The organism is Actinopolyspora lacussalsi, from assembly GCA_030803735.1.
Taxonomy (GTDB): domain Bacteria; phylum Actinomycetota; class Actinomycetes; order Mycobacteriales; family Pseudonocardiaceae; genus Actinopolyspora; species Actinopolyspora lacussalsi.
Genome location: JAURUC010000001.1, coordinates 4,720,172 through 4,950,857, shown reverse-complemented (window position 1 = coordinate 4,950,857; position 230,686 = coordinate 4,720,172). Strand labels below are relative to the sequence as shown.

General features: G+C 67.7%; 213 protein-coding genes, 3 tRNA genes, 1 pseudogene and 4 riboswitches (2 of these 221 cut by a window edge). Of the genes and pseudogenes, 94 read left to right on the top strand and 123 right to left on the bottom strand.

Features of this window, described 5'->3' with window-relative positions; translation table 11 throughout:
• From J2S53_RS22135 to ssb, 4 genes are all read right to left on the bottom strand, one after another.
• Positions 1–2,751, bottom strand: the 5' portion of a protein-coding gene (locus J2S53_RS22135; protein ID WP_456242609.1) for an NAD-glutamate dehydrogenase. It extends 2,241 nt beyond the left edge of the window; only the first 2,751 of its 4,992 coding nucleotides appear in the window; it begins with the start codon at positions 2,749–2,751; its stop codon lies beyond the left edge, outside the window.
• Between the two features lie 168 nt (positions 2,752–2,919).
• Entirely contained in the window at positions 2,920–5,691 is a 2,772-nt protein-coding gene (locus J2S53_RS22130; RefSeq protein WP_456242608.1) for a hypothetical protein, read from the bottom strand.
• Positions 5,692–5,707: 16 nt separating this feature from the next.
• The gene (ettA, locus tag J2S53_RS22125) at positions 5,708–7,384 is read right to left on the bottom strand and encodes an energy-dependent translational throttle protein EttA (protein WP_456242607.1); all 1,677 of its coding nucleotides are present in this window, start codon (positions 7,382–7,384) and stop codon (positions 5,708–5,710) included.
• 258 nt (positions 7,385–7,642) lie between these two features.
• Positions 7,643–8,110: a single-stranded DNA-binding protein gene (gene ssb, locus J2S53_RS22120; RefSeq protein WP_456242606.1), complete on the bottom strand. Its 468-nt coding sequence runs from the start codon at positions 8,108–8,110 to the stop codon at positions 7,643–7,645.
• A gap of 522 nt (positions 8,111–8,632) precedes the next feature.
• Between ssb and J2S53_RS22115 the strand changes: the two genes are divergently transcribed.
• Positions 8,633–8,706, top strand: a tRNA-Arg gene (locus tag J2S53_RS22115).
• Positions 8,707–9,280: 574 nt separating this feature from the next.
• A complete protein-coding gene (locus J2S53_RS22110) occupies positions 9,281–9,841 on the top strand; it encodes a GNAT family N-acetyltransferase (RefSeq protein WP_456242605.1) in 561 nt (186 codons plus the stop codon).
• 106 nt (positions 9,842–9,947) lie between these two features.
• Here J2S53_RS22110 and J2S53_RS22105 read toward each other — a convergent pair whose 3' ends face one another.
• Positions 9,948–11,006 carry a hypothetical protein gene (locus J2S53_RS22105; protein WP_456242604.1) on the bottom strand — a complete coding sequence of 353 codons (1,059 nt, stop codon included), beginning with the start codon at positions 11,004–11,006 and terminating at the stop codon, positions 9,948–9,950.
• Positions 11,003–11,353, bottom strand: coding sequence for a PadR family transcriptional regulator (locus J2S53_RS22100; RefSeq protein WP_207227168.1), 351 nt, complete (start codon positions 11,351–11,353; stop codon positions 11,003–11,005). Before J2S53_RS22100 ends, J2S53_RS22105 begins: the two co-directional genes overlap by 4 nt.
• A 204-nt stretch (positions 11,354–11,557) precedes the next feature.
• Here J2S53_RS22100 and J2S53_RS22095 point away from each other — a divergent pair, with 204 nt between their 5' ends.
• On the top strand, positions 11,558–12,058 hold the full coding sequence (locus J2S53_RS22095; RefSeq protein WP_456242603.1) for a methylated-DNA--[protein]-cysteine S-methyltransferase: 501 nt from the start codon (positions 11,558–11,560) through the stop codon (positions 12,056–12,058).
• Between the two features lie 99 nt (positions 12,059–12,157).
• On the opposite strand, the gene J2S53_RS22090 is transcribed toward J2S53_RS22095, so the two are convergent.
• The 3 genes from J2S53_RS22090 to J2S53_RS22080 form a co-directional block, all read right to left on the bottom strand.
• Positions 12,158–12,907: a GNAT family N-acetyltransferase gene (locus tag J2S53_RS22090; protein WP_456242602.1), complete on the bottom strand. Its 750-nt coding sequence runs from the start codon at positions 12,905–12,907 to the stop codon at positions 12,158–12,160.
• 132 nt (positions 12,908–13,039) lie between these two features.
• On the bottom strand, positions 13,040–13,741 hold the full coding sequence (locus tag J2S53_RS22085; RefSeq protein WP_092975701.1) for a response regulator: 702 nt from the start codon (positions 13,739–13,741) through the stop codon (positions 13,040–13,042).
• Positions 13,738–15,456, bottom strand: coding sequence for an ATP-binding protein (locus J2S53_RS22080; RefSeq protein ID WP_456242601.1), 1,719 nt, complete (start codon positions 15,454–15,456; stop codon positions 13,738–13,740). The genes J2S53_RS22085 and J2S53_RS22080 overlap by 4 nt, the downstream gene beginning before the upstream one ends.
• A gap of 301 nt (positions 15,457–15,757) precedes the next feature.
• Between J2S53_RS22080 and J2S53_RS22075 the strand changes: the two genes are divergently transcribed.
• The 5 genes from J2S53_RS22075 (at position 15,758) to J2S53_RS22055 (ending at position 20,596) form a co-directional block, all read left to right on the top strand.
• Positions 15,758–16,747, top strand: coding sequence for a Bug family tripartite tricarboxylate transporter substrate binding protein (locus J2S53_RS22075; protein ID WP_456242600.1), 990 nt, complete (start codon positions 15,758–15,760; stop codon positions 16,745–16,747).
• A complete protein-coding gene (locus tag J2S53_RS22070) occupies positions 16,744–17,319 on the top strand; it encodes a tripartite tricarboxylate transporter TctB family protein (RefSeq protein ID WP_456242599.1) in 576 nt (191 codons plus the stop codon). Before J2S53_RS22075 ends, J2S53_RS22070 begins: the two co-directional genes overlap by 4 nt.
• A complete protein-coding gene (locus tag J2S53_RS22065) occupies positions 17,319–18,815 on the top strand; it encodes a tripartite tricarboxylate transporter permease (protein WP_456242598.1) in 1,497 nt (498 codons plus the stop codon). The genes J2S53_RS22070 and J2S53_RS22065 overlap by 1 nt, the downstream gene beginning before the upstream one ends.
• Positions 18,816–18,965: 150 nt before the next feature.
• Positions 18,966–19,742 carry an MBL fold metallo-hydrolase gene (locus tag J2S53_RS22060; protein WP_456242597.1) on the top strand — a complete coding sequence of 259 codons (777 nt, stop codon included), beginning with the start codon at positions 18,966–18,968 and terminating at the stop codon, positions 19,740–19,742.
• 224 nt (positions 19,743–19,966) lie between these two features.
• Positions 19,967–20,596 carry an HNH endonuclease family protein gene (locus J2S53_RS22055; RefSeq protein ID WP_456242596.1) on the top strand — a complete coding sequence of 210 codons (630 nt, stop codon included), beginning with the start codon at positions 19,967–19,969 and terminating at the stop codon, positions 20,594–20,596.
• Between the two features lie 145 nt (positions 20,597–20,741).
• Here J2S53_RS22055 and J2S53_RS22050 read toward each other — a convergent pair.
• Positions 20,742–20,855 (bottom strand): annotated as a pseudogene (locus J2S53_RS22050) (ribonucleotide-diphosphate reductase subunit beta); the annotation flags it as partial.
• A 254-nt stretch (positions 20,856–21,109) separates the two neighbouring features.
• Here J2S53_RS22050 and J2S53_RS22045 point away from each other — a divergent pair.
• Positions 21,110–21,955, top strand: coding sequence for an SAM-dependent methyltransferase (locus J2S53_RS22045; RefSeq protein ID WP_456242595.1), 846 nt, complete (start codon positions 21,110–21,112; stop codon positions 21,953–21,955).
• A gap of 31 nt (positions 21,956–21,986) precedes the next feature.
• On the opposite strand, the gene J2S53_RS22040 is transcribed toward J2S53_RS22045, so the two are convergent.
• The 4 genes from J2S53_RS22040 to J2S53_RS22025 all read right to left on the bottom strand — a co-directional run bounded on the left by J2S53_RS22040 (position 21,987) and on the right by J2S53_RS22025 (position 25,154).
• Entirely contained in the window at positions 21,987–22,988 is a 1,002-nt protein-coding gene (locus tag J2S53_RS22040) for an Acg family FMN-binding oxidoreductase (protein WP_456242594.1), read from the bottom strand.
• Positions 22,989–23,286: 298 nt separating this feature from the next.
• Complete coding sequence (locus J2S53_RS22035) at positions 23,287–24,225, bottom strand: heme o synthase (protein ID WP_456242593.1); 939 nt, start codon at positions 24,223–24,225, stop codon at positions 23,287–23,289.
• The gene (locus J2S53_RS22030; RefSeq protein ID WP_092975737.1) at positions 24,222–24,605 is read right to left on the bottom strand and encodes a DUF3817 domain-containing protein; all 384 of its coding nucleotides are present in this window, start codon (positions 24,603–24,605) and stop codon (positions 24,222–24,224) included. Before J2S53_RS22030 ends, J2S53_RS22035 begins: the two co-directional genes overlap by 4 nt.
• Positions 24,606–25,031: 426 nt before the next feature.
• On the bottom strand, positions 25,032–25,154 hold the full coding sequence (locus J2S53_RS22025; protein WP_456242592.1) for a hypothetical protein: 123 nt from the start codon (positions 25,152–25,154) through the stop codon (positions 25,032–25,034).
• 354 nt (positions 25,155–25,508) lie between these two features.
• On the opposite strand from J2S53_RS22025, the gene J2S53_RS22020 reads away from it, so the two are divergent.
• The 5 genes from J2S53_RS22020 (at position 25,509) to J2S53_RS22000 (ending at position 30,390) form a co-directional block, all read left to right on the top strand.
• The gene (locus J2S53_RS22020) at positions 25,509–26,588 is read left to right on the top strand and encodes a hypothetical protein (RefSeq protein WP_456242591.1); all 1,080 of its coding nucleotides are present in this window, start codon (positions 25,509–25,511) and stop codon (positions 26,586–26,588) included.
• A 4-nt stretch (positions 26,589–26,592) separates the two neighbouring features.
• Positions 26,593–27,237, top strand: a complete 645-nt coding sequence (locus tag J2S53_RS22015; RefSeq protein ID WP_456242590.1) for a hypothetical protein — start codon at positions 26,593–26,595, stop codon at positions 27,235–27,237.
• A 174-nt stretch (positions 27,238–27,411) separates the two neighbouring features.
• On the top strand, positions 27,412–28,578 hold the full coding sequence (locus J2S53_RS22010) for a hypothetical protein (RefSeq protein WP_456242589.1): 1,167 nt from the start codon (positions 27,412–27,414) through the stop codon (positions 28,576–28,578).
• Positions 28,579–28,694: 116 nt separating this feature from the next.
• Entirely contained in the window at positions 28,695–29,177 is a 483-nt protein-coding gene (locus J2S53_RS22005; protein WP_456242588.1) for a hypothetical protein, read from the top strand.
• A gap of 73 nt (positions 29,178–29,250) precedes the next feature.
• A complete protein-coding gene (locus tag J2S53_RS22000; RefSeq protein WP_456242587.1) occupies positions 29,251–30,390 on the top strand; it encodes a polysaccharide pyruvyl transferase family protein in 1,140 nt (379 codons plus the stop codon).
• A gap of 115 nt (positions 30,391–30,505) precedes the next feature.
• On the opposite strand, the gene tenA is transcribed toward J2S53_RS22000, so the two are convergent.
• From tenA to J2S53_RS21985, 3 genes are all read right to left on the bottom strand, one after another.
• Positions 30,506–31,231, bottom strand: coding sequence for a thiaminase II (gene tenA / locus J2S53_RS21995; protein WP_456242586.1), 726 nt, complete (start codon positions 31,229–31,231; stop codon positions 30,506–30,508).
• 46 nt (positions 31,232–31,277) lie between these two features.
• Positions 31,278–32,099 (bottom strand): bifunctional hydroxymethylpyrimidine kinase/phosphomethylpyrimidine kinase, encoded by an 822-nt coding sequence (thiD, locus tag J2S53_RS21990; RefSeq protein WP_456242585.1) that lies wholly within the window; start codon positions 32,097–32,099, stop codon positions 31,278–31,280.
• Between the two features lie 132 nt (positions 32,100–32,231).
• Positions 32,232–32,330: riboswitch (TPP riboswitch) on the bottom strand.
• A 93-nt stretch (positions 32,331–32,423) separates the two neighbouring features.
• Entirely contained in the window at positions 32,424–32,666 is a 243-nt protein-coding gene (locus J2S53_RS21985) for a hypothetical protein (protein WP_456242584.1), read from the bottom strand.
• Positions 32,667–32,984: 318 nt separating this feature from the next.
• Between J2S53_RS21985 and J2S53_RS21980 the strand changes: the two genes are divergently transcribed.
• Positions 32,985–33,725 (top strand): hypothetical protein, encoded by a 741-nt coding sequence (locus J2S53_RS21980; protein WP_456242583.1) that lies wholly within the window; start codon positions 32,985–32,987, stop codon positions 33,723–33,725.
• 108 nt (positions 33,726–33,833) lie between these two features.
• Here the strand turns inward: J2S53_RS21980 and J2S53_RS21975 are convergent, their stop codons facing one another.
• A complete protein-coding gene (locus tag J2S53_RS21975) occupies positions 33,834–34,238 on the bottom strand; it encodes a hypothetical protein (RefSeq protein WP_456242582.1) in 405 nt (134 codons plus the stop codon).
• Positions 34,239–34,527: 289 nt separating this feature from the next.
• Here J2S53_RS21975 and J2S53_RS21970 point away from each other — a divergent pair, with 289 nt between their 5' ends.
• The 3 genes from J2S53_RS21970 (at position 34,528) to J2S53_RS21960 (ending at position 37,105) form a co-directional block, all read left to right on the top strand.
• Positions 34,528–36,069, top strand: a complete 1,542-nt coding sequence (locus J2S53_RS21970) for an AMP-binding protein (protein WP_456242581.1) — start codon at positions 34,528–34,530, stop codon at positions 36,067–36,069.
• Between the two features lie 187 nt (positions 36,070–36,256).
• Complete coding sequence (gene orn / locus J2S53_RS21965) at positions 36,257–36,904, top strand: oligoribonuclease (protein WP_092975768.1); 648 nt, start codon at positions 36,257–36,259, stop codon at positions 36,902–36,904.
• A gap of 128 nt (positions 36,905–37,032) precedes the next feature.
• Positions 37,033–37,105: transfer RNA gene (locus J2S53_RS21960), tRNA-His, on the top strand.
• Positions 37,106–37,315: 210 nt separating this feature from the next.
• Here the strand turns inward: J2S53_RS21960 and J2S53_RS21955 are convergent.
• The 8 genes from J2S53_RS21955 to J2S53_RS21920 form a co-directional block, all read right to left on the bottom strand.
• Positions 37,316–38,353 carry a methionine synthase gene (locus tag J2S53_RS21955; protein WP_456242580.1) on the bottom strand — a complete coding sequence of 346 codons (1,038 nt, stop codon included), beginning with the start codon at positions 38,351–38,353 and terminating at the stop codon, positions 37,316–37,318.
• 321 nt (positions 38,354–38,674) lie between these two features.
• Positions 38,675–39,763: a tRNA 2-thiouridine(34) synthase MnmA gene (gene mnmA / locus J2S53_RS21950; protein WP_456242579.1), complete on the bottom strand. Its 1,089-nt coding sequence runs from the start codon at positions 39,761–39,763 to the stop codon at positions 38,675–38,677.
• A gap of 2 nt (positions 39,764–39,765) precedes the next feature.
• Positions 39,766–40,989: a cysteine desulfurase family protein gene (locus tag J2S53_RS21945; protein ID WP_456242578.1), complete on the bottom strand. Its 1,224-nt coding sequence runs from the start codon at positions 40,987–40,989 to the stop codon at positions 39,766–39,768.
• Positions 40,986–42,389, bottom strand: coding sequence for an MFS transporter (locus J2S53_RS21940; RefSeq protein WP_456242577.1), 1,404 nt, complete (start codon positions 42,387–42,389; stop codon positions 40,986–40,988). Before J2S53_RS21940 ends, J2S53_RS21945 begins: the two co-directional genes overlap by 4 nt.
• Complete coding sequence (locus tag J2S53_RS21935; RefSeq protein WP_456242576.1) at positions 42,304–43,380, bottom strand: lysophospholipid acyltransferase family protein; 1,077 nt, start codon at positions 43,378–43,380, stop codon at positions 42,304–42,306. The genes J2S53_RS21940 and J2S53_RS21935 overlap by 86 nt, the downstream gene beginning before the upstream one ends.
• Positions 43,377–44,162: a GNAT family N-acetyltransferase gene (locus J2S53_RS21930; protein ID WP_456242575.1), complete on the bottom strand. Its 786-nt coding sequence runs from the start codon at positions 44,160–44,162 to the stop codon at positions 43,377–43,379. Before J2S53_RS21930 ends, J2S53_RS21935 begins: the two co-directional genes overlap by 4 nt.
• Positions 44,163–44,348: 186 nt before the next feature.
• Positions 44,349–45,308, bottom strand: a complete 960-nt coding sequence (locus tag J2S53_RS21925) for an electron transfer flavoprotein subunit alpha/FixB family protein (RefSeq protein ID WP_092923786.1) — start codon at positions 45,306–45,308, stop codon at positions 44,349–44,351.
• Between the two features lie 168 nt (positions 45,309–45,476).
• A complete protein-coding gene (locus tag J2S53_RS21920; RefSeq protein WP_456242574.1) occupies positions 45,477–46,259 on the bottom strand; it encodes an electron transfer flavoprotein subunit beta/FixA family protein in 783 nt (260 codons plus the stop codon).
• A 291-nt stretch (positions 46,260–46,550) separates the two neighbouring features.
• Here J2S53_RS21920 and J2S53_RS21915 point away from each other — a divergent pair, with 291 nt between their 5' ends.
• Complete coding sequence (locus J2S53_RS21915; protein ID WP_456242573.1) at positions 46,551–47,390, top strand: DegV family protein; 840 nt, start codon at positions 46,551–46,553, stop codon at positions 47,388–47,390.
• A 428-nt stretch (positions 47,391–47,818) separates the two neighbouring features.
• On the opposite strand, the gene hrpA is transcribed toward J2S53_RS21915, so the two are convergent.
• The 5 genes from hrpA to J2S53_RS21890 form a co-directional block, all read right to left on the bottom strand.
• Positions 47,819–51,778: an ATP-dependent RNA helicase HrpA gene (gene hrpA, locus J2S53_RS21910; protein ID WP_456242572.1), complete on the bottom strand. Its 3,960-nt coding sequence runs from the start codon at positions 51,776–51,778 to the stop codon at positions 47,819–47,821.
• Between the two features lie 120 nt (positions 51,779–51,898).
• Positions 51,899–53,080, bottom strand: a complete 1,182-nt coding sequence (locus J2S53_RS21905) for a THUMP-like domain-containing protein (protein WP_456242571.1) — start codon at positions 53,078–53,080, stop codon at positions 51,899–51,901.
• 12 nt (positions 53,081–53,092) lie between these two features.
• Entirely contained in the window at positions 53,093–53,875 is a 783-nt protein-coding gene (locus tag J2S53_RS21900; protein WP_456242570.1) for an enoyl-CoA hydratase/isomerase family protein, read from the bottom strand.
• Between the two features lie 271 nt (positions 53,876–54,146).
• A complete protein-coding gene (locus tag J2S53_RS21895; RefSeq protein ID WP_456242569.1) occupies positions 54,147–54,338 on the bottom strand; it encodes a DUF397 domain-containing protein in 192 nt (63 codons plus the stop codon).
• A complete protein-coding gene (locus J2S53_RS21890) occupies positions 54,335–55,186 on the bottom strand; it encodes a helix-turn-helix domain-containing protein (protein WP_456242568.1) in 852 nt (283 codons plus the stop codon). Before J2S53_RS21890 ends, J2S53_RS21895 begins: the two co-directional genes overlap by 4 nt.
• Positions 55,187–55,311: 125 nt before the next feature.
• Here J2S53_RS21890 and J2S53_RS21885 point away from each other — a divergent pair, with 125 nt between their 5' ends.
• From J2S53_RS21885 to J2S53_RS21855, 7 genes are all read left to right on the top strand, one after another.
• Positions 55,312–55,530 (top strand): hypothetical protein, encoded by a 219-nt coding sequence (locus tag J2S53_RS21885; RefSeq protein WP_456242567.1) that lies wholly within the window; start codon positions 55,312–55,314, stop codon positions 55,528–55,530.
• Positions 55,527–55,730 (top strand): hypothetical protein, encoded by a 204-nt coding sequence (locus J2S53_RS21880; RefSeq protein WP_456242566.1) that lies wholly within the window; start codon positions 55,527–55,529, stop codon positions 55,728–55,730. Before J2S53_RS21885 ends, J2S53_RS21880 begins: the two co-directional genes overlap by 4 nt.
• On the top strand, positions 55,723–55,950 hold the full coding sequence (locus tag J2S53_RS21875) for a hypothetical protein (RefSeq protein ID WP_456242565.1): 228 nt from the start codon (positions 55,723–55,725) through the stop codon (positions 55,948–55,950). Before J2S53_RS21880 ends, J2S53_RS21875 begins: the two co-directional genes overlap by 8 nt.
• 324 nt (positions 55,951–56,274) lie before the next feature.
• Entirely contained in the window at positions 56,275–56,466 is a 192-nt protein-coding gene (locus J2S53_RS21870) for a hypothetical protein (RefSeq protein ID WP_456242564.1), read from the top strand.
• Between the two features lie 48 nt (positions 56,467–56,514).
• Complete coding sequence (locus tag J2S53_RS21865; protein ID WP_456242563.1) at positions 56,515–56,772, top strand: hypothetical protein; 258 nt, start codon at positions 56,515–56,517, stop codon at positions 56,770–56,772.
• Between the two features lie 160 nt (positions 56,773–56,932).
• Positions 56,933–57,511: a DddA-like double-stranded DNA deaminase toxin gene (locus tag J2S53_RS21860; protein WP_456242562.1), complete on the top strand. Its 579-nt coding sequence runs from the start codon at positions 56,933–56,935 to the stop codon at positions 57,509–57,511.
• The gene (locus J2S53_RS21855; RefSeq protein ID WP_456242561.1) at positions 57,508–57,963 is read left to right on the top strand and encodes an Imm1 family immunity protein; all 456 of its coding nucleotides are present in this window, start codon (positions 57,508–57,510) and stop codon (positions 57,961–57,963) included. The genes J2S53_RS21860 and J2S53_RS21855 overlap by 4 nt, the downstream gene beginning before the upstream one ends.
• Before the next feature lie 101 nt (positions 57,964–58,064).
• Here the strand turns inward: J2S53_RS21855 and J2S53_RS21850 are convergent, their stop codons facing one another.
• A complete protein-coding gene (locus J2S53_RS21850) occupies positions 58,065–58,832 on the bottom strand; it encodes an ABC transporter ATP-binding protein (RefSeq protein WP_130469342.1) in 768 nt (255 codons plus the stop codon).
• 240 nt (positions 58,833–59,072) lie between these two features.
• Here J2S53_RS21850 and J2S53_RS21845 point away from each other — a divergent pair, with 240 nt between their 5' ends.
• Positions 59,073–60,236: a hypothetical protein gene (locus J2S53_RS21845; protein WP_456242560.1), complete on the top strand. Its 1,164-nt coding sequence runs from the start codon at positions 59,073–59,075 to the stop codon at positions 60,234–60,236.
• 65 nt (positions 60,237–60,301) lie between these two features.
• Here J2S53_RS21845 and glgP read toward each other — a convergent pair whose 3' ends face one another.
• Positions 60,302–62,863, bottom strand: coding sequence for an alpha-glucan family phosphorylase (glgP, locus tag J2S53_RS21840; protein ID WP_456242559.1), 2,562 nt, complete (start codon positions 62,861–62,863; stop codon positions 60,302–60,304).
• 71 nt (positions 62,864–62,934) lie between these two features.
• Between glgP and J2S53_RS21835 the strand changes: the two genes are divergently transcribed.
• Complete coding sequence (locus J2S53_RS21835) at positions 62,935–64,353, top strand: neutral zinc metallopeptidase (protein WP_456242558.1); 1,419 nt, start codon at positions 62,935–62,937, stop codon at positions 64,351–64,353.
• A 179-nt stretch (positions 64,354–64,532) separates the two neighbouring features.
• The gene (locus J2S53_RS21830; RefSeq protein WP_456242557.1) at positions 64,533–65,993 is read left to right on the top strand and encodes a neutral zinc metallopeptidase; all 1,461 of its coding nucleotides are present in this window, start codon (positions 64,533–64,535) and stop codon (positions 65,991–65,993) included.
• Between the two features lie 134 nt (positions 65,994–66,127).
• On the opposite strand, the gene J2S53_RS21825 is transcribed toward J2S53_RS21830, so the two are convergent.
• Positions 66,128–67,042: a tetratricopeptide repeat protein gene (locus tag J2S53_RS21825; RefSeq protein ID WP_456242857.1), complete on the bottom strand. Its 915-nt coding sequence runs from the start codon at positions 67,040–67,042 to the stop codon at positions 66,128–66,130.
• 365 nt (positions 67,043–67,407) lie between these two features.
• Here J2S53_RS21825 and J2S53_RS21820 point away from each other — a divergent pair, with 365 nt between their 5' ends.
• Positions 67,408–67,665 (top strand): hypothetical protein, encoded by a 258-nt coding sequence (locus tag J2S53_RS21820; protein ID WP_456242556.1) that lies wholly within the window; start codon positions 67,408–67,410, stop codon positions 67,663–67,665.
• Positions 67,666–68,002: 337 nt separating this feature from the next.
• On the opposite strand, the gene J2S53_RS21815 is transcribed toward J2S53_RS21820, so the two are convergent.
• A complete protein-coding gene (locus J2S53_RS21815) occupies positions 68,003–68,308 on the bottom strand; it encodes an MTH1187 family thiamine-binding protein (RefSeq protein ID WP_130466602.1) in 306 nt (101 codons plus the stop codon).
• A gap of 171 nt (positions 68,309–68,479) precedes the next feature.
• Here J2S53_RS21815 and J2S53_RS21810 point away from each other — a divergent pair, with 171 nt between their 5' ends.
• Positions 68,480–68,980, top strand: coding sequence for a MarR family winged helix-turn-helix transcriptional regulator (locus J2S53_RS21810; protein ID WP_092924405.1), 501 nt, complete (start codon positions 68,480–68,482; stop codon positions 68,978–68,980).
• Positions 68,981–69,207: 227 nt separating this feature from the next.
• On the opposite strand, the gene J2S53_RS21805 is transcribed toward J2S53_RS21810, so the two are convergent.
• A complete protein-coding gene (locus tag J2S53_RS21805; protein ID WP_175530004.1) occupies positions 69,208–69,567 on the bottom strand; it encodes a DUF3817 domain-containing protein in 360 nt (119 codons plus the stop codon).
• A gap of 113 nt (positions 69,568–69,680) precedes the next feature.
• On the opposite strand from J2S53_RS21805, the gene J2S53_RS21800 reads away from it, so the two are divergent.
• The gene (locus J2S53_RS21800) at positions 69,681–71,024 is read left to right on the top strand and encodes a DNA polymerase IV (RefSeq protein ID WP_456242555.1); all 1,344 of its coding nucleotides are present in this window, start codon (positions 69,681–69,683) and stop codon (positions 71,022–71,024) included.
• A 377-nt stretch (positions 71,025–71,401) separates the two neighbouring features.
• Here J2S53_RS21800 and J2S53_RS21795 read toward each other — a convergent pair whose 3' ends face one another.
• Both J2S53_RS21795 and J2S53_RS21790 read right to left on the bottom strand, forming a co-directional pair.
• Positions 71,402–72,238, bottom strand: a complete 837-nt coding sequence (locus J2S53_RS21795) for a hypothetical protein (protein WP_456242554.1) — start codon at positions 72,236–72,238, stop codon at positions 71,402–71,404.
• 89 nt (positions 72,239–72,327) lie between these two features.
• Positions 72,328–73,515 (bottom strand): acetyl-CoA C-acetyltransferase, encoded by a 1,188-nt coding sequence (locus J2S53_RS21790; RefSeq protein WP_456242553.1) that lies wholly within the window; start codon positions 73,513–73,515, stop codon positions 72,328–72,330.
• A gap of 220 nt (positions 73,516–73,735) precedes the next feature.
• Between J2S53_RS21790 and mce the strand changes: the two genes are divergently transcribed.
• The gene (gene mce / locus J2S53_RS21785; protein WP_456242552.1) at positions 73,736–74,173 is read left to right on the top strand and encodes a methylmalonyl-CoA epimerase; all 438 of its coding nucleotides are present in this window, start codon (positions 73,736–73,738) and stop codon (positions 74,171–74,173) included.
• A gap of 74 nt (positions 74,174–74,247) precedes the next feature.
• On the opposite strand, the gene J2S53_RS21780 is transcribed toward mce, so the two are convergent.
• Positions 74,248–74,634, bottom strand: a complete 387-nt coding sequence (locus tag J2S53_RS21780; protein ID WP_092923846.1) for an SPW repeat protein — start codon at positions 74,632–74,634, stop codon at positions 74,248–74,250.
• Positions 74,635–74,805: 171 nt separating this feature from the next.
• On the opposite strand from J2S53_RS21780, the gene J2S53_RS21775 reads away from it, so the two are divergent.
• The gene (locus J2S53_RS21775) at positions 74,806–76,593 is read left to right on the top strand and encodes a M protein (protein ID WP_456242551.1); all 1,788 of its coding nucleotides are present in this window, start codon (positions 74,806–74,808) and stop codon (positions 76,591–76,593) included.
• Between the two features lie 69 nt (positions 76,594–76,662).
• On the opposite strand, the gene J2S53_RS21770 is transcribed toward J2S53_RS21775, so the two are convergent.
• The 11 genes from J2S53_RS21770 to nucS all read right to left on the bottom strand — a co-directional run bounded on the left by J2S53_RS21770 (position 76,663) and on the right by nucS (position 88,584).
• The gene (locus J2S53_RS21770) at positions 76,663–77,481 is read right to left on the bottom strand and encodes an alpha/beta fold hydrolase (protein ID WP_456242856.1); all 819 of its coding nucleotides are present in this window, start codon (positions 77,479–77,481) and stop codon (positions 76,663–76,665) included.
• Between the two features lie 89 nt (positions 77,482–77,570).
• On the bottom strand, positions 77,571–78,320 hold the full coding sequence (locus J2S53_RS21765; RefSeq protein ID WP_456242550.1) for an alpha/beta hydrolase: 750 nt from the start codon (positions 78,318–78,320) through the stop codon (positions 77,571–77,573).
• A gap of 168 nt (positions 78,321–78,488) precedes the next feature.
• Positions 78,489–78,797, bottom strand: a complete 309-nt coding sequence (locus J2S53_RS21760) for a hypothetical protein (RefSeq protein WP_092975853.1) — start codon at positions 78,795–78,797, stop codon at positions 78,489–78,491.
• Positions 78,798–79,110: 313 nt separating this feature from the next.
• Entirely contained in the window at positions 79,111–80,055 is a 945-nt protein-coding gene (locus J2S53_RS21755) for a DUF3558 domain-containing protein (protein WP_456242549.1), read from the bottom strand.
• 107 nt (positions 80,056–80,162) lie between these two features.
• A complete protein-coding gene (dhaM, locus tag J2S53_RS21750; protein WP_456242548.1) occupies positions 80,163–80,882 on the bottom strand; it encodes a dihydroxyacetone kinase phosphoryl donor subunit DhaM in 720 nt (239 codons plus the stop codon).
• The gene (dhaL, locus tag J2S53_RS21745) at positions 80,882–81,517 is read right to left on the bottom strand and encodes a dihydroxyacetone kinase subunit DhaL (protein ID WP_456242547.1); all 636 of its coding nucleotides are present in this window, start codon (positions 81,515–81,517) and stop codon (positions 80,882–80,884) included. The genes dhaM and dhaL overlap by 1 nt, the downstream gene beginning before the upstream one ends.
• A 139-nt stretch (positions 81,518–81,656) precedes the next feature.
• On the bottom strand, positions 81,657–82,652 hold the full coding sequence (gene dhaK / locus J2S53_RS21740; RefSeq protein ID WP_456242546.1) for a dihydroxyacetone kinase subunit DhaK: 996 nt from the start codon (positions 82,650–82,652) through the stop codon (positions 81,657–81,659).
• 340 nt (positions 82,653–82,992) lie between these two features.
• The gene (locus J2S53_RS21735) at positions 82,993–84,519 is read right to left on the bottom strand and encodes an aldehyde dehydrogenase family protein (protein WP_456242545.1); all 1,527 of its coding nucleotides are present in this window, start codon (positions 84,517–84,519) and stop codon (positions 82,993–82,995) included.
• A gap of 192 nt (positions 84,520–84,711) precedes the next feature.
• The gene (locus J2S53_RS21730) at positions 84,712–84,987 is read right to left on the bottom strand and encodes a hypothetical protein (RefSeq protein ID WP_456242544.1); all 276 of its coding nucleotides are present in this window, start codon (positions 84,985–84,987) and stop codon (positions 84,712–84,714) included.
• Positions 84,988–85,014: 27 nt separating this feature from the next.
• The gene (locus tag J2S53_RS21725) at positions 85,015–86,694 is read right to left on the bottom strand and encodes a sodium:solute symporter family protein (RefSeq protein ID WP_456242543.1); all 1,680 of its coding nucleotides are present in this window, start codon (positions 86,692–86,694) and stop codon (positions 85,015–85,017) included.
• Between the two features lie 1,230 nt (positions 86,695–87,924).
• Positions 87,925–88,584 carry an endonuclease NucS gene (nucS, locus tag J2S53_RS21720; protein WP_092923881.1) on the bottom strand — a complete coding sequence of 220 codons (660 nt, stop codon included), beginning with the start codon at positions 88,582–88,584 and terminating at the stop codon, positions 87,925–87,927.
• A gap of 76 nt (positions 88,585–88,660) precedes the next feature.
• Between nucS and J2S53_RS21715 the strand changes: the two genes are divergently transcribed.
• Complete coding sequence (locus J2S53_RS21715; RefSeq protein ID WP_456242542.1) at positions 88,661–89,242, top strand: NUDIX domain-containing protein; 582 nt, start codon at positions 88,661–88,663, stop codon at positions 89,240–89,242.
• Between the two features lie 73 nt (positions 89,243–89,315).
• Here the strand turns inward: J2S53_RS21715 and J2S53_RS21710 are convergent, their stop codons facing one another.
• On the bottom strand, positions 89,316–89,705 hold the full coding sequence (locus J2S53_RS21710; protein WP_456242541.1) for a hypothetical protein: 390 nt from the start codon (positions 89,703–89,705) through the stop codon (positions 89,316–89,318).
• A 152-nt stretch (positions 89,706–89,857) separates the two neighbouring features.
• Between J2S53_RS21710 and J2S53_RS21705 the strand changes: the two genes are divergently transcribed.
• Positions 89,858–90,319 (top strand): Rieske (2Fe-2S) protein, encoded by a 462-nt coding sequence (locus J2S53_RS21705; protein ID WP_456242540.1) that lies wholly within the window; start codon positions 89,858–89,860, stop codon positions 90,317–90,319.
• A 486-nt stretch (positions 90,320–90,805) separates the two neighbouring features.
• Here J2S53_RS21705 and J2S53_RS21700 read toward each other — a convergent pair whose 3' ends face one another.
• The 3 genes from J2S53_RS21700 to murA all read right to left on the bottom strand — a co-directional run bounded on the left by J2S53_RS21700 (position 90,806) and on the right by murA (position 92,940).
• The gene (locus J2S53_RS21700) at positions 90,806–91,009 is read right to left on the bottom strand and encodes a DUF397 domain-containing protein (RefSeq protein WP_456242539.1); all 204 of its coding nucleotides are present in this window, start codon (positions 91,007–91,009) and stop codon (positions 90,806–90,808) included.
• Positions 91,010–91,084: 75 nt separating this feature from the next.
• The gene (locus J2S53_RS21695) at positions 91,085–91,456 is read right to left on the bottom strand and encodes a hypothetical protein (RefSeq protein ID WP_456242538.1); all 372 of its coding nucleotides are present in this window, start codon (positions 91,454–91,456) and stop codon (positions 91,085–91,087) included.
• Between the two features lie 227 nt (positions 91,457–91,683).
• Positions 91,684–92,940: a UDP-N-acetylglucosamine 1-carboxyvinyltransferase gene (murA, locus tag J2S53_RS21690; RefSeq protein WP_456242537.1), complete on the bottom strand. Its 1,257-nt coding sequence runs from the start codon at positions 92,938–92,940 to the stop codon at positions 91,684–91,686.
• Positions 92,941–93,073: 133 nt separating this feature from the next.
• Here murA and J2S53_RS21685 point away from each other — a divergent pair, with 133 nt between their 5' ends.
• Entirely contained in the window at positions 93,074–93,658 is a 585-nt protein-coding gene (locus J2S53_RS21685; protein WP_456242536.1) for a cob(I)yrinic acid a,c-diamide adenosyltransferase, read from the top strand.
• 454 nt (positions 93,659–94,112) lie between these two features.
• Here the strand turns inward: J2S53_RS21685 and J2S53_RS21680 are convergent, their stop codons facing one another.
• From J2S53_RS21680 to J2S53_RS21620, 13 genes are all read right to left on the bottom strand, one after another.
• A complete protein-coding gene (locus tag J2S53_RS21680) occupies positions 94,113–94,586 on the bottom strand; it encodes a GNAT family N-acetyltransferase (RefSeq protein WP_456242535.1) in 474 nt (157 codons plus the stop codon).
• A 176-nt stretch (positions 94,587–94,762) separates the two neighbouring features.
• The gene (locus tag J2S53_RS21675) at positions 94,763–95,218 is read right to left on the bottom strand and encodes a DUF2550 domain-containing protein (protein WP_092975902.1); all 456 of its coding nucleotides are present in this window, start codon (positions 95,216–95,218) and stop codon (positions 94,763–94,765) included.
• 12 nt (positions 95,219–95,230) lie between these two features.
• Entirely contained in the window at positions 95,231–95,596 is a 366-nt protein-coding gene (locus tag J2S53_RS21670) for a F0F1 ATP synthase subunit epsilon (RefSeq protein WP_092923911.1), read from the bottom strand.
• Positions 95,597–95,751: 155 nt separating this feature from the next.
• Positions 95,752–97,185, bottom strand: coding sequence for a F0F1 ATP synthase subunit beta (gene atpD / locus J2S53_RS21665; RefSeq protein WP_092975905.1), 1,434 nt, complete (start codon positions 97,183–97,185; stop codon positions 95,752–95,754).
• A 1-nt stretch (position 97,186) separates the two neighbouring features.
• Positions 97,187–98,107 (bottom strand): F0F1 ATP synthase subunit gamma, encoded by a 921-nt coding sequence (locus tag J2S53_RS21660; protein ID WP_092923917.1) that lies wholly within the window; start codon positions 98,105–98,107, stop codon positions 97,187–97,189.
• A gap of 10 nt (positions 98,108–98,117) precedes the next feature.
• Complete coding sequence (atpA, locus tag J2S53_RS21655; RefSeq protein ID WP_456242534.1) at positions 98,118–99,770, bottom strand: F0F1 ATP synthase subunit alpha; 1,653 nt, start codon at positions 99,768–99,770, stop codon at positions 98,118–98,120.
• 78 nt (positions 99,771–99,848) lie between these two features.
• Positions 99,849–100,679: a F0F1 ATP synthase subunit delta gene (locus tag J2S53_RS21650; protein ID WP_092975907.1), complete on the bottom strand. Its 831-nt coding sequence runs from the start codon at positions 100,677–100,679 to the stop codon at positions 99,849–99,851.
• Between the two features lie 71 nt (positions 100,680–100,750).
• On the bottom strand, positions 100,751–101,305 hold the full coding sequence (locus J2S53_RS21645; RefSeq protein WP_092923926.1) for a F0F1 ATP synthase subunit B: 555 nt from the start codon (positions 101,303–101,305) through the stop codon (positions 100,751–100,753).
• Between the two features lie 33 nt (positions 101,306–101,338).
• Positions 101,339–101,596, bottom strand: a complete 258-nt coding sequence (locus J2S53_RS21640; protein ID WP_092923928.1) for an ATP synthase subunit c family protein — start codon at positions 101,594–101,596, stop codon at positions 101,339–101,341.
• Between the two features lie 60 nt (positions 101,597–101,656).
• Positions 101,657–102,436, bottom strand: a complete 780-nt coding sequence (gene atpB / locus J2S53_RS21635) for a F0F1 ATP synthase subunit A (RefSeq protein ID WP_092923931.1) — start codon at positions 102,434–102,436, stop codon at positions 101,657–101,659.
• A 278-nt stretch (positions 102,437–102,714) separates the two neighbouring features.
• The gene (locus J2S53_RS21630; protein ID WP_456242533.1) at positions 102,715–103,194 is read right to left on the bottom strand and encodes a hypothetical protein; all 480 of its coding nucleotides are present in this window, start codon (positions 103,192–103,194) and stop codon (positions 102,715–102,717) included.
• A gap of 20 nt (positions 103,195–103,214) precedes the next feature.
• Positions 103,215–104,354: an MraY family glycosyltransferase gene (locus tag J2S53_RS21625; RefSeq protein ID WP_092975913.1), complete on the bottom strand. Its 1,140-nt coding sequence runs from the start codon at positions 104,352–104,354 to the stop codon at positions 103,215–103,217.
• A gap of 383 nt (positions 104,355–104,737) precedes the next feature.
• The gene (locus J2S53_RS21620) at positions 104,738–105,385 is read right to left on the bottom strand and encodes an L-threonylcarbamoyladenylate synthase (protein WP_092975916.1); all 648 of its coding nucleotides are present in this window, start codon (positions 105,383–105,385) and stop codon (positions 104,738–104,740) included.
• A gap of 121 nt (positions 105,386–105,506) precedes the next feature.
• Here J2S53_RS21620 and J2S53_RS21615 point away from each other — a divergent pair, with 121 nt between their 5' ends.
• On the top strand, positions 105,507–106,382 hold the full coding sequence (locus J2S53_RS21615) for an alpha/beta fold hydrolase (RefSeq protein ID WP_456242532.1): 876 nt from the start codon (positions 105,507–105,509) through the stop codon (positions 106,380–106,382).
• 129 nt (positions 106,383–106,511) lie between these two features.
• Here the strand turns inward: J2S53_RS21615 and prmC are convergent, their stop codons facing one another.
• The 10 genes from prmC to J2S53_RS21565 all read right to left on the bottom strand — a co-directional run bounded on the left by prmC (position 106,512) and on the right by J2S53_RS21565 (position 119,913).
• The gene (gene prmC, locus J2S53_RS21610) at positions 106,512–107,399 is read right to left on the bottom strand and encodes a peptide chain release factor N(5)-glutamine methyltransferase (protein WP_456242531.1); all 888 of its coding nucleotides are present in this window, start codon (positions 107,397–107,399) and stop codon (positions 106,512–106,514) included.
• Positions 107,400–107,575: 176 nt separating this feature from the next.
• Positions 107,576–108,646, bottom strand: coding sequence for a peptide chain release factor 1 (gene prfA / locus J2S53_RS21605; protein ID WP_456242530.1), 1,071 nt, complete (start codon positions 108,644–108,646; stop codon positions 107,576–107,578).
• An 81-nt stretch (positions 108,647–108,727) separates the two neighbouring features.
• Positions 108,728–108,958 carry a 50S ribosomal protein L31 gene (gene rpmE, locus J2S53_RS21600; RefSeq protein WP_092923946.1) on the bottom strand — a complete coding sequence of 77 codons (231 nt, stop codon included), beginning with the start codon at positions 108,956–108,958 and terminating at the stop codon, positions 108,728–108,730.
• A 435-nt stretch (positions 108,959–109,393) separates the two neighbouring features.
• Positions 109,394–111,424, bottom strand: a complete 2,031-nt coding sequence (gene rho / locus J2S53_RS21595) for a transcription termination factor Rho (RefSeq protein WP_456242529.1) — start codon at positions 111,422–111,424, stop codon at positions 109,394–109,396.
• 1,036 nt (positions 111,425–112,460) lie between these two features.
• A complete protein-coding gene (gene thrB, locus J2S53_RS21590) occupies positions 112,461–113,345 on the bottom strand; it encodes a homoserine kinase (RefSeq protein ID WP_456242855.1) in 885 nt (294 codons plus the stop codon).
• Between the two features lie 71 nt (positions 113,346–113,416).
• A complete protein-coding gene (thrC, locus tag J2S53_RS21585) occupies positions 113,417–114,508 on the bottom strand; it encodes a threonine synthase (RefSeq protein WP_456242528.1) in 1,092 nt (363 codons plus the stop codon).
• The gene (locus J2S53_RS21580) at positions 114,505–115,809 is read right to left on the bottom strand and encodes a homoserine dehydrogenase (RefSeq protein ID WP_130466581.1); all 1,305 of its coding nucleotides are present in this window, start codon (positions 115,807–115,809) and stop codon (positions 114,505–114,507) included. Before J2S53_RS21580 ends, thrC begins: the two co-directional genes overlap by 4 nt.
• On the bottom strand, positions 115,810–117,228 hold the full coding sequence (gene lysA / locus J2S53_RS21575) for a diaminopimelate decarboxylase (protein WP_130466580.1): 1,419 nt from the start codon (positions 117,226–117,228) through the stop codon (positions 115,810–115,812). It abuts the gene before it with no gap.
• 12 nt (positions 117,229–117,240) lie between these two features.
• On the bottom strand, positions 117,241–118,905 hold the full coding sequence (argS, locus tag J2S53_RS21570; protein ID WP_456242527.1) for an arginine--tRNA ligase: 1,665 nt from the start codon (positions 118,903–118,905) through the stop codon (positions 117,241–117,243).
• 87 nt (positions 118,906–118,992) lie between these two features.
• On the bottom strand, positions 118,993–119,913 hold the full coding sequence (locus J2S53_RS21565; RefSeq protein WP_456242526.1) for a cation diffusion facilitator family transporter: 921 nt from the start codon (positions 119,911–119,913) through the stop codon (positions 118,993–118,995).
• Between the two features lie 431 nt (positions 119,914–120,344).
• Between J2S53_RS21565 and J2S53_RS21560 the strand changes: the two genes are divergently transcribed.
• A tRNA-Arg gene (locus J2S53_RS21560) sits at positions 120,345–120,417 on the top strand.
• 93 nt (positions 120,418–120,510) lie between these two features.
• Here J2S53_RS21560 and J2S53_RS21555 read toward each other — a convergent pair.
• Both J2S53_RS21555 and J2S53_RS21550 read right to left on the bottom strand, forming a co-directional pair.
• Positions 120,511–121,530: an alpha/beta hydrolase gene (locus tag J2S53_RS21555; RefSeq protein WP_456242525.1), complete on the bottom strand. Its 1,020-nt coding sequence runs from the start codon at positions 121,528–121,530 to the stop codon at positions 120,511–120,513.
• Positions 121,531–121,594: 64 nt separating this feature from the next.
• The gene (locus J2S53_RS21550) at positions 121,595–123,067 is read right to left on the bottom strand and encodes an MFS transporter (RefSeq protein WP_456242524.1); all 1,473 of its coding nucleotides are present in this window, start codon (positions 123,065–123,067) and stop codon (positions 121,595–121,597) included.
• Positions 123,068–123,689: 622 nt separating this feature from the next.
• On the opposite strand from J2S53_RS21550, the gene J2S53_RS21545 reads away from it, so the two are divergent.
• Positions 123,690–124,604: an esterase/lipase family protein gene (locus J2S53_RS21545; protein ID WP_456242523.1), complete on the top strand. Its 915-nt coding sequence runs from the start codon at positions 123,690–123,692 to the stop codon at positions 124,602–124,604.
• Between the two features lie 227 nt (positions 124,605–124,831).
• Here J2S53_RS21545 and J2S53_RS21540 read toward each other — a convergent pair whose 3' ends face one another.
• Entirely contained in the window at positions 124,832–126,925 is a 2,094-nt protein-coding gene (locus J2S53_RS21540) for a putative bifunctional diguanylate cyclase/phosphodiesterase (protein ID WP_456242522.1), read from the bottom strand.
• Between the two features lie 301 nt (positions 126,926–127,226).
• Positions 127,227–127,772, bottom strand: a complete 546-nt coding sequence (locus J2S53_RS21535) for a GNAT family N-acetyltransferase (RefSeq protein ID WP_456242521.1) — start codon at positions 127,770–127,772, stop codon at positions 127,227–127,229.
• 198 nt (positions 127,773–127,970) lie between these two features.
• Positions 127,971–128,141, top strand: a riboswitch (cobalamin riboswitch).
• 206 nt (positions 128,142–128,347) lie between these two features.
• Between J2S53_RS21535 and J2S53_RS21530 the strand changes: the two genes are divergently transcribed.
• Genes J2S53_RS21530 through J2S53_RS21500 form a run of 7 tightly spaced genes read left to right on the top strand, consistent with a single transcriptional unit; the run spans position 128,348 to position 136,525 of the window.
• Positions 128,348–129,283 carry a hypothetical protein gene (locus J2S53_RS21530; RefSeq protein WP_456242520.1) on the top strand — a complete coding sequence of 312 codons (936 nt, stop codon included), beginning with the start codon at positions 128,348–128,350 and terminating at the stop codon, positions 129,281–129,283.
• Positions 129,280–130,401: a PLP-dependent cysteine synthase family protein gene (locus J2S53_RS21525; RefSeq protein ID WP_456242519.1), complete on the top strand. Its 1,122-nt coding sequence runs from the start codon at positions 129,280–129,282 to the stop codon at positions 130,399–130,401. The genes J2S53_RS21530 and J2S53_RS21525 overlap by 4 nt, the downstream gene beginning before the upstream one ends.
• Positions 130,398–131,684, top strand: coding sequence for an MFS transporter (locus tag J2S53_RS21520; protein WP_456242518.1), 1,287 nt, complete (start codon positions 130,398–130,400; stop codon positions 131,682–131,684). Before J2S53_RS21525 ends, J2S53_RS21520 begins: the two co-directional genes overlap by 4 nt.
• A complete protein-coding gene (locus J2S53_RS21515) occupies positions 131,681–133,213 on the top strand; it encodes an ABC transporter substrate-binding protein (RefSeq protein ID WP_456242517.1) in 1,533 nt (510 codons plus the stop codon). Before J2S53_RS21520 ends, J2S53_RS21515 begins: the two co-directional genes overlap by 4 nt.
• The gene (locus J2S53_RS21510; protein WP_456242516.1) at positions 133,210–134,160 is read left to right on the top strand and encodes an ABC transporter permease; all 951 of its coding nucleotides are present in this window, start codon (positions 133,210–133,212) and stop codon (positions 134,158–134,160) included. The genes J2S53_RS21515 and J2S53_RS21510 overlap by 4 nt, the downstream gene beginning before the upstream one ends.
• Positions 134,157–134,969: an ABC transporter permease subunit gene (locus J2S53_RS21505; RefSeq protein WP_456242515.1), complete on the top strand. Its 813-nt coding sequence runs from the start codon at positions 134,157–134,159 to the stop codon at positions 134,967–134,969. The genes J2S53_RS21510 and J2S53_RS21505 overlap by 4 nt, the downstream gene beginning before the upstream one ends.
• Positions 134,966–136,525 (top strand): ABC transporter ATP-binding protein, encoded by a 1,560-nt coding sequence (locus J2S53_RS21500; RefSeq protein ID WP_456242514.1) that lies wholly within the window; start codon positions 134,966–134,968, stop codon positions 136,523–136,525. The genes J2S53_RS21505 and J2S53_RS21500 overlap by 4 nt, the downstream gene beginning before the upstream one ends.
• Positions 136,526–136,757: 232 nt before the next feature.
• On the opposite strand, the gene J2S53_RS21495 is transcribed toward J2S53_RS21500, so the two are convergent.
• On the bottom strand, positions 136,758–137,669 hold the full coding sequence (locus J2S53_RS21495) for an endonuclease (RefSeq protein ID WP_456242513.1): 912 nt from the start codon (positions 137,667–137,669) through the stop codon (positions 136,758–136,760).
• A 135-nt stretch (positions 137,670–137,804) separates the two neighbouring features.
• Here J2S53_RS21495 and J2S53_RS21490 point away from each other — a divergent pair, with 135 nt between their 5' ends.
• The gene (locus J2S53_RS21490) at positions 137,805–138,401 is read left to right on the top strand and encodes a DUF1707 SHOCT-like domain-containing protein (RefSeq protein ID WP_456242512.1); all 597 of its coding nucleotides are present in this window, start codon (positions 137,805–137,807) and stop codon (positions 138,399–138,401) included.
• A 15-nt stretch (positions 138,402–138,416) separates the two neighbouring features.
• On the opposite strand, the gene J2S53_RS21485 is transcribed toward J2S53_RS21490, so the two are convergent.
• The 7 genes from J2S53_RS21485 to J2S53_RS21455 all read right to left on the bottom strand — a co-directional run bounded on the left by J2S53_RS21485 (position 138,417) and on the right by J2S53_RS21455 (position 144,223).
• Positions 138,417–139,184, bottom strand: a complete 768-nt coding sequence (locus J2S53_RS21485) for an urease accessory protein UreD (protein ID WP_456242511.1) — start codon at positions 139,182–139,184, stop codon at positions 138,417–138,419.
• Positions 139,181–139,921 (bottom strand): urease accessory protein UreG, encoded by a 741-nt coding sequence (gene ureG / locus J2S53_RS21480; protein WP_456242510.1) that lies wholly within the window; start codon positions 139,919–139,921, stop codon positions 139,181–139,183. The genes J2S53_RS21485 and ureG overlap by 4 nt, the downstream gene beginning before the upstream one ends.
• Positions 139,911–140,609: an urease accessory protein UreF gene (locus J2S53_RS21475; RefSeq protein ID WP_456242509.1), complete on the bottom strand. Its 699-nt coding sequence runs from the start codon at positions 140,607–140,609 to the stop codon at positions 139,911–139,913. The genes ureG and J2S53_RS21475 overlap by 11 nt, the downstream gene beginning before the upstream one ends.
• 11 nt (positions 140,610–140,620) lie before the next feature.
• Positions 140,621–142,360, bottom strand: coding sequence for an urease subunit alpha (locus J2S53_RS21470; RefSeq protein WP_456242508.1), 1,740 nt, complete (start codon positions 142,358–142,360; stop codon positions 140,621–140,623).
• Positions 142,353–142,775, bottom strand: coding sequence for an urease subunit beta (locus J2S53_RS21465; RefSeq protein WP_456242507.1), 423 nt, complete (start codon positions 142,773–142,775; stop codon positions 142,353–142,355). Before J2S53_RS21465 ends, J2S53_RS21470 begins: the two co-directional genes overlap by 8 nt.
• A gap of 28 nt (positions 142,776–142,803) precedes the next feature.
• On the bottom strand, positions 142,804–143,106 hold the full coding sequence (locus tag J2S53_RS21460; RefSeq protein WP_456242506.1) for an urease subunit gamma: 303 nt from the start codon (positions 143,104–143,106) through the stop codon (positions 142,804–142,806).
• Positions 143,107–143,281: 175 nt separating this feature from the next.
• Positions 143,282–144,223 (bottom strand): patatin-like phospholipase family protein, encoded by a 942-nt coding sequence (locus J2S53_RS21455; protein ID WP_456242505.1) that lies wholly within the window; start codon positions 144,221–144,223, stop codon positions 143,282–143,284.
• 296 nt (positions 144,224–144,519) lie between these two features.
• Here J2S53_RS21455 and J2S53_RS21450 point away from each other — a divergent pair, with 296 nt between their 5' ends.
• Complete coding sequence (locus J2S53_RS21450; protein ID WP_456242504.1) at positions 144,520–145,749, top strand: PQQ-dependent sugar dehydrogenase; 1,230 nt, start codon at positions 144,520–144,522, stop codon at positions 145,747–145,749.
• A 446-nt stretch (positions 145,750–146,195) separates the two neighbouring features.
• On the opposite strand, the gene J2S53_RS21445 is transcribed toward J2S53_RS21450, so the two are convergent.
• The 5 genes from J2S53_RS21445 to J2S53_RS21425 form a co-directional block, all read right to left on the bottom strand.
• Positions 146,196–148,499 (bottom strand): xyloglucanase, encoded by a 2,304-nt coding sequence (locus J2S53_RS21445; RefSeq protein ID WP_456242503.1) that lies wholly within the window; start codon positions 148,497–148,499, stop codon positions 146,196–146,198.
• A 217-nt stretch (positions 148,500–148,716) separates the two neighbouring features.
• Entirely contained in the window at positions 148,717–150,198 is a 1,482-nt protein-coding gene (locus J2S53_RS21440; RefSeq protein WP_456242502.1) for an aldehyde dehydrogenase (NADP(+)), read from the bottom strand.
• Between the two features lie 50 nt (positions 150,199–150,248).
• Positions 150,249–151,262 (bottom strand): zinc-dependent alcohol dehydrogenase, encoded by a 1,014-nt coding sequence (locus J2S53_RS21435; RefSeq protein WP_456242501.1) that lies wholly within the window; start codon positions 151,260–151,262, stop codon positions 150,249–150,251.
• Positions 151,259–152,422: a mandelate racemase/muconate lactonizing enzyme family protein gene (locus J2S53_RS21430; protein ID WP_456242500.1), complete on the bottom strand. Its 1,164-nt coding sequence runs from the start codon at positions 152,420–152,422 to the stop codon at positions 151,259–151,261. Before J2S53_RS21430 ends, J2S53_RS21435 begins: the two co-directional genes overlap by 4 nt.
• Positions 152,419–153,327, bottom strand: a complete 909-nt coding sequence (locus J2S53_RS21425) for a U32 family peptidase (protein ID WP_456242499.1) — start codon at positions 153,325–153,327, stop codon at positions 152,419–152,421. The genes J2S53_RS21430 and J2S53_RS21425 overlap by 4 nt, the downstream gene beginning before the upstream one ends.
• A 236-nt stretch (positions 153,328–153,563) precedes the next feature.
• Between J2S53_RS21425 and J2S53_RS21420 the strand changes: the two genes are divergently transcribed.
• Complete coding sequence (locus J2S53_RS21420; RefSeq protein ID WP_456242498.1) at positions 153,564–154,325, top strand: IclR family transcriptional regulator; 762 nt, start codon at positions 153,564–153,566, stop codon at positions 154,323–154,325.
• 64 nt (positions 154,326–154,389) lie between these two features.
• Here the strand turns inward: J2S53_RS21420 and J2S53_RS21415 are convergent, their stop codons facing one another.
• The 3 genes from J2S53_RS21415 to J2S53_RS21405 all read right to left on the bottom strand — a co-directional run bounded on the left by J2S53_RS21415 (position 154,390) and on the right by J2S53_RS21405 (position 158,577).
• Entirely contained in the window at positions 154,390–154,677 is a 288-nt protein-coding gene (locus tag J2S53_RS21415; protein WP_456242497.1) for a hypothetical protein, read from the bottom strand.
• 351 nt (positions 154,678–155,028) lie between these two features.
• Positions 155,029–156,696 (bottom strand): sodium:solute symporter family protein, encoded by a 1,668-nt coding sequence (locus J2S53_RS21410; RefSeq protein WP_456242496.1) that lies wholly within the window; start codon positions 156,694–156,696, stop codon positions 155,029–155,031.
• Positions 156,697–157,224: 528 nt separating this feature from the next.
• Positions 157,225–158,577: a serine hydrolase domain-containing protein gene (locus J2S53_RS21405; protein WP_456242495.1), complete on the bottom strand. Its 1,353-nt coding sequence runs from the start codon at positions 158,575–158,577 to the stop codon at positions 157,225–157,227.
• Between the two features lie 170 nt (positions 158,578–158,747).
• Positions 158,748–159,004: riboswitch (cobalamin riboswitch) on the top strand.
• 138 nt (positions 159,005–159,142) lie between these two features.
• Here J2S53_RS21405 and metE point away from each other — a divergent pair.
• A complete protein-coding gene (gene metE, locus J2S53_RS21400; protein WP_456242494.1) occupies positions 159,143–161,434 on the top strand; it encodes a 5-methyltetrahydropteroyltriglutamate--homocysteine S-methyltransferase in 2,292 nt (763 codons plus the stop codon).
• Positions 161,435–161,710: 276 nt separating this feature from the next.
• Positions 161,711–162,673, top strand: coding sequence for a CPBP family intramembrane glutamic endopeptidase (locus J2S53_RS21395; protein WP_456242493.1), 963 nt, complete (start codon positions 161,711–161,713; stop codon positions 162,671–162,673).
• A gap of 135 nt (positions 162,674–162,808) precedes the next feature.
• Here the strand turns inward: J2S53_RS21395 and J2S53_RS21390 are convergent, their stop codons facing one another.
• The gene (locus J2S53_RS21390; protein WP_456242492.1) at positions 162,809–164,830 is read right to left on the bottom strand and encodes a transglycosylase domain-containing protein; all 2,022 of its coding nucleotides are present in this window, start codon (positions 164,828–164,830) and stop codon (positions 162,809–162,811) included.
• A 506-nt stretch (positions 164,831–165,336) separates the two neighbouring features.
• On the opposite strand from J2S53_RS21390, the gene J2S53_RS21385 reads away from it, so the two are divergent.
• Entirely contained in the window at positions 165,337–165,717 is a 381-nt protein-coding gene (locus J2S53_RS21385; RefSeq protein ID WP_456242491.1) for a hypothetical protein, read from the top strand.
• Positions 165,718–165,988: 271 nt separating this feature from the next.
• Here J2S53_RS21385 and J2S53_RS21380 read toward each other — a convergent pair whose 3' ends face one another.
• The 3 genes from J2S53_RS21380 to J2S53_RS21370 all read right to left on the bottom strand — a co-directional run bounded on the left by J2S53_RS21380 (position 165,989) and on the right by J2S53_RS21370 (position 169,120).
• Positions 165,989–166,465 carry a hypothetical protein gene (locus tag J2S53_RS21380; protein ID WP_456242490.1) on the bottom strand — a complete coding sequence of 159 codons (477 nt, stop codon included), beginning with the start codon at positions 166,463–166,465 and terminating at the stop codon, positions 165,989–165,991.
• Between the two features lie 149 nt (positions 166,466–166,614).
• Positions 166,615–167,448, bottom strand: coding sequence for a DUF6319 family protein (locus J2S53_RS21375; protein WP_456242489.1), 834 nt, complete (start codon positions 167,446–167,448; stop codon positions 166,615–166,617).
• Between the two features lie 175 nt (positions 167,449–167,623).
• Entirely contained in the window at positions 167,624–169,120 is a 1,497-nt protein-coding gene (locus J2S53_RS21370) for a flavin-containing monooxygenase (RefSeq protein WP_456242488.1), read from the bottom strand.
• 85 nt (positions 169,121–169,205) lie between these two features.
• Between J2S53_RS21370 and J2S53_RS21365 the strand changes: the two genes are divergently transcribed.
• Complete coding sequence (locus tag J2S53_RS21365; protein WP_456242487.1) at positions 169,206–169,934, top strand: TetR/AcrR family transcriptional regulator; 729 nt, start codon at positions 169,206–169,208, stop codon at positions 169,932–169,934.
• Between the two features lie 171 nt (positions 169,935–170,105).
• Entirely contained in the window at positions 170,106–170,951 is an 846-nt protein-coding gene (locus tag J2S53_RS21360; protein ID WP_456242486.1) for a hypothetical protein, read from the top strand.
• A gap of 258 nt (positions 170,952–171,209) precedes the next feature.
• On the opposite strand, the gene J2S53_RS21355 is transcribed toward J2S53_RS21360, so the two are convergent.
• The 5 genes from J2S53_RS21355 to J2S53_RS21335 all read right to left on the bottom strand — a co-directional run bounded on the left by J2S53_RS21355 (position 171,210) and on the right by J2S53_RS21335 (position 179,459).
• The gene (locus J2S53_RS21355) at positions 171,210–173,432 is read right to left on the bottom strand and encodes a 3-hydroxyacyl-CoA dehydrogenase NAD-binding domain-containing protein (RefSeq protein ID WP_456242485.1); all 2,223 of its coding nucleotides are present in this window, start codon (positions 173,430–173,432) and stop codon (positions 171,210–171,212) included.
• A 155-nt stretch (positions 173,433–173,587) separates the two neighbouring features.
• Entirely contained in the window at positions 173,588–174,805 is a 1,218-nt protein-coding gene (locus J2S53_RS21350; RefSeq protein ID WP_092976026.1) for an acetyl-CoA C-acetyltransferase, read from the bottom strand.
• A gap of 207 nt (positions 174,806–175,012) precedes the next feature.
• A complete protein-coding gene (locus J2S53_RS21345) occupies positions 175,013–176,347 on the bottom strand; it encodes a (Fe-S)-binding protein (protein WP_130469324.1) in 1,335 nt (444 codons plus the stop codon).
• Positions 176,348–176,649: 302 nt separating this feature from the next.
• Positions 176,650–177,936: an FAD-binding oxidoreductase gene (locus tag J2S53_RS21340; protein ID WP_456242484.1), complete on the bottom strand. Its 1,287-nt coding sequence runs from the start codon at positions 177,934–177,936 to the stop codon at positions 176,650–176,652.
• Positions 177,936–179,459: an FAD-linked oxidase C-terminal domain-containing protein gene (locus J2S53_RS21335; protein ID WP_456242483.1), complete on the bottom strand. Its 1,524-nt coding sequence runs from the start codon at positions 179,457–179,459 to the stop codon at positions 177,936–177,938. Before J2S53_RS21335 ends, J2S53_RS21340 begins: the two co-directional genes overlap by 1 nt.
• A 229-nt stretch (positions 179,460–179,688) precedes the next feature.
• Here J2S53_RS21335 and J2S53_RS21330 point away from each other — a divergent pair, with 229 nt between their 5' ends.
• From J2S53_RS21330 to J2S53_RS21305, 6 genes are all read left to right on the top strand, one after another.
• On the top strand, positions 179,689–180,189 hold the full coding sequence (locus tag J2S53_RS21330; RefSeq protein WP_456242482.1) for a YbaB/EbfC family nucleoid-associated protein: 501 nt from the start codon (positions 179,689–179,691) through the stop codon (positions 180,187–180,189).
• Between the two features lie 7 nt (positions 180,190–180,196).
• Positions 180,197–180,571, top strand: a complete 375-nt coding sequence (locus J2S53_RS21325) for a type VII secretion target (protein WP_456242481.1) — start codon at positions 180,197–180,199, stop codon at positions 180,569–180,571.
• Between the two features lie 12 nt (positions 180,572–180,583).
• Positions 180,584–181,894 (top strand): WXG100 family type VII secretion target, encoded by a 1,311-nt coding sequence (locus tag J2S53_RS21320; RefSeq protein ID WP_456242480.1) that lies wholly within the window; start codon positions 180,584–180,586, stop codon positions 181,892–181,894.
• Between the two features lie 22 nt (positions 181,895–181,916).
• On the top strand, positions 181,917–182,678 hold the full coding sequence (locus tag J2S53_RS21315; protein WP_456242479.1) for a hypothetical protein: 762 nt from the start codon (positions 181,917–181,919) through the stop codon (positions 182,676–182,678).
• A gap of 7 nt (positions 182,679–182,685) precedes the next feature.
• A complete protein-coding gene (locus tag J2S53_RS21310) occupies positions 182,686–183,360 on the top strand; it encodes a hypothetical protein (RefSeq protein ID WP_456242478.1) in 675 nt (224 codons plus the stop codon).
• A gap of 85 nt (positions 183,361–183,445) precedes the next feature.
• Complete coding sequence (locus J2S53_RS21305) at positions 183,446–183,802, top strand: hypothetical protein (RefSeq protein ID WP_456242477.1); 357 nt, start codon at positions 183,446–183,448, stop codon at positions 183,800–183,802.
• A gap of 3 nt (positions 183,803–183,805) precedes the next feature.
• On the opposite strand, the gene J2S53_RS21300 is transcribed toward J2S53_RS21305, so the two are convergent.
• The 4 genes from J2S53_RS21300 to J2S53_RS21285 form a co-directional block, all read right to left on the bottom strand.
• On the bottom strand, positions 183,806–184,690 hold the full coding sequence (locus tag J2S53_RS21300) for an oxygenase MpaB family protein (protein WP_456242476.1): 885 nt from the start codon (positions 184,688–184,690) through the stop codon (positions 183,806–183,808).
• A 6-nt stretch (positions 184,691–184,696) separates the two neighbouring features.
• Complete coding sequence (locus J2S53_RS21295; RefSeq protein ID WP_456242475.1) at positions 184,697–185,848, bottom strand: alkaline phosphatase family protein; 1,152 nt, start codon at positions 185,846–185,848, stop codon at positions 184,697–184,699.
• A 196-nt stretch (positions 185,849–186,044) separates the two neighbouring features.
• Positions 186,045–187,187 carry an acyl-CoA dehydrogenase family protein gene (locus J2S53_RS21290; RefSeq protein ID WP_456242474.1) on the bottom strand — a complete coding sequence of 381 codons (1,143 nt, stop codon included), beginning with the start codon at positions 187,185–187,187 and terminating at the stop codon, positions 186,045–186,047.
• 64 nt (positions 187,188–187,251) lie between these two features.
• On the bottom strand, positions 187,252–188,385 hold the full coding sequence (locus J2S53_RS21285; protein WP_456242854.1) for a CaiB/BaiF CoA transferase family protein: 1,134 nt from the start codon (positions 188,383–188,385) through the stop codon (positions 187,252–187,254).
• Between the two features lie 139 nt (positions 188,386–188,524).
• Between J2S53_RS21285 and J2S53_RS21280 the strand changes: the two genes are divergently transcribed.
• Positions 188,525–189,259 (top strand): MerR family transcriptional regulator, encoded by a 735-nt coding sequence (locus J2S53_RS21280; protein ID WP_456242473.1) that lies wholly within the window; start codon positions 188,525–188,527, stop codon positions 189,257–189,259.
• Between the two features lie 260 nt (positions 189,260–189,519).
• Positions 189,520–189,969 carry an SSI family serine proteinase inhibitor gene (locus J2S53_RS21275; protein WP_456242472.1) on the top strand — a complete coding sequence of 150 codons (450 nt, stop codon included), beginning with the start codon at positions 189,520–189,522 and terminating at the stop codon, positions 189,967–189,969.
• Between the two features lie 331 nt (positions 189,970–190,300).
• Here the strand turns inward: J2S53_RS21275 and J2S53_RS21270 are convergent, their stop codons facing one another.
• Both J2S53_RS21270 and gcvH read right to left on the bottom strand, forming a co-directional pair.
• Positions 190,301–191,656 carry an L-serine ammonia-lyase gene (locus J2S53_RS21270; RefSeq protein ID WP_456242471.1) on the bottom strand — a complete coding sequence of 452 codons (1,356 nt, stop codon included), beginning with the start codon at positions 191,654–191,656 and terminating at the stop codon, positions 190,301–190,303.
• Between the two features lie 103 nt (positions 191,657–191,759).
• Positions 191,760–192,131, bottom strand: coding sequence for a glycine cleavage system protein GcvH (gene gcvH / locus J2S53_RS21265; RefSeq protein ID WP_092976070.1), 372 nt, complete (start codon positions 192,129–192,131; stop codon positions 191,760–191,762).
• Positions 192,132–192,368: 237 nt separating this feature from the next.
• Positions 192,369–192,483: riboswitch (glycine riboswitch) on the bottom strand.
• 221 nt (positions 192,484–192,704) lie between these two features.
• Between gcvH and J2S53_RS21260 the strand changes: the two genes are divergently transcribed.
• From J2S53_RS21260 to J2S53_RS21240, 5 genes are all read left to right on the top strand, one after another.
• Positions 192,705–194,291, top strand: a complete 1,587-nt coding sequence (locus tag J2S53_RS21260) for a PucR family transcriptional regulator (RefSeq protein ID WP_456242470.1) — start codon at positions 192,705–192,707, stop codon at positions 194,289–194,291.
• Positions 194,292–194,510: 219 nt separating this feature from the next.
• Positions 194,511–195,629 carry an alanine dehydrogenase gene (gene ald / locus J2S53_RS21255; protein ID WP_456242469.1) on the top strand — a complete coding sequence of 373 codons (1,119 nt, stop codon included), beginning with the start codon at positions 194,511–194,513 and terminating at the stop codon, positions 195,627–195,629.
• 354 nt (positions 195,630–195,983) lie between these two features.
• Positions 195,984–196,703: a hypothetical protein gene (locus J2S53_RS21250; protein WP_456242468.1), complete on the top strand. Its 720-nt coding sequence runs from the start codon at positions 195,984–195,986 to the stop codon at positions 196,701–196,703.
• A 231-nt stretch (positions 196,704–196,934) separates the two neighbouring features.
• Positions 196,935–198,242 (top strand): ABC transporter ATP-binding protein, encoded by a 1,308-nt coding sequence (locus J2S53_RS21245; protein ID WP_456242467.1) that lies wholly within the window; start codon positions 196,935–196,937, stop codon positions 198,240–198,242.
• Positions 198,239–199,099 (top strand): ABC transporter permease, encoded by an 861-nt coding sequence (locus J2S53_RS21240; protein WP_456242466.1) that lies wholly within the window; start codon positions 198,239–198,241, stop codon positions 199,097–199,099. Before J2S53_RS21245 ends, J2S53_RS21240 begins: the two co-directional genes overlap by 4 nt.
• A 97-nt stretch (positions 199,100–199,196) precedes the next feature.
• Here the strand turns inward: J2S53_RS21240 and J2S53_RS21235 are convergent, their stop codons facing one another.
• Complete coding sequence (locus J2S53_RS21235; RefSeq protein ID WP_456242465.1) at positions 199,197–199,841, bottom strand: hypothetical protein; 645 nt, start codon at positions 199,839–199,841, stop codon at positions 199,197–199,199.
• A gap of 158 nt (positions 199,842–199,999) precedes the next feature.
• On the opposite strand from J2S53_RS21235, the gene J2S53_RS21230 reads away from it, so the two are divergent.
• Positions 200,000–200,449 carry an Hsp20/alpha crystallin family protein gene (locus J2S53_RS21230; RefSeq protein ID WP_456242853.1) on the top strand — a complete coding sequence of 150 codons (450 nt, stop codon included), beginning with the start codon at positions 200,000–200,002 and terminating at the stop codon, positions 200,447–200,449.
• Between the two features lie 151 nt (positions 200,450–200,600).
• Here J2S53_RS21230 and J2S53_RS21225 read toward each other — a convergent pair whose 3' ends face one another.
• Positions 200,601–200,930, bottom strand: coding sequence for a helix-turn-helix domain-containing protein (locus J2S53_RS21225; RefSeq protein WP_456242464.1), 330 nt, complete (start codon positions 200,928–200,930; stop codon positions 200,601–200,603).
• A gap of 611 nt (positions 200,931–201,541) precedes the next feature.
• Between J2S53_RS21225 and J2S53_RS21220 the strand changes: the two genes are divergently transcribed.
• Positions 201,542–202,510 (top strand): alpha/beta fold hydrolase, encoded by a 969-nt coding sequence (locus J2S53_RS21220; RefSeq protein ID WP_456242463.1) that lies wholly within the window; start codon positions 201,542–201,544, stop codon positions 202,508–202,510.
• Between the two features lie 250 nt (positions 202,511–202,760).
• Here J2S53_RS21220 and J2S53_RS21215 read toward each other — a convergent pair whose 3' ends face one another.
• Positions 202,761–203,108, bottom strand: coding sequence for a peptidoglycan-binding domain-containing protein (locus J2S53_RS21215; RefSeq protein WP_456242462.1), 348 nt, complete (start codon positions 203,106–203,108; stop codon positions 202,761–202,763).
• Between the two features lie 214 nt (positions 203,109–203,322).
• A complete protein-coding gene (locus J2S53_RS21210) occupies positions 203,323–203,781 on the bottom strand; it encodes a DUF6653 family protein (RefSeq protein WP_456242461.1) in 459 nt (152 codons plus the stop codon).
• A gap of 379 nt (positions 203,782–204,160) precedes the next feature.
• Here J2S53_RS21210 and J2S53_RS21205 point away from each other — a divergent pair, with 379 nt between their 5' ends.
• Positions 204,161–205,453, top strand: coding sequence for an erythromycin esterase family protein (locus J2S53_RS21205; RefSeq protein ID WP_456242460.1), 1,293 nt, complete (start codon positions 204,161–204,163; stop codon positions 205,451–205,453).
• 144 nt (positions 205,454–205,597) lie between these two features.
• Here J2S53_RS21205 and J2S53_RS21200 read toward each other — a convergent pair whose 3' ends face one another.
• On the bottom strand, positions 205,598–206,107 hold the full coding sequence (locus J2S53_RS21200) for a hypothetical protein (RefSeq protein WP_456242459.1): 510 nt from the start codon (positions 206,105–206,107) through the stop codon (positions 205,598–205,600).
• A 196-nt stretch (positions 206,108–206,303) separates the two neighbouring features.
• Between J2S53_RS21200 and J2S53_RS21195 the strand changes: the two genes are divergently transcribed.
• Positions 206,304–206,822, top strand: a complete 519-nt coding sequence (locus J2S53_RS21195) for a GNAT family N-acetyltransferase (protein ID WP_456242458.1) — start codon at positions 206,304–206,306, stop codon at positions 206,820–206,822.
• A gap of 108 nt (positions 206,823–206,930) precedes the next feature.
• Positions 206,931–207,710 (top strand): aminoglycoside adenylyltransferase family protein, encoded by a 780-nt coding sequence (locus J2S53_RS21190; protein WP_456242852.1) that lies wholly within the window; start codon positions 206,931–206,933, stop codon positions 207,708–207,710.
• Positions 207,711–207,830: 120 nt separating this feature from the next.
• Here J2S53_RS21190 and J2S53_RS21185 read toward each other — a convergent pair whose 3' ends face one another.
• Positions 207,831–208,307 carry a hypothetical protein gene (locus J2S53_RS21185; RefSeq protein ID WP_456242457.1) on the bottom strand — a complete coding sequence of 159 codons (477 nt, stop codon included), beginning with the start codon at positions 208,305–208,307 and terminating at the stop codon, positions 207,831–207,833.
• A 173-nt stretch (positions 208,308–208,480) separates the two neighbouring features.
• Here J2S53_RS21185 and J2S53_RS21180 point away from each other — a divergent pair, with 173 nt between their 5' ends.
• Positions 208,481–208,978, top strand: a complete 498-nt coding sequence (locus J2S53_RS21180; protein WP_456242456.1) for a GNAT family N-acetyltransferase — start codon at positions 208,481–208,483, stop codon at positions 208,976–208,978.
• Positions 208,979–209,122: 144 nt separating this feature from the next.
• Here J2S53_RS21180 and J2S53_RS21175 read toward each other — a convergent pair whose 3' ends face one another.
• The 3 genes from J2S53_RS21175 to J2S53_RS21165 form a co-directional block, all read right to left on the bottom strand.
• Positions 209,123–209,629, bottom strand: a complete 507-nt coding sequence (locus J2S53_RS21175; protein ID WP_456242455.1) for a hypothetical protein — start codon at positions 209,627–209,629, stop codon at positions 209,123–209,125.
• Complete coding sequence (locus J2S53_RS21170) at positions 209,629–209,907, bottom strand: zinc finger protein (protein ID WP_456242454.1); 279 nt, start codon at positions 209,905–209,907, stop codon at positions 209,629–209,631. Before J2S53_RS21170 ends, J2S53_RS21175 begins: the two co-directional genes overlap by 1 nt.
• A gap of 86 nt (positions 209,908–209,993) precedes the next feature.
• Complete coding sequence (locus tag J2S53_RS21165) at positions 209,994–210,281, bottom strand: hypothetical protein (RefSeq protein ID WP_456242453.1); 288 nt, start codon at positions 210,279–210,281, stop codon at positions 209,994–209,996.
• Between the two features lie 137 nt (positions 210,282–210,418).
• Here J2S53_RS21165 and J2S53_RS21160 point away from each other — a divergent pair, with 137 nt between their 5' ends.
• The 7 genes from J2S53_RS21160 (at position 210,419) to J2S53_RS21130 (ending at position 215,101) form a co-directional block, all read left to right on the top strand.
• On the top strand, positions 210,419–211,264 hold the full coding sequence (locus J2S53_RS21160) for a helix-turn-helix domain-containing protein (RefSeq protein WP_456242452.1): 846 nt from the start codon (positions 210,419–210,421) through the stop codon (positions 211,262–211,264).
• 14 nt (positions 211,265–211,278) lie between these two features.
• The gene (locus tag J2S53_RS21155) at positions 211,279–211,470 is read left to right on the top strand and encodes a DUF397 domain-containing protein (RefSeq protein ID WP_456242451.1); all 192 of its coding nucleotides are present in this window, start codon (positions 211,279–211,281) and stop codon (positions 211,468–211,470) included.
• Positions 211,471–211,583: 113 nt separating this feature from the next.
• Complete coding sequence (locus J2S53_RS21150) at positions 211,584–211,790, top strand: DUF397 domain-containing protein (protein WP_456242450.1); 207 nt, start codon at positions 211,584–211,586, stop codon at positions 211,788–211,790.
• 117 nt (positions 211,791–211,907) lie between these two features.
• Positions 211,908–212,303, top strand: coding sequence for a hypothetical protein (locus tag J2S53_RS21145; RefSeq protein ID WP_456242449.1), 396 nt, complete (start codon positions 211,908–211,910; stop codon positions 212,301–212,303).
• On the top strand, positions 212,300–212,803 hold the full coding sequence (locus J2S53_RS21140; protein WP_456242448.1) for a DUF3558 family protein: 504 nt from the start codon (positions 212,300–212,302) through the stop codon (positions 212,801–212,803). The genes J2S53_RS21145 and J2S53_RS21140 overlap by 4 nt, the downstream gene beginning before the upstream one ends.
• A gap of 16 nt (positions 212,804–212,819) precedes the next feature.
• Positions 212,820–214,316, top strand: coding sequence for a hypothetical protein (locus J2S53_RS21135; RefSeq protein ID WP_456242447.1), 1,497 nt, complete (start codon positions 212,820–212,822; stop codon positions 214,314–214,316).
• On the top strand, positions 214,316–215,101 hold the full coding sequence (locus tag J2S53_RS21130) for an ESX secretion-associated protein EspG (protein WP_456242446.1): 786 nt from the start codon (positions 214,316–214,318) through the stop codon (positions 215,099–215,101). The genes J2S53_RS21135 and J2S53_RS21130 overlap by 1 nt, the downstream gene beginning before the upstream one ends.
• Before the next feature lie 102 nt (positions 215,102–215,203).
• Here the strand turns inward: J2S53_RS21130 and J2S53_RS21125 are convergent, their stop codons facing one another.
• The gene (locus tag J2S53_RS21125; RefSeq protein ID WP_456242445.1) at positions 215,204–216,178 is read right to left on the bottom strand and encodes a hypothetical protein; all 975 of its coding nucleotides are present in this window, start codon (positions 216,176–216,178) and stop codon (positions 215,204–215,206) included.
• Positions 216,179–216,496: 318 nt separating this feature from the next.
• Between J2S53_RS21125 and J2S53_RS21120 the strand changes: the two genes are divergently transcribed.
• The 11 genes from J2S53_RS21120 to J2S53_RS21070 all read left to right on the top strand — a co-directional run bounded on the left by J2S53_RS21120 (position 216,497) and on the right by J2S53_RS21070 (position 224,844).
• A complete protein-coding gene (locus J2S53_RS21120; RefSeq protein ID WP_456242444.1) occupies positions 216,497–216,922 on the top strand; it encodes a hypothetical protein in 426 nt (141 codons plus the stop codon).
• 240 nt (positions 216,923–217,162) lie between these two features.
• On the top strand, positions 217,163–217,456 hold the full coding sequence (locus J2S53_RS21115) for a hypothetical protein (protein WP_456242443.1): 294 nt from the start codon (positions 217,163–217,165) through the stop codon (positions 217,454–217,456).
• Between the two features lie 762 nt (positions 217,457–218,218).
• A complete protein-coding gene (locus tag J2S53_RS21110; RefSeq protein WP_456242442.1) occupies positions 218,219–218,974 on the top strand; it encodes a hypothetical protein in 756 nt (251 codons plus the stop codon).
• Positions 218,975–218,987: 13 nt separating this feature from the next.
• The gene (locus J2S53_RS21105) at positions 218,988–219,893 is read left to right on the top strand and encodes an ABC transporter ATP-binding protein (RefSeq protein WP_456242441.1); all 906 of its coding nucleotides are present in this window, start codon (positions 218,988–218,990) and stop codon (positions 219,891–219,893) included.
• Positions 219,893–220,720 (top strand): hypothetical protein, encoded by an 828-nt coding sequence (locus tag J2S53_RS21100; RefSeq protein WP_456242440.1) that lies wholly within the window; start codon positions 219,893–219,895, stop codon positions 220,718–220,720. Before J2S53_RS21105 ends, J2S53_RS21100 begins: the two co-directional genes overlap by 1 nt.
• A 70-nt stretch (positions 220,721–220,790) precedes the next feature.
• The gene (locus J2S53_RS21095; protein ID WP_456242439.1) at positions 220,791–221,759 is read left to right on the top strand and encodes an arsenic resistance protein; all 969 of its coding nucleotides are present in this window, start codon (positions 220,791–220,793) and stop codon (positions 221,757–221,759) included.
• Positions 221,760–221,880: 121 nt separating this feature from the next.
• Positions 221,881–222,396: a DUF6789 family protein gene (locus J2S53_RS21090; RefSeq protein ID WP_092976145.1), complete on the top strand. Its 516-nt coding sequence runs from the start codon at positions 221,881–221,883 to the stop codon at positions 222,394–222,396.
• A complete protein-coding gene (locus tag J2S53_RS21085; protein ID WP_456242438.1) occupies positions 222,393–222,863 on the top strand; it encodes a hypothetical protein in 471 nt (156 codons plus the stop codon). Before J2S53_RS21090 ends, J2S53_RS21085 begins: the two co-directional genes overlap by 4 nt.
• Entirely contained in the window at positions 222,860–223,312 is a 453-nt protein-coding gene (locus J2S53_RS21080; RefSeq protein WP_092976148.1) for a MerR family transcriptional regulator, read from the top strand. Before J2S53_RS21085 ends, J2S53_RS21080 begins: the two co-directional genes overlap by 4 nt.
• Positions 223,293–223,610, top strand: a complete 318-nt coding sequence (locus J2S53_RS21075) for a hypothetical protein (RefSeq protein ID WP_456242437.1) — start codon at positions 223,293–223,295, stop codon at positions 223,608–223,610. The genes J2S53_RS21080 and J2S53_RS21075 overlap by 20 nt, the downstream gene beginning before the upstream one ends.
• Before the next feature lie 370 nt (positions 223,611–223,980).
• On the top strand, positions 223,981–224,844 hold the full coding sequence (locus tag J2S53_RS21070) for a phosphatase PAP2 family protein (RefSeq protein WP_092976153.1): 864 nt from the start codon (positions 223,981–223,983) through the stop codon (positions 224,842–224,844).
• A 122-nt stretch (positions 224,845–224,966) separates the two neighbouring features.
• On the opposite strand, the gene J2S53_RS21065 is transcribed toward J2S53_RS21070, so the two are convergent.
• Positions 224,967–225,182, bottom strand: coding sequence for a hypothetical protein (locus J2S53_RS21065; protein WP_092976156.1), 216 nt, complete (start codon positions 225,180–225,182; stop codon positions 224,967–224,969).
• A gap of 909 nt (positions 225,183–226,091) precedes the next feature.
• Between J2S53_RS21065 and J2S53_RS21060 the strand changes: the two genes are divergently transcribed.
• The gene (locus J2S53_RS21060) at positions 226,092–226,883 is read left to right on the top strand and encodes an FkbM family methyltransferase (protein WP_456242436.1); all 792 of its coding nucleotides are present in this window, start codon (positions 226,092–226,094) and stop codon (positions 226,881–226,883) included.
• A 200-nt stretch (positions 226,884–227,083) separates the two neighbouring features.
• Positions 227,084–230,686, top strand: the 5' portion of a protein-coding gene (locus J2S53_RS21055) for an ABC transporter ATP-binding protein (RefSeq protein ID WP_456242435.1). Its footprint extends 303 nt past the window's final position; only the first 3,603 of its 3,906 coding nucleotides appear in the window; the start codon lies at positions 227,084–227,086; the stop codon falls past the right edge of the window.

Sequence of the window (230,686 nt, the reverse complement as noted above, 5' to 3'; positions counted from 1 at the left end):
GCACGCGACCCCCTCAGCACGGACCGCTTCCCGGTCGGCCGCGGGGTCTCCGGTCGATGCGGGCTGGCGCTTCAGGACGAACCCGCCCTTCGCCCCCACCGGCACGATCACCGCGTTCTTGACCGCCTGCGCCTTGGCCAGTCCCAGGATCTCGGTGCGGAAGTCCTCGCGACGGTCGGACCAACGAAGTCCACCACGCGCCACCGAGCCGAACCTGAGGTGCACTCCTTCGAAGCGGGGGGAATACACGAAGATCTCGTACTGCGGCCGCGGCTCGGGCAGGCCGGAAATCTCCTGCGGTTCCAGTTTGAACGAGAGGAAGGAACGGGACCGAGACCGTTCGACCTCGACGAAGTAGTTGGTGCGCAGCGTGGCCCGGATCAGTCCGAGGTAGGCACGCAGGATGCGATCGGCGTCCAGGCTGGTGACCTCGTCGACGGCTCGTTCGGCGGCGTCGACCAGTTCCCGTTCCCTGGAGAACCGCAGCGTCTCCGCGATACCCGGATCGAAGCGCGTCTCGAACAGCCTGATCAGCCGCACGGTGATCGACTCGTGCGTGATCAGTGCGTCCTCGATGTAGTCCTGGCTGTAGGCCACTCCGACCTGTCGCAGATACTTGGCGTAGGCACGCAGCACCGCGGTCTGCCGCCAGGTGAGCCCGGCCCGCAGCACCAGTGAGTTGAACCTGTCGACCTCGGCGTCGTTCTGCCAGGCGGCACGGAAGGCCTCCTCGAACCGCTCCTGGAGTGTGTCGATCCGTTCGCCGTCGGACGGATCGAACACCCCCCGCCCGGGACGCAGTCCGAAGTCGAAGATCCAGCGGACGGTGTCGTCATCCGGGGAGATCTCGTAGGGCCGTTCGTCGACGACCTCCACCCCCATGCTCTGCAGCACCGGAAGCACCCTGGACAACGTCACCCGCTCGGTGAGGAACATCTTGAAACGACGGTCGCCCGGCCCGGCGTCACGTGGCGTGTAGAACGACATCGCGAGGTCACCGGGACTGGAGAGCGTCTCCAGCCTGCGCAGATCGACCAGACCGTCGGAGGCCTCGAAGTCCTCCTTGTACGCCTCGGGGAAGGCCGCCGCGTAGCGCAGCCCGACCTCGCTGATGGCCTCGGAGCCGAACGAGACGAGACGACCGTCCCGACGCGCGTCCGTGCGGTCCCCCGTGCGTTCCGACTCGACCTGTTCGACCATGTCGTCGTCCCAGGTGCGGATGGCTTCGCTGAGCCGACGCTGCACCCGATTGACATCGGGGTCGAGCCTGCTTCCCGGTTCGGTGTGCACCACGAAATGCACTCGGGCCAGCGCGGACTCACCCACCCGGGTGCTGTACTCCAGCCCCGTTCCTCCCAGCTCCGCCAGCAGCACTTCCTGCATCGCCAGTCGGGAGCGGGTCGTGTATCGGTCACGCGGCAGGTAAACCAGGCACGAGAAGAACCGACCGTAGGGGTCGCGCCGCAGGAAGGGCTTGAGCTTGCGGCGTTCCGCGAGGGCGAGCACCCCGGTGATGATCTCCAGCAGTCTGTCGGAGCCGGTGGCGAACAACTCGGTACGCGGATAACTCTGGATCTCCTCGAGCATGCGCTGCCCGGAGTAGGACTCCAACGGAAAACCCGCACGATGGATCACTTCACGGGCCCGGCGGGCTATAACCGGTATTTCCAGCACGTTCTCGTGCAGGGCGGTGGTGGTGAACAGACCGATGAAGCGGTGCTCACCGGACATCCCGCCATCGGAGCCGAAGGTTTTGACCCCCACGTAGAACGGATGCCCCGCGCGATGCACGGGGGAATTCGCGTTCGCCTGGGTCAGCACCAGCAACTCGTCGTCCGGGGACTCGACGAGTATGTCCGGACCGGTGGACAGCGTCCTGGCGACGCCGTTGTCGGATCGCAGCACACCGAGACCGGAGGCGAGCACCGGTCGCAGTGTCGGCCCGCCGGAGTCCTCGTCGCGCACCACCTCGTCGTGGCGGTACCCCAGGAAGGTGAAATGCCCTTCGGCCAGCCAACGCAGCAGGGCGGCGGCATCGGTGGCCTGCTCCACGGCGGGTTGGGAACCGTCCCGTTCCAGCGAGTCCGCGAGCCGGCGGGCGGTCTCGTCCATGCGGTCGGTGTCCTCGACGACCTCACGCACGTCGGTCAACACCCGCAACAGGCCGTTCTCCAGCTCGGTTATCCGATCCGGGTCGGCCAGTCTGTCGATCTCGAGGAACATCCACGACTCGGCCAGGGCGTCCTCGGGCGGGTTCGAGGGGTCCGCTCCGGGCAACACCTCACGCAGTTCACCGGCGACGTCCCTGCGCACCACCACGATGGGATGAACCACGCGTTGCACCTGCGCACCGGCGCGCGACAACTCGGCGATCACCGAATCGACCAGGTAGGGCATGTCGTCGGTGACCAGCTGGACCACCGAGGCGGGGCTGTACCAGCCCTCGACGGCGCGGGTCGGGTTGAATATGCGCACCATGGCACGGCCGGGCGCACGGTGCGCGGCCAGCTCGTAGTGCGAGCGCAGCGCACCGGCGAGATCGTCCGGCTCCTCGCTCACGACTTCCTCGGCCGGGACGTGGCGGTAGTAAGTACGTAGCAGGTGGGCCAGTTCCGGGGCCGTTCGCACGGCTCGCTCCACCAGGCTCGTCAGATACTCGGGACCTACCGCACCCGGGTCGGACGTCCGCGGTGTCCGCTCTCCGTTCGGCACGGTGTGCTCGGTACTCAACTGTCCGGATTCAGAGGTCATCGTCACGCAGCTCCACAACTAGCGGCACCTCGTTGTGCCAACAAGACCACCCTAGAGTGCTCGGCGGCGTGATCGGTGACGGGCTGAACAGATCAAGTGGAACCGGATTTCGGGGCTCACCCAGTTCGCGTCGAAATCACCACACGCGAGCACGACGGACGAGCTCGATCAACGGATCCGAGGAGTCCAGCTGTACGACTCGCCGGGCTCGGTCTCTCCCGCCGCGTGTCGTCTACGTCCTCGGAACGCGGTGTCATCCGTTCCCGTGCGGGCCGTCGGCTCGTCCTCGACACGCATCTCGGGATCACCGGAACGCCGAGAGCGTCGCGCGGCCGTGGAATTCGCTCCGGAAGGGGGCTCCGGAGCCTCGGGCGGGGTCTGCGGTGCCCTCGCCGTGGCGGACTGCCCGGCACTGGCGGTGTCGTCGGCCCGGTTGCCGTTGCGGTAGGCCACCAGCGCTTCCGCGAGCAGATCGGCCAGTCCCTCCTGCCCCGCACCGGACTCGGCGCTGTCGGAAACGTCCATCCCGGAGAAGTCCCTGATCAACTCTCTGCTCTGCTCAAGCAGATGCTCCGGGACCGGGGGGTGGGAACTCGTATCCCGCGAGGTTTCCTCTGAATTATCGCCCCGCTCGGGGGGAGTTTCCGAGCCGCCGCTGCCAGCCGGTGCCGTCGATTCGGCCGGTTCCCCGGACGCGGCCGGTTCCGGTGGTTCCGCACGGCGACGGCGTCCTCCGGATCGGGCGGTGGTCGCGGACTCCGGGCCGTTCCCGGCCTCCCCGGTGACTTCGGCGGTGCCCGCGGAACGACTCCGACGCTGGCGGGGCGTGCCCCTGCCCTCCGCTTCGAGCGCGGCCCGGATCTCGTCCAGCGAACGGCCGTGCGACCGCCGCGTCGGTGGTTCCTCGGTTTCGGTCGGTTCCGCTCGTCGCCTGCCCCCTGTGGTGCCTGACTCGGGCGGGGCTGACTCGGGCGGGGCTGACTCGGAGGGACCGGTCGTGGCGTGCTCCTGAAGCGGCTCGGATCCGGGGCCCGACGAGGAATCAGCGGCACGGGGACGGTGGGGCTCGACCGATTCGGTCGTGCCACCCGGTTGCGGGTCGGACACGGGCCAAGCCTCGTTCCCGACCGCGTGCTCACCGACCTCCTCCCCTCGGAGCTCCGAGTCCGGAAAACTCGGCACGACCGGCATTATCGCGGTCACGTCCTCGTCGCGGGAGGACGACGGGAAACCGCTTCCCGAGCCGATCCCAGGACCGGTGCCCGACTCCGTGGCGGTCCTGTCGAACCCGGTCTCAGTCGGGTTCTCGGCGGGAAAGTCGATGTCCTCCCGACCGCCGTGGTCACGGGGTGGGCGGTGAGCATCCGGCTCGCCCTGCCGGGCGGTGTCGCTCGCCGCTCCCGATGGGTCGAACACACCCGGCGGTACGGGATCGGCCGAGGTACCGGTGTCGACAGGCGCAACAGACCCGGCAGGGGTGTGCGGATGCGGATCGGTTGCGCCGTGCTCCTCGGCTCCGTCCGGCGCCCGATGCCGCCTGCCCGGAACGGTTCCACTCGCCGTGACGACCTCGCCGAGGGCGACATCGGAACGGTGCGCGACAGTGTCGTCCCCCTCGCCGGAAGAACGGCGATCACCGATGTCGGTGCCCTCGTGCTGGTGCGGCACGGTCGCGGAGTCCCGGGTACTCGGTGCCCCACCCGACAGCAGGGTGTTCATCAACCGCCGAGCCTGCTGCCGGGTGTCCGGGTCCTCCGTCACGGGCGCCGTGTCGCCCGCCGTGGGACTCAACGGACCCCGTGGCGGATGTTCGACGGTGTGACCGTGCGGGTCGTAATCCTGCCCACCGTGTTCGGACTGCTGCCGCGGGATCGCGGAGTTCGGTACCGGGAACTCCTCCAGCAGGCGCAGCCTGGCCCGTTCGACGGTTCTGCGCCAGTGATGGTCGGCCGAGTAGGCATCGCGAACGCAGCGCAACGCCTCGGGAAGGTCGGAGGCCTTCTCGTGCAACGCGGACAACGTGTTCAGTACCGCGGCCTGCAGATCGAACAGCTCGTGCCTGCGCCCACCGTCGAGGGCCTCTCGCAACGACTCGAACGCGGCCGAATGCTGCCCCGAGGGCACGTACACCCTGGTCGCCACCGCGAGTCGCAGCCAACCGACCGGGGCCGCGGCGGCGGCCCGGAGCGGCTGCCGCACGATCTCGGACGCACACCGCAACGCCTCGGCATGCTTACCCAGATCCAGCAGCGACTGCGCCTGTTCGAGCACCAGCCCGGCACGGACCTCTCCACTGTCGGCGGCCGGGTCACCGAGACGTTCCAGGAAGTCGAGGCCCGCCGTGGCGGACTCGATCGCGAGCGCGAACTCACCGTTACCGCGATAGTGAGCCGCCCGCGCACCCGCCACCCTGGCACGGAGCAACCGCGTGGTGTCCTGGTCCTCGGTCGACTCGGCGGCGTAGAGCCGGTCGGCCTCGTCCAGCGCCTCGACACGCTCCGCCGCGCGACGGTGCATCGGCAGCGCACCACACAGCTCGACCAGCGCGTGCGCGCGCAGCCGCGCCGGAACACGCTCCAGCTCCAGCAACGGATGCAGCACACGCAGCGCGACATCGGGACTGCCGCTGCCACGGGCGCAGCAAGCCAGTTCGACCCGCAGATCGCCGAGCGGTTCCGCCGAGCCCGCGCGCTCGGCGTCCCGAAAGGCTCCGAGCGCGCGTTCGGTGGCGGTGACCGAACGCCCCAAGCGGTTCTCGGCGAAAAGCGCGATCGCCTCCGCCCGGAGTCGCTGCTCGGTGTCCCCGGCCTGGCGGGCAGCGGCAGTCGCGCGGTTGGCGAACAACAGTGCCAGCTCCGGAACCCGCCAGCGCAACTGCCGAGCGGATTCCAGAAGTTCGTGGCCGGGGCTGCTTATCCGCGAACCGCGCTCCCTCGCCAAGTCGACTCTCCGATCCTCAGCCGCGGGTCAGTTTCCGATGGGTAACCCGGTGCGGACGTGCGGCCTCGGCGCCCAACCGGTCGATCTTGTTGTTCTCGTACCCCTCGAAGTTACCTTCGAACCAGAACCACTTGGCCGGATTCTCTTCATCACCCTCCCAAGCGAGGATGTGGGTGGCCACCCGGTCGAGGAACCACCTGTCGTGGGAAATCACCACGGCACAGCCGGGGAATTCCTGCAGCGCGTTCTCCAATGAGGACAACGTCTCCACGTCCAGGTCGTTGGTGGGCTCGTCCAGCAGCAGCGTGTTCCCACCCTGCTTGAGCGTCAACGCGAGATTCAACCGGTTGCGCTCACCACCGGAGAGCACCCCGGCCGGTTTCTGCTGGTCGGCGCCCTTGAAACCGAAGGCACTCACGTAGGCGCGCGAAGGCATCTCGACCTGGCCGACCTGGATGTGGTCCAACCCGTCCGAGACGACTTCCCAGACGTTCTTGTTGGGGTCGATACCGGAGCGGTTCTGGTCCACGTAGCTGAGCTTGACCGTGTCGCCGACCCGCACCTGACCGCTGTCCGGCTCCTCGAGTCCGACGATGGTCTTGAACAAGGTCGTCTTACCGACACCGTTGGGGCCGATGACTCCCACGATGCCGTTGGGCGGCAACGTGAACGAGAGCTTGTCGATGAGCAGATTGCCCTCGAAACCCTTGCTCATCTCGTTGGCCTCGACCACGAGATTGCCCAGGCGCGGACCCGGCGGAATCTGGATCTCCTCGAAATCCATCTTCTTGGTCTTCTCGGCCTCGGCCGCCATCTCCTCGTAGCGATCCAGTCGCGAACGCGACTTCTTCTGTCGCGCCTTGGTGTTGGAACGCACCCACTCCAGCTCGTCCTTGAGGCGCTTCTGCAGCTTGGCGTCCCGCTTGCCCTGCACGGCCAACCGCTCGGACTTCTTCTGCAGATAGGTCGAGTAGTTGCCCTCGTAGGGATAAGTGTTGCCGCGATCGAGTTCGAGGATCCAGCCCGCCACGTTGTCCAGGAAGTAGCGGTCGTGGGTCACGGCCAGCACGGCGCCGGAGTAGTTGGACAGGAACTGCTCCAGCCAATTCACGCTCTCGGCGTCCAAGTGGTTGGTGGGCTCGTCCAGCAGCAACAGGTCGGGCCTGCTCAGCAGCAGTTTGCACAGCGCGACCCTGCGACGCTCACCGCCGGAGAGGTAACGAACCTCGGCTTCGGGAGGTGGGCAGCGCAGGGCATCCATCGCCTGCTCCAGTTGCGAGTCCAGCTCCCATGCCTCGGCGTGGTCGAGCTCTTCCTGGAGCTTGCCCATCTCGGCCATGAGCTCGTCGGTGTAATCGGTGGCGAGCTGCTCGGCGATGGCGTTGAAGCGGTCCAGCTTCTCCTTGATCTCGCCAACGCCCTCCTCGACGTTGCCGAGTACGGTTTTCTCCTCGTTCAGCGGGGGCTCCTGCTGCAGGATGCCCACCGTGTAACCAGGGGAAAGGAAGGCCTCACCGTTGTTCGGGTGGTCGAGTCCGGCCATGATGCGCAGCACGCTCGACTTCCCGGCCCCGTTCGGCCCCACCACACCGATCTTGGCACCGGGGTAGAACTGGATAGTCGCGTTCTCCAGTATCATCTTGTCCCCGTGCGTTTTGCGCACATTCTTCATGGTGTAGATGAACTCGGCCATACCCCCGATCGTAGATGTGCGGGAGCGCGTGGTCTGCACTGCATCCGCACGGTGTGCACCTCCCGTGACGAGCCCGCGGCGCGTGGCGACCGCGCCCCCACCGGTACGGTCGGGAGCGCCGCATCCATCGGGCGGAAACATGTCTTGCGCACCGGCGAACCGACAACGGACGTGGATCGTGGCACGGGCGCCGGGCGGCGACGCGGAAACCGGATCGCAGCCGCCCGGCGGACCGTAGTTTCGTTACCCGCTGTGCCGTCAGGCGCCGATCGCCTGCGTGGAGGTGTCCTCGGCGGTTCGTGGACAGGGTGGTGCGGTCCGGAAGCAGTCACGAGCGGAAGCCACGCCGGTCCCGGCGGTTTCCTCGTCGGTGTCATCCGCCGCGGCGCGGGAGTCGTGCAGCACGTCGAGCCCCACCGCACCGGCTTCGACCTCCGCGGTGGTTCGACGCTGCCCGTCGGTTTCGTACTCCCTGGTGCGCAGCCTTCCGGTCACGAGTACCGAATCGCCCTTCTCCAGGGCCTGAACCACTCCTTGGGCGAGCTGCTTCCAGCAGTGGACCGTGGCGTGTACCCGATCACCGTCGACCCAGCGCTGATTCGCGCGGTCGAAGCGACGGGCGATGCTGACCATGCGGAAACTCGCCACACGATTGCCGTGTCTGGTCTCGCGGGTCTTCGGGGCACTGAGAACTTCACCGACAAGAGTGACAGCGGTTTCATACATGAGTTCCTGCCCTTCCACCACTTCGAGTGGTCTCGTCTCGGTTCGATGGCGCCGTGCGGCGCTGTACTCACCCTGCACGAGAACGAACACGCTGAGCGATACGAAAATTACAATATGTGTAAAAGCGGTAGCCATGTGGACAATTCGCGAGAAGGTTCCCTGCGGCGGTGGCCGGCAACATCGCGCGACTCCACCCGAACGAACGAGAATCGAAGCAGGCAGACGTCATGAGATAACGACTCGATTTCGCGTAAGCGCAGCGGATAGAGTCGTACGCGAAGCGCGACTACGATGTCCGTGATGAGTCGTTGTCGCTGCGCAGGTCACTACCAAGCTACCCGCGGCAGGAAAACGAACAAGATTCAGACAACTGGGATCAACCACTCGGGATTATGATCGGCTTGCCATTCGATACCGTCTCGGCAACAGCTCCCGTGTGGGTTCTTCGTAAACCAGGGGGAACCGTTAGTCTGCTTGGCGCGACACGACACGCGCGGTGAGCGCGTGCTCGGTGTCGCTCGAGCCCTCGTAGCTCAGACGGATAGAGCAAGAGACTTCTAATCTCTAGGTCGCAGGTTCGAATCCTGCCGGGGGCGCCTAGCGAACCAGCCGGTTGACCTGCAACGGGGAACCGAATCCTCGGCGTAGCTTGGTCGTGCTGATCTGCCGTGCGTGGCAGATGTGGGGCTTTCGTGGTGCGAGTTCCCACCGGGCTCGCATCCCGCTCAGCTCAGTGCACCAATGTTGCACCGAGGGGTAACACCCACGTGAGTTGATCGCTGGGCCATCGTGATCGTGGTGTGGCCGAGCGCCTCGAATCGCCCGGACCGGGGCCGTTGCCGGCGAGGCCTCCCATCACGGCTGCGCCATGTCCGATGCCAATTACCGTCCCCCATTCGACAAGCCCCCGCGTGATCGCACTCAGTTCGATGTCAACAAGCACATCTCGTGTGAAGCGAAGCAACACAGTTCGCGAGTGCGACAGAATTCGGCCCGCTGCACAACGTTGACAGCACACGAAAGACGCCTCGACCTCCGGCAGAGGGCCCGAGGGACGGAGCGTTTTCGTGGTTACAGCACCCAGTGATCGTGGCTGTCGGGTTAGTCGATCCCGCACTATTGGCCGAAAACTCGTGTGACCGCCCCTGGAAGGTTCCCTATCGTGTGGACGTGTCAGCGTTACCGTTCCCGGACCCTCCGCTCTCCGACGACGTCGTGGCACTGCGCTCCTGGACCACCTCCGACGCGCGGCAGTGGTTCGAGGGCTTCTCCGACGAGTTGTGCCTGCACTTCTCCTGGCCGCTCGTGGAACCGTTCACGATCGCACACGTGCAGCAGGACATGGTGGAGCACGAGAAGATGCGGCTCCGCGGGGAGGCGATCAACTTCGCCGTGGTCGAGGCCACCGACCACGAACTCGTCCTGGGAGGCGCCTCGGTCTACGAAGTCGCCCTCGACCAGGGGCGCGCGGCGGCCGGTTACTGGCTCGCACCCCATGCGCGGGGGCGCGGCCTGGCCACGCGGACGCTGAACCTGTTGGCGGGTTGGGTATTCGACCACCTGGAGTTGGAACGCTTGGAACTGACCTGTGGTCCGGACAACATCGCCTCCCAGCGGGTGGCCGAGCGGTGCGGCTTCACACGCGAGGGGGTGCTGCGCTCGCACCTCCCCTTTCGGGGCAGCCGCCGCGACAGCGTGCTGTTCAGTCTGTTGCCCGGTGAACGGCTGTAGTCGAAGAGCAACCGGTTCTCCGATGGGCCGCCGGTCGCTCCAATATGGGCCGGTGGCTCGGACCAGTCCCGAGCACACCCGCTCCACGTTTGTCCCCGAGAGTCGATCAGTACTCGGTCACACCGACCTCATCCGCACGACCGCCGGATGGTGCGCGGGCGGCGGTGACAGCCAGGACCCCGCAGCACAGGCCGAGTACCGCCAACGGCACGAGCACCGAGAGCACCGGCACCACTTCCGTAATCCCGAAGACGACGAACAGCGTCGCGTGTTCCAGCAGGAACAGCGCACCGACCACCGCCAGCGCGGCCGACCAGGAGTTCGGAACACGCCCGGGGGAACGAAATCGTACGACCAGAGTGAACACGGCGACGACGAGCAGGCCACAGACCTGCGGTCCCGCCACCACCACGGGCGGAACGAGCCATCCCAGCAGTACGAGAATCAAGGCGGCGAGAACCCCGATCGGCAACGCGAGCAACCACGGTTTCCGCGACGGCTCGGGCGCGTCGCGGTGGAAGCCGAGGAACACGCACACGACGGGCAACCAGATGCCGAACCCCGTGATCACACTGGTGAGGGACGTGGCCGGGGTGTCGCCCGTGGGAATCACCGAGAGCAGCGAAGGCAGCAGCGCGACACCCGAACAGAGCATGCCCGCACGGCGCTTCCCCAGCACCAGCAAGAGATACGCGGGTACCCACACCAGGTTCGGCAGCAGGTTCAGGAAGATGTAACCACCGGACGGGAACAGCAGCGTGGTGGGGTCCGCGAACACCGTGCCGCCCCGAAGCTGGACGTGCACCAGGCTGCCCACCGAGACGACTGCCAGCACGGCGCGCACGAGCAGTCCGAGCAGCGCGATGGTGCGAACGGTGTCGCCCCGCGCACGAGCCGCGCTCGGTGCTCCGACACCGCCGAAGCGGGTTCGGACCGCGAGCCCCGCCACGGCGAGGAACTCGCGCCAGTCCGGCCAGCCGTACTCACCACGCAGGTCCTCGTCGTCTCCGTAGTCCCAATCGTCCTGCTCGTCGTCCGCTCCTCCGCTGTTCCTCGCCGCGTCGGCGAGCAGGAAGACGTCCACCATCTCCTCCTCGCGATCGGCGCGGTACCAGCTCGGCAGCAGCCGCAGCAGACGTCGGTAGCGCTGTTCCAGTCGCGTCATGCCGTACCACCCGATTCCGGCAGCAGTCCCCGGGTCCGCAACCGCTCAGTGGCCGCCCGCACGACCTCGGAGCGGCGAGCGGTCTCACCGGCCAGTGTGGTCAGCCCGTTGTCGGTGATGCGGTAGTACCGACGCAACCGGCCGTTGTGGACCCGCTCGCTGTCGAGTTCCGCGAGCCCGTCGGCGCACAACCGGTCGAGCACCCCGTAGAGGGTGCCCACCCGCAGCACGACCCGCTGCCGCGAGAGCTCGCTCACCGCACGCACGATCCCGTAGCCGTGCAAGGCTCCATCGGCCAGCACGGTCAGCACCAGGAACGACTGCTCGGACATGGCTCGCCGTGTCATGTGAACATCATATATCGTAAACCGATATATAGCGAACAGTGAAACCCGCATCCACCGAGAGCTAGGGAGGAAGCCGCACGCGAGCTCTCGGCTCGCGGAGCACGGACCAGAAACACGTCGAACGGAACGACTAATAACCGACCCACCTGCCGCGCTTACACTCGTGGTGGACACACCGTCGGGGAAGGTTTCGGGGACCACGGCATGAGCACGAGACACACGGTGATCGACTCACCTGTCGGCGAGCTGACCGTCGTGGCCGAGAACGAACACCTAGTCGGGCTGCGCTTCGAGGGCCGCGAGCACAAGAACCCGGCGACGACGCTCGGCCCCCGCGCCGACGGGGACTTCCGGAACACGGAACAGCAGCTGTGTGAGTACTTCGCGGGGGAACGCACCCGGTTCGACCTTCCGCTGGCTTTCCACGGCGACGAGTTCGAACAGCGGGTCTGGCGGCTGATCGCCGGGATCGGCTACGGCGAGACGCGCAGCTACGGCGAACTGGCCCGCGAGCTCGGCAATCCGGGCCTGTCCCGGGCCGTGGGGACGGCGACAGGACGCAATCCCATAGCGGTGATCGTGCCCTGCCACCGCGTGGTCGGCGCCGACGGCAGCCTGACCGGCTTCGGCGGTGGGCTGGACCGCAAGCGCTTTCTGCTGCGGCTGGAGGAACCGCCTGCCGAAGTGGCGGGCAGGTTGTTCTGAGGCGGACTCTTCCGATGAATCCCGTCGGGAAGCTGATACCCGACCGGGAACCAGCCCGCCCCGATAAAACCAAAGCCTTCGCGGGCTTGCCCGAATCCCTCAGTCGAGGAGCCGCACCGAGCTGACGTCGGCGACCCGGCGGTAGCCCAGCCGCTCGTAGACGTCGATCGCCCGAGCGTTGTCCACGGTCACCCCCAGCGCCACCTCGCCGAACTCGTCGAGCAGTGCGCGGGTCATCGCGGCGGTCAGATCGCTTCCCAAGCCGCGACCACCGTAGGCCGGATCGACGGTGATCTTGGCGAGGAAGCCGACGCCGTTGATACTCCGATCGGCGCCGCAGGCGACGAGCCGGTCACCGTCGCGGATGCCGAACCACCGGCGAACGCCCGAGGCGCGGGAGTTCGCCCCGGTGGCCGGATGTCCCTCCCGCAGCAACCACTCGATCCGCTCGCTCTCGCCGTTCGGCAGCACCTCGACCGCCGACTCGCCGTGCCGCCGCTCGGGCGCGACTTCGGCCGTGAGGAAGTACCAGTCCTCCAGCCGGGAGACGGACAGCCGCTCGTCGCCGTCCTCGCCCGACAGCAGCGGCAGCCGAACGGAGTCGACCGAGTCGAGCAGTCCCGCCTTCCGGAGTTCGACGAGCAGCTCGAGGGCCGCGCGCGGCCGGCCGCGCAGTGAGAGCGAACCGGGCTGCCACGGAACGCGGGTGAACCAGGCGACGGCCTCATCGGTCGCGTAACCGACCGCTTCCTCGGCCACGGTCATGCGGGTGTAGGTGTCGGCACCGGCCACGGTGAGCAGTTCGGCTGCTCCGGTGAGGTGGCGGACCGTCGCCGCGGACGATGTCATGCCGACGATCCTGACAGAGCCGCACGGCCACTGTGGGAGCGTGTCCGAAAGACGCCGGAAGCTCCGGAAGATCGGAGACTCCAGAAACTCCGTAGGCTTCAGAAACACCGCGGATCGCGGGAGACCGGCAACTCACGGGGCGCCGCGCCCGCTCGCCCACTGATACCGGTGCTCGGGTCTGCCCGCCGAGCCGTACCGCAGGTGCAGCGTGATCCTGCCGGTGGTGGCGAAGTGATCGAGGTAGCGTCGGGCGCTGACCCGGGACAGTCCCGCGTTGTTGGCGACCTCGGAGGCGGACAGGTCGGTCGCGGCCGAGCGCAGCGTGTCGAGCACCAGGCGCGCGGTGACCGCGGAGAGCCCCTTGGGCAACTCCTCGGGAACGGTTTTCCGGGGTTCGGAGGCCCGCAGCTTGCCGTATACCCGGTCAACATCGGCCTGCTCGGCCTCGTCGACCGCGTCGAGTTCGTGCTGGGCCTCGGCGTAGCCGTTCAGCCGTTCCCGCAGCTCCCGGAACGGGAAGGGTTTGAGCAGGTAGTGCACCGCCCCGCCCTGCATGGCGGCCTTGACCGTCTCCACGTCCCGCACCGCGGTGATCACCAGGACGTCGAGCGGGTGGGCGTTGCCCCGCAGCCGCTGCAACACCCGCACCCCGGATTCGTCCGGCAGGTACAGGTCCAGCAGCACCAGGTCCGGAAGCAGCCGTTCGCTCATGGTCAGTGCCTCGTGGGCGGTGTGGGCCACGCCCACCGCCTCGAATCCGGCCATGCTCTCGACCAGTTTGCGGTGGTTGTCCGCGACCCGGACGTCGTCGTCGACCACGAGAACTCGGATCATCGGGGGCTCCAGCGGGAGGACTGACGGCCGGTCCGGGTCGGTTGCCGGTGATTTTCGGAGGCTCCGCCCGGCTCCCCCGTTTCGGCGACGTCACCCACCACCGGCAGCGACGCGGTGAAGACCGCGCCGTCGTCGTTGTCCGCGCGCACCCAACCTCCCCGGTTTCGGCAGGTCTGTCGGACCAGGGCCAGCCCCAGCCCACCGGTGCCGCCCTGTTGGGCCACCTTGGTGGTGAAACCCGCGCGGAACACCTCGTCGGCCACTTCGGGGGCGATGCCCGCGCCGGAGTCGCCGACCTCGATGCGGGTGACGGCGACGCCGTCGGCTTCCTCCGACAGCAGCGACACCCGGACCCGCCCGGATCCCGCCAGTGACTCCAACGCGTTGTCGATGAGGTTGCCCACCACCAGTATCAGATCGTCCCTGGCCGTGGTGGAGGGCAGGGCATCCAGGTCGGTGTCGGTGCCGAGCACGAACTCCGCTCCCCGCTCGGCGGCGGCGGCCGATTTCGCCAGCAGCAGGGCCGCGACGGCGGCGTCGCGCACCCGGGTGGTGAGGTCCTCGGTGAATCGCCCGTGGGAGGCGCTGAGCTCGTCGACGAAACTGCGTGCCTGTTCGTACTCGCCGAGTTCGAGCAGGCCGGAAATGGTGTGGATGCGGTTGGAGAACTCGTGCGCCTGGGCCCGGAGCGCGTCTGTGGTGGTCCGCGCCCCGTCGAGCTCCTGCGCGAGCTGGTCGAGCTGGGTGCGGTCGCGCAGGGTGACCACCGAGCCGCCCTCGGTGCTGTCCAGCCGAACCGGCATCCGGTTCAGCGCCAGTACCCTGCCCCGCCGCAGCACGATCTGATCGGTGCCGTCGGCCTGCCCGGCCAGTACCTCGTGCAACCGCTCCGGCAGTTCGAGCTCGTCGAGGTAGCGGCCCTCCGCGTCCGGTGGCAGCCCGAGCAACCGGTGTGCCTCGTCGTTGACCAGGGTGATCCTTCCGGAGGGATCGAAGGCGACAACCCCCTCCTTGAGGGCGTGCAGCATGGCCATGCGGTGTTCGACCAGGCTGCCGATCTCGTCCGCGGCCATGCCGAAGGTCATCCGGCGCATCCTGCGGAACACGAGATAGGTGCCGAGCCCACCCAGCACCACCAGCGTCAGCACGGTTCCCAGCAGTTCGGGAAGGCTCTGCGAGACCTCCTCGCTGACCGTCGAGACGGGCACTCCGACGGAGACGACGCCGATCACCGTTCCCGACTCGTCGAGCACCGGCACCTTGGCCCGCATGGAACGTCCGGTGGTGCCGGTCTGGATCCCGGTCCAGACGTTGCCCGCCAGCGCCGGGGCGGCGTCGGTGGAAAGTTGGTGGCCGATGCGCTCGGGTTCGGGGTGCGAGTAGCGGATCTGGCGCCTGTTGGCGACGACGATGAAGGAGGCGCCGGTGGCCCGGCGGATTCGTTCGGCGAGCGGCGCGATGGTGCTCTCGGGGTGCGGATCGTCGAAGGCGTCGCGCACCGTGTGCAGCGTGGCGACCGACTCGGCGATGGCCAGCACGCGCTGCGCGTACTGCTCGTCGAGCTCTGCGCGGGTGTTGCGCCACCAGAACAAGCCGCTGGCCACGAGCGCGAGCACGACCAGCACCAGCTGCAGCGCGAAGAACTGGCCCGCCAGCGGCCAGCGGCGCGCGGGCCCGCGGTTGCGCGTGGTGTTGGCCTCGGCGATGACGTCCACCCCTCCGGCTGTCGACGACCGTACGACGGTAACGGCAGCGCAGTGCGCCGGAAAACCACAGCGGGGAGGTGGCCGGGAAATCGGGCGGTCCCGTGACCACAACGACCATTACTGCGTTTATGAACACCACATTTCCATCGAACGGGTGTGACCCACACCCTGTGATCCACGACTCGTAACGTGCTGTTCATCCGGCGGTATCGCCGTACACGGATTCCGCGCCGGTGCGCCCGGCCGCGAGAACCGGGACAGCGGGACGCGAAGTCGACGTGAACGATCCGGATTTCGCAGGGAAGAAACCATGACAGGACGACTGATCCTGCGCGTGACCGCCGCGGTCCTGGGCGTGGTCGTCGTGGGGGCGGGCCTGACCGACGCCCACACGAAGGCCTCCGGTGGGAAAGACCCCCGGGACAAGCTGCAGCTGATGGCCCCCGCCGATCCGGGCGGAGGCTGGGACACCGTGGCCAGGGAGATCCAGAGCTCGGTGGACGCCCACGGCCTCTCGCGCGCCACCGAGGTTCTCAACGTGCCCGGGGCCGGCGGCACCATCGGGCTCTCCCGGTTGGCGAACCAGTCCGGCAAGGGCAACAAGCTGATGATGAGCGGGGCGGTGATGACCGGCGCGGTCCAGACCACCGACTCCGCCACGACGCTGGACGACGTCACCCCGATCGCGCGACTGGCCGACGACTACGAGGTCGTGGTGGTGCCGAAGGACTCGCCGTTCCGCACAGTGGAGGACCTCATGTCGGCCTGGCGAACCGACCCGCGCTCGGTCGCGATCGGCGGCGGTTCGGCGGGCGGTACGGACCACCTGTTCGCGGGGATGCTGCTGCGCGCCGCCGGGATGAGGACCTCCGAACTCAACTACATCGCCTACGCGGGCGGCGGTGAGGTCGTCACGGGGCTGCTCGACGGCGGACTCGACGTCGGAGTCTCCAGCTACGCGGAGTTCGCCGGACAGATCGAAGCGGGCAAGCTGCGTGCGCTCGGGGTGTCCGCCAAACGCCCCTTGGAAGGGGTCGACATTCCGACCTTCGTCGAACAGGACGTGGACGCCTCGTTGGCCAACTGGCGCGGAGTCGTCGCCCCGCCGGGGCTGTCGGATGCCCAACGCGCGGAGCTGGAAAAGATCGTCACAACCGTGCACGGGAGCGAGCAGTGGCAGGACGCGGTGGAACGCAACGGCTGGAAGGACACCTTCCAGACCGGTGCGGAGTTCCGGTCCTTCCTGGAGTCCGAGACGGCGCGCATCAAACGAATCAGCGAGGAGCTGGGCCTGTCATGACCACATTCGTGCAACGAACCGCTTCGCGGCAGCGGGGCGGCGCGAGCGCTTCCGGCTCGTTCTGGACCGGGCGCAGTGAACTGTTCGTGGGCGTACTGGTCGGCGCGATCGGTGGTTTCCTGCTGCTGCGGACCGCGATGATGGACGTGCCCTCCTCGGTCAGCTTCCTCGGCCCCCGGTTCTTCCCGGCGGTGGTCGGCACGCTGCTGGTGGTGCTGGGGGTTTCGCTGGCCGTGCGGGTGGCGCTGCCCGGACATCGCGCCACCGTTACGGACACGACCGCGACGGAGGAGCGGACCGCCGCGGAAGCCGACGCGGCCGGAGCGCGCAGCGACTGGAAACCGTTGCTGCTGACCGCGGGAACCCTGGTGGCGCATCTGGCGCTGCTGCGAACCGCGGGGTGGATCGTGGCGGGAGCCCTGCTGTTCTGGGGTGTCTCCTGCGCGTTGGGAAGCAAGCACAAACTGCGTGACCTGGGGATATCGGTGATCGTTTCGTCCGCCGTGCAACTGGCGTTCTCGGCCGGGCTGGAGCTGTCCCTGCCCTCCGGGCTGCTGCTGGAGGTGCTGTGATGGAAACGCTGTCGCTGCTGCTCGACGGGTTCGGCTCGGCTCTCACTCCCGTCAACCTGCTGCTGTGCCTGGCCGGTGTGGTGCTGGGAACGGTCGTGGGCGTGCTGCCGGGACTCGGCACCGCCATGGCGATCGCCCTGCTGGTGCCGGTCACGTTCCAACTGGACCCCACCGGCGCCTTCATCATGTTCGCCGGGGTCTACTTCGGAGGCCAGTTCGGTGGGGCGACCACCGCGATCCTGTTGAACACCCCGGGGCAGAGCTCCTCGATGGCCACGGCGTTCGAGGGCTTTCCGATGGCCAGGAACCGCAGGGCACCGCAGGCACTGGCCACGGCCGTGCTCGGTTCGTTCCTGGCCAGCATCGTGGCCGTGACGCTCGTGGTGTTCTTCTCGCCGCTGATGGTCGACCTCGCGGTCGGGTTCGGTCCTCCCGAGTACTTCGCGCTGACCGTGCTGGCCTTTCTCGCGACCTCGGCCGTCGTGGCGGGCGACGTGCTGCGCGGCCTGAGCGGACTGGGGCTCGGGCTCGCCCTGGCGATGGTGGGTATCGACGAGCAGAGCGGTGCGGTCCGGTTCACGCTGGGGAGCCCGCGGCTGCTGGACGGGATCAGCATCATCGTGGTGACAGTGGGGCTGCTGGCGATCGGTGAGGTGCTGTACGTGGCCTCCCGTGCACGGCGGAAACCCGCCACCGAGACGGTCGCCTCGGGCAGACCGTGGCTGAGCAAACGGGATCTGGGTCGCTCCTGGCGGCCGTGGTTGCGCGGCACCGCACTGGGTCTCCCCTTCGGCGTGATCCCGGCGGGTGGTGCGGAGATACCGACGTTCCTGTCCTACGGGACCGAGAAGACGCTGTCCCGCCGTCGTGGCGACGACGAGTTCGGCCGGGGCGCCATCGAGGGCGTGGCCGGTCCGGAGGCGGCCAACAACGCGACCACGGCCACCTCGCTGGTGCCGCTGCTGGGGCTGGGGCTGCCCACCTCGGCCACCGCGGCGATCATGCTCGGCGCGTTCCAGCAGTACGGAATGCGTCCCGGACCACTGCTGTTCACTCAGGAGGCCGACCTGGTCTGGGCACTGCTGGCGAGCCTGTTCATCGGCAGCGTCATGCTGCTGTTGCTGAACCTGCCGTTCGCTCCGGTGTGGGCGAAGCTGCTGCGGATCCCGCGCAACTACCTCTACGCCGGGATCGTCGTGTTCGCCACCCTCGGGGTCTACACCGCGAGGTCCTCGTTGTTCGACGTGCTGCTGCTCTACGTGGTGGGAGCGCTCGGTTTCCTGCTGCGCCGCTACGGCTTCCCGGTGGCGCCGGTGTTGATCGGCGTGATCCTGGGGCCGCTCGCGGAGACCTCGATACGGCGGGCGATGGCGATGAGTCAGGGAGACGTGGGAGTGCTGTTCGCCAGCCCCTTCGCCGTGGGGATCTACTCGATCCTGCTGGTGGCGGTGGTCGGATCCACCGTGCTGCGGGTGCGGCGCGCGCGGGCGGCCTGACACCTCTCCATTCAGCGACACACCGCTCCTCGGAAGACCCCGCAACGGACCTTCCGGGGAGCGGTTGTCCTGATCGGCCATCAGCTGCCCCGGAAGGATCACCGAGGTGAAGCACCTGATCCCGGGTATCCGGCACGATGGGTTGGGGAAATGACCGCTCGACTGACAGTGCTGGGCAGTTGCGGTGCCTGGCCGGAATCGGGCCGGGCCTGCAGTGGCTTCCTGCTGGAACACGCGGGTTTCCGCGTGGTGCTGGACCTGGGCTACGGAACACTGCCCGGGTTGTTGCGGCTGCTGGGAAACACGACAGCGTCCGGTGTGGACGCTTTGATCGTCACCCACCGGCACCCGGACCACATGGTCGATGTGCACGGTCTGTTCCGCGCCCGCTGGTTCGGCGAGCGCGACGGTGCGGCGATACCGCTGTACGCGGCTTCCGGTGTGTGGGAACGGCTGTGCGAGTTCGAGGAAGGTTACACCGAACCGCTGAGCCGGGTATTCGAACCACATCCGCTCCCCGCCGAGAAGTATTCGGTGGGGCCTTTCCGCCTCGAATCCAGGAGCCTGCCCCACTTCGTCCCCAACGCGGGGGTGCGCCTGAGCTGTGACGAGTTCGTGCTCGCCTACACCGGGGACACCGGCCCCTCGCCGGGGATTCCCGCGCTCGCACGGGAGGCGGACCTCCTCATCGCGGAAGCGACCGACCGTCACCAGCAGGAAGGTGTCCCGCCGACGGACACCGCCGTGCGGCACGATCTGACGTCCGCGGAGACGGGGCGGATCGCCGGGGAAGCCGCGGCGCGAAAGCTGCTGCTGAGCCACTTCTGGCCGGGCAACGACCGGGAGAGGTCCCGTAGGGAGGCGGCCGAGTGCTTCTCCGGCGAGGTAGTGCTCGCGGACGAGGAGCTGGAGATCACGCTCCCCTGAGGCGGCGCGTCGGCAGGACGGTTTTTCGGCGCCGGAGCGTCGAACTCGGGGCGTCCCGCGCTCCGGCTCCTCCGGAAGGACGAATCCGGTGGTCCCTCCGATGCGGAATTCACCACGGACGGCCTCTCGAAATCATCGGTTCTTCACCGCGGTATTGACCGGTGTTGACCCTCGCTTGTCACGCTGCTGTGGTCGGCTCACCCCAGCACGTGAGGAGAACGGCCGTGCGACGTCTTTCGATCGCGTTGACCACCGCGTTATCCGCGGGGACACTCCTGCTCGCCTCGGCGGGAACCGCCGCCGCATATCCACCCGACCCGCCCGGCGAATCCACCGCCCGGCAGCAGCTCGCCGAGCTCACGGTGAGCGCCGAGGGGTCCATGAGCGGCTACGACCGGGACAGGTTCCCGCACTGGTCGAGCCAGTCGGGCAACTGTGACACCCGGGAGGCCGTGTTGCGACGGGACGGCAGCGGCGTCTCCGTCGGCTCGGACTGCTACCCGGACTCGGGGAGCTGGTACAGCGTCTACGACCAGCGGTGGGTGAGCGACCCCAGCGAGGTGCACATCGACCACGTGGTCCCGCTCGCCGAGTCCTGGCGCTCCGGCACCGCGAGCTGGAGCGACGCGAAGCGGGAGGACTTCGCCAACGACCTGGACACCCAGCAGCTGATCGCGGTGTCGGGCACCTCCAACATGACCAAGAGCGACGACGACCCGGCGGCGTGGCAGCCCTCCAACACCGGCTACCACTGCGTGTACGCGCGCAGCTGGATCAACGTGAAGCACGTCTGGGAGCTGAGCGTCGACTCGGCCGAGCAGAACGCGCTGTCGAACATGCTCGACAACTGCTGATCGGGGTTTTCCGGTCGGTCCGAAGTTTCCGGCTGCGGCAAGACCCGCGCCGATCGGTCAACAGCACGGGAGAACGTCAGCGAGGTAACGGCCGGAACCGCCGGGCGCCCCGGCCTGGCGGTTCCGGCCGCGCGGCGAGGTCCGGTCAGTCCCACTCCAGCGCCGCACCGGACTGGTACTCGGTCACCCGCGTCTCGAAGAAGTTCTTCTCCTTCTTCAGATCGACGGCCTCCGACATCCAGGGGAACGGATTCTCCGGTTTCGTCCGGTTGATGCGGTCGATCCCGAGAACGAAGTGAGTCGACTCGTCCCGGAGGGCGTACTGGTAATGCTCGGCGTTGCAGAGCATCCTGTCATGACCTACTACCGATCGGGCCGCCGACACGGCGTTGACAGCGGAGTGACCGGCCTTCGGTTCCACTGCTGTGGCACGGGGTGTTCAACGGTCGGAAGGCGTAACGTTGCTCGTGATCACGGCGACCCGAACGTGGCAGCACCCCGGAGGAAGGGCGGATGGACCAGCACGAGGATCCCCGGGAATCGGCTCCGTTCAGCTCGTTCGCTCCCCCACCGGGGGAAGCGCGGACGGACCGACCGAACGCGGCCCGGATGTACGACTACTACCTGGGCGGATCCACCAACTTCGCGGCGGACCGCGAAGCGGCCGAGGCCGGATCGGCCGCGATGCCGCACGCTCGCGAGTACGCGCGGGCCAACCGGGCCTTCCTCGGCCGCGCGGTCGGGTACCTGTCCGCGCGGGGGATCGACCAGTTCCTGGACCTGGGCTCGGGCATTCCGACCGTCGGCAACGTGCACGAAGTGGCCCAGTCGCTCGATCCGACGGCCCGGGTGGCCTACGTCGATCACGAACCGGTGGCGGTGGCACACGCACAGCGGCTGCTCGCCGAGCACTCCGACGTGACGATCACGCTGGCCGATGTCCGGGATCCTCAGGCGGTGCTCACCGCTCCCGGCGTGGCGGGACTGCTGGACTTCGGTCGCCCCGTGGGAGTGCTGGCGGTCGCGGTGCTGCCGTTCGTGCCGGAGCAGCGGGCCGCACGGGAGATGATCGCCGCCTACCGCGAGGCGTGTGTGGCGGGAAGCCATCTGGTTCTCTCACACATATCCGCGATATCGGCCACCGAGCGGCAGGTCGCCGATGCCGAGGAGGTCATGGCCCGCACGCCGACACCTGTCAGATGGCGCCCTCCGCACGAGATAACCGAGCTGATGGAGGGCTACGAGCTGGTGGAACCCGGACTCGTACCGCTGCCGAGCTGGCGCCCCCAGAACACGGCCGCCCACGAGGAGATCGAGGTCTCGAACGCGTACGGGGCGGTGGGCAGGCTGACACGTTGAGCAGCGGACCGACATCTGGCGGGCACACCGCTCAGAAACGGCGCTGACTCGGCACCGGCACGGGGTAACCGAACCTGAGCAACGCGTGCGGGGGCCCCGGTAGTCCGAGCCGGTCCCGCAGCCCCGCGCGCACCTCGGTGAGGTTGAGCGGTTGCGTGATGACCGAGGCCGCCAGCCCCAGGCTGGTGGCGGTGAGCCAGGCGAACTGCATGGCCTCACCGGTGCGGAAGTGCGCGGCCGGATCATCGGTGCTGGTGGTCAGCACCATGATCGACTCGTTCGCGATCCACTCGGCGAGATGCCGTTCGTCGGGGAGTCTGCTGCTCGAGCCGACGAGGCCGACGGCTGCCACTCCCTCGGTACCGAGATCCTCGGAAGCGATGCCACCTCCCGGATCCACACCGCCCTGACCGTCCACCAGCCACATGGCCAGTTCCCGTTGGTAATGACGGTCCTTGCGGTGCACCCGGGCCGCGTAGCCCAGGATCTCGGCAAGGGTCCGCGCCTCCTCGATGCCGGTTATCCAGCGGGCGTGGACGTCGGAGGAGCTCCCCGCCGCCAGCAGCGCCTCTCTCGCCACGTGGGGGAGCCGCTGTTCGTGGAACGGCTTGCGGTAGCTGGTGCGCCGGGTGATAGCCCGGAAGCGCTGTCCTTCGGAAACCGACGGCTGCTGCCGATTCGTGGCCTTGACGGTGGCGACCAACCGGGGATCGTCGGATTCGCTCTCCTCCGGCCCCCGTCGCACCAGGGCCGCCCAACCGAGCGCGCGCACCCCGAGGAACAGGTTGGTCACCGCCGCACCGCAGGAGAGTCGCCGATCCCTGCCCTCCGGATCGTGCTGCTCGAGTGCCACGTCGGATCGCTCGCGCAGCAGCGCCGTGCGGTCACTCGTCGTCAGTTCCCAGGGCTGGGTGTTGTGCACCGAGGGGGCCCGGGCGACCGCGTCCTCCAGGCTGTGGACCTCTTCGGGTGACCAGCCCTGTTCGGTTGTGGAAGTACCGGCTCGTCGCCGGTGCGGTCTGAGCCAACTCATGGTCGACCCCCTGCGACACGAGTGTGCGCGCTCGCCGCGGTATCGCGATGAATCGGCACTGGTGGCGACCGAAGTGCCGGGCGGGATCACCGAGCGCGAAAGGGCCGGATATCGAAATCCCCGGGCTCACTATGCCGCCGGGCGGGGAAAGACGCAGTCCGAGTGGCGGAACACGGCGGAGTTCGACGGATATATGTCCGAAACGTGGGCGCGCACGTGGTGCCGCGCCACGGTCCGTGAAAGCACGGGCGACAACCCGGACGGGCTCCCCCGGCGGGAACACCGCCCGGGCTCGGGATCATCCGAGCACGGGCAGCCCGATCGCGGCGTCGACGGCCAGGGCCAGGAACAGCCCGCTGAGATAGCTGTTCGACAGGTGGAACAGCCGCATCGGGTTGACGCCGCGACCACGGCGCACCCCCTGGTGCAACCGCTGTGCCACTACCAGGAACACCGCACCGATCGCCACGGCGCAGCCGACGTAGATCCAGCTGGTGACCGGGATCAGCAGCAGCGTGCTCGCCACGGTGGCCCAGGTGTAGGCCAGGATGCGCGCCGAGACCTGCCGCGGGGTCGCCACGACGGGAAGCATCGGCACGCCCGCCCGCTCGTAGTCGGCGCGGTACTTCATCGCCAGTGACCAGAAATGCGGCGGTGTCCAGAGGAAAACCACGGCGAACATCACCACCGCGGGCCACTCCACGGTTCCGGAGACGGCCGCCCAGCCGACCAGGACCGGCATGCAGCCGGCGGCGCCGCCCCAGACGATGTTCTGCGAGGTGCGTCGTTTGAGCACCAGCGTGTAGATGAAGACGTAGAACAGGGTGGCCGACAGCGCGAGTGCCGCCGCCAACAGGTTCGCCCCCGCCCACAGCACGGCGAACGAGGCCACGCTCAGCACTATCCCGAACACCAGGGCGTGGGTGCGCGGAACGCGGTAGCTGACCAGCGGGCGGGACTTGGTGCGGTCCATGACCGCGTCGATGTCCGAGTCGGCGACGCAGTTGAGCGTGTTCGCGCTGCCCGCGGCCATGGCTCCCCCGACCAGGGTGATCAGCACGAGCAGCAACGATGGGATACCGCGTTCGGCCAGGAACATGGCCGGAATCGTGGTGATCAGCAGCAGCTCTATGACGCGCGGCTTGGTCAGTGCCAGATAGGCGCTGAGCACTCCGCGCGCTCCGGCGCGGCCGGTGGACCTCTCGTCGTCCCCGGTGGGTCGTGTCGCGGTCGTCATGTCTGTGCCGACCCGGTCTGCTGGGTTGTCCCGGCCGCGGGACCGTACTTTGCTGTGCTCCACACGCGGAACCACTGAACCACCTTGTGCTCGGCGAAGAAGGCACCGAAGGGAATCGTTCCGGCCAACAGGACCAGGATCATGGGCCCGATGGGGACCCGCAACAGCCGGGTGATCAACAGTGCCAACACCAGATAGACCATGTACAGCCAACCGTGGGCGATTCCGATGACGGTGGTGGCGGTCTCACCGACGTGCTGCACGTCGGTGCCGCTCGGCCACCCGTACTTGCCCACCATTGCCACGCACAGTGCGATCAGCAGCACGGCCGTCACATACGCCATGACCCGGTAACCGGTCAGCAGAACACTCGGCTTCACGACAACTCCCTCAATCCCGCCTCGTGCCTCCACCACGACCGCGGCGGCGATGTCCGTCCCGTTCGTGGGCCGATGGATCGGCTGCCGTCGTGGCACGCGGATGAGGCGGGCCACCGTGGCTGCCCGTCGTTGAAGACCGTACGCCACGGCTCACAGCGACTTGCGACTACCTGACACCGACAGTGGTCTCGGCCACGTCGGGCGGGAACAACGGCGCTCCGAACCGCGCGGTTCACGCGAGGCGCGGGACGCCCACCAGGGCGGAACACCGCGAGCGTTCGGAGGGCGACTCCGCGCGGCAGCAGCCCCGTGGGCGTCCACCCAGTGAGCTGCTGCCCCGCGAGCGAACACCCGACGTGCCCTGCCGCTGCGAGCGGCGAACCGGGAGGCAGGCTCCCGCTACCGATCGTGGCCGAGTCGGTACACCTAGGCCACGAGCTCGTAGGAACGCGACTCGGCCTTCCGGTCGGCGACGTTCACCGTGATCATCAGTTCGTCGTCCCCGGTGGTGGCTCGGAGGCCGACGAAGGGTTCCGTCCTCCGGCACACCCGCCGAACCCGATGGTCGTGCCCGTGCGACCTTCCGAGTCGATGGTGCGGTTCACACCGCTCTTCCACCCCCGCTCCCCCGAAGAGAGTGGATTCTGCGGGCCGGGGCCGGAATCCACCGGCCTACCACTTCCGCACGTTTCACGAACATTCTTCCGATCTGTTTCGTGTTCCCACCGAATTCGCGCGCGAGATCCACGCATCGCCCCACGAAAAATGAATTACTTTCATTCAGCTATACGTCTCGCTCGTTCGAGTGAGAACGCGGACGTGCGCATCAAGCGTGCGCCGGAAAATCCGTCACTCCGCTTAGGATCACCAGCAGCACAGTGTCGAGCGGAAGTGCGGTGGACCATGGAAGACGAGGCCATCGTTCCCCTTAGGCCGGGGTTCGACAACGAGTTCCGCGGATTCAACCGAAAACAGGTTCTGGAACACATCGAACTACTGGAGGACCAGATCCGGATCCTGGTCACGGACAGGGACGAGGCGATCCGGCTCAACGAGGACCAGCGGCGCATCACCGACGAGACGCGCAGGCAGATGGAAGAAACCGCCGGTGAGTTGAAACGGGTGCAGAACGCCGATACGGGGCAGCCCTACATCACCGCGCGGATGCAGCACATGCTGAACATGGCGGAGGAAGAAGCCACCGCCATTCGTGAGCACGCCAATCGTGAGGCCGAGACGATCCGCGGCGTCGCCGAGACCGATGCCGAACGCATCCGGAACGAGGCGGAGAACCGCGCGGCCGAACTGCGTCAGGAGTGTTCGGAGCTCGTCGACGACCTCGAGGAACGCAGAAAACGTCTCGACGAGGAGCACGCTTCGCGCGCCGCCCAGGTCGAGGCGAGGGCCGAGCAGCTCAAGCAGTCCTACCGCAGTACCTACGAAGAGGCCCTGACAGCCGCGCGCAGGGACGCCGACGAGCTGCTCCAGAACACTCGTCAACGCTGCGGCGACCTGGAGGAGGACGCCCGTCGCAGGCACAGCGAGCTCATGAGTGAGCTGCGTTCCCGCGCCGAACAGCTGGAGGACCTGCGCAGCAGGTTGGTGCAGAACATGGACGCGGTGGCCACCTTCGTCGGGCAACAACGCGACGTGCTCAGCGAACAACCCCGACCGCTGTTGATCGTCGAACAGCCCCAGCGGGAGCAGGCCCCCTCGTACGCCACCCCCGGTGACGAGGCAACCGGCGAGGCACGCGAAGCGCTCTCCCCCGCCGAACCGGAAATGCCCCGGGAATCGTCGGTGGAGGAACGCATCCCGTTCCAGCCGGACCAACAGGCCGCGGAGACCGGCAACCGTCCGATCCCCGTGAACCCCGTCACCGAGGACGATCCGGTACACGACGAAGTACCCGTGCTGAACAGGGCCAACCCCCTGGGCACGGATGGCGAGAACCATCCCCACTCGGTCGACTACGGACACTGATTCGATGACTGCTGAGCTGATCCCGTGGGCTCCGGCCGGATGGCACCTGCTCCGGCTGGGGCTCGCGGTGCTTTCCGGAGTCCTGCTCACAGCGCTTCCGGCCACGATCCTGCTCGTTCGAGCACGGCGACGGCAACAACGGTTGCGCAGGCAACTGGCCAGACTGACCACCTCGACGGCCCTGTTGAACGGGCCGGGGCGCAACGGACAACCGAGACGGGTCGGAACGGGAGTTCCCCAGGAGGACGAGGCGCAGCACGCCACGTCCCCCGAGGCGGGCGCGGCGGAACCGGGTGACAGAGCGGACCCGGCACGGGACGAGGAAACCCGGAACCGGCCGGTCGCGCCTTCCGGTGTGGACGCACCCACCGAACCCGACGCGACGGCCGGAACCGATGTGTCGGAGCGATCCGCCCGAACCGAACAACCCACGACCACCGGGAACCCGGCCACAGAGAACCCGACCACCGGGAACTTCGGTGCCGAGACGCACTTCGGCAGCGAGGAGAGCGCGGAACGGTTCCGCCGGGAGTACATCCAACCGATGGACGACAGCAAACAACGGTTGGAGGAACTGCGCATGAGCCTGACCGGCGAACTGCGTATGGAGGAGAACGGGCATTCGGGCGACGGACAGCAACAGCGGTAGCGCCGGGGACACCCGACGGCGACCGGAACTCCCACGCCAGTCACGGCACGCCGGTAAGCACCACTCCCCTCGTGGCGGGACCGGCGATCCCACGTCTCGATCCGATACGGCAACCCAACTCTCGACCATCATCGAGCCGACCCCGCAGGGCAGTCGCGGACAGGAGGATTCGACATGGAAGACGCCGCCGACGCCGTGGTACCGCTCCGGCCCGGGTTCGACGTCGGGTTCCGCGGATTTCAACGAGAGCAGGTACTGGAGCATCTCGAGGTACTGGAGAACCAGCTCGAACTGGTGACCATAGACCGCAACGAGGCGGCTCGACTGAACTCGGATCTGCGCGAGCTCTACGACCGGACCCGCCAGGAGCTGGCCGAGACACAGCAACGCCTGCACCACGTGGAATCCTCGGAAACGGGCCTGCCCGCCGCGTCCCAGCGGGTGCGGGAGATGCTGGAGCTGGCCGAGGAGGAACTGCGGGCCATCCGCGAACAGGCCGGACACGAGGCGGAAGTGATCCGAGGTTCCGCGGAGAGCGAGGCGAACCGGCTGATCGAGCAGGCCGAGAACACCGCGGGCGAGCTGCACGGGCAGTGCGAACGGCTGCTCGCCGAGCTAGAACGCCGCCACGAACGGTTGCACCGCGATCGGGCACGACAGCTCAACGAGCTGCGGGAGCGGGAACAGCGGATGCGCCGGTCCGTCCGGGACGCCTACAAGTCGCTGATGAGCGCGGCCCGGCGGGACGCGGCCGAGCTCGTGGAACGAACCCGCCGCGAATGCGGCAGGCAGGAAGCCGAGGCGGAACGACACAGGCGGGAGACCCTGGAGGAAATCACCCGGCACCGCACGGAGCTGGAGTCGCTACGTGACCACGTGCTGAACACGCTCGACACGGCCAGCGACACCATCGGTGCCTCCGCGGTCTCACTGCGCAAAACGCCGGACCGGGGCGAAGCCCCGACGCCGGACGAGTCCGGGCAGCAGGGGACGGCGCGGCACGACGACGCTTCCGGTCAGGGGGATCGGGAAACGGCCGAAGTCGCCCCGGAGTCGGAAGTGCCCCGTTTCGTCACCTCCCCCACTTCGATCCCGGTACAGCTGACTCCGATCCTCCCCGAAGCGGAGGACGGGACGCCGGAACCGGCCTCGGGCACCGACGGCTCCGCACCGGAAAACTCGGTGATGGCGAGCACCCCTGACCCCCGCGTGAGTGAGTACGAGTACGAGCCCCCGGCGGGACAGTCGGATGCGGTGGCCCCCCATGAGGAGGGGATCACCACCGTCACCGGCACGGTTCCCGGCTCGCTGGAAGAGCAGGATCCCGCCGGTCGGAACTGAACCGGGACGACCGGAGAAAGCGCCCCCGAACGACTGCCCCGTTGACGGACACGGTGAAGGCAGTCCCGAACCAGGTGAAGGCAGTCCCGAAACAGCAGAGAGGAGCACCCGCGACGATGGCGCTGGCACAGCTCACCTTCCCGGCGATCGATCTGCTCGCACTCACCTTCCTGGCCGGTTTCGGTGTGGCCACCTTGGTGTTCGTACCGCTGTTGCGGCGCGAACACCGGCGCGGCAACCGAGCCGCGACCAGATCCCGGCGACAGGCCCGAGTGGTGAGCGACGCGCTTCAGTCGAGCACGACGCCGGCGAGCACACCGGCGTCCCCGCCGTCGACCGCACCGTCAACCACACTTTCGACCGCACCGGAGAATCGGCCTCGAAACGTGGACGAGGAGACCGATCCGGAGTCGACCCTGCCGGACGGCGAGGACGCGGCGCGCTCCGGAACCACCGACGAGGCCGATCTCGACACCGGGCGCTCGTCCACCGCCCGCCGGAGCGAGCGGATCGAACTGTGCGCCGCCAAACACCGGGTGCGATTCGGGCAGGCGAAAGCTCGACTGCTGACGATCAGCGACGAACTCGAACTCCACTGACCAAGGGCACCGCGGAACGACTCCGAAGCCGTTCGCTATCCTTACTCCAACGCTGACCGGCCGAGGAGTACGTTTGACCGCCCCTTCACCGGAACGGGAAACCGTGTATCTGGTCGGCACCACCGGCCACCCCAACTACGGCGACGAGCACATCGCCGCCTGCTGGCTACGCCACCTGGCACACCAGGCACCCGACTCGGAGGTCTGGCTGGACTGCCCCAATCCCGGGCCGAGTGAGGTGTTGCTGGGAAGGCTGCATCCGAACGTGCGGTTCACCGACACCCTGTGGCGACTCTGCTGGCACGCGGACTCGCGGGAACCGTGGGAGGTGGCCTCGTTCGTGCGCCAGGCGATCCACGACCCCGGGAGAGCACCCCGCTGGGTCGCGGGCGTGGTCGCGGCCATTCGGACGGACGTGGTGCACGTCATCGGTGGTGGCTACATCAACGGGATCTGGCCGCACCACATCGGGTTGCTCGCGGCGGCCGTGGCGATCGGCGAACGCTCCGGTGCGCGGCTGGCGATGACCGGGCAGGGCCTGACGCCGCTACCCGGCGAGGCGAGGCAGCTGTTGAGTGCGTTGGCGAGGCGGTTCGACGTGGTGGACGTGCGGGACACGCCCTCGCTGGACGCGCTGGCCAACGTGCCGGAAGTCACCGCCACCGGCGACGACCTGTTCTTCGGGATCACGCCCCACATGTACCGGCAGGACGACTGCCCCGAGGTCATGGTCTGCGTGCAGTCCGACCTGCTGAGCATGAGCCGGGCCGCGCTGGCCGGTTTCGTGCTCGAAACCCTGCGGCGCTGGAAAACCCCCTCCGAACGCATCGGGTTCGTGGAGGGGATGCCGCTGGTGGATCGCGAGATCTACACACTGCTGCGACACGAGCTGCCCGACGCCCGCTTCTACCCGTTCTCCGACATCATGAATTCGGGACTGCCCGCCACCGCCGAACAGCGGTGGCTGTCCACCCGGTTCCACACGCACCTGGTCGCGGCGGCGACGGGAGCGGCCGGAACCGCGGTGGCGATCGATGCCGACTACTACACCAGCAAACACGGTTCACTGATCGCCAGCGGCTCCGGTTGGTCGCTGAACACGGATCTGAGTACCTCGGTGGCCACGGAACCGACCGGTGGATTCGACCTCGGCACGCTGGATTCGCTTCGCTCGGCCAAGGCAGAGCTGGCCGCCAAGATCTACTTCCAGTAGAGCCCTGACGGCTCGGTCCACGTAGCTACTCACTCGGCGGAACCTCTGGCACGGCTCTCGCTCCGGGGAAGCCCGACATCGGGTAGCGACGCCCCACCGGCTCCGGATGAGCGCGTCAGTCGTGCGGCTCGGGCAGCCATGCCGCGGTGGGCCAGGTCTCGGTCTCCCACGCACTGTTCCAGAACAGCCATTCGTACTCGCTGCACCGCACGAAGGCGGTGAGCATGCGTCGCCGCGTGTTCTCGTCGGTTCCCGCGGCGAGCCTGTCGGTGAGCTCCCTGGCACCGAGTACCGCGTTGGCGAACTCCTCGTCGGCATAGGTCGCGATCCAGCGCCCGTAGGGATGACCGGCCGTCGTCCCGGTGCTCTCCAGAATCGTGCTGCCCACGTGCTGGTACACCCAGAAACAGGGCAGCAGCGCTGCGACCAGCACCGGATAGGGCTCGCTCAACGCGGTGGCACGCAGGTAGGAGGTGTAGGCCAGGCAGGTCGGCGAGGTCTGGACACCCGCCATCTCGTCCTCGGTGAGACCGAGCTGTTCGATGTAACCGGCGTGCAGCTTGCGTTCCTCGGCCAGCGCTCCGTGTGCGCTGCCCGCCAGGAAGGCCGCGTCGCCGGGCTCGTCGGCCCTGCTCGCGGCGGCGGCCAGTGCCTGTGCGAAGCCGAACAGGTAGCGCGAGTCCTGCACGATGTAGAACGCGAACCGGTCCCGTGGCAGGCTGCCGTCGGCCAGTGCCGTGTTGAACGGGTGGTGCACGATCGCACGTTGCAGTTCGGCGGTGTAGGACCAGGCTTCGGCGCAGAAACCGCCGGGGACGGGATCGGGAAGGCGGTAGCTCATGTCTTTCCTCAGCTTCGGCGGCTCGATGTGGCGCGGGCGGAGTTGTTCAGCTGCGTGGCGTGGTCTCGCCGGGCCACCAGCGGTAGAAGTGGTGCACCGGGCCGTGGCCCTGTCCGACGTCGAGCAGGTCGGCCGCGCGCAGCGCACCGGTGAGGTAGTCCTTGGCCTCGCGCACGGCGGTGGACCAGTCTCGCCCCAGGGCACGCAGTGCCGCCGTGGCGGCCGACAGGGTGCAGCCCGTGCCGTGGTCGTTCTTGGTCAGCACGCGCTCGTGCGACAACAGTTCGACACCGCTCGCGGTGCGCAGCACGTCCACGCTGGATTCACCGCCCAGGTGACCACCCTTCAGCAGCACCCGCTCGACTCCCAGCCCGGCCAGCCGCTCGGCCTGGGCGGACATTCCCTCGGTACCGGTCGTCTCCGACACACCGAGCAGGTCCGCCGCTTCGGGCAGGTTGGGGGTGATCAGGTCAACGTGGGGCAGTAACTCGTCCCGCAACGCACGGACGGCGTCGGCGGCGAGCAACCGGTCGCCGCTCTTGGCGACCATCACCGGGTCCAGCACGACCTCGCGTGCCGAGTACTCGGACAACACCCCGGCCACGGTTCGGATGATGTCCGTGTCCGAGAGCATCCCGATCTTGACCGCGTCGACCCGCACGTCGTCGAACAGGGTCCGTAGCTGATCGGCCACGAAGTCCGCGGGGATCTCCCGCACCGAGGAGACTCCCGTGGTGGTCTGGGCCACGAGCGCCGTGGTCACCGCCATACCGTAGGTGCCGTGGGCGGAGAAAGCCTTCAGATCGGCCTGGATGCCCGCTCCCCCGCTGGGATCGGTACCGGCGATCGTGAGCACGTTCGGAATCACTGCTGCCCCTCTCACGGCTGGACGAGCACGGGGGCACGGCGACGACGTACGTGGTTCGTCCGGAACGGCCGCACACCGCTTCGGGAACAGCTGGAACCACCCGGCAACCGGGCGTGACGGCACACGTACGAACCGACAACACCGCGACGTCCCTCCGCTAGTGCGAACTAGTTCAGGTTCGACGGGTCTCTCTCAGCCCGGCCGAACGGTCGGGCACCCCGCGTCACTGGCCGGAGGCGGGTCGTTCGTTCCCACTCCGGCGAACCTCAAGATAGCAGCGGCGGTCAACGCCGAACCGGACAACGCCGCACCCGTTCGGCTCCGCTACTCGATCAGGCCGACCGGAAACCCCGGCAGCAGCGCTTCACCCTGCCGCACCTGCTGGTGCAGCGTTCCGGTGGCCAGGGAGTGCATCCGGTCCTTCCTGCCTTCGGCACGTACCTCCGCCAACGGCTGCCCGGCCCTCACCCGACTGCCGTCCGCAGCCAACCACCGGACGAGCACGCCCCTGGCGGTTTCCGGTATACGACCGCCCGGCTGTTCGGCGCAGTACAGCAACTCCGTCATCCACTGCCTCCGACTCGGCCAACGCGCGGTGTGTTCGCCGATCGGTCGCTGCCCGACCGGCCCGCGGGTATCTTCGAAAGGTGCAGCCTCCAAAACGCGCGGTCCCGGACGCAACACCGTGCGGACTCGTGCCGCGGAACGCGGACGGCGGCGGGAACGATAACCGCGTGGGCCGGATCGGGACACCACCGAAAAACCGAGCGGGCCCCACATAGTGGAACGACATCCGGCGAGTTATGTCACACCGGGGGCCGCGGCTCCCGCACAGCCACTCCGGGATCGTGAGGCCACGGACGACGGCGGACTAGAGTTGGGGCAATGAACAGCACTACCGAAGTACTCAGCAGCACGCGCGCCCGGCAGAACCCGGGGCAGGACCCGGCCACGGTCTGGGAACCGCTGGCGGGGCTCGCCGAAGCGGCCGCGGCGACCGCGAGTGGCTCCACCACGGTCGCGATCAACCGCGGTTTCGACCGCAAGGCGCGGGAGCGTGCCCGAGCGCTGCGGCAGCTGCTCGACGAGCGCGGGGTGCGGGCCACCGAGATCACCCCGGCACCGGACAGCGAGGAACTGCTCGCCGACAGCAGTGTCGACTCGGTGATCAACCTGGTGGGCACGGGGTCCTGGCAGCCCTACCGACTGGCCGCCAAGGAACGTGCGGCACTGCTGGCACCGCGTCCGGAGGAAGGCGAACCGGGCGAGAGTCTGCGGCGCGACGTGATCGCGATGAACCGGCAGGACTCCCGCAGGGACGCCGCACTGAGCAGGGTCGTGGTGCTTCCGGAGAACGCGACGGAAGGCAGCCTCACGCTCAACCGTGGCGGTGAGCCGCTGTCCATTCCCGGTGGGCAGGTCGCGATCACGCTGCACGAGGGGCAGCTGGACGTCCGCATCGAGGGACCTGACTACTCCGAGCAGCACTTCACCGCGGACCGGTTGAGCCTGGAGACGCACGGTGGTCCGCACCGCTTGATCCGCGACGAGATGCCGATCGCGGAGTTCGAGGGCTCGCTGGATTTCGTCTGCGAGCGGGAAGGTCTGGTCGTTCGCTCGGTCTGACCACCGCCCGTTCTCCCCGGCGTCTCCGGGACATGCCGGAGCGCGCCGAGGAACCGGTTCTCGTGCGACGAGCCGCCTGTTCCGGTCGTGGCGAGTTGCCCGAAGCTCTCAACGCCCCCGTCCGCCGGTGAGCCGAACACCGAGTGTGGCCACCCCGGCGACGGCGAGCGCCGGAACCGCCAGCGCCAGTGGCGCGAGTGTCCCGGGCAAGAGGGCGTTGTGGAGACTCCAGAGCGCGATGCACATAGCCGCACATGCCGCCAGGAACGCGGTGACCGTCAACAACCGACGACGGCGCGGGAGTTCACGAAGTCTCGCGCGGGCGTGGGAGGGAAGTCGGCCCACGGTCACCGCGATCGGCAGCACGGCCGCCGCCAGGATCAGCAGCCCGAGGACCGAATCGGCTCGCCTCGGCGAGTCGCCGAGTCCGACCAGCAGGCCCAGTGTTCCGACGGCCAGGATCAGCAGGGCCCGGTCGAGCACTCGCCACAGCCGCGTGTCGTAACCGCTCACCCCGGTGAGTGTGCCAGTCGATCCGAAGATCTGGACATTCCTGACGCTTCTCCCCTTCCTTGTTGACGCCACACAAGGCATTATCTACTCACGAGTAGATAGAGTTGTGAGGTGTGGCGTGACGAGTGAACGGACCCCTGAGAGCCGGTCTCGGAGCCCGTTGCCAGGGGCAGCCGGTGAACATCGAACCGAGCGAGCCGAACAGGGCGCGGTGTCCCGATGGTTCGCACGACGGGCGCCGGTACTTCTCGACGCCCTTACCCTGATCAGACAGGGTGTCGTCCGCCCGATGCGTCCGGACAGGCTGCTGCGGATCGCGATGGCCTACCGACGTTGGGGGATCGCGATTCCGCTCGGATACGCGGTGGGCGCGATACGCCACCCCGACCGGCCCGCCGTGATCGACGAGCGCGGCGCGCTGAGTTTCGCCGAAGTGGAGCAGCGCACCACCCGACTGGCGAACGGGCTGCGCGAGTACGGGGTGGAATCCGGATCCAGGGTGGCGATCCTGTGCCGGAACCATCACGGCTTCGTCGAGGGCCTGCTGGCGGCGAGCAAACTGGGTGCCGATTCCGTGCTGCTCAACACCGGCATGAGCTCCGAGCAGATGTCGGCCGTACTGGCCGAGCAGAGCGTGGCCGTGGTGATCTCCGACTCCGAGTTCACCGAGGGGCTGCGACTACCGGACGGTGTGGAACTGCTCGTGAGCTGGACGGAGAGCACGACGAGCGACACCACGCTGGAACAGCTGATCGGACGCTCCCCCGCGACTCCGCTGCCCAAGCGCCCCAGGCACGGCCGGATGATCGTGCTGACCTCCGGAACCACCGGCACACCCAAGGGCGCGCGACGCCCCGATCCGCCGAACCTCAGCCCGGCGACGACGATCATGTCCAGGGTGCCGCTGCGCAGCGGTGAACGAATGCTGGTCTGCGCCCCGATGTTCCACACCTGGGGGCTGGCCGCGTTCCAGCTGGGAACGGTACTCGGAGCCACCCTGGTGCTGCGCAGGGGATTCGACCCGCAGCAGACTCTCGCCGCGCTGCAGCGGCATCGCTGCGGCGCGATGTTCGCGGTGCCGGTGATGCTGCAACGAATCCTGGAACTGCCCGAGCGACAGCGGCGCAACTACGACCACCGCGAGCTGCGGATCGTCGCCTGCAGTGGTTCGGCGCTGTCCGGCACACTCGCCACCGAGTTCCAGCGGGCCTTCGGACCGGTGCTGTACAACTTCTACGGCTCCACCGAGGCGTCCTGGGTGAGCATCGCGAATCCGCGGGACCTGCGCACCGCCCCCGGCACGGCGGGCAAACCGCCCCGCGGCACGACGCTGCGGATCCTGGACGAGTCCGGATCCCCGGTGGCGGCCGGCGAGACCGGTGGTGTCCACGTCGGCAACGACATGCTGTTCGAGGGATACACCAACGGCAAGGAGGTCCGGCGAACGAACGGGTTGATGCCCACCGGCGATCTCGGCTACCTCGATCAGGAGGGTCGACTGTTCATCGTCGGGCGAACAGACGACATGATCGTCTCGGGCGGGGAGAACGTCTACCCCAAGGAGACCGAGGACGTCATCGCCTCCTTCGAGGAAGTCCGCGAGGTCGCGGTCACCGGAGTCGAGGACCCGAAGCACGGGCAGCGGTTGGCTGCCTTCGTGGTGCCGCACGAAGGCCACGAGTTGAACGAGGACACCGTTCGTGAGCGGGTGAAGGAGAAGCTCTCCACGTTCGCCCGCCCTCGTGACGTGGTGTTCCTGGACGAACTCCCCCGCAACGCCACCGGCAAGGTGGTCCCGAACCGGCTGCCCTTCCGGGACGCGTCCGAGTAGAGCTCCGTCGACCCCGCGCAGCCGGGAACGCCGGGGTGGGATCGCTCGTGCGGCGATCGTTCCGGGAGGTCCGACGTCGAGTGGTCCACCACGCCACGTCGGGCCTCCCGCACCGCGGGAGCCCGCGGCGGTGACGACGCACCAGCGGTTTCGCGTGCACCCACCGTGGCGCGTTAGGCTGACCCCGGTGAACGATCGTCTAGTGTGGATCGACTGTGAAATGACCGGGCTGGAGCTCGGCAAGGACGCGTTGATCGAGATCGCCGCCCTGGTCACCGATGCCGACCTCAACATCCTCGGCGAAGGCGTGGACATCGTGATCCACGCCGACGAGGAGACGCTGCGGACCATGCCGGAGGTCGTGCGGGAGATGCACGACCACTCCGGGCTGACCGAGGAGGTACGCCGCTCCACGGTCACACTCGCCCAGGCCGAGCAGCGGGTGCTGGAGTACTTGCGGGAGCACGTGCCGAACGGGCGGTCCGCACCGCTTGCGGGGAACTCGATCGCCACAGACCGCGGTTTCATCGCCAGGGACATGCCGGAACTCGACCAGTACCTGCACTACCGCATGGTGGACGTCTCCTCCGTCAAGGAGCTGTGCCGCCGGTGGTACCCGCGTATCTACTACGCCCAGCCGGAGAAAGGGCTGGCACACCGGGCACTGGCGGACGTGCGGGAATCGATCCGGGAACTGGCCTACTACCGGCGCACAGCGTTCGTCCCGCATCCGGGGCCTTCCAGCGAACAGGCACAGGAGATCGCGGACGAACTGCTCGCCGAGGAGCAGGTCGGCGGTACGGAACGGGCGAAGCGGCGTCTCGAAGAGGAATGAGCTTCGCTCCATCCGGTTGCGCAGCGAAATCGGGAACGCGATCGGCAAAAGGGGATCCCGTTGCGAGCCCGAGAACCGGCCACGCTAGGATGGGATCCGTTGCCCGGTGATGAGACCGGGTGAGCACGGTGGGTGTAGCTCAGGCGGTAGAGCACTGGGTTGTGGTCCCAGGAGTCGCGGGTTCGAATCCCGTCACTCACCCCGCAGAAGGCGGTCCCGATATCGGTTTCCGGTGTCGGGGCCGCCGTTTTCGTATCGGGCGGCGTTCACGGGGACCGTCCGCACGACATACGCCGGACCGGGGTGTGTGCCCATCACGCCCCCGGTCCGGGCTTCACCCGGCAGCTCACGATCGGCCCCTCGCCGACCGCGTTCCTCGGGCGCCGGTTCCGGGATGCCGGTTCCGGGCCGTCAGTCCTGGGCGAAGCGCTCGGGAAGCATCCTGCCCAACCTGCCGGTGAGTTCCAGCGCGCGGCGCGCCCAGCCCGGTGAGGCCGCCGCCAGACCGCACGTCGGCGTGGGAACCACCTGTTCGGCGAGGACCCGCTCGGAAAAGCCCAGCTTGGTCACGAAGGTGCGTACCGGCTCGGCGAGTTCGCGCAGTTCCGGCTCGCGCCGGGGCTCGGTGGTGGGGACCATGCCCAGCAGCACGGGAAGCCCGGCGTCCAGGACCTCGCCGACCTCTTCGGCGAACTCCTCGGAGCAGGACTCCAGCGTCCCGACGTCCAGACTCAGCGCCCCGGCACCGGCTCGGCGCGACAACCGCACGGGGGGCCGTGCCGCGCAGCAGTGCACGATCACCGGTCGTGCCACGGCTTCCCCCAACCGCTCGATGGTGTGTTCGAGCAGCCGCTGCACCTCGGGCTCCGGGAACGCGGGGACGGTTCCGTAGCCGGAGGGAGTGGGCAGATCACCGGAGAGCACGGCGGGCAACGTCGGTTCGTCCAGCTGCAGCAGGACCCGCCCACCGGTGCGTTCGGCGACCAGTGCGGCGTGCTCGCGAACCCCTTCCACCAGCGCTTCGGTGAAATCGCGCAACGCGCCGTGGTCGGTCAGCACGCGGTGTCCGCGCTCCAGTTCGATACCCGAGGCCAACGTCCAGGGCCCGGCGACCTGAAGCTTGATCAGCCGGGGTTCGGTGTCCGCGGCGGTGACTTCCTCCAGCGCGTCGAGATCCCAGCGCAGCAGATCCACCGCCCGACGCTGGTCGCGTCCCGGGGTACGAGCGACCCGGTAACCGGACGGCACGACCTCGACAGCCAGGTCGGGCAGCATTCCGGCGGTACGCCCCAGCATGTCACCACCCACGCCACGAGCGGGCAGTTCCGGCATCGGGGTCAGGTCGGGCAGTTCCCCCGCCACGATCCGTGCGGTTTCCAGCGGATCGGTACCGGGCATGGAGCCGATGGCGGTCGCGGTACCGGATTTCCAGGGCTGTCGCTGCGTCACGCGACCATTCTCGCAACCGAGTTCGCGCCGTCCGCCAAACGGGAATCAGGCGTTTCTCATGGGAGCGGATCCACACCGGGAGTCATCAAGCTTCACCGCACTCGCGCGTGGTGTCCACGTTTTGTCGTGGTCACTTCGGCGTGACGAACGCCGAACAACCACCCACGCGGTCGGCACCGCCGCGGGTTCTCCCGTGCGGCTCTCGCGAGGACGGCCCCGACGTTGTGTAGTAACTACCCGATGGCGGGGCACCCACAGCGAGAGCCGTGCGAGAGGTTCCGCCACCCGCACCGCCACGAAGAACGAGCCGACGTCACAGTTTCACCGGGTGCCAGAGATCTTGGCACTCCCGAGCACGAGATCACCTGCCTCCTCGGGCCGGTAGAGCACCACCGACTGCCCGGGAGCCACGCCGCGCATCGGTTCGTGAAGCCGCACCCGGACACCCTCGTCGGTCGTCTCGGCCACGGCACGGCAGGTCTCACCGTGTGCGCGGATCTGGGCCACGCACTCGGTCGGCCCGTCGATGGGGCTCTCGGAGGGCCAGATCGGCCGATCCGCGTCGATCTCGGTCACCGAGAGTCGTTCCGCCGAACCGACCTCGACCGTGCCGGAAACCGGCTCCAGCGAGAGCACGTAACGCGGCCGTCCGTCGGCGGCGGGTTTGTCGATGCCGAGCCCCTTGCGCTGTCCCACGGTGAAACCGTGCACTCCGGAGTGCTCGGCGAGCACCTCGCCCGAGTCGGCGTCGACCATCTCTCCCGGCCGCTCACCCAGCTTGGAGTCCAGGAACTTCTTGGTGTCGCCGTCCGGGATGAAGCAGATGTCGTGGCTGTCCGGTTTCTGCGCCACCGCGAGATCGCGCCGCTCCGCCTCCTCGCGCACCTCCGACTTCAGCGAGTGCCCCAGCGGGAACATCGCGTGCCGCAGCTGTTGGGGGGTCAGCGAAGCGAGCACGTAGGACTGGTCCTTGTCCTCGTCCCTGCTGCGGCGCAGCTCCGGAACTCCCGACTCCTGCGAGAGCCTGGCGTAGTGCCCCGTCGAGACGGCGTCGAAGCCGAGCGCGACGGCCTTCTCCAGCAACGCCTCGAACTTGATCTTCTCGTTGCAGGTCATGCACGGGTTGGGGGTACGTCCCGCGGCGTACTCGCCCACGAAGGTCTCGATGACCTCCTCGCTGAACCGCTCGGCGAAGTCCCAGACGTAGAACGGGATCCCCAGAATGTCCGCGGCACGTCGCGCGTCGCGGGAGTCCTCCACGGTGCAACAGCCGCGGGCTCCCGTTCGCAACGTCCCCGGTTTGGCGGACAGCGCCAAGTGCACGCCGGTGACGTCGTGCCCCGCGTCCACAGCTCGGGCGGCAGCCACCGCCGAATCCACACCGCCGCTCATCGCCGCGAGTACTCGCACCCTCACACCTCCGTAGGCGCGGTGGCCGATTCCACCGAAGTCTTGCTCAAACCGGAGAGCCCTGCGCCACGGGCCCGCCGCACGGCCGGTTCCAGCGCGTCCAGGAACGCACGGACGTCCTCGCGGGTCGAGTCGTGTCCGAGCGAGAGCCGCAACGATCCCCGGGCGACCCGCACGTCGGCGCCCATCGCCAACAATACGTGGCTGGGTTCGGCGACACCGGCGGTGCACGCGGATCCGGTGGAGCACTCGATGCCGTTGGCGTCGAGCAGCATCAACAGGCTGTCCCCTTCACAGCCGGGGAAGGTGAAGTGCGCGTTCCCCGGCAACCGGCCGCCCTCGACGGTACCCGGATCGCCGTTGAGCACCGCGTCCGGCACCGTCGAACGCACCCCCTCGACGAGTTCGTCGCGCAGGGCCGCGAGCTCCGCCGCGTGGTGCTCCCGGCGCTCGACCGCCTCGCGCAGCGCACTGGCAAGGGCCAGCACGGCCGGTGTGTCCAGCGTGCCGGAACGGACCTCGCGCTCCTGCCCTCCCCCGTGCAGCAGCGGCGTGCAGGTGACGTCCCTGCCCAGCACCAGCACCCCGACGCCGTAGGGACCACCGATCTTGTGCCCGGTCATCGTCAGCGCCGACACCCCGGAGGACTCGAAGTCCACGGGCAGCGTCTCCACGGCCTGGACGGCGTCGGTGTGCAGCGGTATGCCGTATCGGACGGCCACCTCCGCCAGCTCCGGGATCGGGTTGACCGTGCCGACCTCGTTGTTGGCCCACATCACGGTGGCGAGCGCGACCTCGTCCGGGGCCCGACGAACCGCCTCCTCCAGCACTTCGGGAGTCACCCTGCCGTACGAGTCGACCTCCAGCCAGGTGACCTCGGCCCCCTCGTGCTCGGCCAGCCACTCCACGGTGTCGAGCACCGCGTGATGCTCCACGGCGGAAGCGAGCACCCGACGACGCCGCGGATCGGCGTCCCTGCGGCCCCAGAAGATGCCCTTCACCGCGAGGTTGTCGCTCTCGGTGCCGCCACCGGTGAACAGCACCTCGGAGGGGCGAGCGCCGAGGGCGGCCGCGATGTCCTCGCGGGACTCCTCCACGGCACGACGAGCTCGTCTGCCGGAGGTGTGCAGGGACGAGGCGTTGCCCAGCGTGGCGAGCGCTTCGGTCATGACCTCGATCGCGCCCGCACGCATCGGGGTGGTTGCCGCGTGGTCCAGGTACGTCATCGCCCGTCCAGGATAATCCCTCGGGAACGCGCCACCAGGCGCGCACCCAGCGAGCCCGTCAGCATCAGCAGCCCCGCGAGCACGACCACCCCCAGGGTCGGCTCCCGGGTGCTGGCCAGCAGGTTCACCAGCGCCCCTCCCAAGCCGACCAGCAGTGCCTGCCCGAGCATGTCGGAGATCTGCAACGCGGCCGAGTTGAACCCTCGCTCGGCCTGGTCCGAGAGCCCCAGCACCCGTACCGCCGTGCTGGCGACGGATATCCCCATACCGGCACCCGCGATCGACCAGAACACGAAGATCGCCCGGTCCGATCCCCATTCCGGGGCCAGCAGCGCCACGCCGAGCACGCCCACGACCACCAGCACGAATCCGGACGCCACCAGGTGCTCCCTGCTGAAGCGCCCCTGCCTGCCCTGCCAGAACGAGCCCAACGACCAGCCCAGCGAGGCCACGGTCAGCGGAATTCCGGCCAACATCGCCGAATAGCCGTGCACGACGGTCAGCACCAGCGGGATGAATGCCTCCGCGGTGAAGAAGACACCGGCCAGCAGCCCGCGCGCCAGCACCATGACCGGGATGCCCGGGCGTGCCGAGAGCGTCCCGGTGGGCAGCAGGACCCGCACGCAACCCCACAGCGAGGCGATCGCCGCCACGCCGAGGACCGCCGAGAGCACCGAGGGGTGGTCGGCGCTCCAGTTGAGCACCACCGTGGCGAGCCCGGCGCCGAGCGCCGCGGGCACCAGCCCCGGTCTTGCCGTGGGCAACGCCTCGGGGCCGCTCCCGGCGCGCCGGATGGTGGGAACGAGCAGCACTGCCCCGAGCAGCACGAACGGTGCCAGCCCGAGAAAGACCCACCGCCAGTGCAGCTGTTCGGTGATCAACCCCGCCAGTGCGGGTCCGAGCAGTGAGGGAAGAACCCAGGCCGCGGACATCGCGCCGAATGCCCTGGGGTGGTGCCGCCGGGGATAGACCCTGGCGATCATCACGTACAGCGGCACGGCGACGCTGCCGCCACCCAGTCCCTGCATGGCACGGGCGAGCAGCAGCACGAACATGTTCTGAGCCGATCCGGCGAGCAGTAGCCCCGCCGCGAACAGTGGCAGCGCGAGCAGCAGCGGCAGTGCGGGCCCGCGCCGGTCGGCGAGTCGGCCCGCGAAGACGGTCCCGACCGCGCTGGCGGCCATGAACAGGGTGAACGCCCAGGAGTACCACCGCTGTCCGTCCAGTTCGGAGGCTATGGTGGGCAGTGCCGTCGCCACCCCCATCGCCTCGAAGGCGACCAGCGTGACCACCAGCAGCAGGCCGATGGTGAAGTTACGGTACCGCGGTGCCCACAGTGGACTCTCGGGCTCCGGGTCCGTCGCGGCGGTCGTTTCGCGGGGGTCGTTCCGATCGGTCACCGCACGATGCTGCGACTTCCACCGCGGTGCAAGTCCAGTGGTTTCCGGCGGGACGTGGCTCACACGCTTCGGTGACGACCCGGGCGCAGTAGGAGGCCAGCTCCCGCCGTGCGGCGGGATTGTCGCGCAGTACGGCGGCGTAGTCGCTGATTCCCGGCCGTCCCGGATCACTCGCGGAAGCGCCGAGTGCGACCGAAGCGCGCCCGCGGTCGAACCGCACCGGCCAAGCGGTGGCCGTGGCACCGGGGGACGGCAGCGGGATCAGCTCCACGACGAGGCCACGCACCGCCAGCACCTCGCGCAGCGAACCCAGCAGGGTGTCCTCGCCGAGGAACGCGGCGACGGTGGTGGGTTCACCGCTCGCCAGTTCGTACCGCAGTGCCACGGGCCGTACCGGGGCGCCCGCCTCCAACGCCGCCTGGAAGACGGCGGGACGGTACCGCCCGGACGCACGACCGCAACGGGTCGTGCCTTCCGGGAACGCACCGACCACGTGGCCGTGGCGCAGCGCCTCGGTGACGGAACCGATCGCGGCGGGAAGCCCGCTGGGACGGTTCCTGTCGATGAACAGCGTCCCCGCACGCACCGCGAGCATCCCGAGCAACGGCCAGTCGCGCACCTCGGCCTTGGCCAACAGGCGCATGGGACACACCGCCTGCAGCGCGAGCACGTCCAACCAGGACACGTGGTTGGACACCACCAGCGCTCCCGCGCACTCCCCCGCCCGGGATGGCGGAACTCCGCGCACTCGCAGCCGCACACCGAGGGCGGCGAGAACGCCGGTGAACCACGTTCGGGCGGCGGTGCGACGCAGGCTTTCGGACAGCACCGGCATCGCCGAGGCGAGCAGCACCCCGTACAGCAGCAGCACCGCCACCGCCAGCACCCGGCGGAGTCGGCAGGCGAACGTGGCGCGGGGCAGCGTCCGCCGGTGGGGCAGGCAGTGCGTGTCGCACGGCGAGTTCGGTGTCCAGGTGTCGGCCCCGTTCACGACTCCCCCAGGAAGCGGTCGAGGTATCGCCGGTCGATCTCGTGCGAGTCCAGCAGTACGAAGAAGTCCGCGACGCCGAACTCCGGGTCGTGGGCGGGCGGGCCGCACACTCGGGCTCCCAACCGCAGGTACCCGCGCAGCAGCGGTGGCAACCGGACACGATCCGGAGCGGGCACGACTCGGGTGGGCCAGGGCCGATAGGGCCGAACCCGGTGGGAGCGGGAGGCGTAGTGGCGGCGGCGAACCGTCTGCCAAACGCCGGCGGCCGATGTTCCGCCGTCCCGCAGCGACACCGAGGCGCACCCCGCGAGCCAACGATGGCCGTGCAGCAGCAGGTAACGAGCGATACCGGCCCAGATCAGACCTATCACCGCCCCGGTGCGGTGCTCAGGATGCACACAGGAACGCCCGGTTTCCACCAGGTCCGAGCGCAGCGGCGCCAAGGCGGTGAGGTCGAACTCGTCGTCGGAGTAGAGCCGCCCCGCGGGGAGGGCGTGCCGGGGCGGCAGCATCCGATAGGTGCCGACGATCTCGCCCGAGCGTGGCGCTCGCACCACGAGGTGATCGCAGAACTCGTCGAAACGGTCGGTCTCGGTCCCGTCCTCGTCCTGGTGGACCAGGGCCCCCATCTCCGTGGCGAACACCCGGTGGCGCAACCGCTGGGCGGCTCGAATCTCGGCTGGTTCCCTGGTCAGAAGCAATGAGTAGCGATCGGCCCCGCTCCGGTCCCGCCCGTCGGTGACGGCCAGCAACGTGGCATCGGATCGCGCTGTTTCGGCCATGTCCGCAGATGTAGCCGGAGGCGTGCGACCACCGACAGTGGCACCGGACGGACGTAACGAGAACTTCGGGTGAATGACGGGTACCCGAGGCCCGCCGGAGCTCGGGAGCGGGACCGACAGCGTTCGGGGGCGGAAGAGACCGGCCGGTCTCTTCCGCCCCCGAGGACACCGTGGAACGAGCGGTCGTCAGCCCTTGCGGTTGCCGACCTCCTCGGTCAACTGCGGGGCCACCTTGAACAGGTCACCGACGACACCGAAGTCGGCGATCTCGAAGATCGGTGCCTCGGCGTCCTTGTTGACGGCCACGATGGTCTTGGAGGTCTGCATCCCGGCGCGGTGCTGGATGGCACCGGAGATCCCCAACGCGAGGTAGAGCTGCGGGGAGACCGTCTTGCCGGTCTGACCGACCTGGAACTGTGCGGGGTAGTAACCCGAGTCGACCGCGGCACGCGAGGCACCGACGGCGGCGCCGAGGGAATCCGCGAGCTTCTCGATCACCTCGAAGCTCTCCGCACTGCCGACACCACGGCCACCCGAAACCACTACGTTGGCCTCGGTCAGCTCGGGACGGTCCCCCGATTCCGCGGGCTGCCTGCCGGTGACGGCACCGGACTTGCCCGCGTCGGTGCCCGGAACCTCGACGGATTCGCGCGCACCGCCGCCGTCCAGCGTCTCCGGCTCGACGCTGCCCGGCAGCATCGACACCACCGGAGCACCGGAAGCGGCCTTGGCCCTTGCCTGGTACGACCCGCCGAACAGCGAGTAGTCGGCCACCCCGTCGGAATCGATGTCGGCGACCTCGGACAGCAACCCGCTGCCGGTACGTACCGCCAGCCGGCCCGCGATCTCCTTGCCGTCGACGCTGGCCGCCAGCAGCACCGCCGCGGGGGAGACGCGCTCGACGAGGCTCGACAGCACGTCGACCTGCGGCGTGACCAGGTAGTTGTCGATGTCGGCCGATTCCGCCGTGTAAACCTTGGCGGCACCGGCCGAAGCCAACGCATCGGCGATCTTGTCGGTGGCACCGGGGCCACCGGTGACCACAGCGGCGGGCTCGCCGAGTCGGCGGGCCACCGTGAGCATCTCGTACGTAACCTTCTTGACCTCGCCACCCGCGTGGTCGACGAGGACCAAAACCTCAGACATGGATAACGCCCTTCTCAAACGCGACCGAAGCCGAAACACACCACGACTCGAAACGCTCCGGACTCGTCACGACCAACCGCGCGAACGGCCGAGGATCGTCGTGCGAGTGCCGGAACGCGGCACCCGGCCGGAACCCGGCGGAGCCGAATCCCCTTGCGGTGAGGAACCTCAGACGAGGTTCTTGCCCGACAGGAACTCGACGATGCGGGTGCCGCCGTCGCCCTCGTCGGTGACCTGCTGGCCTGCTTCCTTCGGCGGCGCGGGCGCGGAGGAGACCATCTGCGTCAGCGCGCCGGACAGTCCGACCTCCTCGGCCTCGATACCGGCGTCGGCCAGCGCCAGTGTGGAAACCGGCTTCTTCTTCGCGGCCATGATGCCCTTGAACGAGGGGTACCGCGGCTCGTTGATCTTCTCGGTGACGCTGACAACGGTGGGGAGCTCGGCGCGCACACTGGTCACCCCGGCGTCGGTCTCGCGTTCGATCGAGACCGTCGATCCGTCGACCGACAGCGAGCGGGCGTAGGTGAGCTGCGGCCAGCCCAGCAGTTCGGCCAGCATCGCGGGAACGGCACCGCTGCGTCCGTCCGTGGACTCGTTACCGGCGATGATCATGTCCACCGAATCCAGCGTGCCGACCACCTTGGCCAGCGCCTTGGCCGTACCGACCGCGTCGGTACCGTGCAGCGCCTCATCCGTGAGGTGCACGGCCTTGTCCGCACCCATCGACAACGCCTTGCGGATCGCGTCGGACGCACCATCGGGGCCCATGCACAGCACGGTCACCTCACCGCCGTGGGCCTCCTTGGCCAGCAACGCCTCCTCAACGGCCCGCTCGTTGATCTCATCCAACACCACATCGGCGGATGCCCGATCCAACGTGTGGTCCGAGTCGGACAACTTGCGCTCGGACCACGTGTCCGGCACCTGCTTCACCAGGACGACAATATTCATGGGCCCTCTCCGACCTCCTGCGGACTGTTGACGGCTTCCTGGCTGAGTAGTCCCGGCGCGGCATGTCCCCGGGAAGGTTGACCTTGCCACGTAGCCCCGTGAAAAGCACAGTGACGCCAACCACCATGGATGTTACCGGCCGGTAGCCCCAGCGTAACCCGGATACGAGGGTGACGGTACTCACTCCGCGGCGGCTTTCCACGGCGGGGCACCGAACAGCGGGGCGACCACGTGCGACTCCCCCAATACGGGGCATTCATACGAAAAGGTGATCAACGCTAGCCTGAAAGCATGAATCGACGCGTCGCCATCGTTACGGACTCCACCGCATCGATCCCCGCCGGTCTGGCCGAGGAGCTGGGCATCACGGTCGTGCAGCTGGACCTGACCATCGACGGGGAAAGCGACGACGAACGACGCGTCCCGCACGACAGACTCGCCGAGGCGATGCGATCGGGACTAACGGTGACCACCGCCGCTCCGCCGGCCCCCGCTTTCTTCTGGAACTACGCGGACGCCGTCAGCGAGGGCGTCGAGGCGATCGTCTCGGTGCACCTTTCCAGTGGGCTCTCGGCAACCTGTGAAGCGGCACGCGCCGCGGCGGCCGAGGTCAGCGTGCCGGTGCACGTGATCGACTCCGGAATGTGCGGACTGGGATTCGGCCTGCCGGTGATCGCCGCGGCCGAGGCGGCCGCACGGGGAGCCGACGTGCACGCGGTGCTGGACCTGCTGCACCGGCGGCTGAACGGCACCACGGAGATGGTCTACGTCGACACCCTGGAGTACCTGCGGCGCAGCGGACGGGTCAGCGGTGGGCAGGCCACCCTCGCGCGGGCGCTGTCGATCAAACCACTGCTGGTGATGCGCGACGGCCAACTGCACGAGCTGACCAAGGGAATCGGGCCGGAACGGGTGCTGCGCAAGGCAGTGGAGCAGGCGACACGGACGGAGTCCGGAAGGGTCGACTTCGCCACGGAGCACTTTCAGGCCCCCGAACGCGCCAAGTGGGTGCTGGAAAAGCTCAACCGCGGGTTGTCACCGCAGCGGGAACCGCTGCTGGAGGAGACCAGCGCGATCATCGGCGCGCATGCGGGCCCCGGAGCCGTAGGAATCACGATCACACCCGCGTGAGGCCGAAGTTTGGTCTCTCACCCCGCGTAGGTGGTTGCGTGGCGGAACCTCCGGGGGCGCCTCGCTGCGGGCGCCCCGACATCGGGTAGCGACCTACACAACGCCGGGGCCGTCCTCGCGAGGCACTCCCCGGAGAACCCGCGGTCGGTCCTGCTGCGAGGGTGGTCGGGGCTCGGCCTGCGGAAGTGGTGGGAGTGAGGCTACTCGTCGGCGCTGGTGGCCCGAAAGCCGAGCCCCCACCATCAACGCAGGGCGAACCCCCACCACTCCCGCAGTCGGCACCGCCGCGGGTTCTCCGGTACGGCTCTCGCGAGGAAGGCCCGACGTGGCGTAGGTGGCTACTCGATGTCGGGCCTCCCGGAGCGAGAGCCGTGCGCGAGGTTCCGCCACCCGCGCCGCCACGCAGGACGCCGAGCGGTCAAAGCGCCTCAGGGTTGGAGCTTGTCCATGGCCCGGTGTATCCGCTTCTCGGATACCGAGTGCGGCGTTCCCAGTTCCTGCGCGAAGAAACTCACCCGCAGTTCTTCGATCATCCAACCGATCGACCAGAGCTGCTCGCCCACCGGTTTGCCCTCACCCACGGAGTCGAGCATCTCCTGGTAGCGCTGTTCCACGCCGCGTACCCGTTCCATCAGATCGCGATCCCGGCCGGGATGCTGCGCGACCTTGCGCAACCGGTAGGAGACGGCTTCGAGGTAGCGCCGCAGGTCGGCCAACCGCCACCACCCCGTGTCGGTGACGAAACCGGGGTAGATCAGGTTGGACAGCTGGGTGCGGATGTCCGCAGCGGCGTCGGCGGAAAGCGAGCGTGTGCCGTCCAGTTCGGCCTCGACCCGCTGTTGGGTGGTAAGCACCTGCTCCACGGTGGACAGCACTCGCGCGGAGGTCTCGTTCAGCCCCTCACGCACCTGCCGCACCACGGTGTCGAAGGCATCCTGGTCCGCGGGCACTCCCCCGGCTCGGTCGATGAGCGCGTCCGCGGCACAGGCGATGCAGTCCTCGAAGAGGGTCTCGGGATCCCCGTGCGGACTACGGCCGAACACCAGCTTCGCCGAGTTCGTCAGCTGCCGCCGCAGGAACTTCACCGGCGAGGGCAGGTTCAGCAGCACCATTCGACGGGCGCCACGACGTTGCTGGTCGCGTTGTTCGGCGACCGTGTCGAAAGCTCGAATGCCTACGCTGTCACCCTCGTCGACCAACGCCGGGTAGGCCTTGACCACCTGACCGTGCCGTTGCCGCTCGAAAGTGCCGGGAATCTTGCCGAAGTCCCACTCCCGCATCCCGTGCCGTTCGATGCTTTCCGCCGCCGCCGATATCTCTGCCCGCAGTCTGGGGCGCAGTCGTTCGGAGAGTTCCTCGAGGTCCTTGCCCTCGGCGAGGATGCGTTCCTCGCCGCTGTGCTCGTCGCCCTCCACCACTCGGAAGGTCATCCGCAGGTGGTCGGGAATCCGCCGCGGATCCCAGGCGTCGAGCGGAACGTTGACCCCGGTCATGCGACGCAGCTCGGTGGACAGCGCTTCGAGCAGCGGACCGTCGTACGGTCGCAGCCGCGCGAGCAGCGCCCTGACGTGGTCGGGAACCGGCACGAACTCACGTCGCCACTGCTTGGGCAGTGCCTTGAGCAGCGCCGTGACCAGTTCCTCCCGGAGCCCGGGGATCTGCCAGTCGAAACCGGCGGGGCTGAGCTGGTTGAGCACGGCCACCGGCACGTGCACGGTCACCCCGTCGGCGTCACTGCCGGGCTCGAACTGGTAGCTCAGCCGCAGCCGGTGCCTGCCCTGCTGCCAGAAGTCCGGGTAGTCGGTGTCGGTCACGCTCGCGGAGGTCTCGTTGAACAGCAACGACCTCGGGAAGGTGAGCAGGTCGGGCTGCTGGCGCCGGACCTTCTTCCACCAGGTGTCGAAGTGGCGGGCGGAAACCACCTCGGCACCGACCCGCTGGTCGTAGAAGTCGTAGAGCGCGTCGTCGTCCACGACGATGTCGCGGCGTCGGGCGCGCTGTTCCAGTTCCTCGACCTCCGCGAGCAGCTTGCGGTTGGTGTGGAAGAACTCGTGGCGGGTGTCCCAGTCGCCCTCGACCAGTGCGTGCCGGATGAACAGCTCGCGGCAGAGTTCGGGTTCGACGCGGCCGTAGTTGACCTTGCGGCCCGCCACGAGCGGAACGCCGTAGAGCGTCACTCGTTCATAGGCCATCACCGCGCCCTTGTCCTTCTCCCAGTGCGGCTCGCTGTAGTGCCGCTTGACCAGGTGCCCCGCCAGCCGCTCGATCCAGGCGGGTTCCACCTTCGCGACGGTGCGCGCCCAGAGCCTGGAGGTCTCCACCAGTTCGGCCGCCATGACCCACTGCGGCTGTTTCTTGAACAGCGCCGAGCCGGGGAAGATCGCGAACTTCGCACCCCGCGCGCCGAGGTACTCGGTGCCGGAACGGCGGTTGGAGCCGGACTTGCGCTCGGTGTCCTTCAACCCGATGTGCGAGAGCAGTCCGGCCAGCAACGACTGGTGCACCCGGTCCTCGTCGGCGGGTTCGTCGTTGATCGAGATGTCGAGCGAGTTGACCATCTGCCGCAGCTGGCTGTAGAGGTCCTGCCACTCCCGCACCCGGATGTAGTTCAGGTACTCGTTGCGGCACATTCGCCGGAACTGGTTGCCGGAGAGCTCCTTGCGCTGCTCACGCAGGTACTGCCAGAGATTGAGGTAGGCAAGGAAGTCGGACTGCTTGTTGTTGAACCTGGCGTGCTGCTGATCGGCGGCCTGCTGGTGCTCCGCGGGACGTTCCCTGGGGTCCTGGATCGACAGTCCGGCCGCCACGACCATCGTCTCGTGCACGCACCCGTTCGTCTCGGCCTCGACGATCATCCTGGCCAGCCTCGGGTCGATCGGCAGCTGCGCCAGCTTCGAGCCGACCTTGGTCAGCCGCTGGTTGTCCTGCTTGCCCCGCTTGGTGGACTGCTCCAGCGCCCCCAACTCGTGCAGCAGGTTCACCCCGTCGGTGATCTGCCGCCGGTCGGGGGGTTCCACGAACGGGAACGAGGCCACCTCGCCCAGCCCCAGCGAGGTCATCCGCAGGATCACCGAGGCGAGGTTCGTGCGCAGGATCTCCGGATCGGTGAACTCCTGCCGGGCCAGGAAGTCCTCCTCGGAGTACAGCCGGACGCAGATCCCCTCGGACTCGCGACCGCAGCGTCCCTTGCGCTGGTTGGCCGAAGCCTGCGAGACGGGCTCGATGGGCAGTCGCTGGACCCTGGTCCGGAAGCTGTAGCGGGATATCCGCGCGGTGCCGGGATCGATGACGTACTTGATGCCCGGCACGGTCAACGAGGTCTCGGCGACGTTGGTGGCGAGCACGATGCGCCGCGTGGAGTGCCGCTGGAAAACGCGCTGCTGTTCGGCCGAGGACAGCCGCGCGTACAGCGGAAGCACCTCGGTTCGAGGCGGTTTGCGCTGTTCCAGCGCCTCCGCGGCGTCGCGGATCTCCCGCTCACCGCTGAGGAAGACCAGGATGTCGCCGGGGCCCTCGGCGCACAGCTCGTCCACCGCGTCGCCGATGGCCGTGATCTGGTCGCGCTCGACGTCCTCGAGCTCGTCGGAGTCGTCGACCAGCGGCCGGTACCGCACCTCGACGGGATAGGTGCGGCCGGAGACCTCCACGATCGGCGCGTCGTCGAAGTGCCGGGAGAACCGCTCCGGGTCGATGGTCGCCGAGGTGATGATCACCTTGAGGTCGGGGCGCTTGGGCAGGATCTGCTTGACGTAGCCGAGGATGAAATCGATGTTGAGGCTGCGTTCGTGGGCCTCGTCGATGATCAGCGTGTCGTAGCGCCGCAGCAGCCTGTCCCGTTGGATCTCCGCGAGCAGGATGCCGTCGGTCATCTGCTTGACCAGGGTGTCCTCGTCGGCGCGTTCGGTGAACCGAACCTGGTATCCGACCGCGTCGCCGACCTCGACGTCGAGTTCGGTGGCGATCCGTTCGGCGACGGTGCGCGCGGCGAGCCTGCGCGGCTGGGTGTGACCGATCGAACCGAATACGCCGCGGCCCAGTTCCAGGCACATCTTCGGCAGCTGCGTCGTCTTGCCCGAACCGGTCTCCCCGGCGACGATGACCACCTGGTTGTCCCGGATCGCGCTCATCAGGTCCTCCCGCCGCCCGGTGACGGGAAGCTCCGCGGGATAGCTGATCTCGGGAACCTGCTCCTTGCGGCGGGTGACGCGCTCGTGCGCGGCCGTGATGTCGTCCGAGATCTCGGACGCGACGCCGCGCAACGCCTCCTGGTCGCGGATCTTGTGCGCACCTTCGATGCGCCGCCGCAGCCGCCGGTGGTCCTGCGGCATGAGTTCGTCGAGGCGGTCGCGGAGCTCGGACAGCGAGGGCGGAACGGGTGCAGTGGCCATACTCTCTCCAGGATAGAGATCCCGGCGGGCGGCACGCCGCCGTGCTTCACGAATCACACCTGACCGGCCCGACGACGGCCGCGCCGAGCGGAAGGGAGCCGGGCGGAAGCGGGGGCGGTATCAGCCCGTCTCCGCGCGGCACAGTATCGCCGTGGGGGTTCTGCCCACGCGGGTGAGCACCACGGTGGCCGCCTCGTCGCCGGAGAGCTTGAGCCTCCGGCGCAGGGCGTCCGGATCCACGTCCAGGCCGCGGACCAGAATCTCCAGCCGCCCGACGCCGTGGCCGCGCAGCAGCGCGCGCAGGCTCTTCTCGTTGTACTTGCCGTGCTCCAGCACTCGGAACGCCCGCACGCCCGGCGGTGGTGTCTCGCCGGTCAGGTAGGCGATGCGGTGGTCGAGCTGCCCCAGGCCGTAGCGGGCGGCGTACTGCCGCACCAGCCCGGCGCGCACGACGGCGCCGTCCGGATCCACCAGCCAATCCCCGATCGACCGCTCCGGGCAGTCGTCCGGTTCGGCGTCGGTGAGGCGGAGCTTCGTCCCGCCCGCCTCGTCGAGCAGGGTGGCTCCGCGACGAACCCCCGGTTCGGCCAGGCCGCCGAACCACAGCGACGCCTCACGCACCTGCCCGGCCAGCGAGACCAGCTCGATCTCTGCCCGTTCCGGCACCGCCTCGAAATCCAGTCCGGGCGCGCACTTCACGACCAGGTCGCGGTCCCGGTAGGTCTCGACCAGCTCCCGCAACGGCGGTTCCAGATCCTCCGGGCTCCACTTCCTGCGTCCCGCGCCGTCGCGGCGGCCCGGGTCGGCGACCACCGTTGTCGCCGTGGTCACCGGTCGTAGTGCGTCCGCCCGCACCAGCATCGGTTCCACACCGCGCGCCGCCAGGTTGCCGCGGGCCATGCGGAGCCGCACCTCGTCGCGATCGGAACCGACGAGGCTCCGGGCGAGCGGCGCGATCTCCGCGAGATCCGCCCCGATGGAACAGGTGACGTCGTGCACGTCCCTGCCCATCAGCCGGGCGGCGCGGTGCGCGGCTACCGAACCGGTGGTGGCCTGCTGCAACGCGGTGTCGGTGAACAGCCAGTCCGCGGCGTCGCGCAGCTTGGCGGCGGCCCTGCGACGCAGCGCGACGGTCTCCAGCACCGCCGCGGCGTACCGCTCGCCCGCCACCTCCCGGGCGGCTGCCGTGTCCGCCAGGCGGGAGGAGTCGGTCAGCGGGAGTCGCGCGACCCGTTCCAACGCCTGCCGTCCCGATGCGGAACGCAGAAACGCGACGTCGGAGGGGTCGAACCGGTATGCCACGATGCCGCCGGATCAGTTGCCGGTGAACTCGGCCTTGCCGGGACCGTTCTCGATGAACGAGCGCATCCCGATCTTCTGGTCCTCGGTGGCGAACAGCGAGGTGAACAGGTGGGTCTCGATCCGTAGCCCGGTGTGCAGATCGACCTCCAGTCCCTCGTCGATGGCCCGCTTCGCCGCGGCGAGCGCGTGGACGGGGCCGTTGACGAACTGTTCGGCCCAGCGGCGCGCGGCGGCGTAGACGTCCTCGGCGGCCACGATCTCGTCCACCATGCCGATCGACAGCGCCTCCTGCGCCTCGACGAACCTGCCGCTGAAGACGATGTCCTTGGCCTTGCTCGGACCGACCAGCCGAGCCAGTCGCTGCGTGCCACCGGCGCCGGGGATCACCCCGAGCAGGATCTCGGGCTGCCCGACTTTGAGTCCCTCGCCCGCGATGCGGCGGTCGCAGGTGAGCGCCAGCTCGAAACCGCCCCCGAGCGCGTATCCGGTCATGGCGGCCACGGTGGGCTTGGGAATCTCGGCCACCGCGGTCAACGCGGCGGAGAGCCCGCTGCGCTCCTTGCTCGCCATCTCGGTGGCCGACTTCTCCGACATCTCCTTGATGTCGGCACCGGCCGCGAACACCTTCTCGCCGCCGTAGACGATCACCGCACGCACGTCGTTCCGCTCGGCGGCCTCGTTGGCCACCTCCAGGATCTCGCGCTCGACCTGGCTGTTGAGCGCGTTCATCTTGGGCCGATCCAGCCGGATCGTGCCGATGCCGCCGTCCACTTCGAGCCCGACGAACTCACCCACGTCGCAAACCTCCTGAAAGCCTGTGAAAACGCGCTGATCCAACCACGAACGGTGCCGCAGGCTACCGCGCTGGAACACCCGCCGCGCCCGTGGCCTCGGTCACAAACCGCCGCGCCCGGGCTCGCTCCGGGCAGCGCTGACCACGCGGCGGTTCGAGCCCGGGACGTACAGCGCGTGACACCGGCACTCCGCCCGAAGCACAGCACGAACCGAGTGGCCCCGCAGAGCGGTTCAGCGCGTACCGGGGCCACTCGATTACCGGACTACCGGATCACTCGAACCGCTCGTTCTTGACGGCGTCGATGAACGCGGCCCACTGGGTGCCGGTAGTGGTGAAGTACCCGGCGGAGCGGTCCTTGGTGTCACGCACCGCCGCGCCAGTGCCGATGCGGCCGATCTCGACGCACGCTGTTTCGCGAGACGAGTAGCTCGCCTTGCGCCATCCCTGGGGCTGTACCGTCATGGTGTTAGCTCCTCCAGCTGTTCGATGCGGGTAGCGATGACCCCGGTCGTGTTCTCCTTGGTCATCGCTACTTGCTGGAGGTTGTCTACCCCATTGCGATAAGTGGTTACCGCTCCGGGTGAGGAGAGGAACACTCCGGAGCCAAGGGTTTCGAGATGCACGATCGGTGCGGCGGTGCCGAACTCGAAGTACATGAAGTGCCCGCTGTGTAGCGGTGTCCATCCGAGCCCTTCCGGCAGGACTCTGATCGAGACGTTCGGCAGCTCGTTCATCTTGACGAGGTGGCGGAGCTGATCCAGTCGAGCGTTGTCGTCGCACACGGGTGCGTCGAGGACGTGTTCGAGGACGAACGCCTCGAACGTCGGCGCGTTGGTCTTGGTGAGTACGTCGCGGCGACCCGCGCGCATTCCGATTTTCGCCTCGCGCTCGCCCGTCGGAAGTCCCGACATGATCGCCCGTGCGTAGTCCGAGGTTTGCAGGATGCCCGGAATCAGCAGTGGCGCGGCCTCGACGAAGTGCGTCGCGGTGCGCTCGTACTCGATCAGCGTCACCAGTTCCTCGCGCACTCCGGGAATGCCGGGACGCAGCCAGTCGGGCTCGTCGGCGTCGCGTGCCATCTCGACCAGGCGCTCACGTTCCCTGCTGGTGATCTCCAGCGCTTCGAGGATGCTGGTCACGTCGTCCACAGTGATCACGCGGCTGCCGGATTCGGTGCGCGTGATCCAGCCGTGCGAGGTTCCAATCCTGCGAGCCAATTCGCGGACGCCTATCTCGGCTTCTTGCCGCACTTTGCGCAGTTCAGCGGCGAGTGAACGTGCTTTGGGGCTGCCTGGTCTGGATTGGGTCATGAACCGAATCTAGCGCGTTGTGGATTTAGAGATCATCCCCCGATCGAAGGATTGCGCGGGTGTATCTAAATCCAACAAACTGGTCCATATCCAGTTGATACAGCATTCGGTGCGGAGCGTATTCAATGCGAAACAGATACGACCTGTCCGGCATGGGCGAACGGGCGAGGTGTGTTCATGAGGGTGGTCCGGGGTCGCTGCGGGTGTGGATGTCGCCGCACACGCCGACCGTGGTCCAGATCGACACTCCGACCGTCTACAACCGGACACGGTGGACGCTCGCGCAGGCCCGACACCTGCGCGCGGTGCTGGACGCGGCGATCCGGGCGGGAGAGCGGGCATGAGTCCCGGCGAGTTCGCGATGTGGGTCGCGCACGAGCAGTGGCGCATGGAACAGCTCTCGCACGACATCGCCGGGCGGCTGGCCACCGGACGGCAGTGCCGCGAGGCCGCCGAGGTGTTCGAGCGGATGGCCGACTTCCTCCGGCGCTACGCCGACGAGCTGGACGGGACCACCGTCGTCGACGGCGACACCGATGCCTGACGAGGTCCGGGCCGACGCGGCGCTGACCGAGATCATGCCCGTCCTCGGCAGGGGCCGGTTCTCACGGTGGTACGGCACGTTGCCGCTGTCGGCCGTGACGAAGCGCCGACCAGGTAGCACCTATCTACCTGGTCGGCCCACGGCGGACAGCCCGCTCACACTCGACGGGGCGGACCCGGATCTGCTCGCCCGCGTGCTCGCGGGCCTGCGCGCCCTGTAGAGACCACGGCCCGGCACCGTCGAGACCCCGACCTCCGGTGCCGGGCCGTCCACCGCCCGGCCGGTCTCTCCCCTTCCCCGTCCGGCCGGGCGGTTTCCAATCACCGCAGGAGACACACATGGATCTTTCCCGCGCCCTCGAACCCCCACCTGAAACGTGGGCGGTCCGGTCGCCGTACTGGCACGCCTACCCGCTGTCAGGTATGACCGGCACGCGGGAGCGCAGGTACCACACACCGAGCGAGGTGCTGACGGATCCGCACCACGCCGCCGTGTGGGTCACGGAAACCATCCGCACCCACAGCACCCGCGAGGTGTGCTTCAGGTGGAACACCCCTGGGATCACACGCTGAACGGCGAGGACGAACGCGACATTTCTCGCGACCGGTGGGTACTCACCAAGGGTGACGACGTCGACGCCGTGATCGAGACAGGAAGTCGTCGGATGTGCCTCTACGTCGACCCACGCATCCCCGAGCAGTGCCCGCAGCACTGGAACCGTCCACGGCCGGGTTGAGGCGTTCGACACGCTGACTGTCGTGCCCTCCTGGTAGGAGAAGTCGTGATGCTCGACGAGATCCGTGGACAGCTTCAGCAGATCATCGACACCGCACCCGCCGGCGAGCTCCAGACCGTGCGGACCACGCTCGACGAGCTGCGTGGGCAGCTGAACCAAGTCGCCGGAACCAGCACCAACCACGACGTGCAGCAGGCGACGCGGCTGTTCGGCATCGCCTACGAGAAAGCAGGCGAAGCCGCGCGGGCAGCGATGGAAGCCGCCGATCACGTCAGCACCTTCTCAACCGTGCTGCGAGGAGCCTGATATGTCCCACGTGGAAGACATGGGCAACGCCCTCAGTGGGATGCTCGGGCGACTGCCACCCGAGCAGCTGCACCAGGCACGGGCCTGAATCGAGGAATACGCCCTACCCACCCTGACCGAGATCGGCCAGGGCAGCACCTCACCCGAACTGGCCGAGGCCGTGGCGCTGCTCGGCCGAGCCCGCGAGCTCATCGACGACGTGCTCGCCCTGTCCGACAACACCCGCGGACACCTGGTGAACTACCTCGCCACCCTCGGCGTGAGCGGTGACCAGCCCTCGCCGAGCCTGCCCCACCCATCGACGTTCCCGCGTGTTCCCACCGACGCGTCCCGGGACCGTTCGTGGATCGACCAGGTACGCGAACGGCTGCCCGAGCACACCGGTGGGCAAACAACCGGACTCATCTACGACCAGTACGGCACCGAGCTCACTGAAACAAGCGGACGCGAGGAAGTCTCCGATCGAGCCCGACTCACCCTGCACAACTCCACCGTGTTCCCCGCCGACGACCGTGGCGCTCCCGCCGTGTACACCCATGTCGAAACGAAATACGCCCAACGAATGAAGGAACGCGGGCAGACACACGGCGTCATCATCTTGAACAAGGACATGTGCGCTGGGCAACGCGGAAACTGCTACCAAGCGGTGCGCGCCATCCTTCCTCGCGGGTCCACACTGGTCGTCTGGGAACCCGGAAAACAGGCCCCCGTCACCATCCACGGAGAAGCCAGACCATGACCACGATCAGCACCCCCACGGTCATAACCACGGTGATCGACAACACGTGGCACTACGCTCACGAACCAGCGGAAATCGATCAGCTCATCACACGCGTGCTCGACACACCCGCTCATCGCGTCAGCCTGTTCTACGTCTGGGACCGCCCATGCCGTTCCTGGCGCGATCCCGCAGGAGAGGCGTTTCCCGAACAGTCCCTCCGCGTCGCTACCAGTAGTGAGCTCGGGTTCGGAGCGCTCAGCTACCACCGCTACCAACACGAACTGCTGGACTCCTACAATCCGGAGTTCACCGAGTCCACGCCCCCACTGCTGTTCGATCCCGAGGGAGACCTGTGGTTCCCCGCCTCGGCCTCACTGCCTCTCGACCAAGCCCGCGAAGCCATCACCGAGTACTGCCGCACCGGCACACGACCCGAATCCGTGCGGTGGCAACCCGGACAATGGTATTGAGCCCGACCCTTGCTGTGGATCGCTACCCGAATTCGGGCCGTCCAGAACGAACGCAGGCGGGAGGTCCCGCCGAGGGGCGTCCCGACGACCCGAAACCACGATCAGTCGCGCCGCGTCGCGAAGTAGCGGTCCCCGGTGCGCTGCAACCGCAGGTCCTGGCCGAAGGTCTCGGAGAGGTTCCGCTCGGTGAGCACGTCGTCGAGCAGCCCCTGCGCGACCACGCCGCCCTCGCGGAGCAGCAGCGCGTGGGTGAATCCCGGCGGGATCTCCTCCACGTGGTGCGTCACCAGCGTCATCGCGGGCGCGTCCGGATCGAGGGCCAACGCCGAGAGCCTGGCGACCAGGTCCTCGCGCCCACCGAGATCCAGCCCGGCAGCGGGTTCGTCCAGCAACAGCATCTCGGGATCGGTCATCAGTGCCCGCGCGATCAGGGCGCGTTTGCGCTCTCCTTCGGAGAGGGTGCCGAAGGGCCGATCGGCCAGTTCGGCGATTCCCATGCCGCGCAGCAGTTCCTCGGCGCGCTCGGTGTCGATGTGGTCGTAGTCCTCGTTCCACCTGCCGACCACCGCGTAACCCGCGCTGACCACTACGTCGCGCACGAGCTCCTCGGTGGGCATCCTCGACGCCAACGCGGCCGAGCACAGCCCGATGCGGGGGCGCAGCTCGAAAACGTTGGTGCTGCCGAGCCGCTCACCGAGCACGTCGACAGCGCCCGTGGTGGGATACATCTCGGCACCGGCGAGCTTGAGGACGGTCGTCTTCCCCGCACCGTTGGGTCCGAGTACCACCCAGCGCTCGTCCAGCTCGACCGACCAGTCCACATCGGTCACGAGTGCGTTCGCCGCCCGCCGGACACTGACGCCATCCATCCGGATGACCAGGTCGTCCACGTCTACCTCCCAGCCGTGACCGGCCGTTGTGCGCGCGTTGGTCGACACGCGCTTCGCCTCCGCCGCGGACCGGCGGGGTTTCCGCGTCCGCGCTTGTCATTGTCCCGCTCGTCCGGTGGGGCTCCTCCACCGGGAGACACCCCCGCCGGCCACGATATGCCAGTTTTTCCCGCGAAATCGACAGCCGATTCCAACGGGGACGAGTAACATCCCTCGCCCGTGCACCCCTGGTTGAGACTACTCGGCAAACCCTGGTTCGTGGCGGCGACGGTGGCCCTGGTCGTACTGACGACCGTGGAAACAGCCCTGGGCAACGGCGCTCTCGGTGTGCTCGCGGCCGTGACCGGGGCACTGCTCGGCACGATCGTGCTCCCCATGTGCACTCGGACGGGACTACTGCTGGGCTCGTTCCTCCTGGGACTGCGGGTTCGACACATCGTGTTCGGGGCGGGCCGTCGACTCGGCACCGTACGGGCCGGGCAAGTGGAAGTGACCTTTCGCACACTGCCCGTGGTGCTCAGCGCGGACATCGGGCCACGGCGGGAACCGGTCATCGCGCGCTGCTGGACGGCCGGACTCGTCTCGGCGCTGTTCGGGGTGGTCGTGGCTACCGCGGGTTGGTTCGGACTCGGGACACCGTTCTGGGACGGCTTCGCTCCTGCCGCGACCGCGGTGCTGCTGTACCAGCTGATCCCCGGCAGGACGCCGCTGCGCACCTCGACGGGATGGCTGCTGTTCGGACTGCCCCGGCAGGACGCGGGGCGGGCACGGGAGTTCCGCGCGGGCGCTTACGCCGCCGAGGCACACGCGCTGCTGCAACGCGGTGAGCTCGACCGGGCGCAGGCCGTGGTGGACGAGCTCGGCGGGATCGCGCCGGACTCGCACACCGCGCTGTCCTGCCGGGTGACCATGCACGAGGCGCGCGGCGAGTTCGACACGGCCACCATGCTGCTGTTGGGACAGCTGTCCGAGCAGCAACCGCCGCGACGGGAGATGTGCTACATGCTCGCGGGGCTGGCCGGACTGGGGCTGGCCGCGGCGGAGGCGGGACAGCTTCCCGCCGCCGACATCGTGCCCACGGCCGAGCGGGCGCTGCACGACTCCGTCCGGCTGGGCTTCCCCGCCTTCGAGCTCAGCGGAACGTTCGGGCTGCTCGCGCTGTCACAGGGTGAAACGGCGGAGGCGGTCCGGCTGTGCGGGACCGGGGCGGAGTACTCGACCTCGACCACCAGCCGGGCGGACAACCTGGCGACGCTGGCGAGGGCGTACATGGCCGAGGGCGAGAACGGACGTGCCCGCGAGACGCTGGCCGAGGCGGAACGCCTCGCGGACTGGTGGCCCCGGGTTCGCTCGGTGCGGGAACGACTGGACGTGGTGGGTTGACCGGTGTTCCCGCGGTCGACCAGCGCGGGAACGCACAGGAACACCGGAGGCCGACCGAGGGTGATTCACGACTTCTCGTCGGCGGGCACCACCTTGCCGAGCTCGGCGGGGCTGGAGAGCAACCGATGCTTGGGCAGCACCCGGACGGTGTAACCGGCGGGTCCGGTGTGCGGCAGCGTCACGGTGGCCTGGTAGCCGCCGTCGGCGACACAGCGCATCGAGGTGGTGACGAAGTCGCGCAGCTCGTCGGAGTCGTCCACCCTGCCCACCACGACCTGCACGGTCACGTCGGAGTCGTGCAGGCCCGCGAGCTCCACCAGGGCGCGCACGGTGATCTTGCCGCCGAGCAGCGGGGTGGAACCGTCCTCAACGGACATGTAGGTGTCGGTGACCCGCACCGCGCTCCACGCCTCGTCCAGCCGTTCCCGGTAGCTCGCGATCTCCTTCGCTCCCCGGTAGTCGTTCGCGGTGGCGGCCTGCACCGAGCGAACCGCGGGCGAGTAGTGGTTGTCGACGTACTCGCGCACCATGCGGGAGGAGTGCACCTTGGGCCCCAGCGTGGCCAGCGTGTGCCGCACCATCGACATCCAACGACCGGGCAGGCCGTCGCTGTTTCGCTCGTAGAACATCGGGGCGACGTGTTCGGTGATCAGCTCGTAGAGCGCGTTGGCCTCCAGATCGTCCCTGCGTTCCGGATCGCTGACCCCGTCGGCGTTGGGGATGGCCCAGCCGTTGTGGCCGTCGTACATCTCGTCCCACCAGCCGTCGCGCACCGAGAGGTTCAACCCGCCGTTGAGCGCCGACTTCATGCCGGAGGTTCCGCATGCCTCCAGCGGACGCACCGGGTTGTTCAGCCACACGTCGCAGCCCGCGTAGAGGTACCTGGCCAGTGACATGTCGTAGTCGGGCAGGAACACGATGCGGTGGCGCACCTCGGGATCGTCGGCGAACCGGACGATGCGCTGGATCATGGCCTTGCCGCCCTCGTCGGCGGGATGCGACTTGCCCGCGACCACCACCTGCACGGGACGGTCCGGATCCAGCAGCAGGGCGCGCAGCCGCTCGGGGTCCCGCAGCATCAGGGTGAGCCGTTTGTAGGTGGGCACTCTCCTGGCGAACCCGATGGTCAGCACATCGGGATCGAAGACCGAATCACACCAGCCCAGCTCCAGCTCGGAGGCACCGCGCTGCAACCAGGCATGCCGCAGCCTGCGTCGCACCTCCTCGACGAGCCTGCCACGCAACGAGCTGCGCAGCTCCCACAGCAGCGAGTCGCTGACCGGCTCGATGCCACGCAGCCCCGCCCCCTGGTCCATCTCCGACTCACCGATCAGCTTGCCGAGCTCCCGCGCCGACCAGGTGGGACCGTGCACCCCGTTGGTGACCGAGGAGATCGGGATCTCCTCGGTGTCGAAACCGGGCCACAGACCGCTGAACATCCGCCTGCTGACACCGCCGTGCAGCTCGGAGACGCCGTTGGCGCGCTGCGCCAACCGCAACCCCATGTTGGCCATGTTGAAAGTACCCGGTTTGTCCTCGGCACCGAGTTCGACGACCTTGTCGGTCGGAACTCCGGGAAGCAACGACTGCGCGGAGCCGTCACCGAAGTAGTGCCGGACCAGGTGAATCGGGAAGCGGTCGATCCCCGCGGGGACCGGGGTGTGGGTGGTGAACACGGTACCGGCGCGGACCGCGGCCACCGCCTCGTCGAAGCCGAGACCGGGATCGGCGAGCAGTTCCCTGATGCGCTCCAGCCCGAGGAAACCGGCGTGGCCCTCGTTGGTGTGGAACACCTCGGGGGCGGGTGTGCCGGTCAGCTCGCAGTAGGCGCGCACCGCGCGCACCCCACCGATGCCCGCGAGGATCTCCTGCCTGATCCGGTGACTGGCGTCCCCGCCGTAGAGCCGGTCGGTGACGCCCCGCAGGTCGTCCTCGTTGTCGTCGACGTCACTGTCCAGCAGCAACAACGGGACGCGACCCACCTGGGCCTTCCAGATCCGGGCCCGCAGCAGCCTGCCCTCGGGCACCGCGACGTGCACCATCACGGGCTCCCCGGAGGGGCGGGTCAACAGCTCCAGCGGCAGGCCGCGCGGATCCAGCACCGGGTACTGCTCCACCTGCCATCCCTCGGGGGAAAGCGACTGCCGGAAGTAACCGGAGCGGTAGAGCAGCCCCACTCCCACCAGCGGAAGCCCGAGGTCGGAGGCGGACTTGAGATGGTCCCCGGCCAACACACCGAGCCCACCGGAGTAGTTGGGAAGCGCCTCGGTCAGACCGAACTCCATCGAGAAGTACGCGATCGACGAGGGCAACGGCGTTCCCTCGTCGCGGCGTTGCTGGTACCACCGCGGCACCGTGAGATAACGACGCAGGTCGTCGTCGACCGCGCGGCAGCGGGCGAGGAAGTCCTCGTCCGCTGCCAACCTGTCCAACCGCTCCGCGGGAACCTCGGCCAGCAGCCGGAGCGGATCACCACCGACCTCCGTCCACACGTCCGGTTCGACGGAGGCGAAAAGATCCTGAGTGGGCGGATGCCAACTCCAGCGCAGGTTGATGGCAAGTCGGCCCAGGGCCTGTAGGGAATCCGGCAGGTGCGCGCTGACGGTGAAGCGACGAACGGCTCTCACGGACGCGCAGGGTATCTCGCCGGGACACGAGGCCCGAACCACCCACGCGCGAAACCCGGCATGCGAACCTGGTGTACGTGCCCACGGGACCCCGCCGCGACCGCGTTCCCCGAGCGAATCGTGCCGAACCGGACTCGCGGACCTCGACGACGGCGCGGAGCCGCACCCCTTCGGGGAGATCCGTTCGGAAGGCGCGGTGCCGGGTCGTGTCGCTGCTGCCGGTGGTGCTGCTCGCGGTGCTGAGCGGTTGCACCGCGATCCGAAGCGCATCCACCTCCGATCCTGGTGTCGTCCGTCACGCCGTGGCTCCCTCGTTCGTGTTCGGGACCGATTCCTCCGCCGTGGACGAACTGGCGGCGACGGTGGTCACCGACGCGCAGGACTACTGGGAGGGCGAGTTCCGCCGAGTGTTCGGACGGGACTGGCACGATCTGGACGGCGGCTTCTTCTCGGTGGACACCACCGACGAGAACGCCACACCACCGCCGTGTTCGGCCGACGTGGCGGAGCTGACCGGCAACGCCTACTACTGCGCCTCCGTGGACGCGATCGCGTGGGATCGCGCGGCGATGCTGCCGGTGCTGCGGGACCACTACGGCCAGTCGGCCGTGGTGCTGGTGCTGGCGCACGAGATCGGGCACGCGGTGGCACATCGGCTCGACGGCGAACCCGCGTCCGGCGAGCGGAGCCCGTTGCGGATCGAGACCACCGCGGACTGCTACGCGGGCAGCTACGTGCGGCGGGTCGTCGACGGTGACTCGCGACGGCTGCGAATGGACTCGGCCGAACTGGACGCCGCGCTGCGAGCACTGATCAATTTCGCGGATCCGGCGGCCCGACGCGTCGCCGACGCGCACGGCACCGCCTACGAGCGCACGGGCGCGTTCCAGGACGGTTACACGAACGGTCCGCGAACGTGCACCACCGGGCGCGAGTTCAGCGGTGAGTGGTCGACCGGAGGCGGCTCGCGGGGCAACCGCGACGTGACGACGCTGCTGCGCGACCGAGTTCCCCCGGCCCGACAGTTCTTCGACGAGCTGGTGGAACGGCGGGGCGGTCGGTGGGATCCGCCGAAACTGCTGGAACCGGAGGCGGCCGGATGCGCGGGGGCCGCCATCCTCACCGAATGCGGCGGGAACGTGCTCGCGGTCAATCGCGAACGACTACGACGTTCGATCTACGAGCTCGGTGACCAGGCCGCCGAAACGTCCCTGATCGGCGCGTTCGCCACCGCCGCCGCACGGGGGACGGCTTCAGGGACGCCGGAACGGCGGGGAATCCGTGCCGCGTGTCTCACGGGTGCCTACACGGGTCACCTGGTACGCGACACCGATCGTGCCTCCGGCTCGGACCTGAACGAGGCGATCCGCGCCGTGCTCGCCGGTGACGCGGCACGCCGGGAGGTGTTCGGTACGAGCACGGCCAGTGGCTTCGAGGAGTTGAGGGCGTTCCGGGCCGGGGTGAGCGGTACCGCGAAGTCCTGTTCGTAGAGTGCCACCCGCGCGGAACAACACGTCGAGTTGTGCGAACCTCCGGGATTCACTTGGTTCTCGGACGGGTGCGCCTGGGGAAGTGTCGGGGATGGTTCATTCGCTACGCTGCGCCTGGCGCTCTGCCGAGCCGAGGTGGAGGGACAGGACCCGAGCGATTTCGAGGATGGGGCACGTCAGTGGGACGAAGCTCGACGACGCGGCGCCTGCTGGCAGGCTCGGCGACCGCCGTCGCACTGTGCTTGTTGGTGACGGGGTGTTCCCGTCCGATCGACGGAATTCCGACCGCCAACGACGAACCGGAGGTCGACACGGTGGCCGGACTGCCCGCCAGTGACGGCCCGAGTGGCCGCAAGCCTGGTGCGGCGGACGTGAAGTTGCCGGTGGTCGGGAGTACCGGGGGTGAGATAGACGCTCTCGCGGTCGACGCTGTCGCCGACGTGCGGGAGTACTGGAAAACGGCCTATCCGGACACTTTCGACGGCACCGCGTTCCGCCCGATCGCACGGCTGGTCTCGTACGATTCCCGGAACACCGACAGGCACGTCTGCGGACAGCGGCTGGCCGGGTTGACGAACGCCTTCTACTGCCCGCGAAGCGACACGATCGCCTGGGACCGCGGGGTACTGCTGCCGAAGCTGCGCGGCACGTTCGGACAGATCGCCCCGGTAACCGTGCTGGCGCACGAGATCGGGCACGCGGTACAACACCGGGCGGGTCTCGTGGACGAGGACACACCGACGCTGGTCAGCGAACAACAGGCGGACTGCTTCGCGGGGGCGTTCTTCCGGCACGCGGCGGAGGGCTCGGCACCACACATCCGCGTGTCGACCGGTAACGGGCTCAACACCGTCATGGGAGTACTCAGCTACATCCGGGACGCACCGGGGCGGACCGGCTTCGCGGATCCCCGGGCTCACGGCACCGCCTTCGACCGTGTTTCGGCGTTTCAGTACGGCTTCAGCGACGGCCCGAGCCGGTGTGCCGAGATAACCGAGAAGTCGGTCACGGAACGAACCACCCAGTTCCACTTCTGGAAGGACAAGCAGGAGTCGGATCTTCCGGTGGAAGCGGACAACATCCGAGCCGTGGAGCGGAGTCTGCGGAAGGTCTTCAGCGAGACCGGGTTCGCTCCCCCCAGGGTGATCATCGGTCCCCGCTCCTGCGGCGGTGCCGACGGCACCGAGCCCGTTTCGTACTGCGTGGAGACCAACACCGTCTCGGTCCGGCTGGACGGGCTGCGGGAGATCGCCCAACCACCCACGAACGGCGAACGCACCTCGGGCTACGGGGACTTCGCCGCCTACGCCCAGCTGGCCTCCCGCTACACCTTGGCCGTGCAGGAGTCGGCGGGGTTGTCGCTGCGTGGTGACGGGGCGGGGCTGCGTACCGCGTGTCTGGTGGGCGCGTGGAGCGGCCTGCTCGTGGAGGATCCGATCGGGCAACGCAATCCGGTCGGCAAGCTGCGGATCGCCCCTGGCGACGTCGACGAGGGCGTGGCGGCGCTGCTGGGTGAGGACAGTCTGATCGCAGCGGACATGACCGGTAGTCAGGTCCCCGCCGGCTTTCCCCGGGTCGAGGCGTTCCGCATCGGATTCCAACAGGGGATGAGTCCCTGCGCTTCCGAGTACGGCACCTGACCGGCGAGTTCCGTCTCATACTCCTGGAACGAGTCCGGTGGCGCCTGCCGCCGAGCTCGTTCCGGGGGCGGAAGAACCGGGAACCTCGGTCGAGTCACCCCGCGGCTCTCGCGGGGTGTCGACTCTCGCGTGGCTCAGAAAAGCGCGTTGGCCAACGAGCGCCGCGCGTCGGCGACTCGCTGATCGCCTTCCGGGAACAGGCCGAACATCTCCAGCAGCTCCTCGCGGACACGATCGCGGTCCGCGCCCGAAGTGCGCCGGACCGTACCGATCAGCCGGTGGAAGGCATCCTCCACGCGCTGTTGCGCCAGTTCGGCATCGGCGGCGGCGAGCTGTGCCTCGACGTCCTCGGGTGCGCTCTCGGCACGCTCGATCGCACCGGGATCGGCGCTCTCGGCACGGGCGGTGAACCGGACCTGTGCGAGTGCGGCCTTGGCCTGCTCGTTGTCCGGCTCCGCGTCGAGGATCGACTGGTACGCCTGTTCGGCGGCCGCGTACTCACCGCGTTCCAGCGCCTGCTCGGCCGCGGTGAACCGGGAGTCCTCCTGCTCCTCCTCGGCGGTGCCCGCCGCCCCCTGCTCGGCGGCACTGATACCGGGAAGCTGATCGCGCTGCGAGTCCAGGATGGAACTGATCCACTGCCGGATCTGTTCCTCCGGCTGCACGCCCTGGAACGCCTCGACCGGCTGCCCACCCGCGATGGCGATCACCGTGGGGATCGACTGGACACCGAAGAGCTGCGCGATCCGCTGGTTGTTGTCCACATCGATGGTGGCCAGTACCCAGGAACCGCCGCCCTCGCCGGCGAGCTTTTCCAGGATCGGGGAAAGCTGCTTGCACGGCTGGCACCAGGTCGCCCACAGGTCGACCACGACCGGCACCTGCATCGACCGGTCGACCACCTCGGCCTGGAAATTGGCCTCGGTGACCTCGACGACCGAAGCGCCTCCCCCACCGGAGTCACCACCGGCGCCCGAGCCCGCGGACGCGGACTTGGCCTGGGCGTCGGCCCGGTTCTTCAACCCCGACAGGTCGACCGCCCCTGCCATGGAGGCGGCGGCCGCCGAGCTCTGCGCTGCATCGGAATTCTGGCGTGGATCAGGCCGTGTCACACCCCCATCGTGCCACGTCTCCAGTGGCAGGCGGTGCACACCCCGACACCCCGGTCCGGCAAGACGAAGAGCCCGAAAACGATCACAGAGCGCGTTCGAGCAGGCATTTTATCTCTCGAGCGAGTTAGCTTTGCTCACTCGATCAGGGGAATCTGGCGAAAATCTCTAATCTTCGAGCGGGACAGCGTCGAAACCCACTCACGAGTCCGCGAGAGGCGCCGCACCATGCGGTGCCCCGCAACTCCGTAGGGACTCGATCGGGATTTTTCCCTACCCACAAGTTCGACGAGAGGTATCAGACAGTGCGTATTGCAACCCGTGTTGCCGGTGCAGCAGGCGTCGCCACCCTGGGCATGATGACCATGGGCACGGTCGCGTTCGCCGACACCAAGGACAACGACGGCATCAACGTGTTGGACGACAACAACATCAGCGCGGTGCCGGTCCAGGCCTGCGGCAACAATGTCGGTGCCGCCGTCGGCGTCATCGTCAACCTGCTGTCGAGCCAGAACTCCCAGTGCGTCAACGCCCCGGTGGTCGACCACCCGCTGTCCAAGTGAGCTGACGGAGTTCCGCTGGGCGACACGAGGAGCGTTCCGATCCGGAAACGTTCCGAGGTCGCCCCGTGAGTTGGTTGTCCGCCGCGGCGGGTGAATTCGCCTCGCATTCGGTGAACCGCGGACGCGGTTGGCGTCCTCACGGACCCGGGACGCCACGGACGACGGGGCGCATCCCGTCGCGGCGGAGACTTCCACGGCACGCGCGTCCCCGCGGCGCGCGTGCCGACGGCCGGTTCTGATCGTCCGATAGTCGGCTACCCGGCTTTTTGGCTGCCCGGATTTGGCTGTCCGGCTTTTGGTCGCCCGCCCCGCTCGGCCGAACCATCGGGATCGACTCTCAGCTGCCGTCTTCGAGCCGCTGCTCGACGCGCTCGACCTTCTCCCGGAGTTGGTCGGTGTGGCCCGGCCGGATGTCGGCCTTGATCACCAGACTGGTGCGGGGTGCCCTGGCCGACACGGCCTCGGTGGCACGCCGAACCACGTCCATCACCTCCTCCCACTCGCCTTCAACGGTGGTGAACATGGCGTTCGTCTCGTGCGGTAACCCGGAGTCGCGCACGATCCGCACCGCCTCCGCGACAGCGGCACTCACGCTGTCGGAGTCCCCCGCCCCGGAGGGGGCCACGCTGAATGCGACCAACATGTGTGTTTCTCCTGACTACGAAGTCTCGTTTCCATCGGGCTTCGCGGAGCGGTACCGCGACGAACCTACCGGCACCGCGTGGCGCACGTGTCGGACACGCGCCGACCACGGCCACAGCGAACACCCCACATCGCCCGTTCGTGCAACAGCACGCTGCTAGCGTCGAATGCCATGAGCCCCCGCCAACCGCTGCCATTCGATCCCATAGCTCGCGCGGCCGAGACCTGGTCGCAACGTATCGGTCCTTCGTCGACGATGGCCGCGGTGACCAGCATCATGCGGGTCCAGCAAATCCTGCAGTCGGCGGTCGACTCGGCACTGCGGCCGCACAACCTGACTTTCGCCCGCTACGAGGCGCTCGTACTGCTGTCATTCTCCCGGCAGGGAAGCCTTCCGATGCGTGTCATGGGGGACCGGCTGCAACTGCACCCGACCAGTGTCACCAACATCGTCGATCGACTGGAAGCCGACGAACTGGTGCGACGCGTCCCCCATCCGACCGATCGACGTACGACGCTGGTGGAGATCACCGAACACGGCCGCACGGTAACGGACAAGGCCACGGAATCGGTCACCGACATCGACTTCGGGCTCTCGGGCATCACCGAACGACAGACACAGCAGCTCACCGAGCTGCTCGGCAAGGTCAGACAGGCTTCCGGGGACTTCTGACCGGATTCCTCCGGCTCGGTCGTCCGAAGCTCGTCGAACGGAACCACCCGGCGATCCCCGCTCCCCGATGCGGAGTCATCGAGTGGGCACGGTCCCGGCAACCCCGGAGCCGTGTCACAGCTCCCGGCTGTTCGCCCCCACGAGGGGCCGGAACGCCGCGGGCCGAAGCCGCCGTGCGGCGACCCACCGTTCCGCGATCGGAAACGGCCACGCACGTCACACCCCGGTCAGTTCAACGCACGCAACGCGCCGACCAGCCTCGACAACGACGTGGGACCCAATGGTTCCGGTGTGGTGAGCAGTCCACGTCGCAGCGCCCAGCGCTCGAAAACCACCGATCCGAACGGCGGGACCGAAGCGATCAGGGCGAGCACCAGCACCCGGAAACTCCATCGCAGCGGCCCGTACATCACCAGGCTGACGACTACGTAAGCGGTGAACACCAGACCGTGAATCCATCCCGTGACGGTCACGGCCTCGGGAAAACCGAACCCGTACTTGAGCACCATCGCGAGCAGCAACCCGGCCCACGAGACGGCCTCGGCGACCGCGATCAGTCGGAACCATCCGACACCAGTCCTGAGCACGATCTCACCATATCGTGGGAGCCGCCCGCTCCGATGTCCGGTATGCACCGGTGTGGGTACGACACGGGCGCACCGGACTGGTCGTTGTCGGTGGAATTTCGTTCAATGAAGGCATGACTCGTTGGGTGCTGCACTTGGACATGGACGCTTTCTACGCGTCCGTGGAACAGCTCACTCGCCCAACACTGCGCGAACGGGCCGTGCTCGTCGGTGGAACGGGGCCGCGCGGCACCGTGGCGGGAGCCAGCTATCCGGCGAGGAAGTACGGAGCTCGCTCCGCCATGCCCATGTCGGAGGCCAGACGCCGGTGCCGCACCGCGGTGGTGCTGCCGCCGCGTTTCCGGCTCTACCGAGAGGTGAGCGAGCGTGTCTTCACGATAGTCAGGCAGCTTTCCGAGCGGTTCGAGCAGGTTTCGATCGACGAGGCGTTCCTGGAGCCGATCGAGTTGACCGGGTCCGCTCCGGAAGTCGTGGCGGAGTTCGCGGAAGCCCTCCGTGCCCGGGTGGCCACCGAGGTCGGAGTGCCCGCCTCCGTCGGGGCGGGATCGGGCAAGCAACTGGCCAAGATCGCCTCGGGAATGGCGAAACCGGACGGCTCGATGGTTGTTCCCCCCGACGAGGAGCGGGAACTGTTGGCCGAGCTGCCGGTACGCCGCCTGTGGGGCATCGGCCCCATCGGTGAATCCAAACTGCGCCGTATCGGGGTGCAGACGATCGGTGAACTGGCGGCGTTGAAACTCGGCGACGTGACCTCGTTGCTGGGGCAGGCGCACGGCACCGAACTGCACGAACTGGCGCACGGCATCGACGAGCGGGCCGTGACCGAACGAGCCGAGGCCAAACAGGTCAGTGCCGAGACGACCTTCGACACCGACCACACGGATCCGGCCGTGCTGGCGGAGGAGATAGTCGGCATGGCCGAATCCGCCCATCGACGGCTGGTGGCCTCCGAGCGCGCGGCACGCACCATCACCCTGAAGGTGCGCGACGCCGACTTCAGCACAATCAGCCGCTCCGAAACGCTGTCCTCGGCCACCACCGAACGCGAGGAACTGGTGGCGGCCGCGCGACGGTTGGCCGGAATCGCGGTCAGTCCCGGCGTGCCCGTGCGACTGGTCGGGGTCTCGTACTCAGGGCTGACCGTCGCCGAACAGGCCACCCTGTTCCGGGTTCCCGAGACCGACGAGAGCGAACGCCCACCCGCCTCTCCTGAACCACCCCGCTCATCCACACCCCCCGTCACCGCCGAGGGACGGCAGTGGCGCCAGGGCGACGATGTGAGCCACCCCAGCTGGGGACACGGCTGGGTGCAGGGCTGCGGCCACGGACGCGTGAGCGTGCGGTTCGAGACGTCCACCACCGGCCCCGGGAGGATGCGTACCTTCGACAGCGGGGATCACGAACTGGTGGCAGCGGACCCGCTCGACAGTCTCGGCGGAAGCGGTGAACCGGCCTGACCGCTCGGCCGGCGACCGGCGCGCCGGGGGGCGGGGCCGGTTCCCCGTGCGCCGAACCCCGTGCGCCGCTGCGCTCACCGCGGCGCTTCGATGATCGTTCCGGCTTCGTCGATTTCGCGAGAAATCGACGCCACCCCGACCGCACCACCTCACCGGCGCGGCGATTTCGCGAGAAATCGACGCTGACTCGGTGCCGCCGGTGCCGAACCCCGAGAACTCTCGCCGTCGACACCGCCGAGGGGTCTCTCGTGGTGCTCTCGCGAGGAAGGCCCGACGTTGTGCAGGTCGCTACCCGATGTCGGGTCTCCCGGAGCGAGCGCCCGCGAGAGGTTCCGCCACCAGCACCGCCACGCAACCCGCGTGGAGCAAGGTCACGATCAGGTTTCGGGTGTCGGGGGCCGCCTGCGGTAGTTCCCCACCCAGACGCGCGGCGCGGCGGCCTGAACGGCCTGTTCCAACCGCTTGGGAAGCCTGCTCAGCACCGGCAGGTGGAATCGGTAACGCACCGAGGGAAGCCCCTGCATGGGCGGGGGCTCCTCGACCCGCCAGCGCTCCAGCTCGGGATGCCTGCCGGGAAACGCGGAATCCGCGGGGAACAGTTCCAGACAACGCCGACGCCCGGGGTGCACCAGCCTGCGGTTCTCGATCGGGCGCAGCGAACCGATCCCGGCAGCCGCCACCTCGTCCCAGGGCACCGCGAACACCTCACCACTGGTGCGGGGGCAGATGCCGCGCTGGTCCACCAGGAACCCGCGACCGCTCAACGACCCCTTGGCCGAGGTGATGAACCAGACGAAACAGACCCCGAACACGAGCTGCCAGATCCACAGCCACACCCCTCCGGGGGAATCGGCCAGCGCCGCCGCGCACAACACGGTCAGGAAACCGCTGATACCACCGCCGACCGCGAGATTGCGGAAGGCCGCGGCGCTGACGTCGATGTCACGGGCGTGCTCGCCGAGCAACACGGCCCGACCGCCCCCACGTTCCGGGCCCGCGCTGGTCGGGTCACCACCCGCTCGTCGCTGCACCCGGGTGGACGGATAGGCGTCCTGCCTGGTGCTTCCGGAAGCGGACGGCGGAGTGGGCTCCCCCGGCGGGACGTTGCGACGTTCCACGACCGTTTCCTGCTGTGGAACCGTACGGCGTGGGGCCGTCTTTCCCTCCGGATCCACACGATCGGCGCGTTGCCATCCCCCGGGTAGCCACTTCATGGCGCCAGAATATCCTCACCAGCGGTGTTCAGGTGGCACGGACCGCCGCTGGAACGCACCGACGGTCGCGTGAACCCGATCACGTCCGATCAGCTACGCGGCGCGTGCAGCAGCAGGGCGTCACCCTGTCCGCCACCGCCGCACAGCGCGGCGACACCGTCGCCGCCCCCTCGCCGATCGAGCTCGAGGGCCAGGTGCAACGCGAGTCGCGCTCCCGACATGCCGATGGGGTGCCCGAGCGCGATCGCTCCCCCGTTGACGTTGACCTTTTCCTCGTCGATCCCCAGCACCTCGGTGGAAACGATCCCCACGGCGGCGAACGCCTCGTTGATCTCGACCAGGTCGAGGTCGGTCGGTGCCAATCCCGCACGGTGGCAGGCCCGGTTGATCGCGTTGGAGGGCTGCTCGTGCAGACTGGCGTCCGGGCCCGAGACCACGCCGTGCCTGCCGATCTCGACGAGCCAGTCGAGCCCCAGCTCCTCGGCTTTGGACTTGCGCATCACGACCACGGCCGCGGCACCGTCCGAGATCTGCGAAGCCGTCCCCGCCGTGATCGTGCCGTCCGGATCGAAGGCGGGGCGCAGTTTGCCGAGGCCCTCCGCCGTGGTGTCACCGCGGATTCCCTCGTCGCTGTCGACGATCACCGGGTCGCCCTTGCGGCGCGGCACTGTCACCGGCGCGATCTCCTCCGCGAACACACCGCGTTCGGCGGCTGCCGCGGCCCGCTGGTGCGACCGTGCGGCGAACTCGTCCTGCCGGGCACGGGTCAACCCGTAACGACCGTTGTGCTTCTCGGTGGAGGCCCCCATCGCGACCTGGTCGAACGAGCAGAACAGCCCGTCGTGGGCCATGTGGTCGAGCATCCGCACGTCGCCGTACTTGAAACCCTCCCGCGAATCGCCCAGCAGGTGCGGCGCCCGCGTCATGGATTCCTGCCCACCCGCCACGACGACGTCGAACTCACCGGCACGGATCTGCTGATCGGCCAACGCGACCGCGTCCAGCCCGGAGAGGCAGACCTTGTTGACGGTCAACGCGGGAACGTCCATGCCGATGCCCGCCGCCACGGCCGCCTGCCTGGCCGGGATCTGTCCGGCACCTGCCGTGAGCACCTGCCCCATGATCGTGTACTCGACCTGTTCCGGAGCGACCCCGGAACGGCGCAGCGCCTCGGCTATGGCGATCCCACCGAGCTGGGCGCCGGAGAAGTCCTTCAGCGAGCCCAACAGCCTGCCCATGGGGGTACGGGCCCCGGCTACGATCACGGAACTTTCCACGGCTGCCTCCGATGCGGTGTAGGGAAGTCTTGGGTAACGAACGGTCCGCCGGGTCGGCACCGGTCGGGCGGTCGACCACGGTCGTCCCCCGTCCGGGCACCATGATGAACCGTGCCGACCGGCGGAACCATACCTGCACGGAACCGCACGACCCGCTGTGAGACGAAGCACACCGCTGTGACGTTTCCACCGTGCCGCACCGGCGGGTTAGGGTGCCGCCATGCGGGAGGAACTCGGTGAGCTGGTGACCGCGGTCGATCACGTGGGGGTCGCTGTGGCGGATCTCGACAGGGCGATCGACTTCTACCGGAACACCTTCGGCCTGGTGGCCACTCATCGCGAGACCAACCAGGAGCAGGGGGTGCACGAGGCGATGCTGGCCGCCCCCGACTCCGCCGAAACGGACACGAGGGTGCAGCTGCTGGCCCCGGCCGACGAGAGTTCCACGATCGCGAAGTTCCTGGACAAGAACGGTCCAGGGCTACAGCAGCTCGCCTTCCGCGTAACCGACGTCGAGGCCGCGTGCGCGACGTTGCGGAACAGGGACGTACGGCTGCTGTTCGAGACACCACGGCGGGGCACCGCGGACAGTCTGGTGAACTTCGTCCACCCCAAGGACGCGGGTGGTGTGCTGGTGGAGCTGGTCCAACCGGCTTGACGGTCCCAGCGGTTCCGACGCGCCGGTGGGCGCGGTCGGGTACGAAGACCGCGCGGACACCGGTGAGCGGTCGTTCAGTGCTGTCCCGCCATTCCCGAGCGATGGGCCGAGTTGGCCTCCGGCAGCGCCGCGACCCCTACGATCACGGCCAGCACTCCCACCACCCAGGAGGTCCAGGCCGCGCCGCCGAAAGCGGCGAACCCGAGCGCCCAGGGCGAGATCACCAGCAGAATCCCGAGCAGCACGTGCGCGTACTCGCTCGTTATGGATCCCGGCATCGCGAGTGACCACACTCCGGAGACTCCGAGCAGCACGCCGAGCACGATCATCGACGTCAGCGCCGCCGGACCGGTGAGAGTCCACAGCGTAGCCAGAATCAGATAGACACCGAGTATCACGGCTCCCCAGTCCTGCCACCGGGTCCACGGCCGTGTCTTCGAACCAGCCGAACCACGGGCCATAATCGATCACCTCTCCACCCGTCGTGACCGCCGGAAACACATTTTCCTCCCTGGCTGGTCGAGCGGTCAAATTGTGAGACAGCTCGCATCGAGGGGCGAATTCCCGGCCCGTTCCGGACTCGGAGCGCGCACCGGACAACATCGACAACGGTTCGGAGGTAGCGTAGTGCCATGGGTCTTGCCGACGATCGTGATCTGCTACCGCTGGGATCGGGCTTCGACATCGTTCGTAAGGGTGGCTACGACAGAGCCCAGGTCGACGAGCACCTGGAACGTATCGACGCGGACCTACGCCTGCTCACCTCGGATCGTGACGCGGCGGTCTCGCAGTCGGGGGAACTGTCCAAACAACTGGAATCGGCGCGCTCCGAGATCGAGAGCCTACGTGGACAGGTCGAGCGGCTGGGGAAACCGCCGACCACGATGGAAGGGCTCAGCGAGCGCCTGCAACGAATGCTGCGACTCGCCCAGGAGGAAGCGGGCGAGATCCGTTCCAAAGCGGAGAGTGACGCCGCCGAGCGGCGGGAGCGCGCCGAACGGGAGGCCACGGATCTCCGCAACCGCTACGAGCAGTTGATTTCCGAACTCGACTCACGACGCGCCGAAATGGAGTCCGAGCACCGCTCGGTTCTGGAGACCGCGAGGGCCGAGGCCGAGCGCATCACGACCGAGGCCGAGGAGAACCGCAAGCGGGCCGACGAGGAGTCCGAGGCACGTCGCACCCAGGTCGAGGAGGACTTCGAGATCGCCATGGCGGCTCGCCGCAGCGAGTCGATGCGAACCCTCGCCGACCAGGAGGCCAACAGCAAGGCCGAGGCCGAGCGTCGTGTCAGTGAGGCCGCCGAGGAGGCCGACCGCAGGCTGCGGGAGGCCAGCGGGGAGGCTCACCGCCGGGTCCAGGAGGCCACCGAGGAGGCCGAGCGGCTCACCCGGGAGAGCACCGAGGCCGCGGAGCAACGCGAACGGGAGAGCAAGCAGGCCGCCGAACAACGCGAACGCGAGAGCGTCGAAGCCGCCGAGAAGCGGGACCGCGAGAGTAGGGAAGCGGCCGAGCGACGCGAACGCGAAAGCGTCGAAGCCGCCGAGAAGCGCGAGCACGACAGCAAGGCCGAAGCCGAACGCCTGGTCACCGAAGCGCAGGAGCAGGCAAGGCTGACAACGCAACGTGCCACCGAGGAGGCCACCCGCCTCCTGGAGGAGGCGACCCTCGAGAGCGACCGGCTGCGCGGCAGGGCACGTGCGGACGCCGAGGAACGGATAACGGCCACCACGCGGGAGTGCGAACGGCGGTTGAGCACGGTTGACGAGCAGGTCGGCACCCTGACCGAGCTGCGCGACAGCGTGGCCGGGAAGCTGCGGGACGCGGCCGAACTGCTCGGGCAGACCACTCCGCTGCTGGACAGGCTCACCAACGACGACGAGGCGGAACAGCAGCTGCGGGAATCCGCAGCCACCGCACGTGAGACGGCCCGGGTGGAAACGATCGCCGCGCTGGACGAGCCGGAACGGGACAGCGGGGAGACTTCCTCGTCCGAGGCTGCCAGCACGGAAACGGCCGAAACCGGGACCAGCTCGGAGGCCGTGGACGAGGAGAACGGCAACACCGCGACGACACGGTTCGCACTGACCGACATCGAGAGTTCGGGCGTCGCACTCGTCGATCCGTCCGACAACGGTCACGCCGGACCGGAAACCGCCGATTCCACCACCGACGGGAAAGCGGACTCCAACGGGGCGGCGCCGACCGGGAAAGCCTCGCTGGAGGCGGCTACCGAAAAGATCGATCGTTCGAAGCTCCCGCAACGGGGAACGGACGCGAACGGGGGCATGGACGCCCACGATCCACCGACCAGGCGGATCCCACTTCCCGACCTCGGGAACGGCTCGACACCCACCGGGGACGACGACTCGGGGACCGAGCCGGAGCACGGCTCCGATCAGCCCGTCCAGCAGCACTGACCGGGCACCCCGGTTACGTCACCGGGGCGTTTCGGTGTGCCCCGGGCGTTCCGGTGGGTGGATCGTCGTTCATTCGCCCAACCACTCCCGCACGGCGTGGGCGAACGCCTCGGGGGTCTCCAGCGGGGAGAGGTGTCCGGCTTCGGGCAGGGTGACGACCTCGGAGCGGGGCAGCAGCGCCGCCGTGTCACGCGCGGACCGGGGTGGGCAGAGGGTGTCCTCGTTGCCTGCCAGCACCAGGGCCGGCCCCTGGTAGGCGCGCAGCGTCTCGGAGCTGTCCGGGCGGTTCGCCATGGCACGCTGTGCCCAGGCGACCCCGGCGGGAGGTTGTTGCTCGACCAGTTCGCGTGCCTGCTCGACCACGTTGCCGCGCCGCTGCCGGGTGGTGGCGCCGAGGATCCCCGGCAGGGTGTTCTCGGCCAGCCAGCCGGTGATCCCCTCCCGCTCGGCCCGATCGGCGATCCGCAGCCGGTTGTCGCGCTGTTCGGCGGAGTCCGCCTCCGCCTTGGTGTCGGCGAGGATCAGCCCCTCGAGTCGCTCCGGCGCCTCGCGGGCCATCGCCATCGCCACGTAGCCGCCCATGGAACAACCCGCCACGTACGCCCGCCGCAACCGCAGCTGGTCGAGCAACGCGAGCACGTCCTCGGCGACCGTTTCCATGCCGGGTTCCTCCGGAACGGTCCGCTGCGGGTCGTCGGAGGTAAGTTCGGTCGTGGCGGCTTCCCACGAGGAGCGCTGCCCCATACCGCGTTGATCCGGGGCGATGACTCTGACGTGATCCTCGAGTTCCGTACGCACCCCCTGCCACATCCGTGCGTCCACCGGGAACGCGTGCAGCAGCACGACGGGCGTCCCGACTCCAGACTCGACGTAGTGCACGATCTCCATAATGCCGTAACGGATCACCGCACGCGCGGTGTGGTGATCTTCCGAACCGGTGGTTGTCGGGCCCAGCGGGTGAATCCCGCCGCGGGCTCTCAGGATTCCACGATCGTCACCTGGTGGGTGTCGACCTCACCGTCCCAGTAGCGGGGCAACGGGGTGGGAACATCCGGGGCGACCGCACTGACGACGGCGTCGAGCGCCTGGTCGGCCTTGCCGACCCACAGGTGCTTGGTGTCGGGGAATCCGGTGACCTCGGCCTGGGTCAACGGGGCGAACCTCCGGCGCGCCTCCTCGGGGCGCAGGTAGTCGTCGAACTCCGGGATCAGGGCGTGCACCGGTTTGCCGGACTCGGCCCAGGCACGCAGGTTCCGCTCTTCACTCCAGCGCAGCGGCGGCGAGAGGAGTACCGCACCCGTGACCGACGGGTCCAGACCGTGCACCAGCGTCAGATCGGTGCCAAAGGACCAGCCGAGCAACCAGACATCGGGCAGATCGTGGAACTCGGCGTACTCCAGTGCCGCGGCAACGTCGTAGCGTTCCGAGTCACCGTTGTCGAAGGCACCGTCGCTGCGACCCGCCTCGCTCGCGGTACCACGCGTGTTGAAGCGCAACACGGCGAGATCGGCCAACGCGGGCAACCGCCAGGCCGCCTTGCGCAGCAGATGCGAGTCCATCATCCCACCGTGGGTGGGAAGCGGGTGCAGACACACCAGGGTGGCTCGGGGAGAACGGTGCTGCGGCAGGGCGAGTTCGCCCACCAGTCGCAGCCCGTCCGCGGTGTGCAGCGTGATCGGCTCACGGCGCCCCGGGAGCACGGTGTTGGCGCGGATTTCGGTGCTCATCGTCGCGATCCTGCCACGAAGGGGTGAGTTTTCGTAGTCGGGTAAGCACCGGAGTTCCCCCGCTCACCCCGGGAGCGGGCGGCGGTTGGTCCGCTCCGGAGCTCGGCGGACACGGCAGGCGCTCCGACTGGTAGCGGACCCCCGGTGGAGCATCGCCCCCAACGGGTCTTACCGGAGGCCGAATCCGCGTCCACTGCGTTTGCGGCCGTTCCAGCATCCGGTGTGCCAGTGGCGACGATCCCCCACGGTGCCGTACTCGTCGGCGGGCCAAGCGACGACGTGTCCCACACCGGGACGTATCTCGTGGTCACAGCCGGGACAGCGGTAGTCCTTCTGCGCCTGGGCAGCCGGCACGGTTCGCACGATCCAGTCACCGTCCGGCCCCGTCTCGGTACGCGCGAAACCGAAACCGGACCCGAGCGGGCGCGCCGTGGAATCCGGTCGACGAGAACTCTTGGGGCGGTTGCGGCGAGGCACGTCCCAACGTTAACCGGCGGGTTCAGCCCCCGAAAGCACCTCCCCGGCCGGCTTGCCCACGGCATGGCCGACCCGAACGCCGTTCGCGATCTGGAGCCCCTCGGGGCCGAGCCGTCTCGCCTTTCCCGCTCGTGTCGGGGCTGCGTAAATTTCCCGCGAAATCGCCGGGCCCTCGGTACGGTGCCGAGTCCGCACCACGACCGCAGTAGAAACTCCCACCACCCTCGCAGCAGGACCGACCGCGGGTTCTCCCGTGCGGGAGGTTCCGCCAAGTGAGGGCCCGGGACAACCACGGTGATGACTTCGTGCCAAGTCACCGTTTCGGGAGCTCGGGCCAGACGTGCTCGGCCAGCCCACGGGCGTACTCGCACGCCCGCACCCCGTCGGCCTCCGGCAGAAAGACCACCAGCATCGCGACCTCGACCTCACCGGAAGTGGGATCACCGAACGGGATGTGTCCGGTTTCCGCCGCGCACAGCCCCACCTTCGGGTCGTCGCCGATGATGTCGACCACGGTACGTCTGCCCGCGGTGCGCTCCACGACAGCCGTGGCGTCCCGCCTGCGTGGTGGTTCTCCAGCGGTGAGCGTCAGTTCGACGCTGGGCACCCGGATGCTCCCACCGCCCCAACGACACCGGTGCCCGGCGGGACTCGCCTGCCGCTCGGCTCGTCGGAGCCCCTCGACCCGGTGCACGAGCTCCGTCGGCAGCAGCCCGCACGAATCCGTCCTGGCCAGCGAGTTCGACGGAAACTCCCGGTGCTCGACCCCACCGGCCAGCACGGACTCGGCGGCGGCCTCCGCTCCCGAACCGGCCACGGTGCACAGCCCCACAGCAGGATCGCCGGACAGCAGATCGACGTCGACACTCATGGCGATTCCGTCCGAGAACAGGATCCGCCTGCCGCAGTGCTCGGGAACCGGCTGCTCGTCGACAACCCGAAGGCCACCGACGTGCCGGACGGGGTTGTCGGAGGTCAATTCGGCGGCGTTCACGTCCTGCAGCCGTCCCACGGCCAGTTGCAGCAGTCCGCCGGACTCCGGACGCAGGTGGAACAGGCAGTAGTCCAACGAGACGGTGTCCGCACGAGTCACTTTTCCGAACCGTTCGAGCCGTCGGGCCCGCAGCAGCCCGCACGGATCGAGCGTGGCCAGGTCTCCCAGCGCCGCGCTGGAGACTCCCCGCTCTATCCGAGGCGTGGAATCCCCGGACGGAAACACCGCACAACCGGCGAGCAGCCCGAACAACAGTCCGAACACCACGAGCGATCGGATGCCTCGGTAAAGCGGGCGCGTGACCCCGCTTCCTCCGCCGGGGAACGTGCGGAACGGTTCGCGCACCGAAACTGTTCGAGATGCCGTCGGGCTCACCCTTCGAAATCGCGGTCGGCCAGTTCGGTCACACGTCGCAGTGCCGACTCGGCGTCCGGGCCGGTGGCCCGGAGCCCGATGCGGTCGCCCTTGCGCGCCCCGAGCCCCATAACGCCGAGCACGCTGCGGGCATCCGCGGAGTTCCCACCCGCTGTGACGGTGACCTCCGCGTCGAGCCCGGTCAACACGCGCGCCAACAGCGCGGCGGGTCTGGCGTGCAGTCCCACTTCGTTGCGCAGGACCAGTTCCTGTTCCACGCTCGGAGATGTCGTGGTGGGCGACTCGGCTCTGGAATCCGCACCTTCGGCCGCGGTGGTTGCCTGTTCGGGGGAATCGACGGTACCCCCCACGGCACGCTCCGCGGCGTCGACAACGGTTTTCAGCCCGTCGCCTCCCTGCGCCGAGGCGGCGGCGGCGACGGCGCCCTCGACGAGCGGGGCCTCCGCCACCGCGGCGGCGTCCGGATCGGCCAACGACTCGACCGCGAGCTCCGCCGTCATGCGGGCACTGCCCAGGTCGTACAGCAACACCACCCCCGCACCGGTGTCGGCATCGGCCAGCGCGGCGGACGTCGCCTCGAAGTCGGTTCCGAGTCCTCCGCCCGACATACCGCCTGCGGGTTCGACCCTGACGTCGGGAGCGAGTTGCCCCAACAGTTCGACGACACCCCGCGCGAGGGAGTCGCTGTGCGAAACGATCACAAGTCCGACCGGCATCACTCGGCTCCTTCGACGTCGGCGAACGCGGCCAGTAACAAGGCCACGGAACGGGCCCCCGGGTCGAGATGCCCGGCGCTGCGGTCCCCGAGGTAGGAAGCGCGCCCCTTCCTGGCTACCAGCGGCACGGTGGAGCGTGCCCCCACCTCGGCCGCCTCGGCCGCCGCCGACAGCGTCCCGGCCGGTTCACCACCCCGGCCCGCGCTCTCCTCCGCGGCACGCACGGCGGGGAGCAGGGCGTCGATCATCGTCTTGTCCTCGGGCTCCGCCTTGCCGCGGGCCACGACGCCGTCCACACCCGCACGCAACGAAGCCGCGAGCGCCGTACCGTCCAGCGATTCGGCATCCCCCGCGGTGGATGCCGCGCGCAGGAAAGCGGTACCGAACAACGGCCCGGAGGCCCCACCCACGGAGGAGATCAGGGTGGTGGCCACCAGTTTGAGGACGGCACCGGGTGTGGCCGGCTCGGCGAGTTCCAGTTGTGCCACCACCGCGCGGAAACCCCGGTCCATGTTCTCCCCGTGGTCGCCGTCACCGATCGCTCTGTCCAGTTCGACCAGCTCGTCGCGGTGGGCGGACATCACCTCGGCACCCCTACGTACCGCGGCGGTGACTTCTCGTGCCGTGCAAGACATGCGGTCCTCTATCCTGTCTTCGGGAGTCCTCACGCGACAACCGGAGAACTCACGCGGGAATACGGCGGTGACGAGTCACCGGGCGAGAACGGCGCCGGACAACGCCGCGTCCCGCCGAACGGATCATTCGGTCCGGGGCTCACCAGGTCAACGCGGGGGTGTTCACCGGTGCGTCCCACAGCTGCCGCAGCTCGTCATCCAGCTTGAGCAGTGTAAAGCTCATCCCCTGCATTTCCAGACTGGTGATGTAGGGCCCGACCAGTCTCCGGGTGACGCGAACACCGCGTTCCGCGAGGAACCGCTCGGCGACACCGTGCGCGAGATACAGTTCCGTCGGAGGTGTGCCCCCCATCGAGTTGGTGAACAACAGCACCTCGTCGCCCTCCCGGAACGGCAGATCCTCCAGGATCGGCTCGAGCAACCGTCGCACGATCCGGTCGGCAGACTCCAGCTCGACCCGTTCCCTGCCGGGTTCGGCGTGGATGCCCACACCGATCTCCATCTCGTAGTCGGCCAGCTCGAAGCTCGGTTCACCGACGTGGGGGACAGTGGGAGCGGTCAACGCCATCCCCATGGAACGCACCCCGGCACTGACGCGTTCGGCGATCTCGTGGCAGCTCGCCAGGTCGTGACCTCGTGCGGCGGCGGCACCCACGATCTTCTCCAGCAGGACGGTCCCGCCCACCCCGCGCCGCCCCGCGGTGTTGGTGGAGTCCTGTACCGCCACGTCGTCCTGGACCACGACGGTGCGTACCCCGATGTTCTCCGCCTCGGTCAGCTCGGCGGCGGTCTCGAAGTTGAGCACGTCGCCGGTGTAGTTCTTGACCACCAACAGCGTCCCCGCACCACCGTCCACTTCCCGGACAGCCGCTTGCACGGCGTCCGGGGTGGGTGAAGTGAACACCGCCCCCGGGACGGCGGCGTCCAGCATGCCGGAACCGACGAACCCGACGTGCAACGGTTCGTGCCCGGAACCTCCGCCGGAGACCACGGCCACCTTGTCGGAGACCGGGGCGTCGACACGGGTCACGAAGTCCGGCTGCAGGTGAACCCGCAGTCGATCGGGATGGGCGGCGGCCATGCCGCGCAGCGCGTCGGTCACGACATCGGCGGGAGCGTTGATGATCTTCTTCACTGGCGACCTCCTGACAGACCGTGGCGCTTTAGGCCCGGCTCCACCGCTGGATACCCGGAACCGATACCTACCGGGTCGGGAGGACGGGCACACGCCGGACGAATCCACCTGGAGCCCGGAGCCGGCCGACCGGTTCGTGAACGGTTCCGCGCACCCAGGATCCTTCGGGACACCACAGTCCGGCAACAGTCGAGTACCGGCCAGTCGAAAAGTCGTTCCACCGGGCGGCCCAGTCGAAGTGGTGCCGCCCGCCCACCGTTGGCCGGCCCCGTGCCGGGGCCCGGTGACACGCCCTCGACCGGGTGAGGGACCGCGCGGGCACCGTGTCAACGCGGAACGCTCACCGGCGTCCGCGAATCAGCTTCATCAGCCGCACCAGATACCGGACGGTCCGCGCGGAACGGCCGAAGGTCATCGGATCGATCGGCATGCGGAACCGGGTCCGGGTGACGGACTGTGCCCTGGCGAACTCACGCAGTCCGTCGGCACCGTGAATCCGACCGAAGCCGGAGTCCCCCACCCCGCCGAACGGCAGGGCCGGCACGGCGGCGAACGAGATCACCGAGTTCACCGCGACCATCCCGGTGCGCATGCGGCGAGCCAGCTCCGTCCCCCTGGAACGGGAGAACACCGTCCCGCCGAGACCGTAGTCACCGTCGTTGGCGCGCTCGACGCCCTCCTCGGCGGTGCTCACCCGGTTGATCACGATCGTGGGGCCGAAGGTCTCCTCCGTGACCGCGGCCGAGTCCTCCGGCACGTCGGTGAGTACCACCGGATCGACGTAGGGCGGGCGAACCGAACTCTGACCGCCCAGCTCGGCCTTCCCACCGGAACGGACGGCATCGGCGATGTGCTCGCGGATCACATCCACCTGCGAACCCATCGTGATGGGGCCGAGGTCGGCGGTGGGCTGTCCGCCCGGGCGCAGCTTCTCCGCGCGGTCGAGCACCAGCTGGACGAACCGGTCGGCCACGGAGTCGACCACGTAGACGCGCTCCACACCGATACAGGTCTGTCCGGCATTGGAGACGGCTCCCCACACCGCGGCCTCGGCGGCAGCGCGCAGATCGGCGTCCGAATCCACGATCAGGGCGTCCTTACCACCGCACTCCACCAGCACCGGGGTCAGCGACTCCGAGCAGGTGGCCATCACCCGCTTGCCGGTTTCGGTCGAACCGGTGAAGGCGATTTTGTCCGTCTCGGCACGACACAGCGCGGCACCGGTATCGCCGAATCCGGTCACCACCTGCAGTACGGGCTGTTCGGGAACCACCTCGGCGAAGGTCCGCCGCAGCCATTCCCCCACGCCCGGGGTCAGCTCGCTGGGCTTGAACACCACCGAGTTACCCGCGGCGAGCGCGTAGGCGATGGATCCCATCGGAGTGAAGGCGGGATAGTTCCACGGCCCGATGACTCCCACGACGCCGAACGCGCGGTACTCCACGGTGGCGGCCTGGTTGGCCATGAGAACCCCGGCGGAAACCCCTCGCCTGCGGAGCACCTTGGACGCGTTGGCGGCCGCCCAGTGCAGGTGGTCCACGACGAGCACCAGTTCGAGCCTGGCGTCGTCCATCGGCTTCCCGGTCTCCGCGGAGATCAGTTCCGCGGCCTCGTCCAACCGCGAGACCAGCAGCTCGCGCCAGGCATCCAGCCGGAGTTTCCGCTGTTGGAAGCCCAGTTCCTCCCACCAGTGCTGGGCGTCGCGAGCGGTGCGGACGGCATCGGCGACGTGCTCCCGATCATGAACCGGGTGGGTGCCCACCACTTCACCGGTACGCGGATCGATGGATTCGAAGGTGGAACCGGGCGAGGTGTCGGCCGTCTTCTCGACGGGTACTTCGACACCGCCACGGGCGGTCTGGGTCATGCTCGGCCTCCCCACCGATCGGTGTTCGCCGGTCGCGACGTCGCTGATGTGACGCAGCCTACGCAATTCGGCCGGACGGCGACGCACGCGACCTCCGCGCGGGCACGTGCCCGCGCGGAGGTTCAACGAATCATCGGCTCAATGGTTGCGCCGAACCCACGATCAGGGAAACGGGGAGTCGACGAGGTCCCGCTAGGAGGACTCGCTCTCCGAGTCGGTGGGAACGACGATCGGACGCAACCAACCCCAGAGGATGAAGGAACCGGCGAAGACCAGCATGCCGATACCGCTCCAGAGGTTGATGTTGACCCCCGCCGCCTGATCGATCTCCCGGGAGCTGGTGCCGAACAGCCCCATCAGAGTGCAGATCAGACCGTAGAGCACGAACAGCGCGGCGATCACCTGGCGAACGTCGAACACTCCGGCACGCTGCCCGCTGCGGGAGCCGTTCTCGTTGGATGCGCTCATACTTGCCTCCCGATATGGCGAACGCGGTTACCCGAAGACGATGTTGAGGATGATGACTATCACCAACACGATCCCGGCCAGCAGCGCGGGCCTGCGGTACCAGCCCGCGTCCTCTCCGGTCGTTGAGGCGGTGCGGTCCTCCTTCGGCGTCAGTCCGTAAACCAGTCCGACGAGCTCGGCGGCGGGCTTGGGCCTGGTGGCCAGGCTGACCACGACGCTGACGAGGATGTCGACCACGAAGGCCGCGCCGGCTCCGACGAAGCTCGCTCCCTGTCCCGGAAGGTCCAGCACACCGGTCTCGGCCATCAGGAAGACGCTCAACGAGGCGGCGGTACCGAGCACGAGACCGGACCAACCGGCGGCCGGGGTCATGCGCTTCCAGAACATACCGAGGATGAACGTGGCGAACAACGGGGCGTTGAACAGCGAGAACAGCTGCTGCAGGTAGTCCATCAGGTTCGAGTAGCCCGAAGCGATGAACGCGGTACCGATCGCGATGACCGTGGACCCCACCGTGACCCAGCGACCCATGCTCAGGTAGTAGCTGTCCGGGCGGTTCCGGATAACGTAGGCCTGCCAGATGTCGTAGGTGAACACGGTGTTGAACGAACTCAGGTTCGCGGCCATGCCCGCCATGAACGATGCCAGCAATCCGGCGAGCGCGATCCCCAGGATGCCGTTGGGCAGCAGATCACGCATCAGCAGCAGGAGAGCGTCGTTGTACTCGACGTTGCCCTCACCCGTCTGCTTGAACACCATCATTTCCTGGACGGAAGCACCGGCGATCATACCGGGGATGATCACCAGGAACGGGATGAGCATCTTCGGGAAGGCACCGATGATCGGGGTGCGCTGCGCGGCGGACATGCTCTTGGAAGCCATCGCACGCTGGACCTCGACGAAGTTGGTGGTCCAGTAGCCGAAGGCCAGCACGAACCCGAGCCCGAAGACGATTCCCAGTACCGACAGGAAGTTGCTGCCGAACCCGGTGAGTTCGTTACCCGGCCAGGCCGAGAGCTCGTTGGCGCCGTACTGGGTACCGACCTTGTCGACCAGTCCGGACCAACCGCCGACCTTGATCATGCCGACGATGGTCAGTGGGAGAAGCGCGGCGACGATGACGAAGAACTGCAGCACCTCGTTGTAGATCGCCGCGGAGAGACCACCGAGTCCGGTGTAGCTGAGCACGATCAACGCGGCGATGATCACGGAGAACCACAGCGGCCAGCCGAGCAGGACGTTGACGATGCTGGCGAGCAGGAACAGGTTCACACCCGCGATGAGCAGCTGCGCCACCGCGAAGCTGATGGCGTTGACCAGATGCGCGGCTTTGCCGAAACGGCGCAGCATGAATTCCGGAACGCTGCGCACCTTCGAGCCGTAGTAGAACGGCATCATCACGACACCGAGGAACAGCATCGCCGGGATGGCACCGACCCAGAAGTAGTGCATCGTCGGCATGCCGTACTGGGCGCCGTTGGCGGACATTCCGATGATCTCGACAGCACCGAGGTTGGCCGCTATGAAGGCCAGCCCCGTCACCCACGCGGGCAGTGACCGCCCGGAGAGGAAGAAGTCAAGACTGCTCGACACCGAACGACGCGCCAGGAGCCCGATCCCGAGCACGAACGCGAAGTAGAGCGCGAGCAGCAGGTAGTCGACCGGCCCGGCGTCCAGTCGAAGCTGCTCCTGGGCTAGCACATGCACGCTACCCCACCTCCAAATTAAACAAGTTCAAACGGTAATCACCATTCACCAAAGCAGGTGAACAATACCCCACAGTGCGCCGAGTCACAGAGGGGCCGATATCAATTCGTTGACTACGGACGCTAAATCGATCAGGCACGCTCGGCCAAGCAGCCGAACGGAAGATCATCCTAGCCGATCAGGAGCAGTCCGTACTACGACATCCGTCCCAGCGCGGACATGCCGCTCGACTCCGTAGCCGCACGGCAGCGCCGAACCGGGACGAAAACGGGAACCAACACGAGCACGATCGAGGGTCGAACATCGCACAGCACGACAATAAAGATCAACAAATTATCACGAAGAGTAACCACAAAAATGAATCATGCTCGAACGTTCGGGACGGCCTCGCCACCGCGACACCCAACCGAACACACACAGTCGAGAATCCGCACCACACAACCGCTACACGGGCCACTACCAGGGAGAGATATTAACCCGAAAAGTGCAGTGAATTCCGAACATCTACCACGGAAAGGAGGTCACACATAGCATCATATCGACCACAGGAGGTGAACTGATGAGCATCGCCGCCGTACTGGCGCTACTGGCTGTGACACTGGTGGTGGGCCCCTGGTTGCTACTGCGCTGGCTCTCCGACACCCCACGGCGCGGCACGCCGCATGGTTGAACCGGCTCGGTCGCGGAGCGAGAAGTCCGACCCCGAGTCACCGAGCTAGGAGGCATTCCCGTGAAGGAACGGACCCCGCGGTCGGCCGCGTGGTGGACACGGCGCCGATGGCTTCCCGGCGAACGCCGGTTGCCGACCGGAGCCGCGACGGAGCCGACCGCCGTGCTCACTCCGGTGACTCGAACACCGAAACGTGGCAAGGAGACCGAGCAGTGACGGCTCCCGCGATTCCCGAAGCACTTAGCCCCGTCGAGGCGGATCCGCTGCCGCGGGCACCACGCCCGTGCCGGACACATCGTTACGTAACCGCGTTCCGGGGCGAACTGCCACGACAGCACTCCCTGGGAGCCACCGCGTCGCCGGCGTACCGACCGCCGGAGTTCCCCGCACACGGCTGGAGCACACCACGGGTGAGCTCGCCGGACATGGAGCTGATGGAGCGGATTCTGAACGGCCTCCGCCAGCTCTGAGAGTGTTCCCCCGAACGTACTGCGCAGCTGGTTGCGTGACGGAACCTCTCGCACGTCTCGTGAGCGGTTGCCCCGACATCGAGCAATCGCTCAGAAGAGCCGGTACTCGTCGGGGGTGATCCCCCGCAGCTGTTCGTAGTCCAGCGTCACACAGCGGATCCCGCGATCCTCCGCGAGCGTGCGCGCCTGGGGTTTGATCTGCTGCGCAGCGAAAACACCGCCGACGGGTGCCAGCACGGGGTCACGGTTGAGCAACTCGAGATACCGGGTCAACTGTTCGACTCCGTCGATCTCGCCGCGCCGCTTGATCTCGACGGCGACGTTGCCGCCCTGGGAGTCACGACACATCAGGTCGACCGGCCCTATCGGGGTCGGATACTCCCGGCGCACCAGACTCCAACCGTCACCGAGTGTGCTGACGTGCTCGGCGAGCAGCTGCTGCAGGTGCGACTCGACGCCGTCCTTGACCAGTCCCGGTTCCGCCCCCAACTCGTAGTTGGAGTCCTGCAGGATCTCCTTGATATCGATGACCAGCTTCTCGCCCGCCTTGTTCTGCACGGTCCACACATCGGGATCCTCGATGAGCCAGCAGGGCGGACTCATCCAGTTCAACGGCTTGTAGGCTCGGTCGTCGGAGTGCACGGACACCGAGCCATCGGCTTTGATCAACAGCAGTCGTGTCGCCAACGGCAGATGAGCGTTGAGCCTGCCGATGTAGTCGACCTTGCAGGAAGCGATTACCAGACGCACTCGACAGAGCGTAAAGGCAAGACCCACCACTTCCGACAACCGCCTACCGGGACCACATCCAAAGAGGACCGAGCAGATGCGAACCGAGAGCAGCAGGCAGGTTTACGCCAATGCGTGGATGACCGTCCGCGAGGACGCCATCCGGCGTGCGGACGGTTCCGACGGGATCTACGGCGTCGTGGACAAGCCCGACTACGCTCTGATCATCCCGCTGGAAACCGGTGAGGGGAGCGACGCTCCGGGCGCCGAACGAGTGCGGCTGGTCGAGCAGTACCGCTATCCACTGGGGATACGCCGTTGGGAGTTTCCGCAGGGGACCGCACCCGGTCTCACCGAGCTCGACGGGCTGGAACTCGCCGGGCGCGAGCTGCGCGAGGAGACCGGCCTGCGAGCCGAGCGTCTCGTCGAGCTCGGTTCGCTGGACGTGGCTCCCGGACTGTCCAGCCAACGGGGTCGCGCCTTCCTCGCCACCGGTCTCACCCCCGGCGAGCACGAACGTGAACCCGAGGAACAGGACATGCGCTCGGCCTGGTTCACACGTGCGGAACTCGAAAGGATGATCCGACGGGGTGAGATAACCGATGCGCAGTCCATCGCCGCCTACACGCTGTTGTTGTTGCACGAACGAGGCGGAGCGGACGAGGCGCACGACTCGTAACGGGAGTGCGGGAGTCCGGGACGCGGTCGTTCCGCCGAGTGAGTGACCCGATAACCCGACCGGAAAACTTCGATCAGTCGTGGCTGCCGAGCAACAGCAACGGGACCGCGGCCACGATCACTACGCCCTCGGCGACCCCGGCCAGCAGTTGCGGAACACCCACCGCCACCTCCTCGGAACCGAACAGACCGATGGTGACCGCGAGGAAGAAGGCGACCAGCGTGAGAACGCCGAATCCGAGCGAACCGAGGACGGGAAGCCAGTGCTTCCACCACAGCAACACGAACGCGAGCACCACTCCCGCGACCGCGTTGAGCAGAAAGAGCGGTCCGATCACCGCTACGTCGCGCACACCTTGCGCCCAGAGCTCGAGGTGCACCACGGCGGACATGAGCAGTCCTGTCGCCACCAGTGTCCTCAACAGCTCGACGGTCGCGCGTCCGGCTTGGTCAGAAGGGCTCATGGTATTTCCAGCTCCGCCGTCGAAGTGTCCGTCACCAGGTACGCCGATGCCCGCGCGCTCCGTTCACTTCCCGGAATGCTGTACCGCACTCGGCGACCGTGCCACTATGCCGGTATCATGCGGTTCGACGCGAGTGACAGCTCGGAGGCGAGATGAGTTCCGAACGAGCGACCTCCCGTCGTCGGTTACTGGTCACCGGAGGGGCCGTCGCGGGCGTGACGGCGTTGAGCGGCTGCGGGGACGGTTCCTACAGCGGGTCCTCGTTGACGACCACCGAGGAGACCGACTCCCCGACGGAGGAAAGCCCGAAGCAGGGCAACGCACTGGCACGTGTTGACGAGGTTCCGGTCGGTGGCGCGCTGATAACCGAGGGCCCCGACAACGAACAGATCGCGCTGGCCCAGCCGAGCGAGGGGGAGTTCACCGCGCACAGCGCGGTGTGCACCCACATGGGCTGCACAGTGCGGGCAGACGGCGAGCGGCTGCGCTGCCCCTGCCACAACTCGGTGTTCGAATCCTCCTCGGGTGAAGTGGTCAGTGGTCCGGCCCGCACCGCGCTTCCCGGGATCGCCGTTCACGTGGAAGGGGAACGGATCATCAGCGGAGAGGGCTGACCGAAGTCTTCACCTCGGGAGCTCACCAGGAAGCACGTCGGAACCCCATGTCCGCGATACGTTCCGTCCGTGGCCCGTCGAGCGCGGTCGTCCCGCTCTCGTCGAGCGGTACCGCCGTCCCGGTGACACGAGACGAATGCGGCGGGGTGTGGCATGACATCCGCGGCAACGGTGGTCTTCCTGGGCGGTTTCGGCACGTCCGAGCACGGACGGGACCGCCCCTGAAGTAACGGCGTACCGGGCACAACGGAAGAGTCCCGCGGTGACGTTCCCCTGTCGTATGGGCTGCTCCGCATGGGCCTTCCCGGCGCTGGAAACGCCGGAGAAGCCCCTGCAGTACCGACCCGCGGGTTCTTCCACGTCGCGCTCTCGCGAGGAAGGCCCGACGTTGTGCAGGTCGCTACCCGAGGTCGGGCCTCCCGGGGCGAGAGCCGGCGGGAGGTTCCGCCAAGCGAGTAGCTCGACAACCCGACCGGAAAACTTCGATCAGACTCCGAACTCACCGTTTCTGATCCCGGAAGCGAACGCCGCCATCTCCGCCCCGGTGAACTCGAGTACCGGCCCGTCGGGATCCCGTGAGTTCCTTATGCCGTAGGTATCACCGAGTCGCGCCACTTCGACGCACTCGGTGCCCTCGATGCTGGAGGCTTCCGCCTTGCGGAAGGTCGCCTGCGACCAGTCGAAGCCCATATCAGCTCCTCATCGGATCCTGCGGCCCGAGAGCCCGAGACGCTCACGGAACACGGTCTGCAGCGAGCCGCGCCTTCAGTCGATCGGGAACTTCATCGCACCCATGCTCTTGAGATCGTGCAGAATCTCCGAGTTGCGCGCGGTCACGGCAGCGGCCGCACGGGTCTCGCCGGGTACCGGACCGATACGTGAACACAGCTTGCTGAACCTGCCTTCATCCAGCATCTGGGTCACCTGCTCCCAGGGAGCATCGCTGTCCCGGGAGTTGTGATCCCATGAACCACCGCACCGCAGACAGTCGATCTGGACCAGCCACTGCTCGAACGGTCCGGTGAAATCACCGAGCCAGCGCAGCCGCTCCCGCGGATGCGGGCACTCCGACTGTGTCAGCCGGATCGCGTTCGGATGGTCGAGATCGTGTCGAGGACTCTGCACTTCGTCTTCCATGGCCGCGTGAACTCCCCTGCAATGCCGACGACAACCACGCCAAGATCATCGACAGCACACCCAAGGTAACTGAACGAACACCAAATGTAACCACACGCAAGTGTGTAGTTCCCCGGCGAAACGGCACCGTCGGGGTGCCGAGCACAATTCGACGTCCGTGCCTGACCTCGGGTAGCTCGCCGGAGGTTCCGCCGGAACGGGCTGAACTTCGACGCTCGGGGCTCCTGTCAGTCGGACACCCGCTCGATGTCGGCCCCCAGCCCGCACAGCTGCTTGACGAAGTCCGGATAACCGCGATCGATGTGGAAGACGTCCCAGACCTCGGTGATTCCCTCGGCGCACAGCCCCGCGAGAACGAGCCCCACTCCGGCCCGGATGTCCGAGGCCCACACCGGAGCGCTGGAGAGCCGTTCCTGCCCCCGCACCACGGCGTGGTGCCCGTCGGTACGAGCATCGGCACCCATTCGGACCAGTTCCTCGATGAAGCGGAACCGGGATTCGAAGAGGTTCTCGGTGATCATGGATGTACCGTCGGCCACGGCCGACAGGGCGAGTGCCATTGGCTGCAGATCGGTGGGAAAACCGGGGAACGGCAACGTGACGTAGTCCACCGCGCTGGGACGCCGGTCCATGGCCACGCGAAAGCTCTCGTCCTCGAACGAGACCTCGGCCCCCGCGCCGCGCAGCTTCTCCAGCACGAGATTCACGTTGTTCGGATCCACCCCGTGCACGGTCACGTCGCCACGGGTGGCAGCGGCGGCGAAGGCCCAGGTCGCCGCCACGATGCGGTCGCCGATGACCTGGTGGCGAACCGGTTCGAGCCTCGGCACACCGTGCACTGTCAACGTGGAAGTACCCGCTCCCTCGATCCGTGCGCCCATCTGCCGCAGCATCACGCACAGATCCACGATCTCCGGTTCGCGGGCCGCGTTGTCGATCACGGTGGTGCCGTCCGCGAGTACCGAGGCCATCAGAATGTTCTCGGTGGCACCGACGCTGGGGAAATCGAGCCATATCCGCGCACCGTGCAGATTGTCGGCCTCGGCCACCACGGCACCGTGCTCGATGTGACTGGAAGCCCCCAGCTGCCGCAGCCCGTTCTGGTGCATGTCCAACGGTCGGGAACCGATCGCGTCCCCACCGGGCAGGGTGACCACCGCGCGCCTGCAGCGAGCCACGAGCGGCCCGAGTACGCACACCGAGGCACGCAACCTGCTCATGTGAACCGAAACGGCTTCGTGACTGATATCGGGCGGTGTGGTGATGGTGGTGGTGGGACCGTCGACGCTGACCGAGCACCCCAGGCTGCGCAGCACATCGGCCATCAGCGGGACGTCCAGGATCTCCGGGCAGTTCGTGATGGTCGTCGTTCCCTCGGCCAGCAGCGAAGCGGCCATCAGCTTCAGCACGCTGTTCTTGGCGCCGACCACGCCGACCTCTCCGACGAGACGGGCGCCACCGTTTACCCGGAAATGCTCACTCACGGACAGCCAGGTTACGGCCGCGGTGCGGTTGATATCCGAGTGGGTGGTACAACGATCGGACCAACGCGCCCACCGATACCCCGAAACGGCCGCCGAAACGGTTCGAGGGTCGAGGAAGCATAGGCTTGCACGCATGAGCGTGCACTTGACCAAGATCTACACGCGTACCGGCGACTCGGGTACCACCCGGCTCTCGGACAACTCCGAGGTGTCGAAGACCGATCCGCGGCTGGAAGCCTACGCGGACGTGGACGAGACCAACTCCGTGCTCGGTGTCGCCCTGGCCACCGCCACCTTCGACGCTGACGTACACGACGTGCTGCGTGCGGTGCAGAACGACCTGTTCGACGTGGGGGCGGATCTGGCCACCCCAGTACTGGCGGAACCGAAGTATCCACCGCTGCGAGTACAGCCGAGCTACGTGTCGCGGCTGGAGAGCTGGTGTGACGAGTACAACGAGCGGCTGGGCAAGCTGGAGTCGTTCATACTCCCCGGGGGCACTCCCGGTGGTGCGCTGCTGCACCAGGCCCGTTGTGTGGCTCGGCGGGCCGAGCGTTCGGCCTGGCGGCTGCTCGACGCCCATGCGGAGGACACCAACGAGGCACCGGCCAAGTATCTCAACCGGCTCTCCGACCTGCTGTTCATTCTCGCCCGCGTGGCGAACCCGGCGGGCGACGTCCTGTGGCGTCCCGGTGGCAACGCGGAACAGGAGTCATGACCCGAAGCCGGTTCGACTTCCCTCAGGTGGATCGACTTCCCGCCGTCGGTATCGCGGTGAAGGCAGATCCATCAATCGGCGCTCCCAGCGCCGATTTCCCACCAAACCCGCAGCTCGCACCGCCGCGGGTTCTCGCGTGCGGCTCTCGTGAGGAAGGCCCGACGTTGTGCAGGTCGCTACCCGAGGTCGGGCCTCCCGCAGCGAGAGCCGTGCGAGAGGTTCCACCACCCGACCTCGGGGCGGCGTCGATTTCTCGCGAAATCGCCGCGCCGGGACCGCAGTCGGGACGCGACCGTGTGGATCGCAGCGGGGATGCCCCCGGTGCGTGAGTCGGATGCATCGCGAGGCCGGGCCGCTCGCCGCGTAGGTCGCTACTCGAGAGCGGCCCAACGCGGCAAGGCGCCGACTCACGTGACGGCTACCCGGCCACCGCGCCAGAACACCTTTCCAAGGTCTAGTTGAGTTCCTTGGCGAAGCATCTGCTGTCGGGCTCGTCGCGGTACACCCCGAACTTGGCTGTCTCGTGATAACCGGACGACTCGTACAGACCGATCGCCTCGGGCTGCTGCAGCCCGGTCTCCAGGACCATACGCTTCCGGCCGGCCCGTGCGGCGGTGTCCTCCAGCTCGGCGAGAACCGCCCGCGCGAGGCCGGAGCCACGTGCTTCCGGAACCACGTACATCCGCTTCATCTCGGCGTCGCCGTCCTCGAATCCGTCGACGTCGGAGTCCTGCGAACGCCAGCCACCGATCGCCACCGGAAGCTCGGAGCGGTAGCCGATCAGGAACAGTCCACGCGGCGGCAGGAAGTCCTCGGGCAGCAGCGGCGTGCTGTCGGGCCCACCGTAGCGGTGGACGTACTCCTGCTGCACCTGACGGACGAGTTCACCCGCGTCGGGGTGATCGTAGCGACAGATTTCGATTCGCACTCCGCCATGCTAAGCAATGCGTCTCGAAGTCCACCACGGAATTCCCCGGAAGTTTCCGCCCCGCTGGGACGGCACGGCGGGGTGGGCGTCAATTTCTCGCGAAATCGCCGCGCCGCTGGGCGAGAGCCGCGCGAGAGGTCACCACCCGAGCCCCTACGCGATCCGACCGGAAAACCTCAGTGCCCGGCCCAGGGGGCGACACTGCTGGGCGGCGCCGATTCCATCCAGGAGAGAAAACCCGTCAACGCGTCGTTGCCCATCGCGATCTCGATGTCGTCGCCGGGTCGGCTCAGGTGTACCACCAGCGATCCGGCGGGCATGGTGTAGGTCTCGGCGGTACTGGGGCTGCGCCGAGCGGCGATCTCCATGTCGCCTCGGTTGAGTGCCCAGTCGGGGCCGGAACGCAAACTCAACGCGCGATACCAGGCGAACTCCTCGCCGTGGTAGTGCGCGACCCCCAGATGCCAGCCCCGACCGGGTTCACCGCGGTGGACCCGCAGTGCGACCTCGATGCCCCCCGCCTTGAGCTTGCCCAACCGCCGACGCGCCAGCAGCAGACCGCCGAGCACGGCCAGCACGACGACAACCGCCGAGCCGAGCACGAGGGCAAGCAGCAGGATCGAGGGGCTCATTCGTCGTGGCCGTCAGACGGAGTAGCCCGCCACTCGCAGCCGTGACCTGGCCCGCACCCTGGCCTGTTCATCATCGCCCTCGGCATCACGCCGTGCGGCGGCCACGTCGATCTCCTGAGCCAGCTCCGCCGACTCCGCGAGAACGCTGACGACGCCGTTCGAGGTCGAGAGGAAACCACCGTGCACCGCGGCGGTGACGGTCTCGTGATCGGGGGTCGTGATCTTCACGACTCCCCCTTCGACCAACTGACCGAGCATCGGCTCGTGTCCGGGCAGGATGCCGATTACACCTTCGGTCGTCTGAGCAACCACGCTGGTCGCGGTACCGGACCAGAGTCGGCGCTCCACGGCGACCAGCTCGACGGACATCTCGGCCACGCGTGTCTCCTTCGTCGGTGTGTCGTCGTAGTCTATCCGATGGATCGGGCACGCCCGAACAGCGGCATCACCGTGGTTCGAACCGTCCCGAACACGGCGCGGGTGCCGGGAGTCCCGACACCCGCGATCCGTCGAAGCAACGGGTGACTACCCGATCACTCCTGGTTGTACTTCTCGTAGGCCTGCTGCAGGTCCTCGAGCCCACCGATGGACAGGAACGCCTGCTCCGGGTAGTGGTCGAAATCACCGTTGCAGAGCTTGTCGAACGCCTCGATGGTCTCCTTCAACGGCACGAAGGAGCCCTCCTGGCCGGTGAACTGCTTGGCCACGAAGAAGTTCTGCGACAGGTAACGCTCGATCCGGCGCGCCCGGTTGACGGTGACCTTGTCCTCTTCGGAAAGCTCGTCCATACCCAGGATCGCGATGATGTCCTGCAGCTCCTTGTACTTCTGCAGGATCTGCTTGACCTGCTGGGCCACCCGGTAGTGGTCGTCCCCGACGATGCCGGGGTCGAGGATGCTGGAGGTGGAGGTCAGCGGGTCGACCGCCGGGTAGATCCCCTTCTGGGTGATCGACCGGGACAGCTCGGTCGTCGCGTCCAGGTGGGCGAACGTGGTCGCGGGCGCCGGGTCGGTGTAGTCGTCCGCGGGCACGTAGATCGCCTGCATGGAGGTGATGGAACGCCCCTGCGTGGAGGTGATCCGCTCCTGCAGCGCACCCATCTCGTCGGCCAGGGTCGGCTGGTAGCCGACCGCGGAGGGCATCCGGCCCAACAGGGTGGAGACCTCCTGCCCGGCCTGGGTGAACCGGAAGATGTTGTCGATGAACAGCAGCACGTCCTGGTTCTGCACGTCGCGGAAGTACTCCGCCATCGTGAGCCCGGACAGCGCCACCCGCATACGGGTGCCCGGCGGCTCGTCCATCTGGCCGAACACGAGCGCGGTGTCGGCCAACACGCCGGACTCCGACATCTCGACCCAGAGGTCGTTGCCCTCACGGGTACGCTCACCGACACCGGCGAACACCGAGGTGCCACCGAAGTTCTTGGCGACACGGCGGATCATCTCCTGGATGAGCACCGTCTTGCCCACACCGGCACCACCGAACAGGCCGATCTTGCCGCCCTGCACGTAAGGAGTCAGCAGGTCGATGACCTTGATGCCGGTCTCCAGCAACTGGGTCTTGCCCTCGAGCTTGTCGAAGGTCGGCGGGTTCCGGTGGATGCTCCAACGCTCCGCGTCGGAAGCGTAACCGGGCTCGTCCAGGCAGTTGCCGAGGGCGTTGAACACGTGGCCCTTGACCACGTCACCGACCGGCACGGAGATGGGGGAACCGCTGTCGGTGACCGGCGCGCCACGCACGAGGCCCTGGGTGGGCTGCATCGAAATGGTGCGCACCACGTTGTCACCGAGGTGCTGCGCGACTTCGAGCGTGACGTTGTTCGACATCCCCACTGCCGTGATCTCCACGGACAGCGCGTTGTTCAGGTCCGGCACGTGATCGCGGGGGAACTCGACGTCCACCACCGGGCCGAGGACCCGGACGACGCGACCGGTGCCAGTAGCAGTGCTAGTGGCAGTTGCAGTCATGTCACTCACTTCCTGCAGACGAGAGCGCCTCGACACCACCGACGATCTCGCTGATTTCCTGGGTGATCTGGGCCTGGCGCGCCCGGTTTGCCTCACGGCTGAGGTTCTGCACGATCTCGTCCGCGTTGTCCGTGGCCGACTTCATGGCGGTACGGCGCGCGGCGTGCTCGGAGGCAGCCGAATCCAGCAACCCGGCGAACAGGCGGGTGTTGATGTATTTCGGAAGCAGCTCCCGGAACAGGGTCGAGGCGTCCGGCTCGAAGTCGTATGCCGGTCGCAGTCCCTGCGATTCGGTGTACTCCACTTCCAGCGGAGCGACGCGCCGGATGATCGGACGCTGGGTGAGCATCGAGACGAACTCGGTGTGCACCAGATGGATCTCGTCCACGCCCAGCACGTCCTCGGGCGTCTCCCGATGCTTGGCCTCTTCGGTGCCCTGCATGAAGGCATTCACCAAGGTCTCACCGACGTCCGCGGCGTTGGCGTAGTCCGGCCGATCGGTGAAACCGCTCCAGCTCTTGGTGATCTCCCGGTTGCGGAATCGGTAGTACGCCTCGCCCTTGCGTCCGATCACGTACAGCAGCGGGGTCTTGCCCTGCTGCCGCAGCGTGTTCTGCAGCTCCTCCGCCGCGCGGATCACGTTGGCGTTGTAGGCACCACAGAAGCCGCGATCACTGGTGACGACCAGCACGGCGGAGCGCTTGGAGTTCTCCCGCTCGACCAACAGCGGATGATCGAGTGGGCTGGCATCGGCCAGTGCGGTCAGCACCCTGGTGATCTCCTCGGCGTAGGGCCTGGAGGCCTCCACCCTCGCCTGTGCCCGCGTGATCCGCGAGGTGGCGATGAGCTCCTGCGCCTTGGTGATCTTCCGGGTCGACTGCACCGACCGGATGCGGTCTCGTAGTTCGCGAAGCTGAGCCATAGCTACCCGGTCACTTCTCGCTGTCCCCGGCGGGGCGGTTGACCTTCACCGTCTCCTGGGCGACCTCGTCGGCCTCCACGGTGCCGGCCTCGTCGTGCTGCGGGAGCGCAGCACCGCCTTCCGAGGTGGTGAACTGCTTCTTGAATTCCGTGACGGAGTCCTCGATGGCCCGGACACCGTCGTCGGAGAGCTTCTTGCTCTCGACGATGTCCTTGAGCACCGTGTCCTGGTTGCGCCGCATGTGCGCCAGGAACTCGGACTCGAACCGACGCACGCCGGCGATCGGGACGTCGTCCAGGTGCCCCTTCGTGCCCAGGTAGAGCGAGACGACCTCTTCCTCGACGGGGAACGGCGAACCCTCACCCTGCTTGAGGATCTCCATCAGGCGCGCACCGCGATCGAGCTGCGCCTTGGAGGCGGCGTCCAGGTCGGAGGCGAACGCGGAGAAGGCCTCCAGCTCACGGTACTGCGCCAGGTCGATCTTCAACGAACCGGTGACGGTCTTCATCGCCTTGAGCTGCGCGGAACCACCGACACGGGACACCGAGATACCGACGTCGATGGCGGGGCGCTGCCCGGAGTTGAACAGATCCGACTGCAGGAAGCACTGTCCGTCGGTGATGGAGATGACGTTGGTGGGAATGTAGGCCGACACGTCGTTGGCCTTGGTCTCGATGATCGGTAGGCCGGTCATCGAACCACCGCCCAGGTCGTCGTGCAGCTTGGCACAACGCTCCAGCAGCCGGGAGTGCAGGTAGAACACGTCGCCGGGGTAGGCCTCACGACCGGGCGGACGCCGCAGCAGCAGCGAGATCGCACGGTAGGCCTCGGCCTGCTTGGAGAGGTCGTCGAAGACGATCAGCACGTGCTTGCCCTGGTACATCCAGTGCTGACCGATGGCCGATCCCGCGTAGGGGGCCAGCCACTTCAGGCCCGGGGAGTCCGACGCGGGGGCGGCGACGATGGTGGTGTAGTCCATCGCGCCCGCTTCCTCCAGCGAACGCTTCGCCGCGGCGATGGTCGAGCCCTTCTGGCCGATCGCGACGTAGACGCAGCGAACCTGCTTCTCCGCGTCGCCACTCTCCCAGTTGCTCTTCTGGTTGATGATGGTGTCGAGCGCGACCGTGGTCTTGCCGGTCTTGCGGTCACCGATGACCAGCTGGCGCTGGCCACGGCCGATCGGGGTCATGGAGTCGATGGCCTTGATGCCGGTCTGCATCGGCTCGTTGACCTCTTGGCGCTGGACGACCGAAGCGGCCTGCAGTTCCAGGTCGCGGTTCTGCTCGGCCTCGATGTCGCCGAGCCCGTCCATGGGCTCACCGACCGCGTTGACCACGCGGCCGAGGAAGTTGTCGCCAACCGGTACAGACATCACCTTGCCGGTGCGCCTGACTTCCTGGCCCTCCTCGATCTGGTCGGCTTGACCCAGGATGACCGCACCGATCGACTGCGCCTCTAGGTTCATCGCGACGCCGTAGATGCCGCCGGGGAACTCCAGCAGTTCCTCGGTCATGACCGAAGGCAGACCCTCGACATGGGCGATGCCGTCACCGGTGTCCGTGACGACCCCGACCTCCTCGCGGCTGACCTCGGGTGAGTAGCTGGAGACGTACTTCTCGATCGCACTGCGGATCTCGTCCGACGAGATCGTCAGCTCCGCCATGTCTCGTTCCTGCTCTCGCTTCGTTCTGTGGAAAGGGGGTCCGGCCCCTTCCGACGACGGGCTCGGGTATGCCGTCCGTCAGTCGGAGAGGTCGCGCCGCAGTGCCTGCAGCCGTCCGGACGTGCTGCCGTCGATGACTTCCTCACCGACCCGGATGACCAGCCCACCACCGATTTGCGGGTCCACTTCCAGGTGTACCGCAATCGGCCGCGCGTATATGCGCTGCAGGGTACTGGCCAATCGCTGCTGCTGCTCGTCGCTGAGCGGAATCGCCGAGCGAACGTGGGCGACCGAACGTTCCCGCCGCTTGGCGGAAAGCTCGGCCAGCTCCTCCAGCCCTTCGCTGAGGTGCTGCCCCGACGACTGCTCGACCAACTGCCGAACCAGTCGCTCGGTCACGTCCTCGACCCTGCCGCCGACCAGCTGTTGGATGACGGCTCCCTTACCGGTGGCATCGGCCGCGGGGTCCGACAACAACCGTTCCAGCTCGGGTTGACCGCCGATGATGCGGCCCAGCCGGAACAGCTCGTCCTCGACCGCGTCGAGCCTGCCCGCACGCTCGGCCTGCACCAGCAGCGCGACACGGGCGAGCCGTTCGAGACCGTGCACCAGGTCACCGGGGTACGACCAGCGAACTCCCACCGCCTCGGTGACCACCGGCAGCGCCCGTGCACCGAGGTGATCGGTCAGCAGTTCGCGGACCAAACCTTGCCTGGACTCAGCGGGGGTGGCGGCATCGGCAAGAGCACGCCGCAGGGCGGACTCGCCGCGCAGTAGCGCGGCGACCCCGAACAACTCCTCGGCGAGCCCGGTGATCTCCGCGGGTCCTGCCCCGTCAGTGGCCTGCAACAGCTGCAGCTCGCTGGCTGCCAGGGCATCGCGACTCGCGGCGTTCACGAGGGTGCTCAACTCTGCACGCCTTTCTCTCCTGGGCCCATCACTTACGTCCCTTCGACCTTCGACCGAACGGTCGGAACCGTTCAGCTGTTGGCCGATGTCGACGGGGCGGAAGCGGCGTCCAGCTCGTCCAGGAACCGGTCCACCGTGCCGCGCCGCCGGGCCTCGTCCTCGAGGGATTCACCGACGACCTTGCTCGCCAGATCAACGGCCTGCCTGCCGAGATCCTCACGCAGCTCCGCGATGACCTGCGAACGCTGCGCGGCGAGCTGTGCCTGCCCCTGGCTGATGATGCGGTCGCTCTCCTCCTGAGCCTGCGAACGCATCTCGTCCAGGATCTGCTGCCCCTCGGCACGGGCGTCGTCGCGAATCCTGGCGGCCTCCGCGCGTGCCTCGGCGAGCTGTGCCTTGTACTGCTCCAGGGTGCGCTGTGCCTCGGCCTGCGCCTCCTCGGCACGGGCGATGCCACCCTCGATCCGCTCGCTGCGCTCCTGGTAGACCTTCTCGAAGCGTGGAACGGCGTACCTGTAGAGCACGAAGAGGAGGGCGGCGAACGCGACGAAACCGACGATTATCTCGGCCGGGGCGGGCAGAATCGGATTGTGGCCCTCCGCTGCCAGCACCATCTTGTTCTCCATCAGGACTTCTCCCAACCCGTCAAGCTGTCAGACTCAGGCGGCGGAAGCGATGAAGTAGATGACCAGACCGATCAGCGCCAGCACCTCGACCAGAACGAAGGAGATCCAGGCGATACCCATCAGCTGGCCCTGCGCCTCGGGCTGGCGAGCGGTTCCGTTGATAACGGCCGACCAGATCAGACCAACGCCGATACCGGGACCGATCGCACCGAGGCCGTAGCCGATGGCGGCCAGACCAGGGTTGATGTTGCTTGCGGTCTCCGCAGCCTGTGCAAGAACGATGTTACTCACTGTTACTACCTTTCAACTCGGTCCGCATAACTCGCGGATCGTGAGGTCTCGATCTGTCCTTCAGTGGTCTTGCGCGAGTGCGGCACCGATGAAGTTGGCGGTGAGCACCGCGAAAATGTACGCCTGCAAGACCTGAATCAAGGCCTCGGCGAAGGTCAGAAGGATCGCGAAGGCGAAGCTGACGATGGAAACCGGCTTGAGCAGCGCACTCCCCTCGAGCAGCAGGAACTGCCCACCGAGGGTGAACACCAGCAGAATGAGGTGTCCGGCGAACATGGCCGCGAAGACTCGGATGGCCAGCGCCGCCGGCTGAAACAGGAACTTCTGCAGGAACTCGATGGGGGCCAGCAGAACGTAGACCGGCTTGGGTACCCCCGGGGGGAACATCACATGCTTGAAGTACCCCAGGAAGCCGTGCCGCCGGAATCCCACGGTGTGGATAACGACGTAGACCATGAGGAACAGTGCGATCGGGAAACCGATCTTGGCCATCGTGGGGTACTGGATCAGCGGAATGATCCCGAACAGGTTGTTCACCAGGATGAAGGTGAACAGCCCGAAGATCAGCCCGATGAAGGGGCGGAAGTGCTGCGCCCCGATCTGATCCCTGGCGATCGTGTTCCTGCTGAAGTCGTAGATGTACTCCGCCGCGAACTGAGCCTTGCCAGGTACCAACTTGAGATTGCGGGTGGCAATCAAGAAGTACGCACCGACGATGACAGCCGAGAGCACTACGAGCACGATCGGCTTGGTGACTTCACCAAAGATCGGCGGGAGGAAAAAGCTATCGACACCGGGCGGCTCGAAAGTTCCGCCCTGGCTCAACACCAGCGCGCCCAACTGGGCTCCTTCCGGTTCTCCCGGCTGGAGCTAACTCCACCGGGGGAATCGTCACGATTTGCACTCAACGTACCTGATACACGATCGAGGACTAAGGGGCCCTCCCACCGGGCAGGTTCCGCCAGGCAAGCCCCACGGGACGGACCACGACCCCCGGGAGCGGAGGACGTACTCGTGTCGAAACCCGAGTTACCTGCGCAGCGAACCCTACCATTCGGTAATAAAACGGTCGTAACGCCCACACGCCAGGACGCGTTTCCCGGGGCGAGTCGGTTCGTTCAGGAGCGGTCCGCCACCGCGATCGTGGGAGTCCTGGTTTTGCGGAAGCCGCGCACCTCGGCCGCGGTCCACACCAGGACCGTGACCAGTATCGTCAGCGCCACGGAATCCACGTGGACGAAGTCGAGCCCACGCAGCAGGGTCACCACCACGAACAGCACGATCATCTTCCCGATGTAGCCGCCCAGCGCGGCCACCATCACGAACATCGGGTGAAAATCGGCCGTACTTCGCATCAACCACAGCGTGAGCAGCGACGAACCGAAAGCCACCGCGCCACCGATCAACCCGCCCAGCAGCCCCGGCATCCCTGTCAGGAAAGCGGCGACGACCGTACACAACAGCACGGCCAGGGCGCCCGGCAGCACGGCGGCGCGAAGCATGGCCGCGGCCAACCGGCGCACCGTCCGGGCGTGTGGATTCGTCTCCTCGGCCGTGGGCCGGTCGGTGTCGTCGGGCGTTCCGGTCGCTTCCGTCATCACTCTCCCGCCGCGAAGTTCTACTTGGTCCTCATTCGGGGTATCGCGGATACGGTACCCGCTACGAGCACCGCGAAGCCCACAGCCCATGCCACGAGGAGCATATCGTCGAACAGCGTGAGCGAGACGGCACCGAACGCGACCACCCCGGCCCACAGATAGATGAGCAGCACCGCACGCCGTTGCGAGTGCCCCAGCTCCAGCAACCGGTGGTGCAAGTGCATCTTGTCGGCGTGGAACGGGCTCTTACCCGCCCTGGTCCTGCGCACCACGGCCAGGCTCAGGTCGAGCAGCGGCACGAACAGCACCGCCGCCACCACCAACAACGGAGCGAACAGCCCGAAGGCGTCCAGGCTCGTGGGGTCCATCTTGCCCGCGGCGGTGGTGCTGGCCGAGGCGAGCATCAGCCCGATCAGCATGGATCCCGAGTCACCCATGAAGATGCGGGCGGGCTGGAAGTTGTGCGGCAGGAAACCGAGACAGGCACCGGCTATGGTCGCCGCGATGAGCGCGGGCGGATAAGCCGTGACGTCGCCACCCTGGTCGTTGAGCAGCCCCAGGCAGAACGCACAGGTCGCGCTGGCGGCTATCAGACCTATGCCGGAGGCGAGACCGTCCAACCCGTCGACGAAGTTCATCGCGTTGACCATGGCCACGGTCAACAGCACCGTCAGCAGCTGCCCCTGGTTTCCGCTGAGCACCAGCACCGAACCGGACTCACCGCCCTGGCCGCCGGGCAGCATGTACCACTGCACGCCCATCAGCACCAGAATCCCCGCCGCGGTGACCTGACCAGCCAGCTTGGTCCACGAATCGAGTTCGAAGCGGTCGTCCAGCGCGCCGACGAGCGTGATCAGCCCACCGGCGAAGATCACGGCGAGCGCGTCGTTGGAGTAGTCGAACCCGCGGGAGAGAGCGGGCAGGTTACCGGCGAGGAACATGCCGCCGAGCACGCCGAAGTACATCGCGACCCCGCCCATCCTGGGGATGGGGGTCGAGTGCACGTCCCGGCGTCTGGGATGTGCCACGGCACGGCCGCGGATGGCGAAAATCCGGATCAGCCCGGTGAGCAGGAAAGTCACGGCCGCGGAAGTCAGGCACACCAGCAAGTACTCGCGTGCGGGCACCCCGACCGGCGCCCAGGAGGGGACGGTATCCATCGTCGCCACCTAGCCGTGCGTGGGAACGTGGCGTACGACACCGCTTTGATCCCACGACAGCACAGTCACCGTTGGTTGCTCCTCGTCATTTTCCGGGGCGAACACGAAAACCGGCGCAACCGCGCCGACGCGCCGTTGCCGACAACCGCGCGGCACGGGACGAAGGCGTCGTCCACTGGCCGCGCACGCTCGTTCACGCTATCGAGAAGCGGTGCGGCACGCCGCGCGGGTCCGCACCGACGATCTCGGGACATCACCGCGGCGCCGTTTCAGCAGGTCAATACCCCGCACGGCGCAGAGTGACACGAGTTCCACGCAGCGGCTACTCACCCGTCCGCGGGAGGAGCGGGTCGGACGAACAGCGGTACGAGACGAACGGCGTGTTACTCCACCGGTAGCTCGACACCCAGTTCGGCGGCCAGCTCGTCCCGACCGACCGCTCCTTCACGCAGCACCCGCGGCTGATCCCCGGTAAGGTCCACGATCGTGGAAGCGACGGGTTCGCCGGAGGGCCCGCCGTCCAGATAGACCGGAACGGCCTCACCGAGCTGCTCCCGCGCCTGCTCCACGGTGGCGGCGGGGGGATTGCCGGTGGTGTTGGCACTCGAAACAGCCATGGGGCCGACCTCGCGCAACAGATCCAGGGCCACCGGGTGCAGCGGCATCCGGAGGTTGACCGTGCCACGGGTCTCCCCCAGGTCCCAGGACAGGGAGGGTGCCTGCGGTAGAACCAGCGAAAGCCCACCGGGCCAGAACGCCTCGATGAGTGCCCTGGCCTGCCGCGGCACGGACATGACCAACCCGTCGACGGTGTTCCAAGAGCCAACCAGCACCGGAACGGGCATGTCGGGGCCGCGTCCCTTCGCCGAGAGCAGTGCGCGGACCGCCTCCGGGTCGAACGCGTCCGCACCGATTCCGTAAACCGTGTCGGTCGGCAGGACAACCAGTCCACCGCCGCGCAACGAACTCGCAGCCCTGCTCAGGCCGGCACTGCGACCGTCCGGGCTGTCGCAATCATAGACCGTGCTCACAGTCCCAAATCCTGGCACGCGCCCGAAACTCGGCTGCGAGTGGTACCTCACCCGCACATCGGGCAACATGTCCGGGCGATCTTCCTCGCCAGGGTCGACAACGGTTCCAGGAGGACACCCCATGACCGCTCCACCACAGGGCTCGGCGACCGAACACGCCGAGTTCCCGGCGGGCACGATCCGCTACTACCGGGCAGGCACGGCGGGTCCCGCGATCGTGTTGGTGCACGGTGGCGGCATCGACAACGCGATGATCAGTTGGCGGCACACGATTCCGGCCCTGGCGGCGGACCACCGCGTCTTCGTCCCGGATCTTCCCCGGCACGGTGGCAGCCGGAACTGGTCGGGCCGGGTCGGACAGCGCACGATGGAGGAGATACTGCGCTGGCTGCTGGATCTCTGGGGGGTCGAGAGGGCGGTGCTGGTGGGACTGTCCACCGGGGGCAGTGCGGTGACGGGTTTCACACTGCGCCATCCGCATCGGGCCAGCGGACTCGTACTCGTCGCCTCCGGCGGCCTGCGACACCGGATCGCCGGACAACTGCCGATGTATCTGATGCTGCGATCCCGCGTCGCGGGACCGGCGATCGCGAGGCTGGCGAAGCTTTCCCGGGGGACGTGTCGGCGATACCTGAGTCGTGGTGTGCTGCACGCACCCGGACGCGTGGCCGACCTCGAACAGCTGCTCGACGAAGTTCTCGCGGAACTTCGCGGGACGGATTCGGTATTCTCCGACTGGCTTTTCGAGGCGGTGGGTAGCCGGAGCATGCGGGTCAACCACCTGCCGCTGTTGGACCGTGTCCGCTGCCCGACCATGCTGATCCACGGTGCGGCCGACCGGCGGGTTCCGCTCCAGGTCTCCCGAACGGCGGCCGATGTCGTGCCGGGCTCGGAACTGCGGGTGCTCACCGAAGCCGGCCACTGGTGCCACCGCGAGAAACCCGGCGAGTTCAACGCCGCGCTACGGGAGTTCCTCAACCGTGGCGGGAATCCCTGACCCACGTGGCGGGAATCCTGACCCACATCGTCGGAACCGCTTCGGGGCGGCGTCGATCTCTCGCGAAATCGCCGCGCCGCGGGGCGCGGACTCACGTGCACGGCTGCCCGACCGCGCGCAGGAGCTCCGTCACGAGCTCCCGGAGGGGCCCTGAGGCTTCTTCTCGGCCGTGGCGAAACGAGGCCGCCCCGCCAGATCCGAATGATCCCGCACCTCGGTCAGCGTCCCGCTGTCGTTCATGAGCGCGGGCACCGCCTCGGCGTGCGTGTCGTCGTGCTCGACCGCGAGAACCCCACCGGGACGCAGCAGGCCGATGGCACGCGTCAGCACGTGCGGCACGATCTCAAGACCGTCACGACCGGCGAAGACCGCCGTGTACGGGTCGTACTCCCACACCTCCGGAGGCACCGGAGTGCCTTCCGGCACGTAGGGCGGATTGCAGACCACCAGGTCGACGATCCCGTCGAACCCGGTGAGCAGGGTGGGGTCGGTGACGTCCCCGGCGACCACCTCCACGGAGGTGTCCGCGGTGGTACGGAGCGAGTCGGCGTTGTACCGAGCCCATTCCAACGCGGCCGGATCGTTGTCCACGGCAAGCACGCGAGCGTCGGTACGCTGCCGGGCGACGGCCAGCGCGAGCGCGCCGGATCCACTGCACAGATCGACCACGAGGGGGTCACGCACCGACCGGATGCGGGTCAATGCCCATTCCAGCAACTGCTCGGTTTCCGGGCGAGGCACGAACACGCCGGGGCCGACGGAGAGCGTCGTGCTCCCCAGCGCGGCAGTACCGGTCAGATGCTGCAGCGGGACGCGCTCCGCGCGGCGACGTACCAACTCCTGCAACGAGTCGAGCACGGCGGGTTCGAGGGGTGGCAGCAGCAGCAACCGAGGGCGCTCGACACCGAGCAGGTGAGCCGCGAGTGACTCCACATCGGCACGTGGACTGGGAATCCCCGCCGCTGCCAACACGCGCTCGCCTTCCAGGATGGCCAACCGCAACGGCTTTCGTTCCACGGTGGTAACGATCCTTTCAGCATGCTCGCGGGGGGCGAGTTCGGCGAGATTCACCGTGCGCTGCCCCGGAGGCTTCGGAGACGTCCGAGAACGGACCAACCGAGGCCCGGCGTTCCCGGTGGTCGAGCACGGACGGACTCACGGGCTCCGATCGGCGGATCGGGCGGAAACCGGAATCAGACCCCGGCCTGCATCCGTTCGTTCCGATCGGCCTCACGCAACGCGCCGAGCACCGAATCCAACTCACCTTCGAGCACGTGGTCGAGGTTGTACGCCTTGAAGTTGATGCGGTGGTCGGAGATCCGGTTCTCCGGGAAGTTGTAGGTACGCACCCGCTCCGAGCGATCCACGGTACGGACCTGGCTGCGTCGTGTCTCCGCCACCTCGCGTTCGGCCTCTTCCTCGGCCATGGCCTGCAGTCGAGCGCGCAGCACCTGGATGGCGCGCAGCTTGTTCTGCAGCTGCGACTTCTCGTTCTGGCAAGCCACCACGACACCCGAGGGCAGGTGTGTGATCCGCACCGCGGAGTCGGTCGTGTTCACGCTCTGCCCGCCGGGGCCCGAGGAACGGTAGACGTCGATGCGCAGGTCCTTCTCGTCGACCTCGACCTCGACCTCCTCCGGCTCCGGGTAAACCAGCACACCGGCGGCGGAGGTGTGCACTCGTCCCTGCGACTCGGTGACGGGAACACGCTGCACCCGGTGCACCCCGCCCTCGAACTTGAGCTTGGACCAAACTCCTTCGAGACCGGGCTCGCCCTTGGACTTGACCGTGGCGATGACGTCCTTGTACCCGCCGAGGTCGGATTCGGTGGCGCCGAGTATCTCGGCATGCCAACCCTGCCGCTCGGCGAACCGCAGATACATCCGGAGCAGATCACCGGCGAACAGCGCCGACTCCTCGCCGCCCTCGCCGGACTTGATCTCCAGCACGACATCGGAGCCGTCGCGTTGATCCCGCGGCGCCAGCAGTTCGGCGAGCCTGTCCTCCAGTTCCGGAATCCGCCGCTCGAGCTGCTCGGCCTCACTGGCCAGACCGGGGTCCTCGTCGGCGAGTTCCCGTGCGGTGGCCAGGTCGGAGCGGGCGTTCTCGAGCTCTCGCGCCGTGCGCACGATCGGAGTCAACTCGGCGTGTCGCTTACCGAGCTTACGGGCACGCGCCTGGTCGGCATGCACGTCCGGATCCGCGAGCCGCCCTTCAAGCTCGGTGTACTCGGCGAGCAACTCCTCGAGCCTCGACGTCTCCACGGTGCTCCCCACTTTCGCTACGAGTCCGATACGAGAACGGCGCCCGCCACGTTGTCGAAACGGCGGGCGCCGCGGACCCGGCTACTTCTTGGTGCGAGCGTTCTGCGGACGACGACCGTACCGAGCCTCGAACTTGGCCACGCGGCCGCCGGTGTCCAGGATCTTCTGCTTGCCCGTGTAGAACGGGTGGCAGTTGGAGCAGACCTCGACGCTGATGTGCCCGCTGGTCTTGGTGCTGCGGGTGGTGAAGCTGTGCCCGCAGTCGCAGATGACCTGGGTCTCGACGTACTCGGGATGAATGTCGCTCTTCATGTCTCGTCCTCTCTTCGTGGCACCGGGTCCTCGCGGTGTCAACCGGAGGTGAACCGGCACCGGAACCGGAACAGGTCCCGATTCTGTCAGACCGGGGACCGCTGCTCGGCAACGCCCGAGGCAGTGTGGGTATTCCCGGAGGAGGCGCGCCCGGGGACGGTGTGAACCGCTCGCGTCGGTGCTCGTCGAGTCCCCGTAGCTCGCGCCACTCGAGAGCGGCCCAACGCCGCGAGGCGACACCTCACGTGACCTCACGGGCCGGGCACGGCCTGGCCCGCGAATTTCGTCACGGACTCCACGAGCCGCAAGGGTCGAGCTTGGTTCGAGCTTGGGTCGGGCTTGTGTCGCTACGTCGGTTCGGCATCCCGAGAAGCGGTGGGAGCCGCTTCGCGACGGCTCACCGCACCACCGACACAGCCCGTCCCACGCGCTCCCCTACTCGTCCTCCTTGCCCGGAGTGGTCTTGGCGACCTGGGTGAGGAACTCGATGTTGGTACGGGTCTTGCGCAACTGGTCCCGGACCAGTTCGAGCGCCTGCTGCGTGTCCAACGCCGCCAGCACCCGGCGCAGCTTCTGGTGCACGGCCAGTTCGTCGGACGACATCAGCAGCTCGTCCTTACGAGTGCTGGAGGCGTCCACGTCCACCGCCGGGAACAGCTGCTTGTTGGCCAGCTTGCGGTCGAGCTTGAGCTCGGCGTTGCCGGTTCCCTTGAACTCCTCGAAAATCACGGTGTCCATGGCGGAACCGGTTTCCACCAGCGCGGTGGCGAAAATAGTCAGCGAACCGCCGTTCTCGATGTTGCGTGCCGCACCCAGGAACCGCTTGGGCGGATACAGCGCCGTGGAGTCCACACCACCGGACAGGATCCGTCCGGACGCCGGCGCGGAAAGGTTGTAGGCACGGCCGAGACGCGTGATCGAGTCCAACAGCACCACCACGTCGTGTCCCATCTCGACCAGCCGCTTGGCACGCTCGATGGAGAGCTCGGCGACCGTGGTGTGGTCCGACGGCGGACGGTCGAAGGTGGAGGCGATGACCTCACCCTTGACCGAGCGCTGCATGTCGGTGACCTCTTCGGGGCGCTCGTCGGCGAGTACGACCATCAGGTGGCACTCGGGGTTGTTCGTGGTGATCGAATTGGCGATCGACTGCAGGATCATCGTCTTACCCGCCTTCGGCGGGGAGACGATCAACGCACGCTGCCCCTTGCCGACGGGCATGACCAGGTCGATAACCCTGCTGGTCATACCCTGCGGGTCGGTTTCCAGACGGAGCCGTTCGTTGGGGTAGAGCGGAGTGAGCTTGTGGAACTCCGAACGCTTCTTGGCGGCCTCGGGCTCCAGCCCGTTGATGGCGTCGACCCGCACCAGCGGGTTGAACTTCTGCCGCTGCTGCTCACCCTCACGCGGCTGCCGGACCACACCCTTGAGGGCGTCGCCACGACGCAGTCCGTACTTGCGAACGAGCGAGAGCGAGACGTAGACGTCGTTGGGTCCGGCGAGATAGCCGGAGGTCCGGACGAACGCGTAGTTCTCCAGCACGTCGAGGATGCCTGCCACGGGTAGCAGCACGTCGTCATCGCGCACCTCGGGCTCGTTGTCGCCACGGCCACGCCCGCGTCTGCGGTCCCGGAAACGACGGCTGCGCCTGTTGCCGCGATCCTCGTCGTCCTGCCTGTTGTTGTCGTTGCGGTTGTTCTCGCCACGACCGTCCCGACGGTTCTCCTGCCTGTCACCGTTACCGCCGTCCTGGCGGTCCTGGCGATCCTGGCGGTTGTCGGTGCGTTCCGCCCGACCCCCGCCGTCCGCGCCGCCGCCCCGGTCGTTGCGGTCGCCGCGCTCGTCCTGGTCCTGGTTGCCGGACGGACGCTGCGAGGAACGGCGACGACGGTTGTTCCGGCGTCCCTCCTCACCGGATCCGTCGTTACCGGAGCGACGTGAACCGCCCCGATTCGGTGCGGAACCGTTGGAGCGTTTCTCGGTGCCGGATTCGGTGGCCGGGTCCTGGGCATCGTCCTTATCGGAGGGCGAGCCCGCGGCGGGTTTGCCGGACGTCCGCTCCGCCGTCCGGTTCCCGGCGCCCTGATCCCTGCCGCCTCGCCCCTTGGTCTGCTGACCCTTGGTGCCTCGGCTTTCGGTGTCCTGGGTGTTGTTCTCCGGGGCCGCCTGCTGGTCGAGAGTCGGCTGACGGGTACCGGACTCCGCCTGGCGTGGCGCGGCGGTACCTCCCTGGCGCTCCTTGATTGCGGCGATCAGGTCGCCCTTACGCAAGCCCGTGGTGTCGATCCCCAATTCGTCGGCGAGTTGCCGCAGTTCGGCGAGCACCATGCCCGACAGGCCACCCCGGCGGCGTGCGCTGCCGTTGGTTCCTGATCCGGAGGCTGCCTGCTGCGACTCGGACTCCTGCCGGCCGGACGGAGAGACGCCGTTGGTCGTCTCGCTGCTCAACAGATCGGTGTTGCTCACGAATGTCCTTCCTGACCGGATCCGCGCCTCCTACGCGGCCCAGCGGATTACCCCGCTCGCTGCGAACACGAGCGGCCTTGTAGTGCTACCGGCCCCTTTATCGAATGAACTCGACGAGGACACCCGGCGCGCGTGGTGTCGGCACCCACTCGAAAACCGGCAGCACCGGGCAGCGGAGGCGCCCGACTCGCGCACCCGTGGTGATATCACTCGTCCACAGCGGTACCACCACCTGCCGGAACAACCGTGACCGTGTCCGTTCACCACTCCCGGATGCGTACCTTGCTGCTCACTCGTTACCGGACTCACCGAATCGACCGATGTCGAGGAGGTCCGCACTGTTCGTTCGGAGCGCGATCCCGCGCGGTCGCGGAATACGGTGACCAGAGAGGCCGAAACCTCCACTGTGGTCACCGAGTTATTCGTGACTGCCGTGCGGAACCACAATCCGTAACGCCAGAGCTCCCAGTCCGACACCGGCAACTGCGTGAAGTTCGACTCGACGACGCGAACCCCATTGAGTTGACAACTCCTGCCTCGGTCACCGCGATCGGCCACCCGCCATCCTGATCTTCACCCGTAAGGTGCAGTCGATTCACAGCGAGGGATGCATCCCGGAAAGAAACTCCCGGGCAAGGCACCGGCGCCGATGCGCCCGGTGACTGATTGACCTTGAGGGTATACGCCGAGTCACTCCGGTGCAACAACCAAGAGCATGACACGCCCACAGCTGGAGCGCCCCCTACTCGGTCACGAGTCTGTCGGTCTCACCCGCCGAACCACGAACCCGGTGCGACAGCACGGGAATTCACCGGCCCCGGCTACCGTGCCCCGGGCCTCGCAGGACCGCCGGTCCGACGACGGCGATGCCGACATTCCCTTTATACCACTCGAAACACCGGCCACCACGACCCCGGCCCCGATCGGGGTCCACCGTCACGGAACACCTGCCGGGAAACCCCATCGGGGACGAGTTGGGACCGGTGTCACCGCCCCGAGGACGAGCGACGGACGATGCCGGTGACCACCGCCCCGGTCAACTCATCCGGTCGACCCGCACACCAGTCCGGTCCACATCCAGCCGCCTGACCTCGAAGTCCCCCACCACCGACGAATCGGGAAGCTCACCGCCGCGTGGCAGGGCGAACACCGTGGGGCCTGCCCCCGAAACGACGGCCGGCACTCCGTTATTCCGGAGCCGGTGGACGAGTTCCAGCGTTTCCGGCATCGCGGGCCCGCGGTACTCCTGGTGCAGCCGGTCCTCGGTGGCTTCGAGCAGCAGTTCCGGCTCGGTGGTCAGCGCGTGCACGGCCAGAGCCGTGCGCCCGGCGGCGAACACCGCGTCGGAGTGCGGCACCGTCTCCGGCAGCAACCCCCTCATCGTGTGAGTGGCGGACTCCACGCCGGGTATGAACACCACGGGAGCCAGCTCCGAATGCGGTTCCAGCCGAACGGATCGATAACGATTTTCCACATTCCACGCGACGATCAACCCGCCGAACAGCGCCGCCGCGACATTGTCGGCGTGTCCCTCGTAGGAGGCCGCCAGTCGCAGCGCCTCCGCACGAACCGGCTCGGCGCGAACGTCGAGCCCGGCCAGCCGATAACCGGCTGCCACCCCCGCGACGATCGCGGCGGCGGACGAACCGAGCCCCCGCGCGTGCGGTACGGCGTTCGTGCAACGCAGCCGCAGCGCGGGCGGTGGCACACCGAGTCGATCCATGGTCGCGTGCAGCACCCGAACCACCAGGTGACTCTCGTCGACGGGGACCTCACCGGCACCGGAGCCGGTGACCTCGACACGCGCGGTCCGCGGTGCGGCATCGGTGCGGGTGATCTCCACGACATCGTGCAGCGCCAACGCCACGGCCAGCGTGTCGAACCCGGAACCGAGATTCGCGGTGGAAGCGGGAACGGTCACCCGGAAAGCGGAATCCGTTCCACCCGCGGCCGATTCGGCGTCGTAACCGGAGGGAAGGACGGCACCGGAACTCAAGACAGCTCCAGAGCCGTGGCCACCGCATCCGGATCGACCGGGAGAGGCTCCACCTCCACCATGTCGGCCAACGCGGTGTCCGGATCCTTGAGGCCGTGCCCGGTGACCGTGCACACAACAGTGGAACCGCTCGGCAACCGACCGTCGGCCGAGGTGGCGAGCAGCCCGGCGATGCTCGAAGCCGAGGCGGGCTCCACGAAAACGCCCTCCTTCGAGGCCAGCAGCCGATAAGCCTCCAGGATCCGCTCGTCGGTGATCGCCTCGAACAACCCGTTCGAGGCGTTCTTGGCGTCCACCGCCCCGGCCCAGGAGGCCGGGCTGCCGACACGGATCGCGGTGGCCACGGTTTCGGGCGACGCGACGGGCTCACCGGAAACCAGCGGTGCGGCGCCGGCGGCCTGGAAACCGAACATCGCCGGGGCGCGCTCGCTGCGCCCCTCGTCGACGTACTGGCGGTAACCGGCCCAGTAGGCGGTGATGTTTCCCGCGTTGCCCACCGGGAGGCAGTGGACGTCCGGTGCCGTGCCGAGGGCGTCGCAGATCTCGAAAGCCGCCGTCTTCTGACCCGCCAACCGAACCGGATTGACGGAGTTGACCAGCGTCACCGGGTACTCCACCGCCGTTTTGCGCGCCAGTTCCAGGCAGTCGTCGAAGCTTCCCCGCACCTGCAGGATGCGCGCGCCGTGCACCACTGCCTGGGCGAGCTTGCCCATGGCGATCTTGCCCTGCGGCACGAGCACGGCCGAGGTCATTCCGGCGCGTGTGGCGTAGGCCGCCGCCGAGGCCGAGGTGTTGCCGGTGGAGGCACAGATCACGGCACGCATGCCCGCGGCCTTGGCGTGGGTCATCGCCATCGTCATACCGCGGTCCTTGAACGAACCGGTCGGATTGGCCCCCTCGACCTTGACAAGGACCCGGCAACCGGTCAGTTCCGAGAGGTACGGGGCGGGCACCAGCGGGGTGTTGCCCTCGTACAGGGTCACCACCTCGGCGTCGTCGGGAACGCCGATCCGGTCACCGTAGGCTTCGATGATCCCACGCCAACCGGTACCTGCCCCGGACGCCGCGAGTTGTGCTTGCGAGGTCAAGACGGTTCACCCTCCACACGCATAACGCTGGCGACCTCGTTGACCGAGGAGAGCCGTGCGATCTGTTCCACGGTGGCGCGCAGCGCGGAGTCCGCGGCGGTGTGGGTGACCACCACGAGGCTGGCATCGGCCCCCCGGCCCTGCTGTCGAACCACGGAGATACTGACGTCGTGTTCGTTGAACGTGGCGGCCACCTGGGAAAGCACACCCGGCCGGTCGGCCACGTCCAGACTGATGTGGTACCGCGTGGGAGTCCAGTCCATGGAACGCGCGGGGAGCTGCGCGTGCGCGGACTCGCGCGGTCCCTTGCCGGAAACCACCACGTTGCGGGCGGCGGCGACGAGGTCGCCCAGCACCGCACTGGCGGTGGGAGCACCACCGGCTCCCTGCCCGTAGAACATGAGCTGCCCCGCGGACTCGGCTTCGACGAAGACCGCGTTGAACGCCCCGCCGACCCCGGCCAGCGGGTGGTCACGCGGAATCATGGCCGGATGAACGCGCGCGGATACGGACTCGGTGCCGTCCTCGTCGATCACGCGCTCGCAGATGGCCAGCAGCTTGACCGTGCGGTTCAGCGAGCGTGCCGCCTCGATGTCACCGGCTCCGATACCCGAGATCCCCTCCCGGTGGACGTCACCGGCGCCGACCCTGGTGTGGAAGGCCAGTGAAGCCAGGATGGCCGCCTTGGAGGCGGCGTCGAATCCGTCGACGTCTGCCGTGGGGTCGGCCTCGGCGTAACCGAGCCGGCCCGCCTCTTCCAGCGTCTCCTCGTAACCGGCACCCGTGGAGTCCATGGCGGAGAGGATGTAGTTGCTGGTGCCGTTGACGATCCCGGTCACGCGGTTGATGCGATCACCCGCCAGCGACTCCCGCAGCGGACGAAGCAGCGGAATCGCCCCGGCCACCGCCGCCTCGAAGTAGATGTCCACCCCGTTGGCGTCGGCGGCCGCGTACAGTTCCGAGCCGTGCTCGGCCAGCAGTGCCTTGTTGGCGGTCACCACGGACTTACCGGCGCGCAGCGCGGCCAGCAACAGCGAACGCGCGGGTTCGATACCGCCGATCAGCTCCACGACCACGTCCGCACTGCCCTCCACCAGGGCGGCGGCGTCCGTGGTCAGCAGCTGCTCGGGCACATCGGGGTGCTTGTGCGGACGACGTACCGCAACTCCGGTGACACGAACCGGCGCACCGGTTCGAGCGGCGTACTCGGTGGGGTACTCCTGCAGCAGGCGCACCACCTCGGTGCCGACGGTGCCGCAGCCCAGCAGCGCCACCCTGATCGGTTCCCGATCCTCGATCACTCACACCTCCAGGCGAAGCAGGTCGTCCTCGGTCTCCCTGCGGAGCAACAACCGCGACTGCCCGTCGCGTACCGCGACGACCGCGGGCTTGGGGAGCCGGTTGTAATTGCTGGCCATCACGTAGCAGTACGCACCGGTGGCGGCCACCGCCACCAGATCCCCCGGTGCGACATCCTCGGGCATCCAGCTGTCGCGCACCACCACATCGCCGGATTCGCAGTGTTTGCCCACGATGCGGGACAACGCACCGCTCCGTTCCCCGGCGCGGGAGACCAGTCGGCAGTCGTATGCGGCGTCGTAGAGCGAAGTCCGGATGTTGTCACTCATACCGCCGTCGACACTTATGTAGCGGCGGGAAGCCCCGCCGTCGAGGGCGACGTCCTTGATCGTGCCCACTTCGTAGAGCGTGACCGTGCCGGGCCCCGCGATGGCACGGCCCGGTTCGACGGCTATCCGGGGCGGGTCGAACCCGGCCGCCGCGCACTCCTTGCGCACGATCTCGTTCAGCCCGGCGGCGAGCTCGGCGGGCGGCAGTGGATCGTCGTCGGCGGTGTAGGCGATGCCCTGGCCACCGCCGAGGTCCACCGTTCCGACCGTCTCCAGCGCCCGCTCACCGTGTTCGGCACGCAGTTCGGCCAGCAGACCGATCACCCGGTGTGCCGCCAGTTCGAAACCGTTGTCGTCGAAGATCTGCGAGCCGATGTGGCTGTGCAGCCCCACCAGCAGCAGCGAATCCGACTTCAGCACACGGCGCGCCGCTTCGGCGGCGTCGCCGGAGGCGAGCGAGAAACCGAACTTCTGGTCCTCGTGCGCGGTGGCGATGAACTCGTGGGTGTGCGCTTCCACGCCCACGGTCAGCCGGATCATCACCCGCTGACGCGTACCGTGCTCGGCGGCGAGGTGCTCCAGCCTGGCGATCTCGTGGAACGAGTCGAGCACGATCGCGCCGACCCCGGCTTCGAGCGCTGACGTCAGCTCCGCCGTTGACTTGTTGTTGCCGTGCATCGCGATGCGCTCCGGTGGGAAGCCGGCTCGCAGCGCCACTCGCAGTTCACCACCGCTGCAGACGTCCAGCCCGAGGCCCTCCTGGTCGACCCAGCGGGCCACCTCGGTGCACAGGAACGCCTTGGCGGCGTAGTGCACGGCGGCGGGGTCGCCGAACGCGGCGGTGTACTCCCGGCACCGGGCGCGAAAGTCGTCCTCGTCGAGCACGAACAGCGGCGTGCCGTACCGCTCGGCCAGCTCCCGGACGTCGCATCCGGCGATGGTGGTAACCCCGTCGGCACCCCGCGTCGCGTTGCGGGGCCAGACGGCGGGGTGCAGTCGATTGGTCTCCTCCGGGGAGGAGGGGGCCGGTCCGGCGGCATCGGCGTTCACGGCGACGTCGGCGTGCCTCGGCCCGGCTGGATGGGCGCGCATCATGCGCCTCCTCTACATCTGTTCGGGAGCACTGACACCGAGCAGGCTCAGCCCGTTCGCCAACACCTGGCGGGCCGCTTCACAGAGCTGCAGCCGGGCGATGGTCAACGGCCCCGGCTGGTCGTCCCCTGGTTGCAGGACGCGGCAGGAGTCGTAGAAGCGGTGGTACGCGCTGGCCAGGTCCTCCAGGTAGCGGGCCACGCGGTGCGGCTCGCGCAGCTCCGCGGCCGAGCGCACCACCCTGGGGAACTCTCCCAGCGTGCGGATCAGGTCGCCTTCCCGGTCGTGCGTGAGCAGCGCCAGGTCCGCGGCCTCGACGTCACCCCGGTCGATACCGAGCGAAAGCGCGTTGCGCTGCAACGAGGACAACCTGGCGTGCGCGTACTGCACGTAGAAGACCGGGTTCTCGTTGGTGTGCTTGCTGATGAGGTCGAGGTCGATGTCCACGGCCGAGTCGACCGAGGAACGGATCAGGGAGTAGCGAGCCGCGTCCACCCCTACCGCCTCGACTAGGTCCTCGAGCGTGACGACCGTGCCCGCGCGTTTGCTCATCCGCACCGGCTCGCCGTGCCGAACCAGGTTGACCAGCTGGCCGATAAGGACTTCCACCGAGTCGGGATCCTGGCCCATCGCCGCCGCGGCGGCCTTCAGCCGCGAGACGTAGCCGTGGTGGTCCGCGCCGAGCATGTACAGGCAGAGTTGGAAGCCGCGGTCACTCTTGTCCCGCAGGTAGGCGATGTCACCGGCGATGTAGGCGGGTGCGCCGTCGCTCTTTATGACGACCCTGTCCTTGTCGTCGCCGAACTCGGAGGAGCGCAACCACCACGCCCCCTCGGCGTGGTAGAGGTTGCCGGAGTCCTTGAGCCGCTGCACGCATTCGGCGACCGCGCCGGAGTTGTGCAGCGAGTCCTCGTGGAAGAAGACGTCGAAGTCGGTGCCGAACTCGTGCAGGCTGCGCTTGATCTCGTCGAACATGAGCCCGACGCCGACCCTGCGGAACACCTCGTCGCGTTCCTCGGCGGGCAGCGCGAGCACGTCGTCCGAACGGGATTTCACGACCTCGGAGGCGATCTCGGCGATGTACTCCCCGCCGTAACCGTCCTCGGGGATCTCCTCGCCCAGCGCGGCGGCGACGAGTGACCGCACGAAGCGGTCGATCTGCGCACCGGCGTCGTTGAAGTAGTACTCCCTGGTCACCTCGGCGCCCTGTGCCGTGAGCACGCGCCCGAGCGCGTCACCGACGGCGGCCCAACGACTTCCCCCCAGGTGAATGGGTCCGGTCGGATTGGCCGAGACGAATTCCAGGTTGACTCGCAGCCCGCTGTAGAGCTCACCCGCACCGAAGGCCGCCTGCCTGGTCAGCACGTCGCGGACGATGGCCGCCTGGGCATCGGCGGCGAGCCGCAGGTTGAGGAAACCGGGTCCCGCCACCTCCGCGGAGGTGATCTCGTCGCGCTGTGCGAGCGATTCGGCGAGCCACCCCGCCAGCTCCCGGGGATTGAGACCGGCCGGTTTGGCGACCTGCATGGCCAGGTTGGTCGCGTAGTCGCCGTGCTCCGGGTTTCGGGGACGCTCGACCGTGACCTTCTCCGGCAGCACCGAGGTGTCCACCCCTCGGGCGGACAGGACGTCGGCAGCGGTCGTTCGGACGAGTTCGGCAAGCGCGGCTGGTGTCACCTGATGAAGTCTAAGAAAGCAATGCCGCTGGTTAACGAGCGGGTGGCCGGGACAGTGGGTTCCGGAACGGACCGGGCGAACATGGTCTCACCATCTGAGAGAATGACAGCCGGTGGTGCGGTCGTGCGGCTCGATCTGCAGGGTCGCGTGCTCGATGTGGTACCGCTCGGAAAGCAGCCGCTGCGCACTGGCCAGCACGTCGCAGTGGTCGGCTTCGGAGACCGTGGTGAGGTGCGCCGAGGCCACCTCCATGCCGGAGGTCAGCGTCCACACGTGCAGATCGTGCACCTCCGTCACCGGCTCTATGTCGACGAGATCACCGTGCATCCGCTCGACGTCGACCCCTTCCGGTGCCTGTTGCACCAGAATGCGCAGCGCCTGTCGTGCCAGCTTGTAGGTCCGGGGCAGCACGAACAGTCCCACTGCCACGGCCACGATCGGATCCGCCAGTCCCCACCCGAATCCCCAGGTGAGCGCACCGCCGATCAGCACACCGACCGAACCGACCGTGTCGGCGAGCACTTCCAGGTAGGCGCCGCGCACGTTGAGACTCTCGTCCGCGCCGCGTCGCAGCAGCGCGAACACCACGAGATTGGCCACCAGCCCGGCCGCGGCGGTGAGCATCATCGGCAGCCCAGGGATCTCCGGAGGGCTCGCCAGGCGCCCGATCGCCTCGTAGAGGATGTATCCCGCCACACCGAACAGCAGCACGGCGTTGGCCAGGGCGGCCAGCACCTCCACCCGGTAGAGCCCGAAGGTGCTCCTGGAACCGGAGGTCCGACGTGCGGCGGTGATGGCGGCCAGGGCCATTCCGATGCCGAGCACGTCGGTGAGCATGTGGCCCGCGTCGGAGAGCAGGGCCAGCGAGGACGTCATGAAGCCGACGACGACCTCGACGACCAGGAACGCCAGCAGTACGAGCAGGGACAGCGCCAGTCTGCGCACGTAACGTCCCGAGGCACTGGCGGCCGCTTCTCCGGTTCCGCCGTGTCCGTGACCGTGTCCCACAGCCGCACCTCCCGAATGACTTCCGACGGACACATAGTGACATATGCATAAGTCGACGCAACAAGAAATACGCACCGCATGGGTGACATCACTCACGGAGGGGTACCCAACGGGGTGGCCGACCGAGAGAGCTGGCCGGAGAAGCCCGAGGCGGGCCACTCGCGTGGGAGGCCCGAAGCTGGACACCCGATTCCGGATACCCGGAAGGAAGGCACGGAACACCCGGGCCCGACCCGCGAACCACGGCACCGCGCGAACGTGAACACGCACCCGCGAGCTGCCTCACCGAAACGAACGGACAGGACCGACTCGGCGACGAGGCGCGGGCTCCGAGGCGCGGGTAGCCGCGACGCTGGTCACGACTACCCGATCACCCCCACCGTCGAACCCCGGCACGGTATGGGTTAGGCTTTGGGAAGTTCAACAGCAAAGCCCTCGTAGCTCAGCGGATAGAGCACCGCCCTCCGGAGGCGGGTGTCGCAGGTTCGAGTCCTGCCGAGGGCACCCTTAGTGTCAATTTCTCGCGAAATCGCCGGGAGGATGCCCTGCGGCCTCGCGCGGGGCACGTTTCCCGGTCACCGGTAGAGAGATTCCCGGTCACTCGTAGAGGTCCGCCGTGAGCATCGGCCAGGAACGGTGCAGTGCGCGTTCCCAGTACGGCCAGCTGTGCGTTCCCCGGCCGTAGAAGTCCGTCGTCACGGAAATACCGTTGGTCCGCAGCTCGCGCACGAACAGCTTCGAGGTGTACAGCGCCGCCGGTTCGAGGGCGTCGAACTTCGGCTTCGGGTCCAGTGGTCCACCGATGCCGTTACCACCGGACACGTAGAGATCGGTGCCGCGCAGCGCGCCGACGTTGTTGTAGGGGTTGTGGGCGCGCCACAGCTCCCGGTTGGCCCGATCGTCTCCCCAGAGTGCCCTCCAGTCGTAGTATCCCTCGCGGATGAGGATTCCCTTGACGATCTCGGGCACGAACGGACCGGTGGTGTGGAGCATGCCGCTGTAGGAGGCGGCCGCCCGGAACATGTCCGGACGCCGGAACGCGTAGTGCATCGCCCCGAAACCACCTATGGAGACACCGGCGACCGCTCTGCGGGTCCCCGCGTTGTAGTTGCGTTCGAGGATCTGCCGCACCTCGGTGAGGTGAAAGGTCTCCCAGTCCGGGACGGTCGCCATCCCGAAGTTGCGCCACTGGCTGTACATCCCCGCGGAGCCGTCACTGGGCATGACCACCATGACGGGCTTGTCGGCGACGAACCGGCGAACATCGGTGAACTCGGTCCACGACCGGTAGTCGGCCGGCTCACAGCAGCCGTGCAGCAGGTAGAGCACCGGCCATTCCTTCGAGGGCTGCGCGCGCCAGCCGGGGGGCAGCAGCACCCGCACCATCCCGACATCCGCCAGCGAGGGGGACCGGATCCCCAGGTCCAGTGCTCGTTGCCCCACCCAGTTGCGCGAGACGACCCGCGCACCGTTGTCGGCGGGCTCGCCGCGTGCGCCGGAACCGTCGTGCACCCAGGACGGCAGACCGGACGAGAAGAGCTCGGTATCGGGGCCGTTGTCACCGCCGGAGTCGGCCGCGACCCCGGGGGCTGTCGCGACGGGGAGCTGCGAAATCACCAGTACGAGTGATAACGCGAGTGCTCGTCCGGCAACGCGTAGGGTTCTTCGTATCGACAAGAGCTCATCGCCTCGAATTCTTCACTCGACTCGTCGGTCGCGCCCCCGGAGCGGGGGTGTCGGTGGAAACGGGTCGCAGCAGTGACCAGGCCAGTACCGCCGCGATCACCTGCAGCGAGGCCGCGAGCAGGACTCCGTGCGTGTAGCCCGCGGCCAGCGCGGCCGGTTCCGGACTGCCGGTTGCGATCCGGTGCCGCAGCACGGTGGAAACGACCAGTCCGACGACCGCCACCCCGAAAGCGCTGGACAGTTCCCGGGACGCTGTGAGCACCCCGGAGGCGGTCCCCGCGTCGTCCTCGTCACTGCGGTCCAACGCGTGGGAAGTGATCGGGGCGGTGAAGGCCGACCCCGCACCGATCAGCAACAGCGCCGGGACGCGCGGGAGTATCGCGGCGACGGTGTTGACCGCGGCGAGTCCGAACAGCCCCAGCGCGACCACACCGAGCCCGCAGGCGACCACCCGATGTGTGCCGAACCCGCGGGCCGCCGGCCCCACCAGCGGTGTCGCGGCGGTCACCCCGAACGCGACCACCACCAGTGGGAGACCGGCCGTACCGGGGTCCAGCCCGAGATAACTCTGGTGCACCAGCGGTGTGAAGAAGACCACTCCGCTGATGCCGATCCCCCACAGCAGCAACAGCACGTTGGCTCCCGGGAACACCCGCCCGCGCAACAGCCGCCGCGGAACCAGGGGGTCGGCGGCACGGCGCTCACCGAGCACGAACCCCACGAGCAGCAGTGCGCCGAGCACTCCCAGCGGCACTGACCACGAGGGATCCGTGCCGGTTTCCGAAGCTGTCACCAGTGCCGATGTCAGCAGCACCAGTCCGGTGGTCACCGCCAGCGCGGCGGGCAGGCGCACCTTCGCGGCGCGCCGCCGGTCTCCTTGGGAGGTCCCGAGCGAGACCAGCACCACGGCGGGCAGCACGAACGGCAGATTGCCGTAGAAGATCCAGCTCCAGTGCAGGTACTGCGAAACCACACCCCCCAGCCAGGGACCGAGTGCCAGCGCGGCGGCCAGGGCCGCGGTCCAGGTGGCGGCGGCGGTGGCGCGCAGCCGTTCCGGGAGTTCGGTGCGCAGCAGTCGCAGCGTCCCCGGCACGATGAAGGCGGCGGCGACTCCCTGACAGGCCCGTCCCAGCAGCAACGGGACGGCACTGCCCGCCGCGCCGCAGACCACGGCTCCGGCCACGAACACACCGAAACCGGCCAGCAGCGCACGATCCCCGAGTCGATCGAGCACGGTTCCCGCGACCAGTACCAACCCTGCGTAGGGCAGCATGTAGGCGATGCTGACCCACTGCAGTGTCGCGAGGCCGATTCCCAGGTCACGTCCCACGGAGGGCGCGGCGGCCGCGACGATCGTGTTGTCCAGCGCCGTGACGAAGCCGACGAGCGCCACCACGGTCAGCACCGTCACGGGGGACCGTCCCGGGCTCGTCCCGACGGGAGCGGTGTCACTGGGGACCGCTGTCATGGGATCAGCTGATCGGGGCTCGTCATGGGATGCCGACACCTCCGGCTGGTCGAAGTCGTGAACGGGATCTCGCGAGAGACACCCTGCGCGGCAGCGGAGCACTCGTGGCCGGTGCACCGAAGCGGGACGGGAATCCGAATCGACACATCAGGTCCACACGCGACTCCCGAACAATCCGGTCCTCGCCACACCGAAGCCCGTGGCGGGAAGCTACTGCCGAAGGGATCTCCGCACAACCGAAAACCGCCGTGCCGGAAACGATCCATAATCCCGGTGACAAACAGGGTCCGCACCGGACTCACTCCGGTGCGCGAAACCGCGCTGTTGGCACGTGGTTGCCATAACCGGAATCCGGAGTTGTCCGCGAAATGACAGAAAAGCGAGCGAATCCGCTCCGCTGGTCGCTTTCCACTCGTTTGGAGCATTGAACCGGTTCCCTCGTACTCGGACGCTGAACTCGCCGTTTCACGCATCCAACGACTCGGCGCCGTCCCACGAGGAAAACCGGGTTTCGGTTCGGGAGTCGGAGCGAAAACGGCGACCTGAAAATCCTCGGTCGCCGCACGCAAACACGGTTTCACCCAGTGCGCTTCGGACGACCGGGAATTCGAGAGGAGCCAGGATGAACCGAGCGGCGCGACTAGCGCGCGGTCTGGTGGCGGGCACGGGTGCCCTGGCACTGGCCACTGTCACCGGAATCGGGATGACGGGTGTTTCCAGTGCCGAGGACACCGCGGTGGAAACCGGCCCACGACAGGACGACTTCCTGAGCGCGTTCGCGTACTCGCAGCAGCACCCGAACGCCGTACCAGCCGGATCGAACGATTTCTCGTGCGAACCGGGTGACGAGCATCCGAATCCGGTGGTGCTGGTGCACGGGACCTTCGAGAATCGGTACGACAACTGGGCTGAGCTGTCACCGGAACTGGCCGAACGCGGCTACTGCGTGTTCTCGCTGAACTACGGCGGCGGCGCGGACAGCGCTATCAAGGGAACCGGCGAGATCACCCGTTCCGCCCGGGAGCTGAGCGGGTTCGTCGACCGGGTGCTCGCCGCCACCGGGGCGGAGGAGGTGGACATCGTCGGACACTCCCAGGGCGGGATGATGCCCAGGTACTACATCGAGAACCTCGGCGGCGCTTCCGAAGTGGATTCGCTCGTCGGCCTCGTTCCGTCCAACCACGGCACCACGCTGTACGGGCTCGACCAACTGGCCGGATTCCTGCCCGAGGGGCAGCCCCCGTGCGCCTCGTGCACGCAGCAACTGGCGGGATCCGACTTCATCACGGAGCTGAACTCGGACGGTGAAACGGTGCCGGGCGTGGACTACACCAACATCGCCACCAGGTACGACGAGGTGGTCACGCCCTACACTTCCTCCTTCCTGGAAGACGGTCCCAACGTGACCAACCTGACGCTGCAGGACTTCTGTGCCATCGACCTGACCGAGCACATCGGTATCTCTTACAACGGAACGGCACAGCAGCTGGTGTTCAACGCTCTCGATCCCGCCGACGCGCAGCGCCCCGGCTGCTGATGTAACGAGTGCCCGACGGGATCGCTCGGATGGCCGGTTAGCCGTCACGTGAGTCGGTGCCTCGTCTGTTGGGCCGGCGCGGCGATTTCGCGAGAAATTGACACCGCGCCGAAGTCGGGGCGGAACCTCTCGCACGGCTCTCGCCGCGGGTGCCCCGAGATCGGGTAGGTAGGGCTGCTCGAGTGGCGGGGCGGGGTGGGCGGGAACTCCGGTGACCGGGTTCCCGCTCACGCGTTCTCGCCGGTCCGCTGCTCGAGCGGACCCGCCGCCAGTAGCGTCTTGAGTTCCGTCAAAGGCATCGCGGGCGCGAACAACCACCCTTGGAAAGTGTGCACACCGACGTCACGCAGCAGCTCGAACTGCTCGAACGTTTCCACTCCCTCCGCGGTGCAGGTGCACCCGATCGCCTTGGCCAGATCGGCGATCGCCTTGATGACCATGAGGTCGGCCCGGGTGTTCGCGACATCGGTGACGAAACCCCGGTCGATCTTGATGACGTCGATGGGAAGTTCGCGCAACCGCGCCAGTGAGGAATACCCGGTGCCGAAATCGTCCACGGCGAACCGCAACCCCTGCTCGGTGAGTCCGCGCATGGTCCTTCTCCCCCGGTCGGAGAGGTTGATCAACGAGGTTTCCAGCAGTTCCATGACCACGTGCCGCCGGTCGAGCCCGGTCTCTGCCTCGATCGTGTCCAGTGTGGCCGCGAAATCCGGATCGCCGGGTGACAGTTCGGCGAGGTTGATCGACACCGCTGCCTGCTTCCCGTCGGGCTTGACGGGCCAGTCCGCGGCGTCACGCATGGCCGTGCGCAGTACGCACCGGTCGAGTTCCCCGAGCAGATCGGCGCTCTCGGCCACCGGCAGGAAAGTGTCGGGGCTGAGCAGCCCCCGACTGGGATGGCGCCAGCGAACGAGTGCCTCGGCGGCCACGATCGCGCCGCTCGCGCGGACTATCGGCTGGTAGAACAGCGTCAGCTCGTCGGACTCGATCGCCGCGCGCAGCTCGCTCTCGAGCTCCACTTTGCGGTCCATCTCCGAGATGGTCCCCGGTCCGGCGACCGAGATCCGCCTGCGCTCGTTCGCCTTGGCTTCCATAACGGCCGCGCCTGCCGAACGCAGCAGGTCGTCGACGGTGGAGGTGGTCTCGTCGCCCACCGCTATGCCGATGGAGGCGGAGACCCGGATCGGTGGGTGTCCGCGCAGGTACACGGGACGGTGGAACAGCTCGCCGACAGTGTCGGCGATCGTATCGATTCCCCCCACCGTGGCGGGCTCGGGGCACACGATCAGATACTCGTCCGCTGCCATCCGGGCGGCCAGCCAGTCCCTCGGCAGGTCGCTGCGCATCCGCTTGGCCAGTTCGATGAGCAGCTCGTCCCCCGCGCGCAACCCCAGTGATTCGTTGATCCGCCGGAAGTTGATGATGTCGCAGTACAGCATCGCGAAACCACGCGTGTCGGTTCCGCTGAGCAGCTCGTTGACCGCCGCTCGGTTCGGCAGTCCGGTCAGGCTGTCGTGCGTCGCCCAGTAGCGCCATTCCTCCGCGCGCCGGTGGCGTTCGGTAACGTCCTGGAACACCGCCAGCCAGAACGACTCCCCGCTGGCGCGAACAGATTTCGCGATGTGTAGTTCGCAGATCACCCGTCGTCCGTCGGCACGGATCATGGACCACTCCTGAGTGAGGTCCTCGTTCGGCGGGTTCCCGGAGCGGAACGCCCGACGCAACGGTTCCCTGCCCGGCTCGTCCGGGTGGACCATGTTGGCGATGTGCGCGCCGCGCATCTCGTTCTGGTCGTATCCGAGCAGCTCGCGCAGCGCCGGGTTGGAGTCGAGCACGTAACCGTACCGGTCGAACACGCCGATACCGACCGGTGTGAGTCCGAACAAGTCGCGGAACTGACGCAGCGAACGCTCCAGCCTGGAGTGCAGCTCGGTGTCGTCCCTGGTGACGCGGGCGAAACCCCGCAGCGTCCCCGCACTGGACCACAGCGCGATGGTGGTCACGTGCGCCCAGAACCTGGTGCCGTCCTTGCGCACCCGCCAGCCCTCGTCGGTGTGGCTGCCGAACCGGGCGGCCCGTTCGAGCAGTTCCTCCGGTTCGCCCGCGGCGAGCTGCTCGGCGGTGTAGAACACCGAGATGTTGCGCCCGATTACCTCCGCCGCCGAGGCACCGGTGATTCGCTCCGCTCCGGGGTTCCAGGTCGACACGACCCCGAACGGGTCGAGGGTGTAGACGGCGTACTCCCAAAGCGACGCGCCGAACCTGCCGATCAGTTCCTCCGCGTCGGCCCTGATACCGGGTCCGTTCTCCACTTCGCTCATCATCAGCTCCGGCCGCCGGGACACGACGACCTGCACGACCCGAGTCGTCACCCGTATATGCCCACCCGGCACGGAGCTCACCCGCGGCGTGAGCTCCGGAGGTTCCGGGAACGACATCCCGGCCGTGAGGCCCGCCCTCGAGTGTCCGCCCGCCCCACCGTGTGTGCACGGCACCGTGGAAAACGAAAAGTGCTCGGATCAGCCGTCCGCTAATGCTCTGCCGGGGCTCACCGTGCTCACGGCACGAGAGCCCGCGCGGGATCCCGCAGAGCGGTGACTGGAGAGCACGAAGTCAACGAATTCACGCGATGGGAATCTCGAAGTGGACCGTGGAACCGTGCCCGGGATCCCGCCTGGCGTCGTGGACCTCCTTGGCGATGGCGCGCCAGAAGGGCTCGGCACCGTCGATGGCCGGGTTGGTGTGCAGATAGATCGACTCGTAGCCGGGTACGGAGGCGATGAACGAGCAGGCCGACCGAACCAGTTCGGTGGCCAGACCCTGCCTGCGGTGTTCCGGGTCCACGTAGGTGCGGAAGATCTGCGCCGTGGGGCCGGACGGGTAGCGCTCGGCGATCCATGCCGGGTGGGGCGGACTCTTGGGGCCGTCGGCGCGTACCGAGGCGGTGCCCACGACCCGCTCGCCGCGCACGGCGACGAACAGCGCGTGTCCCGGAGTGCGGAAGTAGGTTCCCTCGATGTCGATCACGTCGGCGTGCCACCGCGGCACGTAACCGTGTCCCAGCACCCGGTAGAAGGTGTCCAGCATCAGGGTGCGCGCACCCTCGACGTCGGCGGGTTCCGCGGGGCGAACCACGTACTCCCCCACCACCCGGGTCTCCTCGGTCATCTCGCTCCTTCGGGAGTTCTCGAACGGCTCGAACGAACACGGCAGTCGCCATGCGATGTCTGTTGCACAATAGTTGCATCGAATTCGTTCGTACGGGTGGCCGAACACACCCCGCTGAGCTGGAAAAATTCTCGGATGCCGCGATGTCGTGATCTGCCGCACCTTGACAGGGCATCTACGGACTGTGAACGTCTGACTCCGGAACAACCGAACGACGGCGTCCAGGAAGCCGGTGCGACTCCGGCACGGTCCCGCCACTGTGAGTGGGTAGCCACCACCAACATGCCACTGTCGAGTGAGTCGACGGGAAGGCGGTGGACGGTGAGGAACCACGAGTCAGGAGACTGCCGCCGTCGTGCCGATTCGTACGGGGTCGCGGAGCCCCGGAGGAGGTAACGACGTTGCCGCACCGAGTTGCGAGCACGACACCGTTCGAGCCGTCCCGTCGCGGAAGCCGCGACGCACTCGCGCTGACACCCGACCCACTCGGCGTGCGCGCCTGAACGACCTCTCGCCAACAGTCGCGGCCGACTCCTCCGATTCCCCGGAGCGAACCGGGACGCGCGGAGACACCTATGTCTACTGCGGACTTATCTTCTCCGGATCCTCATCGCACCGTGCTGGACGACCTGATCCGGCGCACCCGCACAGCAGCGAACGGGCTCCCCGACGAGAACACCCCACGGCGAACGACCGCCTCGGTGGCGTTCCGCACCGAACAGAGCGCACGGCACAGCGGCAGAAGCACGGGGTACGTGAACTCGGTGCTCAGCATCCGTGTCGGCGAGGTGGTCGGTTCCTGCGCCACCGAGCCCGGCGAACTCCACGCGGGAGCGCTCACCGGGATAGCGGGCAGCAGTGTCGACGAGCTGCTCCGACACCCCGTGACGGCGGTGCGGGTCGCCGCGCTGGACGCGTATCTGACCTGGCTCCGGCCGCACACCTCCCATCCCGCTGCCCGAACCGTGCGTGTCCCGGCCGGCGACTCGCTGCGGAAGTCGACCGCACGGGCCGAGATCGTGGCGAACCTGCTGCCCGAGAGGGCGACCGGTCCGGTGGCGGTGATCGGCGTGGTGAACTCGCTGCTGGCGGCGCTGACCGGACGCGGCTTCGACTACGTCCCCTGTGACCTCAAGGGTGGACACACCGAATGGGGCGACCCCATCCGGACCGAGCACTCCGAGGTGATCAACGAGGCGGGAGCGGTGCTGGCCTCCGGCATGGTGCTCGGCAACGGGACCTTCGACGAGATCGCGGCGCACTGCCGCGACAGCGGCGTACCGCTGGTGGTGTTCGCGCAGACCGGCAGCGCCGTCTTCCGGGAACTGCTCGGCGACGAGGTGGCCGCCCTGTCCGCGGAGCCGTACCCGTTCTTCTGGCTGACCGGCGAGGCCGGTGACATCCACACCTACCCGGCCACGACCCCATCGCGGGCCGACGAGCGCATTGAGACGGACACCGCCCCGCCACCCTCTCGGACGGCGCGTCGCACCGAAGGTGGTGCGGTGTGAACGATCCGCAGCGCGTACCCGGCGACAGGAAGTACCACTCCCTCTCCGAACTGGTCGGCAACACCCCACTGCTGCGCGTCACCACCCCGCTTCCCGATCCGCAGCCGGGGTTCTGGGCGAAGCTCGAAGGACTCTCCCCCGGTGGCATGAAGGCCAGAGCGGCACTGTCCATGGTGACCGGAGCACGCCGCCGCGGCGAGCTCGCCGAGGGCGGCACGATCGTGGAGTCCACCAGCGGAACCCTGGGTATCGGACTGGCCTACGTGGGAATCGCACTCGGCCACCCGGTGATCCTGGTGACCGACCGGGAGATCGACGCGCTGACGCTGGCGCTGCTGCGCGCCTACGGCGCACGGGTCGAGATCGTCGGAGAACCGCACCCGCGAGGCGGTTGGCAACGGGCACGCCGCGACAGGGTGAACGAGCTGCTGGCCGAGCACGCGGGATCCTTCTGGCCGGATCAGTACAACAACCCGGACAACGCCGCGGGCTACGAACCCCTCGGTCGAGAGCTGCTGAACCAGCTCGACCGACTGGACACGGTGGTCTGCAGTGTTGGCACCGGTGGTCACAGCGCCGGTATCGCGTCCGCCATCCGCCCGCACCGGCCGGACGTCCGCATCGTCGGAGTCGACTCCCCCGGTTCCACCCTGTTCGGCGAACCACCGGAGAAACGCCTGATGCGGGGCCTGGGAAGCAGTATCCATCCGGACAACGTCGCCTACGACCGGTTCGACGAGGTGCACTGGGTCGGCCCGGCCGAGGCGGCGCGGACGTGTCGGGAACTGGCCCGGGGAAACTTCGTCAGCGGGGGCTGGAGTACCGGCGCGGTCGCTCTCGTCTCGGCCTGGTACGCGGCCGGGATCGGGCCGGACCGGATCGTGGGCGTCTTCCCGGACGGTCCACACCGCTACTGGGAAACCATCTACGACGACGAGTTCGTCGATCGCAACGGACTGCACACCACGCGGGGAGAGCGGCGTCCGCTCGATCGGGAGGACGAGCGCCACGAGGGGACCGCCCGCTGGAGCAGGTCCCGCCGCGTGGCCGACCCGTGCCCGGGGCGTACCGCCGGAACCGACTGCCCGGTGTGCGGACAGGACGGTGCACTGTCTTGAGCGGAGCCGCTTTCCGCGGGTTGTCACCCGCGGCACGACTGCTGGTCGTCAACCAGTTCGGCATCACCCTCGGCTTCTACATGCTGTTGCCGTTCCTGGCCTCGTACATGAGCGGGCAGCTGGGGTACGGCGCGGCCGTGATCGGGCTGGTGCTGGGAATCCGCAACCTCAGCCAACAGGGCATGTTCCTCGTCGGCGGCACCGCGGCCGACCGGCTGGGATGCAGACCGATGATCATCACGGGCTGCGCGTTGCGCGTGGTGGCCTTCGGCTCGTTCGGGCTGTTCACCTCGCTGCCCGGCCTGATCGTCGCCGCCGTGCTCACCGGGCTCGCCGGTGCGCTGTTCAACCCCGCTGTGCGCACCTACCTCATCCACGAGGCGGGCGAGCACAGGGCGGAGGCGTTCGCGGTGTTCAACGTGTTCGCCCACGCGGGCACCCTGGTCGGACCGCTGCTCGGTGCGGCGCTGCTCAGCGTCGACTTCCGGCTGATCGCCACCTCGGCCTGCGTCGCCTTCGCGGTGCTGACGGTCGCGCAGCTGGCGGTACTGCCACACCGGGACATCGAGCGGCAGGAGAACGGTGTGCTGGGCAGCTGGCGGGAGGTGATCACCAACCGCCGTTTCGTGGCCTTTACGCTGTCGCTGTCGGCTTACTTCGCGCTGTACAACCAGCTGTACCTGACGATGCCGCTGGAGATTCAACGCGTCTCCGGACTGTCCTGGTCGATCGCCGCCGTGTTCGTGGTCTCCACGCTGATCGGGGTGTTCGGGCAGGTGCGGATCACCGACTGGTGCCGCCGCAACTGGGGTGCGGGACGCTCGGTGTCGACCGGGTTGTTCTGCATGGGTGCGTCCTTCCTACCGGTTCTGCTCACGAACCCGTTCATCCCGACGCACTCGGGCGCGGGCGACGACTCCTGGCTCGGGATCGCGCTGGCCTGTCTGCCGGTACTGCTGGGCACGGTGCTGTTCACCGTGGGCATGGCCGTCACCAACCCCTTCGCCATGGAACTGCTGCCCATCGTGGGCAGTGAACGGCTGGCGGGCACGTACTACGGCTTCTACTACCTGGTTGCCAGCGTCGTGGCCGCGGCGGTGAGCTGGCTGGCAGGCAGCCTGCTCGACGGCTTCAGCGGCTCGGCGCTGGGATGGCTGCCCTGGCTGGCGCTGCTCCTGGTGGGGCTCGCCGGCGGCAGCGGCGCCGCGGCGATGCGGCGGCGCGGGCTGCTCGCTCGATCGAGCGAGCCGAATCTATCGGAAGGAAAGGAGACCTCGGCGTGAACGCGGGAGGTATCAGCAGAAGACGGGTGCTGTCGACGACACTGGGCGCCCTGGCACTCGGCCCACTCGCGGCCTGCGGTGCGAACACGGGCGCGAGTTCGAGCGACAACCGGCTGCGGGTGGCGTTCTCCACCTCCGGGGACCGGGAATCACTGGATCCGCACACCAGCACCCTCTTCGTCGACCAGGCCCGATCGAAGGCGCTTTTCGACACCCTGCTCGGTTACGACCAGGACATGAGCCCCATCCCTCGCCTCGCCGAGTCGTGGGAACCCGACGAGACCGGCAAACGGTGGCGGATCCGGTTACGCGAGGCCAGGTTCCACGACAACAAGCCGGTGACCGCCGAGGACGTGCTCTACAGTTACCGACGCATCGCCGATCCCGCCACCGGCTCCCCCGCCCAACCCCAGTTGTCGGGAGTGGATTTCGAATCCAGCAAGGCGAACTCGGACCGCGAACTCGTCCTGGTGCTGTCCGAACCGGACTTCACCTTCCCCACCGCGATGGGCGCCCCCGCCACCGAGATCGTGCCCGCGGGCACCACGGACTTCGGCAAGCCGATCGGCAGCGGCCCCTTCCGGTTCGTCTCGTTCGAGACCGGCGAATCGGCGGTGTTCGAGAAGTTCGCCGACCACTGGAACGGCGCCCCGAAACCGGCCGAACTGGAATTCGTGTCCGTCAACGAGGAGGACGCACGGGTATCGGCACTGCTGTCCGGGCAGGTGCACTACTCGCACGACATCGGCGCCAACTCGGTCTCGACCGTGGACGACGACAGCGGGGCGAGGATCCTGGCCGCGCCGTACAGCACCATGCAGGCGGTGGCGTTCAAGGTGGACAGGCCACCGTTCAACGACAGCCGGGTCCTGCGCGCGGTGCTCTCGGGCGTCGACCGCGAGGCGCTGGTCAAGGTCGTGCTCAACGAGCGCGGCAAGCTCGGCAACGACCTGTTCGGCAAGGGACTCAAGTACTACCCGGATGAGATTCCGCAACGCGAACGCGATGTGGACCACGCCCGGGGCCTGCTGCGCGAGGCCGGGGCGGAAGGGCTCGACTTCGAGCTGAACACCAGCTCCGCCGACCCCTACTTCGAACCGGCCGCGAACCTGATCGCCGAGCAGCTCGGCGAGATCGGTCTGAAGGTCACCCCCCGGGTCGGCCCATCCGAGACCCACTACTCGGACATCAAGAAGAAGGGCGTCGCCGGGCACACCAGGACGGCGACGCTGCCGATCACCAGCTACCTGTCCAAACGACTGCGCGAGGCGTCGGTCAGCGCCAACTACACCGGCTACGACTCGTCCGAGTTCAATAACCGCTACGACGAGGCCGTCGCCACGCCGGACGAGCGGAAGCGCGACGAACTGCTCACCGAGGCACAGCGGCACGCACGCGACCACAGCGGCATGATGGTCTGGGGATTCAGCAACTGGAACGTCGGAGTGTCCAAGCAGGTCAGCGGTCTGCGCGCGGCCACGCCGAACTCGACGCGCTGGGCCAGGTTCGACGAGGCCGAACTGGGTTGACACTCGCGTACGTACCGAGACGGGTGGCGGTCGCGGTACTGCAGATCCTCGGTGTCACCGTGGCGGTCTTCGCGCTGAGCGCGCTGCTGCCCGGCGACACCGCGGTGGTGATCCTGGGCAAGCACGGCACCCCGGAGCAGATCGAGGCGCTGCGGCAGCAGCTGGGCCTGGACGAACCGTTCGTGCGGCGCCTGCTGGCCTGGCTCGGAGGTCTGGCGCACGGGGATCTCGGCACCTCGCTGCTGACCGGCGCGCCGGTCACCGCCGAGCTGGCCGACGGACTGGCCACCACAGCCGTGCTCACCGGTGTCGCACTGGCCGTGATCGTGCCGCTGGCGCTGCTCATCGGAGTCACCACCGGGCTGCGCCAGAGCTCACGGCTGGACAGGACGGTCAACTCCGTCATCGTGGTGCTCGACTCGATACCGGAGTTCGCGCTGGGACTGCTGCTGGTGGCGCTGTTCTCACTGCGGCTGGGCTGGTTGCCCGCCACCGCGGCCGGACTTTCCGGGACCTCGCTGGCGACGCACCCCGCGGTGCTGGTGCTGCCGGTGGTCGTGCTGGTGTGCAAACAACTCTGCGCGCTTGCCCGGCAGATCCGGATCGGGGTGGCCGAGGCCAACACCGCGGAGTACACCAGGCACGTCCGTACGCACGGACTGCGGGAAAGCACCTTGCTGTTCAAGCACGTGCTGCCGAACGCGGCAGGACCATCGGTACAGCAGCTCGCGCGCACCGTGGACGGCCTGCTGGGAGGCGTGGTGGTCGTGGAAGCGCTGTTCGCCCTTCCCGGACTGGGTTCGGGTTTCGTCGACGCGGTGATGGCTCGCGACCTGCCCACGGTCCAGGGCTACGCGCTGGTGTTCGCGGGCACGACGGTGACGGTCAACCTGCTCGCCGACATCGCCGCGTACCGGCTTGTACCGCGACACCGGAGTGCGTCTTGAACCGATCACGAGACCGTTTCCCGATCACACCGGTCGGCTGGATCCTGCTGCTGGTGCCGGTGCTGACGGCGTTCCTCGGACCGCTGGTGGCCGGTTCGACGCGCTCGGAGGGTGGTTCGCTCTCACCTCCCGGCCCCGGACATCCGCTGGGCACCGACGAACTCGGGCGCGACGTGCTGGCGCTGGCGCTCAGCGGCGGCACCTCCATCGTGACCATGGCCGCGGCCGCGCTGCTGCTGTCCTACCTGATCGGGGTTCCGATCGCGCTGGTAATCGCCGGGGGACGACGGCGGTGGGCGGACCGACTGGTGCTGCGGCTGCTGGACTTCCTGCTGGCACTGCCCGGACTGCTGGTGCTGCTTGTGCTGGCGGCGACAGGCTGGCGGGGCACCACGACACTGGTACTCGCGATAGCCACGCTGCAGCTGCCCGCCGTGGTCCGGATAGCGCGCACCGCCGCGCTGCGTCCCGGGACCAGCACCGCGGTGGAGTCGATGCTCATGCAGGGCGAGGGGTGTGCCCGGATCAGGCTGGGCTATCTCGGCCGCTCGGTGGTCGGGCCGGTGCTGGTGGACGCGGCGTCCCGGCTCAACCTGGTGCTGTACCTGATGGCCTCGGCGAACTTCCTGGGGCTCGGGCTGGCCTCGTCGGCCACCGACTGGGCGGTGTTGATCGAACTGAACCGGGACGCGCTGTTCATCCAGCCGTGGGCGGTGACCGTCCCCGCACTGCTGCTGGTGTCGCTGTGTACGGGGGTCAATCTCGTGGTGGACCGGAGTCTGTCGAACCGACGGACGGTACGACGTTGAACCGATCACTTCTCGAAATCACCGGCCTGGCTGCGAACGCGGCGGGAACCCGCCTGCTCGACGACGTGACGCTGGGCGTGAATCCCGGGGAAACGCTGTGCGTGCTCGGGGAATCCGGCAGTGGCAAGACGACACTGGGGCTGGCCGCCCAGGGCGAGCACGGCAGCGGTGTGGAGCTGTCCGGCAACGTACGGCTACGCGGGCTGGATCTGCTCTCGCTGCGTGAACGGCAACGGCGAGCCGCCCGCTCCCGGAAAATCGGCTACCTGCCCCAGCACCCGGCCGCGGTGCTCAATCCGGCGCGGCGGATCGGCAGCGTGCTCGGTGAACTGGCCCCACCGAGCCACCGGCCCCGCGAGCGACGCCGCGATGCGGTTCGCCGGGCGCTCGAATCGGCGCACCTGCCCCCGGACGAGCGCCTGCTGCGACGGTTTCCGCACCAGCTCTCCGGGGGACAGCAACAGCGCGTGGCCCTGGCCCACGCGCTGATCATCGAACCCGAACTGTTGATACTGGACGAACCCACCAGTGGCCTGGACACGGTGACCCGGGCCGAAACCGTCGACACGCTGCGCGAGCTCACCGGCACGGGGACCGGGGTACTGCTGCTGACGCACGACCTCGGGTTGGCGCGGGAACTGGCGGACGGGGTGATGGTGCTGCGCGACGGGGAGGTCGTGGAGCGGGGAGTCACCGGAAGGGTGCTGCGCGAGCCGGCGCACGAGTACACGGGTGCGCTGCTCGCCGCCGAACCACGGCTCCCGGTGTCCGGACGCGGAATCACCGAACCGGATCCGTCGCCCTCGGTGGGTGGTCTGCGGGCGGACGGTCTCCGCAGTACGAGTCCCACCGGTGTCCCGCTGCTGCACGAGGCCGAACTGGCCGTTCCCCCGGGACACCGCGTTGCCGTCGTGGGACGTTCCGGGGCGGGCAAGACCACGCTGGCACGCTGTCTCGCCGGGCTCACCCCGGCCGATTCCGGTCGGATCGAGCTCGACGGCGCCGTACTGGACAACGACATCCACCTACGGAGCAGACGGCAGCGCGGCGCGGTGCAGTACGTACACCAGGACGCCAGGGCCTCGTTCGACGAGTTCCGCACCGTCGGAAGGCAACTGGCCCGCACCGTCCGGCTGAACCGGGGTGGCACCCGACGGTCGGCGCGGGAGGAGAGCGCACGTGCGCTCCGCTCCGTGGGGTTGGACGAGGCCACGCACGAGCGGCGTCCGGCCGAGCTGTCGGGAGGCCAGCTGCAACGCGCGGCCCTGGCCCGGGCGTTGCTGGCCGAACCGGCCGTGCTGATCTGCGACGAGATCACGGCCGCGCAGGACGTGGTCAACCAGTCCGAACTGCTCGGGCTGCTGCGCGAGATCACCGAACGTTCCGCGATCGGACTCGTGCTGATCAGTCACGACCTGGCGGCGGTGGCACCGTTGGCCGACGAGGTGCTGGTGATGGCGGAGGGGCGCTGCGTGGAACGGGCTCCTACCGGGAGGTTGCTGGGATCGCCCCGGTCGACCGTGGCAACCCGTCTCGTCACCGCCGCGCGGCGGTAGCACCCGCCCGGCGCGGTCGGCGGCGATTTCGCGGGAAATCGACGCCACCGACGCTGCGCACCGGCACCACCGAACCCCACGCACGCGGCCCGACCACCCGCGGGTTCTCTCGTGCGGCTCTCGCGAGGACGGCCCCGACGTTGTATCGCTACCCGATGTCGGGGCACCCGCAGCGAGAGCCGCACGAGAGGTTCCGCCACCCGGCCACCTCGACGAACCGAGCGGCGAACCCCTACTCGGTGGAGGTCCATTCGAAGTGGACGCGGTGCGGGAAGTGGTCGGACAGCGGTTCGCCGGATTCGTCCAGGAACGCGGTGTGCTCGTTGCCGTAGTCGACCGCCGTGAGGTCGAGACCACCCCCGTCGCGGTACAGGATCTTGTCCACCACCTCGCAGGAGTCGCTCGGCGCGTCGGGATCGCACTCCAGCGGAGCGGCACCGGCGGCGGGACGGCTCCCGCCCCGTTCGAGCCGCACCCAGGCGTCGGTGAGCCCGTTGTCGTCCACCAGTTGGCGAATGTTGTCACCCTCCCTGGTGTAGCGGGTGTTGGTGTCGCCCATGACGATCACGGCCCTGTCCCGCGAGTTCCGCCGGATGTACTCGGAGAGCTGTGCCAGGTTGGACCGACGGGCCGCGAGATCGCCGGAGTCGGTTCCCGCGTTGGCGTGCACGTTGTACAGGTCGAACCCGGTTCCCGCGGCGAGCTCGATCCGGGCGTGGCTGAAGCCTTTCGGCGTCAGGCAGTCGGTTCCGTAGCACTCGTCCCAGGTGATCCGTCGAAAGTCGGCGATCGGATCGCGGGAGAGCGTGTTGAGCCCGTCGCCGAAGACGGCGGGACCACTGGTCTCGGTGCGATGCCGGTGGTCGTCGGCGGCGTACAGCTCGTCGTGGTAGTTGAAGTCCTCCTGAACGTTGACCAGGTCGTAGTGCGGCAGCCGCTCGCTGATCAACGGTGTGTTGGTCGCCGGGTCGCTGCCGGAGACAAAATCGGGCAGTCCGGCCACGTTGTAGGTCAGTGCGGAGAAGCTCCCGTCGGTTCGGGGCTGTTCGGCCGCGTGCGCGACCCCGGGGCCGGTGGCCAGCGGCGCGGCCAACGCGAGCGAACAGAGGGCTGCGACCGAGCAGAGGGCGCTGCGTCGAGGCATGTCGTTACTCCGAATGAGACTGCGATCACCAAACGAATACGAAAACAACTCGCATTGAAGGTACGGTCGGGCGCCCGGCACCTCAACCCGCGACAGGAGCACCCGGAAACGGCCTTCGGAAGTATGCTCTGTGCCATGCCGAGCGAATCGCCCGACTTGCGCGCGTCAGACGACGACAGGGAACAGATCGCGACCCTGCTGCGACAGGCACAGCAGGAAGGTCGGTTGACGCTGAACGAGTTCGACGAGCGGATCGCCGAAGCGTACCGCGCGCGAACCTACAGCGAGCTGGCACCGCTGATCAGCGATCTGCCCGACGAGACCGGCAAAGCGGCGGGGACCGGCACGTCCTCCCGTGGCTCGACCTCGGACTCGACTCCGGGCAGGACGGCGGTGGGGATCATGAGCTACACCGAGCGCGCCGGACACTGGCGCGTGCCGCCGCGTTTCGCCACGTTCGCCTTCTGGGGCGGTGGCAGCATCGACCTCCGGGAAGCCTACCTCGACGCGGACGAGGTCGAGATCCGCTGCTACGCGATCATGGGCGGAATCGAGGTCATCGTGCCCCCGGGCACCAGGATCGAGGACCGGTGCGCCGCGATCATGGGCGGTGTGGAGCGAGAGGTGCGCGGCGCGGCCTCGCAGAGCGAGATCAAGGTACTCATAACTGGTTTCGCGTTCTGTGGCGGAGTGAGCATCTACAGCAAAGAGCCCGGTGAGCGGGCCGACTGAGTGAGCGGTGCGGATTCAACCGGCCGTCCCGACCGGGGTGAGATCGTCCCCTGCCGGATGCACCGCCCGGGCTTCGGCCAACCGCCGTCGAGCCGTCACCGTGTCGGCGGTGAGCACAGTGGTCAGCGATCCCCCACCCGCCAACGGCTGCAGTGCCCAGTCCACCTCCGAACGCGGCTCGGGATCCCGGCCCCAGACCACGACCTCGTTGGCCAGCACCCGGGCACCTCCGAGATGGGCGTGACTGGCACGCAACCGCTGCCGCCCGGCCTCGAAGGTGTGTCGCAACAGCGGCCTGCCCGCGCGCTCCAGGCTCGTAGTGGTCACCAATCCGCCCGGTTCCTCCCCGGTGCGCCCCAGCACCAACGTCTCCCGGAAGCAGGCCCGCGCCGAGTCGGCCAGTCGCACCGAGAGGTCGGCACGGTGTTCGGCGCGGGAGGTCACCACCGTGGGCTCGGGCAGGTACTCGACGGTGCCGCCCTCCTCGACGTCGATGCTGATCGAACCGCGGCTGCCACCGGGGCCGTGCCCCGGCAACGCCAGGGAAGCCGCGATACCGCGCAACAGCAGCCGAGCACCGGCACCGACCCGGACCCGCAGCGTGAGATCGTCCCCGCCCAACGGCGAGGTGGCCGAGCCCACCAGGTGCACGACCGCCCCTCCCGTCGAGGGAGTGCGACGACGGCGCGGCACCAGGGTCAGCGGTGCCATCGAACGCAACCGCCGCACCACCGAGTTGCCCGCACCGTCGAGTTCGACGGTCAACGAAGCGGCCGACTTCATTCCGCGCTCGGCCCCACGGCGGCTCGGTGCTCCGCGAGCTGCCGCCTCACCCAGTCGGCAGCCGCCGAGGCTGCCGGATCCTCGGTCAGCGACTGCGCGAGCACGGCCAGCTCACCACGCATCCGGTGGGCGTCGGCGAGCATGACCGCCATGTCCGCACCCACCCGTTCGGCCAGATCCACCTTGTTGACGACCAGCAGGTCAGCCGTGGTGACACCCGGCCCGCCCTTGCGGGGTACCTTGTCACCGCCTGCTACGTCGACCACGAAGACCTGCACGTCCGCCAACCCGCGGCTGAACACCGCGGTGAGGTTGTCGCCGCCGCTCTCGACGAGCACGAGATCCAGCGAGGCGTAACGCTGCTGCAGCCGCTCCACCGCGTCCAGGTTCGCGGTGATGTCGTCCCTGATGGCGGTGTGCGGGCAGGCACCGGTCTGCACCGCCTCGATCCGACCGGGATCCAGCACTCCCGCCTGCCGCAGGAAGTCCGCGTCCTCGGTGGTGTAGATGTCGTTGGTGACCACCGCGAGTTCGAGTTCGGCCCCGAGAGTGCGGCACAGCGCCGCGGTCAACGCGGTCTTGCCGCTGCCGACCGGACCTCCGATGCCGATCCGCACCGGCCTGCTGCCCGAGGCCGTGGGCGCGAACGGATCGGGGCCCGCGGCGGTCGGGTCGAAATCGACCGGATGGCGATGGCCGTCCTGGCCGTGTACGTGGTGCTGGTGTTCAGCTTGCAAAGAGCCGTACCTCTTCCCGGTGGTGTCGTTGGTGTTGTTCGGCGAGCAGATCGAGTGCCGGGGAACTGGTACCGGGCAGGCTCTCGGGCCGGTGGCCCGCCGTCCGTGCCGCTTCCGCCGCGATGCGCTCGGTATCGGCCCGCAACGCGGTGACCGCCGCGTTGGCCGCGAACGGGTCCAACCCCAGCAGCCGAACCGCGGCGGACGCCGGACCGCTGACCGACAGATAGGCCACCACGGAAGCGGCATCGGCCGGTGAACCGGACGCGCCCGCCCCCAGCAGCACACCGACCACGATCGGATGATGTGGACTGCCCGTTGTGGCGAGCAGCTCGTCGAGGGCGCGCGAGGGCCACGCCGCCCGACCCGCGCGAAGCGTGCCCCGGCCCTGCGCACGGCTCGCCGCGCGCTGGGCGGGCGACGGTGTTCTCGCGTCGAGTTCGGCGTCCAACAGCGACCAGTGGTCCGGACGCACTCCCCTGGCGGCGGCGTGTGCGGCGGCAGCGGCGAAGGCCGCCGCCTGCGCACCGGCTCCGTGCAGCCTCCCGTGGAGGAACTCGGCCAACTGCTCCGGCCCGGACACGTTGCCGCGGTGCACCGCCTCCTCCAGACCACCGGAGTGCGCGTGACCACCGCCGGGGAACCGTGAGTCGGCGAGCGCGAGCGTCGCGAGTGAAACTGTGGACATCGCGGGTGTCATCAGAACAGGAAGTAGCGCTGCGCCATGGGAACCTCGGATACCGGCTGGGGCTCGACGAGTTCACCGTCCACCCGCACCGCGAAACTGTCCGGATCGATCCGCACGTCAGGGGTGGCCTCGTTGTGCCGCATGTCCCGCTTCGTCACAGCACGCGTGTCGGAGGTCCCGACGAGCTCTCGACGCAGCCCCAACCGTTCCGCCAGCCCCGTCCCGAGCGTCTCGGGGGCCACGAATGACACCGATCCCGCTGCCGCCGCGCGCGGTTCGGCACCGAACATCGGGCGGGACAGCACCGGCTGCGGTGTGGGGATGGAGGCGTTGGCGTCGCCCATCGCGGCCCGCACCGCGAATCCACTCTTGAACACCGCGTGCGGTCGGACTCCGAAGAACTTCGGCTCCCACAGCACGATGTCGGCGAGCTTGCCCACCTCGACGGATCCGACGGAGCCGTCGATGCCGTGCGCGATCGCCGGGTTGACGGTGTACTTGGCGATGTAGCGGCGGGCGCGTCGGTTGTCCGCGGCGTCGTCGCCCGGCAGCGCTCCCCTGCCGCGTTTCATGACGTGCGCCGTCTGCCAAGTGCGGGTTACCACCTCGCCGATCCGGCCCATGGCCTGCGCGTCCGAACCGATCATGGAGATCGCGCCGAGGTCGTGCAGCACGTCCTCGGCCGCGATGGTGGTCGGGCGGATGCGGCTCTCCGCGAAGGCCAGGTCTTCCGGGACCGAGGGGTTCAGGTGGTGGCAGACCATCAACATGTCCAGGTGCTCGTCGATGGTGTTGACCGTGTGCGGCCTGGTCGGATTGGTCGAGGAGGGCAGCACGTGGGAGTGGCCCGCCACCTTGATGATGTCCGGCGCGTGCCCGCCGCCGGCTCCCTCCGCGTGGTAGGCGTTGATCGACCTGCCCGCCACGGAATCCAGAGTGGACTCCAGAAAGCCCGCCTCGTTGAGCGTGTCGGTGTGGATCGCGACCTGGACACCACTGCGGTCGGCGGCGCGCAGCGCGGCGTCGATGGCCGAGGGAGTCGCGCCCCAGTCCTCGTGCAGCTTGAGCCCCCCGGCACCGCCACGCAACTGCTCGGTCAGCGCCTCCTGGCTCGCGGTGTTCCCCTTGCCCAGCAGCAGGGTGTTCACCGGCGCTGTCTCCAGCGCGAGCAGCATCCGGGAGAGGTTCCACTCGCCGGGCGTGACCGTGGTGGCCTTGGACCCCTCGGCCGGGCCGGTGCCACCTCCGATGAGGGTGGTGACGCCGGAAGCCAGCGCGGCCTCGATCTCCTGCGGGCAGATGAAGTGCACGTGGCAGTCGATGGCGCCGGCGGTGAGAATCCTGCCGTTGCCCGCGACGATCTCGGTCGCCGGGCCGATCACCATCGCGGGATCGACCCCGTCGGCGGTGTCCGGGTTTCCCGCCTTGCCGATGCCGACGATCCGCCCGTCACGCACGGCCACGTCGGCTTTGACCACACCCCAGTGGTCGAGGATCACCGCTCCGGTGATGACCAGGTCCGGTGCCCCTTCGGCCCTGGTGGCGGTCGACTGCCCCATGGACTCGCGCACGACCTTGCCACCGCCGAACACGGCCTCCTCGCCGGATCCGTGCGGACCGGTGGCCAAGTCCTCGGTGACCTCCACGAGCAGGTCGGTGTCGGCGAGCCGGATCCGGTCACCGGTGGTGGGCCCGAACAGTTCCAGATAGCGCTCCCGGTCGATCTCCTTGGGATCGCTGTGGTCAGTCATGCGGGTCCTTTCCGGATCGCTCCGGATCCTCGGGCTCGGAGCCGCCGTTTCGGAAACGGCCGGGATCGAGAGGGATGGGATCGAGGCGGGCGGCATCGAAAGACGCGGAGTCGAGGGAGCCCGCGAACTCGGTACGAAGCCCCGGCACGGTGCGCGCACCACCGATCGGGACCAGCTCGACCTCACGTTCGATCCCCGGTTCGAAACGCACCGCGGTGCCCGCGGCGATGTCCAGCCGCTGCCCCCATGCGGCGTCCCGGTCGAACTCGAGCCCCGGGTTGGCCACGGCGAAGTGGTAGTGCGAACCGACCTGCACCGGCCGGTCGGCAAGGTTGCGGACGGTCAGCCGCACCCGAGGCCGTCCCGGATTGAGAGGCACGGGCTCGGCGGCGGGAATGATCTCTCCGGGATACACACGAACTCCTGCTGGATCGGCGAGTGCCCTACTGGATCGGCGAGTGCACCGTGACGAGCTTGGTCCCGTCCGGGAACGTGGCCTCCACCTGGACGTCGTCGATCATCTCGGCCACACCCTCCATGACCTGCTCCCTGGTCAACACGTGTCGGCCACTGGACATCAGTTCGGAGACGCTGCGCCCCTCACGCGCTCCCTCGGCCACGTGATCGGTGATCAACGCGATCGCCTCGGGATGGTTCATCCGCAGCCCGCGTTCCAACCTGCTGCGGGCGAGCTGGGCCGCGACGTAGACGAGCAGCTTGTCACGTTCCTGCGGTGCCAGGTGCATGGCACGTTTTTAGCATTGCGAATGACTTTCCGCATCAGCGCCACCACGGAATTCATCACGACGAAACAGAACTACTCACAACGTTCATCTGCCGAAGGAAGCGGTAAAACACCGAGTCACCCCGCCTCGCCACGTTCGATCGACCGGCCGATGAGCCGAGGAACGAGGAATTTCGTCACGAATCGGTGATTTCGAGCATCCCACCAGGCGCACGGGCCTCTCCCGCGATGTCCACCGGAGCCACGGGAACGGGTCGCGCGGTGGGCAACCAGTCGCGCGCCGTGCGCCAGGCCCAGTCGATCAGCGCGGCCGAGTGGCGGAACGAGTAGGGCGAAAGCCGCTCCACCTTCGGCGAGGGCAGCACGTAGAGTTCGCAGTGCGCCGCGTTGAGCTGCATGTCCAGTGTCGAGGCCGCGAACATGGCCGCGCTCAGCGCGGCACCGTTGATACCGCTGATCGACCCGGCAGGTCGCCTCGGTGGCGGCAGTACCCCGAACCGCGCCTCGTCCGACTCCAGGGAACGGGTTCCGCTGCAGGGCAGCACGTACACGCGTTCCGCGCCCCGCGCCACCGCACGGCTGATCGGCATGAACGCCGCCGGACCACCGTCGATGAGCGAACGTCCCGCCACCTCGACGGGCGGGAACACGCCGGGAATGGCGCACGAGGCCACCAGTGCGGGCAACGCAGGGCCGCTTTCCAGGAACACCGCCTCACTGGTGTCCACATCGGTCGTGGTGACCGTGAGCGGCAACCGCGCCTCCTCCAACGTCCGAAAGGGCAGGGTTCGGCGCAACCACGTCGCCAGACCGCGATTGCTCATCAGGTGGTTCGACATCCCCAGCTTGCCCGCCAGGATGCGCAGCGGGTCGACGGGAAACACGTCGCGGCGCCGCATCCCCGTCCACAGTTCCCTAAGCCGCTCGGCCCCGCGCGAGGTCGGGTCCGCTGCCAGCCAGGCCGAGTTCAGCGCCCCGGCCGAGGTGCCGACCAGCATGTCGGGGGTGATACCGCCCTCGAACAGTGCGCTGATCAGACCTGCCTGCACCGCGCCGAACGTGGACCCTCCCGGCAGCACCCACGCGGTGGTTCTCGTCGTTTCCCTCCCGATAGTCACGACCCCAAGATATCCGCGGTACGCCGCGATCGCCGGGAACCGGAGCGGCGGATCACATCGCGACGTTCGGCCTAGAGTTCCTCGGCTGCACCCGAGCGCGCGAGCACCAACTCCCCCGAACGCACCCTACTCTTTTTGGGAGCGCTCCCATAGCATACTCCCCAGCCACGGCGACAGCGGCGTTGCTCCACGCCCCGACCCGGACCCCGGGGGAGCCGTGGCGAGCGGCCATTTCCCGCTGGATCGACCGGCAAACGGAACCGATCAAGCAACCGCACCCCGACAGGGAGAGCGAAATGCGACGAAGAACCGGCACGATACTCCTGTCACTGGTCCTGAGCACGGTAACCCTGGGCGCACCGGCCGTGGCGGAATCCCCCACCGGAACCACCGGGGCCACCACCGCCCGAGCTCAGCGACCGGCGCTGACGGACCTGGACGTCACGGCCACGCGGGTGGACACGGAGCGACTGCGACGTCCCACCGACATCACGTCCGCTTCGGACGGCACCGGCCGAATGCTCATAGCCGAGAAACCGGGCACGGTACGCGCCTACGACCCCGCGAGCGGCACGATGGAGCAACCGGTACTCGACATAACGAACCGGGTGGAGAACGCGGGCAACGAGCAGGGGTTGCTCGGTATAGTTCCCTCCCCCGAGGACACCGGGAACAACACCCTCTACGCCGCCTACACCCGGTCCTCCGACGCCGCCGTGACCCTGTCACGGTTCTCGCTGGCGGCGGACGACCCGGCCGCCTCCGAGGAAGTCCTGCTCAGCCAACCACACGCCGAGCACACCAACCACAACGGTGGCGACATCGCCTTCGGTCCGGACGGGTTTCTCTACATGGGAATCGGCGACGGCGGAGGCGCGGGGGACCCGCTGCGCAGCGGACAGGACCTCGGCACGCTGTTGGGCAAGGTGCTGCGGATCGACGTCAGCAGGAAGTGCGGTGATCTGCCGTACTGCGTACCGCCGGACAACCCTTACGCGCACACTCCCGGAGCGCGTGACGAGATCTGGAGTTACGGACTGCGCAATCCGTGGCGGATCTCCTTCGACCCGGAGGGCAGATCGCTGTGGATCGCCGATGTCGGGCAGGGTTCCCTCGAGGAGGTGAACCGGATCCCGCAAGGAGTGCGCGATCAGAACTTCGGCTGGTCCTGCATGGAGGGGACGGAGCAATTCGCCCCGGACCGGTGCGACCCGTCCGCCGACTACGTGGAGCCGGTGTTCACCTACCAGACCTCGGTGGAGGGTTGCGCCGTGATCGGCGGACGGGTCTACCGGGGAGAGCGGTACTCGGACGTCGCGGACGGCACCTACCTGGCGGCGGACTACTGCTCGGCCAACGTGTGGGGCATCCGCAGCGACGACGGCGGACACACCTATCAGAGCGCCAAGCTCGGGAAACTGCCCATCCAGGTCACCGCCTTCGGAGCGGACAGCTCCGGCGAGCTGTACGTGGTCAACGACCTGCCCGGCATGCTGTACCGGCTGTCCTTCTCCACGGACTCCTGATACTCCGACGCGGCTCGTGAGCGCGACGAACCGGCCGGGTGGAACCCTTCCACCCGGCCGGTTCCGTCACTCATCGGAGTGAACGCTCATCACGAGAAGCGCTGCGCGGCCCTACCTCACCCGCATCACCGCTGTCTCGGCGTGGATTTCCCACGAAATCGCCGCGCCGCTTGGGCAACGCACCCCCTGAGACCGCCCGCGAAATTGCCGGGCCGATGGAGCGGTGCGGCCCCAGCTGTCGTTGATTTCTCGCGAAATCATCGCGCCCTCGACGCAGGGCGATCCCCCACCATCTTCACGGTCGGCACCGCCGCGGGTTCTCCGGTGCGGCTCTCGCGAGGAAGGCCCGACGTTGTGTAGGTCCCTACCCGATGTCGGGCCTCCCGGAGCGAGAGCCGTGCCAGAGGTTCCGCCGAGCGCACCGCCACGCAAACCGACCGACGCACCTAGTTCGAGGGGTCGGCGTAGATAACGCCTCGTCCGTTGGTGCCGAGGTAGACCCGCCCGTAGACATCGGGATCACCGGTGATGGCGTCGCCGATGTTGCCGTACTGATGCTGGTCGTCGTTGATGCGAGTCCAGCTCTGTCCGGCGTCGTCGGAACGGAAGACACCGGTCACTCCATCGATCGTGGCGATCGAGTACATGGCGGGATAGTCGCTTCCCGGCGCGGACTTGCCGAATCCGATGTTGTCGGAACCGGCCACTCCGGAGATCCTGCTGAAGGACTCTCCCGAGTCGGTCGAGTGCCAGAGTCCGCCTTCGCCGGTCAGCCAGATCTCGCCTGCGCGTCCGGGAACGGCCTTGAAGTAACCGCTGCCGGTCGGGAGCTCGGAAGCGGACGAAGCCGTGAAGGTGGCCCCGCCGTCTGTGCTGACGTAGAAGGTTCCCTGGTGGAAACCGTAGAACTTGTCCGGGTCGACGCGGTCGGACTCCACGCGCGCACCATCGGGAATACCGCTGGCGGACTGCCAGCTCGCGCCCTGGTCGGTCGTGTAGTGCACCCCGGTACCTTCCGGACTCCATACGAAGCCGCTGCCGTCCGCGGCGGCCGCGACGGTGCCGCCGCCCGTGACACCGGAGGGTTCGGTGTTCTGGAACCAGCTCTTCCCACCGTCGTCGGAGAACGCCACCCGGCTGTCATCGGGCCTGCTCGACTTGTCGAACTCACCCACCCGGACGATCGTGTCGGGCGAGGTGCCCGCGTAGTCCATGCTCGTGGTACTGGTGAAGACGGGATTCTCGTAAATCGTGTCCGGGATCTCGTCCAGCCGCTCGTGCCGGAAACCACCGAGGTCACCGAGGGCGGACAGCACCGGAGCGCCGCCCGGTGGGCTGATCAGGTCGAACACCGCGGTCTCCTCCAGTCCCGCCACCCGCGGTTCGATAGTGATCTTGTTTCCCTTGTCCCACTCGGTGAGGTTGTCGGTCCCGTAGATCGTGGCGCCGGTGCCGTAGAGCATCCGATCGGAGTCGAACGGGTCTATCTCCACCGATTCGGTCATCCAACCGAGCTTCGGCGAGGTCTCCGGCGGGGCGGGTTGCTCGGTTCCGAAGGTCAGCCAGGGAACCGAGGAGATGTCCATCTCGTAGTTCAGTTCCCGGTTCGGATAGGCGCCCCAGTCCCAGATGCGGCTCCAGTTCTGGCCGCCGTCGGTACTGCGGAAGAGGATCACGTCCGGATACCACGAGACCTGGGTGGCGACCATGAGCGTGTCCGGGTTCTGCCGGTCGATGGTCAGCCCGCTGTAGCCGTAGTAGTTGTCGGAGCTGGTCGACGGCACCGGGCTTACCCGGGTCCACGCACCGGTTTCGGTGTCGAGTTTCCACACGTCGCCCGAGCTGCCGTCGTACGGGCCGCCCGTGTCGCTGGTGGCCATGTAGAGGTAGCCGTTCCGGCTGTCGATCACTGCCTTGTGGGCGAGGTGACCGGTCGGCTGGTTCGGAACACGTTCCCAGGTGGCTCCGGCGTCGGTGCTGCGGTAGATCGTGTTCTGCTTGTCGGCCACCCCGACGTAGATGTCGTTGGTGGGGGAACCGCCGGATCCGCTGCCGCGGTCGAAGGCGACCCAGCTGACCCCCTGGTTGTCCGAGTACAGTCCGGTGGTGTCGCTCGGGTCGGCGACGTAGTTGCCGGGATTCGGGAAGTTCCCCACCTCGGACCAGGTCTTGCCGTGGTCGGTGCTGCGCCACAGACCGTTTCCGCTGGGGGTGCCCAGGTAGAGCACGCTGTTGTCGTTGGGATCGATCGCCAGCCGTTCTCCCATGCCGCGGCCGGGCATGTTCCCGCCGAGTTTGAACGGCAGTTCGGTGACCTTCCAGCTCTCGCCACGGTCCTTCGAGCGCAGGATGGCGCCGTTGTTGGGGTCCCAGCTGTTGGTGTACATGCCGACGGCGGCGTAGACGCGGTCCGGGTTCACCGGGTCGGTCGCCAGGCTCGCCACACCGTTGTAACCCCAGTTGTCCTGACCCACCCAGTCCAGCAGGGGTACCCAGCGACCGTCGGTACCGGAGTCACGTCGGTAGGCACCACCGATGTCGGTTCTCGCGTAGACCAGTCCCGGCTCGGTCCGGTTGAACACGATCCCCGGGACGAATCCGCCACCGCCGATCTGTGCGTTGCGCCAGTCGTACTGTTCACTGTGGGCCGCGGGCTCGGCCTCCGCCGAGGATGCCGTGCTCGCCGGGCTCGTGAGCGGCACGGCAGCCAACAGCGTGGCCGCCAGCAGTACGGGTAACCGTCGCCACATGAGCTACCTCCGAAGTTTTGGGAGCGCTCCCAGAATCGAAGCGCTTCACATCGCTGTCAACGAGGCGACTCACGGAAACGCCGGAATGGACCAGTGTGGACTCCGGACACGGACGTGCGTCCGGAGTCCACGGCGAGAGTCGGCCGGAGGGCCCGGCACGACACTGTGCGGCGTCGATTTCTCGCGAAATCGCCGGGCCTTCGACGCGATGTTCCGGTCAGTCCTGCTCGGGCGTCTCCATCCGCCCGTTCACGCGACGCGGCACTCCCAGCGGGTTGCCGTCCCGGAGCGCTTCGGGCAGCACCTCCCGCGGCGCGTTCTGGAACGACACCGGACGCAGGAACCGCTCGATGCCCGCCGTGCCGACCGAGGTGTGTATCGGCGCCGTGGTGGCGGGGTACGGCCCACCGTGCTGCATGCCGTGGCTGACGCTTACCCCCGTGGGCCAACCGTTCCAGACCAACCTGCCCACGCGTGCGCGCAGCGTCCGGTACAGCGGCGCGACGATGCTCTCCTCCTCGTTGCCGTGCACGGTCGCCGTCAGCTCCCCGGTGAAGACACCGGCCGCTTCCAGCAACTCGTCGGTGTCGGAGTAGCCCACCAACAGCGAGGCCGGCCCGAAGCACTCGGCCGTGAGCTCCTCCCGGTTGTCGACGAGCTCGCGCGCGCTGGTGTAGAGCAGGCTCGGGCCGACCTCGCCCTCGGAGCGGCGCCCGGAGACCAGGGTTTCCACCGCCGCGTGGCCGCCCAACGCACCGAGGGTCTCCCGGAACGCGTTCTCGATGCCGTCGTTGAGCATGGGGGCGGCGGCCCGCTGTTCCACCTCGGGGATGAGAACGTCGCGGAACCGCTGCGCCGCGCTGGACGGCACCAGCAGCAGGCCGGGCTTCGTGCAGAACTGCCCGACACCCAGCGTGTAGGAGTCGAGATACCCTCGCGCGATCTCCGCGCCCCGACCGGCGGCGGCCTCGGGAGTCACGAAAGCGGGGTTCACGCTGCCCATCTCGGCGTAGAACGGGATGGGTGAGTTCCGGGAGCAGGCGAGATCGAACAGCGCACGGCCCGCCGTGTTCGAGCCGGTGAACGCACCGGCCCGGACCCGCTCGTCCAGCAGCACGGCCTTGGCCTGCTCGGTCCCCTCCACGAGCGCGAAGGTCCCCTCGGGAGCCCCGGCACTCGTCAACGCCCCCGCGACGATCTCGGCGGTTCGACGGGACAGCTCGGGATGGCCCGGATGCGCCTTCACCACCACGGGACAGCCCGCGGCCAAGGCCGAGGCGGTGTCGCCCCCGGCGACGCTGAAGGCGAACGGGAAGTTGCTGGCCGCGAACACCAGAACCGGGCCGAGCGGCAGCACGGTACGACGCAGATCGGGGCGGGCACCGGTCGGCCAGTCCGGATTCGGGGTGTCGATGGTGGCCTTCAGGTGTGCGCCTTCCTCGACGGTGTCCGCGAACAACCGCAGTTGGAACGTGGTGCGCACGAGCTCGCCGCGCAGCCGTCCCTCCGGCAGGTGGGACTCTCGCTGCGCCAGCGGCACGAGCTCCTCGGTGTGGGCGTCCAACTCGGCCGCCACCCCACGGAGCAGACCCGCGATGTCCGCCGGACTCGTCGCGGCGAGCGTCTCGGCGGCGGCGGTGGCGTTGTCCAGCACGGTTTCGTGGTCTTCACCGGTGGAAACGACTCGGGACGTTGTCATGGGACTCGGTTGCCTCCTCTGGTCGGAGTTCTGCGTTCGGACTGCCGGGGTCACGGGCGCAGCAGGATCTTCACGTCCGCACCCCGCTGTTCGCCGAGCAGGCGCAGCGCTTCGGAAGCCTCGTCCAGTTCCAGCTCGCGGGTGACGAGCAGAGCCGGATCCAGCACACCGCTGGTGAACGCCGATACGGCGTGTCCCCACGCACGGGAGGGAGCGCCGAAGACGGTGTGCACCGTGAGCTGCGAGAGCACCAGGCGTGCCGGATCCGGTGGTTCCGGATCGTCGGCGGCCACTCCGGTGAGCACCACTCTGCCGCCGGGCCGTGCCAACCGGGTGGCGAGCGCGGCCGTGCCCGGCGCACCCGCCGCCTCCAGCACGGCGTCGTAGCTTCCCGCCAGCTGCTCGACAGCCGCGGGATCGTGGAGGCCGGTGGCACCACAGGCGGTGGCGACCCCGGCCCGCTCGCCGGGCTCCACCACGGACAGCTCCGCGGGCGAGGCGGCGGCGATCAGCTGGGTGGACAACAGCCCGAGACTCCCGCCGCCGACCACCGCGACCCGCTCTCCGGGGACCACCGCGAGCTTGAGGGTGGCCGCGGCCGCGCACGCGGCCGGCTCCAGCACCGCCGCACCGCGCGGATCGGCGTCGTCGGGCAGCACGTGCAGCAGCCTCGCGGGCAGGGTCAGGTAGTTCGACCAGCCACCGGGCCGGGTGAAACCGGTTTCCTCGTACTGCGTGGCGCAGAGATTGTTGTCGCCTCTGCGGCAGGCTGGGCAGACCCCGCAACCACGGAATCCCTCCCCCACGACCAACCGGCCACGGAGGTCAGCCGTTACGTCCGGCCCCACCTCGACTACGGTGCCGGACCACTCGTGGCCGGGGATCACGGGGTAGCTCACGAAGTCGGCGGGCCGGTTGCCGGTGAAGACCTCGCGGTCGGATCCGCAGATGCCGCTGCGGGCGATCTCGACGAGTGCCTCCCCGAGGCCGGGTTCGGTGGGTTCGGTGGGAACGACGCGAATGCTGCCGGGTTCGTCGATACGTACCGCTCTGGCATCGCTCACGAGGCGCTCTCTCCCTTCGTGCCCCGAAACTGCCAGTCCTCGGCGTAGAGGTCGAACCTCGCGCCGCGTGCCGGGTACTCCCGCACGAAGTCGACGTCGAGCTCCACCCCCAGGCCGGGGCCCGTGGGAAGTGCGAAGTAGCCGTCCTCCACTTCGGGGACTCCGGGCGCGGCCCGCTTCACGTGGGAGTCGGCGAAGTCGTTGAAGTGCTCCTGAATCTTGAAGTTCTCCGTCACCGCGGCGAGGTGCAGGTTGGCCGCGGTGAGCACCGGGCCGCCGACGTTGTGCGGGGCCAGCAGCACGTAGTGGGTCTCGGCGGTGGCGGCGACCTTCCGAGTCTCCGTTATTCCGCCGAAGTGCCCGATGTCGGGTTGGATGATGTCGGCGGACTGGTGTGCGAACAGCTCGCGGAACTCGATGCGGTCGTGGATACGCTCACCTGTGGCCACCGGCAGCGTGGTGTTCCGCGAGACCTTGGCCAACGCCTCCTGGTTCTCCGGTGGCACCGGTTCCTCGATCCAGCTGGGGTCGAACGGCGCGAGTTCGCCCGCGATGCGGGTGGCCTCGGCGGGTGTGAACCGGCCGTGCATCTCGACCAGGATCTCCACGTCGGGGCCGACGGCGTCCCGCACCGCGGAGACGAGTTCCACGGAACGCCGCGACTCGGCGGGCTCCAGTTCCCAACGGCCCGGCCCGAACGGATCGAACTTGAGCGCCCGATATCCCCTTTCGACCACCGCACGGGCCGCTTCGTGGAACTGTTCGGCGGTGCGCTCCACGGTGTACCAGCCGTTGGCGTAGGCCTTTATCCCGTCTCGGACGTTCCCGCCCAGCAACCGCCAGACGGGTTGCCCGAGCGCCTTGCCGACGATGTCCCAGCAGGCCATCTCCACGCACGCGATGCCGGACATGACGACCTCACCGGCGCGGCCGTAGTCCCCGCGCTTCATGCGCCACACCAGCGCTTCGGTGTTGAAGGGGTCGGCGCCGATCACGTGGTTGCGCGCGGCCTCGTTGAAGTAGCCGAGCAGCGCCTCGGTGTGGCCCAGCATGCGGGTCTCCCCCACACCGACGATGCCGTCGTCGGTGTGCACCCGCAGATAGGTCAGATCGCGCCAGGGGGTGCCGAGCACCAGGGGTTCGAGTTTCGTGATCCTCATCGGTGTTCACCCACTTCGGTCGGGACGGCCAGATCGGCCACGGGCAGCTCGGATGTCTCCGCCTCGGGCATGTAGCGGTGCAGCATGTCCAGCCCGATGCGGGCGCGGCGCACGCGTTCCCTCCCGAGGCCGACGGCCGTGTCGGTGAGATGGCTTCCGCTCGGATAGATGTTGGGGGCGTTGCGCAGTCCGAACTTGACGTAGACCGGGGCGGCCACCCGCACTATCTCGGCTATCTCGTAGTGCCGTACGAACCCGCCGAGATCGTCGGGGGACTCGATGTAGACGTCGAGCGGAAGGTCCGTGGCGGCTCGGATCGCGGCCAGTTGTGCCGGGGAGAGATCGGTCGGCACGTTGTAGGTGTCGGCGCCGAACTCCTCCGCGATACGTATAGAGGCCGGATTGGACAGTGCCATTTGGACACTGATTTTGAAGCGCATGTCCGGGGGGAGTTCCCGCTGGGCACGCATTCTGGCAGCCACGGAGAGCACTCCCAGATCGGTGATCAGCACGCTGCGCACTCCGGCCGCCGCGCTTCTGCGGATGTCCTCGAGCACGTGAACCAGCTGCTCGGTTCCGCGCGCCTGGGACGCGACCGCGCCTCCGGTCGGGGACGAGGCCATCGCACCGGTGTGCCAACCGGCTTGTGGGCGGGCGAACAGGCTCAACTCGACGTGGTTGCGGGCGGCGGTGCCCGCCATTCGCGTGAGCTCGTCGTCGGTGAGCAGCATCACCCCGCTTCCCTGGGAGATCCGGTGCACCGGAACATCGCGCTCATCGGCCTCGGCAAGCACCGCGTCGAGCACTTCCGGCCCCTCGGTGCTGGGGATCTCCACCCGGTAACGAGCACCGTCCGGGAAACGCTTCGAGCTGTCCGGCGGTGACTCGGCGTCCCCGGATGGCAATCCTTGGGATCGCAAGAACGTTCGTGCTTCCAACGCCTACTCCGTTCGAAATATCGGACGTTGTTCGGATAACTTAGTCGCGGAAGTTCCGCGAGGTCAATAGACGGCGCCGCGAGCAACCGGCCACTCCGTTCGGTAGGCTGTTCGAAATACCGGTCAAATACCGAGGTACAACCGGCAGGCATCGCGGGCCGGGTCACAGCGCGCCCCGGCTCGACGGCAGGAGGACGAATCCGGTGGCACGAGCGGTACCCGCACTGCAGCGGGCATTCGACATCCTGGAGCTTTTCCTGGACGAACCGGAGCTCAGCGCTCCGGAGATCACGGGAAAGCTGGGACTGCCGCGCACAACGGTGCACGAGCTGCTCAGCACGCTCGTGGAGCGCGGGTATCTCGTCCCCTCGGGCCGGGGCGGCGCTCGCTACCGACTGGGGGCGCGGGGTTTCCAGCTCGGCTCCGCCTACGCCGACCGCCTCGACCTCGCCCGCGAGGGGCAGCTGGTGGCGGAGGAAGTGGCCGCCGAGTGCAACGAGACCGTGCACATCGGTATCCGCGAGGGAACCGAGGTCCTCTACATCGCCAAGGTCGACAGTGGGCACCCGGTGCGGATGGTCTCGGCCGTGGGTAGGCGATTGCCTGCCCACTGCACCGCTGTCGGCAAGGCCCTGCTCGCCTCGCTCCCGAAACGGGAGCTCGACGAGCTCTACGGTTCGGAGGCGTTGCGCGCGATGACTGACAACAGCATCACCGACCTCACGAGCCTGCGAGCGGAACTCGACAGCGTTGCCGAGCACGGTCGGTCACGGGAGTACTGCGAGTCCAACGACGCGGTCGCCTGCGTGGCGGCTCCGGTGCACGATCACTACGGAGTCGTCGTGGCCGCGATGAGCATCGCGGTTCCCATCCTGCGCTGGAGCGACGCCTCGGAGGGCGAACTCACCGGAACCGTGATGCGGGGAGCGGAGAACCTTTCGGAACGGTTGGGCCACCGCGCGTGACGGGGCTTTTCGTTCCGGCCGGAACGAAAAGCCCCGTCGGCGGGTTCGCGCGACGTAAACCCGATCAGTCGCCCTCGTCGCCCCGCGTGGGGGTTTCCAGCGGACGCAACCGCACCCACAGCAGGAAAAGCGCTCCCAGGACCAACATCGACAGTCCCGTCCAGAGATTGATGTTTACCCCCTGGGCCTTGTCCAAGCCCTCCTCGGTGGGAAACAGCCCGGCCGATCCGACCAACAGGCCGTAGACCACGAACAGGCCGCCTATGACCGTCCGCACGTCGAACAGCTTCGCCGATCTCTCCCGCCGCGCGGCGTCCGCCTGCTCGCTACCCGGTTCACGTGACTCCGACATCGCTCACCTCCACCGAACCTGCTGTCCTTCTTGATCCAAAACCACGACTCCCCGACTCAACGAACACCACCTCTCGGCCCGAGAGCATCTCCTCGTCGAACTCCTCGATCTGCACCCCGGTCAGGATGTGACGATCTTCTACGGCACGACGGCTCCGAACTCCAACCACTCCCGCAGGTCGAACTCCCATCACTCACGCGGTCGGCACCGCAGCGGGTTCTCCCGTGCGGCTCTCGCGAGGAAGGCCCGATGTTGTGTAGGTACCTACCCGATGTCGGGCCTCCCCGGAGCGAGAGCCGTGCGAGAGGTTCCGCCACCCGCACCGCCAAGTAACCCGGCCGGGAACTTCCGTCAGAGGGAGAAGGGGACGTAGCACAGCACGGCGAGCACGATCGCACCCCAACCGAGCAGGGCCGGTTTGCGGTACCAGGCGTCGTCGCCCCGCTGCATCTCTCCGGAGTCCGTGGCATCCGCCCGGGTGTAGACCAGGCCCACGAGTTCGGCCTCCGGCTTCGGTGTCGTCGCCAGCGCGATCGGGACACTGACCACGAGGTCGGTCACGAGCGCGATGATGGCCGCGATCATGTTCACGCCCTGCGCGCTGTCCATGTCCACTATTCCGGCCCGGTACATGCTGTAGAACGCGATCGGCGCGAGAGTGCCGAGCAGCAATCCCCAGAACCCCGCCTTGGCGGTCATGCGTTTCCAGAACAACGCCAGAATGAACGTGGCGAACAACGGGACGTTGAAGAACGAGAACAACGTCTGCATGTAGTTCATGATGTTGCTGAAGGAAGCCGCGATGAACGCCGTTCCGATACCGACCACCACACCGATGGCGGTGATGACACGGCCGACCGTGAGGTAGTGCGAATCCGGCATGTTCGGTTTTATGTACGGCTCCCAGATATCCGCGGTGAACACGGTGTTGAAACTGGAGACGTTGGCTGCCATACCGGCCATGAACGAGGCCATCAGACCCGTGACCGCCAGCCCCAGCACGCCGTTCGGCAACAATTCCGCCATGAGCAGCGGAATCGCCGAGTTGTAGTCGTACTGGCTGCCTGGTTGCCCGATGTTGGGCTGCATGATCAACGCGATCAGACCGGGCAGCACCACGACCAGCGGGATGAACATCTTGGGGAACGCCGCGATCAGCGGAGTACGCCGGGCCGCCGAGAGGTTCTTGGCGGACAGGGAACGCTGCACCTCCGCGAAGTTGGTGGTCCAGTACCCGAAGGAGATAGCGAAGCCGAGGCCGAGCGAGATGGTGAGCCAGTTGGCCCCGAGCGGGTTGTCCTGCCCGAATCCGGTGCCGCCCCAGGCGCTCAGGAACTGCGCTCCCTCGGAGGCGGTCACCTTGTCGATGACACCGCTGACACCGCCGACCCTGATCAGCCCGAGCACGGTGAGCGGCACCAGCGCCGCCACGATGACGAAGAACTGCAGCACCTCGTTGTAGATGGCCGAGGTGAGTCCACCGACGGTGATGTAGATCAGCACGAACACACCAGCTATGACGATGGACAGCGGGATCGGCCAGCCGAGCAGCGCCTGCAGCACGATGGCCAGCGCGTAGAGATTCACACCGGCTATCAGAACCGAGGCCACCGCGAATATGACCGCGCTCAACAGGTGCGAGGAACTGCTGAACCGCCGCAGCAGGAATTCGGGAACACTGCGCACCTTCGAGTTGTAGTAGAACGGCATCATGACCAGGCCGAGGAAAACCATGGCCGGAATCGCGCCGATCAGATACCAGTGCACGGTGTAGGCGCCGTACTGCGCGCCGTTGGCGGCCATGCCGAGAATCTCGGTGGCTCCCAGATTCGCCGAGACGAACGCCAGTCCCGTCACCCACGCGGGTAGTGAACGCCCGGACAGAAAGAAGTCGAGCGTGGAGTGGACGCTTCGTTTCGCGGCGAACGCGATACCTAGCACGACCACGAAGTAAATGACAAGAATGAGACTGTCCATCCAGTTCATGGACAGCCGTAGCCCATCGGCCAGAGTGTGCATTGTCGTCCGATCCTGTCGCCGTCCGCGAGTTGGCTCTCCAATCGCATGTCCGGAATACCGAACGTTGTTCGACAACGTACGACACGATCGAGTGACGGTCAACACATGCGAGACGGCAGGTTCTCCCTCGAACGGAGTACCCAGCGCCAATCGTCCGACGAGCACGGCAGCACCGCAGAAAGCCGACGAAACACTTTGTGCACAGCGGACACCCGCGAGCACGGAGTTCTTTCGAGAGCGCTCACAGAGCGTCGCTCGTCCGCTTGAGACGGCGCACGGTCCGGCACACCGGGAATCGACGTTTCACGGAGTGGTCCCCCACGGCCCGAACCACCCACCGCCGGATGCCGGGCAACCGCTTCCGACAACGATCCACCCCCGGGAAACCGGGACGGCGCCCCGGGGGTGGGGCTCTCGGGTACCGGGTTCCGCCGAGGCACGGTCACCCGTCGGCTCGTGTCCCGACGCGGCGGCTGCTTACCTCCGCTCGGGGAGTGACGAGGTTCCGCGCGGACTCGCACCGGAGTCTCACTCCCAGGGCAGCGTCCCACCCGGAACGGGTGCCGAGGGGTCGTAGGGCCTTCTGGTGAAGACGAAGGTGTTGAGATCCAGATGTGTGACGGACCCGTCAACGGCCCGGACGACGCGCAGCCGCTCACCTCGGTGGTACCCGTCCAGCCCGATCCAGTCGTCCGGTCCGTCCGGCCGGAAACGTGACTGCCGCCCCGGACCCTGCCACGCCGAGAGATCGAGCATGCCGTCGGGCAGCACCCGGAGCAGTTGGGGCACCGGACCCCAGTACCACAACCCGGTCAGTTCCAGCAGCTCCTCGGACACCCCTCCCTCGGGAACCCACTCCGGAGGGATACGGGGTTCGTGCTCGGCGAGGATCTCGAGCAGATCCACCGCGAGCGCGCCGTTCGCCCCCGCCGTGGTGTTGGCGAGAAAGATCACACCGGTGGACTCGGCGGGCTCGGCCAGCATGTTGGCCAGAAAGCCCGGCATGGAACCACTGTGCCCGACGAGCGCACGCCCGTTGTGCCGTGCCAGTTGCAGCCCCAGCCCGGCTCCCCTGGTCCACTGCGGCCCGTCGTCCACACTGGCCGGTTTGCGCATCTCGTCGAGCGTGTCGGGGTGCAGCACCTCCCCCGTCTCACCGGCCAGGAAACGCAACCAGCGGAGCATGTCGTCCACCGTGGACCAGAGCTGACCGGCCGGAGCCATCGCGACCGCGTCCTCGAACGGTTCGGGTTGCAGCACGTCGGCCCAGGGGTGCACCGCCAGCCCCGGCGCGTACGGCGGGACGGGGCTCTCCGTGGTGCGGCGCATCCCGAGCGGTTCCAGGATCTCCTCGTGCAGCACCGTCGTGAAGTCCTTGCCGCGTACGCGCTCGATCAACTGCCCCAACAGCCCGAAAGCGGTGTTGGAGTAGTGGAACACGTGCTGCGGTTCGGGACGCAGCTGGTCGCTGTCCACACCCGCGAGGAAGTCCTCGGCGGCCTCACCCTTGGTCCGCTCCCACCACTGACCGGCCGGCTCGGAGCTCAGCCCACTGCTGTGCGCGAGCAACTGCCAGATCTGCCGGTCGTCGACGGCCGTGCCCGGCACGTGGTCGCCGAACCGGTCGGACAACGACAGCAGTCCCTCGTCACGCAGCCGCAGCACCAACACAGCCACGAAGGTCTTGGTGATGGACCCGATGCGGTACTGCGTATCGGAATCGGGCCGTCGATCGCCCACCCACCCGCGGGAATCCACCCAGATCGTCTCACCGTCGCGCACCAATCCGGCGATGATCGAGGGAACACGGTTCCCCGACTGCTCCAGTGCCAGTCGGCGCAGCAGTGCACGTCGGGTCGCGGGCAGCAGTTCACCGGCCATGTACCACATACTTTCGCGCGACCACCGTCGTTGGCAAGTTCGCCACGCACCGGAACGCGGTGTGACCGCTGATACACCGAACGGCGAAACGGCAGCCGAGCGACGGTACGAACGTGCCCATCAACCGCCGTGAAAGAGGGGCGGGGCTTGCCAAACCGGGCAGGGCACGCAACCATACGAGCGCCGATGGTTCAGTGGCGAGGGCACAGGCCTCGTCGCTGAGGCAAGAGGGAATCCGGTGCGAATCCGGAACTGCCCCGCAGCGGTGAGTGGGAACGAACGTCGTCACCGCCGCGCTCCCTGCCCGGGATCGCGAGCGGAACACGGCACTGGACCCGGGGTCCGGGAAGCCGACGACCAGTAGGAGAACCGGCTACAGCCGGCGGTGCCCGCGAGTCCGAAGACCTGCCGTCGGTGCGCACCGCGAGCGGTGCGCGAGTCCGGGACCTCGAGGGAAGGTCGGCAGGGCGGTCACGTCGCGAGCTCCCACGCGACCGTGGACACGTGTGCCCCATTCCTCGAGGTGCTCGGTCGACCATGTCGTCGAGCTCGCGAGGAGAGAGCTTTGACCAGCGAAATCGGATCCACCGTACTCGGATACCCCCGCATCGGCCCGCAGCGGGAACTCAAGCGGGCCCTGGAGAGCTACTGGGCGGGCAGGAGCGGTAAGGAACAACTGCGCGAAACCGCCCGCACGCTGCGTGCCCAGAGCTGGCGGGAACTGCACGAGGCGGGTCTGGAATCCGTTCCCAGCAACACGTTCTCCTATTACGACCAGATCCTGGACACCGCGGTGACCTTCGGTGCCGTACCGGAGCGCTACCGCGAGCTGAGGCTGGACCCGTTGGACACCTACTTCGCCATGGCACGCGGTGTGGAATCCACCCCGCCGCTGGAGATGACGAAGTGGTTCGACACCAACTACCACTACCTCGTTCCCGAGATCGGTCCGGACACCGGGTTCGGCCTCGCCGACCGCACCCCCGTGGAGCGGTTCCAGGAGGCGCGGGAACTCGGGATAACCACCCGCCCCGTGCTGGTGGGGCCGCTGACCTTCCTGCTGCTGTCCAAGAGCGCCGAGGGGGCACCGTCCTCCTTCGCGCCGCTGCACCGGTTGGACGACCTGCTGGAGGTTTACGCCGAGCTGTTGCGGGAACTCCACCGCGCCGGTGCGGAGTGGGTGCAGCTGGACGAGCCCGCGTTCGCGGCCGACCGCGAGCCGGCGGAACTCGAGAAGCTGCGCGGCGCCTACCGCAGGCTCGGTGAGCTCACCGCACGGCCGAAACTGTTCGTGCCCACCTACTTCGGCGATCCGGGCGAGGCCCTCGGCGTGCTGGCCTCCTCGCCGATCGAGGCGGTCGGGGTCGATCTCGTGGCGGGCTCGACCACGATGGAGGTGCTGTCCGGACTGACCGGCCTGCGGAACAAGACACTGGTGGCCGGTCTGGTGGAGGGCCGCAACATCTGGCGGACCGACCTCGACGACGCGCTGTCCAAGGCGGCGACGCTGCTCGGTCTCGCCGGTGAGGTCTCGGTGGGCACCTCGTGCTCGCTGCTGCACGTGCCCTACGACGTCGAGGCCGAGCGGGACATCGACCCGCAGGTCAAGTCCTGGCTGGCGTTCGCGCGGCAGAAGGTCGAGGAGGTCGTGCTGCTCGACCGCGCCCTGCACGAGGGACGCGAGGCGGTACGCGACCAGTTGGACAGGGCCCGCGCTCCGATCGAGGACCGGCGGAACGCGGCCAGGCTGCACGACAAGGCGGTGCGTGATCGCATCTCGAAACTGCGCCCGCAGGACGCGGATCGCGGTGAGTACACCAAGCGGCGTGCGGATCAGCAGCGGGCACTGGGACTTCCGCCGCTGCCGACCACGACGATCGGCTCGTTCCCGCAAACCACGGACGTGCGCAAGGCGCGCGCCCAGCTCCGGGACGGCAAGATCGACGAGGCCACCTACAACACCAGGATGGTCGACGAGATCCAGCGCGTGATCACCATGCAGGAAGAGCTCGGCCTCGACGTGCTCGTGCACGGCGAACCCGAGCGCAACGACATGGTGCAGTACTTCTCGGAGTACATGAACGGCTTCGTGAGCACGCTGAACGGCTGGGTGCAGTCCTACGGCTCGCGCTGCGTGCGCCCGCCGATCCTGTTCGGCGACGTCTCGCGGCCCGATCCCATCACCGTCGAGTGGGCCAAGAAGGCCCAGAGCATGACCAACAAGCCGGTCAAGGGCATGCTCACCGGCCCGGTCACCATCCTGGCCTGGTCCTTCGTCCGGGACGACCAGCCGCTCGGGGACACGGCCAACCAGGTGGCGCTGGCGATCCGGGACGAGGTGAGCGACCTCGAATCGGCCGGTATCGGCGTGGTGCAGGTCGACGAGCCCGCACTGCGCGAGCTGCTACCGCTGCGTTCCGAACGGCACGGGCAGTACCTGGAGTGGGCGGTGCGCTCGTTCCGACTGGCCACGGCGGGCGTCACCGACGCCACGCAGATCCACACCCACCTGTGCTACTCCGAGTTCGGCGAGGTCATCAACGCGATCGTGGACCTCGACGCGGACGTGACGAGCTTGGAGGCCGCTCGTTCCCGCATGGAGGTGCTGGACGACCTCAACGAGGTCGGGTTCGCCAGAGGCGTCGGTCCGGGTGTCTACGACATCCACTCACCACGTGTGCCGGATTCCGACGAGATCGAGAAGCTGCTCGGCGCGGCCCTGGAGGCGGTGCCCGCCGAGCGGCTGTGGGTCAACCCCGACTGCGGGCTCAAGACCCGTGGTTACGAGGAGGTGCGGACCGCCCTGGAGAACATGCGTGTCGCGACCGAGCGGGTGCGCGGCTCGTCGCGGAGCTGAACGCACCCGACGGTTCGGATCGTCGGACTCGCGTCGTGCGCGTTCACCAGCCATGAGTTCCCGCGCGGGAACGACACGCGCACGGCGTGAAACGGGTCGCCCCGGGGTTCACGGAGCCCGGGGCGACCCGTGCGTGTTCGGCCGGAACTCCGGACCACCGGAACGGTGCGAGGTTCCGCCGATCGGCCCCGCGGAACCCGGGATGTGCGATTTCCGTGGCGAATGTCGGCGATCACCCGCTGTATGTGTGGGACTCGGGTTGGCAGAATTACCGGGATGAGCTCCGAGTACGACCGAGTGGACGTTCGCGGGGTGGTCGGCTTCGTGCTGATCGCCTACATACCGGCATGGTTGCTGACCCTGCCGCTGTGGCTTTCCGGCCAGGGTCTGTCCTGGGGCTGGTACCCCCCGTTGCTGATCGCGATGATGTTCATGCCCGCCGTGGCGACGTTCGTGACGAACCGCTGGATCAGCCCGCGAGGCCGAATGCTCCGCGAGACCGGTGTGACCCATCCCAGCGGGATACGCGGCTGGTGGCGCTACGGGCTGCTCGGCTGGATCGGTGCGCCGGTGGCGATGCTGCTGGCGCTGTTGGTCGGCTGGGCGCTGACCGTCTACGACGCGCACTGGTTCGACTTCGCCGGGCTGCCGGGACAGCTCCGCTTCGCGCTGACCGACCAGGCCCCGGACTCCGCGTTCATGGGGGGCCTGCTGCTGGTGTTGCACGTGTTCGTGTTCGGCTGGCTGAACGTGATTCCCGCCGCCGGTGAGGAATGGGGCTGGCGGGGTTACCTCACCCCGGCCCTGCTGCCGCTGGGCCAACCCGCCGCTTTCCTGATCACCGGAGTGCTGTGGGGGCTCTGGCACGCTCCGCTGCTGGTGCTGGGGTACAACTACCCGACCGTGCCCGTAGTGGCCGCCTTCATCATGATGATCATTTTCTGCGTGCTGGTCAGCGCGCTGCTCGGCTGGCTCAGGCTGGCCTCGCGCAGTGTGTGGCCCGCCGTGGTCGCGCACGGTTTCCTCAACGCCGCGGCCGTGCTCCCCGCCGTGTTCAACGCACCGGAGGAGACGTTCTCCAACGTCTCGGTGGGTCTGCTCGGCTGGACCGGCTGGATCGTGCTGGGGTTGCTGATCCTGCTGCTGGTGGCGCTGCACCGGCTGCCGGTACACATCTCACGGCAACAGGTGGAAGAGGAGGGCCTCACCAGCGGCGTCTCCCGGTTCCACCACCGCTGATCTCCCGCGTGCCGCCGGGGAACGGGGGCCACCGGCCGTGCCCCCGTTCGAGGCGGTGCCACTGTGGGCCGAACACACCGAACGAAAACGGCCCGGCCGGCCATCTGGGGGACGCCGGCCGGGCCGTCGTACGTCTCAGAACTCGGGCAGCTGCTTGACCGGAAGACCCTCGTGCACCGTGTTCATGGCCGGATAGAACGTCCGCGCCGGAATGGTGCCACCGAAGAGGTTCCCGCCCGTGTTGCTGCACTGGTAAGGCGCCGCACTGCCGTTGACGCAGATGCCCTCGTAGGGCGGGCCGTCGGTGTAGGTCATCACGGCGCCCGCCATCTGCGGAGTGGCACCGACCAGCACGGCGGACTGGTAGTACTGCGTGGTTCCCGTCTTGGCCATCAGCGGCCTGGTCCAGCCCGCGGACTCGGCGGCGGCGTGCGAGGTACCGCCCGCCTTGTGGTCGTCGGCCAGCCCCTGCGCCAGTCCGTGCGCGGTGCGCGGCGCGACCACCTGTGAACAGGACTCCTCGTTGACCTGGACCGGGTTGCCGTCGCGGTCGGTGATCGACTCCACCGGAGTGGGCGGGCACCACTTGCCGTCGCTGGCGATGGTGGCCATGACGTTGGACAGCTCCAGCACGCTCACCGGTGTGACACCGAGCGTGAACGAGCCCTGCCTGCTCTGCTTGATGTCCTTCGCCTTGGAGATCTTCTCGTCCGTGTCGGAGTCACCGTCGGCATCCACCATCCGACTGAGACTGTGGCGCAGCCCCAGTTTCTCTGCCATGTCCACGGCGTTGTTCAGCCCGACCCGTTCCAGCAACCAAACGAACCCGGTGTTCGGGGAGGTGGCCAGCGCGTCCCGCAGGCTTCTGTTCCCGGTGGAGACGCCCTCGGCGTTGTGCACGGTCCACTGCTGCCCGTGGCCGAACTGGTGCGTCGTGTAAGCGGACGGAACCGGAATCGTGTCGTTCGGGCTCCACCCCTGCTGGATCGCGGCGGCGGCGGTGAAGATCTTGAACACCGAACCGGCTCCTTGGGGAATCACTTCGGTGGTGATGTTGTAGGCCGTCTGTCCCTTGCTGGCGTCGTTGCCGTAGTCGCGGTTGGCGACCAACGCCCGGACCTTGTGGCTGTTCTGGCCCGGTTCCACGATCGCCATCGGGTTGGCGATGTTGTCGGAGTTCTTGGGCACCTGCGCCTCGGCCGCCTTCTTGGCCGACTTGGTGGCCTCGGGATCCATCGTGGTGTGGATGGTGTAGCCGCCGTTCTCCAGCTCCTTGTCACTGAAACCGGCCTCGTTGAGGTAGTCCCGCAGGTAGGAGCAGAAGAATCCGTTGGTGGCGCTGCCGCCCGCGCTCACGCAGCTGCTCGGCGGCCGGCCCAGCGGGGAGAGCACCCCGAGCGGCTGCTGCTTGGCACGCTCGGCGTCCTCCTTGGTGATCCGGAAGTTGTTGTTCGGCTCGGCCATCCGATCGATGACCTCGTTGCGCCGCTCCCGCGCCGCGTCCGGGTTGCTGTTCGGGTTGAGCGCGCCGGGGGCGTTGACGATCGCGGCCAGCAGCGCGGCCTGCTGAATGTTCAACTGGTCCGGGCCGATGCCGAAGTAGGTCTGGGCGGCGGCTCCCACACCGAACGTCTGGTTGCCGAACGGCACCACGTTCAGGTAAGAGGAGAGGATCTCACCCTTGCTCATGGTGCGTTCGAGCTCCACGGCCAACCGCGCCTCGCGCAGCTTGCGGGCGATGGTGGTGGCCTGGGCGTCGTGGCGCTCCACCTTGTTGTCGGCCGCCACGTGCACCAGGTAGTTCTTCACGTACTGCTGCGTGATCGTGGAGGCGCCCTCCTGCACGGAGCCACTGCTGATGTTGGTGGCCAGCGCGCGCATGGTGCCCTGCCAGTCGACACCGTTGTGATCCCAGAACCGCTTGTCCTCGATCGCGGTGATGGCCGAGCGCATGGTGTCGGCGATCTGGTCCGAGGAGGTGGGGACCCGGTAGTCGTCGTAGAAATGGGCGATCGGATCGCCGTTGCGGTCGAGCACCTCGGTGGTAAGCGGCATTCGCGCCTTCTCCAGCGAATCCGACATCCGGGACATGGCCGAGGTCGTCTCGTTCACCATCGCACCGGCACCGATGGCGGCGGGCAGCATCAGACTCGCCACCAGCACACCTGAAAGCACACAAAGACCGAAGAGTTTTAACAGCACGCCGCCGCGCCGCACGCAAGCCCCAATCACACTCGTGTTCACCGAGCAGAGCATCGACATCGGGGCCCGGCGCGCATGCCGCGTTCCAACGGCGCTGCTGGATCCGGACCCCGCGAGGGAAAGGTGGCGCCGGGTCGGACCGGGCACCGATCCCGGATCCCCCGTCGTCGCTCGCTTACTTGATATCACACCGCACGTCGCCAGTAACCGGGTCGCACCGGAAAAAGTGGACTTCACCGGGGAAAACCACTCGAACGCAGGCGTCCGGGTGAGTGATGTCACCGAAAAGCAACCGGAATCGTGTGACGACGCTCGGTAATTCGTGAAGACCGCCGCGCGAACCGGAAAGCCCCTGCCCGAACACCGGTGAACCTCACGAGCTTCCCGAAGCGCAACGGATCGCACCGGTGTCACTCACGAATCGCGAACACAGTGGATACCCGAATGGATACACTGGGCGAATGACCGATCCCTTCCTGGACTCCATCGCCGCGGCCCTGGCCGGGCAGGCCGCGGCGGCGCTCGGCAGCGCGGGCTCGGCGGCGCTGGCGAAGGTGCGGGAGCTCGTGCGAGGCAAGTCCGAAGCGGACCCGCGGACCGGGGCGGCGCTGGAAGCCGCCGAGGACCGTCCCGCCGATCACCCGAAAGTCATTGCGCTGGCCGAACGGCTCGAACAACTCGAACACGACGATCCCGAGTTCGGCGCACGATTGCGCGAGGTGGGTGAACCCGTACATCAGCGGCTGCGGGCCACCGGCAACCGGACGGTCAACCAGTTCAACGGCAACGCGCACAACGTGGTGCAGGGTGAAACGTTCGACCGGATCGAGTTCAACGGCTAGTTGAACTCTCCGGCTGACCGTAGGTACGCGGGTGGCGGAACCTCTCGCACGGCTCTCGCTGTGGGGACGCTCGACATCGGGTAGCGACCTACGCGGCGAGCGGCCCGGCCTCGCGATGCATCCGACTCAAGCACCGGGGTTACCCGCGCTGCTTACCCGCATGGTCCCGTCCCGACGAACAGCGCCGCGATTTCGTGGGAAATCGCCGCGCCCGGTACGGCGGCGCGCCCCGAGCTCCGTCAATTTCTCGCGAAATCGACGCGGGCGAGGATCAGCGGTGTCGTGAGTCGGCGGCGTTGAGCTCGGCGAGATAGCGGTTGTACTCGACGAGCTGCGGATCCTCCTCCTCGGTGACCGATGGCGCGCGCTCCGGAACCGGGGAACGTCTCGGGTGTTCCGGACCGCTGTCCTCGGCGACACGGTTCGGGACAGCCGTGGGCGACGATCCCGCCTCGTCCGCCTCCTCGTGGGCATCGGCAGCCGGAGCGGACAGTTCCGGTGCCATGACCGGTTCGGCCGCTTCCTCCTCCGCGCTGCCGAGCGAGATCCGGATCACCTGGTACCACAGGAATACGGTGAACGCACCGAACAGCGGCCACTGCAGTGCGTATCCGAGGTTCTGGAAACTACCCCCCGCGTCGTGGGCACGTTCCCACTGCCACCAGCCCAGCCAGCCGGTGGCGACGACGGCGGCGAGAAACACCAGGTGCAGCAGTACCCAGCCCGGCGAAAGCAGACGGCCCTTCACGCGACCCATTGTAGGTTCGAGTGCACGTCGCCGCCGCCACTGCCTCTCCGCGAGTCAGGCTTCCCGCCCGTGCACGACCGAACCGGCGGGCGGCGTACCGCGCGGCGGGCGACGAGCACGCCACTCGCCGCCCGGTACGCGACCGGCCGTCACCGGGTGCCGAGTTCCTCCAGCCTGCGCTGGGCCTCGTCGAGCTCGCGCTGCAGCTGCTCCACCCTGGCGCGCTGGTGTTCCCGCTCCGCCTCCAGCAAGGGCTCAACCGCCTGCGCGACGTCGTCGTGCAGCGCTTTCGCCGCCTGTCCCACGGCGGAGGCCGGGACGTCGGTCGGACGCAGTACCCGCTTCCTACCGTTGCTGACCTCGACGCTCCAATGCCCGTCCTCGCCCGCGGTGAGAATGATGGTCGCACCCGCGGGACGACGCGGGGAGTTGTTCTTGGACGTACTCCCGCCCGTACGGGAAGTACCGTTGCGCTTGGAACCGGTCGACTCGGTCTTGTTCGACTGTTCCCCTGCACTCGAGGAGGACGCTGAACCACCGGATCGTTTCGACGTCCCCGCGGTGTCGGTGCCGCGTTCGGCCGCTCCGGAGTCCTTCGCCGTGTTCGTCGTGCCGCCCGGATCACCCGTAGCCGCGGACGTGGTGGCGGTCGGCCCGGTTCGAGCCGGCTCGGCGGGGGTGTCCGGCTGAGCCTCGTCGGCACCCTTCTTCTTGGCGGCCCGACCGGTCTCCTTGCGTTTCGGTGCGGGCTTGTCCAGGGTCACCTCGGCTGCCGAGAAGGACAGCACGTCCTTGGATCCTGCGGGTTTGACCTGCAGGAACTCCCCTTCCGCAGGCTCGTCCATGGCGACGACCTTGCCGGAGCGCCCGGCGTCGACGCCGACCGCCGAACCGGTGAACCACACGGTGGGTGTGGTTCCGTTGTCCAGTTCCTCACGAAGGCCGCTGATCTGTTCGGAGGACAGCGCACGGGCCTCGGACATTTACGCTCCCGAGTGGACAACGGCAGCCGCCCGCCTCGCCGCTCGGCGTATCGGACACCGGTCGTACCCGCGCGGAATCCGCGGGAGCCGCTCCGACGCGCGGCGGTCGGGAGGCTTGCCGGGATGGGCTCACACGACCTGACCGCCGCAGCTTATCGAACGTCCGTGCGAATCCTCAACGCGCCCCGGAGCGCTGGAGCTCGTAGTCCTTCGGATCGGCCTTGCGGGTCTGCCACCAGTAGTTCCAGGTGAAACCGGGCCAGAGGGTGCGGTTGACCCCGTTGGCGTCCAGGTACCAGCTCTGGCAGCCGCCGTCCGACCACACGGCATCGGCGAGGTGCGACTGGATCCGCTCGTTGAACTCGTCCTGGGCCGACTGGCGCACGTCGGCCTGGGTGAACTCGCCCCGAAGCAGTGGGCGCAGGATGCTGAGCACGTAGTTGATCTGCGACTCGATCATGAACACCACCGAGTTGTGCCCCAGCCCGGTGTTCGGCCCGAGCAGGAAGTACAGGTTGGGGAAACCGGAGACCGTTATCCCCTTGTGCGCCTCCATGCCGTCCTTCCACGCGTCCCGCAGCTTGCGGCCACCCCTGCCGACGATCTCCAGGTGGTCGAACGCGTCGGTGACGTGGAATCCGGTGCCGAAGACGATCACGTCCACCGGGTGTTCGACCCCCTCGCCGTCGACCACCGAGTTCTCGCGCACCTCGGCGACACCGCTCGTGTTGAGATCCACATTGGACCGGTTCAGCGCGGGATAGAAGTCGCTGGAGAGCAGGATCCGCTTGCACCCCATCGAGTAGTCCGGGGTGACCGCCTCACGGATACGCTTGTCGTGCACCTGTTTGCGGATGAACCGCTTGGCCAACCACTGCGAGACGCGCTGCAGCCGGGGCTCGCGCAGCACGGCCACCGAACGTATCTCCAGCGTCATGTAGATGGCGAACCGCACGGCGCGCTGCAGGAAGGGAACGTAGCGGAAGGCGCGGCGCAGTTTCGCCGGAATCGGGCGATCCGGCTTCGGCTGGATCCACGGCGGCGTGCGCTGGAACAGGTTCAGCCTCGACGCCTGCTTGGCGACCTGCGGGACGAACTGGATCGCGCTGGCCCCGGTCCCCACCACCGCGACCCGTTTGCCGGTGAGGTCGTAGTCGTGGTTCCAGTCGGCCGAGTGAAAGGCCTCGCCCCGGAAGCGCTCCAGTCCCGGCAGGTCCGGGTAGTTCGGGATGTGCAGTGCGCCCACCCCGGAAACCAGCGCCCTGCCCACGTACTCGGTGCCGTCGGCTGTGGAGACGTGCCACCGGTGCGTCTGCTCGTCCCACTCCGCGCCGGTGAACTCGACCCCGTAGTGGATGTGCTTTTCGACGTCGTACTTCTCGGCGCAGTGGCGCAGGTACTGCTCGATCTCGCCCTGCTCGGCGAACATCCTCGACCAGTCGGGGTTCTGCTCGAAGGAGAACGAGTACATCAGGGAGGGGACGTCACAGGCGCACCCGGGGTAGGTGTTGTCCCGCCAGGTCCCCCCTAGCTCCCGGGACTTCTCCAGCAGGACGAAGTCCTCGACGCCCTCCATCTTGAGCCGGATGGCGGTGCCCAATCCCGAGAAACCGCTACCGACGATGACCACGGAGGTGTCGTACCTGTGTTGTTCCCGCGGTTCGTTACCCATCCCCCGGTACCTCCCGAACGAAGCGACGTGAGCTTACCAGTCAGTAGGTTACTACGAGTAGGTTACTTGCGGTAGGGTTGATTTCGTGGAGATCGCACAGCGGGCGGGCTCGGGCCGCAAACGGATGTCGAGGGCCGAACGGGAACAGCAGATCCTGGGGATCGCGGAGGAAGTGTTCGCCGAGCGCGGCTACCAGGCTGCGGCCATGGACGACATCGCGCAGCGCGTCGGCCTGTCCAAACCGATGCTGTACGAGTACTTCGGTTCCAAGGAAGGGCTGCTGCTGGCCTGTCTGGAGCGGGCCAAACGCGAACTGCTGGAGTGCACCTCCGCCGCGGCGGCCAGTGCCGAGAGTCCCGAGCAACTGCTGCACGACGGACTGCTGGCCTTCTTCCGGTTCGGCGAGGACCACAAGCAGTCCTGGGCGCTGCTGCGCAACGAATCGGCCGTTCCCGGCATGGAGTTGGACACCGAGCTGGAGGGGATCCGCAGGCAGCAGGTGGGTTTCACCTCGGACATGCTGCGCATGTCGCTGCCGGAGACCGACGAGTACCGCATGGAGGCCTTCGCCGAAGCGATCATCGGGGCCTGCGAGCGCATGGCGCTGTGGCGGGAGAATCACCCGGAGGTCACCCCGGAGATGGCCACCGAGCACCTGATGGCGCTGATCGGCCCGAGCCTGTCCGGCGAGGCACGCTCGTTCTCCGAACCGGCGTACTCCGAACCGGCGTCTTCCGAACAGACCTCCGTCACGTGGGAACCGCTCGGTCGAACAACCCGCTCACCGGAATCGTCTTCACACGATCAGGGGTAGTAGAAGCTCAGGTCTCAAGATCCACGAGTGCCCTTCCGATGCGATCGCGTAGGTCGATTGTCACGTGTACGCGCGTCCTCCGAAAGGACGCCGCGCCCGGCGTGTCACGACCCACGCCCGTGAACTCGGATTCAAGGAGTACTGATCTTGCGCCCCTGGACCACGCGCACGTTGAACGCTGTTGTTGTGGCCGCGGGGTTCGCCGCAGCCGGAACGGGAGTGGCAGCCGCCGACTCCCCCGAAGCAACGACGCCGGACCTCACCAAGCCGGACCTCTCCCAGGTTCCCGACGAGATCGACTTCACCGCCCCGCTGGACACCTGCAAGAACCCGGGTGGTGTCCCCGGACGGGAGAAGATGCCCTGCGCTGACACCACGCTGCGCACGAACGCCCCCAACCTCGTCAAGGAGGTCGGCACCGAGATCTCCAGGCTCGGCCACGGTGTCGCCGACGAGGTCCGTGACGGCGAACCGACACTGCAGTCGGGTGAGGCGACCAGGTTGCTCGGTCAGGTGGCGAACACCACCGCACGAGCCGAGCAGTGGACCAAGACCCGGCCGGAGGTCGGCGTCAACGTCCAGCCCGACCACACCGGTGTGTTGCGGGAGAAGAACGATAACGCCGAGTTGCTCGACGCGGAGGTCGGACCGCGCGGTGAGACCCACGAAGGTGTGTCCACCCTGGACACCGCTGTGGACGCCACCGTCGCGCAGGGCTACGACAGCAAGCCGCTGACCAACCCGGTCGGTGCTGTGGGCAAGGTGGCCGAGAACAACCCGCTCCAGATGTCCGGCAAGCCGGTCGAGCTGCCCGAGGTGGAACACGTGGTTCCCGCGACGAAGCAGGTCCCGACGGTTCGCCGGGTGGACGACAACCCGTCCGGAGCGGTGCGGGACGCGGCGACCGGCCTGGTCGAGAACCCTTCGGAGACACTGTCACTGGGCAAGGGAACCAGCCTCAACGAGGGCAGGACCCTTCCCGTCGGTGAGGTTCTTCGCAACGCGCCACTGAACTGACCGACGCTCGGGCGCGGGGACTCTCCCGCGCCCGAGCCGAGCGGCCGTCGGGACGACGAGCACCGCGACCACCGGGACCACCGGGACAGCCATCTTGAACTCCAGCATCGGTACCGGTGTTGCCCAGGAATGTGTGGTCGTGCGAGACCCCGAACTGACCGGGGAAGCCGAGGACGCGGCAGCGGGGCCGGAGACGAAGTGAGCGGGTCGCCTCCCCCGCCCAGGGAGGCGACCCGCTCACGTCTCGGAAGGACGGGATCAGGCCGCGGCGGCGGCCACGATCTCCTTGTCCGGTTCCCCGATCTCGAAGACCTCACCGGATTCGGCCCTGGCAACCAGGGAGGCGGGGGGCTCGAACCGGGCACCGTACTGTTCGGCCAGCTGCCGGGCACGCGCCACGAAACCGCGCAGTCCGCCCTCGTAGCCGTTCATGTACTGCACCACGCCCCCGGTTCCGGGCGGGAAACCGATCCCGAAGATCGAACCGATGTTGGCGTCCGGCACGGAGGTGAGCACCCCCTCGTCCATGCAGCGCACCGTCTCCAGCGCCTGCACGAACAGCATGCGTTCCCGCAGGTCGTGCAGCACGATCCGTTCCGGGTCGACCCCGTCAGTACCGAAGTGCTCGCCCAGTCCGCTCCACAGCCCCAACCGGCTGCCGTCCTCGGAGTACTCGTAGAAACCGGCCCCGGAGGAACGCCCCTGGCGGCCGAACTCCTCGACCATCCGATCCAGGACGGGATCCGCCGGGTGATCGCTCCAGCTACCGCCCGCGGCCTCGACCGCCTTGCGGGTCTCCTCCCGGATCTTGCGGGGCAGCGTGAGGGTGAGCTCGTCGTACAGCTGCAGCACCGGGGCGGGAAAGCCCGCCTGCGAGGCGGCCTGCTCGATCGAGGGGGCGGGTATCCCCTCGCCCAGCATCGCCACTCCCTCGTTGAGGAAGGTGCCGATCACGCGACTGGTGAAGAAGCCCCGGCTGTCCTGCACCACGATCGGGGTCTTGTTGATCTGGCGAACCACGTCGAAGGCCCTGGCCAGCGCACGGTCACTGGTGCGCTCACCGCGAATGATCTCGACCAGCGGCATCTTGTCCACCGGCGAGAAGAAGTGCAGCCCGATGAAGTCCTCCGGCCTGCTCGCCCCCTCCGCGAGGTCGGTGATCGGCAGTGTGGAGGTGTTCGAGGTGAGCAGCGCGTCGCTGTCGACGTACTGCTCGGCCTCGGCGTAGACCCGGTGCTTGACCGCGGGATCCTCGAAGACCGCCTCGATGACGAGGTCACAGCCCTCCAGCTCTCGCGCCTGGTCGGTGGCGGTGATCCTGGCGAGCACGTCATCACGTTCCCGCTCGGTGATCCTGCCCTTGTGCAGTGCCTTGTCCAGCACCTTGGCCGAGTACTGCTTGCCCTGCTCGGCGGAATCGGCGGAGACGTCCTTGAGCACGACCCGCATTCCCGCCTTGGCGCAGACGTAGGCGATGCCCGCCCCCATCATGCCGCCACCGAGCACACCGACCTTCTCGGCCGACCACTGCGGCTGTCCGTCCGGCCTGCTGCCACCGGAGTTGATGTGTTCCAGGTCGAAGAAGAACGCCTTGCTCATGTTCTTCGAGGTCTGCCCGCACATCAACTCGACGAAGTAGCGCCCCTCGATGGTGAAGGCGGTGTCCACATCGACCTGTGCGCCCTCCACCGCGGCGCAGAGGATGCTCTTGGGAGCGGGCAGATCGGCGCCCTTGAGCTGTTTGCGCACGTTGGCGGGGAACGCGGGCAGGTTGGCCGCGAACTTCGGATCGGATGGGGTACCGCCTGGGATCCGGAAACCCTTGCGATCCCAGGGCTGGCTCGCCTCCGGGTTCTCCTTGATCCATTCCCTGGCGCGCCGCAGCATGTCGTCCCGGTCGTCCACGACCTCGTCGATCAGCCCGATCTCGCGAGCCTTCTCCGGACGCAGCCGCTGGCCCTGCGTGAGCACCCCGAGCAGCGCGTCGGCTATGCCGAGCATCCGCACGGTACGAACGACACCACCACCACCGGGCAGCAGGCCGAGACTCACCTCGGGAAAGCCGAACCTGGCCTTGGGCGAGTCCAGCGCGACGCGGTGATGGCAGGCCAGCGCGATCTCCAGGCCACCGCCGAGAGCCGTACCGTTGAGGGCGGCGACGACCGGCACGCCGAGGGTTTCCAACCTGCGGAGCTGCTGCTTGGCGGCGGTGCTGCTCTCGGCGGCACGCGTCACGTTCTCGGGGCGCGCCTTGATCAGTTCCCGCAGGTCACCACCGGCGAAGAAGGTGCTCTTTCCCGAGGTGAGGATCACCCCGCTGATGCTCTCGCGTTCGTTCTCCAGCCGCTGCACGGTTTGTTCCATGGAGCGCAGGTAGCGCTCGTTCATGGTGTTGGCCTGCTGCTCCGGGTCGTCGAGAGTGAGAACGACGACGCCGTCGGCGTCGGGACCCTCCCAGCGGATGGTGCTCTGTTCGCTCATTGATCCGTCCTTGGAAGCCGTTTTCGGAAGTTGGTCGGGTGGCCTGGGTGGAGTGAATGAACCGCGCGGCCCGGGATTCGGCCGGAGTGGCCGAATCGGTCGCGGCTCGGCAGCCGGGATCCGGGGGCTTCGGGTTCTACCCGGGGCTTCGGGGTCTACTCGGTCACTCGTTCGACGATCGTCGCGATTCCCATTCCGCCCCCGATGCACAGCGTCGCCAGGCCGTAGCGCTGGCCGCGTCGTTCGAGTTCGTCGACGAGCGTGCCCAGGATCATCGCCCCGGTCGCGCCGAGGGGGTGTCCCATCGCGATCGCGCCGCCGTTGACGTTGACCTTCTCGTGCGGGACGCCGAAGTCCTTCATGAACTTCAGCGGCACGGCCGCGAACGCCTCGTTGATCTCGACGAGGTCGATGTCGGAGATGTCGAGTTCCGCCTTGCCCAGCGCCTTGCGGACGGCGGGCCCCGGCCCGGTGAGCATGATCGTCGGGTCCGCGCCGCTCAGGGCGGCGGAGACGACGCGGGCGCGCGGGCGCATCCCGCTGCGCTCGCCGAACCGCTCACCGCCGATCAGGGTGAGCGCTGCTCCGTCGACGATGCCCGAGGAGTTGCCGGGCGTGTGCACGTGGTTGATCTTCTCGACCCAGTGGTACTTCTGCTGGGCGACGGCGTCGAAGCCACCCATGTCGCCGATGCCGGCGAACGAGGGTTCCAGACCGGACAGCCCCTCGACGGTGGTGTTGGGCCTGACGTGTTCGTCGCGTTCCAGGACGGTCATGCCGTTGCGGTCGCTCACCCCGACGACGGATTCGGAGAAGCGGCCGTCGGCCCACGCCTTGGCGGCGCGCGTCTGCGACTCGGCGGCGAAGGCGTCGACCGCGTCCCGGTCGAAGCCCTCCAGGGTGGCGATCAGATCGGCGCCGATCCCCTGGGGGACGAAGGACGTTTCCAGGTTAGTCTCGGGGTCCATCGCCCAGGCTCCGCCGTCGGTACCCATGGGCACGCGGGACATGGCCTCGACCCCGCCGGCCAGCACGGCGTCCTCCCAGCCGGAACGGATCTTCTGGGCGGCTGTGTTCACGGCTTCCAGCCCGGAGGCGCAGAACCGGTTGAGCTGCACGCCGCTGACGGTTTCGGGAAGTCCCGCCGCGAGCGCGGCGGCCTTGGCGATGTCGCCGCCCTGGTCACCTACCGGTGTGACGACGCCGAGCACCAGGTCGTCGAGAACTTCCGGGTCCAGGTTGGGGTGACGGCGACGCAGCTCCTCCACCAGCCCGACGACGAGGCTGATCGGCTTCGTCCCGTACAGCGCGCCGGTTTTCTTGCCGCGACCGCGCGGGGTGCGGATCGCGTCGTAGACAAAGGCCTCGGACATGTGTGGGGTGCCTCCTCGTTGCGGCTTTCCTCCAGGGAGAGTGTGACACCAAGACTGTCACAGTCAATAGGATATATTCTCCCGGCACCGGCGGTGTGTAGTGCCTACTCGGTGTAGTACCTACTCGATGTCGGGCCGCCCGGAACAGGAGCCGGCGGAAGGTTCCCGCCGAACAGGCATCCCGACGAGCCGACGGGAAAACCTCGATCAGGCGGAGTCGCGCAGCAGCGACTCGACCGAACGCCCGCGGATCGCGGCGTCGAGCAGCTGCACCGTGTGTGCCATCGGCATTCGCTCCCCCTTGGCGCGCAGCGCCGTCCGGATCTGCATCGAGCAACCCGGATTGGCGGTCACCAACAGATCGGCCCCGGTGTCGAGCACGTTGTCGGCCTTGCGCGCACCGAGCTCGGCCGCGGCGACGGGACGCAGCAGGTTGTAGACCCCGGCCGACCCGCAGCACAGCTCGCCACGGTTGATCTCACGAAGTTCGAGTCCGGGAATCGTCCGCAGCAGTTCGCGGGGTTGGGCCCGGACACCCTGACCGTGACTGAGGTGGCAGGCGTCGTGATAGGCGATCCGCACCGGCAGCGAACCGCGCGTCGCCACCGGACCCAGTTCGACGAGCACTTCGGAGATGTCACGCACCCGCTCGGCGAACTCCGCCGCGCGCGGGGCGTACAACGGGTCCCCCGCGAGCAGTCGCGGGTACTCCTTCATCGCCGAACCGCAACCCGCCGAGTTGACCACCACGTAGTCCACCCCGGCGGTGTCGAACGCGTCCAGGGTCGCCCGCGCGAACCGCTTGGCCTCCTCCTCGCGGCCGGAGTGCTCGCTCAGCGCACCGCAACATCCCTGGGCGGGCGGAATCACCACCTCGCAGCCCTCCGCTGCGAGCACCCTCGCGGTCGCCGCGTTGACGTCCGGGAAGAAGGCGTGCTGCACACAGCCGGTGAGCATGCCCACAACGGCTCGGCGCGGACCGGCGGCGGGCACACGCTCCGGAAGCGGCGCGGCGCGCCTTATCGGGGGTGCGAGCGACTCCATCGTGCGCACCTCGGCGGGCAGCCTGTTCAGCAGCCCACTGCGCCGCAGCAAAGCCCCGAGCCCGAGACGCTGGTACAGCGCCAGTGGGCCGCGCAGCAGGCGCAGGCGGCGTCGGTGGGGAAAGAGCGCGAAGATCGCCGCGCGCCACCAGCGCTGCCACCTCCCACGGGGATGATTACGTTCCACCTGGGCACGGGTCTGACTGAGCAGCGTGCCGTACTGCACCCCCGAGGGACAGGCAGTCACGCAGGCCATGCAACCCAGGCAGTTGTCGAAGTGCTCGACCATGCTCTCCGAGAGGGGCTCCCCGTCGAGGCCCGCTTCCATCAGGTGAATGCGGCCACGCGGCGAATCCATCTCCTCGCCCCACAGCTCGTAGGTGGGGCAGGTGGGCAGACAGAATCCACAGTGCACGCAGTCGTCGATCAGCCCCCGTTCGGGCGGGTTGAACACGTCGAACGCACCGTCCGGACCGGAACGCTCCGAGCCCTCACTCATCACTGTCCCCTCGGAAGTGTCTGGAATTGTTCCGATGTTCACCGAACCGAGCGTCGGGTCGGAGTTACGGACATATCGCCGAACCTTTCGCGTACCGACATCCGTTCGTCCCTTCTTCTCGGCGCGACAGCGCCGAACCACCACTCACGCCGACCGACCACCCGCGGGTTCTCTCGTGGTGCTCTCGCGAGGAAGGCCCGACGTTGTGTAGGTGCCTACCCGATGTCGGGCCTCCCCGCAGCGAGAGCCCGCGAGAGGTTCCGCAAAGCGACCACCCAGGCGAACCGGGTAACGAAACACCGCTAGAGGCCTCCCACGAAACGCCCGGGTGATAGCCGGTACTCCGGGTCGAACTGCTCCTTGACCCGGCGCAGCAGGTTGAACACCCCCGGCTCCGGTGTCTCCCAGGGCTCGACCAGCTCCAGCACCGCGACCGGCGCGCGCAGCACCGTGGTGTGACCGTGCAGCCGAGCGGTCGCGGACCGCAACCGGGAAACCGCATCACCGGTCCGGGCGGCTCCGGCTTCGGCCGGGACACCACCCAGCAGCACTCCGGCACCCGCCGATCCGCGCACGGCCAGCGAGACCCCGGCCTCACGTGCCGACCGCTCGGTGTGGTCCAGCAGCGACGCGAGCTCGGCCGGTTCCGCGGCGAAGCGCAGCCCGGTCGCCGTGCCGGGGTCGAACGGATACTCGCCCCACCACGACGGCGCGGCGCGTTCCACCCCGGCGGTGACGTCCAGTTCCGCCCCGAGCCACTCGGCCAGCTCCCACGCACGCTGCTCGGTCGCTCCCGGCATGCCCTCCAACTGCGCGCAGACCTCGATGGGGGAGTCGGGATCCGGCCGGTCGAGCTCGATCCCGGTGGGCACGGCCTGCGAGGAACGCAGCGAGCGCACCGCTGCCGCCGCCGCGTCGGCACGGGACACGCGCAACGTGACCCACCGGTACTCGGCCGCCAACGGGTGCAGCCGGAAGGTCGTCTCGGCGATCACGCCGAGGGTGCCGTAGGAACCGGTGTAGAGCTTGCCCAGGTCGTAACCGGCGACGTTCTTGACCACCTTGCCGCCGGAAGCGGTGATCTCACCGTCGGCACGGACCACCCGGACACCGATGAGCAGGTCCCGCACCGTGCCGAACAGCTGACGACAGGGGCCGGCGGAGGCGGTGGCGACGATTCCGCCGAGAGTGGCGCCGGGCAACGGGTGATCCACGGAAAGCTGCTGCCCCGCCGCCGCGGCGCTCCGCCGGACCAGGGAAAGCGGGGTGCCCGCCGTGGCACGCAGCACCAGGTCGCCCGAGGCGTGCTCCAGCACGCCCTCGGTTCCCGAGGTGTCGAGAACCAGGTCCACACCGCTGGGCGCCGCACCCCAGTCCAGCTTGCTGCCCCCGCCGCGCGGCACTACCCGTAGCCGGTGCGCGGCGGCCACGCGCAGTACCTCCGAGATCTGCTCCGTGCTGTTCACCCGCGCCACCCAGCGCGGGGGCACTCCCCGCACCGCGTCGGCCTCCGTGGCGTCGTGCAGATCGTCGGTGCCCAGCACGCCCGCCAGTTCGGTGCGTGCGGAGTCCACGGTCCGAGAAGTCATCAGAATTCGTCCGCCAATCCGGCCTCGGCGAGTGGGTGCGCGCCGCGTCGCGGCCCCGGCACCTCGCCACAGAGCCTGGGAGTCGGGAAGACCTTGCCGGGATTGCACACCCCGACCGGATCGAACGCGCAGCGCACGTACTGCATGGTGTCCAGGTCCTGCGGGGTGAACATGCGCCCCATGTAACGGACCTTGTCAGCTCCGACGCCGTGCTCACCGGTTATGGACCCACCGTGCTCGACGCACAGGTCCAGGATCGCGCCGGAGACCTCCTCGGCCCGCTCGGACGCGCCGGGAACGGAGCTGTCGAACAGCACCAACGGGTGCAGGTTCCCGTCACCCGCGTGGAAGACGTTGGCCACCCGGACCCCGGATCGTGCCGACAACTCCGCGATCCGGCGCAGCACCTCGGGAAGCGCCGTCCGGGGGATCACCCCGTCCTGCACGATGTAGTCGGGGCTGATCCTGCCGACAGCGGCGAAGGCGGACTTGCGGCCCTTCCAGATCAGGGCCCGTTCGGCTTCGTCGGCCGCGCTCCGGATCTCGAAGGCGCCGCGCTCGGTGCAGTACCTCCTGACCTCGGTGAAGGTGTGCTCCACCTCGGCTTCGGGGCCGTCCAGCTCCACGATGAGCACCGCCCCCGCACCTTCGGGGTAGCCGCACCGCACGGCCTGTTCCGCGGCGGCGATGGAGAGCTCGTCCATCATCTCGATGGCGGCTGGGGTGACTCCGGCGGCGATGATGGCCGATACCGCCTCCCCCGCCTCGTCGGTGGAGGAGAACCCGGCCAGCAGGGTTCGCACCTTCTCGGGTTGCCGCAGCAGTCGCACGGTGATCGAGGTGACCACGCCCAGCGTTCCCTCGCTGCCTACGAAGGCACCGAGCAGGTCGTAGCCGGGTGCGTCCCTGGCGGGGCCGCCCAGTTCGACGGTCGCCCCGTCCGGGGTCACCACGGTCATCGACAGCACGTGATTGGTGGTGAAGCCGTACTTCAGGCAGTGCGCTCCCCCGGAGTTCTCGGCCACGTTGCCGCCCACCGAGCAGACCTGCTGGCTGGAGGGATCGGGGGCGAAGTAGTAGCCGTAGGGCGCGGCGGCCTTGGTGACGTCGAGGTTGATCACGCCGGGCTCGACGACGGCCCGCTCGTTGTCGATGTCGACCTCCAGGATCCGACGCATCCTGGAGGTGACCACCAGCACCCCGTCGGAGCGGGGCAGCGCCCCCGCCGAGAGCCCGGTACCGGAACCCCGCGCCACGAAGGGCACCCCGTGCTCGGAGCAGGCCGACACCGTCGTGGCCACCTGCTCGGCGTCTTCCGGCAGCACCACCACTGCGGGAACCGAGCGGTGGGAGGAGAGACCGTCGCACTCGTAGGCGCGCAGCTGCTGCCGGTCGGTGATCACCGCCCCCTCGGGCAGCGACGCGCGCAGTCGCGTGACGCACCCCTCGACATCCGGTGGACCCGTCCCCTCGCGCGACGGGGACGTCGTCTCCCCATGCCGGGGGATATCGGTGGTGGACATCGGCGGACTCCTCACCTGGCCGTGCAACACGGAGCGCACCTGGCAGTGGCGTGACGTGGACCATAGGTCCGCGTTGACACCGACCACAACAGATCAACCGGGTGTGTTCGACACCACAACGAGAGTCTACGCGTGGTCACCGGCTCCTGATTTCGTGAACAGGGCACGAAATCCCGCGGGAGCGCGATAAAGTCCGCCACGGACGAAGTCGATCTTGCAGGGGAACATCGTGGACGTTTCGGACCGCATCCAGCGGATGATGTCCGACTTCGAGCAGCAGGCCGCCAAGGCAGCCGAGGTCAAGGACCGGATGAGCGAGCTGCGCGGCACGGCACGCAGCGAGGACGGCAACATCGAGGTCACTGTCGCCCCCTCGGGAGCGGTGCTGGACCTGCGACTCGAATCGGGGGCCGTGCGGCAGTCCCACACCGCACTGCAACAGTCCCTGTTGGACACCATCCGGCAGGCGACCCAGGACGCCGCCGCGCGAATGGACGAGACGGTGCAGCCGCTCCTCGGTGACCGGGCGGAGCAGTTCAAGCAGGCGTTCAACTCGCACGGCGCACAGCCGGTGACTCCGGAGTCGGGTGGTGAAGCGGCCGGAGGCGGAACGGGCACCGCGTCCACCGGTTCGACGAACGCTCCGCGAGGGTCCTCCGGCGCGGGTGGCAGCCGCCCGGAGGGGGACAACGAGGACGACGACTTCTCCGACGGTTCTTTCCTGAGGTGAGCTGCCGTTGTCCACGAAACTGGGAGTCCAAACCGAGGCGCTCTACGCCTACCGCGACGGTTCGCAGCAGGTCGCGGGACATCTGGAACAACTTTCCGAGGTAATTGAGCAGGCCAGGGTCAGCCATGACTGCTTCGGGCCGATCGGCTACATGCTGGCGCGGGGCTACTTCAACTCACTGCAGGAGTGCCGGGACTCGGCCTCGAAGGCCGGCCAATTCATGGACAACACCGGCAAGGCCGTCGCCGAATGCGCCCAGAACTACACCGACACGGACGAGGCCGAGTCCGGCAAGATCGCCAAGATCGACCTGAGCGCCATGCGACCGAGCGGGTCCGGACCGGGCGTTCTGTCCGATGTGACCGGTGCCGGTGCGGACTAGGCCCGTACCGAGATGGAGCAGATCGCGAGTTACGGCAGTTCCTGGGCCTCGTCGTCGCAGAGCCTGGAACGGGCCGGTGATCCGCCGAGCATCGCGATCGCCACGGTCAACGCGCGTTCCGAGCAGCTCAACGCGCTGACCAGCCCGGGCCAGGCGTTCATCGACAACGGGCTGGGCTTTCTCATCTCGATCGTGATCAGCCCGCTGGTGGAGCTGATCCTGGAACCGGCCGTGGGCGATCCGGCCCAGATGCGCGGCACCGGCAAGGGCTGGGCCGAGGTCGCGGACTGGGTGGACCGGCTCGCCGGGCACGAGGGCGATCGCGCACAGGCCACCGAAACCGTCTGGGAGGGGCAGGCCGCGGACGCCTTCCGCAAGCAGATGGACGAGTTCGTCTCGGGAGCCAAGGCGCTGGCGACCGACATCCGGGGGATGAAGGAGTCGCTGGACCTCGCGGCTGATCTGTTCGACGCGTTCGTGGAGATGTGCATCGACATCATCCAGGAACTTGTGATCGGACTGATCGTCGAGTGGCTGGCGGCGCTGGCCGCCTCCTGGATCACGGCGGGGGCCTCGGTGGGTGCGGCCTCCGGGATGACCGCAGCGCAGGTGGCCATCACCGGAACCCGGCTGGGCAACAAGGTCGCCAACCTGTTCCACAAGCTCAAGCCCATCGTCACCAAGCTCGAGGACCTGCTGCAGAGCCTGCGCAAGGGGCCGTTGAACGAGCTCGTGGAGAAAATGAACCACCTTCGCAACGGGAACATGATCCAACGGTGGGCGGGGCGGCAGCTGGATTCGAATCCGGTCACGAAGCTCGTCACGCGGGGCTCCGACAACGCCACCGAGATCCGCAATGCGAAGACGGCTTTGTCGAATGCCCAGGAAAGACTCGACAACAGCGGTTCGCTTCCCGAAGAGCAACAAAGATTGCTGCGACAAGAAGTACAAGACGCACAAAAACGCTACGACGAGATCAACACCGCCTCCACCACTCCGAACCGGTTCATGAAGGACCGGGAGGCGGACCCGGAGACCAGTTACAAGAACGACGGCACTGTTCGGACGTCCTGGGCCGGCAACATCAAGACCTACCAGCCCGGTGTCCAGGGTGAACAGGCTTCGGCGGCCAACATCGCCCAAGCGGGGCTCAACGCGGCCGGGTTGACCGGCGAAGCACGCTTCACCAGCGCCGTGTGGCATCAGGGCATGGATGCGGTAGTCAGCGAAGGCGTCGAGCAAGGAGTCAAACAGGGCTACGACGAGAGCACCGAACGCACCTACGAACAGCGTCAGGCCGCGCAGGAACGCGGCTTCACCTGATTCCTTCGGACAAGGAGACCGGATGGGTTTGGACTCCCCACTACCCCGATCACTGGAGGCACGCGCCACCTGGTGCCATCCCGACGAGGCGATCCGCTGGGTATTCGCGCAACGGTCGGTCCGCTACGACGTGACAGGACTGGACACCACCGGCAGCCCACTCCCCGGGTGGGGAAAACGACTCGGCCAGGGAATCAAACGAGCCGCGGGCGGCGCGGGGATGGCCGTGCTGGGGGCGGGGCTCTCGATAGCCACCGGTGAGATCCCGGTACGTGAAGGCGGAACCAACGGCCCCGCGCCGAGCGTGCCCGACTTCCCGAACGTCACAGTGTTCGGAGCGGACCCGGACAGCGAGGCAGCACGCCTGCTGTCGCAGCAGGAGCTGGCACGGCTGATGGGCAACGACAGCATCAACCTGGACAAACTGGCGGGCGACTGGATCCTCACCTCACAGCGACTGGCGCTCCTGGTTCCGGAGGGCGGCTTCACGCAGCGGTCCGGAGCCACGGGTCTGGTAAGCGGCGCGGTGTCGTGGGCGAGCAAGAACGTGCGCAAGTACGGCGACAACGAGGCGGGCAAGCCGTTGGAACCGAACACGCTGACCAGCTTCCTGGAAATCCCCCGTTCCTCGATCACCGGTTTCGACACCGCGGACAGGTCCACGGGCAGCGAGGAGAACCCCAGGACCGAGCGGTGCTTCCGGATGACACTGCGGGACGGTTCCGGTTTCGATCTCCACAAACCGAAACCGGCAGCAGAAGAACTAGCCGAAATGACCAGGTGAACACGCCATGTTCGAAAAAATAAAAACCAACAAGACACTGAAAGAATTCGACCAGAGAAAAGAGTGGGAAAACAGGATCAAGGAGACCTGGGCACTACCGGACGAAGAGTTCGAATCAGTAATAACGACCTCTCCCAAACATGCCGCCTCGATCGTCAACGGCGAGCCGCACATCCCGCACACCCCGCTCAGCGAGACTCCTGGAGTCGAACTCGACCGCCCCGAGTGGCCATTGCCCTCCGAAATCATCTCCAATGGGTGTTTCCTGGAGGACGAGTGGGCAAATGATCCCACGATCGGCTACTTGGCCGTGGCAACCAGCCCGAAACACGAGGCGGTAAGGGTGGTCGACCACTTGTCGGTGGGCTACGAGCGATCAGCTCTGGTAATAACCGACCGACGCCTGGCCGTGGTAATTGAATCCCAACTGCTGAAATCCCCACCCGCGAACAAGAACAACCTCGGAAGCAACATAATCGGCAAAGCAAGTCGCTTCGCGAGGCAAACCCAGGAAACAGCCGAAAAAATGAGCGACCAAGAAACAGAAATCTCATTTTCGACGCTACACGAGACCGATATATCAAAAGTGACGAACAAGCAGTACGTGCTTCTCGGCAAGGAAGTTCCGCGTCGCAGCTTCTTCGTAGTGGACTTCAGCGACGGGTCGCGACTCTACCGTTGACGAGAACGACATTTCTCACCTCCGAACCCGACAATACGACTTCCCGAAAGTCGTACAACCGGCGGAACCCGAAACGATAGGAACCATGGTAAAAGTCAAGAAGAACGAGCCGACGCGCCGCAAGGACAGGTCGGCCCCGTTCTGCGTCATCACCGGCGTCCTCTTCGTGGTCTGCGTGACCATCGCAGCTGCTATCGGGGAGTTGAACCTCGACTACGGCACGAGCGGTTCCACCTGGACGCCCGTATTCAACGCCGCGCTGACGGCGGCGTGGGTGTTCGACCTGCTGTTCCTGATCGGCTACCTGAACGCGGGCGAAATCTCGGGGAACACCGACAACATCCTGGCCAACCTCGCAAAGGGCCTGCTGAAGGTGGTGATGATCCTGTTCGGAGGCGCCTACCTGCTCATCATGCCGCTCAACCTCATCGCGATCTGGTAGGGCTCACCGGTCCGGCAGCGCCCCGAGGTCACCGAGCCGGTAGCCGTTCGGATACCCAGGGTAGCTGAGCTTCTTGCCGCGTCCCAGCCTGCTGACCTGCCGCGCGGGACGCAGGCGTTCGAGCGCCCCGTGCAGCCGCAGCGCGGCGGTGACCGCACTCGTCTCCCAATTCTTCGGCTCCGGAAAACCGAACGCCGTGCGCATCGCCGGTTCCAGCCCGGCGATGAAGCCACGGCGGGCGAGTCCCCGCAACGGCTTCGGGAACCAGGCGCAGACCATCGCGAGGTTGTGGCGGCCGACCTCGTGGTTGCTGTCGGCGTACCTGAAGTGCTCGGCCTCGTAATCGCGGTTGAACCGGTCGAACTCCTCGTAGCCGGGAATCCCGCGTATTCCCATTCGAACGCCGATCTGGTGGTAGTGCCAGTACGCCGCCGTCCGCTCGTGGTCGCTCAGGGGCCGCCAACCGTAGGCGTCGATCCACCTGATCGGTTCGTAGACGAAGGTGGACAGCACGTAGAGCATGTCGTCGTTGCTGATGTCGTAGCGGCCGTGCATCCGGTTGACCATGCGCAGCGCCTGCTTGCCCCGCTGCGAGTCGTAACCGTGCCTGCCCATCTCCTCCATCAGTATCGAGGTGTCGTCGTAGCGCTGCTGGGCCCTGCACTCGAACTCCCCCGTGTGACGCAGCAGTTCGGAGATGCTGGGGACGCAGAAGGTGCGGAACAGCGCGAGTTCCAACGCCCGCGTGTAGTCCCAGGGGAACTCCAAACCGGCCGAGATCCGGTACACCAGCGTGTGCTCGCGTTCCGGGTCCAGCCGTCGGATCAGCCGCAGCCGTGCGTACTTGCCCAACGGATCGAACCCGCGTTCACCAGCGGTACGGGACACCGAAAATCACCCTCGCGCGACCAGCAGTGGAATGTACTGCTCGTCGGCGGTCAGCGAGCCGTGCTGCCCGAGCAGTGCGGCGGCGTGGGGCTCGGCCGACGAGCGGATCACTCCATTGTGGCGTGCGACAGCGATCACGTCACCTATCCGGTCAAGAACTCCCTCGGATATCACCGATCCGAACCAACCGGCAGCGATGGCCTCCGCCGCGGTGAGCACCGTCGCGTCGGAACCGAGCCTGCTCCGCCACGTGGCCAGCACGTCCTCGGTCGCTCCGGGCTCGGTGTAGACGTGCCGCACACGCACCTCGCCGCCGACCAGCCGTACCCCTTCGGAAAGCTCGGGGTCGGTGTCGGCGTCCGGCGAGCTGCCCGGCTCGAAGGGGACCATGCCGTGATCGGCCACCACCAGCAGCTGGGTCCCGGCGGGGAGCCGTTCGGCGATCGACTCGACCAGTCGGTCCACCTGACGCAGCTGCATCCGCCACGGCTGCGATCCCGGCCCGTGAACGTGTCCGAGCATGTCCAGCTGCCCGTGGTAGCCATAGCACAGCACGGGAGACGGAGCCTCCATCCCCGCGAGCAGCTGCGCTGCCAGGTCCCCGAGCGCGTTGACGCCTCGCAGTTCGCCACCTCGCAGTGCCGCCCTGGTCAGCCCGGTTCCCGCGAACTCGGCCGGTACCGCCAGCCGGGTGTCCACCCCGGCCGCCACGGCACGTTGCGGCACGGTCTCCTTCGGTTGAACCGTCTCGGGAGGCCATGCGTCGAGCAAGCTCGTGTCCTTGTCGGAACCGTCCCGCCTGCTCCAGGACAACGGTCGCAGCAACGCGCCACCGGGTTCGGCGAAGGAGTAACCGACCACGCCGTGCTCCCCCGAGCAGCAACCGGTCCCCAGCGAGGCGATGCTGGTGGCGGTGGTGGTGGGGAAACCGGCAGCGCCCGGCCTGCCGGTGTCCAGTTCGGCCAGTACCGGGGCATCGGCGGCGTACTCGCGCAGCAGCCGCCAACCGAGACCGTCGACGAGCAGCACAGCCGCCGAGGAGCACTCGGACAGTCCCATCCGGTCGGTGAACCCCGGCGTCCCCATCGCTCCCAGCGCCGAGGGCAGCGTGTCCGCCAGCTGCCACTCGGCCGCGTCCGGGGCGACGATCCAGTCCATGGCCGAACCTCCGTCGGTGCCTGCTCACGAGCCGGTTTGCCGATAGACGGACTCCACACCCGCGTGACCGGGGTGCGGGGAACCGAAATCTCGGTAACAGCCTCTCACCGATGCGGTCCGCCGTGCTACGTCCCACGGTGGTGTTCTTCGGCGCACCCGGCGTCGATTTCTCGCGAAATCGCCGAGCGCGGTGAGATCAGATGTCCAGCTGCCGCCCCACGATCTCCTTCATGATCTCGGTGGTGCCGCCGTAGATGGTCTGCACCCGGGTGTCGAGGAACGCCTTGGCGATGGGGTACTCGAGCATGTAGCCGTAACCGCCGTGCAGCTGCAGGCACCTGTCCACCACGCGCTTGTTCATCTCGGTGACCCACCACTTGGCCATGGCGGCGTTCTCGATGCTGAGTTCGCCCTTGAGGTGCTCGCGGACGCAGCGGTCGACGAACACCTGGCCGATCTCCACTTCGGTGGCGATCTCGGCCAGTTCGAAGCGGGTGTTCTGGAACTTGCCGATGGGCCTGCCGAAGGCGGTGCGCTCCCGGCAGTACTCCTTGGTCATCTCCAGGGCCTTGGCCGCGCCCGCGGCCGAGGCGACCGCGATGGAGAGCCGTTCCTGGGGCAGGTTCTGCATCAGGTAGATGAAGCCCTGTCCCTCCTCGCCCAGCAGGTTCGTGGCGGGCACGCGCACATCGTTGAAGAACAGCTCGGCGGTGTCCTGCGACTTCTGGCCGATCTTCTCCAGGTTGCGTCCACGCTGGAAGCCGGGGCGGTCGCTCTCCACGACCAGCAGACTGATGCCCTCGTGCCCGGCGTCGGCATCGGTGCGGGCGACCACGATCACCAGATCGGCGTTGATGCCGTTGCTGATGAAGGTCTTCTGCCCGTTGATCACGAACTCGTCGCCGTCGCGCGTCGCCGTGGTGCGGATACCCTGCAGATCGCTGCCCGCCTCCGGCTCGGTCATGGCGATGGCGGTCACGGTCTCACCGCTGCAGAAACCGGGCAGCCAACGGCTCTTCTGCTCCTCGGTGGCCAGCTTGTTCAGGTAGGGCACGTTGATGTCGTTGTGCACGGGGGCGCCGAACCCGGTGACCCCGGCGGCGATCAGCTCCTCGTCGAGGACGATGTTGAAGCGGAAGTCGTCGATACCTCCCCCGCCGAACCTCTCCTCGACGGCGGTGCCGAGCAGCCCCTGCGCACCGGCCTTGCGCCAGGCGTCCTTGCTGACCACACCGGCCGCTTCCCACTCCTGCTGGTGCGGCACCAGTTCCTTGGCGACGAAGGTCCGGCAAGTCTCGCGGAAGGCCTCGTGCTCCGCTTCGAACAGTTCCCTGCGCATTGGCCTCACGTTCCTTTCACTGTGCGGGAACCGCGCCGGTTCCCGTCCGGGATCGGTCGACGGATCAGGAGGGATCGTCGAGTTCGCCGTGCACGGCGCCGGAGGAGAGCAGGCCGTCGTGGTCGGCGACCCGCCATTCCCGGAGGACCCGCCCGGTGTGGGCACCCGGCTCCGCGACCGGGCCGGGCTCGGGGTTGGGGGTGTGCGAGAACCTGGGTGCGGCGGCGGGCTGCACCACTCCCTCGGATTCGACGAGGGTCTTCCTCGCGAGCACGTGCGGGTGGCGGGCCGACTCGGTCATCGACAGCACCGGGCTCACGCAGGCGTCGGTGCCGTCGAAGACCTCGGTCCAGTGCTGTTTGGTACCGCTCGCGAACGCCTCGGTGAGCCGCTCGCGGATCTCCGGCCAGTTGGCGGGATCGTCGCGGTCGGGCAGCTCACCGGACAGCCCCAGCCCCGCCAGCAGCTGCTCGTAGAACCCCGGCTCCAACGCGCCGACCGCCATGTACTCCCCGTCGGAGGTAGCGTAGACGTCGTAGAACGGTGCCCCGCCGTCCAGCAGGTTGGTACCCCGGCGGGTGTTCCACCCGCCGGTCGCGAGCATGCCGTGCAGCATGGTGGCCAGATGCGCCGAACCATCCACTATGGACGCATCGACCACCTGCCCGCCGCCACCGGCGCGGGCACGCAGCTGGGCGGCGAGGACGCCCACTGCCAGGTACATCGCACCGCCGCCGAAGTCACCGAGCAGGTTCACCGGAACGCGGGGTGGCCCGTCCGCCTCGCCGATGGTGTGCAGCACCCCGCTGATCGCGATGTAGTCGATGTCGTGGCCCGCGGTGTCGGCCAGCGGGCCGTCCTGGCCCCAACCGGTCATGCGACCGTAAACGAGATCGGGATTGCGCTCGAAACAGGACTCGGGCCCCACGCCGAGCCGTTCGGCGACACCGGGGCGGAACCCCTCGAGCAGGATGTCCGCGCGTTCCGCCAGGGCCAGCACCGTCTCGGGACCGCGTTCGTGCTTGAGGTCGACGCGCACGGACCGCTTGCCCCGATTGAGCAGGTCCTCCTTGCCGCCGCCGATGGGACGCTCGACGCGCACCACGTCGGCCCCCAGGTCCGCCAGCAGCATGGCACAGAACGGCGCGGGACCGAGCCCGGCGAGTTCGACGACCCGCACTCCGGCCAACGGCCCCATTCCGACCGCTCGCTCGTCCGATGGCGCCACTGGAGCACACTCCTCGTTCGCAGCGGAAGGTGATCGCGACCACCCTTAATTCGACGGAGTTAGTGTTACATTTCTGGTGTCACATTGGTCAAGTAGTATCCTGCTGTACATGCTCCGAACAGCCGACGAAGACCTCACGATCGACGAGCTGGCAGCCAGGGCGGGCGTGACCGTGCGTACGGTGCGCTTCTACGCGTCACGTGGTCTGCTGCCACCACCTCGACTGCGCGGTCGCGTCGGGTTGTACGGGGCCGACCACCTGGCGCGCCTGGACCTGATCCGGGAACTGCAGAACCTCGGTTTCACGCTGACGGCCATCGAGGGGCATCTGGAACGGATCCCCGACGACGCTCCACCGGAGGAACTGGCGCTGCAACGCGCGCTGCTGGCTCCCTGGACGAGCGATCAGGCCGAGGAGATCGACCGGCAGGAACTGGACCGGCGCGCCGGTCGTGCCCTTTCCGACGAGGAGACCGAGCAGCTGCTGACGCTGGGTATCCTGGAACGGATCACCGACGGGACGGACGACAACGACGAGCAGCGGCTCCGCCTGACCAGCGCGTCCATGCTCAACGTGGGATTGCAGATCACCGAGCTGCGACTACCCCGGGAAATGCTGCTGCAGGCCAAGCACATCGTGGAGGAGCACACCTCGCAGATGGCGAGCGAGCTGCGCGAGCTGTTCGCGGCCAACGTGCTGCGCCCCTACGTGGAGCGGGGTCGGCCGGAATCCGAGCGGGAACGGGTCAGGACAGCGGCCGACCAGCTGCGTCCGCTCACGATTCAGGTACTGGTCAACGGTTTCCAGCGTGCCGTCAACGACGTAATCCGCAATCATGTCTGACCGGGGTGTTCGGAACCGGTTCTCCCGAGCCTTCCCGGCGGGATGCACCGCTGTCTCGTGAGCCGAGTTCTCGTCGTGCCCGTACGCTGTGAACTCCGTGCACTGTGACCTTCGTGCGCGGGAAACTCACAGTCCAAGTTGCTTCCACGATCGACGGAAACTCGATCCGGTGACACTGTCCCGTGATTGCGGCGCGGTACTGCTCCGACCGGGTAAGTATTTCCCGAGGCGATCCCCTATCGACACGGAGGAAGCACAACATGAGCTTTTCCGGACCGCTCGGCCGCACTCTGCTCACCGCCTGCGCGGTAGTCACGGGCATGCTGTTGCCACTGGTACCGCACACGGGCGCCGAACGGGCTTCCGCCGCGACCACGACCTCGGCGAAGGAAGCCCAGCCAGCGGTCAGCGTTCTCAGTCTGCGGGTCGTTCCGACGAACCGCGCGGAGGGGACGCGAGCGGCGACACTGCGCTGCGAACCGGCAGGTGGAACTCATCCCCGGGCCGATCAGGCGTGCGAACGGCTGGCGAGCAGCGGGGGCGAGTTCGGCGCGCTCCAGGAGCAGCGGAATCCGATGTGCCCGCTGGTGTACCGCCCGGTCACCGTCCACGCCACCGGGATGTGGCGGAACCACGCCGTCGACCACCGCGAGACGTTCTCCAACGAGTGCGAGATGCGGGCGAAGACCGGTGAGCTCTTCGAGTTCTGATGTCGCACCGTCACCCGCTCGGTCCGCGTGGCGGTTCGGGTGGCGGTTCGGGTGGCCCGGGTGGGCGTCGATTTCCCGAGAAATCGCCGGGCCACCAGCACCGACGAGTAGCCGCACTCCCACCACTCCCGCAAGCTGAGCTCCGACCACGCCCGCAAGCCGAACCCCTACCGCTTACGCGATCGGCACCGCAGCGGGTTCTCCGGCGAGTGCCTCGCGAGGACGGCCCCGACGTTGTGTAGTAACTACCCGATGTCGGGGCACCCGCAGCGAGGCGCCGCCGGAGGTTCCGCCACGCGAGCACCTACGGAAACCGTGACGAGAGGTCTCGTCAGCACTCGATGACGTTCACGGCCAGTCCGCCGCGTGCGGTCTCCTTGTACTTGTCCTTCATGTCCTCGCCGGTGGCGCGCATCGTCTTGATGACCTTGTCCAGCGAGACGAAGTGACTGCCGTTGCCGCGCAGCGCCATCCTGGCAGCGGTGATCGCCTTGACCGAGGCCACGGCGTTGCGCTCGATGCAGGGAATCTGCACCAACCCGCCGATCGGGTCACAGGTGAGGCCGAGGTTGTGCTCCATGGCGATCTCGGCGGCGTTCTCCACCTGGGCAGGGGTGCCACCGAGCACCTCGGCCAGCCCGGCCGCGGCCATGGAGCAAGCCGAACCCACCTCGCCCTGGCACCCGACCTCGGCGCCGGAGATCGAGGCGTTCTCCTTGAACAGCACCCCCACCGCGCCCGCGGCGAGCAGGAACCGTGCCACTCCGTTCCCGTCCGCACCGGGCAGGAACCGCATGTAGTAGTGCAGCACGGCCGGAACGATGCCCGCGGCACCGTTGGTCGGCGCGGTCACGACCCGCCCACCGGCCGCGTTCTCCTCGTTGACCGCCAGCGCGTAGACCGTCACCCACTCCATCGGGTCGTCGGTGTCGCCGAGTTCGGCACGCAGTTCGGCGGCGCGTCGCTCGACCCGCAGACCACCCGGCAGCGAACCCTCGCTGTTGCAGCCGTTGTGCACGCACTCGCGCATTACGTGCCAGATCGACAGCAGTTCGTCGTGCACCCGCTGCTCGTCGCGCCAGACCAACTCGTTGGCGAGCATGAGATCGCTGACCGAGTAGCCGGTCTCGGCGCAGTGCCGCAACAACTCGGCCCCGGTCCGGAACCGGTGGGGCAGTTCGGTGCCGTCCTGTTTGATCCGGTCGGTGCCCGCGGCCTCCTCGTCGAGGACGAAACCGCCGCCGACGGAGTAGTACACCGCACCGCACAGCTGTTCCCCCGACTCGTCGAGCGCGGTGAACCGCATGCCGTTGGGATGTACCGGTAACGTCTCGCGCCGATACAGCACGAGATCGTCGTCGTAGTCGAATCGGATTCCGTTGGTGCCGTTCAGCAGCAACCGGCCGGTCGAACGGATCTCGTCGACCCTGCCGGAAACCGCGATCGGATCGACCGATTCCGGTAGGTGGCCCTCCAGGCCGAGCAGTACCGCCTTGGAACTGCCGTGCCCGTGTCCGGTCGCGCCGAGCGAGCCGAACAGTTCGGCCCGCACCCGTGCGGCGCGTGGCAGCAGGTCCCGCTCGCGCAACCGCGCCACGAACCGCGCGGCGGCGCGCATGGGTCCCACGGTGTGCGAACTGGAGGGACCGATCCCCACCGAGAAAAGATCGAAGACACTGATCGCCATTGATCGTCTCTTCTTCGTACGTGAGGTGTGGTTCGCCTGCCCCGCCACCTCGTCGTGGCGGGGGCCGTCAGTCAGCGGCGGCGGGAGTCACTGGCGGAGGGAGTCACTCACCCGTGAGTTCGGCGTACTGCGTGGCGTCCAGCAGCGGGCCGTACTCGCTGACGCGCAGCTCCAGCAGCCAGCCCTCGCCGAAGGGGTCATCGTTGATCTTGGAGGGGTCGTCCACGACGGCCTCGTTGACCGAGACGACCTCACCGGTGGCGGGGGCGTAGAGGTCGCTGACCGACTTGGTGGACTCCAGCTCGCCGCAGGCCTCACCGGCGGTGATCTGCTTGCCCACCTCGGGAAGGTCCACGTAGACGATGTCACCGAGCGCGTTGGCCGCGTAGGGGGTGACCCCGACACGCACGACGTCGCCGCGCTCGGCCAGCCACTCGTGCTCCTGGGTGTACTTGAGGTCCGTGGGCAGACTCATGGGGGAGGCTCCATTGCTGTCGTTTGGACACCGATGTCCGACGTCCCGTGGGGCCGTCGGACACGAGCATTCTCGCGTGCCGCGACTCCACCCGGCCGGGCGGCATGCCGCGAACACCGGAGTCCGCGTACTTGGTGGCCTCCCCCTCTGTTGCGGAACCTGAGAGCTTCACCGCGACGTCGCGGTTTGCACCGTGGGTGCGCACGCCTTGGTCGCGGCGGCGCTTTCCAGAGTTGCCTCGATCGGACGGTACGGATGCCTGAGAGTTTGCGGGGAGTTTTGCTCCTTCGGCGCCCGTTCGGTGACACCGTGTGCACGGTGCTCACCCGCGGGACTCTCCCGCCCGGTGTCGTGGGCCGATATGCGATTGTCGCTGTGTTCGGCAACGATAACCCGAGGGGTGGGCGTATCCAACCCCGGATATCGCGAAGCGGCGAGCACTGACCCCGAATGGGGCGTCGAAGCTCGCGCGGTGTGCCCACGATCACCGCCGGAGGTCGCCGCGGACCTCACGTGATCGGGCGGGAGAACTCCCTTCTGATCTGATCCGTCGTGCACGACCCGGGAGGGGTGATGGTCGACATACGGGGCCTGGTCGAGCGAGTCGGCCCCACGCTGCTGCGTCCGGTGGTGATGCCGGACGAGACCGGCGGTGTTGGGGACGTCGTCATCGCCGAGCCCGAGGAGCCCGGCGGGATCGGAACGGCCGACGTGGTGCTCGGCGTGGGGGGTACCGACCGGGCGTGGGCCGTGGAGCTGGTGCGTGAGTGCGGTGTGCGGCATGCGGCGGCCGTGCTGCTGAAACCGCCGGTGTGCGCCGACGAGTCGGTGATCTCGGAGGCGAAGGAAGCGGGGCTCGCGCTGATCGAGGTCCGGCGGGGCGCGGCGTGGGCACAGCTGGTGTGGCTGCTGCGGGGCGCGTTGGCGGGAACGGATCCGGGCGCGGCGGTCGGCTCCCCGCAGCAGGTGGGCTCGGCGGGACTGGGCGATCTGTTCCGGCTCGCGGACGCGGTGGCCGAGGTGGTCGACGCCCCGGTGACCATCGAGGACGCGCATTCGCAGGTGCTGGCCTACTCGGCGCGGCAGGACGTGACCGATCCCGCCCGGGTTTCGACAATCATGGGGCGTAGGCAGCCGGACGACGTGCTGGCGAAGTTCCGGGCACGGGGCACGTTCCGGCAGCTGAGCCGCGGCGGCTCGGCCGTCTACGTCCCGGAACAGCCGGACGGCACGCTGCCCCGGCTGGTGGTGCCGATCCGGATGGGCGGTGAGCTGCTCGGATCGATGTGGGCCGTGGTCACCGACGAGGTGTCCGAGCAGCGCGCCTCGGCGTTCGCCGACACCGCCGCGCTGGTAGCGCTGCAACTGCTTCGCTGGCGGGTGATGACCGACTCGGAGCGGCAGCGTTCGGCCGTGCTGGTGCGGTCGCTGCTGGAGGGCTCCGAGGGCTGGCGCGCGGCTGCCAACGAGTTGGGGGTACGTGCCGAACCCCACCGGGTGGTCGCGATCGACGTGCGCGCCAGTGACGGCACCGACGAGGGGCACCGGCTCGCGATGTGGGAGTGGATCACCCGGGGAATCGGCCGCGGTCCGATGGTCGCCGAGTCGGGTGGGGTGCTGTACGCGGTGGTGCCCGACCGTTCCGGCGCGGGGGGCTGGCCCGCCCTGCGGGAGGCGCTGCTGGCGCACATCCACGAGATGGACGCGGCGGATCCGCGCCCACTGGTGGCGGTGGGCACCGCCACTCCGGTGGCGGAACTGCCGGACTCCCGCGGCAGGGCCGATGAGGTGCTGGCGCTGCTGCGCACGGGCATGGTGGAACGCGAGGTCGCGGTCCACGAGCAGCTCTGGCACGCCCTGGTGCTGGCGAGGGCGGCCGGTGCCGCCAGCGACGCCGGTGTGGGATCGCTCGGCCCGCTGCAGCGGCTGCGCGACAACGACCACGGCCACGGGACCGACTACCTGCGCACCCTGCACGCCTGGCTGCGCCACCCGGGTGATCCGCGTGCCGCGAGCCGGGAGCTGCGGGTGCACCCGAACACCTTCCGGTACCGGATGAAGCGAGTGGGTTCCCTGCTGGACGTGGATCTCGACGACGCGGACGTGCGTTCGGCGCTGCTGGTGCAGTTGCTGGCCGAGCGGTGGAACCCGCACGGCTGACTGTTGTGCCGACAGCACAAGAGTACCGGTGCGATCTCATCGTGCGGGAATGATGCGGTCTGGCCGGTGACGGAGCATCGTGGTGCGCGACAGCGCCGCGCCGTCCCTCCCCGCACCGGGGCGGACGGACGGCGTGGTGCGGAGAACGCCCCCGGCACACCCGCCGGTTCGGTGATCACCCGAACGGAATCGAACACCATCCCTCGGAAGGAAACCGCAGTGAAGATCGCCGTACCCCGCGAGATCAAGAACAACGAATACCGCGTCGCGCTCACACCAGCGGGGGTGCACGAGTTCGTCGGCAGAGGCCACGAGGTGTTCGTGGAGGCGAACGCGGGCGCGGGCTCGTCCATCCCCGACGAGGAGTTCCTCGCGGCGGGGGCGAAGGTTCTTCCCGGCGCCGACGAGGTGTGGTCCGAGGGCGAGCTGGTGCTCAAGGTCAAGGAGCCGATCGAGGAGGAGTACCCGCGACTGCGGCGGGACCAGGTGCTGTTCACCTACCTGCACCTGGCGGCGTCGGGCGGACTCACCAGCGCGCTGCTGGACTCCGGAGTCACCGGTATCGCCTACGAGACGGTGCAGACCGCCGACGGCGCGCTGCCGCTGCTGGCCCCGATGAGCGAGGTGGCCGGTCGACTGGCTCCGCAGGTGGGGGCCTACTCGCTGATGCGCCCGAGCGGTGGGCGCGGGATGCTGCCCGGCGGTGTTCCCGGGGTGCACCCGGCCCGGGTCGTGGTGATCGGCGGTGGCGTCGCGGGGCTGAACGCCGCGCGGGTCGCGCTCGGCATGGGCGCCGACGTAGAGCTGCTGGACACCAATGTGGACAAGCTGCGGGAGATCGATCGGGACTTCGACGGACGTATCCGCACGGTCACCTCGAACCGCTACAGCGTCGAGCAGGCGGTTCGCGCGGCCGATCTGATCATCGGCGCGGTGCTGATCCCCGGGGCGAAGGCGCCGAAGCTGGTCTCCAACGAGCTCGTCGGGCGGCTCAAGCCGGGCAGTGTGCTGGTGGACATCGCCATCGACCAGGGCGGGTGCTTCGCGGACTCGCACCCCACAACGCACGACGACCCGACCTACCGGGTGCACGACTCGGTGTTCTACTGCGTGGCCAACATGCCGGGGGCGGTGCCGAACACCTCCACTCACGCGCTGACCAACGTGACACTGCCGTACGCGCTGCGGATCGCCGAGCGGGGCTGGCGGCAGGCCTGCCGCGAGGACGCGGCGCTGGCCGCGGGGCTGAACACCCACGACGGCACGCTCGTCAACGAACCGGTCGCCGCCGCGCACGGCCTGTCGCACGACAGCGTGGCGAGCGTGCTCGGAGCGTGACGACGAGTCGTCTCGCCGGGAAACCGGGTGAACGGAGCACGGGAAGAGAAACGGGGCCTCTCTCGCGAGAGAGGCCCCGTTTCGTTCGAGGCGGCCTGCTCAACCAGCCTGGGGGTCACCGGGAGCTGGCCGCCGATTCCCAGTGTAGAACACGAATGCCCGATTACCGAAGCCCTACGACCGGATGTTCAGCTGATTTTCTGCTCGCTGCGCTGTCAGCCTTCACCCGCGTTTCACACGAAAGTGTAATGAAGCGGACAAAACCTGAAGTCCTTACGGGTGAACGTCGATGGTCCAGTCAGGTGCGGTACCACTCCACCGCTCCCACGCAACGAGCAGTTCGGGAGGATCCGTATGGAGATCGGGACTCGTCGGCCGACCCGTCCGAACAACCCCACGACGACGCTGGGTGGCGATCTGAGCGAAACCACCGTCGAGCAGGCGCGGCCCGATACCGAGGAGGCTCGGGACGGCTTCGAGGGCATCACCGCGGCGGACGATCACGAATCCTTACAGCGACAACTCGACCGACTGGAGCAGCTGGCCGACGAGGGATCCGCCGAGGCGGTACTGCCGCTGGCCCGCTCGGAACTGCACCGGTTGACGGAAGGGCTGCGCGCCCTGCTGGAGGAGCACGGCCCCGACGAGAACGGGCGGTGCCCGATCTGTCCGGGCGGACTGCGTGCGCGCCGCTGGCCGTGTGAGGTCTGGATCACCGCGCACGCCCAGCTGATCGGCGAGGATCCCGACCCGGTCGGCAGTGCCAACCGGTCCAAGCTGGCCCGGCTCCGGGAGAAGGCTCCCCGCAACCCCTTCGGACAACAACGCGCCACTCGCACTCCGAAGATCCCGGTGGTCAGCACGGCCGTCGTCTCCGGTGGCGCTCGCGGCCCCGGCGATTGGAACACCGGCGAGTTCACGCTCCCGGAACCGGCCAACACGCCGGACAACAACACGCCGGACGACGCGGCCACCGAGGAACTGCCCGCCGTACCCCCCGTCGGCGGTCACCTGGAAACCGACCGCAACCGGATCCACCGCGCCGGCATAGCTACCAGGGAGGCCCCCGGATAACCACTTGAGGAGCACCGTTCCGCGGCGAGGTCCACGGGTCAACCCCACACCGTTCCGGCTGGTGTGGGCGCAGACACGAAAGATCCTCGCGGACACCGGGACCGATCCGGTCACGCATGAGGCAGGATTGGGTGCAGCGTCCAACGATCAGCCACGGATCCGTTCCGTGGCGACCGCGTGGCGCCGCACGGACCGCGAGGATCGGGGTGTCCCCGTGAACTGGAGGAACGAGTGCACGACGGCAGCGGCCGCATCCTGGTGCAACAGTTGCACAAAAGCTTCGGGCCCCTGACCGCGGTCGAAAACCTCGATTTCGCGGTCGACCCCGGTTCGGTGACCGGCTTCCTCGGCCCCAACGGGTCCGGCAAGACCACCACACTGCGCATGGTCCTGGGGTTGATGAAACCGACCTCCGGTGCCGCCTACGTCGAGGGCGTTCCGTTCACCAGGCTCCGGAACCCCGCGAGGATCGTGGGAGCGGTGCTGGACTCGCAATCCTTTCACCCCGGACACACCGCGCGCGGTCATCTGCGCTGCTACACGGCCGCCCTGGGATTACCGGACGAGCAGGCCGACCAGGTGTTGGAACTGGTGGGGCTCGGCAACGCCGCGCGTCGCAAGACCAAGGGGTTCTCGCTGGGCATGCGGCAGCGGCTGGCGCTCGCCACCGCACTGCTGGGGGATCCCCGGATCCTGGTGCTCGACGAGCCCGCCAACGGGATGGATCCGGAGGGGATCGCCTGGCTGCGGGGCTTCCTGAAGGCCTACGCATCCACCGGGCGCACCGTGCTGGTCTCCAGCCACCTGCTCCGCGAGATGGAGCACACCGTGGATCACGTGGTGATAGTCAGCCGCGGCCGATCGGTCTACAACGGAAGCCTGGAACAGCTGCGCGCCAGCAGGCCGTCCCGGGTGCTGGTTCGCGTGTCGGATCCGATGACGCTGAGCTCGATGCTGCGGGAGAGCGGTGTGAGCACGGAGTACCTGTGGGACGGCAGACTCGCGGTCACGGGGGTGGACACCCGCGGCATCGCCGACCTGGCGTTACGCGCCGGAGTGGCGATCCAGGAGTTACAGGAGTCCTCCGGTGATCTGGAACAGCTGTTCTTCCAGCTCACCGAGGGACAGTTCGCCGGCTCCGAGCAACCGTTCGGCTCCGGGCAGGAGGCGACTCCCGGCGCGGCCGGACAGCAACAGCAACAGTGGCAACCCCAGCCCGCGCAGCAACAGGGATACGGGCAGCAGCCACAACAACAGCCGTTCCAACAGCCACCGCAACCGTGGCAGCAGCCCCAGCAGTCGCCGTACCAGCAGTCGACCCCCCAACAGCCTTCGTCGGATGCCGCGGCACCGAGCCCGTGGGCGCCGGACGGTGCCGGGCAGCGATCGTCCGAGAGTTCCCCGCCCGAATCGGGCCCACCCGGTCTGGGGGGTCGCTACCGCCCCCGAACGGATCAATCGGAACAGCGGGAACCGGAACGACACGAGGCCGAGCACGCCGGGGCCGACGAGGACGCGCACGGGGGTGAGAACCGGTGAAGGGACTGATCAGAGCCGAGTTCCGCAAGATGCTGCCCACGCCGCTGTGGTGGGCACTGCTGATACCGGTGGCACCGTGGAGTCTGCTGGTCGCCTGGTACGGCACGGCGATGGGCCAGGTGGAGATGCTCCAGGAGATCACCGGGCGAGCGCTGCCCACCGGGCTGCTGGCGATGTCGCTGGCCACGAACTACAGCACCATCTTCGCCGCCCTGCTGGGGGCGTTGATCATGACCCGGGAGTCGTGGAACAAGACCATCACGACCACTTTCCTCACCGCGAACCCGCGCAGCTCGGTGCTGGGCGCGAAGCTGGTGCTGTGCCTGGCGCTGTCGGTGGTCTACGGGATCGTCAACGCCGTATTCGGGTTGTTCGGGGGCTATCTGGGCGGCTCGCTGGGCAACGCCACGGGCGGTGTGGGCGGCCTGGACCAGTGGCTGATCATCGGCGGCGCGGGTGTGCTGGCCACGGTGCTGTGGGCGCTGGTGGGATTCGGGTTCGGCGCGCTGGTCAACAACTCCGTGGCCGCCGTGCTGGTGCTGGTGTTCTACAAGTTCATGGTCGACGTGATCGCCTCCGTATGGCTCGCGGGCAGCCAGTTCGCCTGGCTGAGCGGTTATCTGCCCGGTGCGGCCTCGAACGGGATCGTGGGCAACCTGGCGGTACCGATGTTCATCTCGGAGTTCGCGGGGCCACGCGAGTCGATAGTTCCGGCGCAGGCCTTCGAACAACTGCACGCCGTCTTCGGCGGGGACTACGGCTTCGCGTGGTGGGGCAGCCTGCTGGTGTTCGCGGGCTATGCCGCGCTGCTCTGCGGCGGGGCGATGCTGCTCGTCCGCAACCGCGAGATCAACTGAGACGAACGCCCCCGCCGGGGACCGTGACGAGACCGTCCAGTTCTCTCACCTCCCCGGAACGGGGCTCCCGTGTCGGTTCGGGTGCGCTCTTCGCGGGTCAGTTCCCCTCACCTGGGGTCCACCCCGTTGTCGGCTCGGTGGGCAACGTGTCGGCGACGATGGCACGGCCGCACTCGCTGGCGGCGATCCACTCGTCGATACTGCCCTCGGCGGTGGACAGTTCCAGGTCGGTCAGGCTGACAGCCCCGGGCGAAGCGGTGGTGTTCCCACTCCCGGGTGGTGTGAGGGCGTTCCACCACAGGCGGTGATTGGTCAGTGCGTTGGCGACGACCAGAGTGCCGTACCCGTCGTGCTGGTCACGGATCCAGTCGAGGGTGTCCCCACTGACGGTGGAGAGCACGACCACCCCGCCCGGGAGTGTCCCCGGCAGCGCGGTCAGCTGTTCGCGCAGCCTCGAATCGGCCAGGGCATCCAGCACGACCCGCGTAGTACGCGCCCGCCGTAGCGTGTGTTCGTCGAGGGACTCGCGCACCCACACCCCGTCGCCGAGGTCGTGCTCGGTGTGCTCGACCGGCCCCTCGGAGGGCCATTCGGCCAATCGGTCGACCAGGATCTTCTCCAGGTCGCGCCGCACACGTGGCAGGGACCGCGCGGTTACCACTGCCTCGTGGCCGACGAGGTACCCCTCCCATCGAGGTTCGGGCCCGATGACACAGCGATGGACCACATGCGGACCGCTCATCGCTCCTCCAAACGTCTCCTTCCGCAAATGAAACTAGACACTGATCGTCAGAGTTGAAAATTTATGCTCGCCGTAGCAAAATAAGGGATGTCACGGCAGGAGCACAACGAAACAGGGCTCAACGAGGACAGTTGGATACGGACAAGGAGGAACTCGCCATGACCGTGGCTTTCGACCCGCTGTTTCGTGACCTGAACCGGCTGGCCACCGAGGTGTTCGGATCCAGCAGGGCCCCGCAGAGCATGCCCATGGACGCCTACCGGTCCGGGGAGAGCTACATCGTCGAGTTCGACCTGCCCGGTGTCGCCCCGGAGTCGCTGGACGTGCGCGCGGAGAACAACACGCTGACCGTGCGGGCCGAGCGGTCCGGACGCAGGAGCACGCAGGGCGACGGCGAAGTCAACTACGTGGCCGCGGAGCGTCCGCGCGGAACGTTCTCCCGCCAGCTCTCCCTCGGCGACGGCCTCGACGTCGACAACATCACGGCCGACTACACGGACGGCGTGCTGAGCGTGACGCTACCCGTGGCGGACCAGGCCAAACCGCGCCAGATCAACGTCGAGCGCGGCAAGGGCGGCCAGCGAGTCATCGAACGCGGCAACGAGTGAACCACCGGCGGGAGCCCGTGCGGCATCCCGCCGAGCCGAACCGATCGGAACCGGCCCATCGGGACACCCGACCACCGCGTGCCCCGATGGGCCTCGATCACGTCACGCTCGCCGCTCGTCCGATGTCTCGTTCTCCCCGTTCGAAGAACGATCAGGTGGAGGAGTCCTTCGCCCGGCCATCGGAGGGATCCCCGTCGGTGTACTCGGCGAGCTGGTCCTCCAGGCTGATGATGCGGCAGGCCGCCGCCACCGGAGTGCCCTGGTCCACCAGGCGACGCGCCCGCTCCGCCTTGCGCAGTTGCCGCCGCGAGTACCGACGATGTCCACCGGCCGAACGCTCCGGAACGACCAGTCCCGCTTCCTCGAGTGAGCGCAGGAACGGCTGTGCTACTCCCACCATCTCCGCCGCACGTCCCATCGTGAAAGCGGGATAGTCCTCATCGTCGAACTTGCTCACCGACCGCGACGGGTCACTGCTCATCGCACTACCTTTTCCGTGCGCACACTGACAGGCCCCCGGCGCGTCCCGGAATGCGCCGGGGGCCCGGAGAGCTCACTCGACTACCTCAGCACAGCGACCGATCCGTCCGCGCGAGAAGGCCAAGCCGCGAACGAATACGAACGACGCCTACTCTCCCGCGGAGCCGCGGTCCACTCCGCCGGTCGTGTCGGCCCGGAACTCCCGTCGAACCGCGACCACTCCAGCGCGCGCAGCACGACTGGCCGGCGACCTCTCCTGTCATCTCCGTACTTCCAAGAGATTAACCGTGAAACAGAAGAATGTCTATGGTCACGAATACAGATTTTCTCCGGAGCATGCCCCCTTCCGAAGGAACCCGGGGAACGCAGCGAGGTGCGAGCCAGTGGCATCGGTGGGCTCGTGCGGCTGGGCCTCGGAGCTGACCTCGGAACCGAGTGCGGCCGAATGGGGCCAGACCGTCCTCCGCGAGTGGGCGAGGCCAGGTCACCCGATCCCCCTCGTGGACGAGAAATACATCCGTGTTCGCGATACCCAGGCCCTGCCGAGTCCACGACAATCGGAGCCGGAGCTCTCGTGCTCGACGACAGGCACCTCGACAGGAGTCAGCGATCGTGAACGTATCCGAAGCCGAGGACCGGGCCGACACCTTCGTACGACACGGCCATCCGGAGCGGACCGTCGACCTCGGGGAAGTCCACATGAACTACGCGGTCGCGGGCGATCCGGACTCCCCCGCGCTGCTGCTGGTCCCCGGGCAGAGCGAGTCGTGGTGGGGATACGAACCCGCATTGGAACGACTCGCCGAGCACTTCCGCACCTTCGCTGTGGACCTGCGGGGGCAGGGCCGCTCCACGTGGACGCCGGGGCGCTACACACTCGACAACTTCGGCAACGATCTCGTGCGGTTCATCGACCTCGCCATCGGGCGCCCCACGTTCGTGGCCGGTCATTCCTCCGGCGGCGTGCTCGCGGCGTGGTTGTCGGCCTACGCGAGACCCGCTCAGATCCGCGGGGCCGTGTACGAGGATCCGCCGCTGTTCTCCTCGGAGACGGAACCGGCCTGTGGCCCGTCGATCCGGCAGGGAATGGGCCCGGTGTTCGCGGCGTGGCACAAGTGGCTCGGTGACCAGTGGTCGATCGGTGACTGGCACGGACTGCGGCGGGCCCTGTCCGACGAGCTCCCGCCCGTGCTGCTGGAGGGCATGCCGGGAACGCGCCCGAACGAGCCGGAGAGCGACTCCGATACCGGGCCGCCGCAGCACCTGCGCGAGTACGACCCGGAGTGGGCGGGGGCCTTCGTCTCCGGCAGCGTCACCGCGGGCTGCGATCAGGCGACCATGCTCTCCCGGGCGCGAACACCGGTGCTGCTGACCCACCACTTCCGCCGGCTCGACGCCGACACCGGGCAGCTGCTCGGTGCGGTCGCCGATGTGCAGGCGCAGCGGGCCTGCAGGCTGATCGAGGCGGCCGGACAGCCGGTCAGCTACCGATCGTTACCCGAGATGCCGCACTCGATGCACGCCACGGATCCCGAGTTCTACGCGCGCACCGTTGTCGAATGGGTGAAGTCGCTGGCCTGAGCACGGCGGATCGCACGACGGGCCGGATCGCGTGGGTGGTGCCGGTTGTCACCTCGGCCGCTCCGAACCGGGATGTCCCGGCACGGCGAGCCGTGCCGGGCGGCCACCGCCTTGTCGCCATCGCACAGCGCGACACGACCACGCGGTGGTCGCTCCTGGCTCTCACCCCCAGCAGGCGGCGATCACACGAGTCCGGCCGCGGCCCCGGCTCACCCGCCGACGCGGAATCGGAATCGGCACAACGGAGGTTCTAGGAATTCCACGCGTGCAGGGCGCTCCACGTGTTGGGCCCCACTATTCCGTCCACCGTCAGGTTCGCGTTCGCCTGGAAATGTTCGACACCGGTCCGGGTCGCCGGCCCGTAAATCCCGTCAACGGCGAGCTGCATGTACGTCACGCGGTTGATCATGCACTGGGCGTGCTTCACCAGCGGACCACTGCTGCCGACACCGAGGGTGAGGTGAGCACCCTGCCCGTAGTCACAGACGGAAACCTCGGCCGCCGCCGAGGAGGAGTCCGTAACGGCGGCGGAGACGCCGCCACCCAGGAACGAAAAAGCCAGGACGGAGAAAAACAACCCTACTAACTTCTTGCGCATGAGGAAACCTTTCCATGATCACAACAGAACGCATCGTACAAAACCGCCGAACGAGCGCAAGCACTTCATCGATGAAGTTTTTCCTCATTCCGCCGCACGGACCAACGTTCAGGTACGAACGGGTGGTCACCTACACAACCGGGATCTCCGGCCGACCGGGAGGATTCACTGGACGCGTGCGGGGTCGCCCCGCCGTGGTGGTGCCGCGCAGGGCCTACGAAACCGGGTGGGAAGCGTTCCGTCGCCGGTGGCGGTCGAGGTAGCGGTTCATGAGCTCCCAGTACACGAGCAGCGACGCCAGCTGTGCCGCTGTGGCGGTACCCGCGGGAACGGGGCGTCGCCGACGCGCGGCGAAGAGCGCGAGGAGACCGGCCGCGGTGGCGACGATGTTGACGCCCAGGGCCGCGTCGCGGGGGCGGTCGGTGATCCACTGCTCCTCACCGAGCATGGCACGAGTGGCCCAGGCGCGCTCATCGGCCGGTTCCGCAAAGACCACCGGGTTGAGCGCGAACCACACACCTACGACCGCCGCATGGCTCCAACGTCGCGTCCACATCGGAACCAGCAGCAGCGGGGTGCTCGCCCAGCGGCTCCACGCGCTCCACGGATTGGCGTGCCGGGCGAAAACCGCACGGCGGAGCCGCGCGAGTCCGCGCGAGGAGTTGGAGGTCATGGGTGTCCGTCCTCCTGGAACGTTGCCTCGTCAACGCCGACCGGATTTCCCGGCACTCCCGGAACCACCCTACTCCGGCGACAGCCCCATCGGCAGCGGCGCGGCGATGCGGTCACCCCGGACGGCCGACACGGCCCCGGCGTTCCGACTGGCACCGGACGATCCGGCTCTGCTACCTTGCACCACGTGCCTACGGGAAGTCTGTTTCTCTGACCCGCTCCTCGGACGGATGCGGAAGGCCGGAGTGAGTTCTCCTCCGGTGCTGTGATGCCGGGCGGTGCCCGCATCACTTCACTTTTCGTGCCCTTTCGGCTCGTTTCCGCATCGGCGTCCCTTCGGTGATCCCGTTTTCGGTTACACGACGAGAGTTGAGCGAGTCATGACGACTGACCACGTTTCCGTGTCGAGCACCCCGAATACCGACTGGTTCCGCGAGCGCACCAGCCGCCTGAGCGGTTCGGACGTCGACGCCCCGCTGGACGACCTCGAACCGTTGCGCGACGTCATCGGCGACGCACGTGTGGTCGCCGTGGGTGAGGGCGCCCATTTCGTCGGCGAGTTCACCAGCACCCGACAGCGGGTGCTGCGTTTCCTCGCCGAACGCTGCGGGTTCACGGTGCTGGCCTTCGAGTTCGGATTCGGAGAGGGAATCGCCCTGGACAGCTGGCTGCGGGGCGAGGGTGACGACGCCGAGCTCGCCGCGGTGGGCGGAACCACGAATGCCGGGGTCAACCCGCGCATGGTGCGCTGGCTGCGTCGGCACAACCGCACCAGCTCCCACCCGCTGCGCTTCGTCGGGATCGACACCCCCATGGCCGGCGGACGACTTCGCCCGGATCTGGAACCACTGGCCGAGTACCTCCGCGAGGTCGATCCGGAGGTGGTCGGCCTGATCGATCGGGCGCTGGGCATCGCCGACCGGTTCACCGGTGGCTCGGTGGCCGTGGCAGCACCGGGATGGGCGAGGTTGGAAGCGGCCGACCAGGACGCGCTGACCGCATCGCTGGCACGGTTGTCGCTGCGGTTCCGCTCGATGGAGCCGCTGTACGTCTCGCGTGGTGGCCGATCCGCTTACGATGTGGCGCTGCGCCACCTGGAGGCGGCCCTGCACACCGACTACATGTTCGGCGCCATGCGCGACGTCTTCACCGGTCAGGGGCTGGAAGGTGACACTTCCGTCCGGGACCACCACATGGCCGAATCGGTGCGTTGGCACCTCGACAACGCCGATCCGGACACGCGCATCGTGCTGGCCGCCCACAACAACCACATCCAGAAGACGCCCGTGTACTTCGACGGTGAACTCGCGGCCCTGCCCATGGGTTACTACCTCGACCGGATGCTCGGCGAGAACTACCGCGCGCTCGCCCAGACGCACACCGCCGAACAAGTGGCGGAAATGTCCCCGGACGAGAGAGCCGAATCCGGGCTGACGGTGGCCGAGGAGCCCCTCGACGCCCCTGAGCCAGGAAGCGTCGAGGCCGCCGTCATCGACGCCGGTTACGGCGACGACATCAGCCTCACCAACCTCCGGGAGGCACCCGTGGGGAGTCTGGACCGCATCCGCACTCAGAGTGCCACGCAACTCACTCCGGTGGTTGAGGCGTTCGACGGAGTGCTGACCGTTCCCACGGCCACCACCTACTACACGACCGGTCTGCGAGAGGAGTAGCGGGAAACCGGGTTAGTTCCCCGGGACAACGCGCTTCCGGGGAACGGACTGCTTCTCGACTCGTGGAACTTTCCCGACTCGTGGCACTCGTCCCGGGGTCACGTCGAGACTCGTCCGGCGCGAACTCTCGGGCGTTCCGGGGAGTCAGTCGGAGGTACTGGGCGACTCGATCGGCTCGTGGGGATAAGCGGCGATTCGGCGTGCCTCGGCGATGACCTCGGCATCCAACTCCGCCACCGTGTATTCGGTGTACTCGACAGTGTCGTAGGCCTCGTGGAGCCCGACAAACGGCAGGGCAAGATCCACGTTGGATCCGTAAACCCGGCTGATACGCCAGGCGAACGCCCTGGGCGTCATCTCCCCCGCCAGCAATCGTCCCGCGAGCAGCCGCACGGCGGGTTCTGTCACGGCCTCACTGTCGAGCGGGTGGAAGACGAGTCCGAGTTCGTCGAGCGCGGCGGGTAGCAGCGCGGGCACACTTTCCCCCGCCTCCGCGCGGGTGCACGCGGCGAGAATTCGCAGCGTCGGGCTGTCGAGACCGGCGACGAGCGCGTCGCAGGCGGAGCGAACGACCTTCTCGGCGCGGATCTCCCGCGCACTCCACAGCGCGGCGTTCTCCTGCAGATCCCGCGCTGCCGTTTCGGGCGAAGTCACACTTCGATCATGGGGGTTTCGGCGCTCGTGGTCGAATGATTTTTCCGTCGTGGCGCACCGTCACCCCTTCGCGGCACCGCCCGCTCGCCGCGTCCGGGACCGAACTTCGCCCAACCGGGCAGAAGGGCTCAGCGCTCCGCCGGTATCTTTGCTGCGCAGTGCGGACTCGCGAGTGCGGGACCGGTATACATTGGACATGATCCGCAACGCGCGAGCCGATGAGCTTCCGATGCTCCGGGAAATCGAGACGGCCGCGGGCGCGGTCTTCCGTGAGATCGGCATGCACGAGATCGCCGACGACGAACCTCCCACCACCGCCGAGCTCGCCGCCTTCCAAGCGGACGGTCGCGCGTGGGTCGCCGTCGACGCCACGGATCGTCCCGTCGGTTATCTGCTGGCGAGCCTCGTGGACGGCGACGCCCACATCGACCAGGTGTCGGTCCACCCCGACCACGCGCGCCAAGGGCTGGGGCGGGCACTGATCGAGGTCGTCGTCGGGTGGGCACGCGGTCGTGGTCTGCCCGGGGTGACGTTGACCAGCTTCGCCCGGGTGCCCTGGAACGCGCCCTACTACGAACGACTCGGCTTTCACGTCCTGCCCGACGAGCAGCTCACGAGCGGACTGCGCGCCATCCGTGACGAGGAGTCCGCGCGGGGCTTGGACAGCTGGCCGCGCGTCGCCATGCGCCGGGTTGTCACCGACCTTCCGCGCTGAACGATCGTCGTCGCGACGCCGCCCGGCCGGCCGATGCGGGGCCACACTCCATCGGAGGATTTTCGGTGGCTGTTCACCGGAGGTATGCGGCAGGCTGACGACGTGTCCATGTCTGCTGCTGACGCGGCGCAGGAAGCCGCGGTGGTCGAGCTGGTGCGGTCGGTACTCGACGGGGACCTGATCGGCGTACAGCGCTACGGTTCGGCGGTGCACGACGGGTTGCGACGTTTCAGCGATCTCGACCTGCTCGTCGTCACCCGGCGAACGATCGGGCCTGCTCGACGGCGGGCGCTGGTGGAGGGCTTGCTCGGCATTTCCGGCCCCGAGCCCGGTGCGCGGCCACGCCCGGTGGAACTGACTGTCGTGGTCGCCGGTGAGGTGCGGCCCTGGCGATATCCGCCCCGCGTGGATCTGCAGTACGGCGAGTGGTTGCGCCCAGAGTTGTCCACCGGTGCCGAACCGCCCTCCGGCCCGGATCCCGACCTGGCGGTGCTGCTGACCTCGGTCCGCGAGCGCGGTCTCGCACTGGCAGGGCCGCGAGCCACGGAGTTGCTGGATCCGGTGCCGCACGAAGATTTGGTGCGGGCCGTGCTCGACGGGCTGCCGGGGCTGCTCGCCGAGCTGCACACCGACACCCGCAACGTGGTGCTGACCCTGGCCCGGATGCTGGTGACCGTGCGGACCGGGCGGATCGTGCCGAAGCCGGAAGCGGCCGAGCTGGTGCTTCCGCGACTCTCCGACAACGACGGGAACGTCCTGGCACACGCCCGCGCCGTGCACGCGGGTGAGCAGGAGGCGCTGCCCGCGGAGCTTCCCGGGCTCGACGATTTCGCCGCACGCATGGCGGCGGCGATCCGACAGGCGGCGATCCGGGCGGATGCCGGATGACGAGCGGTGCTGAGAAGCCCCGAAGCGAGTGGGCATGGTGCGGCCGGACGCGAGCTACCGGGCGCGGAAAGGATCGCCGGGTGGCCGGATGTCCAGCCGGTTTCGGGTGGCCGTCCGAGTTCAACGCGATGTCCGGGGTGGCCGCACGATGGACACGTTCTCGGACAGCGGGGTGATTTCGCGCTCGGGCCAGCGGTGGGCCAGGCCGTGCAGTCGCTCCAGCAGCAGCGTGGACGCACCGAGGAGATTGCCCGGTTCCTCGTCGGTGAGATCGGTGAGATCGAGGTGCAGCAGGTAGTCGTGCGGTTCTGTGTCGGCGAGCCAGCGGAACCGCACCACGAGAACGCCGCCCACCGCTACGGCGTGGAAACCGACGATGTTGTCCAGCACACCGGCACGCTGGGCCACCTCGTCCGGATCCGAGCCCAGCGGGGCGTAGGCCACCCACTCTCCGCTGCCCGAGCGCAGTGCCTCGTCCACGACCTCGGACGGCAGCGGCGGCGTGGGACGGGGAACCTCGGCGGGGTCGCGCTCCGGTCGGGCGCCCCACTCGGCGTTCTCCAGCTCGGCCAGGCGCCGTACTTCCTCGGTGTCCACGGGAAAAGGGTGCCAGCGGAGAACAGGAGTGCGACACTCCCCGAGGAGTCCGCCCACCATCGTGCTCAACCGTTCGCGATACCTCGGCAGCGTAGCGATCACCGCTCCAGCGGCAACGGAATTCGCAGCGTTTTCGCGGCTCGCCCGATGAAGCCACTGTAAGCTCGGTCGTCGTGAGTTGGTTACCCGACGACTACGTCCACCCTGGCTACACACCCGTGCCCGACACCGCGCTTCACCTGCGGCCGATCCGGGAGGCGGACACCGCGCTCGACTACCCCGCGGTGATGGGATCCCAGGAGCGCTTGTGGCGGATCTTCGGTCCGGCCTGGGGTTGGCCCCGGGAGACGATGACGTACGAGGAGGACCGCGTCGAACTGCTGCGGCACGAGAGGGAGGCAGCCGCGCACCGCTCGTTCAACTACGCGCTGCTGGACGAGGCGGAGACGGCGATCCACGGCTGCGTCTACGTCGATCCTCCCGAACGCATCGGTGCCGACGGCGAGGTGTCCTGGTGGGTGGTGGACGAACTCGTCGGCGGTGATTCCGAGGAGGCGCTGGACGCACTGGTGCCGCGGTGGATCGCCACCGAATGGCCCTTCCGAAACCCCCGTTTTCTGGGTCGAGACATCGCCTGGCAGGACTGGCTCGCGCTGCCACGCGTCTCCTGACACGCTCGATGCCGATACCGGATCTCCCGGTGACCTTCGGCCCTGCCATTCGTTCCCGATTCGGCACCGAGCCGGAACAGCCACCAGCGGAGTATCTCTCGCTATTATCAATGAGTACGCAGCACTCCGACTCCGTGGCAACGGTCAGCAGCGTGCCAGGAGTCGATGGCGTCCGATGTAGCCGGACTCCGGTCCGAGGCTGTCAGGATGCGGGCGGCAGCCGAGCAGTTCGGCGATGTCCTGCTCCACCAGGCTGGGGCCGTTGCGGTGCCTGCCGGGGCTGATCGGTGGAAAAGGCTTGTGCTGCCGGGAAACCTCGCACGCGGAGAACCACCGTGGATGATCCGGGTCTTCCAGCGGCCAGTGGATCTCGGTGGTTCGCTCGGTCGTCGCTTCGGGGTTTTCGGGCACCGCGCGGGTCGGTGGTGTTCGTGGTTCGGGCATCGGCCGGGGCGCGAGCTCCCCGGCATCGAACGGGGACGGCGGCGTGGCGAGTGCGTGGTGCTCGGTGAGACTTCTGACGGTGAGCGCGCCCGGCCCGGCGTCGGCGTGCTGCCCGTTGCCGCCGCGCAGCGGGAGGAAGGTGCAGAGCACCACCGCGAGCACTACTCCGAGGAGCCAGATCGGGCCGAACGGTTCGTAGGGTGGCATCACAGGAACTCCGTGCCGAATTGGTCGTGCAGTCTGCGGCGGGCGTCGCGGTGGCGTTGTTCGCGGTTCTCGCCGCGGACGAGGGCTTCGGCCATGCAGGAGTCGCAGGTGGGCAGTAGCCAGTCCGCATCGGACGGTTCGGTGAGCGTCACCGAGACGCCGCACAGGGTGTCGCGGTGCTCTTCGGGGCGCGGCGGGGTGTCGGGGCCGAAGGCGTGTCGGTATCCGGCGATCGGGTTCCACCACACCACCGGACCGCGCCAACCAATGCTGAACACGTGGGTCTCCCTTCCATCGGGACGAAAGCTCGAGCCCGGGGCTCGAGACACGTAGGAGTTCGGAGTCGAGGGCGAGCGCGCAGCACTCACCCGTACGGAGGACGTTGCTCGTGCGAATGGCGTTGTCCGCCACCGGATTCCCCACCGACGGGCGCACTCAGCAGCACCCGCATCACGCACGCCGCGCAGGGCTCTCCCGCCGCGCCGCGTGGGGCGTGTCGTGGATCGGTTACCCACTCGGTGTCACGGCGGGAGAACTGCCGCCCGCAAGGGGAGATCAGGTAGTCGCGCCCCACCGCGACGTCCACGGCGTGCGCCAACCGCTCGGACTCGGCCGCCACACCCTCCCGCCACCGAAACCACCACCAGGACATTTGGCTCCTTGACTCACGTTGCGATCACTCAACGCGGCCAATCGTATGGTTAGACGTATCATGAGTCATTCATCATTCGAGTGAATATCTCAAGCGCCACCCGATCGGGGACGATGTAGATCATTGGGAGGTGTCCGGTGGGCGTAAGAAACGATCCTTCACCGCTGCGCTGGTTGATCGGTGTCGAGCTCGCTCGCTACCGCAACGCGTACGGGGTGTCACTGGCGTTCGTCAGCAGCCAGACGGGCATGTCCAAGGCAAAGATCGGTCACATGGAAACCGGTCGCCAGCAGCAGGATCCGGAAGACATAGCTCGACTGCTGAAGTCGTACGGCACGGACCAGCACGACATAGATCGACTGACCAGCCTGACCGGCAGAGCCGAAGAGACCACTTGGTGGGGACCGTGGGCACAGGTGGTGCCGGACTGGCTGAAAACGTTCGTAGGACTGGAAAACCTGGCTGTATGCGAATTCGTTTTCGAACCGATCATCGTGCCGGGACTGCTTCAAACGGAGGAGTACGCACGAGCAACCATGACGCGCACGCCACGTGTCCGCCAGGACCATGGCGAGCGCTTCACCGGTTTTCGGATGGCACGACACCGGAGACTCACTGACGATACGAGCCCACTCCAGCTGCATGCCGTAGTGAGCGAAGCGGCGCTACGACTTCGTGTCGATGGTCCTGAAATACAACAGGCTCAGTTGGAGTACCTGCTGCGGATGACCGAGCAGCCGAACGTCACTCTGCAGATCGTGCGCCCCGAAGACGGTCTACACATGGCCCTGACCGGGCAGTTCATCGTGCTTGACTTCGAGCAGGTTCGCTCGATCGCCTACAGCGAATTGCACGACGGAGCGGTGTACATACAGGATGAAGAGCAGGTTGACTCGTATACGATGGCTGCGGAGAGTCTTCAACGGGTCGCGCTCGGCCCGGACCAGTCGAGAGACCTGATCGAAGACATGCTGAAAGCATAGCCACAGGAGTACCCATGTTATTCCGCGATAAGAATCCGGTTATCTGGCACACGAGCAGCTACAGCGGAAACAACGGCACCTGCGTAGAAGTTGGTTTCGCGACATCGACCGTGCTGGTGCGCGACACCAAGGACCGCGAAGGCGGCACGCTCGCCCTCTCGCCCACCACCTGGCAGAGCTTCGTCAGCACCCTGAAACGCAACTGATACCAAACACGGTGACGTTCCCCTAGCGTCGTCCAACGTTGCCCAAACCGAGCAAGATCAGTAGCCTGGGGTTGTTCGCAGGCATGCGTCGACAATGGGGGAACAACGTCACCATGAGCGACAAGCCAGCATCCGTCGAATGGCGGAAAAGCACTCGCAGCAGTGGGGGCGCGAACAACTGCGTCGAGGTCGGTTTCGCGACATCAGCCGTGCTGGTCCGCGACACCAAGAACCGCGAAGGCGGCTTACTCGCCCTCTCCCCCACTACCTGGCAGAGCTTCGTCGGCACCCTCAAACACAGCACTCCGACATCCGGGTGAACCACCGGCGTGACGTATACCCCGTCAGCGCGAAGCCGTTGACCCTCATCGAGCAAGATCAGTAACCTCGAAATTTCGTAGGGCACACGCCGACGATGGGGGAATCAACGCGTCACCATGAGCGACGACCAGAACCTGACCGACAACCTGTCGGCCACCAACGACGCCATGCAGGGCATCATCACTGCCGCCAATAACGGCCAGTTCGTCATCACGCCCGACGCGGGCGACGAACTCATACAGATCTTCCAGGAAATCGAGGACTGGGCCAGCAACATTCGCTTGGACATAGATTCCATCAAGCAGCAGACTCCACTAGGAAACAGCCCGGCAGGCAAAGCAATATCAGAGTTCAACCAGAAAGTAGCAGCTGGCGACAGCGAATCATACGAGAACATGATAAATCAAATCCGAGAAAATGCGCCAAAAGTGGTCGAATCAATAAGAAAAGGAATGAAAATTTACCAAGAAGCAGACGAGTCCAACTCGTCGAACATAGACGGAATCGCATGAAACCAAGAAGCACCACACTAGTAGCAGCCACCACAGCCATCCTAGCAGCAGTTTCAGGGTGTTCAACAAGCACCGAAACTTCCCCGAGTCAACAAAACAACAAAGACGATCCGAGCTTGAGCGAAGTTGCACCCTGTGAAACCCTCACCAGGAATAATCAAAAATCCATAGCAACAGAAGGGAAAGGAAAGAGCAAGGAGGTGCTAGACGCAAGATCCTGCCGCTGGTCGATATCCAGCGGTACGGTAAATGTCTCGCTGCACTCCGAGAAACCAATAGAAGAACTAAACTTCTCAAAAGGAACAAAAAAAGAGTATTCTATCAACAAAAAGAATGGATTACTAGCCATAGGGAACACTGAAGGAATCTGCACAGTCGCTATTCCGTTTGGCGATTCACAAACCGCTACTGTCGACGTTGAGAGCCTGAAGACAGCAACCTCGTGCGACCTCGCCAAGAAGATCGCACCGATGGTAGAGCAGAACATTTCGGACAGCTGAGAACCAGGGGGATTTCGTGTCCGAGGGGGACCAGGGCTACCGCAGCCACGAATACATCGCCGACCGGGAACGCGAGGCGTACAACCGCGCCCGGGGTGACTTCGAGCACCAGGCCGGCGGGCACGTGCCGGTCGGCAACGGCGACATGAGCACACAGCGGGCCAAGGAAGTCGCCGCGAACGCCGCTGAGCACTACGGCACCCAACAGGCCAAGGCCATGTCGGGCGACCAGTCGCTGCGCGGTCGCCCCACCTCACTGGGGTGCACCGCATACGAGTCCTATCCGCACGCGGAACTCGAGAAGTTCGTGCGGGAAGAATTCGAGCCGACGAAGGTGCACGACGTAGGCCGTATCTACCACAGCCACGGTGCCAAACTCATCGAATTCTCCGACCGCATCAAGCAGGCCGCCGCGAAGACGGAGCAGAACTGGCAGGGCCGCGCGGGTGACGCCATGCGCGCGCAGATGAACACCGTCTCCGCGCACATGGGACATTCCGGCGAGGCCGCGCAGCTGACGGCGAACCAGATCGGGTTGCAGGCCGAGGCCGGTGAGCAGGCCCGCAACTCGATGCCGGAGGACCCGCAGTTCAGCCTGATGCATGAGCTGTCCGCAGTCGCCTCGGACCCGAACCCGGCCACGATCGTGCAGCGCGCGGCTGAGATCCGCCAGCGCGCCGATGAGGCCAAGCAGGCCCACCAGGAAGCCGCCCGCGTGGTGTCCACGATGGAGAACGACTTCGGCGGTGCCGCCGAGAACACCCCGCGCTTCGCCCCTCCCCCGCAGTCCACCGACGAGAACGCGGGTGACTCCGGCACCGGCTACAACGGCACCGGATCCGGCGGCAGCGGCTTCGCGACCGTCGGCGGCACCACCCCGTCGAGCACCTACGCGGCCTCCGCCCCGAGCGGCACCACGGCACCGCCCTCCTCGGGCGTCTCGAACGCGCCGGGCGGTTACTACGGCCAGAACCAGCAGCCCGCCACCACCGCGCCCGCCTGGAACTCCGGCGGCAACGCGGGCAACTCCGGCCTGCCACCGGGAGCGGTGCGCGGCCCGGACGGCACGAACTACCGTCAGGACCCCAGGACCGGGCAGTGGCAACGGCAGAACTCCGCCAACGGCAGGTGGGCACCCGTCCCACCCGGCCAGCAGGTGCCGGGCGGCGGCCGTGCGGGCGGCATGACCGGCGGACGAGCCGGTGGCTACGGCGCGGGCGGCTCCGGATCGGGTGGTTCGGGGCTGGGCTCCGGCGGACGCGCGGGGGTCGGTAGTGCTCCGACCGGCGGCCCCACCAGCGGCACGGCCGCGAACTCCTCGGGGCGCGGCGGCGGCCGGATGCCGATGGGCGGTGCCGGAGCGGGCGCGGGCCGCGGCCAGGGCGAGGACGAGGAGGAGCACGAGCGCAAGTACGTGCTCGAAACCGACGAGATCGGCGACGACCTCGGACTGCCCCGGGTGGCTCCCCCGGTCATCGGCGCCACACCGGAAGAGGAGGGCGGCCGTAACTGATGCCGAGATCGTTCACGCTCTCGACACGTGCGGCCGACATCCTCTGCGAGGACCTCGGCGTCGACCTCCGGAGCTTCCCGTTCGAGCTGGAGTACCACGGCGGAACCACCGACGAGCGCTCCCGCGTCCGCGCGGAGGTGTGGCGGGAGCTCGCCAACCGTGGGCTGGCCGATGGTCGGGAGCCGGACCAGGACGTGGAAGCGGCCCTGCGGCTGCTGTACTCCCCGAAGGTGGACATCGCGGTCACCTGGCTGGAGACCGCGACCGAGGAGGTGTTCCGCGCTCGCACCGCCGTTTCCGGCAGGCTCGGTGTGCAGGCGGTGCAGGACACCGACGGGCTCCGGGTCAGGTTCGTCGACACCCGGAGCCTGGTCCGCGGCTGCACCGACCTGCTGCCCGAGGTGGCGGCGGGAAAGCTGGAGACGGCCACCGTCAACACCGCCGCCGGGTCCGACGGCGGCTCGGAAACCGGCGGGGACTCGTGGCTGACCGGTGCGGAGCACAAACCGCCCGCACGGAGCAGCGATCGGCAACTGCGGGCGGCGCAGCGGATCCTGACGCTGCCCACCGAGCGGATCGGTTACTTCTTCGTCAGCGGCAGCCCGAACAACGGCGAGACGCTCCGGCTACCGGCGATCGGCTGGCGCGACACCGAGGACGGCCGCTACAGCATCACGTCCCGGCGCAACAACGACGGTGCCGACTGGAACACCTTCGCCCCCGCCGACAAGCAGCGACTCGCCGGCTACCTCACCGAACAGCTCAACGCGCTGGCGAGTGGTTGACGGCGCACCGGTGTCTGGGCGCTCGACGCCCCGCGTTCCCGCGAGTTCCGCCGAACCGGGTGGTGGCGGTGTGCTCGGCACTCTCCCAACTGCCGGACGTGGTCACTCCTCGGTAACTCCGAAGACGATGTCGTTCTCGGTGAGGATCAGGCCGGGAGCGGCGTGGAGCTCCAGCTTGAGTGGTCCCCGCGCGGGTCGCCGAGGGGCCTGCCACTCCATGAGGACGTGTGCCGGGTGCGGGGGCGCGAAGTCGTGGACGACCATCGCCTCCCACTCGGCGGGCCGTTGCGGGCCGCTCCACCTGCCGGGCAGCGTGATCGCCTCGGCCAGCCGCAGCAGCACCGCGTTCGGGTCGTAGTCGTACTCGCCGAGCAGCAGCAGCATCGACACCGCCTCCCGCTCGAGGTGGTAAGAGGGCTCTGTCATGACTTGGTCCACTCCGGCGGGCAGGTCCGAGCGCAACGGGGCCAGCAGATCCTCGGCCACGGCCAGCGCGTCCTGCTCCTCCTCGGCGGCTATCTCGACGTTCGCGACCACCCGCACCCGCGGCACACCGTCGTTGCCGAAGCTGCCGCTGATGAGCAGTTCACGCGTGAACTGGGCCTTCTCCTCTTCGGTGAAGTTGTGTCCCAGCACCAGCGTTTTCGGCTCGAGCGAAACCTCGTACGGGTACAGACCCAGCTCGGCTCGGATCGTGCCGCTGAGGCAGCCTGCCGGGCGCCGCCCCGGCCGCCCTTCGGTACCGAACTCGACGTAGGCCTCCCCCAGTCGCTCCGGATCCAGCCGGACGGAGTCCTCGTGCAGCCCGAGCCTCTCCACGAGCGGCACCACCGCCTCCGGCAGCGCACTGCCGAACCTCTCGTCGGTGTCGTACTTGCGGTAGACGGTCAGCTCCAGCTTGTGGAACGGGAAGGGAGTGTCCTCATCGGGTTGGACACGCACCTCCTCGGCACCGGTGTCCTCGATCAGCCGCATCCCAGCCCGCAACGCCTCGGCGGAGGAGGCCGAGCGGATCGACAACGCGATCCGCGCGATCACCACCGGATCGCCCTCGTCCAGTACCTCGTCCTCGTCCATCCACTCTGTCCCTGACTCCCGACAACACTCGGCTCGAAACAGGCACCGACAGCGAGCAGTAAGCCTACTGGTCCCAGAGCCCCACATAGCAGTACCCGTTCAGTCGACCAGCCCCCGGAAAACAACATCAGTGAGCAGCGTCAACGAGATGCAACAACCTTATCAGTCCTCTAAGTCAGCTTTCTCTAAACATTGACACTGAAACTTGTCAAACGAATTTTCCATTTTGTTATGAAAATTATTAACACGATTGGAGCAAAATTGACAATGATATACAACACCATTGACCGAAGATCAACAAAAGATTAGCGTAACAATTTGCAAGAAGCCAAAAATAAAGCAAGGATCAAAGAAATGCGTAAAGTTGCTTCGATTCTCGGAGTCGGTGCGGCAGCACTGTCAACGATGCTGCTTAACATACCAGCAGCAAATGCTGGCACTATAGGGACTTACAGCTGCTCGGTTCCCTACTCTGGCGCAAAGCAGTGTGCAAATATAGAAGTGAGCGCAAAGCAGGCGATCACTATAGAGCTGAATTCCAGCGAAGGAGTGGAAACCGGATTCTGTTTACAAAGGTCTTCCAATGGAAACGAAGTAGGCGACTGCCGGGCAATCAATGAAGGCGGTACCTCTGCGGTACTATGGACCAATCCACAATTCAAAACTGTCAACATAGATGTTATGGCCAACGCGAACCCCTGGTACGGTACGACCGACATAAATTTCACCGTAAAAAGCAGTTAGTGCTCAAAAACAGAAATACCGGCTGAATCAAAACGAAAGCGAAAAATGATTCGACGTTCTATACTATCCTCCCTCAGTAGTTTCGTCTTGATCTCTTCTTTTATTATCGGTTCCGCTGCGGCCTCTGCAGGCGAAGCCAAAGCTAACCCACCCTGGCCAGTGGACTACTGTGGAGCCTACAACCACGGAAGTGAAAGCGCCGACGTCCCTCCGGAAAATCAGTACAAGTACTATAAAAGCGTGATCCCAGACAACGGAGAGATAGAGGAGCTTTTATGCGGTGACGGTCACAACTGGGGTGCGGTACACATCGGAACCAAACACAACGTCAGTGATTGGTCCGTCACTTTGGATTGCATGGCTAATATAATAGATCGTGGAAATTATGAATTAGACAAAAATGGTAAGCGTCAATGGCACTTCGTCTGGAATACTGGACGTTGGGCGCATCTAACCGCTGGCAATAATGGAATTATAACTTCCTTTACCTATGACAACGAAGAGGTCTCTTGGTCGGAATGTGCTTACGCTTGACCTCGGGAAAAACCCAGCTCCGGAGAGATGACCATGGATCCGAGTGATCTGTATATAGGGGTTTACGTTACATGGGATCCCCCGATGGGAGAAGAAGATCGTCGCGCTCCGAGCAAAGGACTAATTCGCGGCCATCCCGGAATAATAACTAGTCCATACTGGCAAGATGTGGGAGTAAATTGGTTCCTCAAAGAGGATGAAATGGCCACCACGGGCTCAGTGTACAGATACCAGGACTTGCGCAAGGTGACACCACTCGAATTTCTGGAAGCTTGCCAGAAAGCCAAAGAAAGAAAAGAGCAAGGACTCTTCTGAATAACACCGCACCAAAAACCCAAAGAGAGGATTTCATGCGTATCAAGCACTCCGCCATCGGGAGCCTTTTATCAATCTTCATATTCATGCTCCTGAGCGCACCAACAGCCAGTGCGGAGAAAATCGGCACTTACAACTGCGACATCCCTTCCAAAGGGGCGCAATACTGCACAACAATAACTGTGCATATAAAACAATCAGTGCAAATATATCTACACGAGGCCGAAGACCCGGTAGGATTTTGTTTGCGACTCACCGCGAATGACTCCGAAGTCGGAGACTGCAAACTGCTAAGCGCTGGACAGATGAGTCGAGCGCTCTGGACCAATCCTGGAACCGGAGCCAAAAAGGTAAAAATATACGGAAACGCCGACTCTTGGGCATTCACGACACACGCTAAGTTCTCGGTTCATCTCGTTTGATCACCTGTGGTAGATTATTCTCACTATGGATCTCGTCGTGAGACGCGGCGGTTCGGCCGGGTACTGGCCCGGCCAACCGTTGGTGAACATCGGTGCCGGACTGCTGCTCGGAATCGCGCTGTTCGTCGTGGAACTGCAGCACCGGATCTCGCTGAAGGAAGCCGCGATCGGTTACTTCGCACACTCGGATCCGGTACCCGTGATCCTCGCGCTGTTCGTCGGCGTGCTGGCCGCCGCGCCGGTGTTCGTGACCGACCAGGAGACCGGGCGCAGTCCGTACCTGCGGATCGCGGGAGTCGGGCCGCGCGAGCACGTGCTCGGCTCGATACGCGTGGCGGCGGGTCGGACAGTGGTGACGACGGCCACGATGGTGGTCTTCGTCGACGTGCTGGCGCTGTTCGTCTACCCGCTGCGCACCGTCGACGAAAGCGTGCTGCTGTGGCCCGGGATGCACGCCATGGGACCGGTGGTGGACCTGGTCATGCTGCTGTGGTGCTGCCTGGTCTCGGTGGCCGTACTGCTGGTGGCGCACCTGCTCGCCGTCTACCGCACGCCCCGGCTGGTCGCGCTGGTCTGCGCGCCGCTGGCGGTGCTGCTCGGTGCCTTCGTGGGCGATGAGCTCGGAGTCACGCCGCTGAGCCTGATGCTCACCCCCGGACAGGGAGCCATACTCTTCCCGCACAATCCACTGAACTGGACGATCGGCCCCGCGCTGTGGCTGCTCGTCGACGCGGCACTGCTCACCGTCATCGCCCTACTCGCCCCCCGAGCCGAACGCTAGGTCGCACAACCACATGGAAACCCCGAACCGGGCACTGCTGGAAACCGAGAAACTGGGCAAACGCTTCGGCGGCCACTGGGCGGTCAGCGACGTCGACCTCGCCGTCCGAAGTGGCCGAACCGTCGGCATCGTCGGCCCCAACGGCGCGGGCAAGACCACGCTGCTGGCCGCGCTGCTCGGCCTGATCGAACCGAGCGCGGGAAAGCTGCACCACCACACCGGAGGGGGCACGCGGCCGAGCTTCGGCGCGGTGCTCGACCAGGACGGACTGATCAACAGTGTCTCCGGGCGCCGCAACCTCGACCAGTGGGCCGGGATGCTGGGCGGCGTCACGTCGAACGAGGTGGAAGAGTGCCTCGACGCGGTGGGGATGCGCCAGGCGGCGCGCAAGCGGGTCGGCGCCTACTCGCTGGGAATGCGGCGCCGGTTGTGCCTGGCGCGGGCGCTGCTGGGCGATCCCGAGGTGCTGGTGCTCGACGAGCCCGGCAACGGGCTCGACCCCGCCGGGATCATCCGGCTCAAGGAGCTGATCGGCGAGCGGGCACGCGCCGGAACCGGGGTGATCTTCAGCAGCCACTCGATCGCCGACGTCGACGAGATGAGCGACGAGATCGTCTACATCTCCGGCGGTGAGGTCGTCACCCGCTGGCCCGAGGACAGCCCCCGCTGGTGGCGACTGCGCTTCGCGGCCGAGGACGAGGACGCGGACGCGGAAGCCACCCGGCACGCCGCCGCCACGGTGTTGAAGGAACACGACTGGACACACCGGATCGACCCCTACATCGGGGTGCTCGCCGAGCGGTCCGCGCCACTGCACGAACTGCTGGCGCTGCTCTCACGAGCGGAGCTGCCGCTGGGAAACGTCGAGGACCTGGGCCGCGACATCGAACAACCCTTCCGCGGATTGGACAGCTGGTGATGCCACGACACCCGAATCCGGTTCGGCGCGGCGGCACGGCACGGCTGGCGGTGCTGCTGGCCACGCTGCCCACGCTGCGCTGGGCCACCCCGGTGATCCTGCTGGCCTGGTTCCTCGTCGGCACCAGCTCCACCCCGGCCGGTCTGCCTCACGAGCCGACCTACGGGGACTGGATCGTGCTGTCCTCGCTGGAGCCACGGACCCTGGCGATGGAACTGGTGATTTTCTACGCGCTGCTGACGGCGGTAACGCAGGCGGCCTCCCGCTCGAACGGGCTGCACACCCACGCGCAGCTGGTGCTCGGCTCCGGGCGCTGGATCACTTCGGTGATCGGCTCCGTGGTGCTCACCGCCACGGCCTTCCTCGCGGCCTGGCTGCTGCTGTTGGTCTACATGACCTACCAGTTCGGTTCCGGCCCGCGAAGCCCGCTGCTCACCGCCCAGGCCGTGGAAGGACTGGACCCGGTGATCCAACCGGGGATCGGTTTCGTGCTGCTGGCGCTGCTGCTCGACTGGGCCGCGCTGGTGCTGACCGGACTGCTCACGGCCGCGGTCGTCAACGGGCTGCGGAACCAGCGGACGGCCACCCTGCTGATCGCCGGGGCGCTGCTGGTCCAGGTGCCGCTCACCTCGACCGGCATCGGGCTGCGCTGGGTCGAACTGGCCGATCCGTTCCTGGTGCTCACGGCCTACCCTGTGCTCTACGCCCAGAGCGGCACCGTGCTAGCGGTGAAACTCGCAGCGAACCTGCTGGTGTGGGGTGGGTTGTGCGGGTGGCTGCTGCGCCGCCCGCGCCACAACGCCGCGCTGCTGGCCGCACCGAGCTGAGTGGTGTTCGCCCCTCCCCCGCGTAACGGCGGGAGCGGCGACCACACACGGGAAAGGAGACCGCACGCGCGTGTCCGCGACCCAGTGGCTGGAACGCCACCAGATCCCGATCTACCTCGGCGGGCTGGCCGCCGGTGCCGTCGTGGGCCTGGCGCTGCCCGCGAGCGCGCCCATCTGGGAGCACGCGATCTACCCGGTGCTGGGGACACTGCTGTACGCGACGTTTCTGCAGGTTCCCTTCACCCGGCTGACCCGTGCGTTCCGCGACGGACGGTTCCTGACGGCGACGCTGCTGCTGAACTTCGCGGTGGTGCCGCTGATCGTGGCCGCGCTGACCGCCGTGGTGACCTTGCCGCGGGCGGTGCTGCTCGGGGTGCTGCTGGTGCTGCTGACCCCGTGCATCGACTACGTGATCGTGTTCACCGGGCTGGCGGGCGGGGACAGCCACCGCCTGCTGGCCGCCTCACCGCTGTTGATGTTGGCCCAGATGGTGGCGCTGCCGCCGCTGCTGTGGCTGTTCCTCGGCCCTGGGCTGGCCGACATCGTCGCGGTGGGGCCGTTCCTGGAAGCCTTCGGAATCCTGATCGTCGCTCCGCTGGGGCTGGCCTGGGCCACCGAGGCGCTGGCCGCCCGGCACCGCACCGGCGAGGTGCTCTCCTCGGCCGTCGGCGCGGCGATGGTGCCGCTCATGGCGGCGACGTTGCTGGTGGTCGTCGCGAGCCAGGTCCCCGCGATCAGCCACCGGCTCGGCCGGGTCGTGGCCGTGGTTCCGCTGTACGTCGCCTTCCTGGTCATCATGGCCGGAGTCGGTTACGGGCTGGCGCGAGAGTTCCGGCTCGACGCGGGTCGCTCCCGCGCGCTGATCTTCAGCGGTGCCACCCGTAACTCCCTGGTAGTGCTGCCGCTGGCGCTGGCCCTGCCTGCCGGTTACGCGATCACCCCGGTGGTCGTGGTCACCCAGACCCTGGTGGAACTGCTCGGCATGGTCGGCTACGTCCACATCATCCCCCGCCTGGTCCGGTCACGACCGCATAGCTGAGGGGCACGGCTCGACCACCGACCAGCCGAATCGCAGGTTGCATCCTGTACCTGGGTACGGGCTTACCGTCGACGGCACGAGGTTGTCGCAGCGCGTACGACGTGGTTGAGAGGTACTCACGATGGCGGTGGATTCGGACGGACCGGCCCGTACCGGTGGGACGGGAGTCGTCCCGGGCCGGTTGGTGTCCGGGGCGGGCTGGGGTGCGGTCGCGACGGTGCTCATGAGCGTGGTGATGCTCTTCGGCATGCTCACAGGCGTGGCACCGTTGCCGAGCCCCGTCCCGGTAGCACTGGTGGCCCGGACCGTGGGGGCACTGCCGCAGCCGGTGCTGGTGGGACTGGCGGTGCTGGCCCATCTGGCTTACGGGGCCGTGGCCGCGGCGGTATTGGTCGGGTTGGTTCGCCGGGTTTCGGTATGGATCGGGCTCGGCTACGGCGTGCTGCTGTGGGGGTTGCTGGGTCTGGTGTGGCTGCCATACCTGTCCTGGGGTCTGTTCGGGATCGCCGTGACACCGCGCATCGCGGCGGCGACGTTGCTCCCGCACCTGGTCTACGGCCTCACGCTGGGGCTCGTGCTCGACCGGCATCACGCGCCACGGCGGCGTACCACTGGAATCGGAGGGGAAGCGCGATGACGAACGACGAGAGCGTCGGGTGCGCCTGCTGCGGCCCGAGCGTCGGAGACAACACGCCTCCGGCCCGCACGGACGGCGTGGCGCTGGAGACCCGTCACGACGGAGCGGAGACCGACAGCGCCGAGGGCAGTGACTCGCTGCTCGGGTGGGTCCCGCCATCGTGTGAGTTGCCGCCGTCACGGCAACCGGAACGAGCGGCCGAGTTCGATGCGCTGTTCACCGCCGCGCTGCGGAGCTTCCACAGGCCGGAACCGACCCGACTGCGACTGGTGTTGGATCCGGCCTGGCGAGACACGGCGCGGGACCTGGCGGAACGGGAAAGCCGGTGCTGCTCGTTGTTCAGCTTCGTCCTCCAGCAGCGCGAAGAGGAGCTGCGGCTCGACATCACGGTTCCCGCGGACCAGCGACCGGTCCTGGAGGGGCTGGCCCGGCACGCGGCAACGACCACGCCGGAGGGATCCCCATGAGCACCACGAGACTGCGCAGTGGTCAGGTCGCCGAAGCCGCCGGGGTGAATCCGCAGACCCTGCGCTACTACGAGCGGCGCGGGCTGCTGGCCCAACCCGAACGCAGCCTGGGCGGCCATCGCCTGTATCCACCGGCGGCGGTAACCACGCTGCGGGTCATCAAGGCCGCACAACGGTTGGGCTTCACTCTCGACGAGGTAGCCGACCTGCTCGAAGCGGGACGATCGCGCCGGGCCGACCGCTCCGACCCGGGATTGCGGGAACGTGCCCGGGCAAAGCTCGCCGAGGTCGAGGCCCGCATCGCCGACCTGCGAACCATCCGCGCCACGCTGCTCGAAGCGGTCGAGGCAGGCTGTGACGATCTGACCTCCTGCGCCACCAGCACGGACTGCCCGCTGCCGTTCGCCGACATCGCCGAAGAGGACCACCATGACCGACCCTGCTGCTGACCCCACTCGTCGGAGCCGGACATCGGTCGGTTTGGCCGGGCTGGCCGGAGCGGCCTGCCTGGCCTGTTGCCTCCTGCCCGCACTCATCACCGCCGGCCTGCTCGGTGGTGCCCTCGCGGCCGGTCTGGCGGCCTGGCTGCCCGCGGTCGCGGCGGTACTGGCACTGTCGGCGGTCGTGACGTGGAAAGCACACCGGTCCCGCGCGCACCGGTGTGGCTGCGCCGGGACCCGCGACTCGGCAGCGGGTTGCGCCGCCCACGCCACAACGCCGCGCCGCAGCTCGCACCGAGCCGAGTGACCACGGCCGGGAGGCCGCACCGCGCGGCCCGGAACGGATCGCCGGGCCGCGAATCCGGCTCGGTTTACCCGCGCGGCGGCCGGTCACGATCCGCTCGACTCCGGGATCGTCCGGGGACTCGGACCCGCCGGAGGCGAAAGGTCTCGTCGGGAACGACGGGTGTCCTCGTGGTAAACAGTGGAGAAACCTTGGCGGTACCGAGCGTGAACAGCTCTCGCCGAAGCGGGTGTTCGTCGCGCACGTGCCGGATTCCCCACCGCAGGACGACCACCCGAACCGAGTCGGGATCTCCGCCTCCCGCAGTGGAGCGCTCGCCGCTCCCCGAGGGAGTCCGATGATCTCGTGAGACACGACCCCTGACGAGGACCGCATGCACGAAACGGGCCCGACGGACGAGCTGACCACGTTGCCGACCAACCGGGCGGTCTCGGGCATCGAGGACGTCCCGGACGTCAGCGCCAACTGGTACCTCCACATCATAGAGTTCGCGAACTCGACGCCGGATTTCGTGCACCTGCTGGCGATCCTGTTCACCGACGGCTCGCTGTTCGTCATGGCCGCCGTCCTCGCCTGGGGCATGTGGCGGGCACGAGGGCTGCCCGCGCGCGCGATGGCGTTCGTGCTGCTGGCGCCGTTCGGCATGATCGCGGCCTACCTCACCAACGACACCATCAAGGGCTTCTTCGAGGTCGGACGACCGTGCCGGTTGTTGTCCGACATCAACACGATAGCGGTGTGCGATCCGCCCGGTGACTGGTCCTTCCCCAGCAACCACTCCGCCGTCGCGGGTGCCACGGCCGTCGCGATCGTGTTCGCGTGGCGCAGGCTCGGTGTTCCGGCACTGCTGGTCGGGATCTCGACCGCGGCCTCCCGAGTGTTCGTGGGAGCGCACTTTCCGCACGACGTGGTGGTGGGCTTCCTGGTCGGCGCGAGCGTGGTGCTGCTCGTGATGCTGCTCGGTGTCCACCCGGCCACCCGGGCGGTCGAGAAACTGCGGGAGACCCCGGGGATGGGGAAGCTGCTGGCCAAGGGGGATCGGAGCGAGCACCGGACGGTGGATTCGTCACCGGAGCCCCTGACGCAGCCCATCGAGACGCAGCCGGTCGACCCGCCGACACAACCCGTCGAGCTGCCGACGCAGCCCATCGCCTTCCAGCGAACCGCCGAATCGCGAACCGCCGGGCAACGCCCCACCGAGCGGCGGCAGGAGAGCTACTCGAACAGCACGCGCTGATTCAGCGGCGACGCACTGCCACGGACGCGGGCGGAGTGGCTCCCGCGGGCGACGCGGCATCGCGGCGCTGTACGGGAGAGCCCGCTCGAAAAGGCCGTGAGCTCGACGGAATCGAGTGCCGATCACGCCTCGGTCTCGTACGCTCGGGTTCGACGCGGCCAGACGCCGCGCCCCAGTGACCATCGCTCCCAGGTGCAAAGAATCACCGCGGCCAACACCGCGGTACCCGCCATGGCCGCGAAGCGGCCGATCTCCACCGTGACGCCCTCCGGTGGGAACAGCAGTTCCGGCACCAGCTGGCCCAGCAGAAGCAGCACGCCGAACCAAACGTACTTCATGGCACTCTCCGATAACGCCGCTAGGAAAACACCTCAGACATGAAAATTCCGCTGTTGTACTCGGTCGGACGGTTGTGGCGGCCGACAGCGGTCGGCCAGCTGCGAACTGCACGAGAACCAGACACCCCAGGGAACCACGAACCCAGTACGCGCGACCAGCGATCCTAACGGCACGGCACTCGGAAACAGCACCCCCGTCACCCGTGACGACCAGCGAGGTCGTCCGGGAGCCACACAACGTTGTCCACCTCTGCGCCGCTCCGTCACTCACCCTTCACTCGACGGCTCAGCGGACGGGCTGTTGGTGTCACGGGTGCCGCGCGGCTGATGCGTGGTATCCCCGGCCGCCGTCGCGGATCAGGTGGTATTCGGAGCCGGTTTCACCTCGACCCACCGAGCTCGGCTCAGTGGCCGCTCCCGCTTCAGCTCGAACATGGGAGGCAGCCGCCCGCTGATCCAGCGTCCACAAGCCGCGCAAAAAAGTTGGAGCAACACAACCATTTTGCCGCCGAACCGTCCGCGACTAGTTGTAATAACCACCCAAATCTTCCCAGCAAAGAGGACCACGCCCCTTCAACCACCATTCGGGGGTGATCAACGACACCCGGACCGTATTTCCGTTTCGGACCCGAGCTAGCTGATCAACACCTATGATCAACTCGTCATCGGCAAACAAGAAACGGAAATAGATTCACGAACGAAACAGAAACAAAAATGATCAATAATCTCACGCAGCCGGAGTGAACCACCGGACCCCCTGGGGCAGGATCAACAACACGAGGACCCAGGCAAAAACACATTTTCGGGATTATTTCTGCCGCAGCGCAGGACGCCACAAACCGGAACAGCATCAGCTTCGTCCGACTCCGGGTGCCGCGACAATAAACCACCCTCCACGAAAGGAACACCATGAATCATGATTCGAATTTTTTCGCCGCGGAACCGCCTACCTCGAAGCACGACTACATCCCTGGTCGCCGACTTTCCTCACTGGCAGCTACGCTGCGGAGCGCAGCGAGTATGTCGATGGCCGAGCCAGAAGTTCGAGGACTAACCCAGCTGGTCGGTACAGGTGATACCTGCTTTGACATCGGAGCAGCTTACGGGATGTACAGCTTCCCCCTCGCACAGCTCGTCGGAACTCGCGGTGCGGTACACTCATTTGAACCACAGCCAAAACCATATTCGGTACTCGCAGCAGGTAGATTCATCACGAAAAGCACGCAAATCCATGCCTCTCGCAATGCCTTCAGCTGTCGCCCGAGAACCGAAAAAATGACCGTCCCGGTCCGATTCGGCCTCCCCATTCACGGACATGCCCACATTCAAAACGGTTCTTCCATATCCGCCGATCGACAACGGGGAAAAATAAGGGAAATCACAGTAAATTCGTGCACTATCGATCAAGTTTCTCATGATCGAGGGCTCGACCGAATCGACTTCATGAAGATCGACGCAGAAGGTAGGGAACCGGCCATCCTGGCTGGCGCGAAAGAAGTTTTGACTCAATTCCGCCCCACACTGTTGCTCGAAATCGAGTCCCGACACCTAAATCGATACGACAGCACACCGGAAGAACTGACCGACTGGCTCGACGAGCTTGGGTACGCGATGTACTCCTGGAACAACTACCAATGGCGCAGGACCCCTCGAGTGACCCGTCGAAACAGAAATTACCTATTTAGCCACATCGAACGGTAGTGCGGCTCCGACATCCACGGAAAACCAATAACCAGTACCGCGATGGGCGAGCAGAGCCTCGGGCTTGCGGAGTGGACACCTCGGGCCTCACCGCGGCGAGAGCCGTGCGAGGGGTTCCCCGAGTGACCACCCGCACATCCCGCTCCGAGAGCCCCGTTCCTGGAAAGCGAGTCGTCGGAGTGGGGTCCTAACCTGGCGGGGTGCCCGAATCCGGAGAAGCTCGTGCCAAACCCGGCTGGATCCGCCGTCTGAGCGCCGCGTGCTGGCGGCATCCCGCCGCCGTGCTGCTGTCCATGGGGGCCGCCGTCACGGCGGTCGGGATGGAGGCGGCCGTCCCGGTGTTCACCAAGGTGGCGGTGGACGACGCTATGGCGGGCAGCACCGAGGGGCTCGGCTGGATCGTCGCGGCGATGCTCGGGCTGGGCCTGTTCCGGTTCGGCGCCGCCTTCGTGCGCCGTTACACCGCGGGCAAGCTCGCCGTGAACGTGCAGCACGACCTGCGCCGCGCCGTGTTCGGCTCGGTGCAGCGCCTCGACGGCGGCAAGCAGGACTCGCTACGCACCGGCCAGGTGGTCTCGCGCTCGATCAGCGACCTGCAGCTGGTCAACGGGCTGCTGTCCATGCTGCCGATGGCGGCGGGCACGCTGATGCTGGCGGTGTTCTCGCTGGCGGCGATGGTGTGGCTGTCCCCGCTGCTGACCGTGATCGCGCTGGTCGTGGGACCGCTGATCGGGGTGGTCACCGCCCGCAGCCGCAAGAAGCTGTTCCCGGCGACCTGGAGCGCGCAGCAGCGCGCCGCCGACGTGGCCGAGCAGGTCGAGGAGACGATCAGCGGTGTCCGCGTGGTCAAGGGCTTCGGGCAGGAGTCCCGGGAGGTCAGCGGCATGATCGGCCGCGCCCGCAGGCTGTTCGCCGAACGGATGCGGGCGGCACGGGTCACGGCCCCGCCGACCGCGCACCTCACGGCGCTGCCGCTGGCGGGCCAGGTCTGCGTGCTGGGGCTGGGCGGTTGGCTCGCGCTGCGGGGCCAGGTCAGCGTGGGCACGTTCATCGCCTTCGCGAGCTATCTGACCATGCTCGCCGCACCGGCGCGAATGCTGTCAAACGTGCTGATCCAGGCCCAGCACGCCCGCGCGGGGCTGGAACGACTCCACGACGTGATCGACTCGCAGCCGGAGGTCACCGACGCGCCGGACGCGGTGGGCCTGCCCGAGGGGCCGCTGCGGGTGGAGCTGGACGACGTGCGGTTCGGCTACGGCGGCGAGCAGCCGGTGCTGCGGGGCACCTCCCTGGAGGTGCGTTCCGGCGAGACGCTGGCACTGGTGGGTTCGGCGGGCTCGGGCAAGTCCACGATCTCGCTGCTGTTACCCCGGTTCTACGACGTGCACTCCGGCAGCGTCCGGATCGGCCCCGACGGTGGTGACGAGGGGGCCGACGGGGACGGTGCCCTGGACATCCGGGGTGTGCGGCTGGACTCGCTGCGTTCGGCCGTGGGGGTGGTGTTCGAGGAGGCGTTCCTGTTCTCCGACACCGTGCGCGGCAACATCTCCTACGGGCACCCGAACGCCTCCGAGGAGGAGATCATCGCCGCCGCCCGGGCGGCCGAGGCCCACGAGTTCATCACCGAGCTCTCGCAGGGCTACGACACGCTGGTGGGCGAACGCGGCCTGACCCTGTCGGGCGGCCAACGGCAGCGGATCGCGCTGGCCCGCGCGCTGCTGACCGATCCCAGGATCCTGGTGCTGGACGACGCGACCTCGGCGGTGGACCCGAGCACCGAGGCAGCGATCCACGCCACGCTGAGTTCGGTGACCGCGGAGCGAACCACGCTGCTGGTGGCGCACCGCCGGTCCACGCTCGCCCTCGCGGACCGGGTCGCGCTGCTGGACGAGGGCGAGGTCGTCGACATCGGCACGCAGCGGGAGCTGGAGCGGCGCTCCGAGCTGTTCCGCGAACTGCTGCCGGACACCTCCGGGGTGGCCGAGCACCCCAGGCACCCGGTTTGCGAACCCGGCGAGGAACCCACTCCGGAGCTGTGGCCGGGAGAGGAGCGCGGACAGCGGCACGGCTACTGGAGCGGGACCGCGACGAGCACCGAGAGCTCGTTCGCGGCCGTGGGGGCGGTGAGCCGGAGCGCGGGCGCGGCTAAACCGGCTGCCGGATCCCCGAGCACGGGTGCGGGGCGCCCGCGAAGCTCGACCGTGGCCGCCACCCCACCGAGCGATGAGCTGACCACCGCGATCGACCGGTTACCGCCCGCCGAGGACAAACCCGAGCTCAACGGCACCGATCCCACCGCACCGGACCCGGGCTTCCGACTGGCGAAGCTGTTCCACCCGATCCGGTGGGGCGTGGCGCTGACGGTGCTGCTGGTCGCGGCCACCGCGGCCGTGTCGGTGAGCATGCCGTCGCTGATCCGCTGGGGTGTGGACGGCGGAGTGGGAGCCGGCGATCCCGACGCGCTGTTCACCGCCACGGCGGTGGGCGCGGGCATGGTGCTGATCGGCTGGGTGACCATGCGCTGGCAGACGGTGATCGCCGCGCGCACGGGCGAGACGCTGCTGTACCTGCTGCGGCTGCGCAGCTTCGCCCAGCTGCAGCGGCTGGGGCTGGACTACTACGAGCGCGAACGCGCGGGCCGGATCATGACCCGGATGACCACCGATGTGGACGCGCTGTCCTCGTTCCTGCAGACGGGGTTGGCCACGGCGGTGGTCAGCGTGTCCACCATCATCGGCGTGGCGGTGGCACTGCTGATCACCGATCTCTCGCTGGCGCTGGTGGCGCTGTCGGTGACACCGCTGCTGGTGGTGGCGACGATGATCTTCCGCAGGGTCTCGTCGAGCGCCTACGCCGAGGCCAGGGAACGGGTCAGCACCGTCAACGCCGAGATGCAGGAGAACGTCTCCGGGTTGCGCGTGTCGCAGGCCAACCGCAGGGAGCGGCTGGCTGCCGAGAAGTTCGCGGCGCGCAGCGACGCCTACCGGCGTTCCCGGCTGCGGGCGCAGCGCTACATCGCGACCTACTTCCCGTTCGTGTCGCTGCTGTCCGAAGTGGCGCAGGCGGTGGTGCTCGGCGTCGGCGCGCTGCGGGTGGCCCAGGGGGAGCTGACCGCGGGCGTGCTGGCGGCGTTCCTGCTGTACCTGGGGTTGTTCTTCAGCCCGGTGCAGCAGCTCTCCGGCGTGTTCGACGCCTACCAGCAGGCCAGAGTCGGGCTGCGCCGGATCGGGGAGCTGCTGCGTACCCGCACCTCGGTGCCGGAGACCGAGCGACCGGCCACGGTGCCGAGCGAACTCGACGGGGAGGTGGAGCTGCGCTCGGTGTCGTTCAGCTATCCGGCCACTGAGGATCCCGCGCTGTCCGAGGTGTCGCTGCGCGTCGATCCGGGTGAGACGGTCGCCCTGGTGGGCGCCACGGGCGCGGGCAAGTCGACCCTGGTCAAGCTGCTGGCGCGGTTCTACGACGTCTCGGGCGGCTGCGTGCTGGTGGACGGGGTGGACGTGCGTGACTACCCGCTGGCCGAGTACCACTCCCACCTGGCCGTGGTGCCGCAGGAGGGGCACCTGTTCGCGGGTGACGTGGCGGACAACATCGCCTACGGCAGCCCGGGCGCCGGTCCGGCCGAGATCGAGCGGGCCGCGCGCCGGGTGGGGGCGCTGCCGGGTATCGCGGCGCTGCCGGACGGTTTCCGGCAGCAGACCGGCGAGGGCGGCAAGTCGCTGTCGGCCGGGCAGCGGCAGCTGGTGGCGCTGGCCCGCGCGGAGCTGGTGGACCCGGACATCCTGCTGCTGGACGAGGCAACG

What these genes read in the sequence shown, in the direction of transcription:
- J2S53_RS21925 (WP_092923786.1), bottom strand. Translation starts at nt 45,308, where the DNA reads ATGTCTGAGGTTTTGGTCCTCGTCGACCACGCGGGTGGCGAGGTCAAG.
- J2S53_RS21310 (WP_456242478.1), top strand. Translation starts at nt 182,686, where the DNA reads ATGTTCGAAAAAATAAAAACCAACAAGACACTGAAAGAATTCGACCAG.
- J2S53_RS22035 (WP_456242593.1), bottom strand. Translation starts at nt 24,225, where the DNA reads ATGACGACCGCGACACGACCCACCGGGGACGACGAGAGGTCCACCGGC.
- J2S53_RS21710 (WP_456242541.1), bottom strand. Translation starts at nt 89,705, where the DNA reads ATGAGCCCTTCTGACCAAGCCGGACGCGCGACCGTCGAGCTGTTGAGG.
- J2S53_RS21110 (WP_456242442.1), top strand. Translation starts at nt 218,219, where the DNA reads ATGGATCTCGTCGTGAGACGCGGCGGTTCGGCCGGGTACTGGCCCGGC.
- J2S53_RS21415 (WP_456242497.1), bottom strand. Translation starts at nt 154,677, where the DNA reads ATGTCGGAGTCACGTGAACCGGGTAGCGAGCAGGCGGACGCCGCGCGG.
- J2S53_RS21970 (WP_456242581.1), top strand. Translation starts at nt 34,528, where the DNA reads ATGCGTCCGGACAGGCTGCTGCGGATCGCGATGGCCTACCGACGTTGG.
- J2S53_RS21060 (WP_456242436.1), top strand. Translation starts at nt 226,092, where the DNA reads ATGAATCATGATTCGAATTTTTTCGCCGCGGAACCGCCTACCTCGAAG.
- J2S53_RS21305 (WP_456242477.1), top strand. Translation starts at nt 183,446, where the DNA reads ATGGTAAAAGTCAAGAAGAACGAGCCGACGCGCCGCAAGGACAGGTCG.
- J2S53_RS21890 (WP_456242568.1), bottom strand. Translation starts at nt 55,186, where the DNA reads ATGACCCAATCCAGACCAGGCAGCCCCAAAGCACGTTCACTCGCCGCT.
- J2S53_RS21335 (WP_456242483.1), bottom strand. Translation starts at nt 179,459, where the DNA reads ATGTCCACCACCGATATCCCCCGGCATGGGGAGACGACGTCCCCGTCG.
- J2S53_RS21930 (WP_456242575.1), bottom strand. Translation starts at nt 44,162, where the DNA reads ATGGCCGAAACAGCGCGATCCGATGCCACGTTGCTGGCCGTCACCGAC.
- J2S53_RS21370 (WP_456242488.1), bottom strand. Translation starts at nt 169,120, where the DNA reads ATGGGTAACGAACCGCGGGAACAACACAGGTACGACACCTCCGTGGTC.
- J2S53_RS21250 (WP_456242468.1), top strand. Translation starts at nt 195,984, where the DNA reads ATGGAGATCGGGACTCGTCGGCCGACCCGTCCGAACAACCCCACGACG.
- J2S53_RS21345 (WP_130469324.1), bottom strand. Translation starts at nt 176,347, where the DNA reads ATGAGTGAGGGCTCGGAGCGTTCCGGTCCGGACGGTGCGTTCGACGTG.
- J2S53_RS21540 (WP_456242522.1), bottom strand. Translation starts at nt 126,925, where the DNA reads ATGAGCGAAGTGGAGAACGGACCCGGTATCAGGGCCGACGCGGAGGAA.
- J2S53_RS21145 (WP_456242449.1), top strand. Translation starts at nt 211,908, where the DNA reads ATGAGCGACGACCAGAACCTGACCGACAACCTGTCGGCCACCAACGAC.
- J2S53_RS21355 (WP_456242485.1), bottom strand. Translation starts at nt 173,432, where the DNA reads ATGAGCGAACAGAGCACCATCCGCTGGGAGGGTCCCGACGCCGACGGC.
- ettA (WP_456242607.1), bottom strand. Translation starts at nt 7,384, where the DNA reads ATGGCCGAGTTCATCTACACCATGAAGAATGTGCGCAAAACGCACGGG.
- J2S53_RS21770 (WP_456242856.1), bottom strand. Translation starts at nt 77,481, where the DNA reads ATGGAGATCGTGCACTACGTCGAGTCTGGAGTCGGGACGCCCGTCGTG.
- J2S53_RS21320 (WP_456242480.1), top strand. Translation starts at nt 180,584, where the DNA reads ATGGAGCAGATCGCGAGTTACGGCAGTTCCTGGGCCTCGTCGTCGCAG.
- J2S53_RS21735 (WP_456242545.1), bottom strand. Translation starts at nt 84,519, where the DNA reads ATGACCCAGACCGCCCGTGGCGGTGTCGAAGTACCCGTCGAGAAGACG.
- J2S53_RS22015 (WP_456242590.1), top strand. Translation starts at nt 26,593, where the DNA reads ATGACTGCTGAGCTGATCCCGTGGGCTCCGGCCGGATGGCACCTGCTC.
- J2S53_RS21675 (WP_092975902.1), bottom strand. Translation starts at nt 95,218, where the DNA reads ATGAGCCCCTCGATCCTGCTGCTTGCCCTCGTGCTCGGCTCGGCGGTT.
- J2S53_RS21275 (WP_456242472.1), top strand. Translation starts at nt 189,520, where the DNA reads ATGAGCTTTTCCGGACCGCTCGGCCGCACTCTGCTCACCGCCTGCGCG.
- lysA (WP_130466580.1), bottom strand. Translation starts at nt 117,228, where the DNA reads ATGCGCGCCCATCCAGCCGGGCCGAGGCACGCCGACGTCGCCGTGAAC.
- J2S53_RS21705 (WP_456242540.1), top strand. Translation starts at nt 89,858, where the DNA reads ATGAGTTCCGAACGAGCGACCTCCCGTCGTCGGTTACTGGTCACCGGA.
- J2S53_RS22085 (WP_092975701.1), bottom strand. Translation starts at nt 13,741, where the DNA reads ATGATCCGAGTTCTCGTGGTCGACGACGACGTCCGGGTCGCGGACAAC.
- J2S53_RS21440 (WP_456242502.1), bottom strand. Translation starts at nt 150,198, where the DNA reads ATGACAACGTCCCGAGTCGTTTCCACCGGTGAAGACCACGAAACCGTG.
- rpmE (WP_092923946.1), bottom strand. Translation starts at nt 108,958, where the DNA reads ATGAAGAGCGACATTCATCCCGAGTACGTCGAGACCCAGGTCATCTGC.
- atpA (WP_456242534.1), bottom strand. Translation starts at nt 99,770, where the DNA reads ATGGCGGAGCTGACGATCTCGTCGGACGAGATCCGCAGTGCGATCGAG.
- J2S53_RS21350 (WP_092976026.1), bottom strand. Translation starts at nt 174,805, where the DNA reads ATGTCCGAGGCCTTTGTCTACGACGCGATCCGCACCCCGCGCGGTCGC.
- atpD (WP_092975905.1), bottom strand. Translation starts at nt 97,185, where the DNA reads ATGACTGCAACTGCCACTAGCACTGCTACTGGCACCGGTCGCGTCGTC.
- J2S53_RS21855 (WP_456242561.1), top strand. Translation starts at nt 57,508, where the DNA reads ATGACCACGATCAGCACCCCCACGGTCATAACCACGGTGATCGACAAC.
- J2S53_RS22075 (WP_456242600.1), top strand. Translation starts at nt 15,758, where the DNA reads ATGACAGGACGACTGATCCTGCGCGTGACCGCCGCGGTCCTGGGCGTG.
- J2S53_RS22020 (WP_456242591.1), top strand. Translation starts at nt 25,509, where the DNA reads ATGGAAGACGAGGCCATCGTTCCCCTTAGGCCGGGGTTCGACAACGAG.
- J2S53_RS21875 (WP_456242565.1), top strand. Translation starts at nt 55,723, where the DNA reads ATGCCTGACGAGGTCCGGGCCGACGCGGCGCTGACCGAGATCATGCCC.
- J2S53_RS21085 (WP_456242438.1), top strand. Translation starts at nt 222,393, where the DNA reads ATGACGAACGACGAGAGCGTCGGGTGCGCCTGCTGCGGCCCGAGCGTC.
- J2S53_RS21175 (WP_456242455.1), bottom strand. Translation starts at nt 209,629, where the DNA reads ATGCCACCCTACGAACCGTTCGGCCCGATCTGGCTCCTCGGAGTAGTG.
- J2S53_RS21645 (WP_092923926.1), bottom strand. Translation starts at nt 101,305, where the DNA reads ATGGAGAACAAGATGGTGCTGGCAGCGGAGGGCCACAATCCGATTCTG.
- dhaM (WP_456242548.1), bottom strand. Translation starts at nt 80,882, where the DNA reads ATGCCGGTCGGACTTGTGATCGTTTCGCACAGCGACTCCCTCGCGCGG.
- J2S53_RS22005 (WP_456242588.1), top strand. Translation starts at nt 28,695, where the DNA reads ATGGCGCTGGCACAGCTCACCTTCCCGGCGATCGATCTGCTCGCACTC.
- J2S53_RS21450 (WP_456242504.1), top strand. Translation starts at nt 144,520, where the DNA reads ATGCGACGAAGAACCGGCACGATACTCCTGTCACTGGTCCTGAGCACG.
- J2S53_RS21865 (WP_456242563.1), top strand. Translation starts at nt 56,515, where the DNA reads ATGCTCGACGAGATCCGTGGACAGCTTCAGCAGATCATCGACACCGCA.
- J2S53_RS22065 (WP_456242598.1), top strand. Translation starts at nt 17,319, where the DNA reads ATGGAAACGCTGTCGCTGCTGCTCGACGGGTTCGGCTCGGCTCTCACT.
- J2S53_RS21715 (WP_456242542.1), top strand. Translation starts at nt 88,661, where the DNA reads ATGCGAACCGAGAGCAGCAGGCAGGTTTACGCCAATGCGTGGATGACC.
- J2S53_RS21225 (WP_456242464.1), bottom strand. Translation starts at nt 200,930, where the DNA reads ATGAGCAGTGACCCGTCGCGGTCGGTGAGCAAGTTCGACGATGAGGAC.
- J2S53_RS21535 (WP_456242521.1), bottom strand. Translation starts at nt 127,772, where the DNA reads ATGACCGAGGAGACCCGGGTGGTGGGGGAGTACGTGGTTCGCCCCGCG.
- J2S53_RS21685 (WP_456242536.1), top strand. Translation starts at nt 93,074, where the DNA reads ATGAGCGTGCACTTGACCAAGATCTACACGCGTACCGGCGACTCGGGT.
- J2S53_RS22095 (WP_456242603.1), top strand. Translation starts at nt 11,558, where the DNA reads ATGAGCACGAGACACACGGTGATCGACTCACCTGTCGGCGAGCTGACC.
- J2S53_RS21695 (WP_456242538.1), bottom strand. Translation starts at nt 91,456, where the DNA reads ATGGAAGACGAAGTGCAGAGTCCTCGACACGATCTCGACCATCCGAAC.
- J2S53_RS21795 (WP_456242554.1), bottom strand. Translation starts at nt 72,238, where the DNA reads ATGAAGTGGCTACCCGGGGGATGGCAACGCGCCGATCGTGTGGATCCG.
- J2S53_RS21490 (WP_456242512.1), top strand. Translation starts at nt 137,805, where the DNA reads ATGCCGAGCGAATCGCCCGACTTGCGCGCGTCAGACGACGACAGGGAA.
- J2S53_RS21895 (WP_456242569.1), bottom strand. Translation starts at nt 54,338, where the DNA reads ATGACGGTACAGCCCCAGGGATGGCGCAAGGCGAGCTACTCGTCTCGC.
- J2S53_RS21530 (WP_456242520.1), top strand. Translation starts at nt 128,348, where the DNA reads ATGTCTACTGCGGACTTATCTTCTCCGGATCCTCATCGCACCGTGCTG.
- J2S53_RS21065 (WP_092976156.1), bottom strand. Translation starts at nt 225,182, where the DNA reads ATGAAGTACGTTTGGTTCGGCGTGCTGCTTCTGCTGGGCCAGCTGGTG.
- J2S53_RS21410 (WP_456242496.1), bottom strand. Translation starts at nt 156,696, where the DNA reads ATGCACACTCTGGCCGATGGGCTACGGCTGTCCATGAACTGGATGGAC.
- J2S53_RS21235 (WP_456242465.1), bottom strand. Translation starts at nt 199,841, where the DNA reads ATGAGCGGTCCGCATGTGGTCCATCGCTGTGTCATCGGGCCCGAACCT.
- J2S53_RS21340 (WP_456242484.1), bottom strand. Translation starts at nt 177,936, where the DNA reads ATGACTTCTCGGACCGTGGACTCCGCACGCACCGAACTGGCGGGCGTG.
- J2S53_RS21915 (WP_456242573.1), top strand. Translation starts at nt 46,551, where the DNA reads ATGAATCGACGCGTCGCCATCGTTACGGACTCCACCGCATCGATCCCC.
- J2S53_RS21315 (WP_456242479.1), top strand. Translation starts at nt 181,917, where the DNA reads ATGGGTTTGGACTCCCCACTACCCCGATCACTGGAGGCACGCGCCACC.
- J2S53_RS21885 (WP_456242567.1), top strand. Translation starts at nt 55,312, where the DNA reads ATGCGAAACAGATACGACCTGTCCGGCATGGGCGAACGGGCGAGGTGT.
- J2S53_RS21765 (WP_456242550.1), bottom strand. Translation starts at nt 78,320, where the DNA reads ATGAGCACCGAAATCCGCGCCAACACCGTGCTCCCGGGGCGCCGTGAG.
- J2S53_RS22090 (WP_456242602.1), bottom strand. Translation starts at nt 12,907, where the DNA reads ATGACATCGTCCGCGGCGACGGTCCGCCACCTCACCGGAGCAGCCGAA.
- J2S53_RS21430 (WP_456242500.1), bottom strand. Translation starts at nt 152,422, where the DNA reads ATGAGGATCACGAAACTCGAACCCCTGGTGCTCGGCACCCCCTGGCGC.
- J2S53_RS21700 (WP_456242539.1), bottom strand. Translation starts at nt 91,009, where the DNA reads ATGGGCTTCGACTGGTCGCAGGCGACCTTCCGCAAGGCGGAAGCCTCC.
- J2S53_RS21190 (WP_456242852.1), top strand. Translation starts at nt 206,931, where the DNA reads ATGTCTGCTGCTGACGCGGCGCAGGAAGCCGCGGTGGTCGAGCTGGTG.
- J2S53_RS22070 (WP_456242599.1), top strand. Translation starts at nt 16,744, where the DNA reads ATGACCACATTCGTGCAACGAACCGCTTCGCGGCAGCGGGGCGGCGCG.
- J2S53_RS21495 (WP_456242513.1), bottom strand. Translation starts at nt 137,669, where the DNA reads ATGCCTCGACGCAGCGCCCTCTGCTCGGTCGCAGCCCTCTGTTCGCTC.
- J2S53_RS21460 (WP_456242506.1), bottom strand. Translation starts at nt 143,106, where the DNA reads ATGCACCTGGCACCGCAGGAACGTGACAAGCTGCTCGTCTACGTCGCG.
- J2S53_RS21615 (WP_456242532.1), top strand. Translation starts at nt 105,507, where the DNA reads ATGACCGCTCCACCACAGGGCTCGGCGACCGAACACGCCGAGTTCCCG.
- J2S53_RS21980 (WP_456242583.1), top strand. Translation starts at nt 32,985, where the DNA reads ATGAACAGCACTACCGAAGTACTCAGCAGCACGCGCGCCCGGCAGAAC.
- gcvH (WP_092976070.1), bottom strand. Translation starts at nt 192,131, where the DNA reads ATGAGTCTGCCCACGGACCTCAAGTACACCCAGGAGCACGAGTGGCTG.
- J2S53_RS21100 (WP_456242440.1), top strand. Translation starts at nt 219,893, where the DNA reads ATGCCACGACACCCGAATCCGGTTCGGCGCGGCGGCACGGCACGGCTG.
- J2S53_RS21210 (WP_456242461.1), bottom strand. Translation starts at nt 203,781, where the DNA reads ATGACCTCCAACTCCTCGCGCGGACTCGCGCGGCTCCGCCGTGCGGTT.
- J2S53_RS21295 (WP_456242475.1), bottom strand. Translation starts at nt 185,848, where the DNA reads ATGGACTGGATCGTCGCCCCGGACGCGGCCGAGTGGCAGCTGGCGGAC.
- J2S53_RS21470 (WP_456242508.1), bottom strand. Translation starts at nt 142,360, where the DNA reads ATGACTGACCACAGCGATCCCAAGGAGATCGACCGGGAGCGCTATCTG.
- J2S53_RS21140 (WP_456242448.1), top strand. Translation starts at nt 212,300, where the DNA reads ATGAAACCAAGAAGCACCACACTAGTAGCAGCCACCACAGCCATCCTA.
- J2S53_RS21075 (WP_456242437.1), top strand. Translation starts at nt 223,293, where the DNA reads ATGACCGACCCTGCTGCTGACCCCACTCGTCGGAGCCGGACATCGGTC.
- J2S53_RS21290 (WP_456242474.1), bottom strand. Translation starts at nt 187,187, where the DNA reads ATGCGCAGGGAACTGTTCGAAGCGGAGCACGAGGCCTTCCGCGAGACT.
- J2S53_RS21445 (WP_456242503.1), bottom strand. Translation starts at nt 148,499, where the DNA reads ATGTGGCGACGGTTACCCGTACTGCTGGCGGCCACGCTGTTGGCTGCC.
- J2S53_RS21125 (WP_456242445.1), bottom strand. Translation starts at nt 216,178, where the DNA reads ATGGACGAGGACGAGGTACTGGACGAGGGCGATCCGGTGGTGATCGCG.
- J2S53_RS21630 (WP_456242533.1), bottom strand. Translation starts at nt 103,194, where the DNA reads ATGACGGAAGCGACCGGAACGCCCGACGACACCGACCGGCCCACGGCC.
- J2S53_RS22060 (WP_456242597.1), top strand. Translation starts at nt 18,966, where the DNA reads ATGACCGCTCGACTGACAGTGCTGGGCAGTTGCGGTGCCTGGCCGGAA.
- J2S53_RS21985 (WP_456242584.1), bottom strand. Translation starts at nt 32,666, where the DNA reads ATGACGGAGTTGCTGTACTGCGCCGAACAGCCGGGCGGTCGTATACCG.
- J2S53_RS21375 (WP_456242489.1), bottom strand. Translation starts at nt 167,448, where the DNA reads ATGTCCGAGGCCCGTGCGCTGTCCTCCGAACAGATCAGCGGCCTTCGT.
- J2S53_RS21150 (WP_456242450.1), top strand. Translation starts at nt 211,584, where the DNA reads ATGAGCGACAAGCCAGCATCCGTCGAATGGCGGAAAAGCACTCGCAGC.
- J2S53_RS21545 (WP_456242523.1), top strand. Translation starts at nt 123,690, where the DNA reads ATGAACCGAGCGGCGCGACTAGCGCGCGGTCTGGTGGCGGGCACGGGT.
- J2S53_RS21920 (WP_456242574.1), bottom strand. Translation starts at nt 46,259, where the DNA reads ATGAATATTGTCGTCCTGGTGAAGCAGGTGCCGGACACGTGGTCCGAG.
- J2S53_RS21810 (WP_092924405.1), top strand. Translation starts at nt 68,480, where the DNA reads ATGAGCCCCCGCCAACCGCTGCCATTCGATCCCATAGCTCGCGCGGCC.
- J2S53_RS21165 (WP_456242453.1), bottom strand. Translation starts at nt 210,281, where the DNA reads ATGTCCTGGTGGTGGTTTCGGTGGCGGGAGGGTGTGGCGGCCGAGTCC.
- J2S53_RS22045 (WP_456242595.1), top strand. Translation starts at nt 21,110, where the DNA reads ATGGACCAGCACGAGGATCCCCGGGAATCGGCTCCGTTCAGCTCGTTC.
- J2S53_RS21485 (WP_456242511.1), bottom strand. Translation starts at nt 139,184, where the DNA reads ATGAAGTCGGCCGCTTCGTTGACCGTCGAACTCGACGGTGCGGGCAAC.
- mce (WP_456242552.1), top strand. Translation starts at nt 73,736, where the DNA reads ATGCGGGAGGAACTCGGTGAGCTGGTGACCGCGGTCGATCACGTGGGG.
- hrpA (WP_456242572.1), bottom strand. Translation starts at nt 51,778, where the DNA reads ATGGCCACTGCACCCGTTCCGCCCTCGCTGTCCGAGCTCCGCGACCGC.
- J2S53_RS21155 (WP_456242451.1), top strand. Translation starts at nt 211,279, where the DNA reads ATGTTATTCCGCGATAAGAATCCGGTTATCTGGCACACGAGCAGCTAC.
- J2S53_RS21800 (WP_456242555.1), top strand. Translation starts at nt 69,681, where the DNA reads ATGACTCGTTGGGTGCTGCACTTGGACATGGACGCTTTCTACGCGTCC.
- J2S53_RS22105 (WP_456242604.1), bottom strand. Translation starts at nt 11,006, where the DNA reads ATGACGCGACTGGAACAGCGCTACCGACGTCTGCTGCGGCTGCTGCCG.
- J2S53_RS21945 (WP_456242578.1), bottom strand. Translation starts at nt 40,989, where the DNA reads ATGACGTACCTGGACCACGCGGCAACCACCCCGATGCGTGCGGGCGCG.
- J2S53_RS22040 (WP_456242594.1), bottom strand. Translation starts at nt 22,988, where the DNA reads ATGAGTTGGCTCAGACCGCACCGGCGACGAGCCGGTACTTCCACAACC.
- J2S53_RS21780 (WP_092923846.1), bottom strand. Translation starts at nt 74,634, where the DNA reads ATGGCCCGTGGTTCGGCTGGTTCGAAGACACGGCCGTGGACCCGGTGG.
- J2S53_RS21775 (WP_456242551.1), top strand. Translation starts at nt 74,806, where the DNA reads ATGGGTCTTGCCGACGATCGTGATCTGCTACCGCTGGGATCGGGCTTC.
- J2S53_RS21080 (WP_092976148.1), top strand. Translation starts at nt 222,860, where the DNA reads ATGAGCACCACGAGACTGCGCAGTGGTCAGGTCGCCGAAGCCGCCGGG.
- J2S53_RS21395 (WP_456242493.1), top strand. Translation starts at nt 161,711, where the DNA reads ATGAGCTCCGAGTACGACCGAGTGGACGTTCGCGGGGTGGTCGGCTTC.
- ssb (WP_456242606.1), bottom strand. Translation starts at nt 8,110, where the DNA reads ATGTATGAAACCGCTGTCACTCTTGTCGGTGAAGTTCTCAGTGCCCCG.
- J2S53_RS21090 (WP_092976145.1), top strand. Translation starts at nt 221,881, where the DNA reads ATGGCGGTGGATTCGGACGGACCGGCCCGTACCGGTGGGACGGGAGTC.
- J2S53_RS21550 (WP_456242524.1), bottom strand. Translation starts at nt 123,067, where the DNA reads ATGACAGCGGTCCCCAGTGACACCGCTCCCGTCGGGACGAGCCCGGGA.
- J2S53_RS21130 (WP_456242446.1), top strand. Translation starts at nt 214,316, where the DNA reads ATGCCGAGATCGTTCACGCTCTCGACACGTGCGGCCGACATCCTCTGC.
- J2S53_RS21195 (WP_456242458.1), top strand. Translation starts at nt 206,304, where the DNA reads ATGATCCGCAACGCGCGAGCCGATGAGCTTCCGATGCTCCGGGAAATC.
- J2S53_RS21385 (WP_456242491.1), top strand. Translation starts at nt 165,337, where the DNA reads ATGACCGATCCCTTCCTGGACTCCATCGCCGCGGCCCTGGCCGGGCAG.
- J2S53_RS22010 (WP_456242589.1), top strand. Translation starts at nt 27,412, where the DNA reads ATGGAAGACGCCGCCGACGCCGTGGTACCGCTCCGGCCCGGGTTCGAC.
- tenA (WP_456242586.1), bottom strand. Translation starts at nt 31,231, where the DNA reads ATGAGCTACCGCCTTCCCGATCCCGTCCCCGGCGGTTTCTGCGCCGAA.
- J2S53_RS22100 (WP_207227168.1), bottom strand. Translation starts at nt 11,353, where the DNA reads ATGACACGGCGAGCCATGTCCGAGCAGTCGTTCCTGGTGCTGACCGTG.
- J2S53_RS21215 (WP_456242462.1), bottom strand. Translation starts at nt 203,108, where the DNA reads ATGCGCAAGAAGTTAGTAGGGTTGTTTTTCTCCGTCCTGGCTTTTTCG.
- J2S53_RS21270 (WP_456242471.1), bottom strand. Translation starts at nt 191,656, where the DNA reads ATGGCGATCAGTGTCTTCGATCTTTTCTCGGTGGGGATCGGTCCCTCC.
- J2S53_RS21280 (WP_456242473.1), top strand. Translation starts at nt 188,525, where the DNA reads ATGCTCCGAACAGCCGACGAAGACCTCACGATCGACGAGCTGGCAGCC.
- J2S53_RS21815 (WP_130466602.1), bottom strand. Translation starts at nt 68,308, where the DNA reads ATGTTGGTCGCATTCAGCGTGGCCCCCTCCGGGGCGGGGGACTCCGAC.
- J2S53_RS21660 (WP_092923917.1), bottom strand. Translation starts at nt 98,107, where the DNA reads ATGGCTCAGCTTCGCGAACTACGAGACCGCATCCGGTCGGTGCAGTCG.
- J2S53_RS21850 (WP_130469342.1), bottom strand. Translation starts at nt 58,832, where the DNA reads ATGGATGGCGTCAGTGTCCGGCGGGCGGCGAACGCACTCGTGACCGAT.
- J2S53_RS21880 (WP_456242566.1), top strand. Translation starts at nt 55,527, where the DNA reads ATGAGTCCCGGCGAGTTCGCGATGTGGGTCGCGCACGAGCAGTGGCGC.
- J2S53_RS21230 (WP_456242853.1), top strand. Translation starts at nt 200,000, where the DNA reads ATGACCGTGGCTTTCGACCCGCTGTTTCGTGACCTGAACCGGCTGGCC.
- J2S53_RS21730 (WP_456242544.1), bottom strand. Translation starts at nt 84,987, where the DNA reads ATGAGCGCATCCAACGAGAACGGCTCCCGCAGCGGGCAGCGTGCCGGA.
- J2S53_RS21260 (WP_456242470.1), top strand. Translation starts at nt 192,705, where the DNA reads ATGGTCGACATACGGGGCCTGGTCGAGCGAGTCGGCCCCACGCTGCTG.
- J2S53_RS21475 (WP_456242509.1), bottom strand. Translation starts at nt 140,609, where the DNA reads ATGTCCACAGTTTCACTCGCGACGCTCGCGCTCGCCGACTCACGGTTC.
- J2S53_RS21625 (WP_092975913.1), bottom strand. Translation starts at nt 104,354, where the DNA reads ATGGATACCGTCCCCTCCTGGGCGCCGGTCGGGGTGCCCGCACGCGAG.
- J2S53_RS21105 (WP_456242441.1), top strand. Translation starts at nt 218,988, where the DNA reads ATGGAAACCCCGAACCGGGCACTGCTGGAAACCGAGAAACTGGGCAAA.
- J2S53_RS21205 (WP_456242460.1), top strand. Translation starts at nt 204,161, where the DNA reads ATGACGACTGACCACGTTTCCGTGTCGAGCACCCCGAATACCGACTGG.
- J2S53_RS21825 (WP_456242857.1), bottom strand. Translation starts at nt 67,042, where the DNA reads ATGGCAGGGGCGGTCGACCTGTCGGGGTTGAAGAACCGGGCCGACGCC.
- J2S53_RS21405 (WP_456242495.1), bottom strand. Translation starts at nt 158,577, where the DNA reads ATGGCCGGTGAACTGCTGCCCGCGACCCGACGTGCACTGCTGCGCCGA.
- J2S53_RS21285 (WP_456242854.1), bottom strand. Translation starts at nt 188,385, where the DNA reads ATGGGGCCGTTGGCCGGAGTGCGGGTCGTCGAACTCGCCGGGCTCGGT.
- dhaL (WP_456242547.1), bottom strand. Translation starts at nt 81,517, where the DNA reads ATGTCTTGCACGGCACGAGAAGTCACCGCCGCGGTACGTAGGGGTGCC.
- J2S53_RS21070 (WP_092976153.1), top strand. Translation starts at nt 223,981, where the DNA reads ATGCACGAAACGGGCCCGACGGACGAGCTGACCACGTTGCCGACCAAC.